The following is a 209,335-nucleotide window of genomic DNA, read 5'->3' as shown; positions in this document are numbered from 1 at the left end:
AACGACGCATCGCCGATGGTAGTGTGGTGCTTCACCATGTGAGAGTAGGTCATCGTCAAGCTCCTATACGAAACCCCAGATCTCTAACGAGGTCTGGGGTTTCTTCTTTGCGCGGCAGAAAGTCGGGCGCGGGCAGCGCCGCTTGGCGGGGTAACCTGCAGGACGTGATCGCCGGCAAGCCGGCTCCTACGGGAACTTCGCCAGGCCGCGTCCTGTAGGAGCCCGCTTGCGGGCGATGGCGATGGCGAGGGGAGAGGGGGCAGCAGGTTATACCGGCAAACCGGCATCCTGCCGGAGCGCGAGCACGTGGCGTATTGGCCACAAACAAAAAGGCCACCTTGCGGTGGCCTTTGTCGTTTCTGCCGTCAGTCGCCGCGGTATTCGCAGCCGCTGGTGCAGGTCTCGTGGATGCGTACCCGCGACAGCTCCGGCAGCAGCGGTTTGACCTGTTGCCAGATCCACTTGGCCAGTACTTCGCTGGTCGGGTTTTCCAGGCCGGGAATGTCGTTCAGGTAGTTGTGGTCGAGCTGTTCGTAGATCGGCTTGAAGATCGCCTTGATCTCGGAAAAGTCGCGAATCCAGCCGGTATAGGGATCGACTTCACCTTCGATATAGATGGCGACCCGGAAGGAGTGGCCATGCAGACGGCCGCACTTGTGTCCCTCCGGCACGTGGGGCAGGCGGTGGGCCGCCTCGAAGATGAACTCTTTGAACAATTCCACTGAACAGCGCTCGCGTAATGATTTCGCCTGACTGGCGTTTGGCCGCGCAGTTTATCAGGTCTGTCCGTGAGCCTGGGCATTCAGTGGTCGCATGTGGGGCGCTCGATGCGGCAGTGCCCCGTGGCATTGGGCGTCACAGCGGTTGCAGGCGCTCGGCCAGGCGGCCGCTCTCCACCAGTTCGAGAAACTCGTCGCCAAGGCGAGCGCTTTCCGTCATCGCCTGGCGCCAGTAACGCTCGCGCCCGTCGTCGTTGCCCAGGTAGCGCTTGAAGTCGGTACGGTCAGGCAGCTTGCCGTGTGGCAGCTTCGCCAGGTATTCGCGAGAAGGGGCCAGCAGCAGGACATCCTGCAAGCGCGTGCGATCACCGCGGCGCCAGGGCATGCTCTTGTCGAACCAGCCCGGTATCACCCTGTCGGTGAAATGAGGATAGAGGACGATATCGTCCCCGCTGTAGGGCAGGTCGAGGTGATAGTCGAGCAGACCGCCATCGCGATAGGCGCCGGGTTCCAGGCCAGGAATCTCGCGGATCGCTTCCATCACCATGGGGATCGAGCCGGAAGCCAGCAGGGCATGGCGCAGGTTTTCGGCCGTCAGGGCATGGAAGTGCGAGCGAAAGTCGTTCAGTTCCGCCAGCGGCGTCGCCTGCCGCGCATCATGCAGGATCACCCGGTCGAAATGCCGACCGAGGCGTTGCCGCGCCAGCAGGTTGTTGCCGATGACCGACGACAGACCGAGACTGAGCTTGCCCCGGTGGTCGTGCTGCAGCAGACCGTGGCTCTTCACCACGACGATATGCAGGCGATAGTGCGGGTTGGCAATGATGCTGGCGTCCTGGTCGGCCAGCAGCTCATGCAGCATCTGGCGGCAACTGCCGGATACGTCGGCCATGCTCACGCCCTTGGCGAAGCGCTGACTGGTGTAGAGCTCGCCGAGTCGACGGATACCGGCGGCCGGGTCCGGCAGGCAGGCACTGGCGAAGCGCCAGGAGCCGATGGACGCACCGATCAGCGCGCGCTCGCGAGGCGCGCGCGCCAGCCAGTCACCGAACAGCGCCAGGTCCAGGCCCTGAATGCCGATGCCCTTCGGGCCGCCAGCTGCGCCAGGCAGAATGCCGACATCCGCCGGGCTCAGGCCATGCTGGCGAATGCGTGCCAACGCTCTGGGGCCGGCCTTGAGGGTCAGGGCCGGGGACTTGATCTGGATCGCGCTCATCGATGCCTCCTTTCGCAACCGGCGATTATAAAGCGCCAGGCGGGCAGGCCAAGCGACTTCATGAGCTGAATGACGGCACTGAATTCAGCTTGAATTAAGTGCCTGGGCCTAGAGTGGTGAGTGTTGATTCACTGCTGGAGAAACCCATGAAACGATTGATCACCCTCACGACACTTGCCACCCTCGCCAGCGCCGCTACCATGGCCCAGGCGCGCGACCTTGGCCCGGACGAGGCGCTGCGCCTGCGTGATGCGGGGACCATTCAGTCCTTCGAACAGCTCAATGAGACTGCCCTGGCGAAACACCCCGGCGCGCGCATCGAAGAAACCGAACTCGAGGACGAATACGGTCGCTACATCTACCAGGTGGAACTGCGCGATGCTCAGGGCGTGCAGTGGGACCTGGAACTGGATGCCAGTACCGGGGACGTGCTCAAGAATCACCAGGACGACTGATGAAGTTTCGACGTACCACCGTGCTCCTGCTGCTACTGGCCGGCGGCTTTGCCAGCATGCCAGGGCAGGCGCGTGATCTCGATCAGGACGAGGCGCTGCGCCTGCGTCGCGAAGGCGTCATCATGCCTTTCGAGCAACTGATGCTGCATGTGGCGCAGGCCTATCCGGATTCCACCCTGCTGGAAGCCGAGCTGGAGGAGGAGGACGGCGTGCTGGTCTACGAGGTGGAGATACTCACCACCGCCGGTGTGGTGCGCGAACTGGAGCTGGATGCCCGCGACGGGCGCGTTCTGAAGGACGAGGAAGACGACTGATGCGCCTGTTGCTGGTGGAAGACCATGTGCCCCTGGCCGATGAGCTGACGAGCAGCCTGAATCACCAGGGCTATGCCGTCGATTGGCTGGCGGATGGCCGCGATGCCGCCTATCAGGGCGCCAGCGAGCCGTATGACCTGATCATTCTCGACCTGGGCTTGCCGGGCAAGCCGGGGCTCGAGGTCCTGCAGGAGTGGCGTGCAGGCGGCCTGACCACGCCGGTGCTGGTGCTGACTGCGCGGGGTTCCTGGGCCGAGCGTATCGAGGGGCTGAAGGCCGGCGCCGACGACTACCTGACCAAGCCCTTTCATCCCGAGGAACTGGCATTGCGCATCCAGGCGCTGTTGCGGCGGGCGCATGGTCTTGCCAACCAGCCGCAGCTCGAGGCGGCTGGCTTGCAGCTGGACGAAAGCCGTCAATGCGTGACGGCTGGCGATGAGGTGGTCGATCTGACGGCCGCCGAGTTTCGTCTGCTGCGTTACTTCATGCTGCATCCCGGACAGATTCTCTCCAAGAGCCACCTGGCCGATCACCTGTACGATGGCGAGACCGAGCGCGACTCCAATGTCATCGAGGTGCATGTCAATCGCTTGCGCGGCAAGCTGGGGCGCAATGTGATCGAAACGCGGCGCGGGCAGGGCTATCGCTTCACCGGAGAACGCGGTTGAGGTCGATCCAGCGTCGGCTCGGCCTCGGCCTGGCCGGCACGCTGCTGCTGGCCGGCCTGGTTCTGGCGCAGGCCAGCCTGTGGGTGTTCGACCGTGGCCTGCGTGCCTACCTGGAGGATTCCTTGCGCGACGAGGCGCAAGGGCTGCTGACCGCCCTGGTACGAGGGCCTTCAGGTCTGCAGCTGGACGAGCGGCGCCTCGATCCATCGTTCCAGCGGCAGTTTTCCGGGCACTACTTTCGCATCGACTTCTCCGACCGCAGCTGGCGTTCGCGCTCGTTGTGGGACCGCGAGCTGCTCAAGCCAAGCGGCACGGGCATGCAGGCCGAACTGGCCGACGGCCCGCAGGGCCAGCTGCTGCTGATCTACCGTGCCGACTACCGCCGTTATGGCGAGAACCTGTCGATCAGCGTGGCCCAGGACTACCAGCCGATACTGCAGAGCTTCCGCCACATGCAGTGGGTCGGGCTCGGGCTGGGTGGCGCCGCGCTGCTGCTGATGCTGCTGGCTCAGCGTTATACCGTGCGCCGCGCACTGCGCCCGCTGGAGCAGGTCCGCCAGCAGATCGTGCAACTGCAGCAGGGCCGCCGCAGCGATCTGGATGCGCAGGTGCCGGAGGAGCTGGAGTCGCTGGTGGCGCAGATCAACCACCTGCTGGCTCACACCGAGGACACCCTGAAGCGCTCGCGCAACGCCCTGGGCAACCTGGGCCATGCCCTGAAGACCCCGCTGGCGGTGCTGATCAGCCTGGCCGGGCGCGAAGAGCTGGCCGCGCACCCGCAGTTGCGCGCCAGCCTGCGCGAGCAGCTGCAGCAGATCGAGCAGCGCCTCAGCCGTGAGCTGGGCCGCGCGCGGCTGGCGGGGGAGGTGTTGCCGGGGGCGCGTTTCGATTGTGCGCAGGAGCTGCCGGGGCTGTTCGCCACCCTGTCGATGATTCACGACCGCGGGCTGTCCCTGGACTGGCAGGCACCGCCTGGTCTGGTGTTGCCACGTGACCGCGAGGACTTGCTGGAGCTGCTGGGCAACCTGCTCGACAACGCCTGCAAATGGGCCGCGCAGCGGGTGCAGCTGACGGTGGAGGAAGATGCCGACGGCTATCGCCTGTGCGTCGACGATGACGGGCCAGGCATCGCTGCCGAACGCCGCGACGCGGTGCTCGGCCGTGGCACCCGCCTGGACGAGCAGGTGGCGGGGCATGGCCTGGGGCTGGGCATCGTGCGCGACATCATCGAGGCCTGGAGCGGGCACATCGAATTGCAGGACAGCCCACTGGGTGGGCTGCGGGTGCTGGTCCGTCTGCCCCGGCGTTGAGCGAGGCGCCGGGGGCGCTCACATACCGTTGGCGAATGCCGGGTTGTCGAAGCTGATCGCCTCGCGCACCGGCTGCAGGGCGTGGCCGTAGCGCACCAGTACGTCGAGCGCATAGTCGATGCGGCCACGGATGCGTTCGTCGGCTTCGTCCACCGCTTGCGGGCCGTTCAGCACCTTCTCGACCTGGCGCACGATCAGGTGCTCCGGCAGGTAGCACAGGCGGCAGTTCTTGTAGCTGGAGGCGCGCAGTTCCGCGATGGGGTAGGCGCCGCCGATGCCGGATGAGACGCCCACCAGCAGGCCGGGCTTGTGCGCCAGTTCGGCCTTGCTGGCGTAGATGAAGAAGTTCTTGATCGCCGGGCTGGCCATGCCGTTCCACTCGGGGGCAATGATCACCAGCGCATCGGCTGTCGCGAGCTGCTGCCGATACAGGTCCCAGGGGCCGGTGTCTTCCGCCGGCCAGAGCGGCAGTGGTGCCAGGCCCAGGTCGATGACGCTGCTGGACTCGTGGCTGGTGTGGCCCAGCTCGATCAGGCGCTGACGCATTGCGCGAGCGACCTTTCCCGACTGGCTGTTGTTGCGGCTGGAGCCGGCGACCAAGGCAATATTGAGCATGCTGCTTCCCCCGAAAAAGAACGCAGGCTAGGCGATTGCCTGCCTGCGTTGCAAGGAAAGCACCGCCAGTTCAGGGATGATTTGGCGTCATACGCGGAACTGGTCCATCAGGCTCTGCTGGTGGTTGGCCAGGCGGTTGAGGTTCTGGCTCACCTGGGCGGATTCGTCGGCCTGAGCGCTGATGGATTCGGTGACATCGCGGATCGAGGCGACGTTGCGGTTGATCTCCTCGGCCACCGAGCTCTGTTCTTCCGCCGCGCTGGCGATCTGCAGGTTCATGTCGGTGATCAGGCTGACCGCCTGGCTGATGCGTTGCAGCGCCGCCACGGCCTGGCTGACCTGCTCCACGCTCCCTTGCGCCTGGCGGTGGCTGCTGTGCATGGTGCTGACCACTTCGCGGGTGCCGCTCTGCAGGCCTTCGATGACGTGGCGGATTTCTTCCACCGAGTCCTGGGTGCGCTTGGCCAGGTTGCGCACTTCATCGGCGACCACCGCGAAGCCGCGTCCGGCCTCGCCAGCCCGCGCGGCCTCGATGGCGGCATTGAGGGCGAGGAGGTTGGTCTGCTCGGCGATGGCGCGAATCACTTCGAGCACCGAACCGATCTGTTCGCTGCTGCTGGCCAGGCCTTCGACCTCCTGCATGGCGACGTTCATTTCATTGGCCAGCAGCTCGATGCTGTTGGTGGTCTGGCCGATGACCTGCAGGCCTTCCTGGCTCGCCTGGTCGGCATTGCGCGCGGCTTCGGCGGCCTGCGCGGCATTGTGGGCAACGTCCTGCGCGGTGGCGCTCATTTCCTGGAAGGCGGTGGCCACCTGGTCGACTTCACGGTACTGCTGCTGCATGCCGGCGCTGGTCTGGCTGGCAATGGCGGCAGACTGGTCCGCCGTGCCGCGGGCATCGATCACGCTGTTCTTCACGTCGGCGATGATGGGCTGCAGCTTGTCGAGAAAACGGTTGAACCAGCCGGCCAGCTCACCCAGCTCGTCCTGCCTGGCGTATTCCAGGCGGCGGGTCAGGTCGCCTTCGCCGCTGGCGATGTCCTTGAGCATGGCCGCGACGCCGAGGATCGGGCGGGTCACCCCGCGCGCGGTCAGCCACATCAGCAGCAGGCCGGCGACGACCGCGACCAGGCCGATCAGCAGTGCTGCCAGGCTGTCGCGGGCACGGTTGGCATCGAGTTCGGCGCCGAGCGTGATGGCACGCTCCAGCAGCACCGCCTGGGGCACTTCCAGCAGGACGGTCCAGGGCTTGGCCTCGGGAATCGGCTTGAACGGGCTGAGCTCGCGGAGCATCTCGCCATGCTTCAGTTCCGCATCCTTGCCGTCCTGGATCAGGCTGCGCAACTCGCTGGCATGATCCGGGAATGCGCGCTCGACGGCTTGGCTCAGCAGGCTGCCATCGCGACTGTGGCCCGCGAGCAGGGCGCCGGGGCTGAAGATGCTGACGTGGCCCTGTCCGCCATACAGTTCGGCGTTGGCCTCCTGGCTGATCTGCTGCAGGCTGGCGAGGCTGATGTCGAGGCCCATGACCCCGATGATCTTGCCGTTCAGCTCCAGGGGGAAGGCGATGCTGGTCATCAGCGTCTTCTGGCCGCCGACGTCGTCGTAGTAGGGTTCCAGGACGCAGGCCTGGCGGGTGTCGCGGGGGCAGGTGTACCAGGCGTTGTAGGCCACGCCGTTGTCGCCGGGGGTGGTGTCGCCGAGCAGTTCCTCGGTCATCGCCTCGGATTCCAGTTCACCGACCGTGGCTTGCGACCAGTACAGCGCGAAGCGACCGACCTCGTTGCTGCCGAGTTCGGCCTGGTCGGCGAACAGCTCATCCTTGCCATCCAGCGCGTTGGGTTCGAACACCAGGTACAGCCCGAGCAGGCCCGGGTTGGCTTCGAGGCTGGTGCGCACCTGGCGCGTGAGGTCTTCGCGCAGGTCGAACGCATCGAGGAAGCGCTTTTCGGCCTGTTCGCGCAGGAACAGGATCTGCCTGGAGAAACCCTTGCCGTACTGATAGGCGTCCATGAAATAGCGCTGGATGCGGATCGCCTGCAGCTCTCCACGGGCCTTCAGGCGCAGCTTGGCGCTTTCTTCCAGCATCCCGGAGCTGGCTTCGCGTACCAGGTTGGCGCTGCGGCTGGACTGGAACTGCGAAGCACCCACCAGCAAGGTGACGATGGCGAGCAGGCACAGGCCGGCGAGCAGGGTGATCTTCCACTGGATCGAAAGACGACTGAACAGCATGGTGCGTTCCTTTCTACATGGACTAATGCGGTTATCGGTGCCCAAGCAGTTTTCTTGACTACTATTGCACCTGGCCGAAATTATGCACGCATTGCTTGAAATTATGAACGACAACCCATTTTGACAGGATAGTCCGCATACGGCAGAGTACGCGGCTTTTTGCGCCGGCCAGGGCCGGCATACCTGCAGGTATACGCTTTATGAACGCTGTAATCGCCGCTGTCGGCATCATGCTGGTCCTCAGTCTCTGCCGCGTCCATGTGGTCGTGGCGCTGATCGTCGGGGCACTGGCCGGGGGACTTCTGGGTGGCCTGGGAATCGAAGGCACGCTGAATGCCTTCAACCAGGGGCTGGGCGGTGGCGCGACCGTCGCCTTGTCCTATGCCTTGCTCGGCGCCTTTGCCGTGGCGATCGCCAAGTCCGGCCTCGCGCATGCCCTCGCGGATCGGGCCCTGGCGTTGGTCGGCAAGCAGCAGGAGGGCAGTGGCGGTGCGCTCAAGTGGGTGCTGATCGGGTTGCTGCTGGCCGTGGCGATCTCGTCGCAGAACCTGCTGCCGATCCATATCGCGTTCATTCCGCTGCTGGTGCCGCCGCTGCTCTATGTGCTGAGCAAGCTGCAACTCGATCGCCGCCTGATCGCCTGCGTGCTGACCTTCGGCCTGATCACCCCGTACATGTTCCTGCCGGTCGGCTTTGGCGGCATCTTCCTCAACGAGATCCTGCTGGCCAATGTCGCCAAGTCCGGCGTCGACGTCAGTGGCATCAACATCAGTCATGCCATGGCCATACCGGCGCTGGGCATGCTCTTCGGCCTGCTCGTGGCCGTACTGTTCAGCTATCGCGGCAAGCGCGTCTATGACCTGGAGCGGGTCGCGCAGACCGAGCGCGTCGACGTGCAATACAACCCGCTGAGCCTGCTGGTCGCGGGGCTGGCCATCGCGGCGGCGTTCGTCGTGCAGCTGTGGCTGGACTCGATGATCATCGGCGCGCTGGCCGGCTTCGTGATCTTCTCCGTGTCTGGCGTGGTGCGCTGGAAAGAGGCGGATGGGCTGTTCACCGAGGGCATGAAGATGATGGCCATGATCGGCTTCATCATGATTGCCGCAGCAGGGTTCGCCGAAGTGATGAAGACCACGGGCGAGGTCAGGACGCTGGTGGACGGGGCGGCGACGCTGATCGGCCACAACAAGGCGGTCGGCGCGCTGCTGATGCTGCTGGTGGGGTTGCTGGTGACCATGGGCATCGGCTCCTCGTTCTCGACCATCCCGATCATCGCCGCGATCTTCGTGCCGCTGGGCGTGCAGCTGGGGTTCAGCCCGCTGGCCATCGTCAGCATCGTCGGCACGGCGGGGGCGCTGGGGGACGCGGGCTCCCCGGCATCGGACTCGACCCTGGGGCCGACCTCGGGGCTGAACGCCGATGGCCAGCACAATCACATCTGGGACAGTGTGGTGCCCACCTTCCTGCACTACAACCTGCCGTTGCTGGTGTTCGGCTGGGCCGCCGCTATGCTGCTGTAAGGGTCTGCACCTGCGCCGGATTAAGTTCTGCGCGCATCCTGTCGCTTAACTCCTGGGCGGGGCTGCCGATATACCCTTGCCCCCGTCTTGGTGTGCCTTCCCTCAAGGACAATAACAATGCGCCTGACATTGAAAACCAAAGTGATACTGCTTGCGCTGGTTCCGGTCATCCTCTTCGCCCTGGTGCTGAGCGGCACCGCGGCCAAGGTGCTGCAGAGCATGGCGGAGAAAGAGATTGCCCAGACGCGTGAGCGCCTGGTGCAGGAGAAACGCAGCGAGCTCGAGCACTACATCCAGATCGCCCTCGGCGCTGTCAAGGGGCTCTACGACGGCGCTGCGCAGGGTGACATGGCCAGCCGCGAGCAGGCCATCGCCGTGCTCTCCAAGATCAAGTACGGCGCCGACGGCTACTTCTTCGGCCACGACTCCAACGTCGTGCGCCTGTTCCGTGGCGACAGCCCGGTGGACGTCGGCAAGAGCCTGGCCGACCGGCGCGACCCGAACGGTGTCTACATCAACCGTGAGCTGGTCAACGTCGCCAAGAACAACAGCTACTTCGTCAATTACTCCTCGCCGCTGCCGGGCAACGAGTCGGTGCTGGTGCCCAAGCTCGCCTACAGCTACTACCTGCCGAAGTGGGACATGGCCCTGGGTACCGCACTCAACCTGGATGGCATCGAGGCGCAGGTTGCCCAGGTGGAAACCGAGATCAAGCGCCGCATCGGCACCATCATCACCAGTATCGTGGTGGTCGCCGCCATCCTGCTGGTGGTCTTCGGGGTGATCGGCGTCTGGCTGGGCAACGCCTTCCTGCGCCCGCTGCAACAGATCAAGGCCAACCTCGATGACATCGCCGCCGGCGAGGGCGACCTGACGCGCCGCCTGCCGATCACCAGCGAAGACGAGCTGGGGCAACTGGCGGGCTCGTTCAACCGTTTCGTCGAGAAGGTGCATGGCCTGGTCCGGCAGATCGTCGAGATGACCGGCCAGCTCACCGAGCTGGTCGGCCAGGTGTCCGAGCAGGCGCAGCGTTCCGAACAGGCCATGTCGCAGCAGCGCCATGAGACCGACCAGGTGGCCACGGCGATCAACGAGATGTCGGCTGCCGCCCATGAAGTGGCGAAGAGCGCGCAGAACGCCGCCGAAGCCGCACAGCAGACGGACCGTGAGGGGCAGGCCGCGAAGACGGTGGTCGACGGCAGCATCCAGCGCATCCACTCGCTGGTCGAGGACATCCGCAGCAGCGGGGTGTCGCTGGACAGCCTGCAGCAGGACGTGCAGTCCATCGTCAGCGTGCTCGACGTCATTCGCTCCATCGCCGAGCAGACCAACCTCCTGGCGCTCAACGCGGCCATCGAGGCGGCACGTGCCGGTGAGGCCGGGCGCGGTTTCGCGGTGGTCGCCGACGAGGTCCGTGCGCTGGCCAGCCGGACCCAGCAGAGCACCCAGGAAATCCAGGGCATGATCGATCGCCTGCAGCAGGGCACCCAGGAGTCGGTGACCTCGATGCGGCGTTCCAGCGATGCCGGCGAACTGACCAGCGAGCAGGCCAACAAGGCTGGCGAATCGCTCGACGCCATCGCCCAGCTGATCGGCACCATCAACGCGATGAACGCGCAGATCGCCAGCGCCGCCGAGGAACAGACGGCCGTGGCCGAGGAGATCAATCGCAGCGTGCACCAGATCGCCGTGGCGGTCGACAGCGTGGCGGATGAAACCGAACGTGGCGCGCAGACCGCTCGCAGCCTGGCGGGCCTCGGTGAGCGCCTGGGCGCGCTGGTGCGTCAGTTCCGCATCTGAATCAGAGCGGCAGGTTCCAGCGATTGATCGCTTCGCTCAGGTGCTCGATCCAGGCGCGAACGGCCGGCGACATGCCGCGCCGGTGCGCATAGGCCAGTTGCACGTGTCCCTGTGGCACGTGCCATTGCGGCAGCAACGCGACCAGTCGGCCTGCGCGCAGTTCCTCGTGGCAGAAGGTCGTCGGCAGCATGCTGATACCCAGTCCGGCCAGCGCCGCTGACTTGCGAATGGGGAAGTCATCGATCGCCAGCCGGGCTTCCAGGGCGATCTCGCTGGCCTCCTGCGTCACCTCATGCACGAAGCGCAGGTGGATGCGTCGGTCGGCGCCAACCGCGCCCAGTGCCGGCAGCTGCTGCAGGTCCCGGGGGTGGTTCAGCTGCAGCCCGGCGACCAGGTCCGGGTGGGCCACGACATGAGCGTGCGCCGGCACCAGGCGCCGGGTGATCAGGCCAGGTTCCTCGTCATCGGCCATGCGCACGCGCAGGGCCACGTCCACCGCCTCGTTGAGCAGGTCCACACGGCGATTGGTATGCAGCACTTCCAGTTGCACCTTCGGGTAGCGGGCGAGAAAGCTGTTGGTGGCCTCGGACAGCAGCGTCAGCCCGCTGGGGCTGGAGAAGCGTACCCGGCCACGCGGCTCGCTGGTCAGGTTGGCCACGGTCTCCTCGGCCTGTTCGGCTTCCAGTAACATGGCCTGGCAATGGCGCAGGTAGCGTTCACCGATATCGGTCAGCGCCAGCTTGCGTGTGCTGCGCTGCAGCAGGCGGGCGCCCAGGCGCTGTTCCAGCTCGGCGATGCGCCGTGACAGGCGCGACTTGGGGATGCCCAGGATGCGTCCGGCAGCGGCAAAGCCACCGGCTTCCACTACCTTGGCGAAGTAGAACAGATCGTTGAGGTCATGCATGTCATCGTCCTATGAGTAGGACGAACTATCGCATTTATGCCGTCTTATCGGCTATTGGTTTCATGAGTAGCATCTCTCCCATCGTTTTTGCCCTTGCGTCATTATCGGAGAGCTCCATGAAACTACTGCACCTCGATTCCAGCATCCTGGGTGATGCATCCGCTTCCCGTCAGCTCAGCAAGGCCGTGGTCGAGGCCTGGAGCGTCGCGTCCCCGGGCGTTCAGGTGACCTACCGTGACCTCGCCAGCGATGCCCTGAGCCACTTCTCCGCCGCCAGCCTGGTGGCTGCCGGTACCCCGGCCGAACTGCGCGACGCCGCGCAGCGCCATGAAACCGAGCTGGCCGAGCGCACGCTGGAAGAATTCCTCGCCGCTGACGCCATCGTCATCGGCGCGCCGATGTACAACTTCGCCATCCCCAGTCAGCTGAAGGCCTGGATCGACCGCATCGCGGTGGCCGGCAAGACCTTCAAGTACACCGAGAACGGCGTGGTGGGGCTGGCAGGCGGCAAGACCGTGGTGATCGCATCCAGTGCCGGTGGCGTGCATGCCGGCCTGCCGTCCGGCCAGGCGCATGAGGACTACCTGGTGCGCATGCTGAACTTCGTCGGCATCGACGACATCGAGATCGTTCGTGCCGAAGGCCTCGCCTATGGTGACGAGCCGCGTGCCGAAGCCATGAAGGGCGCGGCGCAGCGCATCAGCGAGCTGTTCGCCACCGCCTGAGTCGGCAGCCCCAATGAAAAAGCCCGCTTTCGCGGGCTTTTTCATTTTCCGGGGCAGGCTCAGACGATGATGCCCTGGCTGCGCAGGTAGTCGTCGTAGGTGCCGCTGAAGTCGGTCACGCCGGTCTCCGACAGCTCGATGATGCGGGTGGCCAGGGAGCCTACGAACTCGCGGTCATGGCTGACGAACAGCAGGGTGCCCGGGTAGTTCTCCAGCGCCAGGTTGAGCGCTTCGATCGATTCCATGTCGAGGTGGTTGGTCGGTTCGTCCATCACCAGCACGTTGGGCTTCTGGCAGGCCAGCTTGCCGAACAGCATGCGACCCTGTTCACCTCCGGAGAGCACCTTGACCGACTTCTGGATCTCGTCGGAGGAGAACAGCATGCGGCCCAGTGCGGCGCGGATGTTCTGCTCGCCGCTGGTCCACTGGCCCATCCAGTCGAACAGGGTCTCGTCGGCTTCGAAGTCGTGCGCGTGGTCCTGCGCGTAGTAGCCGACCTCGGCACTGTCGGTCCACTTCACGGCGCCACTGTCCGGGGTCAGTTCACCGACCAGGGTGCGCAGCAGGGTGGTCTTGCCGATGCCGTTGGGGCCGATGATGGCGACGCGTTCGCCAGCTTCGACCAGCAGGCTGAGGTTGCTGAACAGCTGCTTGTCGTCGAAGCCCTTGCTGACTTTCTCCAGGGTCACGGCCTGGCGGTGCAGCTTCTTGTTCTGGTCGAAGCGAATGAACGGGCTGACGCGGCTGGACGGCTTGACCTCTTCGAGCTGGATCTTGTCGATCTGCTTGGCGCGGCTGGTGGCCTGCTTGGCCTTGGAGGCGTTGGCCGAGAAGCGGCTGACGAAGGTCTGCAGCTCGGCGATCTGCGCCTTCTTCTTGGCGTTGTCGGCCAGCAGACGCTCGCGCGCCTGGGTGGAGGCGGTCATGTACTCGTCGTAGTTGCCCGGGAACAGGCGCAGCTCGCCGTAGTCCAGGTCGGCCATGTGGGTGCAGACCGAGTTGAGGAAGTGACGGTCGTGGGAAATGATGATCATGGTGCTGTTGCGCTGCACCAGGACGTTTTCCAGCCAGCGGATGGTGTTGATGTCCAGGTGGTTGGTCGGTTCGTCGAGCAGCAGCACCTCGGGGTCGGAGAAAAGCGCCTGCGCCAGCAGCACGCGCAGCTTCCAGCCCGGTGCCACTTCGCTCATCGGGCCGAAGTGCTGTTCCAGCGGAATGCCCAGGCCGAGCAGCAGCTCGCCGGCACGGGATTCGGCGGTGTAGCCGTCCATCTCGGCGAACTCGCCCTCCAGCTCGGCAACCTTCATCCCGTCCTCTTCGCTCATCTCGGCCAGCGAGTAGATGCGGTCGCGCTCGGCCTTGACCTCCCACAGGCGCTGATGGCCCATGATCACCGTGTCGATGACGGTGAACTGCTCGTAGGCGAACTGGTCCTGGCGCAGCTTGCCGAGGCGCACGTTGGGTTCGAGCATGACCTGGCCGGCGCTGGGCTCCAGATCGTCGCCGAGGATCTTCATGAAGGTCGACTTGCCACAGCCGTTGGCGCCGATCAGGCCGTAGCGGTTGCCGTTGTTGAACTTGACGGAAACATTCTCGAACAGCGGCTTGGCGCCGAACTGCATGGTGATATTGGCGGTGGAGATCAAAGGACTTACCTATCAGTAACTTGAGATGCGCTGTTTAAGGGATACCGGCTTTCAAGCTCGTTGGCTTGGCCCGACAGGGCGTGAGGCCGCGTGTCGCTGGGCCATGACGTCGTCATGCCGGCGAGGGCGCGCGGGGTCCGAGGCATGGGTGAGTGTGTCGGGCGTCGTGACGCAGGAGCCTGTCTGCGCCAAAGCCGGCAATGGTAACACTTGGCACCCGGAACCACAGCCCGTTACGGCCCGCACGAGATAAAAGGCGTGGGCCGCCGGCGGTGCGCACGGGCAGGGCGCGGGGAGGCTCTTTCGCGGCGCTCTTCCGGCGAAAGGTTGTAATAAGAATGATTCGCTATTAATGTTCGTGCGGTCGCCGTGCCCTGCATGGTGTTTTCAGCCTGGTGGTTTGGGCCGCGCTATGTCTTCGTCTGAAACCGATTCGATCATTCCTCTCGAGGTGCTGTACGGCACGCATCGCGGCTGGCTGCATGGCTGGTTGCGGCGCTCGGTGGGCTGTTCGCAGCAGGCGGCGGACCTGGTTCAGGACACCTTCCTGCGCCTGCTGGTACGTGGCCAGTCGGTCGATGACCGCGCGCCTCGGGCCTTGCTGGCGCGTATCGCGCGTGGGCTGGTGATCGACCACTGGCGACGGGACGCGCTGGAGCGTGCCTACCTCGACGCCCTGGCGCAGTTGCCCGAGGCCAGTCACCCGTCACCGGAGGTGCGCTACGAGGCGCTGCAGTCCCTGGAGCGGATCGCACAGCTGCTCGATGGCCTGAAGCCCGCCGTGCGCGAGGCCTTTCTGCTGTATCAGCTCGGCGGTCTCAACCATGCGCAGGTGGCCCGGCAACTGGGCGTGTCCAGCCGCACGGTCGAACGCCATGTGGCCAGCGCGCTGCTGCACTGTTATCGCCTGTGCTTCGAGTCGCCCAGATGAGCCGGGCAGGGCAGCCACCTGAAGCCGTTGTCCGTTCGGCCATCGAGTGGCAGATGCGTCTGCGCGCCGATCCGGCCAGTGCCGAGCTGCAGCGTCAGTTGCATGACTGGCTGGCGCAGGACGAGCTGCATGACCTGGCCTGGCAACGCCTGCAGCAGATGGCTGGGCTGTTTCGCGTGGCGCCGCTGGCAGATGCCGCGCAGACCATCCCGTTGTTGCAGCGGGCCGAGGCTGACCTGAGCCGCCGGCGCATGCTCAAGCTGTTGGGGCTGACGGCGGGCAGTGCCACGCTGCTGGCGGCTACCACGGCGCCGGCGTGGCGTGCGGATTTCGCCACGGCCACCGGCGAAACCCGGCGGCTGAGCCTGGCCGGCGATGTCGAGGTGCTGCTCAACACCGGCAGTGCCCTCGACGTGCATGGCCAGCAACTGCTGCTGCGCGGTGGCGAGGCGCTGGTGGAGGGCGCGCAATGGCAGTTGCGCTGCGCTCACGCGGACTGCCTGGGGCTGCACGCGCGGATGTCGGTGCGTGAACGCGATGGTCGCAGCGAGATACGGGTCGAGCAGGGCGAGGTGCTGGTGCGTGCGGCAGCCGGCCAGCGGCAGTTGCAGGCGGGCGACGGGCTGGCGGTTTCGGCAACCCGCATGAGCGCGCTGGGCGCGGGGGCACTCGATCCCTTTGCCTGGGCACGGGGGCTGCTGGTGGTGCGCGATATTCGTCTGGCGGACTTTCTCGCCGAGGCCGGACGCTATCGGCGTGGCTGGCTGGGGTGCGATCCCGCGGTGGCCGACTTGCGCCTGTCCGGGGTCTTCCGCCTCGCCGAGCCCGAGCTGATGCTGCGCAACATCACCCATCTGCTGCCGGTCGCGCTGGTCGAGCGAACCCGCTGGTGGGTGCGCGTCGTGCCCGTCGCGTAAAAAAAGTTGTCGGACTTTCGCCGCTCATCCGGTTTGGGGTGATCACTCCCTGAATGGATACCCTCATGCGTGCTACCCGCTCTCTGCCATCGCCGTTGCAACCCCGCCGGCTGTCCACTGCCATCTGTATCGCCCTGGCGCTGTGCGGCGGTGCCGCGAGTTCGCCACTGATGGCCGCCGAGCCTGCGCCGCGCATGCAAGCCCCGGATGTACCGGGTGGCGCGCTGGATCAGGTGCTGAGTCTCTACGCCGAGCGCGCCGGCATCACCTTGTCGTATTCCCCGGAGCGGGTCCGTGGCCTGGTCAGCCCGGGCTCGACGGGGGCGCAGTCGGTCGAGGAGGGCCTGGCGCGGGTGCTCGGCGGTACCGGGCTGGTGGCGGAGAAGACCGCTTCCGGCTACGTGGTGCGGCCGGTCACGGCCGATGACAGCTATCAGCTGCAGCCGGTTACCGTCGAGGCCGCGCCGACGCAGAGCGCGTTTGCGCCGGTGCCGGGCTACTTCGCCAGCCATGCCAGCACGGCCAGCAAGACGGATCGCGCGATCCTGGAAACCGCGCAGAGCATCAGCGTGGTCACGGCCGGGCAGATCGCCGATCGCAAGGTCGACCGTGTCGAGGACGCGGTGGCCTACAGCGCGGGTGTGCGCACCGGCGGGTCCGGGCTCGACCCGCGTTTCGACCAGATCAACATCCGTGGCTTCGACACTACCATGTCCGCCGACTTCCTCGACGGCCTGCGCCAGCCCTACAACGGCTGGCTGTCGATCTACGCCACCGAGGCCTTTGCACTGGAGCGCATCGAGGTGCTCAAGGGCCCGGCCTCGGTGCTGTATGGGCAGATCAGTCCGGGGGGCATGGTCAACCGGGTGAGCAAGCGGCCGAGTCTGGACGCCAGGAATCGGGTGGAAATCCAGGCCGGCAATCATGAGCACCGGCAGGGGCAGTTCGATATCGGCGGCAAGCTGGACGAGGAGGGCGACGTGCTGTTCCGCGCCGTCGGTGTGTATCGCGACGCCGAGTACGACATCGAGCAGCTGAACAATGACGTGCGCCTGCTGGCACCGTCGCTGAGCTGGCAGATCGATGCCGACACCCGCCTGACCCTGCTGGCCCAGTATCAGGAGCGGGAGACCGCTGCTTCGCCGATGCTCTACCACGATGGCAATCGCCTCACCGATTTCTGGCAGGGCGACGAGTACTTCGACAAGCTCGATCAGCGCCAGTGGACGCTGGGCTACGAGTTCGAGCACATCATCAACGACACCTTCAGCCTGCAGCAGAACCTGCGCTACGGCCAGCTGGATACCACCAACCAGTACCTGCAGCCCAACGGCACGATCAGCAACGGGGTGATGGAGCGCTACGCCGTCGGTGTGTACGAAGAAATGGAGTCGGTCAGCAGCGACACCCGCCTGGTCAGCCGCTTCGCCACCGGCACCTTGCAGCACACCCTGCTCAGCGGCTGGGATTACGCCTGGTTCGACAGCTCGGTGCTGTATGCCTCGGGGCCGGCGCCGTCCATCGACATCAGTGCGCCGGACTATCACCAGCCGGTCAGCCGCCCCGGCAACCCGCTGGCCGATCAGGACAACCTGACCCAGCGCAGCGGTCTGTACCTGCAGGATCAGATCGAACTCCAGCGCTGGCGCCTGTCCGCCGGTGTACGCCGCGACTGGGTGCATGTGCGCAACAGCGACAACCTGAGCGACAGCAACCGCCGCACCAGCGATTCCGCCACCACCTACCAGCTCGGCGCACTGTACCTGTTCGACAACGGCCTGGCGCCCTACGCCAGTTACGCCGAGTCCTTCCTGCCGCAGAGCGGGACCAACGCCAATGGTCCGCTCAAGCCCACCGAGGGCACGCAGTACGAGATCGGCCTCAAATACCAGCCGCCAGGCAGCAGCGCCCTGTTCACCGCCTCGCTCTATCACCTGACCCAGCAGAACGTGTCGACCCGTGACCCGCTCGACCCGCTCAACACGGTGCAGACCGGCGAACAGGTGTCACGCGGTCTGGAGCTGGAGGCGGTCGCCGACCTCAGCGAGCGCCTGCACCTGAACGCCAGCTACAGCTACAACGACCCCGAGGTGACCAGGAGCAATGACGGCAACGAGGGCAAGGAGCCGAAGGACACGCCGCGCCACATGGCCGCGTTGTGGCTGGACTACAACCTGCCGTCGGGTCTCGGTTTTGGTGCCGGCGCCCGCTACACCGGCAGCGTATATGGCAACGACATGAACACGGTGAAGAGCGATGACTACACCCTGTTCGACGCTGGCGTGCACTACGACTTCGCCGGTGAGCTGGATGGCGTGCGCCTGGCCGTCAACGCGCGCAACCTGACCGACAAGCAGTACGTCAACTGTCAGGACGGCTACTGCTACCGTGGCGAGGCGCGCAGCCTGATCACCAGCCTGAGCTACAGCTGGTGAGCGCCCTGAACTGGTTGCGCAGCGCTGTGACGGCGCTGCTGCTGGGTGGTCTGGCCGCCGCCCATGCCGAGCCGGTCAACCTGGACGGTAGCGAGCAATGGCTGATGAAAAGCGCCGAGGGCCGCGATTACCGGATCATGCTCAGCCTGCCGGAGGGCGACGTGCCCTATACCGGCGGCTACCCGGTGATCTACCTGCTCGACGGCAATGCCTACTTCCCGGCGTTGCATGCCGCCAAGCGGGCGCAGGAGCGCTGGCGCAAGGCAATCGTCGTCGCCATTGGCTACCCCAGCGATACGCCGCTGGATTTCGAGCGTCGTGCGTTCGACCTGTCGCCGCCGCAACTGCCCGAGCGCAACGATCCGCAGCAGGGCGGCCAGGACCTGTTTCTCGATTTCATCGAGCAGCGCCTGATGCCGCGGGTCAACCAGCGCTTCAAGGTCGATCGGGATCAGGTCAGCCTGGTCGGGCACTCGTTCGGCGGCATGTTCGCCATCTACACGCTGTTCACCCGGCCACAGCTGTTCCAGCACGTGGTCGCCATCAGCCCCAGCCTGTGGTGGCGTGATCGCTACCTGTTGGCGCATGAGCGTGCGTTCGTCGAGCGTGCGCGAGCAGGCGAGCTGGACCTGACCCACCGCAGCCTGAGCATGTGGGTGGGGGACCGGGAGATGCCGCAGGAGATCCAGGACGTGCGTTCGCTGCAGCTGCGCCTGGAGTCGCTGTCGCAGTACGGCCTACGCAGTGATTTCCAGCTCGAAGCGGGCGAGGATCACATGTCGATTCCGTTTCGCGTCACCCCCCGCGTGCTGGAGGAACTGATGAGCACGCGACGCTACTGAGTCGCGCCCCAGGCAGCCCGCCGCATGCGCGGGCCGCCCCGGCAGATCGTCATCTGCGCTGGTGTCCTAGAGACGTGGCCGCAGCTTCAATTCCGGTGTGGGCTTGGGCGCACCGATGGCCGGATGGCTGTCGGGATGCTGCTCGATCATCTGGGCAATGCGGCGCAACTGCTCGAGCATGGCCTGGGCCAGGCCGGCCTGGGTACGGTAGAGGCCGGTGTCCGGGTCCTGCTGCAGGTCGTTGAGGCCCTTGAAGGGGTAGCTGTAGTGCCTGGCATCCGTGCTGAAGAAGCGCTGGTAGTCCTGGGGCGTGTCATGCAGCTCGCGGCAGGCTCGCTCCAGGCTCTGCAGCTGTTCGGCGACGCTGGCCAGTTGCAGGCGCAGGCGGATGATCTGGTGGTTCTCCCAGTTCATCGGCGAGGCCTGTGCACCGGGCTGCCAATGCGCCGGGTTACCGAAGCGCAGCACGAACTGCTGGCCGGCTTCGCGGCCGTAGCGGGTCAGCCGTTCGATACGCTCCCTGGGCATGTTCAGGTTGAGCCCACCTTCGTCCGGGGTCAGCTGGATCAGGCCGATGCGGTCGCGGAAGCCGGGCAGCAGCGACAGGGTCTCGTGGTTCCAGTCCTTGGCGACATTGCTGAGCTGGCCGAGAAAACCGCGCAGGGCGGGCAGGCCGTGCTGCGGAAAGCGCCGCCAGTAGGCCAGCCGTGCGTCGCCGTTGTTGCGCGGGAAACGCACCCGTTGCGCGTCGGCGCCGTCGGTCGGCCCCAGGTCGAGGCCGAAGGTCGGGCGTCGCGGCAGTGCGGCGTCGAAGAAGTGGATGGGAAAGTTGGAACTGATGCCGCCATCGGTGAACCAGCAGCGCTCCAGCCGCTTGCCGGGCTTGCGGTAGTCCACGGCATGCAGCGGCACGGCGCTGAGCAGCAGGGGGAAACTCAGGCTCATGCGCACAGCGACGATCACCGGCAGGTCGTCCGGCACCGGCAGGCGCAGATAGCCGTCGTGCCGCTCGCTGTCGCTCGGGCGCTGGTGCGCGCTCATCCAGTCGACCACGCGCCGGGGGAACAGGCGGGCGAACTCCTCCTCGCGGAAATGGAACTGATTGTTCTCGCGCACCTGGCGGTCATCACGGAACGGCAGGCGGAAGGGGCGCGCCATGCTCAGGCAGGTGGTCATGACCTGCAGATCGATACCCTGCTTGCGCAGGTCGCCGAAGGTCAGCGGCCGCTCGCATTCGATGGCCTCGGCCTGGCCCGCGCAGAATGCCTGCTGACCACTGAGGCGATCGAGGTACTGGGTCAGCCAGGTGGTCAGGGCTTCCCCGGGGGCGCTGTCGTCCGTTGCCGGCATACCGGTACACAGGCCGAAACCATTCGCCGGGATTTCCCGCAGCGCAGGCACGAGCAGGCGCAAGACGACCGCCAGGGCACTGCCAAGTACCGCGAACAGCGCGACCCAGAGCCACACCAGCAGGCTGTCGCTGGCGATGGCGCTCCACCACAGCGGCCCTCCGGCGAGCAGGGCACCGAGCAGCGCGGCAAGCTTGTGTCGGGCCAGCATGACCTTCAGGGGCGCGACCACCCGTACCCAGGGGCTCTTGCCTTTGCTGTCGAGGATCGCGATGAAGGTGTCGAACAGCGTGCGCAGGGGCGCGACGGGCCTGAACAGCGCCAGCAGCTTGGTGCCGCGGCCACTGGCCGCAGGGGTGCAGAGGTGTTCGGGAAGTCGCTCGATTTCGGCGAAGCCGGCGGGGTCCTGCTGCAGCTGCCCCTGCTGGTAGCGCTGGCGGCCCAGCTCGGCAGCGGCCGCCGCTGCCGCGGCAATGGCACCGGCACTGGTACCGCCGATGCTGCGCAGACGAAATGCCTGGGCAATCTCGGTAATGGCCAGCGGATAGACGATGCCGCTGGTGATACCGCCCTTCATGATCAGGTCGCATTCCTGGGCGAAGACCGCCTGGCGCGAATCGTTCATCTACTGCTCCTAGTCGTCGTGCCGAACGCAGGCGCAGGCATGATAGCGCGGCTTTGCCGTCCATATGCCAGCAGCTTGGGGCGGTACTGATCGGTCACGGCGTGTCCGGGGATTCGAGGCGGCGCTGCGGCGCTGGAAGAGCAGCGGCCATGTCATTCGGGCGCTCGAACCTGCCGGCAATCCTGGGTACTCGGGTCTGGATACACACATGGCTTGCCAGGTCATTGAGATCGACCGCCGATGCTCATAACGTCTATGCCCATTCCGCACGCTGAACCCGAAGCCTGACCACCAGGACAGCGGCGCTCGGCAGAACAATAATCACGACGCCCGCGGCGCGGATGACGGGTGTCGGCAGGAGTCGCAGTTGAAAGCAGCCATCTCTCGTACCCTGACGCGAACGCTCACCAGCCCGACCCTGCGTGACTGGCGATGGCGCCTGGCCGCTGTGCCAAGGCGATTGCAGGGGCAGGAGCCGGTGGTGCATTACTTCCATCAGGCGGATGACCCGTACAGCCACCTGACCGCCTCGTTGCTGCCGCAGCTTCAGCAGCGCTACCGGGTGCGGATCTCCAGTCACCTCGTGCCACCGCCCTCGATGGAGAATGCCCCCGACCTCGCGAGGCTTGGCGAGTGGTCGGCGCGCGATGCGCGGCGGCTGGCAGGCCACTTCAAGCTGGCGCCCGTCCGCGAATTTTCCGCGCCCGACGGCGGCGAGCTGCGCCAACGACTGGGGCATTACCTGGGCGCGACCTTCTACTTCGAGGGCGAGTGGTACTGGGGGATCGATCGCCTGCATCATCTGGAACGCAGGCTGGCAGACGCAGGCCTGGCCGAGGCCGGCCTTCAGCCCCTCGTTGCACCGCCGGATCTGCTGCTGGAGGAGGGCGTGAGCAGCACGCAAGCGCCGGTGCTGCATTTCTTCTGCTCGCTGCGCAGCCCTTACACCTGGATTGCCACGCCCCGCATAAGGCAGCTGGCCGAGCATTATGGCGCTGAGCTCAGGCTGAGATTCGTGCTGCCGATGGTCATGCGCGGTTTGCCCGTCCCCCTCGAGAAGCGGCTCTACATCCTTCGCGACACCAAGCGCGAGGCAGAACGCCTGGGGCTGCCGTTCGGGACGATTGCCGACCCGCTCGGGGCGCCAACGGAGCGCGGCCTGGCACTGCTCCAGCATGCCATCGGCCAGGGCAAAGGGCCCGAGTTCCTGGAGTCGTTCCTGAGGGGGGTATTCGCCGAAGGGATCGACGCCGGCTCGGATCGCGGCCTGGCCCGGATCGCCCAGCGTGCAGGGCTGGACCCGGATGAGCTTGCCGTTGCCCTGGCCGACCCGAGCTGGCGGGCAGTCGCCGAGGCCAACCGGAGCGAGATGCTGAGCGAGGGGCTCTGGGGCGTACCGTCGTTTCGCATCGATGACTTGCCAGCCCTGTGGGGGCAGGACCGTATCTGGATGCTGGAGCAGGACCTGATAAGCCAACTGACCCGGCGGGGGTGAGTGACGCCGTGCTTCATTGGTCGTCGAGTCAGCTGTCCGCCTCCGACTCAGGGGAGCGAACTTGGCTCCAGACTGACCGAAACGGTTCGTCCAGCTACCAGCTTCATGCCTTCCGGTATCTCGTCGATAGCGATGCGTACAGGGATGCGTTGCGCCAGGCGAATCCAGCTGAAGGTCGGATTCACGTTCGCCAGCAGCGTGCCAGACGCCGTGCTGCGCTCGCTGTCGTTGATCCCGGCTGACAAGCCTTCCACATGACCGCGCAGTGGCTCCGGCTCGCCCATGACCCAGATGATGGCCTTGGCTTGCTCGCTGATCTGCGCCAGCTTGGTTTCTTCGAAATAGCCGGCGACGTAGAAGCTGCTGCTGTCGACCAGGGTCATGACCGGCTGTCCGGCGCTGGCGTAGGCGCCCGGCCGCAGCGAGAAATTGGTGACCACCCCGTCCACCGGTGCGTAGAGATCGGCTCGCTGCAGGTTGAGGGTCGCCAGTTCACGGTCTGCCAGTGCCTGATGCAGCTCTGCATTGGCCTGGGCCAGAGCATCCTGGCGGTAGTCTTTCTGTTGCGCGGAGACTGCCGTTTTCAGTTCGAGATAGCGCTTGCGTTCGCGTTGTGCCGACGCCAGTTGCACCCTGCTGCGTTCCACGGCTGCTTCGGCCTGGGCCAGGGCGTTGCGCAGGCGTTCCTTGTCGAGGCTCAACAGCCGTTCGCCTTTCTGCACGACCTGATTGTCGTGAACGTAGACGGCTTCCACCTTCCCCGAGACGTCAGTCGCCAGCGGCACCACATCCGCGCGCAGTTTGCCGTCGCGGGTCTGCGGTGCGTAGGTGTAGTAGAGGTAGAGCTGCCAGAGGACAAGCGCGGCACCCAGTACTGCTGCCAGGGTCACCAGCGGGCGTAGCACGCGGAGTGGGGTGGGACGAGTCATGCGGTCCTCATGGGGTGGTCAGTAGCTGCAGGCCGTGAAACAGCCCGCCAGTCAGCAACAGGTAAAGGGCGGTGTCGAACAGGGGGCGCTGGGCGACGAGTCGGTAGGCGCCGGTCCAGGCAAGTAGTCGAGACAGGCCCAGGCGCAGGACGAAGGCTGCGATCAGGCACAACAGCAAGGGCGAGATGTACAGGCCATCGAGGTTGATTTCACCGATCATCACGCGGGCTCCAGTCGGCGGCGTTGGGGAACAGGCGCAGGCGCAGCCAGGTCAGGGGGCGTAGCTGTCGGCTGTCGTGGCGCTGCCAGGCTGCGTCCAGGCCGGCGTCCAGCTGGTCGAGCAAGCGGCGTCGTGTCTGCTCGTCGCGCGGCAACGGGTGCTGCCACAGCTCGCTCGTCAGGACGGCAGGTTCCTGGCCGTTGGCACTGGCCAGGCGCAGTGTGGCCAGATTGATTCCTGCCTCCAGGCGGGCAAGCAGGTTGGGGATTTCTGCCCCCTGGCCGATGGCGGCAAGCCGGGGAGCCTGAGCGGTGATGCGATCCAGCGTGGTGTTCTGGTAGCGCGCCAGCTCCTGCTCGTTCGCGTGAGCGTTGAGGCGCTGCAACGCCCGCCTGTCCTGGCGCTCCAGGCGGTCGAGAATGGGCTGTGCGCCCCAGCGGCGGAAGAGGGCCGCGCACATGAAGGCGCAATAGACGCCGACCAGCGTGCCGCAGGTGCTTTCCAGAAAGAAACCGAGGTCATACGGCGCGTAGTGTCCCTGGAAGTTGATGCTGCTCAACGACAGCGCGATGGCCAGAGTCGCCAGTGGGTTGATGGCCGCCCAGGCGCCCAGGGGCAGGAGAAACAGCGCCATGACGAGCAGGAAGCTGGTGTAGTCGCTGGCCAGAGGCAGCAGCACATAGCCGAGCACGAAGCCCAGCCCCATGGCGATCAGGGCGAAGCGACCGAAGTGACTGATGGCGTAGCCGGGCTCGTCACCGCTGCCAAAGAAGGCGATGGCCACCACGCCCAGCAGCACCATGTTGGCGCCCTGTTCCCAGCCGGTGAAGTACCAGAGCAGGCACAGCAGGGTATAGGTCGCCAGGATGCCGGCGAACATGCGCGTGGCCATGTCCGTGTCGGCCGGCAAGGGGAACGCCCTGGCTTGCCGGACACGCTCGTGCAGCTCGAGCTGCAGGGGCTCGCCATCCAGAAAGGCATCCAGTTGTCGAGCCTCGGCCCACAGCTCGAGGTACTGATGGATATGGTCGTGGAGCGCATCGACGATCAGTCGCTCCCAGGCTGACAAGCTCGCCGTATCTGGTAGCAGCCCGGCAAGCTGTTCATGGTTCGGCGTCTCACTGCGCGCCTGGTGACGGACTTCCGCCAGGTAGGGCCGCAGGGGCTGGCGCAGGGTCTCGGGCAAGTCGGCAAGGACGTTGCCGATGGCACTCAGCAGCGGCACCAGGCTCAGGAGGCGCTGCTGGAGGGTGGCAGCGGCCTGGCGGGTGCTCCGGTCGACCGAGCTGTCGTAGCTCAGGGTGGACATCAGCTGGCTGAACGACGCGATATCGCCCAGGGTCCTGATTCGATCCAGCTCGGTCTGCGCATCGACCGGCTTGCCATCCAGGCAGTCTTCTTGCCAGCGCAGCATGTCGGGCAACCAGCCTTTGAGACGTTCACGCAACACCGGCGCCAGCGATGAGGGAAAGAGCAGGCTGTCGACCAGTGTGACACTCACGATGCCCAGGCATATCTCCGTGACCCGCGTGACCACCATGTGGAACATGGTGTCCGGATGATTGATGTAGGCAATGGCGACCAGCATCATGGTCAGGGCTCCCAGCTGGAAGAAATAGGCCCTGGGGGTGCGGTCCAGATGGGATGCGCCCAGCATTGCGGCGGCCGACAGCCCCGAGCAGATCACCAGCATCTGCGGGGCATTGCTCAGATAGGCGGACATGAGCAGGGTCAGTGCCCCGGCGAAGAGGGTGCCGCCCAGGCGGTAGGTGGCGCGCGCCCTGACTGCGCCGCTGACCGGGTTACTGAGCACGCAGGCAGTCACCATGGCCCAGTAGGGGTTGAGCAGACCGAGGTTGACTGCCAGGGCGTAAGCGAGCATCGCCGACAGGTAGAGCTTCACCGCGTATAGCAGTTGCGGGGCGCTGGGTTTCATGGAGTGTCCAGCAGGTACTGATTGGCCCGTTCCTCGAAGAGGCGCAGGAGGGCCGTGGCACGCTCGATATCCGCTTGCGGTACGTCCAGCATCAGTTCCAGGCGCAGCTTGTCTGCCGCGGCTTCCACCTGCTCGGCCAGTTTTGCCCCGGAGAGCTGGGTGTGCAGTGTGTTGGCTCGCCTGTCCCCTGGCACCTGCCTTCTTTCCAGCAGTCGCATCTCGGTGGCCTGGTCCAGCAGGCGTACCAGGGCTCCGGGATTGATACCGGCTTCCTCGGCCAGCTCCTTCTGGGTCATGCCCTGCGGGTTGCGGTGGACCAGCACCACGACTGTCGCCAGCGACATGGATATGCCGGTGTCGGCGATGACACGAGAGACCGCTTTTTTCCAGGCTCTGCGCACCGGTTGCAGGGCATTGGTGAGGTCGTGGAGGGCGGCGGTCTTGGAGGGCATGTGGGTGACTCGTCAGTACATGGAGCGTAGTAATTTAAATTCAAATCATTGCTTAGGCAATTGATTTGAGCATCAAGATGTCCTCCTTGTCATGCGGCTGTTCCGAGTCGATGCAGGCGGACGCCTGGCGGAGCGTTCCACAACGCAGGTGGGAGGAGGGCAGGTAGCCGCGCCCGGTATACGTCGCAGCAGCGCTGGGCCAGTAACGAACCTCAGGGACTGGTTTGCCCGTTGAACCATTGCTCCTCGATAGCCTGAAGCATCTGCTCGGGGGGCGTCTGCCGGCTCATGCGCCCACGCTGGATGTGGCGATGCTCGAATGAGCGCGCCCCTCGTGCCATCAGCTTGGCCTTGAGCCTCTCAATGTGTTCGTCGCCAAAGTTGCTGTTGTAAGTGTTGAACAGCACGATGTGCTGGTCATCGAAGCGGTTGTGCTCGACGAAGCTCCAGAGCGGTGGCGCGGGGCTGTAGAGCCACACCGGTGATCCGAGCCAGACGGTATCGAATGACGTCAGATCGATGTTGCTCGGGTTGATCTGCGGGAGTGCCTCGGCTCTTTCCTTGAGCCTGTAGGCGTCCTTGAGTGCATGCAGCAGACCGCTCAGGCCAAGCGAATAGGCTGGCGCCTCAAGCGCAAACAGTCGGGCGTCAAGGTGCCTGGCGATCTGCCGTGCGGCCAGTGCGGTATTGCCCGAGCGGGAGAAATACACCACGGCCGTACGGGCCTCGTCCTGCGGATTGACTTCGGGCTGTCGACTCGCCAGCTGGCGCGCCTGCAGGCTTTCTATCCAGGTGACCGCCTGCAGCTCCAGCATCACCACGGCGATAGGCACTCCCAGCAACAGGGCGATCCACTTGAACATCGTCGGCCTCGCTTTACATGAAGTATGGTTTGTCGCCGTCGCTGCCGGGCTTGTTCACCCCGAGGTCGGCGCCAATGTGCAATGTGGGCTGCTTGATGATCTGCACGATCAGGTCGGCCACGCTCTTGCGTGAAACCACGGTGCCGCTGAAGGGCTCGCCTTTGCCGGTGAGCTCGTAATCCACCTCGTGCTCGTCGGTCAGCCAGGCCGGGCGCAGGATGGTGAAGTCCAGGCCCGAGGCCGCGATGGCATCCGCGGCCCGGCGGTAGGGCTTGAGGTCCTCGCCGATAGTGGCGCGGTTCCACTCGCCGAAGCGGCCTGGAACCTCGTCATGGATGCCCAGCGACAGGACGAAGATCAGGCGCCTCACCCCGGCGCTCTGCATGGCGGCGATGATGGCCTGGGCCTGTTTGTCCAGGTCTTCACCGGCGAGATTGGCGTAGACGATGTCCTGCCCGGTCACGACTTTGCGCAGGAGCTTCTTGTCGAGGGCATCGCCGATCACCACCTGTGCGTTGTTCGGCTCCTCGCCGCTGAGCTTCCTGGGGTTGCGCAGCAGCAAGGTCTGCTGCACACCTTCGTGTTGCCCCAGACCTCGGGCCACCCATTGGGCGATCTGCCCGGTGGCGCCGAGGATGAGTACCCTTTTCATGACTGATCTGCCGTCCTACAGGTGCTGTTTGAAGAACGGCACGATCTGCGCCATGGCCAGGGCGACCGGCTCCGGCTGGTCGTAGAGGTCATAGTGCGACCAGCCTTCCGCGACGAAGATCTGCTTGGCTTGCGATGCCGCCCGGCCATAGATCTCCCAGCCGTCGCGGTAGGCGCCAAAACCACCGGGTTTGTCGCCAATCACCACCAGCAGCGGCTGGGTCAGCAGGGTTTCAGCATGGGCGAAGGCGTCCCAGGCCATGGCTGCGCTGTTGAAGGAGAACAGGCCGCTGGTCGCCCCGTTGGGCTGTTGGCCACGCGCCGACTTGTAGTAATCGGTGGCCTCCAGCACGTCGATATCGCTGATGCCGGCTTGTTTGCCCGCTTCGACCGAATCGGGCAGGTAGTTGATGACATGGCGGGGCGAACCCTGGGCCTCCGCTGTGCGCTGGGCGGCCATGGCCTGCAGGGCAGCGACCGGGTCGAACTGGCTGAAGCCTTCACGCATCAGCCGACCGAAATTGACCCCGGTGATGGAGGTGAGCGCCTTGATGCGCTGGTCGGTGCTTGCGGCGCTGACCGTGTAGGCACCGCCGCCACACACGCCGATGGCGCCGATGCGGTTGGCGTCTACGTAAGGCAGGCTCACCAGGTAGTCGATGGCGTAGCGAATGTCCGAGACGCGAATCGCCGGGTCTTCCATGAAGCGTGGCTCACCGCCGCTGGCGCCCTGAAAACTGGCATCGAAGGCTAGGACGACGAAGCCTTCAGCGGCCAGTTGGCGTGCGTAGACGTTGCCGGAGGTCTGCTCCTTGCAACTGCCGATCGGGTGCGTACTGACGATGGCCGGATAGGTCCTGCTCTCGTCGAAACTCGGCGGCAGGTACAGGTCGGCGGCCGAGTCCCAGCCCAGATTGCGATAACTGACGTGCTTGATGGTACTCATGGGGTGGCTCCTGGGCGGCCGGTGCGCATCGCGCCGGCCGCCTTCAATGTGGTGGGTTACAGGCGGGTCTGGAAGAACTGCGCCAGTACGGAGACCGCCTCGTCCACATAGGGCTGCTTGTCATACAGCGACATGTGGTTGGCACCCTCGATCACATGCATCTGCTTGTCCGTGCTGGCTGCCCGGGCAAGCAGGTCATCGCTCATCCATTTGCTGCCGGCAACGCTGCCGGCTACGGTCAGGATCGGCTGAGTGAGAAAGGCCTCGGCCTTGTGGTAGGCGTCGTAGGTGATGATCTGCGGCAGGCTGCGCGCGGTCATGAAGCCTGGCGCATTGGCATGCTGTGCACGCGGGGTGTGGTAGTACTCCCAGGCTTCGCGCAGCTCTTCGTTGGGGGCATCTTCTTCACGCATCGGCGCCAGCGGCAGGGTGGCCAGTTCGGTGCCGTTGGCATCGCTGGTGCGGGCCTGAGAACCGTGCGCGATGTAGGGCAGGGCGTCGGCATCCTTGACGGTGTTTTCCCAACCGTTGCGGAACATCTGCCCGATGTTGACCGCACTTACCGTGGCGATGGCCTTGATGCGACGGTCGTTGATGGCGGCATTGGCGGTGTAGCCGCCGCCGGCGCAGATGCCCATGGCACCGATGCGGTCGGTGTCGACATAGGTTTGAGTGGTCAGGTAGTCGACCACCGCACTGACATCTTCGGTGCGGATGTAGGGATTCTCCAGCTGGCGAGGCTCGCCAGTGCTTTCGCCCTGGAAGGATGCGTCGAAGGCGATGGCCAGCAGTCCCTGCTCCGCCAGCTTCTTGGCGTACAGGCCGGAGGCCTGTTCCTTCACGCCACCGCCCGGATGCGCGACGACAATGACCGGGTACTTTTGGCTGGCATCGAAATTGGCCGGCTGATGAATCACTGCAGCGAGCGTGACGTTCTGGCCGTTGAGGGTGGGGATGCTGACTTTCTGCATGATCTGGCTCCAGTGCTGAGGGGCTGTGTGCCACTCGATGGATTCATACTAGTCCCGCGTTTGTTCGGGAAAAATATGCAAGAATCGACATGACTTGTTAGGGATACTGAACAATATGTCGATCAATCCATCGCAACTTCCAGCCCTGGCCTGGTTCGTCCATATCGCCCGGCACCGCAGCTTCACCAAGGCTGCAACCGAGATGGAAATGTCCCGCGCGGCGCTGTCGCAACACCTCAAGAGCCTTGAGCAGCAGCTCAACGTACGCCTGCTGCACCGCACCACGCGCGACATGTCGCTGACCGAGGAAGGCCAGCGTCTGTTCGACGCGCTGGCGCCTGCGCTGAAGATGATCGACACGGCGGTTGCCGAACTGGGCGAGGTGCCGTCCGCGCCCAACGGCCTGATCCGGGTGAATACTTCCCGTATCGCCGCACGCACCTTGCTGGAACCGCACCTGGGCGAGTTTCTCGCGCGCTATCCCGGATTGCGTCTGGAACTGGTGCTCAACGATGGATTCGCCAACATCATCGCCGACGGTGCTGACGTAGGGATTCGCTTGGGCGAGAGTCTGGACGAGCACATGGTGGCGGTGCCGATCACCCCGCGCATCGAAATGGCGGTGGTCGGCTCGCCAGATTATTTCGCGCGTCACGGTACGCCACGGTCCCCGGCTGACCTGATGCAGCACAACTGCCTGGCGTATCGTTTCACCAGCAGTGGCACACTGGATCGCTGGTCCTTTACCGAGCCGGACGGGGATGGTCACACCCAGGTGTTCGAGCCGCGTGGCAGCGTCGTGTTCAACGACGACGAGAGCATGCTCAAGGCGGCCATCCAGGGCGTCGGCCTGATCAAGTACCTCGACATCTGCGTGCGCGAACAACTGGCCTCGGGCGAGTTGGTGAGGGTGTTGCAGCCCTGGTGTCAGCCTTTCCCCGGTTTCTATCTCTATGCGCCGACACGGGCACAGATGCCCGCCAAGATACGGGTATTGATCGACTTTCTTGTCGAGAAACGCTCACTGCTTGACTGACTGGCGGCAGCGGGTGGATCTGGCCGGCTCCTGCCCTCAGCCCAGGGTAACTGACGGCCAACAGCGGTCTGTTGGCACTGGGGGTAGGCCACAGTTGCTCGTTCAGCGTCTACGCGAGAGCGTTTCATTTTCCATGCCCACGACGAAGTAATTCTGTCCTATCTTCACTGGTACTGCGTCCCTGGCGGCGGGCGCAGTGGCGCACATGCTGCTACGTTGAGGAATCCCTTGCGAGGCCACAAGAATGAAGATCAGATCCAAGCTGCTGGTGAGTTTTCTGGTTGCAACGCTGATCCCGGTCCTGATCGTGGCGTTGCTGACTATCCGCAATGTCACGGAACAGGCCAGAGAGAATTTTCTGCTATCGAGCAGCCTGGACATGAAACTGGTGAACAGCAGTTTCACCACCTTTTTCGACTCGGTGGGCTACACCGTCTCGGCCTTGGCAGAATACCCGGCAGTCAGGGATGCCGACGGCGGTGCACTGAGTACCTACTTCGCCGAGGCGCGCAAGCCTGGCGAGGTCGCCACGGCCAACGGCGGGCGCGAGAAGCAGATCTTCGATTACTTCTCCAATATCGGTAAGAGCAACCCAACGCTTGGCTACGTCTACATGAGTGATACCCAGGGTGGCTACGTGGAGTGGCCGGGTACCGGCGACTACGGCGACTGGGACCCGCGCAAGCGCGAGTGGTACACCAAGGGCCGTGACGCCAACTTCACGCTGGCTCGTCGTGACGGCTACTACTGGGAGCCGGACGACGCGGTCTATGTATCGGTGCTCAAGGGCTTCAAGGATAACGCCGGGGCGTTCTCCGGGGTCGTGGCGGTGGACGTGTCGCTCAAGGCGCTGACGGAGATGGCGCAGAAGGTACGCTTTGGCGAAACCGGTTTTCTGATGGTGGCGGAGGGGAGTGGCACCCTGCTCGTGGATGGCCATCAGCCGGACAACAACTTCAAGAAAATCAGTGAGCTGCCGGGTGAGTACTTTGCAACTATCGCCAAGACCGACAATGGCCTGCTCGAGCTGGATATCGACGGCGTCGCCTACATGGCCAATGTCTATACGTCACCTGAGCTGGGCTGGAAGTTCGTTGGCCTGAAGCAGGCGGACGAGGTATATGCCAGTGCCCGCGAGCTGACCTGGTTGACCCTTGGGGTTTGCATCGTACTGGTCGCGCTGTTCGGTATCGCCGGGGTGATCATCGCCCAGCGGATCGCCAATCCGATCAACCTGGTGACAGGTGGACTGCGCGTCATCGCGCAGGGGGAAGGGGACCTGACTCGCCGCCTGGCGCGCCTCAGTTCGGACGAAACCGGGGAACTGGCCAGCTGGTTCAATCAGTTCATCGAGTCCATCCAGGGCATGATCCGGGTGATCAAGGACAATGCCGTCAGAATGGATGGCGTCTCCAGTGAAACCAGCAAGCGCACTACCGCGATGTCCGCCACGCTGCAGGGCCAGTTGAGTTCGGTGGAGCAGATCGTCACGGCCGTCACCGAGATGTCCTCGGCCGCCAATGAAGTGGCGAAAACCTGTGTGCAGACCGCCGACGTCTCGGAGCAGGGGTTGGCGGCCACGCGCAATGGCAAGGAGGTCATCGCGCGCAGCACGTCGGGGGTCAACAAGCTCGGCAGCAGCATCCAGAGTTCCAGCAAGGTGATTCAGGAGCTGGAGAAGGAAACGGTCAATATCAACAACATCCTCTCGACCATTCAGCAGATCGCCGAGCAGACCAACCTGCTGGCGCTGAACGCGGCCATCGAGGCGGCCCGGGCGGGCGAGCAGGGGAGAGGGTTTGCAGTGGTCGCCGATGAGGTGCGTCATCTTGCCAAGCGCACCCAGGACTCCACCGGGGAGATCAACCATATCCTCAACCTCCTGGTCAGCCGAATCAAGGAAGTGACGGTGAGCATGAATCAGAGCCTGGTCGAGTCGGAGGGCGCCATCAGGTCGTCCGAGGAGGTGCTGGCGGCTTTCGAAAGCATCGAAGGCAAGGTGCAGATGATCCGCGACATGACCATGCAGATTGCGACCGCCACCGAGGAACAGCATCTGGTCACCGAGGAGATCAACCAGAACATCGTGACCATCAACGATGCGGTTGCGCAGATCTCGGCTCAGGCTGCCGAGGTCGAGAGCTACGCCGAAGAGCAAAGCGCGCTGAGCAGTGAGCTGAAGACGCTGGTCGGGCGTTTCCGTACGGATTGAGACGCGCAGGCAACGGTGTCTCGCCTCGATCATCCTGGCGCAGTGCTTGATGCCTGCGCCAGCTGGTGTTCAGAGCGACCACGCACAGCGTGTTGATTGCAGAACGACGCGTCAGGCAAGGTCATGGTGGCTTGGGCAACTGTCCGCTTCTGCTTGGAAGCGGACGTCGTTGACTGGTTGCTATCGGCCAATAGCTGCCCGTCGCCAGAGGCAGAAAACGGCCACCAGACGGCACTCATCGTCTGCGTACCAGGCTCATTGTGTCTTGCTCCCCTAGCCTCCGTCACACAAGAGCCGGAAGCCTACCCGGTCCGGCGTCGCCTCTCAGGTCCTTCGTTAGGCGTTTTCGGACGCTAACCCATTGACCAGCTTGGCCGAACACTCGACGATTGTTTCCCTAGTTGCTCTTTACCGAGACATTGGAGCGGCACTATCACGTGCATATACGAGAGTCGCAGTTGCACTGCCTGTGCCTGACGATTCTTTTAGCGCTGTGCATCTGGGCAGTCTTTGACTTTGTGGGATTCTATCGTTTCACGTCCTGAAGCTCGTCACGCATCAAGGCTGAAGTCTTATGTAACAGTCCGCTTATTGAGTTTGATTACTCGCTCTCGTAGGTTTCGCCGCCCTCATCCGAATCCCAACCTCCGGCAATACAGCATGGATCAGCGTTCAAGGTGATTTCTCAGCGGGAGAAGGTATTCGACTGGCCGATATCGTCAAAGAGGAAATATCCAAACTAGCTGACTCTGGTATTACACAGCATGAGCTAAATATGGCTAAAAAATATTCTTGACGAGCGTTGTCGGCAAGTAAGGATAGATCGAGATGTTCAGGAAATGCTGACTGGACAGCTACATGAAGGTGTTACGATGGCATCTTGGGTGGCGCGCAACGATGCGTTCTCCAGTGTGAGCCTGGAGCAAGTTAATAGTGCAATTCGGCGGTACTTTAAAGCGAGCAACATAGTTGGAGTCATTGCCGGTCCGAGTACTGGCAGGTGATGCTCCAAGGCTTCAGCCTTAAAGTTCATAATTCAAGCAAAGAGATAGGTGTTCTAGATATGAGAGTAGGGGCCGTTCTTGGCAGTAAACTTGCTATGATTACAGGCTGGGGAACTGGTTTGGCGTTTCTCTTTATTTTATTCGGTAGCAAGGTCAATCTTGCACAAGATGTCTTGCGTGTGATGGACGCGCTACTAGCTTTGAGTGTGTCAATTTTTACTTTTCTCTGCTTTTCGGCAGTCTCTGCAGAGGCTTCTGACTTGGAAAAGACTTCAGGCAAGGTGGCGCTGTACGTGTCATCTGGAAAGGTTCAAGGAGTGCTGTTCAGTGTGGCGCTATTGCTATGCGGATGGCTCACCCTTGATGCAGCCCCTGAGATAGCTGGGGCGGTGAGAACGGCAACTGCATTTGGCACCTCTATGACTGGTGTTGGTGTAGTTGTTCTGTATATAGGAGTAGCACAGTTTATGAAGGGGAAGAGAACATGAGAGAGCTCAGCTTGCAAGAAATGACTCTGGTAGGTGGGGGCAATGACAACGTTGGCCAGGCAGCCGCAGCCGACGTGGTTAGTGCACTGGAGCAGTTGCAGGCGGCAGAGCAGCGGCAACTAGCTAGACGTTCGCGGGAAACTGTCATATGGCAACGTCCTTGCGCACTGTTCAGGAATGCTAAACGCATTACGATAATTGTACTGGCTCAGTAGCGTCCATCTATATACGCCGCTGACGTCCGCTCTTGGCCGGTAGCTGCCGGTCGCCAAATGCTGCTACCGGCCAATAGACGACTCTCATCGTCTGCGCACCAGGCTCATTGTGTCTGGCTCCCCTGGCCTCCGTCACACAAGAACCGGAAACCTACCCGGTCCGGCGTCGTCTTTCCGGCCCTTCGCCGGGCGTTTCGGGCGCTAGCCCGTTGAGCCGCATGGTTACTGACGTGCTCATGTCCGCACGGAGGGGCGGGGTATTGAGCGACGCATAAATCAGCCAGATTCGGGGTATTTACTTGTTGGCGGGCAGCTACACTGAAAAAGCAGGTTGAGCTTCATATCGAATTCTTTCATGAAGGGCTTCCCCATGGTCATGACCGTCTCGTCAGTACTGCTGGATGAATGGCAGGAGCTTGCCAACCAGGCTGCAGAAGCGGCGCAAGTACCTGCTGCCCTGGTGATGCGTGTCTGGCCTGAGCAGATTGAGGTGCTGATCGCGAGCCTCGGGGATGAAAACCCCTATGAGGAACATGAGAAGGCCGACCTTGGGACGGGCCTCTATTGCGAGACCGTCATGGCTACCCATCAGCCTTTGCTGGTGCCTGATGCATTGAGCGATCCGGAATGGGCCAATAATCCTGATATCAAGCTGAACATGATCAGCTACCTGGGAGTGCCATTGGTCTGCCCTGATGACAGCATTTTCGGCACCGTCTGTGTGCTGGACCGACAGCCCAGGCATTACGACACGAAGACGCTGCGCATGCTGGAGTCGTTGAAAGCGATCATCGAGTCAGACTTCCATTCGGTGGTCGCTGGTGATCCCGTTCATGAGGGCAGCCGCAGTGGTTCGGAACGGCGGGCCTTTCAAAACTGCATTGCGGATCTCCGAGCCAGCAATGGTTCGCCGTCGCCATCTGCCTGAACCGGGCGACGATGTCCCTGAAGATGATCGCGGGCAATACCCTGGTTCCGCGTCCCTATCTCAAGAAGTGGGCCCGGTGGCTGGCTCAGCTTCAGGAGATCACGCAGGCCGATGCCATTTGGCTGATGAGTCTGCAGGGCGACCGGCTGCAGACCGTACTGGATAGCGCTCAACCCTCGCTTGACCAGCGCACTGCCGCCAGTGAGCTGGCCAATCGCCTGGCTGAGCAGGCAATCACTGCGCGCGCCGTCGTCGAAGAGTATTGCGCTGAGGTGGGCTGCTGCTGCGTGAGTGTCCCGCTTTGTTGGCCGGATGCATCCGTTTATGGCGCACTGGTTCTGATGGCCGGGAAGGACGGCCGCAGCCTTCTGGAATGGCTCCGGCACATGCTCGAGTCGGATTTCCGCACCCTGCATTTCGTGCGCGCCATCGATCAGCATAAAAATCTGCTGGAGACGCGAATTGCCGAGCGGACGGACGATCTGCGCATGGCCAATGAGCGGCTTGCGCAGGAGTTGAGTCTGACCCAGCGCACCGCGCAGCTGTTGCGTCAGATGGTCATTCATGTGCCCGGTGGTGATGAGCATGGCTATTTCCACAAGCTCGTGCAGCAACTGGTTCAGATGCTGCGCGCCGAACATGCGTTTGTCGCCTTGATCGATGATCAAGACCCCAGTCGCGCAAGCACCATCTCCTGCTACAGCGGTAATGACTGGCACACCAACTTCAACTTCGAAATTGCCAAAACCCCTTGTAGCCATGTGCACAAACGCCGCGGCGTGTTCACCTCATGCGACCTGGACAGCGAATTTCCCGAAACACAGGCCCAGTTCGGATTACAGGCTGAGACCTATCTGGGGGTTCCCCTGCTCGATGAAGCGGGGTGCACGCTGGGGGTCATGGCCGCGATGGGGGGAGGGGACATGCTGGAAGCCCATCTGGCCAATGAGGTCATTGAGCTGCTGGCTGCCCGAACCGGGTCTGAAATCCTCCGCATGCATACCGAGGATGAGCTGCGTCACCTGGCTCTTCACGACTCCTTGACTGGGCTGCCCAACCGTATCCATTTCAGAGGTCGGCTGGAGCAGGCCATTGCTCAGGCGGAACGTGCACATACCCATCTGGCCGTTCTGTTTATCGATCTGGATGAGTTCAAGACCATCAACGATAGCCTGGGGCACGATGTCGGTGACAGGGTGCTGGTACAGGCGAGCAAGCTACTCGAGGCCTCCATGCGCGACATGGATAGCGTGGCCCGGTTGGGGGGTGACGAGTTCGCGGCATTGTTGCCTGGTGCCGACTCTCTTGAGGCAGATGCTGTTTTTCAGCGCATCGCCAAAGCGATGTCCACGCCTCTTCTCAGCGAAGGCATCGAGCTGTTTCTCTCCGCCAGTGTCGGTTGCAGCCTGTACCCTGACGACGGCACTGACTCCGGTAGCTTGTTGCGCTCGGCTGATACCGCGATGTACCGCGCGAAAGCACTCGGCAAGAACCAACTGCAGTTCTACGCGCAACACAGCAAGCAAACGATCCAGCGCGACCTTGTCGTCGGCAACCGTCTACGCAAGGCGATCAATGCTGGTGAGCTCTACGTGGTCTACCAGCCCAAGATCGACCTGAGGGATGGATCGCTGGTCGGTGCTGAGGCCCTGTGCCGCTGGCATGACCAGGAGTTGGGTGAGGTTTCACCGGGTGAGTTCATACCGATCGCGGAGCGAGCCGGGATAATTTCAGACCTGGGTGCGCTGGTGATCAAGCAGGTGATCGCCGACTTGCAGGAGTGGCAGTGCCAGCAGATCGAGGTGCCCAAGGTCGCTGTAAACGTTTCAGCCAAACAGTTGCAAACCACGGAGTTTACCCAGTGGCTGGCAGAGAGTGTGCGCAGTGCAGGCCTGAAACCCCATCACCTCGTCATCGAGTTGACCGAAAGCGTTCTGATGGAGCGAAACGACATCAATCTGCAGGTCCTGGCTGAGTTGGTGGCGTGTGGATTCCGGATCAGCGTGGATGACTTTGGCACGGGCTACTCCTCGCTTGCCTATCTCAAGCGGATGCCGATCAGCGAGATCAAGATTGATCGCAGCTTTGTCGAGCACCTGGCCGATGACCAGGGTGATCAGGCCATCGCTGCAGCCATTCTGACGCTCGGCCACACCCTGGGGCATGTTGTCGTCGCCGAAGGGATAGAGAACGAGCAGCAATTACGCGTTCTGCGTGCTTTGCACTGCGATGTGGGCCAGGGTTTTCTTTTCCACCGCCCGCTGTCGCGTACGGCCTTTCGTGAGCTGTTGATGCATGGGCGCGGTGGTAAATAGCTGCTGCTTTCATCCTTGCACCCAAGGCGCAACGGTGCTTCGCGATAACCAATGCGAGGCTGTCTGCTTCTGGTCGGGAGCCGTCGCTGGTGACAGGCCGCTTTCGGCCAAAAGCGGTTATTCGGCTTGTCTACAAAACCCAGGGCAATTCACTAGGCCGTCGCGGTCTATAGTCGGCGGTGGTAACTCAGACGCTCTATTGCTCTGCTTATCTCAAAACTAAAAGGGCCACCTTCGCGACCCTTGTTAGTTGGCTGATATGCCAGCTCTGAACCTTTTCTGCTGCGTGCTGCTCTTTCCAGGCTTTCAGTACCTTGTGACTATCGCCTTTAACTACTACTGCTTCAGCGGTATTCAGGTTCTCTTCAACAGCGCTGGGTTTAATGCAGGCTGCGTAAAGGCAGGGGAAAATACCTGTCTACATGCAGCTTGTATTCGCACGGACTCACGCGTCTGACAGTGCCGCCTTGTGGGCTGCTCGCTTGTTCCATGCGCGATAGATCGGCAGAACGATCATCACTGCAATGAGCGCCCAGACCGCCCAAGTGATAGGGCTGGCGAATAGGATGCCTAGCTCGCCGTCGGAGATCGACAGCGCACGGCGCAGGTTCTGCTCCATCAGCCCGCCGAGAATGAAGCCCAGCAGAATCCCTGAGAGAGGGACATCCAGCTTACGGAGGAGATAGCCTGCTATGCCGATACCAATCATCAGGAACAAGTCGAACGCTGTGGCGTGCACCGCATAAACGCCGATCGAGGTGATGATGGCGATGGCAGGCACCAGTGCCCAGTAAGGCACGGCGAGGATCTTGGTGAATACCTTGATCAACGGAACATTCATCACTATCAGCATGATGTTCGCGACAAACAGAGAGGCGATCAGGCCCCAGACGATTTCTGGCTGATTTTTGAACAGCAAGGGGCCTGGGGCAATGTTGTAGAGGGTCAAGGCGCCGAGCATGACTGCAGTCGTACCGGAGCCGGGTACGCCGAGGGTCAGCATGGGCACCATCGAGCCGCAGGCGGACGCGCTGTTTGCCGCCTCAGGTGCGGCCAGGCCACGAAGGTCGCCGTCACCGAACTTATTGTCCTTGCCGGCCAGATGTTTCTCCGACATGTAGGCCACTGCGCTGGCTAGCGTGGCTCCTGCACCTGGCAGGATGCCGAAAATGAAACCTAGTGAACCGCTGCGCAGGTTGGTGCCGAGCACAGAGGCACCTTCCTTCAGGTTGAAGATCATGCGGCCGCTCGCCTTTATGGCTTTCTGCCCGTGGTGGGTGCGCTCCAGCAGTACGAGAATCTCGCTCACTGAAAACAGGCCAAGTACTAGTACGATGAACTGGATTCCGTCGGCTAAACCTAGGCTGCCAAACGTGAAGCGGTAGACGCCGGTGTTGGAGTCGATGCCCACACAGGAAAGGAACAGACCGATACAAGCAGCAATCGCGGTCTTCAGCGGCTTGTCCCCGGCCATGCCGGCCATGCAGACGATGGCAAATACCATCAGCACGAAGTACTCCGCCGGGCCAAAGGCTACGGCCCAACTTGCCAAAAGCGGAGCAAAGATCACTACCCCGCACGTTGCGATCAGGCCACCGGCAAACGAGGCCCATGCCGAGATGGACAGCGCGATTCCAGCCTTGCCTTGGCGTGCCAGTGGGTAGCCGTCGAGCGTAGTCATTACGGCGGCTGCTTCGCCAGGAATGTTCAGCAGGATGGAGGATATGCGGCCGCCATACTCGCACCCGAGGTATACGGCGGCCAGCAGGATCAGTGCGGTCTCCGGTGGCAGGCCGAGCGCGAAGGCGATCGGAATCAGCAGTGCTACGCCGTTGATTGGACCAAGGCCGGGTAACAGACCGACGACAGTGCCGATGAAAGTTCCGCACAAGGCGGTAGCCAGGTTGTACGGGCTCAGAGCAACGCCGAAGCCCTGGCCCAAGTAGCTCAAGGTATCCATGAATCAGAACTCCAGAGAGGAAAGCAAACCGAGCGGCAGTGGCACATCGAGTACCCGGTCGAACAGCACATACAATCCCACAGCTAAGACAGGGCCGGAGACAAGACTGATCAACCAGGTGCCTGCATAAAGCCGGGCCATGGTGATACCGAAGAGCACGCTGGAGAGGATGAAGCCGAGTGGCTCAAAGGTCGCGGCATAAAGCAGAAAGAGGCCTACGCAAGTGCCGACCTTGCCAAACACCAGCTTGTCCATCGGCTGCTCACTGTCGTCAGTTTTCGTGCCGGAGGGTTTTAGCAGCAGATGTATGGCGCCCAGGGCCATCAGAATCAGAAGAAGCATGGGGTAAGCCCTGGGGCCTACCGGTTCATACGAGTACGGCGCGTGATAACCCCAGGCGACGGTCATCAATCCCAAACAGGCGAGCAGTAGCACCACACCGAAGATGCGTTGAGACATGAAGATGCTCTCGTGTCGTTGCAGGCCTGGCTGCGCGCCAGGTCTGACAAGAGGAAGGCCCACCCCCGTTGACGGGGTGGATGGTGAGGCTTACTTAACTAGACCAAATTCCTTGGCCAGTTCTTTGTATTGGGTAGCCTGCTGCTTAACGAGCGTGTTCAGCTCGTCCCCGGTCTTGGCGAAGGGGTAAAGCTGACGCTGTTCACGCAGCTTGGCGAAGTCATCGGAGGCCAGCAGTTGGTCGAAGGCCTCCTTCCACCAGGCGTAGGCCTCGTCGCTGACCTGCGGGCCAACGTAGAAACCCCGTACCACTGGCCACGTGACGTCATAACCCTGCTCTTTTGCCGTGGGGATGCTGGACACGACATCTCCCGGCAGGCGCTCATCGGAGAGCACCGCGAGAATGCGCATGCTGCCACTCTCGATATGTGGCACGGAGTCGGCGATGTCGGTGCTGGCCACTTGAATATGCCCACCGAGCAGAGCTGTGGCCAGTTCACCGCCACCCTCCATCGCTACATTTCGCAGCTTGCCTGGCTCGACGCCGGCCGCACGCGCAATCAACGCGGTTTGCATCCAATCCTGGCCGCCAACGCTGCCGCTCGTACCAATCACCACTTTGCCTGGGTCTTTCTTGAGAGCGTTGATCAGGTCGTCGAGGTTCTTCAGCGGTGAGTCGCTGCGTACCGCCAGGGCGCCATATGTTTTCCCTAGGCCGACCAGCCACCTGACGGCGGTCTCGTCGAAGCGTCCGTATTTGCCCTGGGCCATGCTCAGCAACGTGCCGCTGGAAAAGGCAATGATTGTCCCGGGCTCAGCGTTGCGGTTACTGGCTACGGCGTTGTAGGCGACTGCCCCGCCGCCGCCTGGCATGTAGGTCACTCGCATCGGCGACGAAAGCAGCTTGGCATCTAGCAGGGCGCTTTGCGCCAGTTTGCAGGTCAGGTCGAAACCACCGCCGGGAGCGGCTGGCGCTATGCACTCCGGTCGACGCGGCTCGTCGGCCAGGGCTTGGCCCGCCAGAAGGCAGGTGGCGGTGAGAAGGATCGTGCGTAGGGATGTCTGCATGGGGGGCTCCAGTGGAGTCGTTATTGTTTGATGCTGTCCGGCTCATAGCCGGGCGGCGTTTTTCACTGAGGTCTTGCATATCGGGCGTCGTAGAGAGTGATTGCTCTAAGCTACCGATCCCAATAGGATTACATTTCTAGCACTAAAAATGTAATCTTGGTATCCATGAAAAACACAAAAAACTATCCCTGCGAGCATTTGGCTGTCGGCAGCGATCGCTTTCGCTTCGTCGATTTGCCGGCTGTGTGCGGTGAGCATCTGGAAAAATTGCCAGTCGTTCTTCGCCTCATGCTGGAAAACGTGCTGCGCAGTATGGTCGGAGAGGAGCGGGACAGCGCCGTGAGCGCGATCTTCGATTGGCTGCAGAGTGGCACCAGCGAGGCTGAGATCGCCTTTCGCCCTGCCCGGGTGCTGATGCACGACACCACCAGCACTCCGGCGCTGGTGGATATCGCCGCCATGCGTGACGAGCTGGCCGAGGCTGGTGCCGATCCGCGTCTGCTCAATCCGGTGTTGCCGGTGGACGTCTCGGTTGACCATTCCCTGGCGGTTGAGGCCTACGCCCGCTGCGATGCGGCGGACCTCAACATGGGCCACGAGATTCGCCGCAATCGTGAGCGCTACCAGTTTCTACGCTGGGCTTCGCAGTCGCTCGATGGCGTGCGCATCAACCCGCCCGGCACCGGCATCATGCACACCATCAACCTCGAACAGCTGGCCACGGTAGTCACCCAGGCACGGGGTGAAGATGGTGAAACCTGGCTGATGCCGGACATGATGATCGGCACCGACAGTCACACGCCGATGATCAACGGCATCGGCGTACTGGGCTGGGGCGTTGGCGGCTTGGAGGCGCAGACGGTGATGTTCGGCATGCCGACCATGCTGCGCGTGCCGGACGTAATCGGCGTCGAGCTGACCGGCCGGCTGCGTCCGGGCGTGCTGGCCACTGACCTGGCGCTGACCGCGACCCATCTGCTGCGTGGCATCGGTGTATCGGGCGAATTCGTCGAATACTTCGGCCCCGGCGTGGCGACCCTCACTGCCGGAGAGCGCGCGGTGGTCGCCAACATGGCGCCGGAGTATGGCGCCACTACCGGTTATTTCCCGGTGGATGAGCAGACCCTGGACTACCTACGCCAGACCGGGCGCAGCGAAGAGGCCATCGAGCGCGTGCGCACTTACCTGCAGCGCACTGGCCTGTGGTTCAACCCGCAGGCGCGGCCGCGCTATACCCGCGTGCTGCAGATCGATCTGGACAGCATCCAGATACATGCCGCCGGCCCGCGTCGGCCGCAGGATCTGCTGGCCTATGGCGACATTCCGGCCACACTGGAAAAGATCGGCTTCAGCCCGCGTGGCGACTCGGCGCTGCCGCGTCATCCGGTGGCCATCGCGGCGATCACCAGCTGCACCAATACCTCCGATCCGGCGCTGCTGATCATGGCCGCGCTGCTGGCACGCAAGGCGCGCAGCTTTGGTCTGCAGGTGCCGGCCTGGGTCAAGACCTCGATGGGCCCCGGTTCGCCGGCTGCTGCTGCCTACCTGCAGCGCGGCGGCTTCCTCGACGACCTGGCGGCCACCGGTTTCGACATCGTTGGCTATGGCTGCACCACCTGCATCGGCAACTCCGGGGGGCTACCGGCGGTGATTGTCGAGCAGGCAGCCGCCGGCAATATTCATCCGGTGGCGATGCTGTCCGGCAACCGCAACTTTACCGGGCGTATTCACCCGGATCTCGACCTGGGCTTTCTCATGTCGCCGCCGCTGGTGGTGGCCTACGCCCTGGCCGGCGACGCCATGCGCAATCTGGCCAGCGAGCCGGTCAGCCATACCCCGGACGGTGAGCCGGTGTTCCTCACCCAGCTGTGGCCCAGCCACGCCGAGCTGGCCGAGGCGCTGCAGCAGTCGCTAGATGCCGCGGACTTCAAGCGCTGCTTCGAGCAGGCTCAGCGCAACCCGTACTGGCAGCAGCTGATTGTCGGCAATACGCCGCAATTTCCCTGGAGCGAGACGTCGACCATCTTGCGCCGGCCCCCGTTCGCCTCGCTGCGTTATGGCTCGCTGCTCGGTGACTACACCGCGGCGCCGCTGCTGGTGGTCGGTGATGACGTCACCACCGACCACATCTCGCCGGCCAGTGCGATTCCGGCGGACAGCCTGGTGGCGGATTTCCTCGTCGAGCACGGCGATGCCCGTGACGATCTCAACGTGTTCGCCTCGCGTCGTGGCAATTGGGAAGTGATGCTGCGTGCGGCCTTCCACAGCAAGTCACTGGTCAACCGTCTGGCGCCCGGCGCGCCGGTGGCGCATACAGTGCACGCGCCGTCCGGGCAGCTGTTGCCGATCTGGGAAGCCGCGCAGCGCTATCAGGACGACGGCGAGTCGATCGTGCTGGTGGCCGGTGAGCGTTATGGCACCGGCTCGTCGCGCGACTGGGCGGCCAAGGGCCAGCGTCTGCTGGGCATTCGCGCAGTGCTGGCGCTGAGTTTCGAGCGCATTCACCGCTCCAACCTGATCGGCATGGGCGTGCTGCCGCTGCGTCTGGCGGCTGGCAGTGGTCCGGATGCGCTGCAGCTGCAAAGCGGTGACCGTCTGCAGATTCAGGCTTGCGAAATTCAGCCGCGTTGCCCGGTGCCTGTTACCCTGATTCGTCACAATGGCGAGCGCATCGAACTGCAGGCTACTGCAGCGGTGGAGACTCAGCTGGAGGTCGAGTTGCTGCGTCAGGGCGGGGTGATTCCGACCATCCTGCGCAAGACCCTGGCCGACGCCGGGCAAGCGCCTGCCGCCTGACAGCCCTCGGGGCGGCTCGCGCCGCCCCTTTATCGAACTGATTGCAGGAGAATTTTCATGAATCCGTCTGAATTCCTGTTGAATGCCTTCGCCCCCGAGGGCCGTTTGCGCGCCTCGATCAATCTGGGTAATCCGATCCTCGCCGGCCGCGATGAGAACGGTCAGCCCTGCGGCGTATCGGTTGATTTGGCCCGTGCGCTGGCCGCGCAGCTCGGCGTCGAGCTGGAGTTGGTGGTGTGGGACGCCGCCGGCAAGTCGGTGGAGGCGGTCGAGGACGAGCGCGCCGACTTCGGCTTTTTCGCCATCGATCCCAAGCGGGCCGAGCGCATCGCCTTCACCGACGCTTACGTGTTGATCGAGGGCAGTTACCTGGTGCGCGAGGATTCGCCGCTGCGTGACAACGGCGAAGTCGATAGCACCGGCACGCGTGTGACGGTGGGCAAGGGCAGCGCCTACGACTTGTTCCTCACCCGCTCGTTGCAGCAGGCGACAATCGAAAGGGCGCCGACCTCGCCGGCGGTGGTCGAGTATTTCCTCACTCATGGCCATGAGGTGGCAGCGGGTGTGCGTCAGCAGCTGGAGGCCGATGCCGCGCGTCTGGGCGGGCTACGTCTGCTGCCCGGACGCTTTATGGAAATCCGCCAGGCCATGGGCCTACCGCGCAGCCGTGGCGAGGCGGCGCATGCCTATCTGGCGAATTTCGTCGAGCAGATGAAGGCTTCAGGCTTCATCGCCGAGGCGCTGCTGCGTCATGGCATCGCTGGCGCCTCGGTTGCCCCGGCGGCCTGAGGCGTCGCTCAGCCAGCGTCGGAGCTGAGGATGTCGTTGAGCTCGCCGAGGTTGCGCAAGGTGGCCAGCAGGTGACTGCGTAGCGCCTCGGAGGCTTGCTGTGTACGGCCTTGAGCGAGCAGGTCGAGAATCTCCAGGTGCTGCTCGCAGTGCTGCACGTAGCGGGTGCGGTTCTTCATCGAGCGGTAGGAAAGCAGGCGCCGCACGCGGTTGACGCGCTTGATGGTGTCGATGAAAAACGGGTTGCCGGAGGCCTCGACCAGCGCCTCGTGAAAACGCACGCCACGGTCGTGCAACTGGTCGGCACTGGCCGTTTCGATGCCGCCGTTGATGAGTTCGAGTTCGACCGCACGGCAACGTTCGATAACCGCCGGGTCCAGACGGTAGCCGGGCTCCAGCAAGGCGGCTGGTTCCAGAGCCAACCGCATACGGTAGGACTGCAGCAAGCTGTCAGGCGTGGTCAGCATGGAGGAAAACTCCCAGCCATACCCGGGCTTTCGGTTCACCCAGCCTTCGCTGGTGATTCGGGCCAGGAGGGTCTGCAGTTGGGCTCCCGTCAGTTTGTATCGGGTCTTGAGCGCCACCTCTGAAACTGTCATCGGCAGTTTGCCGGTCAACAGGTCGTCGGCCAGGGCGAAGTAGGTTTTTCCTACCACGCTCTGCGCTGGCTCCTGATTGGCGGAACTGTGCTGGGAGGGGTCTTGAGCGAGGAAGTAACCACGGTTTTTCAGGCGTACCACGAAACCCGTTTCGCACAGCACCTGCAGGGCATCGTTCACGGGTGATCGCGAGACGTTCAGGCGATCAGCGATTTTTTGGGCCGCGAGGTGGGTGCCGATCGGCGCCTGCTCTTGGGTAAGCAATTCGACGATCTTGGGAATTATCAGTTGTGCGGTATTCATTACGAATGCGGCCTCGGTCAGGCCAGACACTTTAAATGGCGGCTGTGTAGCGTTCAATCCTGCGCCGCGCCAGCCAGTAGATGCCCTGGGTACGGCGCGCCGTGAGCCCACTCAACGCGAAGCAGCAATCTCCACAAGGAAATTTATATGCAAGGTCTCAACTTCAACCCCGCGCTCACTGCAGTGCGGTTGCTCGAATGCTGGCGAAATGGCGAGCTGCTCACATCACTCCCGCCGGAGTTGAAGCCCGGCACCTTGGCGCAGGGCTACGACGCGCAAGATGCCTTGTTCAAGGCGGCAGGCGGCCGCCGAAACGGCTGGAAGCTAGGGGTTGGCAGCCGCGCAGCAATGCGCGCAGCAAATCTTGAGCGTCCCTTGGTCGGGCAGCTCGAAACGGCACGTTGCTACCCCAGCGGCACGACACTGCTTCTGCCGGCAAGCACGCCCGTCACCGTGGAGTGTGAGATCGCTTTTGTAATGGGGCGCGATCTTCCTCCGTTCGTGGGCCGAGAAGTTCAGCCTGGAGATATCGAGGCAACCTGCGTGACGTTTGAGGTCGTTAGATCCCGTTTTGTCGATCGCAAGGCCGTCGGCTGGCCCAGCTTCGTGGCGGACAATGTCGGCTTTGAGGCACTGATCGTAGGTCACGTCCTGTGCGAGGGAGCCAATAGTCAGGCCCTTGCTGAACTTGCGGAATCTGCCGTGGTGTTGGTGAACGGTGAACCGATGGCCAGTGGCCTGAAGGGAGAGGCCGCTACGGATCCGTTGGCGTCGTTGACGGCGCTGTATGCCCACGCGGCTGAAAGAGGGACGTTCCTTCGTCAGGGCGATATCGTGTCTACCGGAGCTATGTGTGCCCCGTTTGATCTACAGGGGACTGGCTATCACCTGTCTGTGGAATACGCGGGTAAGGTCCTGGAGTTCTTTATCTAGCAGGACTGGCTGTCCTGAATCGACCGGGACACCGTATAGGTTTGGCACGGTGCCCCGGTTGGGATGCTTGCAGGCCGTCGTGTCAGATACCGCCCAGGCACATGTACTTGATCTCGAGGTAGTCCTCGATGCCGTACTTGGAACCCTCGCGGCCCAGGCCGGACGCCTTCACGCCGCCGAACGGCGCGACTTCGTTGGAGATCAGGCCGGTGTTGATCCCCACCATGCCGTACTCCAGCGCCTCGGCCACGCGGAACACGCGGCCCAGGTCACGGGCGTAGAAATACGAGGCCAGGCCGAATTCGGTGTCGTTGGCCATGGCGATCACTTCGGCGTCGTCCTTGAAGCGGAACAGCGGCGCCAGCGGGCCGAAGGTCTCTTCCTTGGCCACGGCGGCGTTCTTCGGCACGTCGACCAGGATGGTCGGCTCGAAGAAGGTGCCACCGAGGGCATGCGGCTTGCCACCGAGGGCCAGCTTGGCGCCCTTGGCCAGCGCGTCCTCGATGTGCTCCTGGACCTTGGCTACCGCTTTCTCGTCGATCAGCGGGCCGGTGGTCACGTCGTTTTCCAGGCCGTTACCGATGGTCAGCTTGGCCACGGCAGCGGTCAGCTTCTCGGCGAAGGCGTCGTAAACGCCGTCCTGTACATAGATACGGTTGGCGCAGACGCAGGTCTGACCGTTGTTGCGAAACTTGGAGATCAGCGCGCCTTCGACGGCGGCGTCCAGATCGGCATCGTCGAAGACGATGAACGGCGCGTTGCCGCCCAGCTCCAGCGACACCTTCTTGATGTCCTGAGCGCATTCGGCCATCAGCTGGCGACCGATTTCGGTCGAGCCGGTGAAGCTCAGCTTGCGCACGATCGGGTTGCTGGTCAGCTCGCCACCCACTTCACCGGCGCTGCCGGTGACCACGCTCAGCACGCCTTGCGGAATACCGGCGCGCTCGGCCAGCTCGACCAGGGCCAAAGCGGAGAACGGAGTCTGCGACGCGGGCTTGATCACCATGGTGCAACCGGCGGCCAGCGCCGGGCCGGCCTTGCGGGTGATCATCGCCGCCGGGAAGTTCCACGGGGTGATCGCAGCGGTGACACCGATCGGCTGCCTGATCACGATCAGGCGTTTGTCCGGCTGGTGACCCGGAATCACGTCACCGTAGACGCGCTTGGCTTCCTCGGCGAACCACTCGATGAAGGAGGCGGCGTAGGCGATCTCGCCCTTGGCCTCGGCCAGCGGCTTGCCCTGCTCCAGGGTCATCAGGCGACCGAGGTCGTCCTGGTTCTCCATCAGCAACTCGAACCAGCGACGCAACTTGCCCGCACGTTCCTTGGCGGTCAGCGCGCGCCAGGCCGGCAGCGCCTTCTCGGCGGCCTCGATGGCGCGGCGGGTTTCTGCACGGCCCATCTTCGGCACGGAGCCGATGATCTCACCGGTTGCCGGGTTGTTCACGGCGATGGTCTGGCCGCTGTCGGCATCCAGCCACTGGCCATCGATGTAGGCCTGCTGGCGCAGCAGTTTGGGGTCTTGCAGTTGCATAGCGGTACCTCGTAACAGATGCGGCCCGCGCGCCCGGCAGGCGTGCGGGCGCAGGGTCAGACCTGGGCGCTGCGGCTGCGCAGGTCGTGGTTGAGGATCTGGTCGTTTTCCGAGTAGTCGACCGGGCAGTCGATCACGTGCACGCCGGGGGTGCTCAGGCAGTGCTGGAGCAGCGGCAGGAAGCCCTCGGCGCTTTCCACGCGGTGGCCATAGGCGCCGTAGCTCTGCGCATACATGACGAAGTCCGGGTTGCCGTAGTCCAGGCCGAAGTCGGTGAAGCCCATGTTCGACTGCTTCCAGCGGATCATGCCGTAGCCGTCGTCGCGCAGGATCACCACGGTCAGGTGCATGTTCAGGCGTACGGCGGTTTCCAGCTCCTGGCTGTTCATCATGAAGCCGCCGTCACCGCATACCGCGATCACCGGGCGGTCCGGGTGGACCAGGTGCGCGGCCATGGCCGACGGCAGGCCGGCGCCCATGGTCGCCAGGGCGTTGTCGAGCAGCACGGTGTTGGGCTTGTGCGCCTTGTAGTTACGGGCGAACCAGATTTTGTAGATGCCGTTGTCCAGGGCCACGATGCCGTCGGAGGGCAGGGCGCGCCGGACGTCGGCGACCATCCGCTGCGGGTAGATGGGGAAGCGGGCGTCGTCGGCGCCTTCGCCGATCTGCGCCTCGTTGGCTTCGCGGATGGTGAGCAGGCGGTCGAGATCCCAGTGCTCGATATCGCTTTCGCTCAGCGCCTCGCCGATCTGCCAGATGGCGTTGGCGATGTCGCCGATCACCTCGATCTGCGGGAAGTACACCGGGTCCACTTCGGCGCTGCGGAAGCTGATGTGGATGACCTCGGTGCCACCACGGACCATGAAGAACGGCGGCTTCTCGATGACGTCGTGGCCGATATTGACGATCAGGTCGGCGGCCTCCAGTGCGCGGTGAACGAAGTCACCGGACGACAGCGCGGCGTTGCCGAGAAAGCGCGGATGACGCTCGTCGACCACGCCCTTGCCCAGCTGCGTGGTGACGAAGGGGATGCCGGTCTTGTCGATCAGCTGCTGCAGCACCTTGGCGGTTATCTTGCGATTGGCGCCAGCACCGAGCACTAGGATCGGGCTGCGCGCGCTCTTGAGCTTGGCCACTGCGGCCTGGATCGACTTGCACTCGGCCAGTGGACGACGGTGCAGGCTCGGCGGAATCGGCAGGCTGTCGGTCTGCTCGGCGGCGATGTCCTCCGGCAGCTCTAGGTGCACGGCGCCAGGTTTTTCCTCTTCGGCCAGGCGGAACGCCTCGCGCACGCGCGAGGGGATGTTGTCGGCGGAGGCGAACTGATGGGTGTACTTGGTCAGCGGGCGCATCATGTCGACCACGTCGAGGATCTGGAAACGGCCCTGCTTGGACTTCTTGATCGGCTTCTGCCCGGTGATCATCAGCATCGGCATGCCGCCCAGGTAGGCGTAAGCACCGGCGGTGACCAGGTTGGTGGCGCCAGGGCCCAGAGTCGACAGGCTGACGCCGGTCTTGCCAGTCAGGCGGCCGTAAGTCGCGGCCATGAAACCGGCGGACTGTTCATGGCGGGTGAGAACCAGCTTGATCTCGGATTTGCGCAGCGATTCCAGCAGATCCAGGTTTTCTTCACCGGGAATACCGAAGACGTACTTCACGCCTTCGTTTTCCAGACACTGCACCACTACATCGGCGGCCTTGGCCATTTTTCTCATTACCTTTGCTTTGCACAGGGAGTGGCCAGGGCGCCGCGCAGGTGCGCCGCCTCAGGCCGCGTAGAACCCGGCTGCCGTAAGGGCGGCCGGGTGGGTTCGGGTTACAGCAGAGGGATGCTGTAGCTGAGGATCAGGCGGTTCTCGTCGGCATCGCGGGCGAAGTCGGAGCGGTAGCTGGCGTTGCGCCAGCGAATCGCCAGAGCCTTCAACGGGCCGCTCTGAATCACATACTGCACGTCGGTATTGCGTTCCCACTCGCCGTCGCCGGCGCTGATCGTGGCGCCGTCGGCGTGATCGCCGCGGATATAGCGGGTCATGAAGGTCAGCCCGGGAATGCCGACCTGACCGAAGTCGTAGTCGTAGCGCAACTGCCAGGAACGCTCGCCCGGTTCGGCGAAGTCGTTGATCTGGATGTAGTTGACCAGGTACGGATCGGAGCCGGAAACGAACGGCAGCGAGGTGTCGCCGTACAGGCGCTGATAACCCAGGCCCAGGGCGTGTCCGGCCAGGCTGTAGGTGAACATGGCAGCGAACACGTCACTGTCGATCTCGCCGCCGGCCGCGCGACCGCTGTCGCCGCTGTGCAGGTAGCGCAGGTCCGACTTGAACTTGCCGGCGCCGAGCACAGCCTGGTGGGTCAGGCCGAGGAACTGCTGGTCGTAGATATCATCGAGACGGGCGAACTGGTAGTTCAGCGCCAGGTTATCGGCCAGCTTCGCCTCGACTCCGGCGATGTCCAGCGCATTGGCTTCGGCGCTGGCGCTGAAGCGGCGGTTCTTGTTGTTCAGCGACAGGGACTGGCGGTCTACCGAGTCGCGTTCGATTACGCGGTCGAAGTGGGCCAGGGTAAACGTCAGCGGCTTGAGGTCGGCAATCGAGGCCTGCGCGCCCTGGAAGGCCTGCGGGATGATGCGCCCGGTGTTGGCCTGCAGGGTGGGCAACTTGGGTACCAGGATGCCGGCGCGCAGTTCGCTCTGTCCCATGCGTGCCTTGACGGCCGCATCGACCCGGCTGAAAGCGTCGGCGGCCTCGCCGTCATCGTGTACCGGCAGCAGGCCGGAGCCGGCGCGGCCGCGTGCCGAGTCGAGCTTGATGCCCAGCAGACCGACGGCGTCCACGCCAAATCTGATGGTGCCGGGGGTGTAGCCCGAGCGGAAATCCAGGGCAAAGCCCTGCGCCCATTCTTCGCGCTTGGATTGCGCAGTGCCTTCGCGGAAATCACGGTTGAAGTAGTAATTTTGCGTCTGCAGGTTGAGTTTGGCGTCTTCGACAAAGCCGCCGGCTTGCGCGCTGAGCGCCAGTGAGCCTAGCGAGGTGACGGCCAGGGTGTGCGCGAGTTTCTTGTTGTTGTGCATGACTAGCTCCGGTTGGGTCGCCCGTTGTGGTTGTTGTGGGCGATCGGGGAACGGCGCAGAAAGGCGCTTTCCGCACCCTGTGGGCCTGAGCTCTGTGCGGCTATAGCGCGCCAGAGCTCAGGGGGGAGATACCGCGGTGACAGCTGGCAGAACGCTCTCTTGTTCGGCGTGCGGGCAGGTGTCCCATACCTGACTGGGCGGATACTAAGTGCGCACCGGAAGGCGGAAAATTGATGATTCATCAATGCAGCGTTCGTATAGTGAGAACGCTCATGGTTTAGCACCAAGGTGTTGAGTGCTCTTGCAAGGCGCCTGCGATGGTGTCGGAGCGCCCTCGTTTTCACTTGTCAGGCGCTTGCGCCGCTGCGGAATAGCCCTATGCGATATGACCTGATCACCATGGATGTCTTCACCGCCGTTGCTGAGGAGCGCAATTTGACCCGCGCGGCCGAACGGCTGCATCTGGCCGTATCGGCGGTGAGCAAGCGTATCGCCGAGCTGGAGGAACAGGTCGGCTCGCCCTTGCTGCTGCGCTACGCCCGTGGGGTCGAGCTGACGCCGGCAGGGCAGTCGGTGTTGCACTACGCGCGTGAGCTGCGCTTGGTGCTCGGGCAGATGGACGAGGAGCTGGCCAGCTACTCGGCGGGGGTCAAGGGGCATATCCGCATCCACGCCATCACCTCGGCACTGACCCAATTCCTGCCTGGCGACCTGGAGCGCTTCATCGACAGCTACCCGCAGATCAACTTCGACATTGAGGAACGGGTCGGCTCGGCGGTAGTGCGCGCGGTGATCGAGGGGCGTGCTGATATCGGTATCTTCGCCGAGCATACCCGCAACACCAGCCTAGAGACTCGGCCCTATCGGCAGGATCAGCTAGTCGTCGTGATACCGCGCGAGCATGCCCTGGCCGGCCATTCCAAGGTGTCCTTCCGTCAGGCGCTGGAGCACGAGTTCATCGGCCCGCACCTGGAAAGCTCGCTGTATACCCTGTTCACCCAGCAACAGGCCGAGGTGGGCATAAACATGCGCGTGCGGGTAAGGGTCAGCAGCTTCGAATGCATGTGCCGGCTGGTGGCAGCCAGTGTCGGCATCGCCATCCTGCCCAAGACTGCAATCATGCAGTACTTGAAGCCGATGAAGTTGCAGATGGTGCCGCTCGACGAGAGCTGGGCGCGGCGCATGCTGGTCATCGGCGTGCGCAGCACGGACCTGCTTACGCCTACGGTCAGAACCCTGTTCGAGCACCTCGCAGCCAAGGGTTGATAGTCATAGCGTTCTCGATAGGAGAACGCTGGCTTGGCGAATCATCAATTTTCGCTTTCCCACTAGCTCCCTAGGATGGGCCCAAAGACGACACAGTCCGTCTGCCCAGAACAATAGAGAGCGCCAGACCGTGAATACTTATTTCAGCCTGCTTGAAGTTGCTGGTGAACGTTTCAGCTATGTCGATCTGCACAAGCTGCTTGACCGGTCGGCGCTGGACCGCCTGCCGTATTCCATTCGTCTATTGCTGGAAAACGTCGCACGCTGCTCGCCCGAGGCGCTGGAGCTCGTGCTGCAGTGCGCCACCGGCCAGGCCAGTGGCTGTGAGACGCCGTTCTTCCCCAACCGTCTGATGTTCCACGACACCACCTGCCTGCCGGCGCTGGCCGACTTCGCCGGCATGCGCGACCGCGTGGCCGAACTGGGCGGCGACCCGCAGAAGGTCAACCCGGTGATTCCGGCGGTGCTGACCATCGATCATTCGGTAATCGTCGAGCGCTATGCCGACACCGAGGCGGTGGAGGCCAACCTCGACATCGATTTCCGCCGTAACAGCGAGCGCTACCAGTTCATCAAGTGGGCGCAGAAAAGCCTCGACAACTTCAAGGTTATTCCGCCGGGCACCGGCATCATCCACCAGATGAATATGGAGGCGCTGGCCCAGGTGGTGTGGGAAAGCCGTGGGCCGAATGGCGAGCGTCTATTGCACCCGGACGACATGGTCGCCACCGACAGCCACACACCGATGATCAACGCCGTGGGCATTCTCGGCTGGGGTGTCGGTGGTCTCGAAGGCCAGGCCGCCATGCTCGGCGAGCCGGTACCGATCAGCTTTCCCGAGGTCATCGGCATCCGGGTACGTAACGCTCTGCGTCCCGGGGTGACTGGTACCGATCTGGCGCTGTACGTCGCCGAAGTTCTGCGGCAGCGCAAAGTGGTAGGCAAGTTCGTCGAGTTCTGTGGGCCGGGCCTGGATAACCTGAGTTGGGCTATTCGCGGCACTGTGGCGAACATGGCCCCGGAATACGGTGCCACCGTGGTGTTTTTCCCCTTCGACGACGAGACCTGCACTTACCTGAAACTGTCCGGTCGCCCGGCCGAGCTGCGCGCCAAGGCTGAGCGCTACATGGATGTGCAGTCGTTGCGGCGTCGTTCCGCTGCACCTGAGCCGCAGTTTGCCGAGCTGATCGAGTTGGACCTGGCGAGCATCCAGCCCAGCGTCGCCGGCCCGCATCAGCCGCACCAGCGCCAGCCGCTGGCACTGGCAGGGCAATCCTTCGATGAGCAGGTGATGGGCAGCAGCACCATCGCCAGCAGCATCCCCGACAGTTTCGATGAGCCCAGCTTTGGTCAGCCTCTGCGCCATGGTGCGGTGGTGATCGCGGCGATCACCAGTTGCACCAACACTGCCAACCCGGCGCAGATGATCCAGGCCGGTCTGCTGGCGCGCAAGGCGCGTGCCCTTGGCCTGCGGCGCAAGCCCTGGGTCAAGACGTCGCTGTCGCCCGGCTCGCAAGTGGTGGCCGATTACCTGCGCGAAGCGGGGCTGTTGGAAGACTACGCCGCGCTAGGCTTCGACCTGGCCGGCTTCGGCTGCATGACCTGCATCGGCAACTCCGGCAGCCTGGAAAGCCATGTCGAGACCTTCGCCGAGCAGGGCCTGAAGGGCGTGGCAGTGCTCTCCGGCAACCGCAACTTCGAAGGCCGGGTCAATCCCAAGGTGCCGGCCGGCTACCTGGCTTCGCCGGCGCTGTGCGTGGCCTATGCCATCGCCGGCGATATTCACATCGACCTGACCTGCCAGCCGCTGGCGCGCGATGCCGGCGGGCGCGATATCTACCTGCACGATCTGATGCCCAGCGACGAGGAAGTCGCCGCCGTCGAGCGCCAGGTGGTGCGTCCGGAATTCTTCGCCGAGCGCCTGAAGACCCTGTGGGACGGCACCCACCACTGGCAGGCGCTGAGCGCTGCCGGCAGCGTGCGCTTCCCGTGGAGCCCGGCATCCACCTACCTGCGCCGGCCGCGCTACCTGGAGTCGATCTCGGCCGAGGCGCCACAGCGCCTGGTCATCGAGCTGGCGCGGGTGCTGATGGTGCTCGGCGACAACGTCACCACCGACCATATCTCGCCGGCCGGCGCCATCCCGTGTGACAGCCTGGCCGGGCAGTGGCTGCTGGAGCACGGCGAGAGCCCGCTGGACCTCAACCAGTATTCGACCCGCCGCAGTAACCATGAAGTGATGCTGCGCGGCGCCTTCACCAACCGCGCCGTGCGCAACCAGCTGCTCGCCGAGCAGCCCGGCCAGGGCGCCTGGGCGCGCACGGCCGATGGCAGCCAGGTGCTGCCGGTTTACGAGGCCTCGGCCAGTTACCTGGCGCAGGGTACGCCGCTGGTGGTGTTCGGCGGGATCAACTACGGCGCCGGCTCCAGCCGCGACTGGGCGGCCAAGGCGCAGGCCCTGCTCGGTGTCTGCGCGGTGGTGGCGCGCAGCTTCGAGCGCATCCACCGCAGCAACCTGATCGGCATGGGCATCCTGCCGCTGCTGTTCGCCGAGGGCGAAAGCGTGGCCGATCTGGCGCTGCGGGGCGACGAGCGCCTGAGCTTCGACGGCCTCGATGCACTCGCCGTGGGCAGCAACGCCATCACTCTGCGCATCGCCCGCGAAGGCCAGGCCGAGCAGCGTATCGCTCTGCAGCTCAAGCTCGATTCGCGGCAGGAGCTGACCTACCTGCTGCAGGGCGGAATCCTGCCCTACGTGGTGCGCAAGATGCTCGCCTAGGCCCACCTACCGCGACCGTCAACGCAGCCAAGGACAATAACCATGCGTGAACACGAGCTTCTGCCGGCCGATCCGGGCCGGCGCCAACTGCTTGTTCAGGCCAGCGTGCTGGCTAGCGCCTCCGTGCTCGGTAGCCTGTTGCCCAGCACGCTGCAGGCAGCGCAACCCCCCTCATGTTTCCGGAGAACGTCACATGTTCGCTTACGTCGGCAGTCGCACCACGCGGGAGCGTAATGCCCGCGGGGAAGGCATCAGCGTATTCAAGGTAGACCAGCAAAATGGCACCCTCGAGCCGGTTCAGCTGCTCAAAGGCCTGGTCAACCCTTCGTTCCTGACCCTGAGCCGTGATGGCCGCTTCCTCTACACCGTGCATGGCGACATGAGCGATATCAGCGCCTTCAGCGTCGACCGTGACAGTGGCCAGCTGACTTTGCTCAACCGCCAGAGTACCCAGGGCAAGAACCCAGTGCATCTGGCCCTTGACCCCAGCGGTCGCTACATGGTGGTTAGCAACCATATCAGCCAGAGCCTGGCGGTGTTGCCGGTGAACCCGGATGGCAGCCTCGGCGAGCTGACGCAACTGCTGGTGCTGGCAGGACAACCTGGGCCGCACCGGATTGAGCAGCCATTCCCCAAGCCGCATCACAACCCCTTCGATCCGGCCGGTCGGTTTGTGATCGTTCCGGACAAAGGGCAGGACAAGATTCTCAGCTACCGCTTCGACAACGGGCGCCTGGCGCCTGCCGAGCCGGCTTTCGTGGCGACACGCGAGAGCTCCGGGCCGCGTCACCTGACCTTTCATCCTATGGGTGACTGGGCCTACGCGATCAACGAGCTGGACTCGACCGTCACCTCTTACCGCTACGACGCCAGCCAGGGCGCCCTGCAGCCCCAGCAGGTGCTGTCGACGCTGCCGTCCAGTTTCACCGGCAACAGCCGCGCTTCGGAAATCGCCGTCACTGCCGACGGCCGTTTCCTCTACGCCTCCAACCGTGGTTTCGACAGCATCGCGGTGTTCGCTATCGATGCACAAAGCGGCCTGCTGCGCTTTGTCGACGCCATCCCGAGCGGTGGTCGCACGCCGCGTTTCTTCGCGATCACGCCCAATGGTCGCTTCATGTTTGCCCTGAACGAGGACAGCGACTCGATCGTGACCTTCGCCATCGACCAGCAACGTGGTGTACTCGAAGCCACGGGTGCACAGGTCTGCAGCGGAAGTCCGGTCTGCATGGTTTTTTCCGCCTGAAAACTTGACCGATAAAAACAAGACCGGCCGCCAGTGCGCGGCCCTGTGAGGCCCACAATGACAACAACAGCAAGCTCCAGCTTCGAGAAGGCGGTGGTACGCAAGGTCACCCTGCGCATCATTCCTTTCGTTTTCCTGCTCTATATCGTTTCCTACCTGGACCGCGCCAACATCGGCTACGCCGCGCTGCAGATGAATGCCGACCTGGCCCTCTCGGCCGAAGCCTTCGGCTTCATTTCCGGGATCTTCTTCCTCGGCTACTTCCTCTTCGAGGTGCCGAGCAACGTGCTGCTCAACCGTTACGGCGCGCGGGTATGGATCGCCCGTATTCTCGTCACCTGGGGTGCGATTGCGGCCGGTACCGCGTTCGCTGAAACCGCCAACCAGCTGTATGTGCTGCGCTTCCTGCTGGGCGTGGCCGAGGCCGGTTTCTTCCCGGGCATCATCGTCTACCTGACCTACTGGTTCCGCTCCAAGGAATTGGCTACCACGGTGGCGCTGTTCACTGCGGCCATCCCGGTGTCGTACATCATCGGTGCGCCGTTGAGTACCTGGATCATGGACAACATTAATTGGATGGGCTGGAGCGGCTGGCGCTGGATGCTGTTCCTCGAAGGCATCCCGGCGGTGCTGTTGGGCGTGGCCTGCTACTTCTACCTGACCGACAAGCCGGAGCAGGCCAAGTGGCTGACCGATGAGGAGCGCAGTTGGCTGATCAACGAGCTGGAGAACGACCGCAAGTCGCGCAAGAACGTCAAACACCTCGGCACGCTGAAGACCATGGCCAACCCGAAGGTGCTCTATCTCTCCTTCATTTACTTCGTCTACCAGTGCGGCAGCCTCGGCGTCGGCTACTGGATGCCGCAGATCATCAAGAGCTTCTCCGAGTCGCTGACCCACACCCAGATTGGCCTGATCGCCATGGTGCCGTACATCGTCGCCACCATCGTGATGATTGCCTGGTCACGCAGTTCAGACCGCCACAACGAGCGCAAGCTGCACTCGGCTATTCCGCTGGCGGTGGCCACTGCCGCCATGGTCGGTGCCGGCCTGGTCAGCAGCCCGGTACTGGCGATTGCCATGATCAGCCTGACCCTGGCCGGCCTGTATAGCTTCAAATCGCCGTTCTGGGCGCTGCCGACGCTGTTCCTCAGCCGTTCCACCGCCGCCGTGTCGATTGCTGTGATCAACTCCATCGGTAACCTCGGCGGCTTCGTCGGGCCGTCCATGCTCGGCGTCGTCAAGGGCAACACCAACAGCGCCACCACCGGCCTGCTGTTCCTCAGCGTGCTGCTGGCCATTGCCTTCCTGATGACTCTGCTGATGCGAGTGAACAATACGGATGAAGGCGCAGAGGCTGCTCTGGCCGCCGAGGAGAGCCACTGATGACGGTCGATGCCGCCGTTCTCGCCGAACTGGCGCCCACCGGTGTGCTGCGTGCGGCGATCAACTACGGCGGCAACCCGTTGCTCGCCCAGCGGGGCGAAGGCGGCCAGCCCGGTGGCGTATCCACCGCGCTGGCCCGAGGCGTTGGGGGTGGCGATCTAGTTCGTCACCTTCGATGCCGCCGGCAAGGTATTTGCCGCGCTGCCCGAGGATCGCTGGGACCTGGCGTTTCTGGCCATCGAGCCGGTGCGTGAGGCGCAGATCGAGTTCAGCCACCCCTACGTGATCATTGAGGGCACTTATCTGGTTCGCGCGGACAGCCCGTTCCAGTCGGTGACCGATCTGGACCAGGCGGACCTGCGCCTAGCGGTCGGCAAGGGCGCGGCGTATGACCTGTTCCTCAGTCGCACGCTGAGCGCCTCCGAACTGGTGCGTGCGCCGACCTCTGCGGCAGCGGTGGATTGGTTTGTTGAGCAGGGGTTGGATGCCGCTGCAGGCGTTCGCCCGGCTCAATTCGGGCTACCGGGTGCTGGGTGACAGCTCACCGAGATCTGCCAGGCGATGGCGGTACCCAAGGGGCGTCTGGCGGGGGCGCGGTTCATCCGCCAGTACCTGAGTTCAGCCATAGACAGCGGAGTGGTGGCGGGGGCACTGATTGCCAGTGGCCAGAAGGATGTCCGGATTGGACCTAGTGTTAGTGAGCACACGCCTTCCCCTTAATCGTAAATTTTTGGATGACCGCTATTGGCCGATAGCAGACGCTGGTGACAGGTTGCTATCGGCCAGGAGCAGTCATTAGGTGCCTGAAAAATCTGGGGCGATTCAACTACCACGTAGGGCGAATCTCATCCGTAAGAGGAAGCGTCTGGTTCAGGGGCCAACGCATGCTGCCGAATACGTTTCTAGGTCCGCAGCTCTCCTCCCGGCACTGCTCGCCAACATCCTCGGTGCGAAGAGCATCGCTCTCTGCGAACAGATGAAACACACATTTGGATCCCGCTTCGCGAAATACAAAAACGCCACTTTCAGTGGGTACAGCCAAGCCATGCAGTCGGCATACATGACCTCCACCGCCTGTTGTCCAGAACGTGAAAAGTAGTTTTCCATCAGACTGCATCTGGGTCTCAAGAAAGTCTCCTGGAGAACCGCGACGACCATCGGGAATAGCGTTAAGTGTCTGAGAAACCGCGTCACCAGCCAGCGTCAGAACCGATGCCAAAAACCACGAGAAGCGCATAACAATTCCTCCCTGATGACAATTGAATCGTACCCCTCGTGGACGAGCTGAGTGAGTCCATTTCTAAGCGACCACTTCTGGCCGATCTCTGCCGATTTTCCAGCAGCAGAAGTGGAGAAGGCAGAAGCTTTTCTCAGCCCGGTAGGAGCCACGCCGTGCATGTCCATTGTTTGGGATCGGTTTGCGCCTCGTCGTCAAGCCTCAAGCATCTTCCGGCGCCACGCCCTGTGGTCGCTTGTAGGCCATCCCGACAGAGCGCGGGGCGGTATGGACGAAGCCGAACTGCGCGTACAGGTCTTGCGCCTGGCCATCGGCGATCAGGCTGACATAGCCGCTTTCGGGTACCTCGGCTTCGATGTATTGCAGTATTTCCCCCATGATGCGCTTGCCCAGGCCCTTGCCCTGGTGTTCCTTGAGGACGGCGATGTCCACCACCTGAAAGAAGCAGCCTCCGTCGCCGATGATGCGGCCCATGCCCACCGGCTGCTCGTCATGCAGGATCTGTACGGCGAAGAGTGTATTGGGCAGTCCCTTCAGTGCGGCCTCGATGGTTTTCGGGCTGAGCCCCGAGGCAAGGCGCAGCGCCCGGTAGGTCTCGACGGAGGGCGTTTCCAGCACGCAGGAGTAGGTCGTCATGTGTTTCGCTCGATAGGTGCAAACGGACGGCCAGGCGCTATGCCTGGATGCGGACATCGGCAGCTGGGATAACGGTGGCGCGCTTGCCGAAGCTGGTCATGTTGGCCAGCGTGACGTTGTGGTGGGCGGTGATCTGCGCAGCCGTCAGGACGCCATTGTCCACCGTCGAGTGGGCGTCCTCGACCAGGGTCACCTCGTAGCCCAGCGCCAGGGCGCGGCGGGTCGTGGTATCGACGCAGAAGTCGCTCTGCAGACCACAGATCACCAGGTGGGAGATATCCCGTGCCTGCAGCAGCTGGGTGAGGTCGGTGCGATGGAAGGAGTCCGGCGTGGTCTTGCGAACCCGCAGATCGCTCGGTGAGGTCGTCAGGCCCTCGGCCAGCTGCCAGGGGGCGGTGTCGAAACGCAGGGGGCCGTCATTTTCTTCGTGCTGGATCAGCACAACCGGTGCGTGAGCGGCCCGTGCCTGCGCCGAGAGCGTGTTGATTCTTTCGATCACCCGGTCGCTGTCGAACGCAGCGTATTCTCCGGCACACAGTGCATGTTGAACATCGATGATCAGCAGTGCAGTCGACATGGCTTCCCTCCACGAAGTTGATGCATGGAACAGGGCGAGCCCGGCAAGGGGCAGGGGGCCTGGTTCGATGCATGGAGGGCAGATGGTAGCGCCTGCTCGGCCACTCGACCATCGCTTTGCAACTCAGGGCAGGGTGGTCGTGCAGTGCGCAATCCGATCAGTCGGGTCTCGGTTCGTTCGTGGCACTTTGCCTGGTTGGGCAGCTTCAAATGTTAGTCGTTATCATTTATATTCGCGCACTTTCCGACATCCAGCGCGCACGAACCCTTGCCTCACGCTCCGGCCAAACCGTCCCTGATTTCGACCCTAGCCCGGCACTATGACGAGCTGGTCGACTCTGTCCGTCGCCGTTTCGGCGACCGTCAGGCCGCGCATGAGGTGGTGCACGATGTCTGCGTGCAACTGCTGGAGTCGCCCGAGAAAGAGGCGGTACGCGTACCCTTGGCGCTGCTGCGCAAGATCACCCATGATCGCGCCATCAGCCACTACCGCAGCGAGCGCCGCCGCCAGGCCTGGGTCGACGACCAGGCGGACCTGGCCGAGGTGCTCAGCAGTGCCCCGTGCGTGGAGCGTCAGCATGCCGCCGCTGACGAGCTGGAGCGCTTGAGCGCGGCCATTGCCGAACTGCCGCCGCGCTGCCAGCAGGTATTCGTCATGCACAAGATTCACGAGCTACCGCAGCAGGAGGTCGCCGAGCGACTGGGGATTTCGCTGAAGGCGGTGGAGAAGCACATCAAGGTCGGCGTGGCCAAGTGTCTGGCCCGCCTGGGCTACCAGAAGGTGCGCGCATGACCCCGCAGACCGACGAGCAGGACGCTACCGACGATGCGCTGGCGCGCCACCGCGAGGCGCTGAAGAAGCGTTTCCCGCTGCCGCCACCAGCCAGGAAGCCGCGTCAGCGTGTCGCCACGCTGGGCGTGCTGATTGGTGCGCTGGCGCTGGGGCTGCTCTGGCTCGATCCGGCCTATCGCAGCGAGCGCTACAGCAGCGCATCGGGCCAGGTCCGCAGCATCGCACTGGCCGACGGCAGTCGCCTCATGCTCGATGGCGCCAGCCAGGTCGACGTCAGTTGGCACTTGCGTAGCCGCCGTGTCGAGTTGCTGGCAGGGCAGGCGTTGTTCGATGTCGCCCCGGCCACCTACCGGCCGTTCCGCACGCTGGCCGGTTCGGCTGAAATCACGGTGGTCGGTACCCGCTACAGCGTCAGCCGTGTTGCGGAGCAGGTGCGCGTGGCCGTCGAGGAGGGCCGGGTCGGTGTGCGTGGCCTGCACGATGAGCTGCTGCTCACGCCCGGCCAGCAGGTGCTGGTGCGCAACGGCCAGCTGGGCAGCCCGGAGCGGGTGGATGCCAGGGCGCTGAACGGCTGGATCGACGGCCGCGTGGTGTTCGATCGCACGCCGCTGGTCGAGGTGCTGGATACGCTCAGGCGCCAGCGCGACACACGGGTGCAGCTCGACGATCCGGACCTGGCGCAGCTGCCGGTGTCCGGTACCTTCGCCAGCGCCAATCTGGACGCTCTGCTGGTCTTGTTGCCGAAGATATTGCCGGTGCAATTGCAGCGTGCTGCGGATGGCTCGCTGAGCCTGAGCCGGCGTGCAGCGGAAAAATAATTTCATCGCGAGGTAGGGGTTGCTCGCCGCTGTGGCGGCTATCTCCAGGAACGTCCTCTATTTTCCCGGAGCCCTACCAGTGAAAACCCCGACCCGGCGCCTTACCCTGTTGGCCAGCAGCCTGCTGCTGGGCCTGTCGTCGATGGCCCAGGCCGCCAGCGAAATCGATTTCGACCTGCCCGCCGCGCCCCTCGAACAGTCCCTCAACAGCCTGGCAGCTCAGTCCGACAGCCAGATCCTGTTCTCCAGCGACGTGACCCTCGGTAAGCGTTCGCCGGCCTTGCGCGGCCGCCTGAGCACCGGCGAGGCCCTGCGGCGCCTGCTCGATGACAGTGGCCTGGATGTGCAGCAGCAGGATGATCACACCTTCATCGTGGTGCCGCGCGCCGTGGCCGCCGAGCAGGCGAACCCCTCTGGCGCTGCCGTCGAGCTGGCTTCCATGGAGGTGACCGCATCCCGCACCGCCAGCGCGCTGGTGCCGCAGGTGCGTCAGGTCAACGTCATCGAGCGGGAGCAACTGGAGACGCAGCGCATGGCCTCCGCCAGCCTGGCGACGATACTGGCCAAGAGCATCCCCGGCATGTCCGATTCCAGTCGCACCGTTACCGACTACGGGCAGACGCTGCGTGGCCGTACCATGCTGGTGCTGGTCGATGGCGTGCCGCTGAACACCAACCGCGACTCCTCGAGGAACCTGGCCAATATCGACCCGGCGCTGATCGAGCGCGTCGAGGTCATCCATGGCAGCAGCGCGATCTATGGCGCCGGCGCCACGGGCGGCATCATCAACATCACCACCCGTCCGGCAGGCGGTGACATGCGCGCCGAAACCACGCTGACCGGCACGTCGTCGCTGACCCAGCTCGACCACGACGGCCTCGGTGGCCAGCTGCAGCATCACCTGTCCGGCTCCCAGGGCCCGTTCGACTACGCCCTCGACGTCGGCGCCCGGCATATCGGCAGCTCGTTCGATGCCGACGGTCGGCGCATTGCCCCGGAGCCCAGCCAGGGTGACCTGTTCGACTCCAACGCCTTCAACCTCGGCGGCAAGCTCGGCCTGCGCATCGACGAGAACCAGCGCATCCAGCTCGCCCTCAGCCACTACGATGCCCAGCAGGACAGCGACTACACCTCCGACCCGTCCGTGGCCCGCTTGCCCGCCGGCACGGTGCCGGCGCAGGCGCTCAAGGGCCTCAGCCTGGACGAGCAGAACCAGATCAGGAACAGCATGGCCAACCTGCAGTACAGCCATGACGACCTGCTGGGCAGCCGCATGGCGGCGCAGCTCTACTACCGCGACTATTTCACCCGCTTCACCCCGTTCGATGCCCGTGGCGTGGCGACCCGTGGTCGTTTCGTCGACCAGGTGATGCAGAACAGCGAGGTCATCGGCAGCCGCCTGACCCTGCGCACTGCACTGGGCGACAGCACTGAGCTGGTCTGGGGCGGCGATCTCAACCACGAGCGCAGCGACATGCCGCTCGACATCTTCGACCCGGCCATCTACGACGCCAGCGGCGGCACCGATTTCGACAAGATCGGCAAGATGACCTACATGCCGGAGCTGACCACCTTCAGCACCGGCGCCTTTGCCCAGTTGCAGCACCGCTTCAACGAGCAGTGGTCGATCGACGGTGGCCTGCGCTACGAATACGCCACCGCCAGGTTCGACGACTTCACGCCGCTCTCCGAGATCCACAACGCCAGCCCGGCGCGCGTGGAAGGGGGCACGGTGCGTTACGACGACCTGCTCTACAACGTCGGCGTGGTGTTCTCGCCGGTTCTGGGTCAGGAAATCTACGCGGCCTTCAGCCAGGGCTTCCAGCTGCCGGACATCGGTGTGCAGGTGCGTAACGCCCGGCGCGGTTTCGACATCGACTCCTCCGATCTGGAGCCGGTGAAGACCGACAACTACGAACTGGGCTGGCGCGGAGACCTCGGCGAGCAGACGCTGGCCTCGCTGGCGCTGTTCTACACCACCTCGGACCTGGGTGACGTGCAGAGCTTCAACAATGGCCTGATCCTCAAGCGTACCCAGGAGCGCATCTACGGTATCGAGGGCAGTGCCGACTGGCTGAGCCTGGACGACGTCTGGGGCGTGGGCGCCACCTTCACCTGGATGAAGGGCCGCGAGAAGCCGGACAACGGCGACTGGCAGGACATGACGGGCTTCCGCATCCCGCCGCTGAAAGTCACGGCCTACCTGCAGTACCAGCCTGACCAGGCCTGGAGCAACCGCCTGCAGGCCACCTATGTCGGCAGCGAGGACTATCGCCTGGACGGTGTGGCCAGTTTCGGCCGCCGCGAAGTGGACAGCTACTTCACCGTGGACCTGATCAGCGACTACCGCCTGAGCGAGAAGGACAAGGTCAGCCTGGGCATCGAGAACCTGTTCAACCGCGATTACTACCCGCTGTACAGCCAGCTGATGCGCAGCAGCAGCAATACCAGCCACCTGCCGGCATCCGGCACCACGCTGACCCTGGCCTACAGTCACCAGTGGTAGGCCCCGGGCGCACAGGGACGTGCGCCAGGCGCTCCGGCTCTCAGCGGGCTGCATCGGGTAGCTGCAGCCTTGGGGTCATGACGGTTACCTATACTGGAGCTTGCCCGCTGTCAGCCGGGGTTCGTCCCGGCAGCGAGGCAGCCAACCGGGAGCGATACAAGGATTGCCGGAAATGATTCCTGAAAGTCTCAACACGCAGTTCGAACAATCCGCCAATACCCTGCAAACACTACTGCTCCAACCGGAGACCTATACGCAGATCGGCATCGTCCTGGCGATCTACGTCGGCGCGTGGCTGATTGCCAAACGGATCCAGAAACATACCGCGTCGCTGGGGGCGAGCAGCCAACGGCTGCACGTCTTCATCAAGAAGCTGAGCGATCTGATCTTCCCGGTGACGGCCATCCTGATGCTGCGGGTATCGCTCGAGATCAGCGAGAACCTGCTCAGCCAGGGCTGGCTGGTGCAGGCCGCGCTGATCATTTCGGTGATCCTCATATTCCGCTCGGTCATCCGCAATTTCGTCACCCACAAGCTGCTTGCGACGATGCTCCGGTGGCTGGGCATTCCGCTGTTGTTCCTGCACATGGTCGGCCTGCTGGACGGCCTGATCCAGATTCTCGAATCCATTTCGGTCAATCTCGGCAACATCGAGATATCGCTCTACGGCATCGCCCGCGTGGCCATCTTCGGCTCCATCCTGTTCTGGCTCGGACGCGTCAGCAGCCGGACGGGGCGCGACTTCATCGCCCACCAGGAAAACCTCGACGAACGCACCCGGGAAGTGGCAGCCAAGCTGTTCGAAGTGGCGATCTTCTTCCTGATCTTTCTCCTGCTGCTGCAGATCATGGGGATCAACCTCACCACGCTCGCGGTGTTCGGCGGGGCGCTGGGGGTCGGCCTGGGCTTCGGCCTGCAGGCGATTGCCTCCAACTTCATCTCCGGCATCATCATCCTGCTCGACCGCTCGGTATCGATCGGCGACTACGTCGAACTCGAGGATGGCCGCACGGGCATCGTGCGCGAACTGAACATGCGCTCGACCACGCTGGAAACCTACGACGGCAAGGACATCGTGGTACCGAACGAGAAGTTCATCGCCGAGATTTTCACCAACTGGACGCACAAGGACAAAAGCCAGCGTTATCGCGTCGACTTCTCGGTCGCCTACGACTCCGACATCCGCAAGCTGATCGCCATCATCAAGGATGTGGTCGCCAGCCATCCGCAGGTGTTCAGCGGCGACGAGGTACCCATCGAGGAACGCCCGGACTGCGAGATAGACAGCTTCGGCGACTCGGGCATCAACATGTTCGTCGAGTTCTGGATGGAGGGCGTCGACGACGGCCGCAATCGCGTCGGCGGGGACCTGCTGCTGATGATTCTGGAGGCACTGCAAGAGCACGGCTTCGAGATTCCCTTCCCGCAGCGAGAAGTGCGCATCCTGGACAGGAAGGCGTCCGCGCGAAAGGCGACGGACAGTCCGTGAGCTTTGGCAGCGATCGACATGCCGAGCAGGGCGAGCGGGTGGGCATCGCTCATCGGCGAGGCGTGATCGGCGCGTCGGGCTGGGCACGATGAGCGACACTGGCGCGCTGACGCTTTGCCGTACCTGCTGACCAGCCTTGGGGCAGTCATCAGAGGCACCCAGACCTGTCTGGCCTGGGTGCCTGGTGACGGCGCCACGTTGGAGGCGCTATGTGCTGGCGCTTATCCCGTGAAACGATGCGGTCCTGCATCTACCCGACTGATCTGCCCAGCGCACTGTCTGCCCTCGCTGACTGCGGCGGCGAGCAGGGGACTCGGGCGTGTCATGGGGCATCTCCCGTTTCGACTGCTGTCGTGGCGGCGTGGCGGTCGTCGACCTTGGGTGCATGCCGTCTGCGCATCAGGGCATAGGCGGCGGGCAGGACGAACAGTGACAGCAGTGGCGCGGTGACCATGCCGCCGACCATGGGCGCCGCGATGCGACTCATGATCTCGCTGCCGGTGCCGCTGCCCCAGAGGATCGGCAACAGGCCGGCAATGATCACGGCCACGGTCATCGCCTTCGGGCGTACGCGCTGCACCGCGCCGAAGCGGATGGCATCGAGCAGCGCCGATTCGCCGAAGTGCCCGGCCGTCTGCTTTTCCTGCCAGGCGTTCTTCAGATAGAGCAGCATGATCACGCCGAACTCCGCGGCTACCCCGGCCAGCGCGATGAAGCCCACGCCAGTGGCGACCGACAGGTTGTAGCCCAGCAGCCAGAGAAACCAGACCCCGCCAGTCAGTGCGAAGGGCAGGGTGGCCATGATCAGCGTGGCTTCGTCGATTCGCGTGAAGGTGAGGTAGAGCAGCACGAAGATGATCAGCAGGGTCGCCGGCACCACCAGCTTCAGGCGCTGGTTGGCGCGCTCCATGAACTCGAACTGGCCAGAGTAGCTCAGGCTCATGCCCGCCGGCAGTTGCAGGCGCTCATCGATGGCCTGGCGCAGGTCGGCGACCACCGAGGCGATGTCGCGACCACGCACGTCGATGTACACCCAGCCGGAGGGGCGTGCGTTCTCGCTTTTCAGCATGGGCGGGCCGTCGGCGACGCGCACCTGAGCAACCGTCCCCAGGGTGATCTGGCTCCCTTGCGGGGTGTAGATCGGCAATTCGCGCAGGGCTTCCAGCGAATCGCGCCACTCACGGCCATATCGCAGGTTGATGGGGTAGCGGGCCAGGCCTTCCACCGTTTCGCCGACCTTGGCCCCGCCGATGGCGCCGGCGACGATGGCCTGCACCTCGGCGATGTTCAGGCCATAGCGGGCGGCCACCGTGCGGTCGATGGCCACGTCGATGTAGCGCCCGCCTGTCAGGCGCTCGGCCAATGCCGAGGACACGCCAGGCACCTCGCGGGCAATGCGTTCGACTTCGGCGGTCGCCTTGTCGATCTGCGCCAGGTCGCTGCCGGCGACCTTCACCCCAATCGGGCTCTTGATCCCGGTGGCGAGCATGTCGATGCGGTTGCGGATTGGCGGAATCCACAGGTTGGCCAGGCCTGGCACCTGCACGGTGCGATCCAGCTCTTCCACCAGCTTGTCCATGGTCATGCCTGCGCGCCACTGCTCCCTGGGCTTGAACTGAATGGTGGTTTCGAACATCACCAGCGGCGCCGGGTCGGTGGCGCTGTCGGCGCGACCGGCCTTGCCGAATACGCGCTCGACCTCGGGCACGGTCTTGATCAGGCGATCCGTCTGCTGCAACAGCTGGCCGGCTTTCTGCGATGACAGACCGGGCAGCGCCGTGGGCATGTAGAGCAGGTCGCCTTCATCCAGTGGCGGGAGAAATTCGCCACCCAGCTGGCTCAGCGGGTAGAGCCCGGTCAGGAACAGGGCGAAGGACAGCGCCAATGTTGTTTTCGGCCAGTTGAGCACGGCATCGAGGGCTGGCCGGTACAGGCGGATCAGCCCGCGGTTGATGGGGTTGCGGGCCTCGTCGGGGATCCTGCCGCGAATCCAGTAGCCCATCAGCACCGGCACCAGGGTCACCGACAGCCCGGCCGCCGCGGCCATGGCGTAGGTCTTGGTGAAGGCCAGCGGACCGAACAGCCGGCCCTCCTGCGCCTGCAGGGTGAACACCGGGATGAACGACAGGGTGATGATCAGCAGGCTGAAGAACAGGGCCGGGCCCACTTCGACCGCCGCTTCGGTGATCACCTTCCAGTGCGTGGCGCCCTTCAGCTCCTCGCCCGGATGCTTCTCACGCCAGTGTTCGATGTGCTTGTGCGCGTTCTCGATCATGACCACCGCTGCGTCCACCATCGCACCAATGGCGATGGCGATGCCGCCGAGGGACATGATGTTGGCGTTGACGCCCTGCTTCTGCATGACGATGAAGGCGATCAGCACACCGACCGGCAGTGAGATGATGGCCACCAGCGACGAGCGCAGGTGCCAGAGGAACAGCACGCAGACCAGGGCCACGACGATGAATTCCTCCATCAGCTTGTGGCTCAGGTTCTCCACGGCACGGTCGATCAGGCCGCTGCGGTCGTAGGTGGTGACCACTTCCACGCCCTCGGGCAGGCTCTTTTGCAGTTCATCCAGGCGCTGCTGCACGGCCGCGATGGTGTCGCGGGCGTTCTTGCCGCTGCGCAGGATCACCACGCCGCCGACCACTTCGCCTTCGCCATCCAGTTCGGCGATGCCGCGACGCATTTCCGGGCCAAGCTGGATATGGGCGATGTCGCCCAGCGTCACCGGGGTGCCCTTGGCGTCCAGCTTCAACGGGATCGCGCGAAAATCCTGCAGTGACTGCAGGTAGCCGGAGGCCCGCACCATGTACTCCGCCTCTGCCAGCTCCAGCACGCTGCCCCCGGTTTCCCGGTTGGCGGCCTCGATGGCCTGGGCCACCTGCTGTTGGGTGATACCACGGCTGGCCATGCGCACGGGGTCGAGCAGAACCTGGTACTGCTTGACCATGCCGCCAATGCTGGCGACCTCGGCCACATTGGGCAGTGTCTTGAGCTCGTAACGCAGGAACCAGTCTTGCAGCGAGCGCAGTTGCGCGAGATCGTGCCCGCCGGTGCGATCGACCAGGGCGTACTGGTAGATCCAGCCCACCCCCGTGGCATCCGGCCCCAGGCTTGGCGCGACCCCGTCGGGCAAGCGGCTCTGCACCTGACTGAGGTACTCGAGCACACGTGAGCGGGCCCAGTAGAGGTCGGTGCCATCCTCGAACAGGACATAGACGTAGCTGTCACCGAAGAACGAATACCCGCGCACCGTTGCTGCGCCCGGTACCGACAGCATGGTCGTGGCCAGCGGGTAGGTGACCTGATTCTCGACGATCTGCGGCGCCTGGCCCGGGTAGGGGGTGCGGATGATGACCTGCACGTCGGACAGGTCCGGCAGGGCATCGATCGGACTGTTGTTGACGGACCAGACACCCCAGGCCACGGCGAACAGGGTGGCGAGGACGACCAGCAAGCGATTGGCGACCGACCAGCGGATGATGGCGGCAATCATTGCTCATGCCCTCCATGCCCGGCCTGTTGTTCATCGAGCTTTTCCACTCGCTCGATGAACAGGCCGTCGTCGCGCTGGGATACACCGACGCGAACGCGCTCACCGGCTTTCACTTGCGTCAGCAGGGCAGGGTCGCCGACCGGAAAGGGCATGGTCATGCCCGGCATGCCGAGGGACTTGAACGGGCCATGCGCCAGTTCGATCATGCCGTCGTCTATGCCGACAATGGTGCCTTCGGCCTCGTGCAGGGCCGGGGGCGTTGCAGCGGCCGGCCGAGGCGTATCGGCGGCGATGATGCCGCGCAGGCTGGCTTCGGAGTCCAGCAGGAACTGGCCGGAAGCGACCACCGTCTGGCCTTCCTCGAGGCCGTCGGTGACCACGGTATCCCGCTCGGCCTCCTGACCGATGCGCACGGCTACAGGGCGAAAACGGCCATCGCTTTCCGCCACCATGACCAGTGTGCGCTTGCCGGTACGGATCACCGCTTCGCTGGGCACCACCAGCACCGATTGCTCATCGCTGCTGAGCGTCACTTCGGCCGTCATGCCCGGGCGTAGACGCTGCTCGGGGTTGGGCAGCTCCACGCGAACCTGAACCGTGCGACTCTGCACGTCGGCCTGCGGCAGCACCGCCTGGATAAGACCCTCTACCGGTTTGCCGGGGAACGCGGGCAGGCGCGCCTGCACTCGCTGGCCCTGACGCAGGGCGCCAGCCTGGGCCTCGGGTACGGCGACCTCCAGCCAGACAGGGTCCAGGCCGTTGACCTGGGCCAGCGACATGCCGGCCGCCAGGGTCATGCCCTCACGCACCGACAGCGCCTGCAGCACCCCGCTGATCGGGCTGGTGACCGTCCAGACCGTTTGCACCTGACCGGACCGCTCGACACGGGCGATCAGCTCGGCCGGCATGCCGGCCAGGCGCAAGCGCTGGCGGGCTGCGGCCAGCAGCTCCGGTTCCTGCAGGTCGCGCAGGGCCAGAAATTCAGCCTGCGCCGCACTCCATTGCGGTATCAGCAGGTCAGCCAGCGGCGCGCCCCTGGCAATCACGTCCTGCGGGGCTCTGGCGTAGACGCGCTCGACGAAACCACCGCTACGCGCCTGCACCACGGCGACATCGCGTGCATCGAAGGCCAGCACGCCGACCGCATCCACGGACTGACTGATGGTCGTGCGGCGCACCGTGGCCAGGCGCATGCCAAGGTTCTGAGTGATGCCGGGGGCGATGCGCACGCTGGCGGCGTCCCCCCCTTCCTCGGCGTAGCGCGGCACCAGATCCATGTCCATGAAGGGGGACTTGCCCGGTTTGTCGAACTTCTGCTGCGGGTACATCGGGTCGTACCAGTAGAGCACGTCACGCGCCAGGGCCTCGGTATCGGCGGCTTGCGCCATGGCGACGGAGGAGGCGAGCAGCGGGAGGGTGATCAGCCTCGTCAGGCATTTGATCCAGGTGTTCATGGGGTCTCTCCAAAGGCGAAATGCAGGCGGGCGTTGGCCAGGGCACGATCACGGGCCACATCGATACGGCGCAGACGGGTTTGCAGCAGGGCTTCGCGCGCCGCCACCACGCTGCCGAGGTCGCCACGGCCACCGCGGTAGTCCGCAAGCGTCAGCCGCACCTTGTCTGCCGCCAGCGGCAGGAGTGTCTGTTCGAGGCGGGCGAGCGTGCTTTGCAGGCGCTGCAGTTCGGCCAGGTCCGCGCTCAGTGCCTCGGTGTGCCTGCGCAGGGCGTCCTCGCGTTCGGCGCTCACCTGCGCCAGTCGCGCCTCTTCGGCGGCGATGCGCGGGTTCTGCCGGGTACCGGCGAACAGCGGCAGGTCGATGCTGAGGTTGAGGCTGAGCATGTCGCCGAAGGCCTCGCGGCGGCCGTACTCCACCCCCCAGCCCCAGTCCGGTCGCTTGTCGGCGATCGCCTCGTTCAAGCGTGCCTCGGCCTGGCGGGTCAGTGGCTCGTACGCTTGCAGCTGCGGATGGTGCTGCAAATGGCTGCGGTACCAGACCACATCGGTTGGCCAGTCCGGCCAGGCACCGCTCAGGGGTTGCTCGGCGGCCGCGCCTATCCAGCGGCGCAGGGCGGCGCGGGCGACGGCTTGGGTGCGCCGCAGCTCGTCTTCCTTCTCCGCGAGCAGGGCGGCTTCCTGGCGTGGCACCACGGCGTCCGCCGCGCTACCACCGCCGCCGGCGATGCGGGCGCGAACGGCGCGTTCGAGCAGGCGGTTCTCGTCATAGAGTTGTTTGAACAGCGAGAGCTTCTCGTCCACCGAGCGGGTAGCGATCCAGGCCTCGGCGACCTGGCGGCGTACCTCCAGGCGCGCGATCTGCTGGCGCTGCTCGGCGACATCGACGCCCGCTCTGGCTGCCTCGATCCGCGCCCGGCGCTTGGCGCGATTGGGTACCTCCTGGGTGAATCCGATGGCCTGCATGGTCATCGGCTCCCGGTCGAAACGCCAGGCGGCGTCACTCTCGATCGGTACGTTGCGCAGTCCCAGGCTGAGCCTGGGGTCGGGCAGCGCGCCTGCCGGGATGGCGGACTGGCGCGCGGCCTCCAGGTTGGCCGCCTCTGCGGCCAGTGACGGGGCCTGGTCTTCGGCGAGGCGCAGGGCCTCATCCAGGCTCAAGGCTGCCGCCAGGCCGGGCAACGCCAGGCTGCCGGCGAACACGGCCACCGTCAGATGACGGCGCCGTAAACGAAATACGGGCATGTGGTGATTCCATGTCTTTGATCCGTGCGCGAGGCGCACGCAGGAGCCGGCCGCTCAGCGGCAGCCGGCGTTCAGGCGACAGGAATCAGCTACGGGGTGGGTGCCAGAGAGGCTCGGTAGCGCCAGGCAGAGGGGTGAAGCTCGAGGGGAAGGGACCCGGTTGGTCGATCAGCAGCAATGCGCTCTTGCCACTGCCTACCTGCAGCAGGCTACCGGCTTTGCAGTCCATGCCGGTCTTGCACGGTTGCTTGTGGCCGGTTTGCGCCATCGTTTCGCAACAGGGGTCGAGGGCGCTCATCTGCTGATCCATGCCAGGCATGGCGGGCGACGGCATGTACTGCGAGGCATGTACGGCACACGCCTGCGCGGGCATCAGCAGGCTCGCCATCCCGTTGATGGGAAGCGTCAGACTGACCAGCAGCAGGAAGTAGAACCGGAGGAGGGCCTTCATGCCGGCGAGTCTACCGATGCCCGGTCGGCTGTCAATAACGGCCGGTGCATCTGGACCAGCAGACGCCCCCTCGCGCATGGCTCCGGATCGGCGGGTTCGCTAGCAAGGCAGGCGCTGGGGCTTTTCCTGGCCATTGCTGCTGTTGCGGGAGGCTGCCTGCGATCACAGGCCGACCTGGTGAGCCGGCAGGTAGTCCTCCTGACTTGACCGGTTAGGATGATCGTCCTAGGCTCTGGTCTATCAATTAGGTCAAACGTCCTAACTCAACGGGCAAGCGATAGGTACACCTGGATGACTGGCATGACTACCCGCGAGCGCATTGTCTCCGAGGCGGACAGGCTGTTCTATGAGCGGGGCTATGAGCACACCTCTTTCGCCGACATCGCCGATGCGGTCGGCATCTCCCGTGGCAACTTTTACTACCACTTCAAGAGCAAGGACGAGATTCTGGATGCGGTCATCGGGGACCGCATGACGAGCACATCGGAGATGCTGCAGGCATGGGAGGCCCTGAGCAGTACTCCCGCCGAGCGCATCAAGAGCTTCATCCTCATTGTCATCACCAATCGAGCGCAGATCATCCGGCATGGCTGCCCGGTCGGCACACTTTGCAGCGAGCTGGCCAAGATTGGCCATCCCGCGCAACCGCAATCCAACCAGCTGTTTACCTTGTTTCGCACCTGGTTGGGCCAGCAATTCACTTTACTCGGGCACGAGGCAGAGGCTGATTCGCTCGCCATGCACGTATTGGCTTTCAGTCAGGGCGTTGCACTGCTGGCACATGCATTCCAAGACAAACGCTTTGTCGAGCGCGAGGCCGAGCGCATGTGCGCATGGCTTGATGGCATCGCCGATGAGGCAATCGCAAAGACCGAATGATTGTTCAGGGAGGACCGCTGATGTTCATCGTGTTTCTAAGATTTTCAGCCGGGCGCGATCAGGCCGCTCAGTTGATGCAGGCGCACAAAGATTGGCTGCAACGCGGTTTCGACGACGGCATTTTTCACTTGGCCGGCAGCCTCCAGCCACAGGCTGGAGGGATGATTCTGGCGAGTGGAACCACGCTGGCCCAGCTTGAGGAACGGGTCAGCAACGACCCTTTCGTTGCGCAAGATGTCGTGCGAGCTGAAATCGTAGCGGTAACACCATCGAAGGCAGATCCCCGCCTGGAGTTCCTGCTGGCGGATATGGGGAGTTGAGGCGGTGAACAGGACGATCATTGGCGTCGACGGCCTGCATCGCTGCCGCTGGTGCGCAGCAGCACCGGAGTTTCTCTCGTATCACGACACGGAATGGGGCTTTCCCATCGCCGATGACAGGCGCCTGTTCGAGAAGATCAGCCTCGAGGCATTCCAGTCGGGCCTCAGCTGGCGAACGATCCTGGCTAAGCGAGATAACTTCCGTGCAGCATTTCATGGCTTCGATTTCGAGCGGATTGCCCAATTCGGCGAGAGCGACATTGAGCGGTTACTTCAAGACCCTGGCATCGTCCGCCATCGTGGCAAGATTGAGGCCGTCATCAACAATGCGCAGCGAGCCTGTGACATCGTTGAATCGGAAGGGTCGTTAGCCGCCTTCTTCTGGCGCTACGAACCCAGGACAGCAGACCCAATCGAGCCTCAGAGCGCCTCGTCTTCTGCCGAGTCGGTGGCGCTGTCGAAGGAGCTGAAAAGACGAGGCTGGAAATTCGTGGGGCCTACGACCGTCTACGCGTTCATGCAGGCCATGGGACTGTTCAACGACCATGCAACCGATTGCGCGATCCGGGTAGAGGCGGAACGTGCGCGGCAATGTTTCGAGAGGCCTTAGGTGTGGATTCATCTCCGCTACCTGCGCAGTGGTCGCGTCTGCTTCTGACCGGTTGCGGACGCTGGCAACAGACTGCTTTCGGCCAAAAGCTGCCTGTCGGGAATGAGCCAGAATCGATCCCGATAGCGTTCAGTTACAGACTTCGGCTAGCAACGCTCGAATCCAGCGATGAGCAGGGTGTTGCTGGGTACGCTCATGCCATACCAGCAGCTTACGAAAACCGGGAATCGTTAGCGGTGGTTCCAGGATCTGTAGGCCGTCTCCGGGCTGTATCAACCGACGAGGGAGAACGGCAATCAGGTCGCTGTTGCGCAGAACTTCCAGCAACAGTAAGAAGCTGGGCAGAGACAGAAGAACGCGCCTCTGACGGCCTAGGGCGGCAAGCGCTTCGTCAGTCACCCCACTAAAAGCGTCCCCTGCCATTGACATGATGACATGCTCCAAAGCACAGAAGCGGTCTAAATCTAAACCGCCGGCTGCGGCATGACCCTTACGCATTGCACAGACATACTGCTCGTCATAAAGATGTCTGGCGTGTAGTCCTTCATGGGTACTTTCCGGCGTGAGGATAGCCAAGTCCAGCTCGCCGGACTCCAGCTGCTGTTGCACCCGCTGATTGTCTACCGGCCGGGCGGCAACTCGAATACCAGGAGCCTGTCGGCGCAACTCCGCGAGCAGAGGAAGCAGGATGGTGCGCTGGGCATAATCGGTAGCCGCAATCGATAGGGTGAAGCTTGCACTTACCGGCTCGAACTCCTCCGGCTGCAGCATTCCCTCGATCTCACCCAGAATCCGCTTTATCGGCAATGCCAGAGCCTGGGCGCGAGGGGTCGGTACTAGGCCGCGTTGGGCTCGGACGAACAACGGGTCGTCGAAGCTATCGCGTAAGCGATTGAGCATGCCGCTGACCGCCGGCTGAGTGAGTGCTAAGCGCTCGGCTGCCCGTGTGACGCTGCCTTCATCAAGCAGTGCATTCAGGGTTTTGAGCAGATTGAGATCGAGGCTCCTGATATCACGCATGCTTATGGATAACCTATCCAATGACGATTGGTCTTATGGATTGTCGTCGCTCACCATGCCCTGGTCAAAATCGTGGCAAGCGCCACATCCAACCCAAAGGACTACGTCATGAATTACATCCATTGGCCCGAGGGGTATGAGCCAGGCTTCACCGATAACTTCGCCTCAAACGAGGTCATCGTCTTCGGGCTGAGTGCCGCACAGGTCTGGCCTCTGCTGGCCATCGCCACGCAATGGCCTAGTTACTATGCCAATTCGGCAAATGTCCGTTACTACAATAACGCCGCCCCGCAGTTGGCCGAGGGCGTACGTTTTTACTTCGAGACCTTTGGTTTTCCCGTCGAGGCACGCTGCAATGAATACGTTGCGCCGGCCAATGGTCAGCCAGGGCGAATTGCATGGCATGGCTGGGCGGGTGAAGAAGGGGCCGAGAACCGTCTCGACGTCCATCATGCCTGGCTAGTCGAAGACCTATCTGGTGGCCGAGTACGGGTACTGACTCAGGAAACCCAGAAGGGTGAACCAGCGTTGGAACTTGCACGCGCTAAGCCAAATCCGATGATCAACGGCCATCAGGACTGGCTGGAAGGCCTTATCGGAGCAGCACGTAACGCGTTAAATGCCTAATGAATCGAGCGCGCTTGTTTGGCGCGCTATGTGAATGGCCCCTTGATTTGTAGACACTTATGACTGCTTTTGGCCGCGAGCAGCCAGTCGCCTGAATCAGCTTTCGAGCGCAGATGGCCTCCCGGTCAGATCAGGGCGCCCGCTGTCTGCAAACCCCAGCCCCCAACTGCTAGGCGCGGCGGCGCAGGTGCAGCACCTGCGCCGTTACGCCGATGACCAGCGCCAGCAGCAGGCCGAGCTGCGTGCCGATCAGCAGCGGTGAATGCAGGTCGGTCACCAGAGGGTGGCCGTCCGGCACGCGGCGCAGCACTTCGGATAGCGTCGGCAGCATCAGCAGGAAGGCTGTCACGCTGAGCAGGATGGTTTCCAGGTACACGGCGACTCGTCCCGGCAGGCCGATGTGGCCGACCCCGTAGCCTGCCACCAGCAGGACGAGGGTGAGCGCCGCGATGATGTTGCTCACCGGCTGCCTGGCGATCAGAAAGACCGAGCCGGCGCCCAGCAGCATGAACACCAGGTACGCCATGCCGGGCGCGGAGCGGGGCAGGATGCGGCCGTGACGGGCGAACATGTACGCAGCCAGTGGAATGGCCGGCAGGCTGCTCAGCGTATGTACCCAGCCAAGGGTGGAGATTCCGAACATTGGGTGCTTCCTCCGGTTGGATGATCGGCAAAGCCTTTGGCTGCCTGATCGCTTCAGATCATGCGCCGTGCTGGGCTATGCTGGTGCGCTTACAGTAGTCAACGCAGCGCCATCCCGACATGACCGATTCACCGGAACACTTGACCATTCTTCCGGAAATGCAGCTGGAAGGCTTCACCAACGGAGACCTGCTGTCCCAGGTGCTCGCGCAGATACGCCTGACCGGCGACCGCGTGTATTCCGCCACGCTTGAGCAGGGCGAACGCCTGGCGCTGGAGTGCGGCAGCGCCCACGTATGCCTGCTGCAGACGGGGCAGGTGCAGATCCGCCGTGACGAGGAGGCGGCCATGCAGCTGGCGCCTGGCGATGTGTTCCTGCTGCCCCACGCGCTGGACGACCTGACGCTCACGACCGCTGAGGGCCCCGCCACGCTCGCCATCTGCCGCTTCTGGTTCGATGCCGGCAGTTTCCGCGCCATGTTGTTCGCCCTGCCATGGCTGATTCATATCCGGCAGGCCGAGGCCGCTGCGTGGTCCGAGGGGCTGTTGCATTTCATGCTGCTGGAAGCCCGTGACGTGCAGCCCGGCGGGGCGCTGATGGTCTCGCGGCTGATCGACCTCACGGTCATCCGCGTGCTGCGCACCTGGGTCCAGCAGGGCGCCGCGTCGGGGTGGCTGGGCGGTCTGTCCGACGCCCGTATCGCACGTGCGCTCAAGGCCATTCATGAACAGCCCAGGCAGCAGTGGCGGATCGAGGCGCTGGCGAAGCTGGCCGGCATGTCACGCTCCAGTTTCTGTGAGCGTTTCAGCACACTGGTGGGGCGCGCGCCCTTGCGTTACCAGAACGAATGGCGACTGACGCTGGCCAGGACCCTCCTGGCCAGCCAGGACAGCCGCATCGGCGACGTGGGTTTTGCGGTCGGCTACGAGTCCGAGGCGGCCTTCAGTCGTGCCTACAAGGCCTTCTTTGGCCGCTCGCCACGGCAGGATCATGGCGCCCGGGCAGGCCTGGCAGGCGATTGAGCCGCCGCGTACATGACCAGTGTGCGTGTGGCTGCAGGCGAGCCAGAGGGTATCGAGGCATCTCGTTCCGGCTGTCGGCTGGTGCTGCACTTCTCTTCGCCCGAGGCCTTCAGCGTACCTGTCGCGCTGATAGGATCAGGCAATAATGAAATCCTGCCCGGCATCGTGCCGAGGCGCTCACGCTCCTAGCATGGTTGCACCTCATTTCTTCAGGAGTGCCCCATGAGCGCAGTAAAGACTCTCTTCATCACCGGTGTCAGCAGCGGGTTTGGCCAGGCCCTGGCCAAGGAGGCCCTGGTTCAGGGGCACCGCGTCGTCGGTAGCGTGCGCAGCGACGCGGCGCGGGTCGCGTTCGAGGCGCTTTCGCCCGGAAGAGCCCACGGGGTGCTGCTGGACGTCACCGATTTCGCGGCCATCGATACGGTGGTCGCTGCCGTCGAAACGCAACACGGCCCCGTGGACGTGCTGGTGAACAATGCCGGCTACGGGCATGAGGGCATCATGGAGGAATCCTCGCTGGAGGACATGCGGCGCCAGTTCGACGTCAACCTGTTCGGCGCGGTCGCGGTCAGCAAGGCGTTCCTGCCGTATTTCCGCCAGCGAAGGGCAGGGCGTATCCTCAACATCACCTCGATGGGCGGTCATATCACCATGCCGGGCATCGCCTATTACTGCGGCAGCAAGTTTGCCCTGGAGGGCATCTCGGACACGCTGAGCAAGGAGCTTGCGCCCTTCGGCATCCATGTCACGGCCGTGGCGCCGGGATCGTTTCGCACGGACTGGGCAGGCCGCTCGATGCAGCGCACGCCACGCAGCATCAGTGACTATGATGCGAGCTTCGATCCGGTGCGCAAGGCCCGTGTGGAGAAGAGCGGCCATCAGCTGGGTGACCCGCAGAAGGCGGCGCGGGCCATGCTGACGATCATCGACAGCCCCGCGCCGCCCGCTCATCTGCTGCTGGGGAGCGACGCCCTGGCCCTGGTGCGTGACAAGCTGCAGAGCCAGATCGAGAGTATCGAGCAATGGGAGGCGCTCAGCCGCTCCACCGATGGCTGAGCCTCGACAGGGAGGGGCCGCAACGCATGACCAGACCCAGCGACCCGAGCACGGCGCGCATGGTGCAGCTGATGAGTCAGCTCGCACCACAGGAAGGGTACAACCTGAGCCCGCTGGATGACGTGCGCTTTCTGCGCAGCAATCGGCCGCTGACACGCACGCCGGTGCTCTATGAGCCGGGCATCGTCATCCTCTGCCAGGGCCGCAAGCGCGGCTACCTGGGTGAGGATGTCTACATCTACGATGCCCAGCATTACCTGGTGGTCTCGGTGCCGGTGCCCTTCACCATGGAGACGGATGCCAGCAAAGCGGAGCCCATGCTGGCGCTGTACCTGCGCCTGGACTTCGGTCTGGCGGGCGAGCTGATCCAGCAGGTGGATGAGTTGCGGGGCGCGAGCGTGGCGCAGCCGATGGGCATGTACGCCTCGCCGATGGATGAGCCGTTGCGCCAGTCGACCCTGCGTTTTCTGCAGATCATGGTCGATCCCGAGGACGCCAGGGTGCTCGGCCCGGCGATGCTGCGCGAGCTCTACTACCGCATTCTCTCTGGCGAACAGGGCGGCACCCTGCGCGCGGCCATCGCCCAGCAGGGGCAGTTCGGCAAGGTGACGCGGGCCATTCACAAGATCCACAACTGCTATCACGAGCGTCTGGATGTCGAGGCGTTGGCCCGGGAGGCGCAGATGAGCGTGCCCAACTTTCATCTGCACTTTCGCAAGGTCACCGACACCTCGCCCATGCAGTACCTCAAGTCGACGCGCCTGCACCAGGCGCGCTTGCTGATGCTGCGCAACGACCTGACGGCGGCGAAGACGGCATATCTGGTCGGCTATGAGAGCGCTTCGCAGTTCAGCCGCGACTTCAAGCGCTTCTTCGGGCGCACGCCGCTCGTCGAGGTGAAGCGCATGAAGCAGGCCTACGCATTGCCGGAGCCCGCGACGCCATCGCCTTTCGTATCATCGCACTGACGTCCGCGAGCATTGGCGACGGGCGCCCGCGTGCCGGGCCTGCGCGTTCAGTCCGAGCCGTAGTTCATGATCGACAGCAGGCGGATCGGCACCTTCACCAGCTTCTCCGGGCCGTGCGGCACTTCGCCGTCGAAGGTCAGGCTGTCACCGGCCTGCATGGGGTAGAGCTGGTTGCCATGGCGGTAGACCAGTTCGCCTTCCAGCAGGTGGAGGAACTCGGTGCCGGGGTGGGCGAAGGTCGGGAATTCCTCGCTGGCGTCGTCCATGCTCACCATGTAGGCCTCGAAGCTCTTCTTTGGCCCACGGGTGTGGTTGAGCAGGCGGTAGGTATGGCCCTTGTCGGTCCCTCTGCGTACCACTTCGAGGCCTTCGCCGGCCTTGACCAGCAGGGCGCTGCCACCTTGCTGGTCGTACTGGCTGAACAGCTTGGACATGGGCATGCCCAGTACGTCGCAGAGGCGGCTGAGGGTGTCGAGGCTGGTGGAGACCTGGGCATTCTCGATCTTGCTCAGCATGCCCTGGCTGATTCCGGCGATGCGCGCCACGTCGGCGATCTTCAGTTCCTGCGCCTGGCGCTGGCGGCGGATCTGCATGCCCAGGTATTGCTCGAGCTTGAGGCGGGGCGGTTTTTCCGGAGTGGTCGTCATACAGGCTTATTTCTTCTGTGAATAAAAAGTTCGCACCAGGAATGAGCGGGCTGCCTTGCTTCGGTGCGTTTTTCGTTCGTGACTTTCCTCCTATGAAAGCATTTTTCCTCGGCAGATAGAAGAAAGACGCGGGTTGCCGGGGCGCCTCGCGTGGGCATGACCAGTTGGCAAGCTGCTTGCATTTCTTTTGGGGAAATTAAAATTCCCCAGCGGAATAATGGCGACGCTACCGGAGGCCTTACCCATGTTGCCCAGCGAAACCCAGAAAATCATCGACCAGCATGGCATCAAGTATGTGCTGGCCCAGTTCGTCGATATTCACGGTGCGGCCAAGACCAAGTCGGTGCCGGTCTCGGGCCTCAAGGCGGTGGCCGAGGAGGGCGCCGGTTTCGCCGGTTTCGCCATCTGGGGCATGGGCATGGAGCCGCACGGCCCGGATTTCATGGCCCGCGGCGACCTTTCCACGCTGATGCCGGTGCCCTGGCAGCCGGGCTACGGCCGCGTGGTGTGCATCGGTCATGTCAACGGCCAGCCCTGGCCCTACGACACCCGCTACGTGCTGCAGCAGCAGGTGGCACGCCTGAGCGAACGTGGCTGGACGCTGAATACCGGTCTGGAGCCGGAGTTCAGCCTGTTCCGCCGCGATGCCGACGGCAAGCTCTGCTCCGTCGACGCCAGCGACAAGCTGGAGAAGCCCTGCTACGACTACAAGGGGCTGTCGCGTTCGCGCGCCTTCCTCGAGAAGCTCACCGAGTCGCTGCAGCCGGTCGGCTTCGACATCTACCAGATCGACCACGAGGATGCCTGCGGCCAGTTCGAGATCAACTACACCTACAGCGATGCCATGGAGTCGGCGGACCGCTTCACCTTCTTCCGCATGGCCGCCGGTGAGATCGCCAACGACCTGGGCATGATCTGCTCGTTCATGCCCAAGCCGGACCCGCGCCGCGCCGGCAACGGCATGCATTTCCACCTGTCGATCGCCAGTGCCGGCAACAGCAACCTGTTCCACGACGCCAGCGACCCCAGCGGCATGGGCCTGTCGAAGATCGCCTATCACTTCCTGGCCGGCCTGCTCGCGCATGGCCCGGCGCTGTGCGCCTTCGCGGCGCCGACGGTGAATTCCTACAAGCGGCTGGTGGTGGGGCGTTCGCTCTCGGGGGCGACCTGGGCGCCGGCGTTCATTGCCTATGGCGACAACAACCGCTCGGCCATGCTGCGTATCCCCCATGGGCGCATCGAGTTCCGCCTGCCGGATGCGGGCTGCAATCCGTACCTGGTCACCGCCGCGATCATCGCCGCCGGCCTCGATGGCATCGACCGTCAACTGGAGCCGGGCACGGCCTGCAACGAGAACCTCTACAACCTGAGCCTGGAAGCGATTGCCGCACGGGGCATCAAGACCCTGCCTCAATCGCTCAAGGAGGCCTGCGACGCGCTGGAGGCCGACCCGCTGTTCCGCGAGGTGCTGGGCCCGCAGGTCGTCGACGAGTTCCTCAAGCTCAAGCGCATGGAATGGGTCGAGTACAGCCGCCACGTCTCCGACTGGGAGATCGAGCGCTACACCGAATTTTTCTGAAGCTGCAAGCCACGGGCTTCGAGCCGCACGCAAGAGCGGTTCGAGGTGTTGCACGACATCTGTATCAACTCGGTCAGTTAGCAGCTCGCAGCTTGCAACTCCCGAACGAAGTGAGGACTGCCTTTATGTGTGGAATCGTAGGTCTGTACCTGAAGAACCCGGCGCTGGAAAGCCAGCTCGGCGCACTCTTCGAACCCATGCTGCTGGCCATGACTGACCGTGGGCCGGACAGCGCCGGCTTCGCCATCTACGGCGACGAGGTGAAGGCGGGCTGGATCAAGCTGACCCTGCAGAGCACCGAGGCGGGGCATGACTTCAAGGGGCTGATGGGCGAACTGGAAGGGCGCCTGGGCTGCTCGCTGGAGTGGTTTCAGAACGCCAGCGCCGCCGTGCTCAAGACCGATGCCGACGAAGCGGCGGTGCGCGCGGTGCTGGCCGAACTGGCGCCTGCCGTGCGGGTGATGAGCGTCGGCCAGAGCATCGAGATCCTCAAGGGCATGGGCTTGCCGAAGGACATCACCGAGCGCTTCTCGCTGGCGAAGATGAAGGGCAGCCACATCATCGGCCATACCCGCATGGCCACCGAGAGTGCGGTGACCATGGAGGGCAGCCATCCGTTCTCCACCGGCCAGGACCTGTGCCTGGTGCACAACGGCTCGCTGTCCAACCACTTCCGCCTGCGCCAGGAACTGCGTCGCCACGGTATCGAGTTCGAGACCGAGAACGACACCGAGGTGGCTGCCGGCTACCTGACCTGGCGCCTGCGCCAGGGCGACTCGTTGAAGGAGGCGCTCGACCATTCGCTGGTCGACCTCGACGGCTTCTTCACCTTCGCCATCGGCACGCGCGACGGCTTCGCGGTGATCCGCGACCCGATCGCCTGCAAGCCGGCGATCCTCGCCGAGACCGACGACTACGTGGCCATGGCTTCGGAATACCAGGCGCTGTCCAGCCTCCCGGGTATCGACAAGGCCAGGGTCTGGGAACCGGAGCCGGCCACCATGTACATCTGGGAACGCAGCGCCTGAGTCGTTCCTCGCCCGCTGCGCCCGTCGCTTGCGGCGGCAGAACCTCGCGATCCGCCTGCCGTGCCCCTGGTACCGGCTCGTACCTCGCTGCGGTTCTCCCGCGCATCCGGCGCGCTGGCGGCGGCCTGAGCCCGACTCGCTACTTTTTGGGAGACAGCATCATGAAGACCATCGACCTTTCCAGCGCCTCGGTGCGCGACCTGAACCAGGCGCTGCACGAGCAGGCCAAGACCCTCACCGAGCGTGAATGGGTCGTCAGCAACCCCGGCGGCAAGCACAACCTGGCCGTGGGCCTGAACGAGTCGCTGAGCGTGGATATCGACGGCCACGCCGGCTACTACTGCGCCGGCATGAACCAGAAGGCCAGCGTCACCATCCATGGCAACGTCGGCGTCGGCGTGGCCGAGAACATGATGAGCGGCATGGTCCGCATCAAGGGCAGCGCCTCGCAGTCGGCGGGGGCCACCGCCCATGGCGGCCTACTGGTGATCGAGGGCGATGCCGGCGCACGTTGCGGCATCTCGATGAAGGGCGTCGACATCGTGGTCGGCGGCAACATCGGCCACATGAGCTGCTTCATGGGCCAGGCCGGGCGGCTGGTGGTATGCGGCGATGCCGGCGACGCACTGGGCGATTCGCTCTACGAGACACGCATCTACGTCAAGGGCACGGTGAAGTCGCTGGGGTCGGACTGCATCGAGAAGGACATGCGCGCCGAGCACCTCGAGGAGCTCGCCGAGCTGCTCAACCGCGCCGGCTTCGATGAGGACCCGGCCAGCTTCAAGCGCTACGGCTCCGCCCGCCAGCTGTACAACTTCAAGGTCGACAACGCTTCGGCGTACTGATCGCGCACCCTGCCCGACGAGGAACTGCATATGAGCGAGAAAATCACCCCGGTGCTGCGCGAATCCGCCACCTTCGACCGCCTGTCCATCCAGGAAATCCAGCGTGCTGCGGAAACCGGCATCTACGACATTCGCGGCGGTGGCACCAAGCGCAAGCTGCCGCATTTCGACGACCTGCTGCTGCTCGGCGCGTCGATGTCGCGTTATCCGCTGGAGGGCTATCGCGAGAAGTGCGGCACCGACGTGGTACTCGGCAATCGCTTCGCCAAGAGGCCGATCCACCTGAAGATCCCGGTGACCATCGCCGGCATGAGCTTCGGCGCGCTGTCCGCGCAGGCCAAGGAGGCGCTGGGCCGTGGTGCCAGCATCGCCGGCACCAGCACCACCACCGGCGACGGCGGCATGACCCCGGAGGAGCGCGGCCAGTCGCAGCACCTGGTCTATCAGTACCTGCCGTCGCGCTACGGCATGAACCCCGATGACCTGCGCAAGGCCGACGCCATCGAGATCGTCCTCGGCCAGGGCGCCAAGCCGGGCGGCGGCGGCATGCTGCTGGGCATGAAGGTCACCGAGCGCGTCGCCGGCATGCGCACCCTGCCGATCGGTGTCGACCAGCGCAGTGCCTGCCGGCATCCGGACTGGACCGGCCCGGACGACCTGGCGATCAAGATCGCCGAGATCCGCGAGATCACCGACTGGGAGAAGCCCATCTACGTGAAGATCGGTGCCAGCCGCCCGTACTACGACGTCAAGCTGGCGGTGAAGGCCGGCGCCGACGTGATCGTCCTCGACGGCATGCAGGGCGGCACCGCCGCGACCCAGGAGGTGTTCATCGAGCATGTCGGCATCCCGATCCTGTCGGCCATTCCGCAAGCCGTGCAGGCGCTGCAGGAGATGGACATGCACCGCAAGGTGCAACTGATCGTCTCCGGCGGCATCCGTACCGGTGCCGACGTGGCCAAGGCCATGGCCATGGGCGCCGATGCGGTCGCCATCGGCACCGCTGCGCTGATCGCCCTGGGGGACAACCATCCGCGCCTCGACGAGGAACTCAAGGCCATCGATTCGGCGGCGGGCTTCTACGACGACTGGCAGAACGGCAAGGACCCGGCCGGCATCACCACCCAGGACCCGGAGCTGGCCAAGCGCCTCGACCCGGTAGCCGCCGGCCGGCGCCTGGCCAACTACCTGCGCGTGCTGGTGCTGGAGGCGCAGACCATGGCCCGTGCCTGCGGCAAGTCGCACCTGCACAACCTCGACCCCGAGGACCTGGTGGCCCTGACCGTGGAGGCCGCGGCCATGGCCCGCGTGCCGTTGGCCGGCACCAACTGGGTGCCAGGGCAACTGCAGTACTGAACCCCGGAGTGTCCATCCGAAGGGCCGCAACGCCAGGCGTTGCGGCCCTTTTTTGCGTGGCACCGGCGCACTAGAGCCAGCGCCGCACCTGCTGTCGGTAGGCGGCGTAGTCGTCGCCGAACAGGCTGGCCAGCGCCCGTTCTTCCGGGCGGATCTGGAAGCGGTTCATGTACAGCACGAACCCCGCCACGCCCGCCAGGAGCAGTGGGGAAGCCAGCAGTACGGCCCAGGCCAGCAGTGCGATGGCGAACCCCAGGTACATCGGGTTGCGGCTGTACTGGTAGATGCCGCCGACGACCAGCGCCGAGGCCTGCCCCGGCCGCAGCGGGTTGACGGTGGTGCGGGCGTTGCCGAAGGAGCGTATGCCAAGCAGGCAGGTGGCCGCGCCGAGCAGCAGCACTGGCAGGGCGCCCGCCACCCGCCAGGAGGTAGCCAGGTCGATGCCGGGCAGGAGCGGGGCGGCCAGCCACATGAGCAGGGCGAACAGCAGGGCGATCAGTGGCGGCGGGATGCGTGCGTCCAGTAGGTGCATGGCGAGTCCTTGGCGGGGATGAGCTGGCGACTCTATGGCCTGTAGTCGCTACAGGGTCAAGTGCCAGTCGGGCAGGGCGGCCGAAGCCATCGAGGTGCACGGCGGCAGCCGGCCCGGGCGTTCTTCACCGATGAAGGCGATGTTTCAGAAAGTCTGCGGATGCGCCGTGCCGGCGCGCGCTGCTCCCCGCTTGTGCAGCGTTGCCAGGCGCTGCGGGGGGCTTGTTCTGCCTGGGCCCCGATGCGCCGCAGGTTGCGTGGACATGGCATGGTCCATGCTTTCCTGTTGAGAACAAAAAGTTCCCATCGGGAATTTAACCGAGGCGCTTCGACCCCCGTCTTGCTGTCACCCAGGAGGACTTTCGATGACCAGTTCCAGCGCTGAACCGCTGTTCAGCACCCCGCGCTACGCCGCGACCGCCACGCCGACGCCGGCCAGTCTGCGTCTGCTGGTGGCTCAGGATGCCAGCCGCGCCGGCGGCCTGCTCGATCAACCGGGGCCGATGCGGCTGCTCACCCTGCATGGCGAACTCGCCGCTGCCGAGCAGCAGGAGTGCCTGCCAAGCACCGAGGCGCTGTTCCTGCGCCTGCAGATGCTGCTGGAGCAGGCTCCGGCAGGAACGCGCCTGCAGGTGGCCGGTGACGAGGCCTTTCTCTGGCATGTCTGTCGCCTGGCTCGGCATGCCGGCCTGCTGGCCGACGAGATCGAACTGTTCAAGCTGGGTGAGCGGCGGCGCCTGTACTGCGTGCACTGCAGCGAGATGCAGGATATCGGCAGCGAAACCGAGTGCAGCTGCAGGCACTGCGGGGTGAAGCTGTTCGTGCGCGAGCATTTCTCCCAGCGCCTGGGGGCCTACATGGGGGTGTGCCTCGATCCGGATCGGCCCTACGAGCAGGCGCAAGCCGGGGAGCGGCAGGCATGAGCGCGATGCTGGAGGTACAGGTCACCGCGGTGCGCCAGCTGACGCCGGTGGTGCGCGAATTCACCTTCGCCGCGCTCGACGGCAGCCTGCCGGGCTTTTCCTGCGGCAGCCACGTGCAGGTCGTGTTGCCGACCGAGGGGCGCACGTTGCGCAACGCCTATTCGCTGCTGAGCGACCCGCGCGACCGAGGTACCTACCGCATCGCGGTGCGCCTGCAGGATGACTCGCGTGGGGGATCTCGCTACCTGCATGAGCGGGTCCGGGTCGGTGACCGGCTGCAGATAGGCGTGCCGAGCAACCTGTTCGCGCTGCATTCGCAGGCACGTCACCACATTCTGGTGGCCGGTGGCATCGGCATCACCCCGTTCATGGCCTACCTCAGCGAGCTCCAGGGCCAGGGCGCCTCATTCGAGCTGCACTACGCCTATCGCAGCGGCCTGACCGATGCCTATGCCAATGAGCTGCGCGAGCGTCTGGGCGAGCGCTTCCGCGGTTACGACGCGGCCGCCGGCCAGCGCCTGCACTGCGCCGAGCTGTTCAGCGGCAAGCCGCTCGGCAGCCATCTCTACGTCTGCGGCCCTCAGCGCCTGCTCGATGAGCTCAAGACGCTGGCCGAATGTCGCGGCTGGTCCGCCGGGCGCCTGCACTGGGAAGCCTTCGCCGCGCCCGAGCCGGGCGAGCCGTTCACCGTCGAGCTGGCGCGCAGCGGCCAGCGTCTGCAGGTAGCGGGTGACCACAGCCTGCTCGAGGCGCTGGAGGCCGCCGGTGTCGAGGTGCCCAACCTCTGCCGTGGTGGCGTTTGCGGGCAGTGCACCACGCGCTACCTGAGCGGGGCGGTGGAGCACCGCGATCACTATCTGGATGAGCAGCAGCGCGGCGCAGCGCTGATGCCCTGTGTTTCCCGTGGTGGCTGCTCCGGCACGCTGCTGCTCGACCTCTGAGGAATCCGCCATGCCCGTCGTGCTCAAACCCCTGGAAACCTACCGGGACGATTTCACCTTCAGCAACAGCCCCGAGGCCATTGCCCGCTTTCCCTTTCCGTTCCCCGAGGACAGCTACATGTACTCGGTGAACATCGAGCCGGCCACGCCGCGTGAGCCGGGCTCGGTGTTCGAGCACTGGTTCGACATCGACGAGCACTACGTCTCGGAGATGGCCGAGCGTGCCTGCGTCCTGGAGAAGGACCCGGAGCGCTGCCTGGTGATGCCGCACATGGCGCAGGCCGCCTGGGACAGTCTGGAGATGCTGATGGAGCATCTGGCGGCCGATTACCCCGAACACTTCGCCCTGCAGCGCGATGGCGACCAGTGGCTGTGGATCAACCGCCCGCTGGGCATCGAACAGCGCTTCACCTTCGGCGATGCCAGCACGCTGCCGTTCGAGCCGCTGGAGTACATCACCCGCCAGGCGCAGGGCGATTTCGCCGTGCTCGACCAGCGTGATGGCGACCTGTTCATGGACGCCGGCATGGTCACCTGCCCGGCGGACTGGTCGATCAAGTTCGACGCCGGCATGAGCTTCAAGCAGTGGCACGCGCCGGTGCCCGGTGTGGCGCATCAGCTCGGGGTGTTCGAGCGGGCGCTGAAGTACCTGCTGAACATCCAGGTCGGCCAGCCGGTGCGCCGGCTGAACTGGACCATGACCATCAACCCGCGCATGGACACCTCCTCGGAGACTTTCCACGAGTGGGGGCACGAGCGCGGCCTGGTGACGGCGGAGAACGTCGCGCGCCTGGTGCACCTGCGCGTGGAGCTGCAGTTCATGCCGCGCCTGCCGCGCAGCAATGCGCTGCTGTTCGGCATCCGCACCTACCTGATCAGCCTGGAACAACTGGCCAGCAACCCGGCCTGGGCCTGCCGCCTGCACCGCGTGCTGCGCGACCTGCCGGACGAGATCGCCGACTACAAGGGCCTGACCCGCTATCGGCAGACGGTGGTCGACTGGCTGCGCCAGTTCGACCCGCAGGCCCAGGCCGCCTGATTCCATCCCCTGCGTGCGCAGGCCCAACGACGAACAACAGGAGAAACAGACATGGCCAATTCCTGGCGCATTTCCGCCCTTGCCGAGCGTCACCGCGCACTGGGCTCGCAACTCGAAGACTGGAGCGGCATGGGCACGGCCTGGACCTACGCCAGTGACCTGGCCGACGAGCACGAGGCGATCCGCACCCGCGCCGGGCTGATGGACGTGTCCGGGCTGAAGAAGGTGCACTACGTCGGCCCGCATGCCGAAAGCCTGCTGGAGTACGCCACCAGCCGCGATATCTCCAAGGTCTATCCGGGCAAGAGCGTCTACGCCACGATGCTCAACGAGGCCGGCAAGTTCGTCGATGACTGCGTGATCTACCGCACCGGCCCCAACGCCTTCATGGTGGTGCACGGCTCGGGTAACGGCCACGAGATGCTGCTGCGCTCGGCCCAGGGCCGGCAGGTGGCGGTGCTGTTCGACGACGACCTGCATGACCTCTCGCTGCAGGGGCCGCTGGCCGTGGACTTCCTCGCCGAGCAGGTGCCGGGTATTCGCGAGCTGCCTTACTTCCATCACCTGCAGACCCGGCTGTTCGACCGCCCGGTGATGATCTCGCGCACCGGCTACACCGGCGAGCGTGGCTACGAGATCTTCTGCAAGGCCGCCGACGCGCCGCTGATCTGGGACAGCATCCTGGACAAGGGCAGGGACCTGGGCATCATCCCCTGTGCCTTCACCGCGCTGGACTGGCTGCGGGTGGAGAGCTACCTGCTGTTCTTTCCCTACGACAACTCGGAGATGTATCCCTTCGCCGACCAGCCGGCCGGCGACACCCTGTGGGAGCTGGGGCTGGACTTCACCGTGTCGCCGACCAAGGGGGATTTCCGTGGCGCCAGCGAGCATCGGCGCCTGCAGGGCAAGGAGCGCTTCCGGATCTTCGGTGTGCTGCTCGACGGCGACAAGGCGGCCGAGGCCGGCGACACGCTGTGGGCCGGGGGCAAGCAGGTCGGGGTGATCACCTGCGCCATGTATTCGCGGCTGTCCGGCAAGTCCATGGCCATCGCCCGCATGGAGGTGCCATATGCCGAGCAGGGTGCGGCGCTGGAGGTCAAGGGCAGCCTGGCGGTGAAGGCCATCGCCCACAGCCTGCCGTTCGACGACCCGGAAAAGAAAAAACGCACGGCCAAGGGTTGAGGCCGCTCCCGCGACGGGGAGCCGTCGCGGGCACTGCAGTCCAGGGGCAAGGGAGCAGGGCCGCAGGGAGGTGGCCCGACCTGCTCGCACAAGGAGCGCATCATGGCCTGGTTGAATGGCTGGGGATTTCTGCTGCTGGCGGGGCTGTGCGAGGTGTTCTACGCCTCGATCATCCCGCGCACCGATGGTTTCACACGCTTATGGCCGAGCCTGTATTGCGGCTTCTTCCTGCTGCTCAGCATCTACCTGCTGAGCCTGTCCGTGCGCGTGCTGCCACTCGGCCTGGCGTATGCGGTGTGGGTCGGTATCGGCACCCTGGGCACGGTGGCCTATGGTGCGATGTTCCTCGGTGAAAGCCTCAACCTGTTGCGCAGCCTGTGCCTGCTGATGATCATCGCCGGTATCGTCGGGCTGAAGCTGTTCACCCCCGCACCACTGGCCTGAGTACATGGCTGAGCGGATGCTTGGCCCAGCATGCCGCACTCTTGGGCGTCAGAGCTGAAAGCGTGCGATGTTCTCGCGCAGCGCCTCGCTGGTGCGGGCCAGACTTTCGCTTTCCTGCTGCGCATGCTGGAAGGCAGAGGCAGATTGCTCCGTGCTGTCACGTACCGAGACGATGCTACGGCTTATTTCCTCGGCGACGGCTGTCTGCTGTTCTGCCGCCGTGGCAATCTGCTGATTCATGCCATTGATGCGCTCGATCATGGCGACGATTCGGGCGACCGCCTGACCTGCCTCGGATACGCCGGAAACCGACTGTGTACTCGAGCCCCGGCAGCGTTCCATGTAGTGGGCAGTCTCATCGGCGATCTTCTGCAGGCTTACGATGAGACCCTCGATTTCGGTGGTGGCTTCCTGTGTGCGCCGTGCCAGGCTGCGCACCTCGTCCGCGACGACGGCGAAACCACGGCCGGCCTCGCCTGCACGTGCGGCTTCGATCGCGGCGTTGAGTGCCAGCAGGTTGGTCTGGTCTGCCACTGATTTGATCACGTCGAGCACGCCGCCGATGTTGCTGCTCTCGGTTTTCAGGCGTCCCATGGCCTCGCTGGAGTTGTTGATGACCTGCGCCAGCTCGCCAATCAGGTTCACGGCTTGCCCAGCCTTCTGTTGACTTTGCACGGCCGCTTCATCTGCTTCGCTGGCGGCCTGTGCCGCAGATTCGGCGCTACGCGCCACGTCCTGAACAGTGGTGGCCATTTCGTGTATGGCCGTGACGATCTGTTCCACTTCGCGCTGAGCCTGTGCCACGCCTTCTGCATTGCGCAGGCTCGATTCACTCAGTTCCTGGCTGGAATGGGCGACGGTGCGTGATGAGTTGTCGATGCCTTGCGTGACCTGGCGCAGGTTCTGCTGCATGCGCTGCAATGCGCTGAGTACGCTGTTCTCGGCGCTGTCGACTGCTGCTTCCATCATACGCAGATCGCCTTCGGCAACCCGTTGGGCGATACGGTTGAGGTCACTTGGTTCAGCACCCAGGGAGCGCAGAAGATGGCGGCTTATCAGGTGGCCGAGAATGGCCGCGACGAGGAAGCTGGCTATGGTAATGGCGATGAGCGTGTTGCGTTGGCTCAGGTAGTGAGCCTCGTTGGCCGCCATACGCTGCTTGGCCATCTCGTTGGTATGCTCAAGGTATCCCGCGATCAGTTGGGTCAACTCTTCGAGAAGCGGGGTGCATTGCTCTTTGACCAGATGTTTGGCTTCGGTGTCTTCGCCATTGAACAGGTGTTCTGCGATGGTGAAGGCAACTTTGCTGTAGCGCCCTTCAACTTCTTCGATGCGCATGAGCAGGTCATGCCCGGCGGCAGAGGCGTCTGCGTGTGTGGTGATTGCCTGGCGCAATGCGGCGAAACTGTCGTCTACGGCCTTTTCATGCTCGGCGATGAAGGCCCTTCGTTGTTCGCGCTCCGAAGGCTCGAAATTGAGGGCCAGGTTTCTCAGCGCAATAGCCCTCTCCTTGACCGAATCGCTGACCTTGCTGGCGAGTCTTGCGCGCGTCTCCACGCCGTTGACGTAAGCGGAGAAATCCTGTTCTGCCGAGGCAAGGTTATACAGCGAAACACCGGCAATCAGCAGCATCAGCGCCAGGAGGCAGGCATAGCTGGCATAAAGCAGGGTGCGAATGGAATAACCAGCGGCAAGGAATGACATAAGGCACCTGCTGTTAGGGGTTAGACCTACGAGCAGACCGATCAGACGAACCGTGCGACAGCAGGGGCCAAGGTCTGCCTCAATGCATCCTGCGTTCGATCACTTGTCCTGCGGGATATTCTCTGGAGGCCTGAGAGTTGAGCAACCCTTGCCTCAATCGGCCACCGCTTTGAGCGAGTGTAGATCAGATGTCGAGCAGTTGCCGTGGCTCCCGGGGGGCAGCAAGGCAACTGTCAGCGCTGATCGAGAGACAGGCCTTCATTGAGAGGTGAGGTACCAGGCCCAGGGCTCACGGCTTTCGTAGCGGGTGATCTGCTTGGTTTCCAGGTAGTTGTCCAGGCCCCATTCGCCCAGTTCGCGGCCGATGCCGCTGCGCTTCACGCCGCCCCAGGGCAGTTCGCTGAAGGTCGGTTGCGAACAGTTGATCCAGACGATGCCGACCTGCAGCCTGCGGGCGAGCCGTTCGCAGCGTTCGAGGTCGGCGGACATGACGGCGGCGGCCAGGCCGAACTCACTGTCGTTGGCCAGGCGCAGGGCGTCGGCCTCGCTGTCGAAGGGGTTGACGCAGACCACCGGGCCGAAGATTTCCTCGCGCCACAGGGCACAGTCCAGCGGTACGTCGGCGAACACCGTCGGCTGCATGAACCAGCCCTGCTCGAGACCTGCCGGCGGCTTGCCGCCGCAGACCAGGCGCGCACCATCGGCGATGCCCTGGGCGATCGCGGCGCTGACCTTGGCGTGCTGGCCGGCGCTGACCAGCGGGCCCAGCAGCACGCCGTCCTCCAGACCGTTGCCGATACGGATCTTCTGCGCTTCCTCGCTCAGGCGCTGCAGCAGATCGGGGTACAGCGCGCGTTCCACCAGCACGCGTGACGTGGCAGAGCAGACCTGGCCCTGGTTCCAGAAGATGCCGAACATGATCCATTCCACCGCCGCTTCGATGTCGCTGTCGGCGAAGACGATGAAGGGCGACTTGCCGCCCAGCTCCAGGCTGATGTTCTTCACCTCGCGGGCGGCGGCCTGCATGATCCGGCTGCCGGTGGGCAGGCTGCCGGTGAAGGCGATCTTGTCGACGCCCGGGTGTTCCACCAGCGCCGTGCCGGCTTCGCTGCCCAGGCCAGGCAGCACGTTGAGCACGCCGGGCGGCAGGCCGGCATCGTTGGCGATGCCCGCCAGTTCCAGGGCGCTCAGTGGCGTCAGTTCAGAAGGCTTGAGGACCATGGCGCAGCCGGCGGCCAGGGCCGGGGCGACTTTCCAGGCCGCCATCAGCAGGGGGTAGTTCCAGGGGATGACCGCTGCGGCCACGCCCACGGGTTCGCGTACCACGCTGGCGCGAAAACGAGCATCGCCCAGGGGGACGGTGCGCTCGTCGTCGTCCAGGTCGGCGGCGAGCTCGGCGTAGAAGTCGAAGCAGCCGGCGGCGTCGGCGATGTCCCATTGCGCCTCGGGTAGTGGCTTGCCGTTGTCACGCACCTCGAGCAGCGCCAGTTCGTCCTGGCGGGCACGGATGCCGTCGGCGATGCGCCTGAGCACGGCGGCGCGCTGGTGACCGCCGAGGCGCGGCCAGTCGCCCGCGTCGAAGGCGCGCCGGGCCGCCCGCACGGCCAGGTCGACATCGGCGCGGCCGGCGGCGGCAACCCTGGCCAGCAGGCTGGCGTCGCTGGGATCGAATACGTCGAAATGCTCGCCGCTCTGCGCGGCGAGCCACTGGCCATCGATGAACAGGTAGGGGCGCTCGAGCATGTGGGCTCCTTGCCGAAAAAGAGGGAAGGTCGATGTCGCGGGGGAGGGTAGCGCATACCGCCGGGGGCGGCAGGCGCAGGTGGCCGGCGGCGGGCGCCGCCGGCCGGGGGCTTACTTGAGCTTGGGCAGCTTTTCGTCCGGCAGGGCGTAGCTGTGCTTCTCGTGGATCATGGTGGCGATCAGCGCGTAGAGGCTGACGCCGGCCACCAGCAGGCTGATGAAGACCAGGATCGCGGGCTTGTCGGCGAAGGTGAATACGGCGCTGGCGCCTTCGTAGGTCGTGATGCTCATGCTGTGTTCCTCGCAATGGGCCTGGCCGCGTGTGCGGCCAGGCTAGGGAAAGAGTCAGGCGGATTTCGGCTCGGCGGTGGCCAGCGGAGCCGGCTCGCTGCCGCCGACGCTGGTGCTCGGGCCATACATCGAGGTCCATTCCGGGTAGGCCTGGGCCGGTACTTCGGTCAGGTCCAGACCACGCTCCTCGGCATGTGCCGGTACGCGCAGCAGGTCGGCCTTCTTCAACGCGTAGGACAGCAGGTAGCCAGGGATGAAGCCCAGGGCTGCCATGACCACGGCGCCGCCGAGTTGGCCGAGGAAGCTGATCGGTGGCATGCCGTTCACGTTCGGGTAGCCGGCGAGGAAGATGCCGCTGATGACGATGCCGGCGAAACCGCCGAAACCATGCACGGCGAAGGCGCCCACGGCGTCGTCGAGGCGGAACTTGAGCAGCAGGTTGTTGACCAGCGGCGCGGTGGCCGACACGGCCATGCCGATCAGGTAGGCCAGGCCGGGGTGGTAGAGATCCAGACCCGGTGCCACGGAGATGATGCCGACCAGGCCGCCGGACATCATCCAGAACGGCTCGCGGGTGGTCAGGTAGGCGCCGATCAGGCCGCCGGCGAAGCCCATCAGGGTGTTGAAGGCGAATGCCGAGAGGTTGGTCGGCTGGCCGTAGATGTTGATCCACTGCGCGCCCGAGTTGTAGATGATGCAGCCGCCGAGGAAGCCGAAGAAGCCGACGATGATCAGCATCAGGCCGACCACGCTCATCGGCATGCTGTGGCCGACGATGGCATTGGCGCTGCCGTCGGCGTTGAAGCGGCCGATGCGGGCACCGAGGTTCATGACCACCGCCAGGGTGAAGAAGCCGGCGATCATGTGCACGCAGCCTGCCGCGCCGACGTCATGGAAGCCCCATTTGACGGTCAGCCAGCCTTCCGGGTGCCAGCCCCACGCCGCCGCCAGCAGCCAGAGGAAGCCGCCGAGGAAGATGGTCATGATGATGAAGGCGCTCATACGCGTCCGTTCGATCAGCGCACCGGAGAGAATCGAGCCGGTGGTGGCGGCGAACATGGCGAAGGCGGCCCAGAAGATACCGGTGGCGTTGTCGCTGATGTTCGGCCCCATGGACTGGCTCCAGGGCATGCCGGCGAGGATGGCGTCCATGCGCGGCACGATGCCGTCCGGGAAGCCGTTGTAGACCGCCCAGCCGAGCAGGAACACGCTGGGGACGATGAAGCCGAAGGCGAGGATGTTCTTGACGCCGGCGGCCAGCGCATTCTTCAGGCGCGACGCACCGATCTCGTACGACAGGAAGCCCACGTGAATGCAGATCATCAGGGCGATGCACCACCAGTAGAATATTTCCATATTCAGGGTGTTGGTCATCTCTATGAGGGCCTGTAGCTCCTCCAGAGTGGGTGTCTTCTGCTCTTCCATCTATCAATCCTCGATGCTGTTCTTGGAATAGGTGTCGGTCATGGCAGTGCGTTGAAGGGCGCTCGGACGCTTTTATTTATCTGTAGTTATAAAAAATTCCCAAAAAGAATAGGCAATCCTTGTGCCAGAAGTGCCGTCTGGCGCCAGCGCCGGGGACGCTGGCCACGGCTGGAAAGGCTGGTCAAAAAATGCCCCGTTAGTGTTCAGTTAGGGGGCATCACGCCTGAAAATGGGTCGTTCTTCAGCGGTTCTGCTGCAACATGCCCTGGATCTGCTGCACCGATTCCTGGGTGCGCCGGGCCAGGTTGCGGACCTCGTCGGCGACCACCGCGAAGCCGCGTCCCTGCTCGCCCGCGCGCGCGGCTTCGATGGCGGCGTTGAGGGCCAGCAGATTGGTCTGTTCGGCGATGCTCTTGATCACCCCGGCGACCTGGGCGATCTGCCCGTAGGTGGCCTGGATGCTGGCCTGCTCACGCTCGTGCATGTGCGCGGCGGCTTTCTCGTCGCTGATCTCGCGCACCGCGCCGGTGACGTAGAGCAGCTTGCCCTGGGCATCGCGCAGGCAGCGGCCGCGCTCGCGGAACCAGACTTCGCCCCGCGTCTTGTGCTGCATGCGGTACTCCACGGCGTAGAAACCGTCGCCGCTCTTGTCCACCATCGAGGCGTTGAAGGCCTGCATCACGGCTTTCAGGTCGTCCTGATTGACCACCTTGAAGTAGCTGTCCCAGCCGTCGGGAAACTCGGCGCGGCTGTAGCCGATCAGTTCGCGGAACTGCTCGGACCAGCGGATGAGGTTCTGCGGGTGGTCCGGGTCGCCATCGACCACGTTCATCGCCCAGCAGCCCTCGGTCAGGGTGCGCTTGGTCAGCTCCCAGACCTGACGTTCTTCCTCCCAGTGCGCGCGCTCTTCCAGGAAGCCCTGGTTGTGCGTCTGGCTGGCGTGCAACTCGTCCTGCAGCCGTGCACTCTGCTGCTCGGCCTGGAGCAGGCGGCGCTGCAACGCCGCATAGTCCTCGGCGCTGCAGGGCGCGGCAGGCTGCTGCTCGCTGTGCTGGCGAATGCGCTGCAGCTCGTCCCAGTCGCGTTGCAGGCGCTCCAGGCTGCCGAGCAACTGCGGCTGCTGCTGCAGGTGCGGGCGGGCGCCTGCCGGTTGGCGGTGGCTGAGCAGGTGCTCGAGCCACTGGTTGAGTTCACTGGCCAGGTTTCGGGTCGTATTGCTGAACCACATCGGCCGATCCTCCTTGGACGTTGACGAAGGTGCTGGGGAGTTGCCAAGCAATTCCCTGTCCAAGTCGCGAGGTCGTCGTTCGCGATGTCGCCGCGAACGGCCGACTCTCAGCCGCGCACACGGCTCTTGTCCGGGTCGAAGGCCACCGTGCCATGGGCGACGCTGGCGCCGATGCGCTTCTGCTGACCGTCGAGCTTGCCGATTTCCACGCGGGTGCCCGGCTCGCAGTAGTCGACCGCCAGGCGGCACAGGGCGATGTTCTTGCCCAGGCTGGGCGAGCGCGTGGCGCTGGTCACCACCCCGACCTGGGCACGGCCGACGTGCACGCAGTCGCCATGCGCAGCCGGCTCGTTGCCGTCCAGCTCGAGGCCGACCAGACGCTGTTGCGGGTGCTCCTTGCGCCGCAGCAGAGCCGCGCGGCCGATGAAGTCGTCCTGCTTGCTCTTGAGGGGCACGCAGAAACCGATGCCGGCCTCGAACGGGTCGGTCTGGTCGCTGAATTCGTAGCCGGCGAAGATCAGTCCGGCCTCGATGCGCAGCATGTCCAGCGCATGCAGCCCCAGTGGCGCCAGGCCCAGCGGCTCGCCGAGCTGCCAGAGGCGCTGCCAGACCTGCATGGCGTGGTCCGGGTGGCACCAGATTTCATAGCCCAGCTCGCCGGTGTAGCCGGTGCGCGACACCATCACGGGCGGGCCGTCATAGTCGTCCAGGCGGCCGATCAGGAAGCGGAACCAGCCCAGCTCCTCCAGCGTCGGCTGGGTCGCGGGCGTCCAGATCATCTGACTGAGCAGGGCGCGGCTCAACGGGCCCTGCACGGCGATGTTGTGGATCTGCTCGGAAGCGGACTTGATCCAGACCTTCATGCCCAGTTTCGCCGCCTGCTGGCGCAGCCACTCGCCGCCGAAGTCCTCGCCGCCGATCCAGCGGAACGCATCCGCGCCGAGGCGCAGCAGCGTGCCGTCGTCGAGCATGCCGCCGTGCTCGTAGCACATGGCGCTGTACACCACCTGGCCGACCGCCAGCTTGCGCACGTCGCGGGTCAGGCAGTGGTTGAGCAGCGCTTCGGCGTCGGGGCCGAGCACCTCGAACTTGCGCAGCGCGGAGAGATCCATCACCGCCACGCGTTCGCGGCAGGCCTGGTATTCCTCCAGGGTGCCGTAGCCGTCGAAGTGGGTCGGCGTCCACCAGCCGCGGTAGTCGATGAACTGGCGGGTGAGGGCGCTGGTGCCAGGGTGAAAGCCACTCTCCCGGGTCAGCACCGGGTCGGCATCGGGTGTCATGCGGTTGGCCATGGCGATACTGAAGCGCTCCTTGTCGGAATACAGGCGAATGTGGATGTCGGTCGGCTGCCAGCCGTTGGCCGGGTCGATGTCGTCCGGGCACGCGCTGCTGGCGCAGAGCAGCTCGCGCATGGCTTTGAGCAGCACGTAGTCGCCAGGGCGCGACCAGGGCTCGTCGAGGGTCAGCTGCTGGTGCGCGTCGACCCCGGTGTTGAAGAAGAAGTTGATCGCCGGCCAGCCGCGCCGGCCCTGCACGCCATGGGCGGAGAGGGCACGGCTGATGTTGTCGCTGCAGTTGGCGTGGCCGAAGTAGCCCTGCGTTTCGTAGTAGCGCGCGGTGCAGGCCAGGGCGAAGGTGTCGTGCCGGCCAACGGTGTCGCGCACCACTTCCAGCATCGGCTGCAGGTCGCGGTCGAAGAACTTGCTGAACAGGCCGGGTCCCGGGTAGGCGTTGCCGTTGAGGGTGCGGGTGACGGTGGGGTCGAGGTCGATCTCCCGCCCGGCGTCCAGGCCGCGGCGGTCGAAGGCGACGAAGTCCGAGCATTGCCGCCCGGCGACGTCGAGCACCTGGATGTACTGACCGGGGGCGACGACGTAGTCGCGCGCCGTGCCGGGGGCGAGGGTGAACTCGTCGATCACCTCGCCGAGCGGAGCGGGCAGGGCCGGCAGCAACAGGCTCGCCGGATTGGCGCGCTGGATGATCAGGCGCAGTTCGCTGGCACGTTGCTGCGCGTCCACGGCCACCGGAGCGCCAGGCGCCGCGACCACCACCAGCACTGCCGCGCTGCTGGTGAAGGCGCGGCTGAAGCCGGCAGGCGTGCCCGCTGGCCACAGACGCGCGGCGGGCGGCAGGTGGCGGCAGTCGACCCGGCGTTTGCCCAGGCCGCTGGCGACGTGCAGCGACTCACGGCTGCCGTCGCTGAGCAGGCGGCCGATGAAGTCGGCGCCGGCGCTGCCCTGCAGGCCGAGAGCGGCGAGCGCTTCGCGGCCGTTGTCGTCGAAGGCCAGCAACTCGCCGCACTGATCGCCTTCGCGGTCGATCACCTCCAGGCGGTCGCCGGGTTCCAGGGCGATCACCGTCAGGCCGCCGGGGGCGACGCGATGTCGTTCCAGCCCCGGCGCGCGGGCGAACAGCGCCGGCTCGTGCGGCCGGCTGATCACAGGTTGCAACATGAGAGGCTCCGCAGGATGGAGGATGAGGCGGCGGTTTTTCGCAGGAACCGGCGTCAGCTGACGGCCTTGATGGCCGCCTGGGGCGCGTCCGCCAGGTAGGCCGCGAGCGAGTCGTCCAGCGCTTCCAGCCAGGAGGTGTGGTGCGGCGTGGCCAGGGTGCCGGTCATCAGTGAGCGGTGGCACTTGTTGCGGTAGCCCATGATGTCTTCGTACTTGTCGTGCTTCCACTCGAGGAAGGTCTGGTTCACCGCGGCGATGTCGAAGCTCGGGTAGTCGGTGGCATCGATCAGCGTCTGGATGTACTTGCCCTGGAATTCGAACATTTCCTGGGCGTTCTTCAGGGTCAGTTCTTCCTCGCGCCAGGCCAGGTCCTCGGCGTGCATGGCCGCCTGCTCGGGCAGGGCGATGCGCCCGAGAATCACGTCGCGGGCGTACCAGGCCTGGGCATCGAACATGTTGAAGCTGTACCACTGGTCCTGCATGCCGAGGTAGATCAGTTTCGGGTTGTCTTCCCACAGCACGCCCTTGTACAGGTTCAGGGGCCACAGGCGGTTGTCGGTCTTCAGCCGCAGCGCCTCCGCGAGGAAGGGGAAGTGGTGCTTGTAGCCGGTGCACAGGACGATGGCGTCGATGTGCTTGCTGGTGCCGTCGGCGAAGAACGCGCTGCTGCCCTGGACGTGCGTCAGCAGGGGTTTCTCCTCCCAGTTCTCCGGCCACCGGTAGCCCATCGGCGCGGTGCGGTAGCAGCTGGTGATCGAGCGTGCGCCGTACTTGTAGCACTGCGAGCCGATGTCCTCGGCCGAATAGCTGGAGCCGACGATGAGCACGTCCTTGCCCTTGAATTCCAGGGCATCGCGGAAGTCATGGGCGTGCAGCACGCGCCCGGCGAAGCTCTCGAAACCCTCGAAGTAAGGCACGTTGGGCGTGGAGAAATGGCCGCTGGCGACCACCACGTAGTCGAAGCGCTCGGTGCGGGTGAGGTCCTGGTCATAGCTGTGCACGGTGACGTCGAACTGGCCGCTGGCCTCGTCGAAGCTCACCCCGCGCACGGCAGTGTTGAACTGGATGTAGCGGCGCACGCCGGCCTTCTCGACGCGCCCCTTGATGTAGTCCCACAGCACTTCGCGCGGCGGGTAGGAGCCCATGGGGCGGCCGAAGTGCTCGTCGAAGGTGTAGTCGGCGAACTCCAGGCATTCCTTCGGTCCGTTCGACCACAGGTAGCGGTACATGCTGCCGTGCACGGGCTCGCCATGCTCGTCGAGGCCGGTGCGCCAGGTGTAGTTCCACATGCCACCCCAGTCGCTCTGCTTTTCAAAGCAGACCAGCTCCGGGATGTCCGCGCCTTTGGCCGCAGCGGACTGGAAGGCACGCAACTGGGCCAGGCCGCAGGGGCCGGCGCCGATGATGGCGATGCGAGTGGTCATGGTGGGTCTCCCGTGTCGAGGGTTTCAATGATTTTCAGGAAATAAAAGTTCCTTGTGGGAAATACGATACGGCCCTGACACCGGCCTGCAATTCGCCCGGAAGGAATACCTCCTTGGGGGTAGGCGGACGTCCGGCGCTGCCCCGCAGCGGGGCGTACCGGCGTCGTGCTGGTGCGCTGCGGCGGCGTCGGTGATTTCTCTCAAGGAAATAATCTTTCTTGTCAGTGCTTTGCAGGGCGGCGTTGGGGCATGGAATTTGCTGGTTCCATCCACCATCACGGGCCATGGCGGAGAGCGCATGCTCCAGTTGCTACTGCGTACCTTCCTGGTCGAGCGTCGACCGCGAGACGTGCCGGAACCGCCGGCCTATCGCCAGGCACTCGCCGCATTGCCCCTGCGTCTGTTGCAGCAGGCCGGTGCCGATGCGCCGTTGCTGGAGCTGCTGCCGCACCTGCAGCGGGCATTGCAGGCGGCGGCCGTGCAGCTGTCGTTGCCGCAGCTCGGCGCACCCGGCTGGCGCCACCTGGGGACAGCGGAGGACTGGGTGGCGGGCGACTGTCCCGCGCACTGCATCGAACCGCCCTTGCCGGGCCGGGTACGCCTCTGCCCGGGCTGTCTGGCCCAGGGCCGCTACCGTGCCCTGGCCGGCCTTTACCAGGAGGACCGGCAGGGGGCGCTGTTGCGGGTGGATTTCCCGCAGCGCCCGCAGCTGTGGCAGCGCGAGCGCCTGCGTGAGATGAGCCGCCCCCTGGGCGAGGCGTTGCAGGCCTTCGCCGAGGAGCGGCGTCTGCGCCGACGCGAGCTGAGCGCCGAGCGCGGCGTACTGGCGCGGGAGCTGCACGATTCGGTGGCGCAGCAGCTCAGTTACCTGCAGATCCGCGCCAGCCGCCTGCAGACCGTGCTGGACGAGCGCCAGCACGATGCCGCGCAGGTCATGCTCGATGACTTGCGCGACGGCCTGCGGGTCATGCACCGGCAGGTGCGCGAACTGATCAGCAGCGCGCGGCTGACCATGGATGGCCGCTCGCTGCGCCAGGCACTGGAAAGCTCGGTGGAGGAGTTCTCGCGCAGCAGCGGCTGCGTCTTCAGCCTGGACAACCGCCTGCCGGCCCATGCGCTGCCGAGCGAGGCGCAATTGCAGGTGCTGCAGATCGTGCGCGAGGCGCTGGCCAACGTCGTGCGCCATTCGCATGCGCGGCAGGTGTGGATCCGCCTGTGGCCACAGGGCAGCGGCGCGGTGGTCGAGGTGCATGACGACGGTGTAGGCTTGCCGGCGCAGCCGCCCGAGGGCGGGCATTTCGGTGTGACGATCATGCGTGAGCGGGCGGCGGCCATTGGCGCGCAGCTGTCGATCGAGTCGGCGCCGGGACGCGGCACCTGCGTGCGCCTGCACTGGGGGCGGACATGAGCGCGCCCTTCAGCCTGCTGTTGATCGACGATCATCCGCTGCTGCGTCGCGGGCTGGCCGAGCTGTTCGAGTCGTCCGGGGAATTCCGCGTGGTCGGCAGCGTTTCCGGCGGCGCCGCAGGCATCGAGCTGGCGCGGCGCGTGGAGCCGCAGATGATCCTGCTCGACCTGCACATGCCCGGTCTGGATGGCCTTGACACCCTGCACATGCTCAAGCTCGACCTGCCGGCCAGCCGGGTCATGGTGCTGACCGCCTCGGCCGCCCGCGACGATCTGCTGGCCGCGTTGCGGGCAGGTGCCGATGGCTATCTGCTCAAGGACCGCGAGCCGGAGGAACTGCTGGATGCGGTGCGGGCCTGTGCCAGTGGGCAGGCGCGGCTCGATCCGGCGCTGTCGGCGCTGCTCGCCGGCGGCATGCGCGATGACGTGTCGCACGAGCCCGCGCGTGTCGAGCTGACCGAACGTGAGCGGCAGACGCTGGCGCTGATCAGCGAAGGCTTCAGCAACAAGCTGATTGCCCGGCAACTGGGTATCAGCGAGGGCACGGTGAAGGTCTACGTGAAGCATCTGCTGAGCAAGCTCAACCTGCGTTCGCGCCTGGAACTGGCGGCCTGGGCGCATCGCAGCCAACTGATCGATGGCGCGGGAGGGCAGTGATGAAGCGGCTGATCCATTATCTGGGCCGCCTGGGTGGCCGCGTGGCCAGGGCCGAGGCCGGCGCGCTGGGTTTCGATGAACTGCCGGTGGCGCTGATCCAGCTGGACGCGGCCGGGACGATGCTGCGTGGCAATCGTGGCTGGGAGCTGCTCAGCGGGCGGCGCGTGGGCGACTGCCTGGGCCTCGACCACCGCCAGTTCCTGCACATCGAGGATCGCAACCTGTGGCAGCAGGCGATGCAGGGCCTGGAGACAGGCGCGGCACCCTGGGTCGGCAGCCTGCGCTACCTCGGCCCGGCTGGCGAGCTGCACTGGGTCGAGGTGCGCCTGGCCCAGCGGCCGGGTGGCTTTGTCGCCAGCCTGGCCGACATCAGCGCCCAGGTCCCCGTGCACCAGCAGTTGCAGGCGCGCCATCGCAGCCTCAACAACCTGCTCGATGGCCTGCCGCTGATGGTCTACCGCTGCCGCAACAACCGCCACTGGAGCATGGAGTACGTCAGCGCCGGCTGCCTGGAGCTGACCGGCCATGCACCGCAGGCGCTGGTCGACAGCCAGAGTCTGACGTTCAACAGCCTGATTCATCCGCAGGATCGCGAGCGGGTCTGGCGTCGCGTCCAGGAGGGCGTGCGCGCCGCACGACCGTTCGCTTTCGACTATCGCCTGCTGTGCGCCGACGGCAGCGAGAAGGCGGTCAGCGAACGTGGCCGTGGCATCTACTCGGACCTCGGCGATCTGCTCGGGCTCGAGGGGGTGGTGATGCAGCGCGACCTCGACCCCGCCTGCGTGCAGGAGATCGTCGCCGGTTTCTACTGACAGCAAGAACGTTCAAGACCCGACCCGGACCGCCTGGCTAAGCTCGTCTGCCCAAGGAGGTTCCATGTCCCGTCAACACGAGTTCACCCAGGGTGCCCGCGATATGCTGCCCATGCTGCTCGGCGCCATTCCCTTCGGCATCATCTTCGGCAGCCTGGCCGGTTCCGCCGGGCTCGATCCCTGGCAGACGCAGGGGATGTCCCTGCTGGTCTTCGCCGGCTCGGCGCAGTTCATCGCCATCAGCCTGCTGGCGGGCGGTGCCGGCATCACCGTGGTGCTGCTGACCACGTTCGTGGTCAACCTGCGCCATGCCCTGTACAGCGCCAGTATGCAGCCCCACGTGCGCCACCTGCCCAAGCGCTGGCGCATGCCGCTGGCCTTCTGGCTCACCGACGAAGCCTACGCGGTGGTGGTGCAGCGTTATGCGCGGGGTGACCAGGGCGCCCATCGCCACTGGTATTTCCTCGGTGCGGCGCTGGCCATGTACTGCAACTGGCAACTGTGCACGCTGGTCGGCGTGCTGTTCGGCCAGGCCGTGCCGAACATCGGTGCCTGGGGCCTGGACTTCGCCATGCTGGCGACCTTCATCGGCATCGTCGTGCCGATGCTGCGCAACCAGCCACAGGTCGCCGCCGCCCTGGTCGCGGCAGGCGTCGCGCTGGCCTGCCATGCGCTGCCCTACAAGCTTGGGCTGATGGCCGCCGCAGCCAGCGGCATCGTCGTCGGGGTATGGCTGGAGCGGCGTCGGCCGCTGCTGCAGGAGGAGCTGGTCTGATGGATATCTGGTTGCTGATCCTCGGCATGCTGGCGATTACCTTCGTCACCCGCTACAGCCTGTTCGCTTTCCCCGACCTGCGATTCCCGCCCCTGGTCCGGCAAGGGCTGCATTACGTGCCGACCGCCGTGCTGAGCGCCATCGTGGTGCCGGGCATGCTGTTGCCGGACGGGCAACACTGGGCGCTGAGCTGGAACAACGCCTACCTGCTGGCCGGCCTGGCGGCCATCGCCATTGCCGCCTGTACCCGGCATCTGCTGGCGACCATCGGCGGCGGCTTGCTGGTGTTCTTCCTGTTGCGCTGGGCGTTCGGACAGTTGCCCATCTGACGACGGGCGGCGTCAGCGTCACGCCTCGCGGCCCTCTACACCAGCGCGCTGACCTTCAGTTCGCGCTGGCTCAGGCGCAGGTAGTGTTCGCTGGCCTTGAGCAGCAGGGCCTGGTCATCGACGCTCAGCTCCTGATGTTCACGGCCTTCGGCCTGGCTGCGGTACAGGCTCTCGCCAGGGCGACGCTGCAGGCACTGGTAGCGTTGCTGGCGCGCCTCCACCTTGAGGCTCAGCAGGTCGACGTAGGCGACGCGCATCTCGTCGCTCTGCCCGGTTTCCAGGGCACTGCGTTGCAGCGGCGGCGTGTGGGTGAAGGGCGAGGCCGACAACATGACGTGCTGGCACTCCTGCAGGTCCGGGCGGTGCTCGCCGTCGAGCAGCCAGCGGCCACGCAGATCGCGCTGCAGGCAGATGCGGCGCTGGCCGTGGTTGTCGACCTTGAGCCAGAGGCGGCGGAAGCGCCAGCGTGCGTCACAGTCGATCAGGTAGTTGGCAACGATGCTGTTGCCCTTGATCACTTGCATGAGGTGGCTGGTCGCGTGGATGCCGTGGGCATCCTGACTCAGGCGCAGGGTTTCCACGCCGGGGGTGTGCCAGGGTTTCCATACCAGGGTCTGCTGCATCGGTCGACTCCATGCCGAGCGCGAAACAGGAGGGAAGGGCGACTGCGCGCAGAACACGTTCCCTCGTGTTCCATGAGTTGTTATGGCGCGCAGCATAAAGCGATGGCAATGTGATGTCTGTCAGCATTTGCTGACAATTGCGCAATTTTTTGCGCTGCAGTTTCAGGCTTTTCGGGTGAGCGGTTGCTGCTCGAAGGTGACGCCTTCCAGGCCGTGGGCCTGCAGTGCGCGAATGTTGCCGTGGTCGCTGCCCTGCGGCGTGGCCAGCACACTGCGGTAGTGCTCGCCGAAGGCGCGCAGCGCTTCTTCCTGGCTGAAGCCTTCCAGCAGTGCCAGGCCCAGGGTCTTGCACGAACCTTCGTTCTGTCCGGCGGCGTTTTCCACGGCGCCATTACGGAAGGCGCTGGGCTGGTAGTCGTAGTGCTCGGCGACGAAGGCCAGGGTTTCGCTGAAGGCGAAATCGTCCTGCTGCAGGCGGCTGCGCAGGGCGCTGAGAGCGGTCATCAGTGTTTTCCTTGTTCGAATGCGGCCTTCTGTTCGGCCGATGCTTCTGTCTGGTACTTGGCTTTCCAGTCGGCGTAGGGCATGCCGTACACCATCTCGCGAGCCTGATCGACGCTGACCTCGAGGCCCTGATCGTCGGCCGCGGCCTTGTACCACTTCGACAGGCAGTTGCGGCAGAAACCGGCCAGGTTCATCAGGTCGATGTTCTGCACGTCAGAGCGCGTGCGCAGGTGCTGCAGCAGGGCGCGAAAGGTTGCGGCTTCCAGTTCCAGACGTTGTTGTTCGGTCATGGCGGGCTCTCCGGGATTAGATGGCGGCGATGATAAGAGCCTCGCCGGGAGGCAGCAAGCCGCCGTCAGCGATGGCCGGCGAGGGTGATGGAGACCGATTCGGCGAAGCGCAGGGCATGGGGTTTGTCCACTTCCACCTCGGCGTAGCGCACGGCCTGGTGGGCCATGACCAGGTCGAGAATCTCCTGCGTCAGGCGTTCCAGCAGGGCGAAGCGGTTGCCTTCGACATGGGCGATGATCGCCTTGGTGATGGTGCGGTAGTTGAGGGCATGGTCGATGTCGTTGACTTCCACGGCATCGACTGCCGGATAGAGGATGGTCAGGTTGATCAACACGTCCTGCTTGTTGTTGATCTCCTCTTCCTTGATGCCGATGTAGGTGCGCAGGCGCAGGTCCTTGACGCGGATGCGCGCCATTCCGGGTTCCAGTCGCGGCATTAGCTGTTCCGTCCGATCAATTGCAGGAATTCGTGACGAGTGTTGCAGGACTCGCGGAAAGCACCAAGCATTACCGAGCTGCTCATCACCGAGTTCTGCTTCTCCACGCCACGCATCATCATGCACATGTGCTTGGCTTCGATCACCACGGCGACGCCGGCGGCGTTGGTCACGCGGGCAATGGCATCGGCGATCTGCTTGGTCAGGTTTTCCTGGATCTGCAGGCGCCGCGCGTACATGTCGACGATGCGCGCCACCTTGGACAGGCCCAGCACCTTGCCGGTGGGGATGTAGGCCACGTGCGCCTTGCCGATGAAGGGCAGCAGGTGGTGCTCGCACAGCGAGTACAACTCGATGTCCTTGACGATCACCATCTCGTCGTTGTCGGACTCGAACAGCGCGCCGTTGACGATCTCTTCCAGCGACTGCTGATAGCCATGGCAGAGGTACTGCATGGCCTTGGCCGCGCGTTTGGGCGTGTCGAGCAGGCCTTCGCGCTCGGGGTTTTCACCGAGGCCCTTGAGAATTTCGCGGTAGTGCTGGGAAAGGGGTTCGCTCATGGCAGTGTCCTGATGAGTGGGCGCCTCACTTGAGGTGGCGACCACCATTGAGGGTAAGGGTGGTTCCGGTCAGGTAGGGGTTGTCGAGCAGGTAGCGCAGGCTCTGATAGAAGGCCTGTGGGCCGGGCTCGATACCCAGCGCCGATTTCTCCAGGGCCTTGGCGCGATAGGCCTCGTCGTCACCTGCGTTGAACATCAGCAGTGCCGGGGCGATGCCATTGACCTTGATACGGGGGGCCAGGCGCGCGGCGAACGACAGGGTCAGACTCTCCAGGCCGGCCTTGCTGGCGCAATAGGCCGAACGATTGGCGCTGCCCTTGCGCACCACGTCGTCGCTGACGTGGACGATATCCGCCTGCTCGGACTGCAGCAGCAATTCGCTGCAGTGCAGGTTGATCAGGTAGGGCGCGAGCATGTGCACGGTGAACAGCTGGCGGAAGACTTCGGCTTCCGCACCTGGCGTTTCCGCCAGCCACTGCGAGGCGTTGTGCACGATGGCACGCAGGCCTCGGCACTGGCTCCTGAGCTGTTCGATGAAACGCATGATGCCGGCTTCGTCGCTGAAGTCCGCCTGCAGGGCAATGGCACCACGCTCACGCAAGCGCGCGATGCTGTCGCGTTCCTGGCGATAGCTGATGATCACCGGTTGACCCTCGTCGAGCAGGCGCTCGGCGCAGTACAGGCCGACCCGCTGGCCGGCACCGGTGATCAGAATGGGTAAAGAGGCAGCGCTCATGTGCGACTCACGCAGAAAGGGCGAAGGCCTGGCTGTACCACCCTTGGGTACCTGACCAGTGGCAGGCGGCACGCACCAAGCCACGGACAACGCTATACCAGAGCTGCCTCTTGTACAACCATGTGAAGCGTGCGGGTTTAGCGTCTGGGTCAGCTGGCTTGCCCATTTTGCTGACTTTAAAGGCTTTTTTGCTCAGTTATGCTTGGCAGCTTGTTGTACTTTATTTGTACATTGATTGGCTTGTGTATAGGTTTTTCGGCGGCCAGCGGCAGAACGCAACCGGCCAGCACAGGGCTGGCCGGTCGTCGAAACGGTCAAGGGTCAGGGTTTGCCGATGCTGGCGGCACGCCTGCTCAGACGCGTCTGATAGTTACCTTGCAGCCAGGGTTCGAGCAGCCGGGTCGAAAGCGGTATGAACAGGTAGGTCATCAGTGGCGTCAGGGCCAGTGTCGACAGCAGTATGCGGGTCACCAGCGACAGGTCTGCCAGCCAGGGGCCGAACAGCAGGTTGAAGGCCAGCGAGACGGGAAAGAAGGCCAGCCAGATGGCCACGCTCTGTTTCCAGCGCGGAGGTTGGCGAAGGCTGCTGCCGAACCAGGCATCGAGGCCGACGGCACGTTTCTCCTGGGGCTGGGCGAACAGGCCGGCGCCCCGTGCGAGCCAGGCCTGGCGCGAGGCCGAGTGTTCCCAGGAGGCCATGGTCTGCTCGTCGCTGAAGCGGAACACGATCTGGAATTCGTCGTCACCTGGCGGAGGCGCCAGTACGCCGGAACCGAGATAGCCGGGGAAGTCGGTGGCGAGGTGTTCGCCTTCACGCAGCCAGGCGATGAAGTCGTGATAACGACCGTTGGCGACGCGGCGCGCCACCATGAGGGTAACAGGGGACATTGTGTATCTCCTCGAATGTTGCCTTGGCCGGGTGGGGCATCAGGCGCTGTCGGGCACGGGGTGCTGTGCTCGACGAAAAATGCAGCAAGGATTATTCCGGTTTTGTGCAAATTAGCCAGCCCCCTCATATGGTGCGGGCTCACAGCCGCCAGGCGCGCAGGCAGGCACTGTCGAGCTGCACCCAGGCAGGGCGCATGGCGCCGTTGGAGCTGCATTGTTGTGCAGCGCACGGCGTTGTATAGGGTGTGTGCACATGCTGGGTTACAATGCCGGCCTGTCACTTGCCGCGATGCCCGAAGCCATGTCCGAACTCGCTGGTGTCACTTCACTTGCGTCCAATGCCTTGAAGCAGGAAGAGCTGTTCCCGATCCGCGAGGTGTCGCGTCTGACCGGGGTCAACCCTGTCACCCTGCGTGCCTGGGAGCGGCGCTACGGGCTGATCCAGCCGACGCGTACCGACAGTGGCCATCGCCTCTACTCTCAGGCCGACATCGATGCGGTGCGCAGCATCCTGGCCTGGATCGAGCGCGGTGTTGCGGTCAGCAAGGTCGGTTCCATCCTGGCCAAGAGCGCCAGCAGCCGCACGGCACCGGTGCCGGCCTACAGCGAGGTCAGCGGTGATGACTGGAGCCAGTGGCAGGGTCAGCTGCGCAGTGCCCTGCAGCATTTCGACGAGGCCAGCGTGGCGCGCCTGTATGGGCAGATCTTCTCCTGCTACCCCTTGCCGGTGGTGTTCCAGGACATCCTCATGCCGGTCTGGCAGGAGCTGCTGCTGCGCCAGGACGATCCGGGCCAGCGCAGTGAATGGCTGATGCTCGATGCCTTCCTGCGCGGACGTTGCTGGCAGCGCCTGCAGCTGGGGCGCGACGAGTCGCGGCAGCGCGTGCTGCTGGTGGCATTGCCGAATCACTGTCGGGAGCTCGAACTGCTGGTCGCCGCGCTGCTGCTCGGCAGTCATGACATCGACGTGACGGTGATGGGGCCGGGCACGCCGCTGACCGACCTGGCGCTGGTCTGCGAGCGCATGCAGCCGCACGCGCTGGTCATCTTCAGCCAGCAACCGCCTGGCGACGAGCTGCCACGACAACTGACGCGTCTCGCGCTGGGGCTGCAGTGCCCATTGTTGCTCGCCGGGGAAGGGGCCGACCTGGCCGAGGAGAGCCTGGCCGGCTCGCCAATCGCCTGCCTGGGGAGCGAGGCGCGGCTGATGCAGCGGCGCCTCCGGCAGTTCCTGGCCGGGCATCTCGATACCTGAACGGGGAGCCTGCCGGCGCTGCGTCAGGCGATGGCTTCTGGCTGTTGCCGGTGTTCGCTGTGCTGCTCGAAGAGGTACTGACGCAATGTCTGCTCGTCTTCGGCATGCAGGGTTTCCACGCTGTAGGCGTAATGCCGACGGTCGACGCGCCGGACCAGGCAGGCGCGCAGCTGCACCCGGCGCTCCATCGGCAGCATCAGTTGCAGCAACTGGTCCTTGGCCGGAGTACCGGCCTTGTCGTACTGCACCAGCATGCCGTTGTTCGACAGCTCCAGCGCCGTCAGTCCAGAGGGCTGCTCGTTGTCATCGAGCAGGGGCAGCGGGCCGGGCAGTTGCAGGCGCCAGGGGCGTTCGTGCAAACCCTGCTCGAAGATCAGCGGGGCGCCAAGCTCCAGGCGTGACTGCGTCTCGCTGTCCTGGACCAGGTACAGCGGAAAGCTCAGGTGCTCGTGGTCGCTATGGGTGTTCAGGCTCAACTGCCGGGCGTCGCTCACGTGGCTCAGCAGTGCGCTCAGCTGCTCGCCGATGGCCAGCTGCGCGACAGCCGCCGAGCGGGGCGCGCGCAGGGGCTGGGAGATGAGTTCCTGGATGAAATCCAGCTCGGCCTGGGTCAGCAGCGGGTCGCGTTGCATGGAATGAGACTACAAGGGGGTAAACCCTTCGGACTGCGTTACCGGCGGATAGTTTTGTCCGTTCGTCAGCTTTTCAGGCGTGCCAGCTCGGCCTTCAGCTCGGCCACTTCGCTTTCCAGCTCCTTGACGCGCTGCTGGGCCTGCACCTGCTCGGTGACGTCCTTCTGGATGCCGATGTAGTAGGTCAGCTGGTCGCCTTCGTTGAGCACCGGGGTGATCGACAGCTCGTTCCAGAAGGCGCTGCCGTCCTTGCGGTAGTTGCGGATGATCTGGCGGCAGGGCCGTTGCGCCTTGACCGCATCGCGAATCGCCTGCAGGCCGGCCTGTGCGCGGTCGCTGCCCTGCAGGAAACGGCAGTCCTGGTAGAGGATGTCGTCGCTGGCGTAGCCGGTCAGACGCTCGAACGCCGCGTTGGCATAGATGAGGATGTTGTCTTCACCTTCCTGCTCGGCCACCACGATTCCGTCGTTGGAGGCGTCGACTACCAGTTGCAGTAGCTTGGCATTGATCATCGGTTCGATTCCGCAAAGGATATGCAGAGCATTCTAAAACATCGGGTCATGCTGTCTACTTGCGGCATAATGCGCGGCGTTTTTCCTGTTTCTGGAGTTGTCATGAAAGTCGCCATCGTCTCGGGATCGGTCTACGGCACGGCCGAGGAAGTCGCCCGCCACGCCGAGCGTCAGCTCAAGGCCGCCGGGCTGGATGCCTGGCACAAAGCGAACATGAGCCTCGATGAACTGCTGGCGTTCGCCCCCGATGCCTTGCTCACCGTCACCTCCACCACCGGCATGGGCGAGCTGCCGGACAACCTGCTGCCGCTGTACAGCGAGCTGCGTGACCGCCTGCCGGCCATGGCGGGGCGGCCCGCCGCAGTGCTGGCGCTGGGCGACTCCAGCTACGACACCTTCTGTGGCGGCGGCGAGCTGATGCGCGAGCTGTATGCCGAGCTGGGCCTGCGTGAGGCGGTCGAGATGCTGCGTCTGGACTCCAGCGAGACGGTCACCCCGGAAAGCGACGCCGAGCCCTGGCTGCAGGCGCTGGCTACTGCGCTGAAGGGCTGACATGCACCCGCGTGCGCGGCAGTTGATCGAGCGCCTCGGTCTCGACGCGCATCCGGAGGGCGGTTTCTACCGGCGGCTGTTCGTTGCCTCGCAGCGCGATGCGCAGGGGCGGGCGGCCTCCAGCGCCATTCTGTTCCTGCTGCCGGGTGGAGTGGTGAGTCGCTGGCACCAGGTCGATGCCGATGAGCTGTGGCATTTCCACGAGGGCGATCCGTTGCAACTGCTGATCGCCGATGCGCCTGGCAGCCCGCGTTGCGAGCTGCTCGGTCCCGTCGAGGGCGAGCAGTTGCCGCAGCGTGCCGTGCCTGCCCATGCCTGGCAGGCCGCCCGTTCGACAGGGGCCTACACCCTGGTCGGCTGCAGCGTGGCACCGGAGTTTCAGTTCGCCGGCTTCCGCTTGCTGGCCGATGATCCGCAGGCTCAGGCGCAGTGGCCGCAGCTGGTGGCCGAGTATCCCGAGCTGCTCTGACACGCCGATCACCACGGCGAATACCCGCTTATCGCCCCTCGGCGCGCCAGCCTCGTGACCCGCAAAGCCATCAAGATGGCTGCCAGGGAGACTACCGCCCGACAGGCGCAGGACTAGACTGCGGACACCACCGACCAACAAGAATATCGAGGTGACCGCCGTGAATGCTCCGCTGAAACTCCCTGCCGTGAAGAATCAGGTCTCCGAGGCCGAATGGCGCACCCGCGTCGACCTCGCGGCGTGCTATCGCCTGATCGCGCTGTACGGTTGGGATGACCTGATCTTCACCCACATCTCGGCCAAGGTGCCGGGCACCGAGGACTTCCTCATCAACCCCTACGGGCTGATGTTCCATGAAATCACCGCGTCGAGCCTGGTCAAGGTCGACCTGGCCGGCAGCAAGCTGATGGACAGCCCGTTCGACATCAATCCGGCCGGCTACACCATCCACAGTGCGGTGCACGAGGTGCGCCACGATGTCGGCTGTGTGCTGCATATCCATACGCCGGCGGGCATCGCCGTGTCGGCGCAGAAGCAGGGCCTGTTGCCGCTGTCCCAGCAGTCGCTGTTCGTCCTCGCCAGCCTGGCTTACCACGGGTACGAGGGCGTGGCGCTGAACCATGACGAGAAGGCGCGCCTGCAGGCCGACCTGGGCGACAAGAACTTCATGATCCTGCCCAACCATGGCCTGCTCACCGCGTTCGGCAGCATCGCCGATGCCTTCCTCGGTATGTTCACCCTGCAACGCGCCTGCGAGATCCAGGTCATGGCGCAGGGCGCGGGCACCGAGCTGATTCACATCCCGCAGCAGATTCTCGATGGCGCCAGGGCGATGATCGCCGGGGTGATGAAAACGCAGCAGGGCATGGGCGGTGCACTGCCCTGGCCGGCACTGCTGCGCAAGCTTGATCAGCAGATGCCGGGCTACGACCAGTGAGCGAACTGCCAGGCATCGACCTGCAGCACTGGCAGGCGCAGGGCCGGACCATGACCTTCGCCGGCCAGCCGATACGCTACTGGCTGGCAGGCGCGGCGGATGCCGAGCCCCTGCTGCTGATCCATGGCTTCCCCACAGCGAGCTGGGACTGGCATCGCCTGTGGGCACCGCTGGCCGGGCGCTATCGACTGATCGCCTGCGACATGCTCGGTTTCGGCTATTCGGCCAAGCCGCGTGGCCATGCCTACAGCCTGCTGGAGCAGGCCGACCTGCAGCAGGCGCTGCTGGCGCAGGTCGGCGAGCGACGCCCCGTGCACGTGCTGGCGCACGACTATGGCGACAGCGTGGCGCAGGAGCTGATCGCCCGCCATCAGGAGGGGCGCCTGCAGCTGGCCAGTTGCGTGTTCCTCAATGGCGGCCTGTTCCCCGAGACCCACCATCCGGTGCGCGTGCAGAAACTGCTGCTGGGCCCCCTGGGGCCGCTGATCGGGCGGCTGTTCTCACGGCGCAAGCTGGCGCAGAGCTTTGCCCGCATCCTCGGTCCGCATACCCAGGCCAGTGAGGCCGAGCTGGATGCGCTGTGGCAACTGATCGAGCACGACAACGGCCCGGCGGTGATGCACCGTCTGATCCGCTACATGCCCGAGCGGCGTCAGCAGCGCGAGCGCTGGGTCGCGGCGATGCAGGCGACGCAGGTGCCGATGCGCGTCATCGATGGCGCCGTCGACCCCATCTCCGGTGCGCACATGGTGGCGCGCTACCGCGAGCTGATCACGGCGGCCGATACCGTGCTGCTGGAGGGCATCGGCCATTACCCGCAGCTCGAGGCGCCTGACCAGGTGCTCGCGCATTATCTGCAGTTCCGTGATCTGCCGGAGGCCGTGGCATGCAGCGCCGAACACTGCTGAAAGGTACCGCCGTCGCTGGCGTGGCCGCGCTTGGCGCCGGGTTCTGGGCCTTGCCCGGTGGCCCGCGCCCGGCTGCGCTGAGCCTCGCTGCCGCGCAGCAGGTGCTGGCCGATCTGCAGGGCAGGGCGCTGCAGAGTCTGCGCGGCTGGAGCCCGAGCGAGGTGTTCAATCACTGCGCGCAGAGCATCGACTACTCCATCGACGGCTACCCCCGGCTCAAGCCGGCCTGGTTTCGCCACAGCCTCGGGCCTGCGGCATTCGCCGTGTTCAGCGCACGCGGCGGCATGCGGCACCCGCTCGACGAGCCGATTCCCGGCGCGGCTGCGCTGCTCGAGCCGGACAGCCAGGAAGCCGCGCTGCAGCGGCTGCGCAGCGCCTTCGTGCGTTTCGCCTCATACCAGGGCGAGTTGCAGCCGCATTTCGCCTACGGTGCGCTGAGCCACGGCGAATATGCCGCCGCGCACGTGATGCACCTGTACGACCACCTGAGTCTGCTGCGCCTCGCATAAGGTCGCATTATCGGCCGTCATTCAGGCGCCGCGCGCGCCTTGTGAAGCGTGCGGGGCTGCCTGACACTCGGGGCATTCACATTCTGCCGAGGGAGCTTTCGATGAGCGATGCCATCCGTTTCGAAGATCAAGTGGTCATAGTCACCGGTGCCGGTGGTGGCCTGGGCCGTGCCCATGCCCTGTTGTTCGCCCGTCACGGGGCCCGGGTGGTGGTCAATGATCTGGGCGGCAGCACCCACGGCGAAGGGGCCAACGCGTCGGCTGCGGACAAGGTGGTGGAAGAGATTCGCGCCTTCGGCGGTACGGCGGTAGCCAACCATGATTCGGTCACCGATGGGGACAAGATCGTGCAGACCGCGCTGGATACCTTCGGCCGCATCGACGTGCTGGTCAACAATGCCGGCATCCTGCGCGACAAGAGCTTCCACAAGATGGAAGACGCCGACTGGGATCTGGTCTACAAGGTCCACGTCGAAGGCGCCTACAAGACCACCCGTGCCGCCTGGCCGCACCTGCGCGAGCAGAATTTCGGGCGGGTGATCTTCACCTCGTCCACCTCGGGCATCTACGGCAACTTCGGCCAGAGCAACTACGGCATGGCCAAGCTCGGCCTCTATGGCCTGACCCGCACGCTGGCCATCGAAGGGCGCAAGAACAACATCCTGATCAACGCCATCGCGCCCACCGGCGCCACGCGCATGACCGAAGGGCTGATCCCGCCGCAGGTGTTCGAGCAGCTCAAGCCCGAACTGGTCAGCCCGCTGGTGGTGTACCTCGGTAGCGCCGCCTGCCAGGACACCGGCGGCCTCTACGAGGTCGGTGGCGGCTGGATCGGCAAGGTGCGCTGGGAGCGCAGCCTGGGTGTCGGTTTCGATCCGCGCGCCGGTTTCAGCCCCGACGACGTCGCCGCGCAGTGGCAGCGCATCTGCGATTTCGACGGCGCCGCGCATCCGGCGGACAACGTCGAGGCGCTCAAGGAAATGATGGCGAACCTGCAACAGTACGCACTCTGAGCCACACCCGCAGGGACCAGGGCCGACTTCGATGTCGGCCTTTTTCGTCGTGCTTGCGGCCGCTGGCGCATCGGCGAGGTACCGGGCCGCACTTTCGTCGGGTGCCGTCGGCAGGCACTGCGGCTAAGCTCGACGCACCATCATCAGAAGGAATGACCGATGCGTCGTCTGCTGTCGTCGCTGCCCATCGTCCTGCTTGCCGCCTGTTCCACGCCTGGGGCCTTCTTCGGCGCCACCGAGGGTGAAGTCTTCGAGCCGCATGTGCTCAGCGACGAGAATCGCGCCCTGGTCTACCTCTATCGCCCGCGCAACGACTGGGCCGACCAGGAACTGGAGGCGCCGGGGCTGTTTCTCGACAACCAGCTGATCGGCAGCCTGCCGAGCAACGGCTACCTGGCATTCGAATTCGAGGCGGCCAACTACAAGCTGGAAATGCGCCGGCCACTGGCGGGCAGCTTCTGGACCTTGCTGGCCGACGGCCCGCTGGATTTCACCCTGATCTCCGGCTTCACCCTGGATGCTGCCGTCGGCGGCACCTACTACCTGCGTTACGACGAGGACGGCCCGCCGCCGCAGGGCGGGGCGCTGCAGAGTGGCGGCGATGGTCCCTTGCAACTGGTTTCGGCCGAGCTGGCGCAGCGCGAACTCGGGGCGACCCGCCTGGTGCAGCCGATGGCCCGCATCGCCGCCAGCCACCAGGAGCCGGAGCGACCACAACGTGGTTTCTGGCGCTCGATCGGCGAAGCGCTGGACAAGGTCGGTATCTGATCGCGTCGGGGAGTAGTACCCGGTTGTTACCTGTCGGAAGCTTTAGGGGCGAATAATGGCCTCGTTCAACCTACCTTCAGGAGACGATCATGGCTGCCAAGAAAATTCTCATGCTGGTCGGCGACTACGCCGAGGACTACGAAACCATGGTGCCGTTCCAGGCCCTGCAGATGGTCGGTCACACGGTGCATGCGGTGTGCCCGGGCAAGGTCGCGGGGCAGACGGTGCGAACCGCCATCCACGACTTCGAGGGCGACCAGACCTACAGCGAGAAGCCCGGGCACAACTTTGCCCTGAACCATGACTTCGACAAGGTCCGCGCCGAGGATTACGACGCGCTGCTGGTGCCCGGTGGCCGTGCGCCCGAATACCTGCGACTGAATGCGGACGTCGTCGCCCTGGTCAAGGCGTTCGCCAGCGCGGACAAGCCCATCGCTGCGGTTTGCCACGGCCCGCAACTGCTGGCGGCCGCCGGTGTGCTGGAAGGACGCGAGTGCAGCGCCTACCCGGCCTGTGCGCCGGAGGTGGGGCTGTCTGGCGGTACCTACGTGGATATTCCGGTGGACCAGGCGCACGTGCAGGGCAAGCTGGTCACGGCGCCGGCCTGGCCTGCGCATCCGGCCTGGCTGGCGGCGTTTCTCAAGGTGCTGGGGACGGAAATCCGTCTGTAGCGAAACGTGGCCCGGAGCGGATTCGGGGTGCATCATGGCGCCATTCCCCGAACGCATCCGGGCCGCAACGCCCGAGAGGAGACAGCGCCGATGTGCGAACTCTATGTGAAGGCCGATCCGATTCTCTACGAGTCGCGCTCACGCTCGCTGCGCATTCGTGGCGTGGTCACCACCTTGCGCCTGGAGAACCAGTTCTGGGACATCCTGCGTGAAATCGCCGAAGTCGATGGCATGACCACCAACCAGCTGATCACCAAGCTCTACGAAGAGGTCATGGACCTGCGTGGCGAGGTGGTCAACTTCGCCTCGTTCCTGCGCGTCAGCTGCACCCGCTACCTAGCGCAGAAGGCCGGGCGGCAGGTGCCGTTGCGGGTGGTGGGCGCGGGCAGCTGAATCAGAGATACATCCAGAAGTTCGGATGCGCTTCCGTGGATGTGTCGGCGGTTTGCCGGGCAGGACGGGACGACTGCAGGAAACGTTTGATCAGGCTCATGTCTGGGGCTCCTGGGTGATGAGGCGAACAGGCGGCCATGATCGGTGTGGCAGTCTCATTGAGAAACTGGATTGTTTCTATGCTGGCAATTATCAATGGCTATGCCTGAGCGATTGCCCGCCACTTCAGCGGGCAACCGGCGCCTCAGACCAGGCGTCGAGGCAGGCGTACGCTGACCTGCAAGCCACCGAGCGGCGAGTCTTCCAGGCTGATGCTGCCCTGATGCAACTCCACCACCCGGCGTACGATGGACAGCCCCAGCCCTGCACCCTGGCCGTCGCCAAGACGAAAGAAGCGTTCGAACAGGCGCTCGCGCAGTTCCGCCGGTACCCCGGGGCCGCTGTCCTGCACCTGCAGCACCAGCGCCTGCGCGCTGGCCAGCAACTGGACCTGGATGCAGCCACCGGCGGGTGTGTACTGCACTGCGTTGCTCACCAGGTTCTGCAGCAGAATACCCAGGCTTGGCGCGTCGGCGACGAGGTCGTAGTCGCCCTGATCGTCGGCCTCCAGGACCAGGTCCTGCTGGCGGTTCAGGGCCAGCGGGGTGAGCTCGGCCAGTTCGCTGCGCAGGAAGGCCAGCAGGTCCGTCTTGCCCATGCTCAGGCGCACGCTGTTGGGGTCGAGGCGCGCCAGGGTCAGCAACTGGGCCACCACGCGGGTGGCGCGGTCGACACCGCCGCCCAGCTGGCGCAGGGCTTCGTCGCGGTCAGCGGCATCCGGCGCTTCCAGGGCGTTCTGCGCGTGGATGCGCAGCACCGCCAGTGGCGTGCGCAGTTCGTGCGCGGCATCGGCGATGAAGCGTTTTTCCTGCTCCAGCAACTGGTTGACCTGCAGCAGCAGGCGGTTGAGCGCGGCGGCCATCGGTTCCAGTTCGTTGGGCAGCGGCGGGAAGACCAGCGGCGACAGGTTGTCCGGTGCCCGGCCACGAATGGCGTCGGCCATGCGCTGCAGGGGGCTGAGGCCCCAGCCGACCGCCAGCCACAGCAACAGCCCGACCAGCGGCAGGCCGATCAGCAACGGCTGCAGGCTGCGCTGGGCGATCTTGCCGATCAGCTCGCCGCGCACATCCTCGCGTTCGCCGGCCAGTACCCAGTGGTAGTCGCGGCTGTCATGCAGGACGAATACCCGCCAGCGATGCTCGCCGATGTTCAGCGTGTGGTAGCCGATCAGGTAGCGGGCCAGCTGCGCCAGGCGCTCGCGCATCGGCTGTTCGCCATCGGGCAGGGCCAGGCCGAGCTGCTCGATCATGTCGTTGAGCAACCCCGGCGGGGCGCTGGCGGACTGGAACAGCAGCTCGCCATCGTCGTCGAGCATCTGGAAGGCCAGCTTGCCTTCGTATTCGTGACCGAGCAGGTTCTCCGGGTTGCGCGCGCTGTGCAGCAGCAGCGCCTCGTCGAGCACCGTCTGCATCTCGCGGCGCCCGCTCTCGTCGAGGTCATGACGTACCAGCCCCATCAGCAGGCGCGCGGTCTGCGACAGCTGGGCGTCGAACAGCTCGCGCACCTCGTGCACGGAGTCGTTGTAGATCTTGTGGCTGATCAGACCGAAGCTGGCGGCGAGCATCAGCAGCAACAGAACCAGCAGGCGGGTGCGGATGGAGCCGAAGGTCTTCAGCACCCTCATTTGTCCACCAGATAACCGACGCCACGCACGGTGCGGATCAGCTCCGGGAAGAACTTCTTGCGCAGGTGGTGCACGTGCACTTCCAGGGCGTTGCTTTCCACTTCCTCGTCCCAGCCATACAGCGCCTGCTGCAGCTTGTCGCGGGTCAGCACGCGGCCGGGCTGGATCAGCAGTTCGTGGAGCAGGAGGAATTCCTTGCGCGGCAGGTTCACGGTCTGGCCCTGGTACTCGACCATCTGGCTGGCCGGGTCGAGGCGCACGCCGCGGTATTCCAGTGCCGGTTGCGGGCGCTGGAAACTGCGCCGCAACAAGGCCCGCAGGCGCGCCTTGAGTTCGGCCACGTCGAATGGCTTGACCAGGTAATCGTCGGCGCCGGCATCGAGCCCGGCGATGCGGTCGCCGGTGGCATCGCGGGCGGTGAGGATCAGCACCGGCACCGGGTTGGCGGCGGCCCGCAGGTGCTTGAGCACCTGCAGGCCGTCCATGCGCGGCAGACCGAGGTCGAGGATGACCAGTTCGAAGCTTTCGTGGCTCAGGGCGTGCAGGGCGCTGGCGCCGTCCTGCAGCCAGTCCACGGTGTAACCCTCGGGTTTCAGCGCGGTACGAATGCCTTCGCCCAGGGCCGGGTCGTCTTCGACGAGAAGAATGCGCATGGCAGCTCCTGCAGATGAATTACTTGAGTTTACCCTCGACCTGCTGCAAAAGCGCCTGGGCTTCCGCGCGGCGTCCCTTGTCAGCCAGTTCGCGGCCTGGACGGTCCTTGGCGGCCAGGGCTTTCTGCAGCGCGCCACGGGCTTCTGCGTAGCGCTTCTTGCGCTGCAGGTAGTCAGCGTAGAAGTAGTTCGGGTCGATGCCGTCGGGGTTGATCGCCAGGGCCTGCTTGAGCAGCTTCTCGGCTTCGTCGTCGTCACCGAAACCGATCGGCCAGCCGGGCACCTGGTAGTACAGGCTGCCGAGGCTGGTGTAGGCCGAGCCGGCCAGCGCCTGCGGGTCGATCGCCAGGGCTTGCTCCAGGCTGGACTTGGCTTGCTTGACCAGGCTCAGCGCGCCGAGGCCACCCTTGGCTCCAGCCTGGGTGCTGAGGATGATGCCGCGCCAGATCAGCAGCTCCGGCGCCTTGGGTTCGCCGGCCAGGGCCGCGTCGGCCTGCGTGACCAGCTTGCCGAAGGCTTCTTCGCGCTGCTTCTCCGGCAACTGGTAGTTGATCTCGGCCCAGCGCGTCTGCAACTGGTGCAGCTGGGTCTGGCCGCCCTCGCTCAGGGCGAAGGCGGGCAGGGCGGCACAGCCGAGCGCGGCGATGATCAGGATGCGAAATGCGTTCACGGGGCAATCTCCTCAGTGCTTGTGACGGGCGAAGCGTTGAATGATCGGCAACTGCTTGCGCAGGGCCTGGTCGACCACCCGCGGCAGCAGGCCGTTGAGGCGCACGAACAGGCGCTCGGGCCAACCCAGGTAGCGTTCTTCCTGCTCGTGGCGAATGGCCTGGAGCAGTTCGCCGGCGACCTGCTCGGGGTCGTCCATGGCCACCCCCAGCTCGTCGTTCATCGCCACCACGCTGGGCGCGTTCATCGGCGTGCGGGTGGCCCGTGGCGCGAAGTAGAGGACGCCGACGTTGGTGTCGGCCAGTTCGCGGCGCAGTGCTTCGGAGAAACCGCGCAGGGCGAACTTGCTGGCGCAGTAAGCGGCGAAGCCCGGGTAGCCGATGGTGCCGAAGGTGGAGCCGACGTTGATCAGCAGGGCCCGGCGCTGTGCCCGCAGCAGTGGCAGCAGGCGCTGGGTCAGCTGCAGCGTGGCGGTGACGTTGAGACCGATCAGCTCGGCGATCTGCTGCTCGTCCTGCTGGTCGAGCAGGCCGAAGCGATTGACCCCGGCCGCGTTGATCAGGCAGTTGAGCCCGCCGAAGTTCTGCGCCGCGGCGACCAGCGCATCCCGCCCGGCCCGTGTGCCGATGTCGGCCTGGACCAGCTGGATCTGTTGCGGAAAACGCTTGAGCAGCGGCTCCAGCGGCTCCAGGCGGCGGCCGGCCAGCAGCAGGTGGGCACCCTCGCTGGCCAGGCGTTCGGCCAGGGCCTGGCCGATGCCACCACTGGCGCCGGTGAGCAGGGCGCGGCAGTCCGTTGGTTGCATGGCGTCACTCCTCCGTGGACAGCGGCAGGCTGCGGAACATGTCGCCGTACAGGCGGTAGACCACCTTGGCGGTGTGCACCACGGCGGCGTTGTCGTCGTCGTTGTCCAGGCGGTTCATCAGCTTCTTGAAGAACTCGATGTGCTCCAGGTCCAGGCTGCCGTGGGAGTTGAGGTAGCTGAACGCCTTGTTCGGCAGTTGCAGCTTGTCCTGGATGATGCCGGCCGCCTGGGTGGCCAGGGCGATGCTGGTGCCTTCGAGGACGTTGACCATGCCGAAGAAACTCACCGGGTTGTGTCGGGCGATGCGGTCGTAGACATAGGCCACCATCAGTTCGGTGGGCAGGCGCGGGGTGCCGTTGCGCACCGCTTCCTGATCGGCGCCGCAGGCGGCGATGTCGTTGAGTACCCACTCCTGGTGGCCGTACTCCTCCTCGATGTACTCGGCGATGGCCTCGCGCAGCCACTCCAGACGCTCCGGCAGGCGCGCGCCGCAGGCCATCAGCAGCGGCACGGTGTGCTTGACGTGGTGGTAGGCCTCGGTGAGGAAGGCGATGTAGCTGTGCAGCGCGACCTGGCCGGTCATCGCCTGCTGGATGATCGGTGCGCCGAGCAGATAGTCGCGTTCGGCCTGGGTCTGGGCCAGCAGGGATTCGTAGAAACTCATGCGTGTACTCCTTCGGCCATCAGTTGGGCGATGGCGGCTTGGTAATGGTTGAACAGGGCAGGGCGGCGCAGGCGGCCGTTGGCCGTGGCCAGGTCGTTGCTCGCGCTGAACGGCGTATCGGCGCGCAGCCAGTGGTGCACGCGGGCATAGTCCGGCAGGTCCTGGTTGACCGCGTCCACGGCCGCCTGCAACTGCGCGTCGGGGGTGTTGGCAAAGCGTGGCACCAGCACGGCGACGTTCGCCGGCAGCGCCTCGCCATGCAGCCAGGCCTGGGCAATGGGCAGTTGCTGGACCAGCTCGGATTCGACCCACTCCGGGTTGACGTTGCGCCCGTAAGCGGTGATGAACTGATGCTTCTTGCGCCCGTGCAGCACCAGGAAACCCTGCTCGAAATGGCCGAGGTCACCACTGCCCAGCCATTCGCCTTGCGGCGCCGGCTCGCCGAGGTAACCGAGCATGCGTGCGCCCTTCACCAGCACCTCGCCGTCGTCTGCCAGCCTGACCTGCAGGTGCCCGAGCGGTTTGCCGGTGCTGCCGATACGGCGCGCTTGCGGGGTATTGAGGCAGACCACCGAGGCGCACTCGGACAGGCCGTAGCCCTCGAAGATCGGCAGCTCCAGCGCGTCGGCACGTTCCAGCAGCTGCGCGGAGACCCGGCCGCCACCGACCGCGACGAAGCGCAGCGAGCCCGGCACCGGCAGCCTGCGCTCGGCCGCGCTGACCAGCGCCAGCAACAGCTGCGGCAGCAGGATCAGGCTGTTCGGCTGGGCCGCCTGCAGCGCCTGGAGAAAACGCGCCAGGTCGAAGCCGCTGGCGCCGCTCAGGCCGATCCGCGCCATGGGCATCAGTTCCACCCGGGCGCCGGCCAGCAGCGGCGCATAGACGCCGGCGATATTCTCCAGCAGGGTGGCCAGCGGCAGGATGCACAGGTGCCGCTGCACGTCACGGCTGGCGCTGGCCTCGACCAGGCTGCCGGCCACCGCCAGTTGCGTGGCCAGGTCCAGGCACACGCCCTTGGGCTGGCCGGTGGTGCCGGAGGTGTAGGTGATCTTGCAGGTGCCGGGGTGCAGCTCGGCCGCGTGCGCCACGCTGCGGCGATGGATGTCACCCTCCACGCTGGCGAAACCGGGCGCACCGGCGCCGATCAGCAGGTCGATGCCGGCGCTGTCCAGCACGTGGCGCTGCTGGTCGGCGGAAAAGAACGCCGGCAGCGGTACGCAGACCAGGCCGGCATGCAGCGTTGCCAGGTCCCACAGCACCCAGTCGATGCCGTTGTCCAGGGCCAGGGCCACGCGCTGTGCACCCAGCTCGCGCAGGTGCCGGCTGCGGCTGGCCACGGCTGCCAGCAGGCCGTCGTAGGTCAGCTCGTGGCCATCCTCGACCAGCGCGGTGCGCGGGCCGAAGGTGGCCATGCGCGCGAACAGGGATTCAGCTGCAGACCACATCGGGCATGTCCTCCAGGGCATAGAGCGGTTGGTGGCCGAGGCGCGGATAGGCGCCCAGTTGCAGCAGACGCTGATGACCGCCATGGATGTCGCCGGCCATGACCAGCGGGCGGTTGTCGTAGTAACGGCCCCAGTCGGCCAGTTCCTCGCCCATGCGCGCCGGATCGGCCTCGCCCAGCGCGATGGGGGTCAGCCCCAGGCGCTGAAAGCTGTTGAGCAGTGTCGGTGTGCCGGTGAAGGTGACCCAGCGAAACCCCAGGGCCACCAGCAGGTCGGTCAGGGCGACGATCAGCAGACGCGCGGCACCCGGGCTGTCGGCAGCCAGGTTGCCCACCTCCACGACCTCGCCGCGGCCAGGCTGGGCGTGGCCCAGGCGGGCGCCGATGGCGTGCTGGATCGGTTCGTCCAGGTAGCGTTCGAGAAACAGCGGGCCGCTGCTGCCGCTGCGCACGCCGACGGCGCCGAGCAGTTGCCCGGCCTGGTTTTCCAGGCCGAACAGGCAGGGCATGAAGTGCCGGATATGTGCGTCGTACTGCACTTCGAAGCGCTGGCGGATGAACTGCTCCAGCGCCGCACGGCGGGCGCTGTCGGGAGAAGCCAGGTGAAGTTCGTAACTGTCGCCACGACCGATGCGGGCAACGGGACGATCATGATGCGCCCAAGGTAGTTCCATGTGTGGAACCTCGCTGATGAACCTGGGAGCGATTGTGTGGAGCCTGGCTTAACGTTGTATTAAGTGATGGAAAAACGCGGGTTCACCCGCAAAGGGCGGCGGTGGACGGAGGGGCGGCAGGGGCATGAAGGTGATCACAGTTTGTGCCACTATCGGGCCTGCAACCCCGCCAAAGGCTTGCCATGCCCGGAGCACGGTGCTTTGCTGGCCGGCATTCGTGCGCAGACGACACACGACTTCAGATCAAGGATGACCCTCATGCCTGCAAGGCTCATTGCCCGGCGCAGCCTGTTCGCCTGCCTCCTGGCGCTGTTCGCTTCCACCTGCCAGGCGGCTGTGGTGGAGTGCTCGCTGAACACCGACCGATCACAGTTTGGCTCGCAGTTGGAGCTGGCCATCGATGGCGACGCCTGTGCCCAGTTCAGCGTCGGCTTCCTGTTCTATACGCAGCAGGAGTACGAGCAGAGTCGGCTCTGGTATGCCAGTGCGGCGGAGCAAGGCGTCACCCGCGCGGCATTCGAACTCGCCTTGCTGTACCGCGACCATCTGCTGGACGATCCTGGCGCTGAGCGGGTGCGCTGGATGAACATGGCAGCCGAGCAGGGGCTGGTGCATGCGCAGATCGAGCTGGCGTTCGACTACATCGAGAATCCTGGCGATAGCGCTGAGCGGGTCAGGGTCATGTCCTGGCTGGAACAGGCCGCGCAGCAGGGCGACGTCAAAGCCATGTACCTGCTGGGATGGCTCTACGGGAACGACGCCTCGGGCGTTCAGGACATGGCCAGCGACGACGAGCTGGGCATGCACTTCAGCCTGGCCGACGACAAGGCGCTGTACTGGACCTGCCAGGCGGCCGAGAGGGACCATGCCGACGCGCAGATGAGCCTCAGCGATGCCTACAGCTACGGGCGTGGCACCCGCGTCAACCAGGTGCAACGGCGGCTGTGGCTGGAGCGCGCGGCCAGCAACGGCAGCGAGGAGGCCCGTCAGTGGCTGGATACCAGCGACATGGCCTGGTACAGCCGCCTGGAGCGCTGGGTGAAATGGCAACTGGTGGATGAGACGGCGCGTTGCCCGGACGAGGCAATGGCGGCGTTCAGCGAATAGAACAGGCAACTGGCAGGGAGGGAATCCGCATGCGTATCCAACTGGTTTCTGCGTTGTGCGCGCTGAGTCTGGCCGCTCTGGGCGTCCAGGCACGTGACACCAACGAGGTGGTCACCGCCGATCGCCAGGATGCGGCCATTGCCGCCGCGGTGCGCGAGGCGCAGCGTACCCTGGATGACTTCCTGCAACTGGCCGCCGCGCCCCCTGCCGGCACCCAGGGGTTCCGGGTGCAGGTCATGGTCGAGGACGAACATGGCATCGAGACGTTCTGGATCACGCACTTTCGTGTGCTCGATCAGGGCTTCGTCGGCGAGGTGGCCAACGAGCCCCGTGTGGTCAAGAGCGTGACCTGGGGGCAGCAGCTGCGCTTCAGCCGCGAGCAGATCACCGACTGGGGCTACCTGCGCAACGGCCGCCAGGTGGGCAGCTTCACGGTCTGTGCACTGTTCAAGCAGATGCCCGCCGAGCAGGCGGCGTACTACCGCGAGGAGCACGGTTTCGACTGCTGAACGCCCGGCACGCGGCGCTCAACCCACCTGCGCGACCCAGTCGCCCAGGTTGTAGTAGTTGCTGATGCGCGCGACCTTGCCGGCCCTGATCTCGAAGAAGGCGCCGGCCGGCAGCACGTAGGTCTGGCCACTCGCCGGCGGCAGGCCTTCGTCGTCGGCCAGGTATTCGCCGTGGACCACGAATTCGGCTGCAGCGCGGTCGCCGCCGGCGTTCTGCATGATCACGATGTCGCTCAGGCGCTCGCGGTAGCAGCGGTTCATCTTGTCCATGAAGGCGGCGAAGGTGGCCTTGCCGACCTGGCGCTCACCCTGGTTGATGTCGTGCACCACGTCGTCGGCCAGCAGGTCGAGGAAGGCGGGCATGTTCCCGGCGTTGAACGCGTCGTAGTAGGCCTGCACCAGTTCGGTGGCGGTCATGGCTAAGTTCCTTTCGTAGCGTGGTTAGTGGTTTGTCGGCTCGCATGATAAGTTCGCCCCTTCTCGTCGGCATAGCCGCCGGCGTCATCCTGCTGCTGGCGAACGACTGCCGATGGACATCGAATTGCTCCAGGGGCCGCAGATAGCCCCCCACATCGAAGACCTGGCGCGCCTGCGCATCACGGTCTTCCGCGATTTTCCCTACCTCTACGACGGCAGCCTCGACTACGAGGCCGAGTACCTCGACACCTATGTGCGCAGCGCGGGCAGCCTGTGCGTGCTGGTGCGCGACGCGGGACGGGTGGTGGGGGCGTCCACGGGGCTGCCGCTGGTCGACGAGAGCGAAGCCTTTCAGCGCCCCTTCATCGCCGGCGGCTGGGACCCGGCACGCCTGTTCTACTGCGCCGAGTCAGTGCTGTTGCCGGCCTGGCGCGGGCGCGGCCTGGGCGTGCGTTTCTTCGCCGAGCGCGAGGCCCATGCGCGGCGCCTGGGGCATATCGACTGGTGTACCTTCTGCGCGGTGCAGCGAGCGGTCGACCACCCGCGGCGCCCCGAGGGTTATCAGCCGCTGGACGAATTCTGGAAGCGCCGTGGCTATCGCCACCACCCGGAACTGCATACCGAATACCACTGGTGCGACCTGGACGAGACCGAGGAATCGGCCAAGCCCATGTCGTTCTGGCTCAAGGAGCTTGTTGCATGATCAAGGTTGCCGCCTGTCAGTACCACATCGACCTGTTGCCGAGCTGGGAGGCCTATGCCGACCACCTCACCGCACTCTGCGAGGAGGCTGCCGGGCAGGGCGCCGACCTGCTGCTGCTGCCCGAGTACGCCGGGCTGGTGCTGACCGGCCTGTTGCCTGAGGCCGCGCGTGGTGACCTGCACGGCTCCATCGCCGGCATCCAGCCGTTGCTGCCGCGCTGGCTGGCGCTGTGCGAGCAGCTGGCGCGACGCCTGAACGTCCATCTGATGCCGGGCTCGGTGGCGGTGCTGGACGATGATGGCGTCTATCGCAACCGGGCCTGGTTGTTCGGCCCGCAGGGCAACCTGGGCTCTCAGGACAAGCTGATCATGACCCGCTTCGAAGTCGAGCACTGGCACATCGCTGCCGGCAATGGCCTCAAGGTGTTCGACACGGCGCTGGGCAAGCTGGGCATCCTGATCTGCTACGACAACGAATTCCCGCTGCTGGCGCATACCCTGGCCGAGGCCGGCGTGGACCTGATCCTGGCGCCGAGCTGCACCGATACGGTCGCCGGCTTCCACCGCGTGCGCATCGGCGCCCAGGCCCGCGCCCTGGAGAACCAGATCGCCGTGCTGCATTCACCCACCGTCGGCCTGGCGCCCTGGTCGCCGTCGCTGGACGAAGGCTACGGCCGCGCCTCGCTGTACGTGCCTTCGGACTACGGCATGCCGCCCAGCGGCATCGTGGCCGAGAGCGATGAGCTGTGCCCTGAGCGCAGCCACTGGCTGATCTGCGAGCTGGACCTGGACGAGGTGCGCCGCGTGCGCGAGCAGGGGCAGGTGTTCACGCGTCGCGACTGGCCGCGGCAGCTGGACGACGGTCGGCTGGTGCTGCGTTGACCGTCATCGAGCAGGCCCCGGCGGACTCGCCCCAGGCCGCGTACGAGCGGGCGCTGGCCAGCGGTTTCGTCGCCGATGTCGCGCAACAGCGTGCGGTCCTCGCGCTGCAGCATTGCCACGTCGCCCTGCAGCGTGGCGAGCAGCCAGCGGGCGTCTACCTCTGGGGCCCGGTCGGACGCGGCAAGACCTGGCTGATGGACAGCTTCTACAACAGCTTGCGGGTGCCGGCGCGGCGCCAGCACTTCCATCATTTCATGCAGTGGGTACACCGCCGCCAGTTCCAGCTCACCGGCAATGCCGACCCGTTGCGCCTGCTGGCCGAGGAGCTGGGGCGCGAGGTGCGCGTGCTATGCTTCGACGAGCTGTTCGTCAGCGACATCGGCGACGCCATGCTGCTCGGCCGCCTGCTCAGCCTGGTGGTGGAGCAGGGCGTGGTGCTGGTGACCACCTCCAACCAGTCCCCCGAGCGCCTGTACGAGGGGGGCTACAACCGCGAGCGCTTCCTGCCTGCCATCGCCGCACTCGAGCAGCACATGCAGGTGGTGGCGGTGGATGGCGACGAGGACCATCGCCTGCACCCCGGTGTGATCGCGCAGCGCTATTGGGTGCGGCAGCCGCAGGCGCTGGCCGAGGCCTTCGCCCGCTTGAGCGCGGGACAGGAGGTGGTGCAAGGGCCGCTGCAGCTGACGCACCGCTGCATCGCGACGCTGGGCCACAGCCCGGCGCTGCTGTGGTGCCGTTTCAGCGAACTGTGCGAGCAGCCGCTGGCCGCCGCCGACTTCATCGAACTGTGCCAGGGACACACGGCGATCTTTCTCAGCGAGGTGCCGCGCCTGGGCGGGCCGCCACGTGAGGGGCGCATTGCCCGGGGTACCGAGGACGGCGCCGAGCGCGTCGACGCCGGCGACCGGCAACTGCCGGCACTGGCGCGCAACGACGATGCGGTACGGCGCTTCATCGCCCTGGTCGACGAGTGCTACGACCGCCGCGTGGCGCTGTACATCGATGCCGAGGTGGCGCTGGATGAGCTGTACACCCAGGGCTACCTCGACTTCGCGTTCCAGCGCACCCGCAGCCGGCTGCATGAAATGCAGCTGCAGCGCTTCGGCAGCTGATCAGCCCGCCAGGTACTGCTCGGTCGACAGCACCTGGGCATAGGCGAAGGCCAGCGCGGCCATGTAGGCGGCATGCACCTCGGCGGCGCCGATCGATTGCCCCTCGAACGTCTGCTCGCGTGTCGCGCAGGCGTCGTGCACCACACAGGTGGCGTAGCCGAAGTCGCTGCTGGCGCGCGCCGCGGCATCGATGCACATATGGCTCATGGCGCCCACCAGGGTGACCTGTTCGATCGCGGCCTGATCGAGCAGGGCCTTGAGCTCGGTGTCGAGGAAGGCATTCACGCGGTGCTTGAGCACCACGGCTTCGCCGGCCAGCGGCTGCACGCTGGAGTGGATGCGCGCGCCGTCCGAGGCCGGGGTGAAGAAGGGCGCGTCGGCGCTCTGGAACTCGTGGCGGACGTGGATCACCAGGTCGCCGGCCTGGCGCGCCGCCTCGAGGATGCGCGCCGCGTTGCCCGCAGCCGCGTCCATGCCGTGCAGCGTCCACTTGCCGCCGTTGAAGTAGTCGTTCTGGATGTCGATCAGAATCAGGGCACGCTTGCTCATGTTGCTCTCCATGGGATGATGTGCAGCGAACATTAGCCGTCACGGCGCTGGCCCGGGATGGGCGTGGCCGACAATTTGCGGGGAGAAACTGACAATGAGCGGGCGCTGCCTGGAAATCGGGTTGTTGCTGTATCCCGGCGTGCAACTGGCGGCGGTGTACGGGCTGGGCGACCTGTTCGCGGTGGCCAACCGCATGGCGGCCAGCCCGGAACGCGAAGGGCTGGGCCGCTTGCGGGTCAGTCACTGGCAGGCGGATGACGATGGCCAGGTCCGGCGGGTGTTCGACAGCCAGCCGCAGGCCGACGGCGCGCCGCAAGTGGTGGTGCTGCCACCCTGCCTGGATGCCGCTGCCGGCTACGTGCTGCACAGCGTCTACCGCGACTGGCTGGCGCGCCTGCACGGCTCGGGCGTGACCCTGGCGTCGGTCTGCGCCGGCGCCTTTCCCCTGGCTGCCGCCGGCCTGCTCGACGGCCGCACGGTGACCACCCACTGGGCGCTGGCGGGAGAGTTGGCGCAGCGATACCCCAAGGTGCGGGTGCTGCCCGAGCGCATGGTGGTCGACGATGGCGACCTGGTCACCGCCGGCGGGTTGATGGCCTGGACCGACCTGGGACTGGCGCTGGTGACGCGCCTGCTGGGGCCGACCATCGCCGCGGAAACCGCGCGCTATCTGGTGGTGGACCTGAACCGTGAATCGCAGCGCCAGTTCAGCAGCTTCGTGCCCAGTTTCGATCATGGCGACGCGGCGGTATTGAACGTCCAGCACTGGCTGCAGGGCCAGGCCATGGCCGATGCCAGCCTGAGCGGCATGGCTGAGCGCGCGGGCCTGGGCGAGCGTACGTTCCTGCGGCGCTTTCGTGCCGCCACGGGCCTGAAACCCACCGAGTATTGCCAGCAGGTGCGCGTGACCAGGGCGCGCGAGTTGCTGGAGTTCACCCGCCAGAGCATCGACCAGGTAGCCTGGCAGGTGGGTTATCGCGATGCGGGGGCGTTTCGCAAGGTGTTCACCCGCCTGGTGGGCGTGGCGCCGGGCGACTACCGGCGCCGCTTCGGCAGCGCGGCGCGCTAGAGCGAATCCTCGGCCGCCTTGCCGGCGGGGTTGGCGCGCGTCGGCATGGCGAGAGTCTCCGGTAGCACCTCGCGGGCGAAGACCTCGTGCAGGCCGCGCAGCCGTTCTGCAGGTCGTTCAGCGGCCTTTGCCAGATCGGCTCGGCCGTCGTCTAATGCCGGCTGTTCTCTGCCCTCGATGAGGAGTGCCCGATGATCCTTGGCAAGTCGCTCGCCCAATGGTGCGCGGAATACCCGCTGCTCGACGAGTTGATCGCGCTGCACGAAACCAGCTGGTTCAATCCGGGCGTGGCGCCTGTCGCGCAGGCACTGGCCGACGTCGGCTTGAGCGCTGCCGATGTGGCCGACGCCAGCGCACGGCTGCAGCGCTTCGCCCCTTATCTGGCGCGGGTGTTTCCGCAGACGGCAGGCAGTGGCGGCATCATCGAGTCGGACATCCTCGCCCTGCCGCGCATGCAGGCGTGGCTGAGCGAGCAGGGCGGCGGCGACGTCGGTGCGCTGTGGCTCAAGCGTGACAGTCATTTGCCGATCTCCGGCTCGATCAAGGCCCGTGGCGGCATCTACGAGGTGCTCAAGCACGCCGAGGAACTGGCCCTGGGCGCCGGGCTGCTCGGTCTCGACGACGATTACGCCTGTCTCGACAGTGACGAGCTGCGCGCCTTTTTCGGCGGTTACCAGGTGGCGGTCGGCTCCACCGGCAATCTCGGCCTGTCGATCGGCATCATCAGCGCGCGGCTGGGCTTCCAGGCCACGGTGCACATGTCCGCCGATGCCCGGCAATGGAAGAAGGACAAGCTGCGTGCCCATGGCGTGAGCGTGGTCGAGTACGCCAGCGACTACAGCGTCGCCGTGGAGCAGGGGCGGCGCCAGGCCGAGGGCGACCCGCGTTGCCACTTCGTCGACGACGAGAACTCCAGGCACCTGTTCCTCGGCTACGCCGTGGCCGGTGAGCGCCTCAAGCAGCAGCTGGCGGCCGCCAGCGTCGTGGTCGATGCCGAGCATCCCTTGTTCGTCTACCTGCCGTGCGGCGTCGGTGGAGGGCCGGGCGGCGTGGCCTTCGGCCTGAAGCTGGCGTTTGGCGATGCGGTGCACTGCCTGTTCGCCGAGCCGACGCATTCTCCGTGCATGCTGCTGGGCGTCTACAGCGGCCGGCATGACGAACTGGCGGTGCAGGATTTCGCTATCGACAACCGTACGGCGGCCGATGGCCTGGCGGTCGGCAGGCCGTCCGGTTTCGTCGGACGTGCGATGCAGCGCCTGATCGACGGCTATTACACGGTCAGCGACGATCAGCTGTTCCGCTACCTGGCGCTGCTGGAGGAGACCGAGGGGCAGCGCCTGGAACCTTCCGCCCTGGCTGGCATGCCGGGGCCGCTGCGCGTGCTGGATGAACGGCAGGGCTATCGCCAGCGCATGGGCCTCACGCCGCAGCGCATGGCCCGGGCGACTCACCTGGTCTGGGCCACCGGCGGCAGCATGGTGCCGGTGGCGGAGATGGACAGTTACCTGGCGCGCGGCCGGCAACTGCTACGGGACGCCTGAAAACGCAGAAGCCCGGCACGGGGCCGGGCTTCTCCTTGCAGCTTGCAGCGTATCGCTTGCGGCTGCCTTACTTCACTTCCACCGCCAGGCTTTCAGCGATCTTCTTGTTCCAGATCGCCGGGCCGGTGATGTGCACCGACTCGCCGTTGGTATCGACGGCGACGGTGACCGGCATGTCCTTGACCTCGAACTCGTAGATGGCTTCCATCCCCAGTTCGGGGAAGGCCAGCACCTTGGACTTCTTGATCGCCTGGGCCACGAGGTAAGCGGCACCACCGACAGCCATCAGGTACACGGCCTTGTTGTCCTTGATCGCGTCGATGGCGATCGGACCGCGCTCGGACTTGCCGATCATGCCCAGCAGGCCGGTCTGCTCGAGGATCTGACGGGTGAACTTGTCCATGCGTGTAGCGGTCGTCGGACCTGCCGGGCCCACCACTTCGTCACCGACCGGATCGACCGGGCCGACGTAGTAGATGAAGCGGCCTTTCAGGTCCACCGGCAGCGTTTCGCCCTTGTTCAGCATGTCGACCATGCGCTTGTGCGCGGCGTCGCGGCCGGTGAGCATCTTGCCGTTGAGCAGGATGGTCTCGCCCGGCTTCCAGCTCTGCACGTCTTCCGGGGTGATCTCGTCGAGGTTGACGCGGCGTGCGCTCGGGCCGGCTTCCCAGACGATTTCCGGGTAGGCGTCCAGATCCGGCGCTTCCAGCTCGGCAGGGCCGGAACCGTCGAGCACGAAGTGGGCGTGACGGGTGGCGGCGCAGTTGGGGATCATGCACACCGGCAGGCTGGCGGCGTGGGTCGGGTAGTCCATGATCTTGACGTCGAGCACGGTGGTCAGGCCGCCCAGGCCCTGGGCGCCGATGCCTAGCTGGTTGACCTTCTCGAACAGCTCCAGGCGCAGCTCTTCGATGCGGTTCTGCGGGCCGCGGGCCTGCAGTTCATGGATGTCGATGTGCTCCATCAGCACTTCCTTGGCCATGACCGCGGCTTTCTCGGCGGTGCCGCCGATGCCGATGCCGAGCATGCCCGGTGGGCACCAGCCGGCGCCCATGGTCGGCACGGTCTTCAGGACCCAGTCGACGATGGAGTCGGACGGGTTGAGCATGGCCATCTTCGACTTGTTCTCGGAGCCGCCGCCCTTGGCCGCGACGTCCACTTCCACCTTGTCACCGGGGACCAGCGAGTAGTGGATGACCGCCGGGGTGTTGTCCTTGGTGTTCTTCCTGCTACCTGCCGGGTCGGCCAGGATCGAAGCGCGCAGGACGTTTTCCGGCAGGTTGTAGGCGCGACGCACGCCTTCGTTGATCATGTCGTCGACGCTCATGGTGGCGCCGTCCCAGCGCACGTCCATGCCGACCTTGACGAACACGGTGACGATACCGGTGTCCTGGCAGATCGGGCGGTGACCAGTGGCGCACATGCGCGAGTTGATCAGGATCTGCGCCATGGAGTCCTTGGCGGCCGGCGACTCTTCCTTCAGGTAGGCCTCGTGCATGGCCTGGATGAAGTCAACGGGGTGGTAATAGGAGATGAACTGCAGCGCGTCGGCGACGCTCTGGATCAGGTCGTCCTGCTTGATCACGGTCATTGGGGCGCTCCTCTATCAGGGAACATCTATGAGCACGCGCCGGGTCATGACCCGGCGCGACGGCGAAAAGGGCATCTCAAAAAACACCTCGCCGGCGTGTTCTGCACGGCGGCAGTCCTGCGCGCGCAGCGCGGTGTTTTTTCGAGGTGCCCCGAAAAGGCGCGGCAGTATACCGCGACGGCCGCGACCGGCACAGCCGCCGAAGGTCGATGGCAAAGGCGGCGGGTGCTTGTCAGCGGCCTAGGATTTTTGTGATCACAGGGGTAGAGTAAGGCGATATGCCATTATGGGACGGAGCCCATGAGCCCAAGCACTCCTCGGGGAACGCAGCGCAGCCTGCAGAGCCTGTTGCTCAAACGCTTCGCCATGGCCTTCAGCACGTACGTGATGATGGCGCTCGTCTGTTGGTTTGCCGTGTTCAACGGCCTCTTCATCGGTTCCGTATCGACCGCGGCCTGGCTGACCCTGGGCGTCATGGGCAGCCAGCTGGTGTTTCTCTGGCTGTTTCTGTCCGGGCGCAACCTGCGTTTCGACGACCCCAGCCTGACCGAGGCTCAGGTGCTGGTGGCGCTGGCCTGGCAGCCACCGGTACTGGCCTTCTTCGACACTGCGCGTGGCGTCCTCATGGTCTTCTACGTGCTGATCCTGCTGTTCGGTGTGTTCCAGTTGCCGCCCCGGGTGTTCGTGCGCTGCGCGCTGTTCGCCTTCTTCGGCTTCACCGCGATGGTGCTGATCGAGGCCTACCGCATGCTGCTGGTGGACCCGAGCATGGCCTGGCTGCAGGTCTGGGTGCTGTTCATCCTGCTGGTCTGGCTATGCCTGTTCTCCAGCTACGTGCAGGCGATGCGCAAGCGGGTGCGTCAGCGTCGTTTTGCCCTGCAGGCGCACCAGGACACCCTGCGCGGGATGATGCGGCAGCTGGAGGACCTGGTGGCCACCGACGAACTCACCGGGCTGTTCAACCGCCGGCATTTCCTGCGCCTGGCCGCACGCGAGCTGGAGAACATGGGGCCCGGACGGCAGCATGGCCTGGCGCTGATCGATCTGGACCATTTCAAGCGAATCAACGATGCTCACGGTCACGCTGCCGGTGACCGGGTTCTGCAGACCTTCGCCGCAGTCGCCCGCGCCTGTCTGCGTGATGGTGATGTCATTGCCCGCTACGGCGGTGAGGAGTTCGTCCTGTTGTTGCCCAATACCGATGCCGATCAGTTCACGGCCTGCTGCGAGCGTCTGCGCGAGGCCTTCGCCAGCGCCGAGCCGGTTGGCGTGGTGGTCGACAACCTGAGCCTTTCCGCCGGCATGACCCTGCTGCTCGCCGGGGACGAACTCGATGAAGCCCTGCAGCGCGCCGACCAGGCGCTCTACCAGGCCAAGCGCGGTGGCCGCAACCGTTGCGATGCCAGCTGGGAGCGTGCGGGTGCCTGAGCTGCGCGTGGGGGATCGGCAGTTGCAGGTCGCTGGCCAGAGCAATCTTCTCGACGCGCTGCTCGGTGGCGGTGTGGCGGTGCCCTACAGCTGCCGCGCGGGCAGTTGCCATGCCTGCATGGTGCGTTGCCTGAGCGGGGAACCGCTGGATCGTCGGCCGGAGGCGCTGGCCTCGGACAAGCGTGCGCAGGGCTGGCGCCTGGCCTGCCAGTGCCAGGTGGTGGGCGATCTCGAGGTGGAGCCCTTCGATCCGCAGCGCGATGGTCTGGCGGCCAGGGTCGTTGCGCTCGACTGGCCGAGCCCGCAGGTCCTGCGCCTGCGCCTCGAACCGGCCAGGCCGCTGCGCTATCGCCCCGGCCAACACCTGGTGCTCTGGACCGAGCAAGGGGTGGCGCGTCCCTATTCGCTGGCCAGCGTGCCCGGCGAGGACGACTGGCTGGAGTTCCACATCGACTGCCGCCTGTCTGGCGCCTTCTGCGACGCAGCCCGTCGGCTGCAACTCGGCGATGGCCTGAGGCTGGGGGAGCTGCGTGGCGGGGCGCTGCACTACGATGCCGACTGGCAGGCACGGCCACTCTGGCTGCTGGCCGCCGGCACCGGGCTGGCGCCGTTGTACGGCGTGTTGCGAGAGGCGCTGCGCGAGCAGCACCAGGGGGCTATCCGCCTGCTGCACGTGGCGCACGAGGCGGCCGAACACTACCTGGCTGACGAGTTGCAGGCACTGGCGCAACAGCATGCGAATCTGCAGGTCAGCCTGGTGACGGCGGCGCAGTTGCCGGCTGCTTTGGCCGAACTGCGCCTTGTTTCGCGGCAGACCCTCGCCTTACTCTGCGGCCATCCTGAGACGGTCGAAAGCTTCTCGCGGCGCCTCTACATGGCCGGTCTGCCGCGCAGCCAGATGCTTGCCGACGTCTTCCTACCCCGCGCCTGACGTGTACGCCGCCGCCTCCGGCCTGCAGCACGCCAGCCAAGGCCCCGGAGCATTGCATGAACGAACATCTGCATATCGAACGTGATGGCGGTCTGTTGACCCTGCGCATGCAGCGCCCGGACAAGAAGAATGCCCTGACCCGCGCCATGTACGCCGGCATGGCCGAGGTGCTGGACGCAGCCGAGCGCGACGCCAGCGTGCGCGTGGTGCTGCTGACCGGTGGCGAGACCTGCTTCACCAGTGGCAACGACGTCGCCGATTTCATCCAGGCGCCGCCCACCGGTCTGAACAGCGAAGTCTTCCAGTTCATGCGCGCCCTGTTCGATTTCAGCAAGCCGGTGGTCGCCGCCGTGGCCGGGCCTGCGGTCGGCATCGGCACCACCCTGTTGCTACATTGCGACCTGGTCTACGTCAGTGGCGATGCGCAGTTGAAGATGCCCTTCGTCAACCTTGGGCTGTGCCCCGAGTATGGCTCCAGCCTGATCCTGCCGCGCCTGCTGGGCCATGCGCGGGCGGCCGAGCTGCTGCTGCTTGGCCAGGGCTTCAGCGGGGAGCAGGCGGCCGCCTGGGGCATTGCCAATCAGGCGCTCGACGGTGGCGCGGCGACCCTGCGTGCGGCGCATGAGGCGGCGCTGCGTTTTCTCGATCTGGCCCCTTCGGCAGTCGCCGACAGCAAGCGCCTGATGCGTGCACCGGGGCGCGAAGAGCTGCGCAAGGTGATCGAGGAGGAGGGCGCACTGTTCGGCCAGCGCCTGCGTTCGCCCGAGGCCATCGAGGCGCTGTCGGCATTCATGCAACGCAGAAAGCCGGATTTCTCCCGGTTCGCCTGAGGCCCCTGGCCGGAGCACCGGCCCTGCTTGCCCCTGGCGTCGACGCGCCGGCTTCCCGAGAATGGTCGACCGTACGGCATGCGCCGTGATCGACCCGCCTTGAGGACGCGTACATGACAGACCTGGTGATCCGCGAAGCAGCCCCGGAGCAGGTGCCGCTCGAACTGCTGTTGCTGGCCGACCCGAACGAAAGCAAGGTGCGCGCCTATCTGCCCGGCTGCCGTTGCTTCATCGCCGTGCAGAACGAGCAGATACTGGGTGCCTGCGCGGTTACCCGGCCTGTGCACGGGGTGGCGGAGCTGATGAGCATCGCTGTCTGCGCACGCCAGCAGCGCAGTGGTGTCGGCAGTCGATTGCTGCGGGCGGTGATCGATGCCGTGCGCGATTGCGGCGCCCGTGCGCTGGAGGTCGGAACCGGCAGCTTCGGCTACCAGCTGGCGTTCTATCAGCGCCAGGGTTTTCGCGTCACGGCCATCGACCGTGATTTCTTCGTGCGCCATTACCCGCAGCCGATCCACGAGGAAGGCATCCAGCTGCGGGACATGCTGCGGCTGACGCTGGAGTTTGCCGAACAGGCATGAAAAAGGCCGCTCGATGAGCGGCCTTTCCGGTTCAGCTGCGGGTCACACCATCTGATCGCCGACGTGGAGGATCTTCATGGTGTTGGTGCCGCCAGTGCCATGGTAGCTGTCGCCCTTGGTCAGGATGACCCAGTCGCCCGGTTCCACCACGCCACGCTTGAGCAGCTCGTCCACGGCGGCCTGGCTGACCTTGTTGGCCGGCAGCGAGGCGGGGTCGAACGGCACGGTGTAGACGCCGCGGAACAGCGCCACGCGAGCCTGGGTGTCGCGGTGCGGGGTGAAGGCGAAGATCGGGATGTGCGAGCGGATGCGCGACATGATCAGCGGGCTGTAGCCGCTCTCGGTCAGGCTGATGATGGCCTTGACGCCGGGGAAGTGGTTGGCGGTGTACATGGTCGCCAGGGCCACGCTCTCGTCGCAGCGCTCGAAGGTACGGCCCAGGCGGTGGCTGGATTTCTGGCTGGTGGGGTGCTTCTCGGCACCCAGGCAGACGCGGGCCATGGCCTGCACGGCTTCCACCGGGTATTCGCCGGCGGCGCTCTCGGCCGACAGCATCACCGCATCGGTGTAGTCCAGCGCGGCGTTGGCCACGTCGGACACTTCGGCGCGGGTCGGCATCGGGCTGTGGATCATCGACTCCATCATCTGCGTGGCGGTGATCACCGCTTTGTTCAGGCGACGGGCGTGGGCGATGATCTTCTTCTGGATGCCGACCAGTTCGGCGTCGCCGATTTCCACGGCGAGGTCGCCACGGGCCACCATCACCGCGTCACTGGCGCGGATCAGGCCGTCGAGGGCTTCGTCGTCGGCCACCGCTTCGGCGCGCTCGATCTTGGCCACCAGCCAGGCGCTGCCGCCGGCTTCGCTCAGCAGGCGACGGGCGTATTCCATGTCGGCAGCGTCACGCGGGAAGGACACGGCCAGGTAGTCCAGCTCCATTTCGGCGGCGACCTTGATGTCGGCCTTGTCCTTGTCGGTCAGGGCAGGGGCGGTGAGGCCGCCGCCACGGCGGTTGATGCCCTTGTTGTCGGACAGCGGGCCGCCGATCAGCACGCGGCAGTGCAGTTCGTCGGCACCCTTGAGTTCGACGCGCATGACCACGCGACCGTCATCGAGCAGCAGGTCGTCACCGACGTCGCAGTCCTGGATCAGCGCCGGGTAGTCGATACCGACCACGTCTTGGTTGCCGGCGGTGCGCGAGTGGCTGGAGGACAGGCGGAACAGGTCGCCATCCTTCAGTTCGATACGCTTGTTCTCGAACTTGGCGATGCGGATCTTCGGCCCTTGCAGGTCGCCGAGCAGGGCGACGTGACGACCGTGCTTGGCCGCCAGTTCACGGACCAGGGCAGCGCGCGCCTTGTGGTCATCCGGCGTGCCGTGGGAGAAGTTCAGGCGGGCCACGTCGAGGCCGGCGATGATCAGTTGCTCCAGCACTTCCGGCGAGCTGCTGGCCGGGCCCAGGGTGGCGACGATTTTGGTGCGGCGAAAGGTCATGCACGAACTCCCTAGTGAACGATGTCGGGGAGGCTACTACGGCGCCAGGCTGTAGTCATTGTTCCTGTGCACTACCCTTTGCCTGCCGGCTTGATCACCAGCAAGTCGCATTCGACCCGCTCCAGCACCCGTTCCGCCGTGTGACCGATCAGCAGGCTGTCCAAATGCCCACGGGCGATGGCGCCCATCAGCAGCAGACCGATATTGTGCTCGCGCACGAACTGCGGGATGACCTCTTCGGCGAAACCGTCCAGCAGGTGGGCGTGCCCGGGGTCGATGGCGTGCCGAGCGATCAGTGCATCGAACGCCTGGCGATGCTCGTGATGGCACTGGGTCACGTAGTCTTCATATTCCTGCGCTACTTCGGCGTCGAACATCAGCGAACGCGGCAGCGGGGCCTGGGCATGCAGATAGTGGGCGTCCAGGCCCAGCCGGGCCTGCAGTGCCTGGCTGGTGGCGATCAACTGATGGTCGAGGGCGGCGGGCTTGTCGGCGCTGTGCAGAGGGTCGAGCGCGACGCACAGGTTGCTGCCTCGCGGCGCGGCGTCGTGCACCAGCCACAACGGCACCGGGCAGCGGCGGATCAGCTGCCAGCTGGCATCGCCGAACAGCAGGCGGCGCAGGGCGTTGCCAGGGTGTGCCGAGGTGAACAGGATGTCCGGTTGCAGCACGGCGACGCGGGCGAGGATCTCCTCATGGCGGTGTTTGCTCCAGCGCACGTCCACCTCGATCTTGAGGCCTTCCCGACTCAGGTGGGCGACGCTGGCCAGCAGGTCGGCATGGCGCTGCTGCACGAGGGTGTCGCGGATGCGCTGGAACAGGTGGCCGTCGAGCAGGCCGCCGTCGAGTTTCGGGTGGTAGTCGACCTGCAGCAGGTGCAACTCGGCCCCGGTCTGCCGGGCCAGCTCGGCGGCGCGCAGCAGGGCGGGCTGTTCTGCGTGTTCGGTGTCGATGACGACCAGCAGTCTTTGCAGTTTCATGGCAGCGTCCTCGGCCTGGGTGTCCTGACATTACAGACCCTGGCGCGGCGAACGGCATTGATGTGGGTCAGCGCGCGCCCGGATTCAGGGCCAGGTCGAGGTGGCGGGCGGCCTTGGCGTTCAGCTCGCCTTCGGGGAACTGCACCAGCAGGCGACGCAGGTAGGCGATGGCCTTGTCCCGGTTGGCGGCCGGGTTGTCCGGCGCCATGTGCATCAGGGCCAGCTGGTACAGCGCCTTCTCCTTGATGTCGGCGGGGACGTGCGGGTCCGCCAGGCCCAGCATGTAGAGTTGCTCGGCCTCGTCGACCCGGCCCTTGAGCACGGCGCGGCGCGACAGCAGGGTCATGTCCGGATCGAGGCTGGGCTTGTACAGGTCGAGGTTCTGGCTGGGCTGCCAGTGCGCCAGCAGCTCGCGCGATGTCTGCTGGATAGGCGCGTCCTCGCGCTGGCGGATCGTCTCGATACGCTGCTCGGCGCGATTGGCCGCCTGGCTGGCGGGAAATTCGTTGAGCACCCGGTAGAAGTAATTGAGGGCCTTGGCGTCGTCGCGCTGCTCGTTGAAGCGGTTCATGTAGATCAGACCGATCTGGTACAGGGCGATGGCGCGTACCTCGTCACTCAGCTGGCGGTCACGGTAGCCCTCCAGATACAGTGCTTCGGCCTTGTCGCTATGGGCGTCGCGAATGGCCAGGGCGCTGTAGGTCAGCAGGTCGCCTTCGTCCTCGATGGCCGCTGTCATGCGCTTGGTCTTCAGGGCCTTGTACTCGACCACCTCGTTGGTGGTGACCTGGGCGATGAACAGCGGGGTGGTCGGTGCGCAGGCACTCAGCAGGCAGGCGCCGACGGCGAGGGAAATCAGGCGAACGAACAGCATGCAGGCTCCTTGGCCGGAACGGGCCGATGTCGCGCAGTCTAGTCAGGGCGCTGGGCAGCGCCAAGGCGATGGCGGCAAAACCCATCGGAGGTTTGTCGCTGTTCAGTTTTTCCGGCGCCTGTCGATACACTGCACATCGGAGGAATTACCCATGCGAACCCTGATCATCCTGGCCGTGGCGCTGCTGGCCGCCGGCTGCACCCGTGTGTCGCTCGACCACCACCTGAACAACGCCTACCGCGCGTACCATGAGGGTGACTGCTCGCGCGTCGAACTCGAACTGTCACAGGCCGAGCGCAAGAGTCGTTCGCGCACCTACCTGCAGCCGGAAATCTCCCTGCTGCGCGGGCAGTGCCTGGAGCGCGAGAGCCTGTTCGTCGACGCGGCGCAGACCTACCAGTTCATCATCGGCCGCTACCCGGCCAGCGAGTATGCCTACCGTGCCCGTGCACGCCTGCAGACGCTCGAGCAGCTTGGCCACTACAATCCGGCCGCGCCCGCCAAGGCCAGCCCGGCGGCGCTGTGAGCCATCGGTCGCGGGTCATTTCGTCGAGCTGCCGCGCGGTATAAGCTGGCGCATGTACCTCTGGAGGATGGCCATGCGCCGCTTGCTGTTGATCGCTGCTCTGCTACCGGCCCTGGCCACGGCGGAGATCTATCGCTGGACCGATGAGCAGGGCCAGGTGCACTTCGGCCAGCGCCCCGTCGCGGGCGCCGAGAGGGTCGAGGTGAAGCCGCAGGTCGTCGAGCGCGACGCGCAGACGCGCGAGCGTGAGGCGCGTAGCCAGCGCTTCTACGACGCCCGGCGCGACGAGCAGCAGCAGGCTGCCGCCGCAGCGGCCAACCAGCGCCAGGAACGGGCCAGCGAATGCCGTGATTTACAGCGCCGCCTGGCACAGATCCCGGAAGGTTTCTCCTACTACCGCACCGATGCCAATGGCGAGCGCATTTACTACAGTGATGAAGAGACGGATACCGCTCGTCGCCAGCTGCGCGATCGCATCGCCGAACGTTGCGGCTAGGGCTGGCCTAGTGGCCGGGGGCGGGCCATACTCAAGACCCTTTGTAGCGATTCGCCACCATGCGCAGCCAGCGTCGAATCGAACGCCATCAGTTGCCCTACTACCTGAAGGTGTTCAATCGCATCACCGACAAGCCGATGGGCTCCATCGGCAATGTCTCCCTGGACGGCCTGATGCTGATCAGCCAGCTGCCGCTGCTGGTCGGTGCGCGTTTCGACATGCGCCTGAAGATTCCCGGTCAGCAAGGTGTGCGCTTCATCGACGTCTCCGCCACCTGCCAGTGGTGCCGCGAGGATGTCACGCCGGGCTGCTATGACTCCGGCTTCGCGCTGGTCGCGCCCCCCGCCGAGTATGTCGAGATGATCGAGGCGCTACGCTACTACTTCAGCTTTCATGGCCTGCCGGCATCGGCCTGAAGATCACTCGTTTCAGTGCACCGCAGGTGCTCTCTGCAGATTACGCAGGCGCTGGCTCAGCTGCAGGCGCAGGCCTTCCTCCTCACAGAACAGCAGGGCACGCTCCAGGTCGTAGCGTTCGCCCTGCGGGCAATCGAGCTGCTGGTAGACGTCCGCACGGGCCAGGTGGTCGGCGAGGTTCGGCGGGCCGAGCTGGAGCACGCGCTCGGCATCCTTCAGCGCGGCCATGGGCTCGTCATGCTGCAGGTGCAGCTGCCGCAGGTTGCGTGACAGGCGCTGCAGCATGGCCGCTGCATCGGCGGTCTGCAGGTGCACGGCGCTGAGTTCGACCCCCGCACCCTGCTGACGATACAGCTGCTCGCGACAGTCACGGGTGTACAGGCGGCGGCCGCCACAAGGGTCGAGCAGGTGGTCGGCGCCCGGCACGCGCAGCATGAAATGGCCGGGAAAATTCACCCCCTGCAGCGGAATGTCCAGGCGTCGTGCCAGCTCCAGGGCGATCAGCGCCAGCGACAGTGGCTGGCCACGGCGGCGGCGCAGCACCTCGTGGAGCAGGGCATGGCGTGGGCGTGTCACGCTTTCGTCGTCTTCCTGGTAGTCGAGTTCGGCGAGCCGGCGCAGCAGCGGCTGGGCCAGCTCGCGCGCGGGCAGGGCCGGCAGTCCGGCGCTGACCTGCAGCTGCAGTCCGTGCAGGTCGGCGAGCAGGTTCGCCGGCTGCAACTGTTCGTCATGTTCGGCGGCGATCCACAGCGCTGCCTCGAACAGGGCAAGCGGGTCGCGTTGCAGGCACTGCAGGCAGGCTTGGCGTGGGCTCATCGCATTCTCCGGTGGCTTCTGCTCTTGTAGCCCCTGGTCGAACGCTCGTCCAGTTGCCCTCACCTATACTGTGGCCTGAAGTCAGACCGGGAGCTCGCCCATGTTCAGCATGATGGAAGCCGCCCGCCTCGAGGCCCTGCATCTGGCTGACGATCCCGTCAGTGGCCTCAAGGCCGTTATCGCCATTCACAGTACCCGACTCGGGCCGGCGCTCGGTGGCTGCCGCTACCTGGCCTATCCCGACGAGCAGAGCGCCATCCGCGACGCCATCCGCCTGGCTCAGGGCATGAGCTACAAGGCGGCGCTGGCCGGCATCGACCACGGTGGCGGCAAGGCGGTGCTCATCCGCCCGGCGCACCTGGACAGCCGGGCCGCGCTGTTCGAAGCCTTCGGGCGCTTCATCGAAACGCTGAACGGACGCTATATCACCGCCGTCGACAGTGGCACTTCCAGCGCCGACATGGATTGCATCGCCCTGCATACCCGGCATGCGACCAGCACTTCCAGTGCGGGCGACCCGTCGCCGCATACGGCACTGGGCGTATTCGCCGGTATCCGCGCCACCGCCCAGGCACGGCTGGGTGGGGATGATCTGGAAGGGTTGCGCATCGCCGTGCAGGGGCTGGGTAATGTCGGCTTCGCCCTGGCCGAGGCGTTGCATGCGGCGGGGGCCGAGCTGCTGGTCAGCGACCTGGACGCCGGGCGTGTGCAGCTGGCCGTCGAGCAGCTCGGTGCCCAGCCGATCGCCAGCGAAGCCTTGCTGACCACGCCCTGCGACATCCTCGCGCCCTGTGGCCTTGGCGGTGTGCTGAACCGGCAGAGCGTCGCTCACCTGCGCTGCGCCGCGGTCGCCGGGGCAGCCAACAATCAGCTGGCCAACCCGGAGATCGCCGACGAGCTGGAGGCTCGCGGCATCCTCTATGCGCCGGATTACGTGCTCAATGCCGGCGGCCTGATCTACGTGGCGTTACGTCACCGCGGCGAGGGGTTGCCGGCCATCACCGCCCACCTGGCGCGGATCAGCCAGCGCCTGACCGACATCTACGCCCACGCTCAGGCAGAGAAGCGCTCGCCCGCCAGGGTCGCCGACCGGTTGGCCGAGCACCTGCTGTACGAACGCTAGCATTCGCTCGCCTGGCCGCGCTGCGGGGCCAGGCGGAAGACCAGCGTCAGGCCCAGCAGGATCGCGGCCATGCCGACCAGGGCATGTGCCGAGAGCCGGTTGCCCAGCAGCACATAGTCGAGCACGCCGGTGGTGACCGGCACCAGATAGAACAGGCTGGTGACGTTGACCAGGTTGCCGGCCTGGATCAGGCGGTACAGCAGCAGCTGCGCGCCCACCGAGATCACCAGCCCCATCCACAGCAGTGGCAGCAACAGTCCGACATCGTACTCCACGCGCCAGTCCTGGCTCGGCAACAGCAGCAGGCTGGCCAGCAGGCACAGGCCGTACTGCAGCGGCAGTGCGTGCATGGGGCTCTGCCGCAGGTTCTTCTGGGCGATGCTGCCCAGGGTGATGCAGAGCAGGGCGCCGAGGGCGAACAGCATGCCGCTGACCGGCAGTGCGCTGTACAGCAGGCTGTCGCTGACGACGATCGTCAGGCCGCCGAGGGCCGTCAGCAGACCCAGCACGCGCAGCGGGGAGGCGCGCCGCTCCAGCAGCATCAGGGTCAGGATGGGTTGTACGCCCAGCACCGTGGCCAGTACGCCAGGCGTGATGCCCTCAGCCAGGGCCAGCATGTAGCAGATGCTGTAGCCGCCGATCATCAGCAGCCCGGCCCTGGCGGTCGAGCAGCGCAGGCCGCGTTGCGGCAACCAGATGCCGGAATGGCAGGCGAGCAACGCCAGGGCCACGCAGGCCAGGGCGAAGCGCAGGACGAGAAAGGCGAACGGGGACGCATGGTCCAGGCCGAGGCGGGCGAATATGGCGCCGGCAGACCAGAGCAGCACGAACAAGGCTGTCGCGCCGTAGCGGGACAGAAGGGGCGAAGGGAAACGCATGATGGAACACCTGTCGATAAATCCGCGTGAGCTCCGTACGCACGGGCGCAGCTCGGCAAGTCCGATAGGACGGAGCGGGAAGGTGCGGGGTGAGCCCGCTTAGACGGCTGCCGGCGGAGGGGGAGTGCCGGCGTGACAGGCAGGTGGCGGCGCACAGCCATCGGCAGCGGCGCGGTAGGCGGCGCTGGCGAGATCGTTCGGGCGATGCGCGAGCAGGGTCATGGAAATGGGGCGACTCGGTTGTTGAGGTCCAGAGGCTAGCCTGAGCGGTCGGCGTGGTCAACCCGCATCGAACTCGCCCTGGTAGCACACTGCCGAACTCGGCGTGTCGCGTCGCAGCAGCTCCTCCTCGAGGAACTCCGCCAGCACGCGTGCGTTGTTGTGCACCTCATCGCGTGCGGCGTAGAGCAACGTCAGGGTGCCGCCTGCCGCCCAGTGCAGCAGGCGCTGCCAGTGCTCGGGGTGGCAGGCCAGTTCGTGGCGGTAAGCTGCGCGAAAGTCGGCGAAGGCAGGGGCGCGATGGTCAAAGCCCTTGCGCAGGGCGGTCGATGGCGCGACATCGGGCAGCCAGGCGTCGCACGCCAGGGCATCCTTCGCCAGCCCTCTCGGCCACAGGCGGTCGATCAGCACGCGCTGCCCGTCGCAGGTTTCGGCTTCCAGGTACACCCGTTTGCAGCGGATCATCAACCGGCTCCTTGCCTGCGGCAACGCTGCACTTGGCGTCGTGCGCGTGCTCGTTTAGCGTGGGGGAGGAGGAATCACCATGGACTATTTCATCATCGTCGTCACTACTGCGGCCGGCCTGTACTTTCACTGGTGGCTGTTTCGCCGCATCCGTCAGTGGAGTGACCGCGACCTGGCACTTTCCTTCGCCGAGGGAGACGAGCCCAAGCGCCAGTACATGCTGGAGCAACTGGCCCGTGCCCGGTACGAGGGCATCAGCCGCCGTGAACTGCCCGCCTGGCTGGAGCAGGCTGCGACGCAGTATCGGCCAGGCAGCGCATGACCCCGAGGCCTCGACCGTCGAGCACGGCGAGGCCTACAGGGCTGGTCATTCGCTTGCCGCTTCGGCCTCGAGTTCGTCGAGCGCATCCGGCTGGTTCTTGAAGGCCTTGGCGAACACGTCGCGGTTCTTGGCCATGAAAATGCCGATTTCCTCGCCTTGCTCCTCGTTCAGCGACGGCACTGCCTTGTGCAGCACCTCGGTCAGGCGCTCGGCCAGTTCGAGCATCTTGTCGTAACGATCGGCTTCGGCCTTATCCATGAACAAGCGCTCCGGGTCGCGACTGCTGCGGTACACCACTTCGACGGCCATTCATCACCTCATCTGCCTTCATGCGTGTCTATCGGTAACTGTTTATTTGTACAGTGCTCGAAGCATAAAGAACTCGCTGCCGTTTTGCCAGCAGCGAGTGCCAGGAATTCAGCGGTCGCTGCGGATCGGGCTGAATTCGGCGGGTACCCAGGCATAGCCCTGGGTGTCCTTGCGTACGTGGCCTAGGCCGGGGAAGGGCAGGTGCGCGCCGGCAACCCAGAGCTTGTCCCTGGCTGCTTCGGCGAGGAGGCGCTGGCGGGATTCCAGGGCCTTGGCGCTGTCGACGTCGAACTCGATGACCACCTCCGGCCTGGCGAACTGCACGGCATGGTTGTGCACGATGTCGCCCCATACCAGCAGGCTCTGCCCGCCCGACTGGAACAGGTAGGACGTATGTCCGGGGGTATGGCCGGGGCTGGCCACCAGGCTGACGCCGGGCAGCAGCTCGCCGTGCGCTTCGTAGGGCTTGAGCTTGTTCATCCTGGCGTAGGGCGCAACGGCCTGCTGCGCCAGCTTGAACATGCCCTGCATGCCTTCGGGGGCCTTGGCCATGGTCGCCTCGTCGAGCCAGAAGTCGGCTTCCGCCTGGGGCACTTCCACGGTCGCGTTGGGGTAGGCCGGGCTGCCGTCGGCGTTGACCAGGCCGCAGGCATGGTCCGGATGCAGGTGGGTGAGCAGCACGGTATCGACCTGTTCCGGCTGGTAGCCGGACGCCTTGAGGTTGTTCTGCACCACGCCCAGCGTCGGGCCGAAGCACTGGGCGGCGCCGGTGTCGACCAGCACCAGGTTGTCACCGGTATTGATCAGGTAGGCGTTGACCGCGGTCTGCACGCCGTTCTCGGATGCGACGAACATGCGCGCGAGCAACGACTGCAGGTCCTTGTCGTCGATGCCCTTGAGCAGGCTGGCCGGCAGGTCGGTGTAGCCGTCGTACAGGGCCGTGACCTCGAAGTCCCCGAGCGCCATGCGGTAGTAGCCCGGCACCTGGCTCTTCTGTGGTGCCGGTGCGGCTGCCTGCAACGGCAGGCTGACCAGGGCGAGCATGGCGGATGACAAGGCGGTGCTCAGCGAGAAAAGACGCATGGGGAGATCCTTCGTTGAGTGGGGATGCCGCAGTGTGCGATGCCGGAGGCCGTCTTGGCGAGCCTGTCCTGTGCTTTCAGCGTCGAGCCGCCCGCTCTGGCCGGGCCTTGCGTCACATTGCCGCATCATCCTCGCGTGGGTCTTTTTCCTGCATGATGGTGGCCTGTGAATGCCCGCGGTGGGTGTTCGGGACGTCGTGCCGGGTTTGCTGGGGAGTTGAAGGATGAATTGGGCTGAGCGCTTGCGCGAACACATGCACGGTCTGGCGGAGTCGCTGGGCAACCTGCTGATGGAGGCGTTCCATTATCTGGCGCTGTTCGCCATCGGGGCGATCACTGCCTGGGCCGGGGTGATGGCCTTCATCGGCATGCTGGAGAAGGGCCACATCACGGTCGATGACATCCTGCTGCTGTTCATCTACCTGGAGCTGGCGGCCATGGTTGGGATCTACTTCAAGACCAACCACATGCCGATCCGCTTCATGATCTACGTGGCGATCACCGCGCTGACGCGCCTGATGATCTCCGACATTTCCCACACCCACAAACCAAGCTGGGGCGTGGTGATGGTGTCCGGGGCGATCCTCCTGCTGGCACTGGCGATTCTGGTGGTGCGCTATGCCTCGTCGCGTTTCCCTGCGGCTGCCGGCCCGGTGCCGCGTGGCAAGGTGCGCAACCGCGAGGATGCCGAAGCGGAGCGCGACGATGCGGCCGACTGAGGCGCATGCGCTATTGCAGCGGGGCGAACAGGGCGGCCAGGTCCGCCTCGTCCAGCTGCCACTGTCCCTGGCCACCGCTGCCTAGCACGCCCTCGGCCAGGCTGGCCTTGGCTTGCTGCAGGTGTTGGATCTTCTCCTCGACGCTGCCACGGGCGATCAGCTTGTAAACGAACACCGGCTTGTCCTGGCCGATGCGGTAGGCGCGGTCGCTGGCCTGGGCTTCGGCGGCAGGGTTCCACCAGGGATCGAAATGGATCACGGTGTCCGCTGCGGTGAGGTTCAGGCCGCTGCCGCCGGCCTTGAGGCTGATCAGGAACACCGGGAATTCGCCGGCCTGGAAGCGTTGCACTGGTGTACGTCGGTCCTGGGTGCTGCCGGTCAGCTTGGCGTAGGCGATCTTGCGTGCCTGCAGCTCCTGCTCGATCAGCGCCAGCATCGAGGTGAACTGCGAGAACAGCAGCACGCGGCGGCCTTCTTCGACCAGCTCCACGAGCATTTCCAGCAGGGCGCTGAGCTTGCCCGAGTCGGCGGCGCTCAGGTCGCTCGCGTCGTCGCCGAGCAGGCGCAGGTCACAGCAGCTCTGGCGCAGGCGCAACAGGGCTTCGAGGATGACGATATGGCTGCGTGCCAGGCCCTGGCGGGCAATCTCGTCGCGTACCTTCTGGTCCATGGCCAGGCGCAGGGTTTCGTAGCGGTCGCGCTGCAGCTGGGTCATCTCGACCCACTGGATGATCTCGGTCTTCGGCGGCAGCTCGCTGGCCACCTGCTCCTTGGTGCGGCGCAGGAGGAAGGGGCGGATGCGCCCGCCCAGGTGCGCCAGGCGCTGGGCATCGCCACGTTTCTCGATGGGCGTGCGGTAGTCGCGGGTGAAGGCCTTGGCGTCGCCCAGCCAGCCGGGCATGAGGAAGTGGAACAGCGACCACAGCTCGCCCAGGTGATTCTCCAGCGGCGTGCCGGTCAGGCACAGGCGCAGGTCGGCCTGTACCTGCGCAGCGGCAGTGGCGGCCTTGCTGCGCGGGTTCTTGATGTTCTGCGCCTCGTCGAGAATCAGCAGACGATAAGACTGCTGGTTCAGCGCCTTGAGATCGCGCGGCAGCAGGGCGTAGGTGGTGAGGATCAGGTCGTGCGCGGCGATCTCCTCGAACAGCGCCTTGCGCTTGTTGCCGTGCAGGGCGAGCACGCGCAACTGCGGGGTGAAGCGGGCCGCCTCGTCCTGCCAGTTGGGGATCAGGCTGGTGGGCATGACGATCAGCGCGGGCTTGTCGAGACGTCCGGCCTGCTTTTCGCAGAGCACATGGGCCAGTGTCTGCAGGGTCTTGCCCAGGCCCATGTCATCGGCCAGCACACCGCCCACGCGCAGTTCGGCGAGGGTCTGCATCCAGTTCAGCCCCTCTAGCTGATAGGCGCGCAGTTCGGCCTGCAGGCCTGCAGGCGCGGCCACTTCTCTGACCTGCAGTCGTTGCAGGCGCTGGGCGAAGCCGCGCAGCTCGTCACCGCCCTGCCAGTTCAGCGCCGGGCCCTGCGCCAGTTCTGCCAGGCGTGCGGCATCGGCACGGCCCAGGCGCAGCGGCAGGTGGTCCTCGCCCGGATCGCGGAAGTACAGCTCACCCAGCGTCGCCAGCAGCGGCTTGAGGCGGGCGAAGGGCAGGGCGATGCGCTTGCCGCCCTGGGGCAGGTTGACCAGCAGGCGATCCTCGTCGGCACGCTGGGCCAGCGCTTCGGGCGTCAGCAGCCAGGGCGTGCGGCGAATCGCCTGCAGGAGGATCGGCAGCAGGCTCAGGCGCTGACCTTCCACCTCGATGCCGAGCTCCAGGTCGAACCAGTTCTGCTGCGGGTCTTCCTCGACTTCGGCGTACCAGTCCTCGACTTCCGCCAGGTTGTACTGGAAGTCCGGGCGCATGTGGATCTGCCAGCCTTCGGCGCGCAGTTGCGGCAGCTGGTTCTGCACGAAGCCGAGCCAGTCGCGCTCGCCCTCCAGCTCGAACGGCTCGCCGGCATCGGCTGGCAGGGCGTCGCTCTGCCGCAGGGCGACCTGCAGGCCAAGCTGTTCCAGGCGCTTGCGCAGCCGCGCCTCGGCGTTCGCATCGCGGATGACGCGCAGGTTCAGGTCGGCCTGGAGGCGCTTGACCAGGTCCTTGGCCGGCTTGCCGAAAGCCAGATGCCCGGCGTAGTCGAAGGCCAGTGCGGCGCGGTGCTGGGTCTGCTCCAGCATGCGCCCCTTGCGTGCATCGAAGTGCACGCGCACGTGGCTGCCCAGGGTCAGCACAGGGACGGGGCTGATGCCCTCCAGGCGCTGTTCGGCGACTTCCTTGCTCGGCACGATCAGCTCGGACAGGTCTGCGCCGCTCTTCTGCACGGCTTCCAGGGTGAGCAGGGCGGCGACCACGTGCTTGCAGTTGAAGCCGACCGGGCAGCTGCAGTGCCCGGTCACGCTCCACTTGCGCCCGTAGGGGTGCAGGGTGATGCGCTGCTGGTAGGTCTGGCCGGAGCCCCGGCAGTTCGCCAGGAGGCTGTGATCCCTGAGGCTGAGCAGCTTGCTGCGCTTTTCCTCGGCGTAGGCGATGCCCCGGCGCAGGTCGCCGGCGCCGAACTCGGAACGCCAGTCTTCCTGGCGCAGATGATGGATGTCGAGGGGCATCAGAACAGCCCCACAGTGGCGAAGGTTTGACGCATGAGCCAGCCGCGTGAATGCAAAGGGACCGATTTTCGCACAGGCGCGGGTGCTTGCGCAGGCACCCATGGTCGGTTCGCGCGTTACTTCCTGGCCTTGACGCAGCCGTGGCGCTGCTCCTTCGACGGCGGATAGCCGAAGAACGAGGCATAGCACTTGCTGAAGTGGCTGGGGGAGACGAAGCCGCAGGCGAGACCGACATCCACGATCGCCAGCTCGGAGTGCTGCAGCAGGCGGCGGCTCTCGGTGATGCGCAGTTCCATGTAGTAGCGCAGGGGCGTGGTGCCGAGCTGCTCCTGGAACAGCCGTTCGATCTGGCGCGGCGAGCGGCCGGCGTACTGGGCGAGCTGGGCCACCGTCAGCGGCTCCTCGATGTTGCTCGCCATCAGGTTGATCACTTCACGCAGGGGTTCGCTCATCTTCTCGTGCAGCGCCGGCCGCGCGCGGCGGTAGCGGGATTCCTCGAACGCGAGGATATCCACCACGGCGTCGGCCAGGTGACGGCCGTACAGCTGGTTGATCCACTCCAGCACCATGTTGAAGGCGCCGGTCGGGCTGGCGGCGGTGAGCCGGTCACGGTCGACGATGTAGCTTTCGCTGGTGACCTGGCTGTCCTTGGCGATTTCCGCCAGGGCGGCGCGGTGTTCCGGGTGAATGGTGCAGCGGTAGCCGTCGAGCTGGCCGGCGCGGGCCAGGAACCAGGCGCCGTTCCACAGCCCGGACAGGGCGATGCCCTTGTGTTGCGCCTGTTTCAGCAGTTGCCCCAGTTCCGGCATGTCGCGCAGCGCGGTGCGCAGGCCGCCGCATACCACCAGCAGGTCCAGCTCCGCCAGGCCTTCGCCGCTGGCACGTGCATCGGGGCAGATGACCAGGCCCAGATCGCTGGTCACCGAACCGCCGTCGAGGCTGAAGGTCCGCGTGGCGAAGGCCTGGCTCTGGATCAGGTTGGCGGTGATCAGGGTATCGAGCGCCTGGGTGAAGGCGGGCAGGGAGAAGTGCTCGAGCAGGATGAAGCCGACGCAGGAAGTCTGGATCGTTTCGCGCTTGTCGCCCACGAAACGCACGTTCTGGCCCTGCATCGCCTCGCTGAACTGTCGTCTGGTTACCAATCGCGACCTCGTCGTGCACCCGCGCAGGCACCACCGGCGTGCCTGTCTGTCCGGTGCCGCACTATAACCTGCGTTGGCCGGATCAGGTTGGCTCGAACGCCTGGCGATAGCGGCTGGGGGTGTCCCCCAGCGCCTGGCGGAAACGATTGCTGAAATGGCTGGCGCTGGCAAAGCCGCAGGTCATGGCCACCTGCGCCAGGCTCTGGCGGGTGTGGCGCAGCAGATGGCAGGCCAGCGCCATGCGCCTGGCCAGCACGTAGCGGTGCGGCGGCAGGCCGAAGCTGCTCTGGAACATGCGGGCGAAATGGTATTCGGAGAGGCTGCAGAGGCTGGCCAGGATATCCAGCGACAGTGGCTCGGCCAGGTGTTGCTCGATGTAGTCGCGCACGCGCCGGCGCACTGCCGGTGCCAGGCCGCCCTTCAGGCGCAGGCCCTGGCGCAGGCCGACCTGGTTGAGCAGGGCATGGTCGAGCAGCTCATGCGCCAGGCTGCTGGCCAGCAGGCGCTCGCCGGGCTCCTGCCAGTCGAGTCGGCAGAGCTGGCGAAAGCGCCCGGCCTGCTCGGCGTCCTCGAGGAAGGTCGCCTCTTCCAGCTGCAGGCTGCGCGGCTCACGGTCGAGCAGGGCGACAGCGCCGAGGGCGAACTGCTCCTGCTCGATATAGAGGTGGGCGAGCTGGATTTCGCCGTTGATGATCCAGGCCGACTGGTGCTCGGCGGGCAGGATGCACAGGCGGTCCGGCGCGCCGCGGTTGCCTGGTTGCTCGCGGCGGAAGGTGCCGGTGCCACCGGCCAGGTAGCAGGACAGCGTGTGATGGCTGGGGGCGAGGTAGTCGCGCGCATCGTGGGCGTTGCTCCAGTGCGCCACCGCCAGGCCGTCACCCAGCTCGGCAATGGCGTGCAGCCGCGCATGCGGCGAGCGGCTCATGCTCTGGAACACCTGCAGGTTGTCGAATGTCGCCATCAGCTTCTCCCGGATGCCGCCATGCTACACCGGCCATCCGGTAACGCCAGTCGCCGCGCGAAAAATGCGCAAGTTCGTGCAAGTGGCGGCGCATCCCGGATTGCGACTGCCTGGCTGCTCGCGTGAAGTAGGGGCCGAGGTTTTTTGCGCGCGGCTGCGGCGGCGCAGGGCGAGTCGGAGTATCGTGGCGAGCACTCGAACAATGATTCGCATCCCGGATGCCCTTCTCGATGACTGACCTGCGCTCGTTCGCCCTCGCTTCCCTGTTGATCACCCCCGGCCTGCTGGCTGCCGCCCCCTCCATCGATGACAAACCCGCCTTCATCGCCGACCTGGTCAGCCGCATGACCCTGGAAGAGAAGGTCGGTCAGCTGCGCCTGATCAGCATCGGCGGCGACATGCCGCGCGAGCGCATCCGCGAGGAGATGGCGGCCGGGCGCATCGGCGCCACCTTCAACTCGGTGGTGCGCCCGGAGAACCGGCCAATGCAGGAGGCGGCGCTGCGCAGCCGCCTGGGCATTCCGGTGTTCTTCGCCTACGACATCATCCACGGCCACCGCACCACCTTTCCCATCGGTCTGGGCCTGGCGTCGAGCTGGGACATCCCGGCCATAGAGAACAGCGCCCGGGTCGCAGCGTTCGAGGCCAGTGCCGACGGCCTCGACATGACCTTCGCGCCGACCGTCGATATCTCCCGTGATCCGCGCTGGGGGCGCACCTCGGAGGGCTTCGGCGAGGACCCCTATCTGGTCTCGCGCATTGCCGCTGCCATGGTGCGTGGCTATCAGGGCAGCGACCCCAGCGATCCGCAGCGCATCATGGCCAGCGTCAAGCACTTCGCCCTGTATGGCGCGGTGGAGGGCGGGCGCGACTACAACGTGGTCGACATGAGCCCGATGCGCATGTACCAGGATTACCTGCCGCCGTACCGGGCGGCCATCGATGCCGGTGCAGGCGGGGTGATGGTCGCGCTCAACGCCATCAACGGTGTTCCCGCTTCGGCCAACAGCTGGTTGCTGCGCGACCTGCTGCGCCGCGACTGGGGGTTCAAGGGCGTGGCGTTGAGCGACCACGGGGCGATCACCGAGCTGCTGCGCCATGGCGTGGCCAGCGATGGCCGCGAGGCGGCGCGTCTGGCGATCAGCGCCGGCGTGGGCATGAGCATGGCCGACACCCTCTACGACCAGGAACTGCCGGGCCTGGTGCGCAGCGGCGCGGTGCCGCAGCGCGTACTGGACGAGGCGGTCAGCCATGTCCTGGCCACCAAGTACGACCTTGGCCTGTTCCACGACCCGTTCCGCCGTATCGGTCGCGCCGAGGATGACCCGGCCGACGTCAATGCCGAGAGCCGCCTGCACCGTGCCGATGCGCGGGCGATGGCGCGCGATGCCCTGGTGCTGCTGGAAAACCATGGCGACACCCTGCCGCTGAAGAAGACGCAGACCGTGGCCCTGATCGGCCCGCTGGCCGACTCGCCGGTGGACATGCTCGGCAGCTGGTCGGCGGTGGGCGTCGCCGAGCAGGCGGTGACCCTGCGCAAGGGCATGCAGGCGGCGCTGCAGGGCCGGGGCAAGCTGCTGTTCGCCCAGGGTGCCAACGTCACCGACGATGCCCATGTGATCGACTACCTCAACCAGCTCAACTGGGACCGCCCGGAGATCGTGCAGGACAAGCGCACGCCGCAGGCGATGCTGGAGGAGGCGGTCAGGGTCGCCCGCCAGGCGGACGTGATCGTCGCCGCGGTCGGCGAGGCGCGTGGCATGTCCCACGAGTCGTCGAGCCGTACTCGCCTGGACCTGCCCGACAGCCAGCAGGCCTTGCTGCGCGCCCTCAAGGCCACCGGCAAGCCGCTGGTGCTGGTGCTGATGAACGGCCGCCCCCTGGCACTGACCTGGGAGAAGGACAATGCCGACGCCATGCTGGAAACCTGGTACAGCGGCATCGAGGGCGGCAATGCCATCGCCGATGTGCTGTTCGGCGAGCACAACCCGGCGGGCAAGCTGCCGATCACCTTCCCGCGTTCGGTCGGGCAGATCCCCAGCTACTACAACCATCTGCGCCTGGGCCGTCCGTACACCCCCGGCACGCCTGGCAACTACACCTCGCAGTACTTCGAGGAGCCCAATGGCCCGCTCTATCCATTCGGCTACGGCCTGAGCTACAGCGACTTCCAGCTCTCGGCGCCGAAACTCTCGGCACCGCGCATGACGCCGGATGAGCGGATTCGCGTCAGCGTGACCCTGAAGAACGCCGGACCGCGTGCCGGCGCGACCGTCGTGCAGCTGTACCTGCATGACGAGGCCGCCTCGGTGATCCGCCCGGTGAAGGAACTCAAGGATTTTCGCAGGGTCAAGCTTGAGGCAGGCGAGACTCGCGAGCTGAGTTTCGAGATCGACGAAAGCATGCTGCGTTTCTTCGATGCCAGCCTGCGTCATGTCAGCGAGCCGGGTGCCTTCCGTGTCCAGCTGGGGCTGGATTCGCAAAGCGTGCAGGAGGCGCGTTTCGAACTGTTGCCACGCCAGTGAGGGGGTGGCCCTAGGAGGCAGAAAATATACTCGCGCGACCACCTGTGCCGGACTTCACGATCTGGTAATAATGCGCAGAAAGAATCCGCGCATGCGCAGGCACCACCGTCCGGTCGGTCGTCCGCATCGCGCTCGCGCTGTCGCTGTCCCATTCGCCTGTTTTCAACTCTCCGCAGCGGTCGCCCCCGGGCTGGCCGCTGCCTGTCAGTACGTGTTGCCCTGGAGGCTGTGTGTCGATGAGTCGTTGTTCTGGAGCCCGTATGGGCAAGGCCGGCAAGCTGGCCCTCTGTGTGCTCCCTCTGTTGTTCGCAGCCCAGAGCTGGGCATTCGAGCTGGACGATGTGGCGGTCAAGGCCAAGGCCCTGGCGGCCGAGAAGTACAGCGCGCCGCAGAGCAATCTGCCGGCATCCCTGCGCGACCTGCCGTTCGCCGGCTATCAGAAGGTGCGCTTCCGTGAGGACAAGGCCTACTGGCGCGACGGCAAGACGCCGTTCCAGCTGTACTTCTTCCACCAGGGCATGCATTTCGACCTGCCGGTGAAGATCAACGAAGTGACCGCCGAGGGCACGCGCGAAATCAAGTACGACCCGGCGATGTTCGACTTCGGCGACCTCGACCTGAAAGCGGAGGACCTCAAGGATCTCGGTTTCGCCGGTTTCAAGGTGATCCACGAGCTGAACGAGGCGGGCCGTCAGGATGAAGTGATGAGCGTGCTGGGCGCCAGCTACTTCCGCATCGTCGGCAAGGGCCAGGTGTTCGGCCTGTCCGCACGCGGGCTGGCCATCGACACGGCGCTGCCGTCGGGCGAGGAGTTCCCGCGGTTCACCGAGTTCTGGATCGAGAAGCCGCAGTCCGATCGCGGCACCTTGCTGTTCTATGCGCTGCTCGACTCGCCGCGTGCCACCGGTGCCTACCGCATGGAGATCGACCCGGGCCGCGACAGCGTGCTCGACGTGCAGGCCAAGGTCTACCTGCGCGAGCCGGTGGAGAAGCTCGGCATCGCGCCGCTGACCAGCATGTACCTGTTCGGCGCCAACCAGCCTTCGCCCCGTCACAACTACCGCCCCGAACTGCATGATTCCGACGGCCTGGCCATCCATGCCGGCAATGACGAGTGGCTCTGGCGCCCGCTGAACAACCCGCAGCGCCTCAACGTCAGCAGCTACCGCATCGACAACCCGCGTGGTTTCGGCCTGATGCAGCGCAACCGCGATTTCGGCCAGTACCAGGACCTCGACGACCGCTACGAGCTGCGCCCGAGTGGCTGGGTGGAAACCGTCGGCGACTGGGGCACCGGCCATGTCGAACTGGTGGAGATTCCCACGCCGGACGAGACCAACGACAACATCGTCGCCCTCTGGCGCCCCGACAACCAGCCCGCCGTGGGCGAGGCGCTGGACGTCCACTACCGCCTGCACTTCAGCCGCGACGACGCCAAGCTGCATGACCCGCAGCTGGCCATGGTCACCCAGACCCGCCTGTCCGAGGGTGACGTGAAGCAGGCCAACCTGATTCGTCAGCCCGATGGCAGCACCGCCCTGGTGGTGGACTTCGCCGGCCCGGTGCTGGCCGAACTCGCGGCGGACGCGGCCATCGAGTCGCAGGTGAGTGTCGACGGCAACGCCGAGATCGTGGAGAAGAACCTGCGGTACAACCCGGTGAGCAAAGGCTGGCGCCTGACCCTGCGCATCCTGGTCAAGGACCCGGCACAACCGGTGGAAATGCGTGCTGCCCTGGTCCAGGACGGCAAACCCCTGTCGGAAACCTGGAGCTACCAGCTGCCTGCCCATGAATAACTCCCTCGACGATACGCTGATCCAGGACTACCTGGAGGAACTGCCGCTCGACCCGCAGCGGCAGGAGGACCTGGCTCACCGCCTGGAGGAGGGTGGTGACCTGGCCACCCTGCACCATGCGCTGCAGATGCCGGAGGCGGCCAGCAGCGAGCCCCAGGAGGAAACGCGCGAGCTGCTCGAGTCGGTCCCGGCACGCCTGGAGATGGGCTGGCCGGACGCACTCGAACGCGGTTGCCGCCTCGTCGAGGATCACCAGGGCCGGCCGACCATCGAGTCGACCCCGCCGATCAGGCGCACGCGCATCGTGCCGGAGCCCTGGCAGACCAACATCCTCGACCGTGGCTGGCGACGCCTGAAGGGCGAGAAGCCGACGCCACGTCCGCGTACCCGCGAGACCGAGGATTTCGCCGAGGCGCGCTGGCGGCAGGTCGCGTCGATGCGCCGCGCCGCCCTGTTGCTGCTGATGGTGGCGCAGACGGTGGTCGCCACCTGGTACATGAAATCGGTGTTGCCGTACCAGGGCTGGTCGCTGGTCGACCTGGGCCTGGTCTTCGAGCAGCCGCTGCGCGAGTCGGCGCGACAGATCCTGCCGTACGTGGTGCAGACCAGCATCCTGGCGCTGTTCGCACTGCTGTTCTGCTGGGTCTCGATGGGCTTCTGGACGGCCCTGATGGGCTTCTTCCAGCTGCTGCGCGGGCGTGATCGCTACAGCATCTCGGCCACTGCCTGCGGCAACGAGCCGATCTCGCCGAAGGCGCGCACCGCGCTGGTCATGCCGATCGCCAACGAGCACGTGCCGCGGGTGTTCGCCGGCCTGCGTGCGACCTTCGAGTCGCTGAAGGCCACCGGGCAGCTGGAGCATTTCGATTTCTTCGTGCTCAGCGACAGCAACGACCCGGACATCTGCGTCGCCGAACAGCAGGCCTGGATGGAGCTGTGCCGCGAAGTGGAAGGCTTCGGGCGCATCTTCTATCGCCGCCGGCGGCGCCGGGTGAAGCGCAAGAGCGGCAATATCGACGACTTCTGCCGGCGCTGGGGCAGCAACTACCGCTACATGGTGGTGCTCGATGCCGACAGCGTGATGAGCGGCGACTGCCTGACCAGCCTGGTTCGTCTGATGGAAGCCAACCCCGGCGCCGGGATCATCCAGACCGCGCCCAAGGCGTCCGGCATGGACACCCTCTACGCGCGCCTGCAACAGTTCGCCACCAGCGTGTACGGGCCGCTGTTCACCGCCGGGCTCAACTTCTGGCAGCTGGGTGAGTCGCACTACTGGGGCCACAACGCGATCATCCGCGTCAAACCCTTCATCGAGCACTGCGCCCTGGCGCCCTTGCCGGGCACCGGTGCATTCGCCGGGGCGATTCTCTCCCACGACTTCGTCGAGGCGGCGTTGATGCGCCGTGCCGGCTGGGGCGTGTGGATCGCCTACGACCTGCCGGGCAGCTACGAGGAGTTGCCGCCGAACCTGCTCGACGAGCTCAAGCGCGACCGACGCTGGTGCCACGGCAACCTGATGAACTTCCGCCTGTTCCTGGTACGCGGGATGCACGCGGTGCATCGCGTGGTGTTTCTCACCGGGGTCATGTCCTATCTGTCGGCACCGCTGTGGCTGCTGTTCCTGGCGTTGTCCACCTGCCTGCTGGCGATTCACACGCTGATGGTGCCGGAGTATTTCCTGCAGCCCAACCAGCTGTATCCGCTGTGGCCAAGGTGGCAGCCGGAGGAGGCGGTGGCGCTGTTCTCGGCGACCATGACGCTGTTGTTCCTGCCCAAGCTGCTCAGCGTGCTGCTGATCTGGATCCAGGGCGCCGAAGCCTACGGCGGGCGCCTGCGCGTGCTGCTGTCGATGCTGCTGGAGGCTGGCTGTTCGGTGCTGCTGGCACCGGTGCGCATGCTGTTCCACAGCCTGTTCGTCACTGCAGCCTTCCTCGGCTGGTCGGTGCAGTGGAACTCGCCGCAGCGCGTGGACGATTCCACGCCCTGGAGCGAGGCCTTGCGCCGTCATGGTTCGCAGGTGCTGCTGGGGATCGCCTGGACAGGGCTGGTCGGCTGGCTCAACCCGGACTTCCTCTGGTGGCTGGCGCCGATCGTGGTGTCGCTGATCCTCTCGCCGCTGGTGTCGGTGCTGACCAGCCGCACCGCGCCCGGTCTGGCTACGCGGCGCAGCAAGCTGTTCCTCATCCCGGAGGAGCACGAAGTGCCGCGCGAACTGAGCAACACCGCCGAGTACGAGCGCCTGAACAGTGCGCGTGCGCTGCGGCAGGGCTTCCTGCGGGCGGTGGTCGACCCGCTCTACAACGCCCTGGTCTGCGCCATGGCGCGTGCGCGCCATGCCAAGGTGGTGCCTGCCGCCGAAGCCTTGCGTGACGAACGGATCGAGGAAATCCTCGCGGCCGGCCCGCAAGGGCATGTCGAGGCCACGCGCTGGCGCCTGCTCAACGACCCCGACGGCATGGCGCGCCTGCATGCGCGAATCTGGCAGGAGCCGCAGCAGCACAGCTGGCGCGAGGCCCGCGAGCGCTTGCGCGACGCCTGAGCAATCGACCCTGTGTCGCAGGGTCGCCTGCGACACACTTGCTTACAGCCAGGTTTTCCCATTGCTACCTGCCTCAGTGCACCATGGCGTCTTGCGATGACACGGGCCCTGAGACAGAGCCTTGGCCACCTATCTGGTGAAAACAAGATGGCATGTTCCCGCTCCTCCATCGCAATTGCCGGGCTGTTTCGCTGCGTGCACAGGAGGAGCCGTGCGTGGCGACGCCATTCACCTGACCTGATAGGAACCTGAATATGTCGAGCCTCAATGATTCTGCACAGCGTTACGGCGTTGTGTCTCGTGTTTTGCACTGGGCCATGGCGGCGCTGCTGCTGTGGCAATTTCTCACTGTATTGGCGCCGGAAGACAGTGCTCTGGAGACGCTGATCGGCGGTACGCACAAGTCCGTCGGCCTGCTGCTGATGGTGCTGGTGGTCATCCGCCTGGCCTGGGCACTGTACAACCGGGGGCGTCGTCCTGCCGCGTTGAGCCGAGCCGCCAGCCTGGGGCATCGGGTCCTCTATGCGCTGATGCTGGTGATTCCGTTGTTGGCGCTGATGCGCCAGTACGGTTCCGGGCGGGCCTTCGAGGCATTCGGCATGACCATCATGTCCGGCTTCGAGGGTGGCAAGATCGAGTGGATGATTGCCCCGGCCAGCCTGTTGCACGGCAACCTCGGCCAGCTGTTGCTGGTGCTGATCGTCGGGCATGTGGTCATGGCATTCGTCCACCGTCGCCAGGGCGATGTGGATGTGCTCGGGCGCATGCTGGGGCGTTCGTCCTGAGCGCTATGGCGAATGTCTTACACGCCGAAGCGGTAACCGCTGCTGTTGTCGCTTCGGTCAGATCCTTAATCTACACACATCCCCTGCAGCGACGGATCGCTGAGGATCACGGATGATGACCAGGCCATGATGGCTACCGACAGGATGTCGGATGGTTGGGAAGAAACCCGCTTCGGCGGGTTTTTTGTTGTCTGCGCAAAAGCCGGGCCGCTCGCCGGCGCGGGCGGCATCTGGCGTTCAGGGCTCGCGGCTGACGAACAGCAGCAGCCCGAGCAACGGCAACCCTGCGCCCAGCAGCGCCGCACCCTGCAAGCCGAACTGCTCGTAGATCGGGCTGGCCAGCGCCGAGCCGATGGCCCCGCCGATGAAGATACTGGTCATGTACAGGGCGTTGAGGCGTGCGCGGCTCTGCGGCTCGAGGGCGTAGATGCTGCGCTGGCCGAGCACCATGCTCATCTGCACGGCGAAGTCGAGGACGATGGCGGTCGCCACCAGGCCGACCCAGCCCAGGCCGTCGCTCAGCAGGTCGGGGACGAAGGCCAGCGGTGCCAGCAGCAGTGCGACCAGGCTGGCGCGGTAGGTATGCCCGGCATCGGCCAGGTGCCCGGCGATGGGCGCTGCCACCGCGCCGATGGCGCCGGCCAGGGCGAACAGGGCGATGTCCTGCTGGCTCAGCCCCAGGTGACGGGCCAGCTCCAGCGGTGCCGCGGTCCAGAACAGGCTGAAGCTGGCGAACATCAGGCCCTGGTAAAGCGCCCGGCGCCGCAGGATCGGGTAGCGGCGCAACAGTTGCACGAGCGAGGCCAGCAACTGGCCGTAGCTGGCGCGGTGAGCGGGCGCATGGCGCGGAATGGTGGTGGCGATCACCAGGCTGATCAGCAGCATCAGGCTGGCAGCCATCAGGTACACCGCGCGCCAGCCGAACTCGCCGGCCACCAGGCTGGCCAACGGCCTGGCCAGCAGGATGCCCAGCAGCAGGCCGCTCATGATGTTGCCGACCACGCGGCCGCGGCTGGCCTCCGGCGCCAGGTTGGCCGCCAGCGGGATCAGCATCTGCACCGACACCGAGCTCAGGCCGATCAGCAGCGCCAGGCCGAGGAACAGGCCGGGCTGGGTGGCGAACGCGGCCGCCAGCAGGCAGAGCAGGGCGGCGGCGGTGGTGACCAGCATCAGCCGGCGGCTTTCCAGCAGGTCGGCCAGCGGCACCAGGAACAGCAGGCCGAGGGCATAGCCGATCTGCGTCAGCGAGACGATCAGGCTGGCCCGCTCGGCGTCGAGGCCGACATCCGGGGCGATCAGCTCGATGATCGGTTGTGCGTAGTAGAGGTTGGCGACGATGGCGCCGCAGCACAGGGCGAACAACAGCACCAGTGTCTGCGGCAGGGATGGGGACTCGCGTGTGAGCGAGGAGGTCTGGCTGGTCATGCGCTGTTCTCGGTGGCAATGGGCGGCAGGCGCAAGAGTAGGGGGTCGGCTGGCTACGGAGAATCCACCGTCCGAGCAACAGTGCGTTGCGTGGCGTGCAACGCCGCTCAGCCCTGCAGCAGGCCTTGCAGGAATGCACTGAAGGCGGCGATCCGCCTGGAGCCCCGATGGTTCGGCAGGTACAGCAGGTGGATGGTACCTTCGTGAGGCCCGGGTGCCACTTCGTAGTCCGGTAGCAGGCGCTGCAGCTGCCCCTGGGCCACGTCGTCGCGCACCAGCCAGTCCGACAGCAGCGCCACGCCCTGACCGGTCAGGGCCGCCTGGCGCAGGATATCGGCGTTGTTGCTGCGCAGGCGTCCTGTGACCGGCACCTGCAAGGTCGCGCCGTCCTGCTCGAAGCGCCAGTAGTGCGCCGGGCTGCCGTAGTCGTATTGCAGGCAGGCGTGCGCCTGGAGCGCGCTCGGATGCGCGATCGGCGGAGTGCGCGCCAGATACTCCGGGCTCGCCACCAGCCAGCGGCGGAAGCGGCCAACCTGCTGGCTGATCACGTCATCGCTGACGATGGATGATCCCAGGCGCAGGGCCAGGTCGATGCGTTCGCTGAGCAGATCGACCACCTCGTCGGTCACGCGCAGGGTCAGCTCCAGTCGCGGGTGGCGCTCGAGCAGTTCGCCCAGGTGCGGCGCGATCAGGCGGCGGGCGAACTCCACCGGCACGCTCACTGCCAGGCGACCGCGTACCTCGTCATCCTTGTCGGCCACTGCGGCGTCGGCCTCGTCGAGGGCATCGAGTATGGCCAGGGCGCGTTCGAAGTAGTCCCGCCCGGCTGCACTGACGCTGACCTGGCGTGTGTTGCGGTTGAGCAGTACGCAGCCCAGCTCCTGCTCCAGCGCGTTGACCGCGCGGGTCACCGAGGAGGTGGCCAGCCCCAGCTGCCGTGCAGCAGCGGAAAAACCGCCGCAGCGAACGGTGGTGACGAAGGTGCGCAGCGCCAGCAGCTTGTCCATCGAGTGCCCCGGTTGAGAATGTCCGCTGCGCAGCTTGCGCGATTGCCAGGCACTAAGCCAGGCATTGTGTGGCGCCCTGTGCCTTGCGCGTGTACCACAGCACCCGGCTGACGCCACGGGTGATGGCCACGTAGGCCAGGCGCCGGGCCTCGTCCTGCATGGCCTGGTCGTAACTGCCGGTGAAGAAGCCGCATTGGGCGTAGAGGGCATTGCGCAGCGGGTGTTTCTCCACGGGCAGGCAGTCGTCGAGGATGATCGCCACCTCGGCCTGCAGGCCCTTGGCGCGGTGGATGGTCAGCGCTCTCACCGGCAGGGCTTTGTCGAGCTGCGCCCGGACCTGCTGCAGCGGCTCGTTGCGGCGGCTGAGCAGCAGCACGGCGGTGTGGTCGGCGCCGGGGCGGCTGGCGACATGCGCGCACTGCGCACGGATTTCCTCGAGCAGGCGTGGCAGGCCGTTGCTCAGGTCGAAGCGCTGGATCAGCTTCACACCGTGGTCGCCCGGCTGCATGGCCTTGGCCGCGACGCAGGTCTTGGCCTGCTTGCTGCGGACCTCGGCGAGCACTTTCTCGGCGTCGCGCAACACCGGCTCGATGCTGCGGTAGTTGGTGCCCATCAGCAGGGTGGTGCTCTTGCCACGGCCACGGCTGGGGAAGTGCCGGTCGAAGTCGATGAACAGCTCCGGCGAGCTGCCGCGCCAGCCGTAGATCGACTGCCAGTCATCGCCGATGGCCATCAGGCTGATGCGCTCGCCTGCGCCGTGCAGGCGGCGATGCACGGCCTGCAGCCACAGCACGATCTGCGGCGAGATGTCCTGGAATTCGTCGATCAGCAGGTGGCCCAGGGCGAGCAGGGCCGGCCCCGGCTTGCCGGCATCGGTACGTTGCAGGCGCTCGCTGAGTTGCGCGAAGGCGCCGTTGAAGCTGATCAGCCCCTGGCTGTGCAACAGGGCGGTGAAATGCTCCTGGAAGCGCTGCATGGCCTCGATGAAGTCACGTTCGCGCGCCGCGCATTGCAGTGTCTTCACGTCCAGGTGGTCGAGGCGGATACCCAGGCTGGCGGCGAAGTCGATCTGCCCGTACAGCAGTTCGAACAGGGGCAGGGCGGCGAATTCGCCGGGCAGCTTGCAGGCGTCCAGTGGCGCCTTGGCGGTTCTGCCCTGCGTCTCCTGTGGCGCGGGTAGCTTGAGCAGGCGATGACAGAGAAGGCGAAAGCGCGCGTCCTCGGCATAGGCGCTCTGGTAGGCCTGCTTGAGCAGGCGCTGCTGGGCCGGGCGCAAGCGTGCGCCAGTCAGCGGGTTGTCCGGCTCCGCGGCGGGTTCGTCGAGCTGCTCGAACCAGCGGGGGCTGCCCAACTGCTCCTTGGCCAGCGCCGCCATGGCTGCATGAAAGGTACGTACGCACTGGCGGGCATCCTGTCCGTACTGCCAGAAGTCGAGCAGGCGCTGCAGGCGCTCGCGCAGTTCGCTGCACGAGGCGTTGGTGAAGGAGATCACCGTCAGCCGCTGCGGGTCGATCTGCAGGTGGCAGAGCATGAACACCACGCGCAGCACCAGGGTGCTCGACTTGCCCGAGCCTGCGCCGGCGAAGATGCGCGTCAGCGGGGCGCGGCACAGAATCATCGCCCACTGTTCGTCCGACGGTGCGCCGATCAGCCCGGCGCCGACGGCCTGGGCCACCCGCTCGCGCATGGCCTGCACCTGCGTTTCTTCGATCTTCAGGCGGGTGGCAGGGTAGATGCCGGCCGGGCCAGGCTTGCTCCTGGCCGCCTTGCCGCTGCTGCTCTTCTTGCCTCCGCTGGCTTTCTTGCGCGTCTGCTTGCGTGCCGGCTTGCGTGGTTGTGCGGCCTCACGCTCGGCGCGCAGATAGGCGGTGGTGCGGGGGAAGTAGCGGGCGAGGGCGCTGGACAGCAACTGTTTGTAGCGGGCGACGGCAGAGAGCATGCAGTGAGAACGACTTGTCTGGCAAAAGCCGCATGATAAAGCCTTGGGCGCGATGGCAGGCAGTGATGGCGCAGCGATAAATGCGCAACTTTGTGCAAGCACGAGGCCTGCGCTGCTTCCAGACTGTACGCAGTCTTGGGAGAAACTCGATGAACCTGTCGCTCTACCTGCTTACCGTACTGATCTGGGGCACCACCTGGATCGCCATCAAACTCCAGGTCGGCGAGGTGGCGCTTGCCGCCTCCATCGCCTACCGCTTCGCCCTGGCCTCGCTGGTGCTGTTCGTCATGCTCTGGCTCAGCGGGCGCCTGCAGCCGCTGGATCGCCGCGCCCAGGGGATCTGCGTGGTGCAGGGGCTGTGCCTGTTCTGCCTCAACTTCCTGTGCTTCTACACCGCCAGTCAGTGGATTCCCAGTGGCCTGATCGCGGTGATCTTCTCCACCGCGACCCTGTGGAACGCGATCAATGCGCGGCTGTTCTTCAAGCAGCGCATCGCCAGCAACGTGTTGCTGGGTGGCGCCCTTGGCCTGGGCGGGCTGGGGCTGCTGTTCTGGCCTGAACTGGCCGGCCACCAGGCGACCCGGGAAAGCCTGTTGGGCATCGGCCTGGCGCTGTGCGGCACACTGTTCTTCTCGGCCGGCAACATGCTTTCCAGCCTGCAGCAGAAGGCCGGTCTCAAGCCGCTGACCACCAACGCCTGGGGCATGCTCTACGGCGCCTTGATGCTGGTGCTGATCTGCCTGGTCAGCGGCACGCCGTTCGCGTTCGACTGGAGCCTGCGTTACGTCGGTTCGCTGCTGTACCTGGCGATTCCCGGATCGGTGATCGGTTTCACCGCCTACCTGACCCTGGTCGGGCGCATGGGGCCGGAGCGCGCGGCCTACTGCACCGTGCTGTTTCCGGTGGTGGCGCTGAACATCTCGGTGTTCGCCGAAGGCTACCAGTGGACGGCCCCGGCGCTGCTCGGCCTGGGCCTGGTGATGCTGGGCAACGTGCTGGTGTTTCGCAAACCCCGGCCGGTGCTGGCGCAGGCCCGCGCCTAGGTGCCGCGAATCAGCTTGCGCAGCATGAAGCGATTGGGGTGGCTGGCCTCGGCCACTTCGCGTGGCACCGGCAAGGGCTCGCCGTTCAGCCAGGCGGCGATCAGTTCGCCTGACAGCGGCGCCGTGATCAGCCCGCGCGAGCCATGGCCGCTGTTGATGTACAGGCCGGGCAGCCAGGGGCACGGCGTGTCCGGCACCTGGCGGGCGTCCCTGGCCAGCACGGCATAGGCCTCGGCGAAGGCCGGCTGCTCGGCCAGTGGCCCGACCAGCGGCAGGTAGTCCGGGCTGGTGCAGCGGAAGGCGGCGCGGCCCTGCAGCGTAGCCGGATCGAGCGCCGGCGCACCCAGGCGCTGGCTGAGGTCCGTGGAGATCGCCTCCAGCAGCGCCAGGTTGCCGGCGTGTTCGGCAACGCTGGGCGTGAGGTCGTCACTGTGAAAGTCGAAGCTGGCGCCAAGGGTGTGTTCCCCCTCTCGCGGCGGGGCGACGTAGCCTTCGGCGCAGACCACCGTGCGCAGCGCGCGGCTGGCTTCGCTGGCCGGCAGGCGACTGATCTGCCCGCGAATGCGCTTGAGCGGCAGGTTCGCGGCAGGCAGCAGGCGGCCGATCTCGGCAGCGCAGGCCAGCACCACGACAGGCGCCTCGGCCAGCACGCCGCTGGCCCCGCTGACCTGCCAGCGGTCAGCCTGGCGCTGCAGGCCCAGCGCCTCGCGGTAGGTCTGCAGGCTGATCAGCGGGTGCTGCACCAGATGCCGGCACAGCGCCGGCGGGTGCACCCAGCCGGCATCGGGGTAGAACAGACCACCGGCGGGCAGAGCGACAGCGGCGCGCTGCTCGGCTTCGGCCTGGCTCAACGGCTGCAGCAGGTCGGCGGGGAAAGCCGCAGCCAGTTTGCCTTGGCGTTCGCCTTCCTTGGCGTCGAAGGCCAGCTGCAGCACGCCGCAGGCATCCCAGTCCTGGCCGCGCTGCAGGCGTTCGAGCAGGCGCCGGGTGTGGCCGAAACCGGCGACGATCAGGCGCGACAGCGATGTGCCATGGGCCGAGAGCTTGAGGTAGAGCACGCCCTGCGGATTGCCCGAGGCCTCGCGGGCGACGTCGTCCTGGCGTTCCAGCAGGGTCACCCGCCAGCCGCGCGCGGCCAGGCTGGCCGCCGTGGCACAGCCGGCCAGGCCGGCGCCGATGACCACGGCATGGCGTTCGGCGCTGGGCGGCTCGGGGCGGGCGAACCAGGGTGCGACGGCCTGGCGGCGGGTGTGCTGGAAAGTCCCGGCGAGCATCTCGCGCTTGTGGCCGAAACCCTTGACGCGAACCATGGCGAAGCCGGCTTCGATCAGCCCGCGGCGGACGAAACCGGCACTGGTGAAGGTGGCCAGGGTGGCGCCGGGTGCGGACAGCCGGGCCAGTTCGGCGAACAGCTCTGGCGTCCACATCTCCGGGTTCTTCGCCGGGGCGAAGCCATCGAGGAACCAGGCGTCGACCTGTGCGTCGAGCTGCGGCAGGCAGTCGAGCACGTCGCCGATCATCAGCGTCAGCACCACGCGGCCGCCGTCGAGCAGCAGGCGCTGGAAACCCGGATGAATCGCCCGGTACTGCGCCAGCAGCGGCGTGGCGAAGGGCGCCAGTTCCGGCCACAGGGCCAGGGCACGCTGCAGGTCGGCGGCGCTCAGCGGGAATTTCTCGACGCTGACGAAATGCAGGCGGGCATCGGCCGGCGCGTGTTCGGCGAAGGCCTGCCAGGCGCAGAGAAAGTTCAGCCCGGTGCCGAAGCCGGTCTCGCCGATCACCAGGCTGCCGCCGGCCGGCAGGGCCTGGCAGCGCTCGCTGATACGGTTGTGGGCGAGGAACACGTGGCGGGTTTCCTCCAGGCCGTTGGCGCGGGAGAAGTAGACGTCGCCGTAGCTGCGTGACAGTGGCTGGCCGTGTTCGTCCCAGTCGAGCTGGGCGTTGTGCAGATCGGGCATGACGGGGTTCCGGGCAGAGCAGGCGGCGATTCTACCCGTTGTGCAGGGTGTTTTCCCGGCTCAGGTCAAGTCGCGGTACTTCGGCGTCAGGCAAAGTCGCGGCCTATCCGTTAGGCTGTCATGACCATTCCAGGGAGGTCACTGCATGTTCGAATCCGCCGAAATCGGCCGCACCATCGACAAGGCCACGTTCGAGGCCGAAGAGCCGGCGTTGCGCGAGGCGTTGCTGGAAGCGCAGTACGAGCTGAAGCAGCAGGCGCGCTTTCCGGTGATCGTGCTGATCAACGGTGTCGAAGGGGCCGGCAAGGGCGAGACGGTCAAGCTGCTCAACGAGTGGATGGACCCACGGCTGATCCAGGTCAGCACCTTCGATCTGCAGACCGACGAGGAGCTGGCGCGTCCACCGGCCTGGCGCTACTGGCGGCAGCTTCCGCCCAAGGGGCGCATGGGCGTGTTCTTCGGCAACTGGTACAGCCAGATGCTGCAGGGGCGGGTACATGGGCGTTTCAAGGATGCCGTGCTGGATCAGGCCATCGACGGTGCCGAGCGCCTGGAGCGCATGCTCTGCGACGAGGGTGCGCTGATCTTCAAGTTCTGGTTTCACCTGTCCAAGAAACAGATGAAATCGCGCCTCGAAGCGCTCAAGGACGATCCGCTGCACAGCTGGCGCATCAGCCCGCTGGACTGGCAGCAGTCGAAGACCTACGACAAGTTCGTGCGCTACGGCGAGCGCATCCTGCGTCGTACCAGCCGCGACTACGCGCCCTGGTACGTGGTCGAGGGCGTCGACCACTACTACCGCAGCCTGACCGTCGGACGCATCCTCCTCGAAGGCCTGCAGGCGGCATTGGCCAGCCCGCAGGGGACGAAGCTGCAACCGCATGCCGCGCCGCTGATCTCCAGCCTGGACAATCGCGGCCTGCTGGCCAGCCTGGACATGACCCAGGCACTCGGCAAGGACGACTACAAGGAACAGCTGGCCACCGAGCAGGCGCGTCTGTCCGGCCTGATGCGCGACAAGCGCATGCGCAAGCACGCCCTGCTCGCGGTGTTCGAAGGCAACGACGCGGCGGGCAAGGGGGGCGCGATTCGCCGGGTCACCGGCGCCCTGGACCCGCGCCAGTACCGCATCGTGCCGGTGGCCGCACCGACCGAGGAGGAGCGTGCGCAACCCTATCTGTGGCGGTTCTGGCGGCACATCCCGGCGCGCGGGCACTTCACCATCTTCGACCGCAGCTGGTACGGCCGCGTGCTGGTGGAGCGGGTCGAGGGCTTCTGCAGCGAAGGCGACTGGCTGCGCGCCTATGGCGAGATCAACGACTTCGAGGAAGAGCTGACCAGCGCCGGGGTGATCCTGGTGAAGTTCTGGCTGGCCATCGACCAGCAGACGCAGTTGCAGCGCTTCAAGGAGCGCGAGCAGATCCCGTTCAAGCGCTTCAAGATCACCGAGGAAGACTGGCGCAACCGCGACAAGTGGGATGACTACGCCGATGCGGTGGGCGACATGGTCGACCGCACCAGCACCGAGATCGCTCCCTGGACGCTGATCGAGGCCAACGACAAGCGCTTCGCCCGGGTCAAGGTCCTGCGCACCCTCAACGAGGCCATCGAGGCGGCTTTCGCCAGGGACTGATGCCTGTCGCGGCTGAAGCCCCTCCCACGGTTTCCGTGCGCATCGGCAGGCGCGCTGCGCATGGGCCGGAATGGTGGGGCGTCTGTAGGTACGCATCGGCAGGAACGGCGGAGTGTCTGTGGGAGCGGCTTCAGCCGCGATGCTCTTGATCGTCACGGACGCCATCTGGGCGACGGGGCCTGGCGAGGGTGTATCGGGCGGCCTTCGCCGCAGGCTCAGGCGCTATCGCGGCTAAAGCCGCTCCTACGGGTTGGTGTGTATCGGCCGGGACGGTGGAGCGTCAGTAGGTGCGCATCGGCCGGAATGATGGGGCGTCTGTAGGTACGCATCGGCAGGAACGGCGGAGTATCTGTAGGAGCGGCTTCAGCCGCGATGCTCTTGATCGTCACGGGCGCCACCTGGGCGACAGGGCCTGGCGATGCTCTTGAACAGCGCAACCACCATCTGGGCTGGCCAGTTCCGGGCCATGCTTTCGGTCGAGCGGGCCTCGCCCCTGGTCCCATCGACCCGTATACGCCAGATCAATGATGGTCGCTTCCCGACAGTGGCTGGATTTATCTTCGGTGCATTCGCCATCCAATAACAACGAGGTGCGTCATGCGTGAAGTGGTGATCGTCGACAGCGTACGGACTGGCCTGGCCAAGTCCTTCCGCGGCAAGTTCAATATGACCCGGCCGGACGACATGGCCGCCCATTGCGTTGATGCCCTGCTGGTGCGCAACGGCATCGACCCGAAACTGGTCGATGACTGCATCGTCGGGGCGGGCTCCAACGAGGGCGCGCAGGGCATGAACATCGGTCGCAACGTCGCGGCACTCTCGCGCCTGGGCAATCCGGTGGCGGGCATGACGCTCAACCGCTTCTGTTCCTCCGGCCTGCAGGCCATCGCCATCGCCGCCAACCAGGTGGCGTCCGGCTGCAGCGAGATCATCGTCGCTGGTGGCGTCGAGTCCATCACCATGACCCTGAAAAGCATGAACATGGACAACCTGTTCAATCCGCTGTTGCAGCAGGACAACCCCGGCATCTACTACCCCATGGGCAAGACCGCCGAGATCGTGGCCAGCCGTTATGGCGTGACCCGCGAGGCGCAGGACGCCTATGCCCTGCAGAGCCAGCAGCGTACCGCGCGTGCCCAGGCCGCAGGCCTGTATGCCGACGAGATCGTGCCGATGGCGGTGAAGTACCAGGTCGAAGACAAGGCCACGGGCGAGAAGCGGATCGTCGACGGCGTGGTCGAGGCGGATGACTGCAACCGCCCGGACACCACCCTGGAATCCCTGGCCAAGCTGCAACCGGCGTTCGATCCGGCCGGCAGCGTGACGGCCGGCAACGCTTCGCAGCTCTCCGATGGCGCCTCCATGACCCTGGTGATGAGCCTGGACAAGGCCCTGGAGCTGGGCCTCACGCCCAAGGCGTACTTCCGTGGCTTCACCGTTGCCGGTTGCGAGCCGGACGAGATGGGCATCGGCCCGGTGTATTCGGTACCCAAGCTGCTCGCGGCCAAGGGCCTGAGCGTGGCCGACATCGACCTGTGGGAACTGAACGAGGCCTTCGCTTCGCAGTGCCTGTACTGCCGCGACACCCTGGGCATCGACAACGACAAGTACAACGTCAATGGCGGCTCCATCTCCATCGGCCATCCCTTCGGCATGACCGGCTCGCGCCAGGTCGGCCACCTGGTGCGTGAACTGCAGCGGCGTGAGCTGCGCTACGGCATCGTCACCATGTGCGTCGGCGGCGGCATGGGCGCCACCGGGCTGTTCGAGGCGTATCGCGGCTGACGAGGCGCTGTTCGGCGCCCGTGTCGCCACGGGCGTCGGAAACGCTGGGCAAGGCGTGCCCTCGGCGCCTGCCGCGTCGGCTTATTTTTTCCTGCCTGCGCTGCCTATAATCGGCCTCCGTCAGCCCCAGCCTGCGAGTCGCCGTCGATGCCCTTTGCCGAGAACCTTATCGCCTTCACCCTGGCAGCCAGCCTGCTGACCCTCACGCCGGGCATCGACACGGCGCTGGTGCTGCGTACGGCTGCCGTCGAGGGGCGGCAGCACGCCTTGCGCGCCGCCCTCGGTATCAATGCCGGCTGCCTGCTCTGGGGCGCGGCGGTGGCCTTCGGGCTGGGTGCGCTGCTGGCCGTCTCCGAGTTTGCCTATAACCTACTCAAGTACTGCGGCGCGGCTTATCTGGCCTGGCTCGGGCTGAACATGCTGGTGCGCCCGCGCACCTCGCTGGCAGCGGCGCAGGCCTCCGGCACGCCCGGCGCCAACTGGTTCCTGCGCGGTCTGCTGGGCAATGTGCTCAACCCCAAGGTGGGCATCTTCTACGTGTCCTTCCTGCCGCAGTTCATTCCGCACGGGCAGCCGCTGATTGCCTGGACCTTCGCCCTGGTGGGCATCCACGTGGCGCTCAGCCTGGTCTGGGCGCTGCTGCTGATCGGCGCGACCCGGCCGCTCGGCCACTGGCTGCGCCGTGAGCAGGTGATCAAGTGGATGGATCGCGGCACCGGCCTGGTGTTCGTGCTGTTCGCTGCACGTCTGGCCCTGAGCCGGCGCTGAGTCCCGCCACGGCGGCGGCATGCTTTACTCTGTGCCGGCACAACAGACGACCAGGCGGTGACGATGGATCGGTTTCAGGAAATGAGGGTGCTGCTGGCGGTGACCGAAGCCGAGAGTTTCGCCGGTGGCGCCAAGCTGCTGGGCATCTCGCCACCCAGCGTGACCCGTGCCGTCGCGGCACTGGAGGCACGCCTGGGCACGCTGTTGCTGGCCCGCAGCACGCGCAGCCTGCGCCTGACCGAGGCCGGCCAGCGGTATGTCGAGGACTGCCGGCGCATCCTGCTCGAACTGGAGGAGGCCGAAGAGCTGGCAGCCGGTGGCAGCGTGCGGCCGCGTGGCCGGCTGACGGTGACGGCACCGGTGATGTTCGGCGAGCTGTTCCTGATTCCACGCATCGCCCAGTACCTCGATCTGTACCCGGAGGTGGAGATCAACGCGCTGCTGGTCGACCGCGTGGTGAACATGATGGAGGAGGGCATCGACATCGCCGTGCGCATCGGCTCGTTGCCCGAGGGCGATCACCCGGCACTGCAGGTCGGGCAGGTGCGCCAGGTGCTGTGCGCGTCCCCGGCGTTCCTCGATCGTGTCGGGCGGCCACGCCATCCGGATGAGCTGCGCAGCGCGCCCATCGTCATGCCCAGTGGCAGCGGGCTGCTCAGTCACTGGCAGTTCAGCGCTGCGGACGGCACCTTCGGTTTCACCCCCACACCGCGTTTCACCGTCAACTCCAACCAGGCGGCGATCAGTGCGGCGCGCCTGGGCTGGGGCTACACCCGTGTGCTGTCCTACCAGGTCGCGGCGGCGGTGGCCCGTGGCGAGGTCGAACTGGTGCTGGAGGCCTTCGAGCCGCCTGCGCTGCCGGTGCACATCATTCATCAGGGCGGTCGCCAGGTCTCGGCCAAGGTGCGTGCCTTCGTCGACCACTGTGCGGCGAGCTTCCGTGCCGACCCGGCCTTGCGGGCGGCCGGCCAGCCACCGGCGGCATGAACCCGTACCGCGAGATGCAGGTGTTTCTCGCCGTCGTCCAGGCGGGAAGCCTGGCCGCTGCCGCTCGGCAGTTGCAGCTGTCGCCGGCCAGCGTGATGCGCAGCATCGCCGCGCTGGAACGGCGCCTGGACAGCAGGCTGCTGCTGCGTGGGCCGCGTGGCGTCAGCCCGAGCGCGGCCGGTGAGGGCTTCGCCGAGCGCTGCCAGGGCATTCTCCAGCGCGTGGCAGAGGCCGAGCGCTCCGTCTCGGGGCTGCACGCGAATCCGGCCGGGCATCTGCAGGTGGCGCTGCCGTTGCTGATGATCCATCAGGTGCTGACGCCCATCGCCCTGGGTTATCTGGCCGCGTTTCCCGACGTCAGCCTGACCACCCTGGCGCGTGAAGAGCTGCCACGGCTGGTGGAAGAGGGCGTCGACCTGGCGCTGGTGGTCGGCCACCTGCCCAGCTCGTCCGGCTTCGCCGTGCCGCTGGGCCAGGTGCGGCCGCTGGTCTGCGCGGCGCCGGACTACCTGCAGCGCCGGGGCCGGCCGGACACTCCGCAGGCCTTGCACGCGCATCGCATCATCGCCACGTCCTCGACGGGGCATGTCGCCGACTGGCGCTTCGCCAACCAGCAGACGAAGCTTGCGCCGCGCCTGGTCTGCAATACCGCGCAGGCCGCGATTCGGGCGGCCGTTGCCGGCTTCGGCCTGACGCGCTGCCTCAGCTACGAGGTCGATCAGGAGTTGCGCAGTGGTCAGCTGCAGACGGTGCTGGACGACTTCGCCGCCGCGCCCCTGCCGGTGCAGCTGTACTACCGCGAAGGGCGCCGGGCTGCCGCGCGGGTGCGCAGTTTTCTCGATTTCGTGGTGCCGCGCCTGCGTGCCCACCCGGCATTTCGGGGCTGATCGACTGCTTGATTGCAGAAGGTGAAATAGTGGATTGCCTTGGATGGGGATTCTTTTCATCGATGGATGAGGTGAACATGGCCCCATCGTCGCGAAGGCAAGTCGTCTCGCGGTGACCTTAGCCAACCCCAAGGAGTCATCGCCATGTCCCGTCCCGCTATCAAGCTGTACAACTTTCCCCGTTCCGGCCATGCCCATCGCGCCGAGCTGATGCTCTCGCTGCTGCAACTGCCGACCGAGCTGATCTTCGTCGATCTGGCCAAGGGCGAGCACAAGACGCCAGAGTTCCTCGCGCTCAACCCCTTCGGCCAGGTGCCGGTGATCGATGACGGCGGCACCATCATCAGTGACTCCAACGCCATTCTCCTGTACCTGGCCACGCGTTATGGCAATGACGACTGGCTGCCCAGGGAGCCTGCCGCCGCCGCCCGCGTGCAGCGCTGGTTGTCGGTGGCCGCCGGCCAGGTGGCCTTCGGCCCGGCCGCTGCGCGCCTGGTCACGGTATTCGGTTACGCCTTCAACAGCGAAGAGGTGATCAATCGTGCCCATGCCCTGTTCAAGATCATGGAAGGCGAGTTGAGCGACACCCCGTTCCTCACCGGTGACAAGCCGAGCATCGCCGACGTCGCCAACTACTCCTACATCGCTCACGCGCCGGAGGGCAACGTGTCGCTGGAGCCCTACCCGAATATCCGTGCCTGGCTGGCGCGCATCGAGGCGCTGCCGGGTTTCGTGCCCATGCCGCGTACCGCTGCCGGTCTGCAGGCCTGATCCACGCCCGCTGCCGGGTTACCGGCAGCACCTCTGAAGGAGGGCGCAACATGCAACAGCTCCCCAGTCACCGGCACTCGCCCTGGCATGCAGGTGAAAGGCAATTGCAGGAGAAGGTGGGCGTCGCCGAGCGCATGGAAGTGCTCGGGCAGAAGGTGATTCGCGACTATATGCCGGATCAGCATCGCGAGTTCTATCACCAGTTGCCCCTCATGATCGCCGCCGCCGTCGATGGCTCGGGCCAGCCCTGGGCGACCCTGATCGAGGGCGAGGAGGGCTTTGTCACCTCGCCCGATCCACGCAGCCTGTCGTTCGATCTCGACGCCATGGCGCTCGATCCGCTCGACCCGGCCACCTCCGGCCTCGCTGCCGGCGAGGCCATCGGCCTGCTCGGCATCGAGCTGCACACGCGGCGGCGCAACCGTATCAACGGGCATATCCAGCGGGCCTCGGCGCAGCGCCTGGAGATCGGCGTGGAGCATTCCTTCGGCAACTGCCCGCAGTACATCCAGCTGCGCCACTATCAGCGGGTGCCCGAGGGGCGGGCCAGCGAGCGCCTGGATGCGCACGAGCTGGATGCGCGCAGCGCCGCGATGATCGCCAGCGCCGATACCTTCTTCGTGGCCAGTTACGTCGAACACGACGATGGCCGGCGCTCGGTGGACGTTTCGCACCGTGGCGGGCGCGCCGGTTTCGTGCGCGTGCAGGGCAATCGCCTGACCATCCCGGACTACGCCGGCAACCTGCACTTCAACACCCTGGGCAACCTCAGCGTCAACCCGCGGGCCGGCCTGCTGTTCGTCGACTTCAGCAGCGGTGACGTGCTGCAGCTGGCCGGGCGTGCCGAGATCATTCTCGACAGCCCGCTGATCAGGCTGTTCGAGGGTGCCGAGCGGCTGTGGACCTTCGATGTCGAGCAGGTGGTCCTGCGTCCTGCGGCGGCGTCGCTGCGCTGGGCGTTCGAAGCCTACGCACCGACCAGCCTGATGACCGGCACCTGGGCACAGGCCGACGCAAGGCTGCGCGAGCGCGAGCAGCGCAACGCCTGGCAGCGCTGGCGCGTAAGCAGCGTGCAGCAGGAGAGCGCCGATATCCGCTCACTGGTGCTGGCACCCGAACTGGGCGATGCGCCACGCTTCGCCGCGGGCCAGCATCTGCCGATCCGGATCACCCGCGCCGACGGGCAGCAGCTGCTGCGCACCTACAGCCTGTCCAGCGCGCCATCGGATGCTCACCTGCGTATCAGCGTCAAGGCGCAGGGCCAGGTTTCCAGGCACCTGCACGAGCAGGTCCGGGTCGGCGACCTGCTCGAGGTACGGCCACCGCTGGGCAGTTTCACCCTCGATAGCGACAGCCCCCGTCCCGTGGTGCTGATCGGTGCCGGTGTCGGCATCACGCCACTGCTGTCGATGCTGCGCGAACAGGTGGCGCTGGGGCAGGGCAAGCGCATCCATTTCTTCCAGGGCGCGCGTTGCCTGCGCGACCTGCCGTTCCAGGCCGAACTGCGTGAACTGCAGCAACGTGGCAAGGGGCTGTTGCACGTTCACCGCGCATTGAGCGCGCCAGAGGCCGATGCCGAGCTGGGACGTGACTACGAACAGCAGGGGCGGATCGATCTGCAGCAGATCAAGCACGCGCTGTCGTTCGATGACTACGACTTCTACCTGTGCGGGCCGGCGGCCTTCACTCAGACGATCTACGACGGCTTGCGCGACCTCAATGTGGCCGATGAGCGCATCCATGCCGAGGCGTTCGGTCCCTCGACGCTGACACGCCGCCAGGCCGGAGGGGCCAGTGAAGCGGCCCAGCCGCCTGCGGCGAGCGAGCCGGTGCCGGTGTACTTCACCGCCTCGGCCAAGGAGGCCCGCTGGACACCGGGCAGCGGCAGCCTGCTGGAACTGGCGGAGAGCCGCGGGCTGACGCCTGAGTTCAGTTGCCGTGGCGGTTCCTGCGGTACCTGCAAGACGCGGCTGGTCAGCGGTGCGGTGCACTACCCGAATCCACCGGCACAGCTGCCGGAGGGCGATAGCGTGTTGATCTGCTGCGCGGTGCCGGCTGCCAGCGAAGAGCGCCAGAGCCTGGTGCTGGACCTCTGAGCGAGGCCCGGGCGCCTGTCAGGCCTCGCTGATCATCCTCACGGGCGAGGTGTAGGTCTGGCCGCAGATGCGATCGCGTCCCTCGGCCTTGGCCCTGTACAGCTGCTCGTCGGCCCAGTTCAGGTGCTGCTCCACGCTGGCGCCAGCGTTCGGCGGCAGGGTCGCGCTGCCGATGGACAGGGTCAGGACCGTGGCCACGTCCGAACTGCGGTGTTCGATGGCCAGGCGCCTGATGGCTTCCTGCAGGCGTTCGGCTACCTGGCGCGCGCCGGCTTCGTCGGTATCCGGCAGCAGGACGGCGAACTCCTCGCCGCCGAAGCGCGCGACGAGGTCATAGGGACGGTTCAGGGTGTTGGCCAGCGCCTGGGCGACGTCACGCAGGCACTGATCGCCGCGCAGGTGTCCGTACTGGTCGTTGTAGCGCTTGAAGTAGTCGACATCGATCATCAGCAGCGACAGCGGCTTCTGCTCGCGCTGGGCCTGCGCTCTGGCCGCGTCGAAGCGCTCGTCGAAGCCACGGCGGTTGAGAATGCTGGTCAGGCCGTCGATCAGGGCCATCTGACGCAGGTAGTCGCCTTGCAGTTTCAGGCGCAGGTGGTTGATCACGCGAGCGCGGACCACCAGCGCGTTGAAGGGCTTGCGGATGTAATCCACCGCGCCGAGCTCGAAGCCCGTGGCTTCATCGTCCTCATGGCTCTTGCCGGTGACGAAGATGATCGGGATCTCGCTGGTTTCGGGATTGGCCTTGAGGCGCCGACAGACTTCATAGCCGTCCATGCCGGGCATGACCACGTCGAGCAGGATCAGGTCAGGGCGCAGTTCACGGCTGATGGTCAGTGCCTGTTCGCCATGGGTGGCCATGAAGACATCGCACTCGGGACGAAACAGCTCGTGCAGAACCCGGATGTTGATTGGCTGGTCATCGACCACCAGCAGTTTTGGGCGTCCATGGAAAAACGGTTTCAGGCGCTCCAAATCAATCCCCTATGGCAGAGTGCTGTAAATCTTGAAGCAATCGCTTGGCTCGCTCGAAGTCAAGGGAGGTCACGGCCTGACGCAGCGCATCGAACAGGCTGTCGAGATGTTGCGGTGCATGGGCAGCGAGTGCCTGCACGGTCTCCAGCGCTGCAAGGTTGCCCGTATCAAGTTGTACCTTAAGCGCTTCCACCTCCTGCGTCCACAATCCAGTGGTTGCTGGCGCGGCTGGGCTGGTCGGCTCCTCGGGGATGGCGAACATCGCCTGCAGACGGGCGTGGCTCTCCTGCAGCGACTGCTTGAGCTCGCTCAGCCAGTCATCGTCGCCATAGGCGCTGTCCGGGGTCTGGGCGAAACGCCGTTCCAGCTCGGCGAATCGGGCGGACAGTTCCATGGCGCCCATGGTGCCGGAAGTGCCCTTGAGGGTATGCAGGTCCTTGAGCATGGCCGGCAGATCACGTGCCTGCCGGTGCGCCTCCAGTTGCGTCAGCTGCTTGTTCAGTTCGTCCGGGAGCAGGACCAGCATCGAGCGCAGCAGGTTCAGGTTGCCGCCGAAGCGCTTGAGGATGGCTTCGGCACCTTCCACTTTGCCCGGCGGCTGCGGGTCGCTCGCGGCAGCGTCGTCGAGGCCGCACCAGGTGCGGATCACGGCGACCAGCTTTTCGATGTCGATGGGCTTGCCCACATGGTCGTTCATCCCGGCCGCAAGGCAGGAGTCGCGGTCGCTGTTCGACGCGTTGGCGGTCATGGCGATGATGGGTTGTGCCGGCTGCCCCGATTGCTGGCGGATGCGTCGCGTCGCCTCCAGCCCGTCGATATCGGGCATCTGGATGTCCATGAGAATGGCGTCGAATGGCGGCTCGCTGCCCAGCGCCAGTTCGACACCCTGCAGACCACCTTCCGCCAGGCTGACCTCGGCACCTTCGCCGATCAGCAGTTCACGCGCCACCTGACGGTTGAGGGCGTTGTCCTCGACCACCAGCAGGCGCAGGCCCTGCAGGCGCTGGCCCAGCTTGTAGCCCGGAACGGGCAGGGCGCGACTGTCGCCGTGACGTGCGCTGAGGATGCTGGCGATCAGCTGGCGTGGGGTCACCGGTTTGGTGAGGAAGCCGGCGAACGGGGCGTCGGCCTCGCTGTAGCGATCGGCCAGGACCTCGCGGCCATGGGCGGTGATCATGATCACCGTGGGCGGTGTGCGCTCGTTCCGCCCCTGTGCCCGCAGGCGCTGGGCCGCTTCCAGGCCGTCCATGCCCGGCATGCGCCAGTCCATCAGCACGATGTCGTAGGGCGGCTCGGCCCGCTGCACCTGGTCCAGCGCCTCCTGGCCACCGACCGCAGTGTCGGCCAGCCAGCCCAGGCTGTGCGCCGTCTGCTGCAACAATTGCCGGGCCAGCGCGTTGTCATCGACGATCAGCAGGCGCAGGCTCTCCGACCGGTCCGCCGGCTCGGCCAGCAGATTCGCCTGCGCGCCAATGCCAAGCTCGATCTCGAACCAGAAGCGGCTGCCTTCACCCTGGCGGCTCTCCACCTGCAGCTCGCCGCCCATCAGCTCCACCAGGCGCTTGCAGATCACCAGGCCCAGCCCGGTGCCGCCGTAGCGCCGGGTAGTCGATGCCTCGGCCTGGGTGAAACCGTCGAAGATGCGCTGCAGCTGCGCCTCGCTGATGCCGATGCCGGTGTCGCTGACGGCGATCCGCAGGCGCACCTGGTGCGGCGAACGCGCCACCTGATGCAGGCTGACGACCACCTGGCCGGATTCGGTGAACTTCAGCGCATTGCCGGACAGGTTGATCAGGACCTGCTGCAGGCGCAGGCTGTCGCCGCAGAGCACGTCCGGCAGCGAGGTGTCGACATCGAACATCACCTCGATGTCCTTGTCGCCCTGATTGCCGGCCAGTACCACCGCCAGGTCGCTGAGCATGGGTTCCAGCTCGAAGTCGTGGAGGTCCAGCTGCAGCTTGCCGACCTCGATCTTCGAGTAATCGAGAATGTCGTTGAGCAGGCCCAGCAGCGAGTGAGCCGCTCCCTGGGCCTTGAGGATGTAGTCGAGCTGGCGCGGGTTGAGTTCGGTCGCCTGCACCAGCTGCAGCATGCCCAGTACCGCGTTCATGGGCGTGCGAATCTCGTGGCTCATGTTGGCCAGGAAGGCGCTTTTCGCCGCGCTGGCGGCATCGGCCTGTTCCTTGGCGTGGCGCAGACGTGATTCGAGCTGCAGTTGGGCGGTGATGTCGCGGTTGATACCCGTCACCTTCGCCGGCCGGCCCATGGCGTCGTACTCGACGTGGGCGCCGGCCTGGATATGCAACACCTGGCCATCGGGCCTGACGATGCGGAACACCACGTCGAAGGTCGAAACCCGGGCGAGGGCCTCCTGCAGGCTGGCCTCCATGGCGGCGCGATCCTCCGGGTGGATGCGTGCCTGCCAGTGCCCATAGCTGAGGCCTTGCTCGCGCTGCGACAGTGGGTAGTCGTAGAGCTCGAACATCCGCTCGTTCCACTGCAGCTGGTCATCGCCCGGGATCCAGGACCAGATGCCCAGCTCGGCCACCTCGGCTGCCATGGCCACCTGATCCCGCGCGGCGAGCGCTTCGCGGCGCAGCCGCTGTTCTTCGGAGAGGTCGAGCGCGATGCCCAGGTAGCCGGTCAGCTGTCCGCTGGTGTCGCGCATGGCGGTCACCATCAGCGTCACGGCAAGCCTGGAACCGTCCTTGCGGATATAGGACCACTCGCGGCTCTCCGCGCCCTCCAGCTCCGACTTGTGCACGAAGACGCGAAAACCGCTGATCGGCTGGCCGTATTCCTCGCTCAGTTCGCGGCTGCGCGCCTCCACCTCCTCGGGCAGGTGGAACACCGCCGGCTTCTGCTTGCCGATCATCTCCTCGGCGCTGTAGCCCAGCAGGCGTTCCGCGCCGCGATTGAACACGCGGATGGTGCCTTCCAGGTCGGTGGCGATGATCGACACCTCGGAGGCCGACTCCAGTACGTTGTTCAGCAGCAGGTTGAGCTCGCTCAGCTCCTGGGTGCGTTTGCCCACCTGTTCTTCGAGGCTGGCGTTGAGTTCGAGAATGCGTGCCTCGGCGGCTTTCTGCGCCGAGATGTCGCGCACGGTCTTCGACAGGCCGGTCAATACGCCACTGGCATCGATCAGCGGGGAGATCGAAGCGGAAACGTCCACCAGGCTGCCGTCCTTGCGATGCCGCTGGGTATCGAAGTTGCCGATCGGCTTGCTGGCCGCAACGTTGGCGAGGATGTTTCGTTCTTCCTGAAAAAGGGCTTCGGGCACGATCAGTTCGATCAGCGTATGGCCGATGGCCTCGTGCGCGGTGTAGCCGAAGATCCGTTCTGCGCCGTGGTTCCAGCTGATCACCGTGCCATCGAGTGACTGACCGATGATGCCGTCGCTGGAGCTTTCCACGATCGCGGCGGAGCGTGCCTGTTCGGCGAGGATCTGCCGATGGCGCTGGCGATTGACCAGCAGCACGCCGGCGAGGCTCGCCAGCAGCAGGCTGACCAGGCTGCCGACCAGCATCACCAGGCGCGGCGAGGCCTGGTGCAGGCCGGCGACGAAACCGGGGTGGGCCAGCAGTTCGACCTGCCAGTCGCGCCCGTAGATATGCCGTGATACCGCATGCCGAGCGATGACAGGGGCACCGTCGCTGGCTTCGCTGGCGTAGAAATCGACGACATGCCCGGCGTCGGTGACGTCGCTCAGTTGCAACTGCAAGCCGTCGTTACTCAGTTTCAGGCCTTGCAGGACCTCTTCGGTCAGCAGCGGGGCGTAGCTCCAGCCGATGCCCTTGGCCATGCGTTCCTCGACGCTGTCCGGGGTGACGGCACCGCGATAGATCGGCAGCAGGATAAGGAAGGATTGCAGGGGATTGCCGGTCGCCTGCACCAGGGTGATGGGCCCGGTGATACGCACCTCGCCGCTGGTCAGTGCGGCGAGCGCTGCGCTGCGGCGGTTGTTTTCCGAGGCGATGTCCAGGCCGACGGCGGGGAGATTCTGCTCGACCGGCTCGATGTACTGGATGATGAAGCGCTCGCCATCGTGTGGCGTCAGCTGGCGAATCTCGAAACCGGGCATGTCGTCGGCGCGGGCCTGGGCGATGAAGCGCTCCTGTTCCGCTGCCGGCACCCGCCGGATGAAGCCGAAACCACGGGCGCCGGGAAACTCGCGGTCGACGTCGCGCGTCTTGCTGTAGCTGAGGAAGCGTTTGCGGGTGATGCCGCCGTCACCGCTGGCCAGCACGGCTCCGCGTGCCCCGCGCAGGCCGTACTGATAGAGCTCGATGCGCTTGGTGACGACATCCGCGGCGCGCTCCGTGGCTTTGGCGAGTTCATCGCGGGCCTGTTTTTCGTTGGCCTGATGCACCCAACCGGCCACCAGCGCGGTAGCGGCCATGCCCGTTGCGAAAGTCAGCAGGACGATCAGTCTCAATGTGGTTTCTTCTTTTCTGCGAGGTGATCAGTTGTGCTCGAGTGCTGGCAGCAGATCCAGGTTCTTGCGCAGTTGCTCGAAGGGCATGGGGCGGCAGTAGAGGTAACCCTGCATCAACTCGCAGCCCAGTGCGAGCAGTTGCTGCGACTGTTCGCTGCACTCCACGCCCTCGGCGACCAGCTCCAGGTCCAGTGCCTGGCCCATGCGCACGATGGCCTCGATGATCGCAGCATCGCTGCGATCCGTCAGCATGTCGCGCACGAAGCTCTGATCGATCTTCAGCACATCGATCGGCAGGCGCTTGAGGTAGGACAGGCTCGAATAGCCGGTGCCGAAGTCGTCGATGGCGATGCGCACGCCCATGTGCTTGAGCTCGTCGAGCAGGGCCCGGGTCTGGTCCATGTCGCGCGCCAGCACCCCTTCGGTGATCTCCAGTTCCAGCAGTTCCGCTGGCAGGCCGGTGTCGTTGAGCACTTCCTTGATCATGTCGAGGAAGGACTCCTCGCGGAACTGCACCACCGAGATGTTGACCCCGACGCACAGGCGCTTGCCCTGGTCGAGCAGCAGCTTGGCGTCGTGGCAGGCCTGGTGGAGGACCTGCTTGCCCATCGGTACGATCAGGCCGGTTTCTTCCGCCAGCGGGATGAACTCGGCAGGGGAGACCAGTTCGCCGTCGGCTCGGCGCCAGCGGATCAGCGCCTCCATGCCGCAACTCTGCTGACGACTGACATCGAAACGAAGCTGGTAAAAGACTTCGAAGACCCCCGACTCCAGCGCGCTGCGCATGTGGCTTTCGAGCAGGTGGCGGGCTCTGGCATCGCTCTCGATGCTCTGGGAGAAGAAGCGATAGCGGTTGCGACCCTCCTGCTTGGCCTGGTACATCGCGGCATCGGCCTGGCGATAGAGGGATTCGAGGTCGTCGCCGTCATCCGGGAACACGCTCACGCCGATGCAGGCGGACAGGTCGAAGCGACTGCCGGCGATGTTCATCGGCATCGCGATGACTTCCAGCAAGCGCTCCACGTAGTCGCTGATCACCTCCGAGCGCTGGATATCGGTCACCAGGATGACGAACTCATCACCGCCCTGGCGGCTGACGGTGTCGAGGTTGCGTGATACCTCGGTCAGGCGTGCGCTGACCTCCTTGAGAATCAGGTCGCCCGTCGAGTGGCCCAGGGTGTCGTTGATGCCCTTGAAGTTGTCCAGGTCCAGCAACAGCAGGGCGAGGCGGCTGCCGCTGCGCCGCGCTTTCTGCAGCATCTGCTCGGCGCGGTCGCGCAGCAGCATGCGATTGGGCAGGTTGGTCAGCGCGTCGAAGTAGGCCAGCCGCTTGGCTTCCGTCCGCAGGTTGAGGTGCGCACGGACATGGGCGCGCACCACGGGAATGCTCAGCGGTTTCTGGATGAAGTCGATGGCGCCTTGCTCCAGCGCCGCCACTTCATTCTCCGTCTGGGTGTGCGCGGTGACGAACAGGATGGCGGCATCGCACAGCTTGGCGTCGGCCTTGATCAGGCGGCACAGCTCGAAACCGCTCATGCCGGGCATCTCGATATCCAGCAGGACCACATCGGGCCGACAGAACCGTGCGACCTCCAGCGCCATGCGTCCGTCATGAGCGATATGCACCTGCGCCAGCTCACCGACCGCCTCTTGCAGGATTCTGATGTCGCTGGACTGGTCATCGACGATGAGAATGACGGGAGACGGGTCGAACCTGTTTTCAGACATGCAATAGCTCCGGAACTCCACTTTCCTGAGGGTGAGACTAGACCAGTTCGTGACATGTGCAGGGCGTTTGCGCCGTGGTTCATGGCAGATAGTCAGCCGGTGCAGGGAGGGCCCGACGCTGGCGGTGCCGCGGCGGATTGGCTGCTCCGTGGCAACTGCGAGATTCAGGGCGTTTGGCGTCGGACTGGCCAGGGTTTGGCGAGGGGCGACGCGCCCGGACGAGAGGGCTGCGCTGGGGGCGGAAATCGGATGGGCGGTCGTGCCGTAGGTGGCTGTCGCCAGGCGCGGAAGGGCCCGAGGTTTCGGATCAGGGCCGACAAGGGCGCTGCAAAGCGGGAAGGCTGCTGCCGTTTTTCACGAAAACGGCAGCAGTCTCGGATCATCCTTGTGGCTGTGCCTCTTCCAGCGATCTGCGGTAGGCGTCGGCTTCGTCCTGCGAGGGGAAGATGCCGACCAGCTCTCCATTCTGGATCACATCCCAGACCACGGCTCCCATGGCGCGGGCTTCACGGGAAAGATGTTCGCTGTCACGCTCGTGCACGATCACGTTCATGCTTGTCTCCTCGAAATACGGATGCGGCGAAATGTCGCATTCCGTTTATACGCTTCGTTAGCAAGCTAATTAAACCGCCGATCTGGCAAAGGACTGTTGCACCCATGCAACGAGCGAAATGGATTTTTCGTTGTCAAGGGGCACTCGGCGCCGGCGCGTGGCCGTGGCATGCGGGGTCAGGCACGCCCGTATTGCTGGCGATATTGCGCGGGCGTCAAGCCGGTCAGCGCCTTGAACAGGCGCCGCAGATTGGTCGCGCTGCTGATACCTCAGGATGGCGAAGTGCTGACGTTCTGATCCCGGCCTGCCGCGCGCTGCGTCATCCAGCGCCGGTACTGGCGAGTCCGGAAGATGTCCTTCACCTGCTGCGTCAGCAGTGCCCACAACGGCGACACGCCGGGCTGGCTGTCCCGGCCCTGGCTGAGCTTGTGCAGCTGGTATTTCACCACTGCCATGTTCGCCAGCGAGGCCAGCACCTTGTTCTTCCAGGTGATCGGCGGCAGTTGCGGGGCGCTGCCCAGGCCGAGTTGCCAGTCGCGCGGCAGGTTCGGCTCGATGGCCAGCGCGGTGCCGATGCCGACCATCTCGATGCCGCTGGCCAGCACGTCCTGGGCGATCGGTGCGCGACGGATACCGCCGGTGACCATGATCGGCATGTGCGCCACCGCGCGAATCTCGCGGGCGAATTCGAGGAAGTAGGCCTCACGCGCCAGGGTGCGCCCATCGCGTGTCTGGCCCTGCATGGCCGGGGCCTCGTAGCTGCCGCCGGACAGTTCGACCAGGTCCACATCCAGCTCGTTGAGCAGGCGCACCACTTGCTGTGCGTCGTCGGCACTGAAGCCGCCGCGCTGGAAGTCCGCGGAGTTGAGCTTGACTGCCACGGCGAAGCCGGGTGAGACCACGCCGCGCACTGCCTTGACGATCTCCAGCAGCAGGCGTGCGCGGTTCTCCAGCGAGCCGCCCCACTGGTCACTGCGCTGGTTGGTCAGGGGCGACAGGAACTGGTTGAGCAGGTAGCCATGGGCGGCGTGAACTTCCACCCCGGTGAAACCCGCCTGTTCAGCCAGGCGCGCGGTGCGGGCGAAGCGCTCGATCACGTCCTCGATCATCGCCTCGGTCATCGCCTGCGGCGTGGCGAAGCGCTTCGACAGGTTGCCCAGCTCCAGCGGCACCGCCGAGGGCGCCCAGGTCGGTTGGCCCAGGTTGGCCTGCATCTGCCGGCCAGGGTGATTGATCTGCAGCCAGAACTGCGCCCCCTTGGCGCGGCCAATGCGGGCCCAGCGCTGGAAGCGGGCCAGCTGCTGCTCATCCTCCAGCACCACGCCACCCGGCCCGGTCATGGCGCGTCTGTCGACCATCACGTTGCCGCTGATCAGCAGGCCGCTGCCGCCGTCCGCCCAGGCCTCATACAGGCGCAGCAGCGGTTCGGACGGTGCATGGTCGGTGTCCGCCATGTTTTCTTCCATCGCCGCCTTGGCGATGCGGTTGGGAAGGGTAGAGCCATTGGGCAGGGTGAGACTGTCGAACAGATTCATGGGGGGCTTCCTCGGCTGAGCGTGAGGTGACCTTAACTTTAAAGTTCACTTTAATGTCAATGGCCCATTTCATCCCGGAACAGTATTTTTGCAACCCTGAAAGAACAGCGTTCGAGCCGCTTGACCTTAAAGTTCTGTTTAACCTTAGGGTTGCCGCGTCTGCCCGGAGGTCGCTCCGATGGCAGGGGACTTATCGATTCCTCAACGCGGATAACGACGATGGAGCAGTTTGCCGAGCTTACACAACGCCTGAAACGCCAGCGCATTGCGCTGCTGACGGGGATGGTTCTCCATGCCGTCGCCATGCCCCTGTGGGCGCAGGATGCCAGCGTGCCCAGTGCCACGGTCGACATCGCCGGGCACACCGTGCCGGTGGTGGCGGGCGGGCTCTACGATCGCTTTCACTCCAACCCGCCGCTGTCGGTCATCGCGGCCGAGGCGCCAGATGTCGACCTCAGTTGGTTTCGCGGGCTGGCGAAAACCCGCGTGGACATCGGCTTCGAGTCCTACTCGCCCAATTTCTACTACCGCAACAGCCGCGTGACGGCAGTGTTCACCGCCGATCTGCAGCGCTTGCGCGCGCTGATGCCGGCCGAGGTGCTGGCACAGGTGCAGCCGTTGCAGGTCTGGCCGGGCAGGGGACTGGTGGCGTTCACCGCCTACGCCTATCACTACTGCGATAACGACAGCTACAACGAGGTTGCGCTGTCCATCGTCACCAGCAAGCCCGGGCATTCCAGCCTGGGGCCCATCAGCCTGGCCGGCCAGGCGCTGTCCAGGGACTTCTGGGGCTATGTGCTCAAGCTGCCGGTCAACACCGAACTGGCGCGGGTACGCGGGGTGGTCGGCTACAACCTGCCGAAGTGGCTGACGCCCATCGACTATCGCGAGACCGACAAGAGCCTGATCTTCGAAATTGCCGACAGTGCGACCGGTCAGCCGGACGTGGTCTTCGAAGCGCAGAAGCTCGACGCGCCCTCCAGCGAGCCGGAGCTGGTGACCAACAGCTTCACCAATATCGGTCACGACGGCGAGCTGGCTTACGGCTATGCGGTTTCCCGGCAGCTGAGCCATGCCTCCAGCTCGGATGCGGCGGCAGTAAAACTGACGCTCAGCCAGGGCAGCCTGTCGGCCTACATTCAGTCGTTGCAGCTGGGCAGGATGCTGAAGTACGAGTACGTGCCGGACTTCCAGAGCGCGCTCTACGCACCTGAGCCGCTGGCGCGAATGCTCGCCCGGGAGTGATCAGGCGTCGTCGGTAGCGGCCGTTCTGCCGGGTGTAGGGGTTGGCCGGCTCGTCAGCACAGGCCGCGCTGGCGAGTCGGCTGCCTGCCTACCTCTTCACGCGCTTGCCCGCCTCGTTCATCTCCCCCAGATTCATCTTCGACAGGACCCGCTTGGCGTTGGCTGCACAGTCCAGGTCACCGGGTTTGCTCTCGATCTCGTGGATCAGCGCGAGCAGGTGCGTCTTGCTCTGGGCGAGCCGCTGCTCCAGCGCTTCGATGTCGCGGACCTTGCCCTGCAGGGTGTCGAGCAGCTTGCCATGCTCCCATTGCGACAGGTCCTGCGGCAGCAGGCTGCGCAGCTCGTCGAGGCTGAAACCGGCCTGCTGGGCGGTGGTGATCAGGTTGAGCACCAGCACGGCTTCTTCCGGGTAGCTGCGATAGCCGTTCGCCTGACGCTCCACCAGCTTGAGCAGGCCGATGCTCTCGTAGAAGCGGATACGCGAGGCTGCAAGCCCCGTGCGCGTCGCCAGTTCACCAATCTTCATCTCTGTCCCGCCACTCTGAAAGGTCGTCCGATTAAGCCTAACTTTAACCTTCAGGTCTGGCCATGAGCGACCTCGGGTGCATGCGGGTTTGGCGAAATGTGCCCGGCAGGGTGCAATGCTTCGCGTCTATGCTTGTCTGACTTTTCAATCCGGCAAGTCTCCGGCTCGCGACAACTTCTTCACCAGGCAGACCATTTGAAGCGTTCGATACTCACCGCAGCCCTGCTGTGTCTGCTCCTGAGCCCGCTGGCCCGCGCGGATGCGTATCGAGTGATCACCGAAGAGTGGGCACCCTACAACTATCGGGAAAATGGCCGGCTCACGGGCATGGCCACGGAGATCGTGCGGGCGATCATGGCACTGACCGGTGATGACTTCGAGATCACCCTGCTGCCCAGCATGCGCACCACGCGCACGCTGCAGAGCCAACCGCGCACGATCATGTATTCGCTGTTTCGCACCCGCGAGCGCGAGCCGCTGTACAAGTGGGTGGGGCCGATCCTCGAAGAGTCCATCCATCCCTATCAACGGGCCGATACGGCACAGCCGATAGACACCCTGGAGCAACTGCTGCAGGCGCCACGTGTCACCACCCGGCATGCCGGCCTGGTTCCCGATGTGTTGCAGTCGCTGGGGTTCACCAACCTGGACAGGAGTGCGGCGGAGAGCTATCAGCTCTACCGCATGCTGCTGGCGGGGCGCACCGAGGTGATAGCGGGGGACACCGATGCCGGCGTGGCGTACTACTGTCGGCAACTGAACATCGCTGCCGATGCGCTGCGGCAGATCCCCGTCGAGCTGTATCGCTCGTCGTTGTACATCGCCTTCAGCCGGGACAGCGACGATGCCCTGGTCAGCGCCTGGGCCGACGCCCTGGAGCAGCTGCGCCTGTCGGGAGAGCTCGCCCGTATCCAGAGGCGCTACGAGCAGATGCCGGAGCGCTAGAGCCAGGGCGCAGAGCCAGCAGGGGCTCTGCGCGGGTGGCGGGCTCGCTTCAGATCCAGCGATCGTTCTGCGCCGTGCGCTCGCCACCTTCTTCGCCGGTATTGAGCACGCCACGGGGTTCGATGAGCATCATCTTCACCTCCTGCGCGGCGTAGGGCTTGTGCTCGACGCCGCGGGGCACCACGTAGAGTTCGCCGGCTTGCAGCAGCACGTGGCCATCGCGAAAGTCGATACGCAGCTGGCCTTCGAGGACGAAGAAGGCTTCGTCGGTGTCGGCATGCGAGTGCCAGATGAAGTCACCTTCGATGCGGACCACCTTGAACTGGTAGTCGTTCATCTCGGCGACCACTCTGGGCGACCAGTGCTCGTCGATCAGCGCCAGCTTCTGCTGCAGGTTGATCGCTTGGGTGGCCGGGGTAGGGGATTGCTGGGTCATGCGGGGGCTCCTCGTTCTGGTTGTCACCAGCCTAGCGAGGCGCCGCGGAGGCTTCTTGTACGATCCTACAGCTTGAGCATGCCGAGCCAGCGTGCCGGTGACAGGCCGAAGGCGCGGATGAAGTGGCGTGTCATGTGGCTCTGGTCGAAGAAACCGGCGATCAGTGCGGCATCGGCCAGTGCCACGCCGGCATGCATCAGCGCGCGGCAATGGTCGAGGCGGCGCAGGGTGACGTAGCGGTAGGGGCTGGTACCGAACAGGGCGCGGAAATCCCGTGACAGGCTCCAGCGATCCCGGCCGCTGGCGTGTTCCAGGTCGTCCAGGGCGATGTTCGTGTCGAGGTGGGCATGGATGTAGGCACGGGCGCGTTCCGCTGCGACGTAGTCGAAGGCGCGGCGGCCGCGACGCTGGCCGGCCACGGCTTGCAGCGCGTGGGCCAGGTCATAGATGGCGTCGTCTTCCTCCAGCGTTTCGAACGCATGGTCCATGGTCTGCAGGAAGGACTCGCTGGCGTGGCGCAGACGGATGTCGTCGGAGAGGCCGCCGGCGATGAAGGGCAGGGGCCGACCACCGAGCACCTGCTGGATCAGCACCGGGTCGATGTAGAGCATGCGGTAGCGAAAGCCTTCGTCGGTGCCGGCCATGCCATCGTGCACCTCGTCGGGGTGCAGCACCAGCGTGCCGCCAGGCAGGCTGTGGCGCATGGCGCGGCGATAGCGAAAGCTCTGCACGCCGGACAGCGTGCGGCCGATGGCGTAGGTGTCGTGGCGGTGCGGATCGTAGCCGTGGCCGCTGAAATACGCCTCGATGCGTTCGATCCTTCCCGGCATCTGGCTATGCCGGACCCAGTCACGTTCAGCACTGCGTCGACTCACGGACGAGACTCCTGGCCATCGATGCGATGGCGGTTGACCCGCCACATGTTAAGGCAATGGCGTGCGAGAAGGCGATCCGTCGCCACGCTCGGCCTGCCTGCCGAGCATGCAGAACGTCTCGTCAACCTGGCGCCTGCCAGTCGCGCAGTGCATCCAGCACCACGCGGAAGGCGGCCGTCTGCTGGCGCCGGCTCGGGTAGTACAGGTGATAGCCAGGGAAACTGTCGGACCATGCCCCGAGTACCTCGGTCAGCGCTCCGCTGTCCAGATAGGGCCGTACCTGGGTATCCGGTAGCTGCGCCAGGCCGACGCCGGCCAGGCAGGCATCGAGGATCTGCAGCACGCTGTTCATGATCAGGGGGCCGCCGACACGTACGCGGAATTCGTTCTCGCCGCTGCCGAACTCCCAGGAGTAGAGGCCGCCGTGCGTGGGCAGGCGCAGGTTGATGCAGCGATGCGCGGTCAGCTCCTCCGGACGGCGCGGGGTACCGTACCGCGCCAGATAGCCAGGGGTGGCCACGGTGACCATGCGCATCTCGGGACCGATGGGAACGGCGATCATGTCCGCGTCGATGATGCCGCCCAGGCGTATGCCGGCATCGAAGCGTTCGGCAACGATGTCGGTGAGCCCGTAGTCGGTGATCAACTCCACCACCACGTCCGGGTAGGTCTCCAGCAGCGTCGCCAGCTTGGGCCAGACGACTTGGCGGGCAGCGAACTCGTCGGCGGTGATGCGCACCGTACCGGACGGGTGCTGGCGCAGGTCGGAGATGGCGCTCAGGTGCGCGTCGATGCGCTCGAGCAGCGGCGCGATCTCGAGCAGCAGCTTCTCTCCCGCTTCGGTGCGCGTGACGCTGCGGGTCGTGCGCGTCAGCAGGCGCACCCCAAGGCGCTCCTCCAGGCCGCGTATGGTCTGGCTGACTGCCGAAGGCGAGACGCCGAGGCGCGCGGCGGCGCGGGTGAAGTTGCGCTCCCGTGCCACCGCGATGAAAACCACCAGATCATCCATGCCGCTTGTGAACATTGTTAAGTACTGCTTCATGCCGAGTTAATTATTTTGCGTATACACGAATCAATCTGCCGTCGCTACCTTTGTCTCCTCGAGCAACGAATGAGGTGACCGACATGAGTGACAGCGATCTGGCCAGTGCCGACATGCAGGTTCACCGCGCAGGGTCGAGCCAGGCCATCGTCGGCCCGGCCGAGTGGTTCACCGGGCGTGTGCGCATCGACCGCATCTTCAATGCGCCGGCTCCTGCGCGGGTTGGCGTCGCGGTGGTCAATTTCGAACCAGGGGCGCGGACCAACTGGCATACCCATCCGCTGGGCCAGGTACTGCTGGTGACCGATGGCGTGGGCTGGACACAGTGCGAGGGTGGGCCGAAGACCGAGATTCGCCCCGGCGACCTGATCTGGTGCAACTGCGGCCGCCGCCACTGGCACGGTGCAACCGACAGCAGCGCCATGCAGCACATCGCGATCAACGAGTCGCTCGATGGCAAGCCGGTCGACTGGCTGGCGCCGGTGACGGACGCCGAGTTCCTCGCCGGCCCGGTGAAAAAGGACTGAGCCGCCGTCATTCCCTTCCCCTCAAACAGGAGCCTCTCATGAGCAACTACATTTTCGCGTTGAGTGAGCAGGTGCGCCGCCAGCCGGTCAGCTATCGCAATCGCTTCGGCATCGAGCTGGCCGGCGACCTCTACCTGCCCGCTGACTTCCACAGTCGTGACGACTGGCCGGCCCTGATCATCGGCGCGCCTTATGGCGGGGTTAAGGAGCAGGGGCCGGGCGTGTACGCCAACGAACTGGCCCAGCGCGGTTTCGTGGCACTGACCTTCGATGCCTCGCACAATGGTGAATCCGGCGGTTCGCCGCGGCGTCTGTCGTCGCCTGAGCTGTTCGTCGAGGATTTCCACGCGGGTGTCGACTTTCTCGGCAACCAGGCTGGCATCGCACGTGATGCCATCGGCGTGATCGGCATCTGCGGCTCCGGTGGCTTCGGCCTCAGCGCCGCGCAGGTCGACCCGCGCATCAAGGCCGTGGCCACCGTGAGTCTGTACGACATCTCGCGCCTGCATGCCGAGGGCTTTGCCGGCAGTCTGGACGAGGCCGCACGCAGGGCGACGCTGCAGGCCCTGGCCGAGCAGCGCTGGAGCGAGTTCGCCAGCGGGCGGGCGACGCTGGGCGAGCGCGGAGCACCGTTGCAGATCGATGCCGATACACACCCGATAGGCCGCGAGTTCGGCGAATTCTATTCACGGCCACGCGGCTATCACGCCAATTCCAGCACCCAGTTCACCCAGACCTCGGCACAGGGCTTCATGAACTTCCCGCTGCTGGACAAGCTGCAGTGGATCTCGCCACGGCCGCTGCTGCTGATCGTCGGCGAGCACGCCCATTCGCGCTTCTACAGCGAGGACATCTACGCCGCTGCCAGCGAGCCGAAGACGTTGCTGGTGGTGCCCGGCAGCAATCACGTCGACCTGTACGACCGTACCGATGTGATTCCTTTCGACCAGCTGCAGGCGTTCTTCCACGACGCCCTGCAATGACCAACCGCCAGCTGACGGGGAGCCCGCCGGCCGACAGTGGTTGCACCGCACGTCAACTCAAGGAGATGTGATCAGCATGAACAAGCGGATTTTCACCGCGGCGCTTTGCGTCGCGGTCCTGCAGACCGGCCCAGCCCGCGCTGCAGATACGGGCGGGGGCGAGCAGCAGATCGTGCGTGCCGGCACTCAGGCCTCGATCGCCGGCCCGGAGCGGTTCTTCACCGGCCGTGCGCGGATCGACCCGATCTGGCCGGCCGATGAGCACATCAATACCTCCGGTGCGCTGGTTACCTTCGAGCCTGGTGCACGTTCGGCCTGGCATACCCATCCGGCCGGTCAGCGTCTGCTGGTTACCGCCGGCGTCGGCCTGACCCAGGAATGGGGCAAGCCGGTCCGGGTAATCCGCCCCGGCGACGTGGTCTGGTGTCCGCCAGGCGTCAAGCACTGGCACGGCGCGGCTCCGGACACGGCGATGACCCATATGGCGATCACCGCGACCCTGGACGGCAAGAACGTCAACTGGCTGGAGAAAGTGAGCGATGAGCAGTATGGCCAAACGCATCGGGACTAGGTCAGGCCTGGCCATCGCTGCACTCGGCGTCGTTCTGGGCCTCGGCGAACCGGCGCGCAGCGCCATCGCCGAGGAGAACCCGGAGCAACCCGCCAGCAGCCGTGCAACCCTCGATTCACGTCAGCAGGCCATCGTGCCGATCGCTGCGTTCGCTGCCGCCGGTGATATCGCGAGGCTCAACGGCGCCCTCGAACAGGGCCTCGACCTCGGCATGAGCATCAGCGACGCCCGCGAGGTGCTGGTACAGCTCTACGCCTATGCGGGTTTTCCGCGCAGTCTCAATGCGCTGTCCGAACTGATGAGGGTCGTCGAGGCACGCAAGGCCAGGGGCATCGAAGATGCGCCCGGGCGCGAGCCCAGTCAGCCCGTGCCCAAGGGCGATGCGCTGCTGGCTGCCGGCACGGCCAACCAGACCAGGCTGGCCGGAGCCGTGGTCGAGGGGCCGTTGTTCGACTTCGCCCCGGTAGCCAACGAGTACCTGCGCGCTCACCTGTTCGGTGCCATCTTCGAACGTGACAACCTCGACTGGCAGAGCCGTGAACTGGCGACCCTGAGCATGCTCGCGGCACTGCCCGGCGCCGAGGCGCAACTGCAGGCGCACATGCGCATGAGCATGAACATCGGTGTCAGTGCCGCACAGTTACGGCAGCTGAGCGAGGTGCTGGGGGAGCGCGTCACCGTCGAAGCTGCCGAGCGCGCCCAACAGGCGCTGCAGCGCCAGCTGAGCCCGTAACAGGTTTCGGCCCGGCTGGCCTTCGCACAGGCTAGCCGGCGCTCGGCAGATGATCCGCAGGGTCGAAGCGCTCGCCGGTGTCCAGGCGAATTCCGCGCAGGTGCCGGGTGTGCAGGTACGAGGCATGCAGTGCCTCGGCGAAGTAGCTGATCAGGAGCGAGCGGCGACGTGCGCCGCTCGGGTTCAGGCTGCCCGCGTGAATCAGGTCGACATCGAACAGCAGGATGTCACCGGCCAACCCGCAGAGCTGCACGGCGAGGGATTCGTCAGGCGGCGCTCCCGGCTGCGTCCGATGGCTGCCGGGCACGATGCGGGTGGCGCCGTTGTCCTGGCCGTAGTCGTCGAGGTACACCAGGGCATTGGCGATGTCGCCCGGGCGTTGCTGTGACAGATCGCGATGCAGTTGCTGATGGCCACCGCCTGCCAGGGGTTCGCGGCCTTCCACCTGGGCGATGAAGAAACGCTCGCCAATCAACGCACTCACCCCCGCCAGAAGCAGCGGCAGGCGGCAGATGGCCAGGACCTGCGCATCATCGTCGAGCTGCGCGTGGCGCCAGTCCGCACCTCGCGGCACGGGCCACTGATCCGAAGGTCTGACACGGGCATCGAACAGGCCGCGCAGCGCGTCCAGCCCATCCGCCGGCACGGCCTGGCGCAGCAGCACGTAGCCGTCCTGACGCAGGCGTTCATGGTCGATCATGGCGTTGTCCTTCTACTCGATGGCGGTCACGGGCCGCTCCCGCCGCGATCCTGCAACGGCAAATTCACCCACAGCCCGTGAGCAAGACTGCATACAATGCGCGCCTGATCATTTCGAGCCATGCACATGGCTGCCCCGAACGAGGAATACGCCCCATGGCCTCCCCAGACAAGCAGAAGAAACGCGCCCAGCGGGCCAAGGCCAAGGCCAAGCAGAACCGCATGGGCAAGCCGAAGAGTCATCCCATCCATCCGTTGCTGGCCAACGCGCAGATCGATGAGCCGTTCGATGATGTGGAGATCGACCTGAGCACCTTCGACTTCGCCGACATCAAGGAAAACGGTTTCGACCCGGCGCATTTCGACGACCTGTTCCAGGCGATGGCAGCGGCCGAGGGCATCAGCCTGCTCGCACTGTGCCTGGTGTTCCTGCAATACCCGGTGCTGGAACTGGTGGTTGCCGAAGAGGCGCAGGATGACGCGACCGATTTCATGATGGGCCTGCTGATCGCCTATCGTGCAGCCTTCCACGACGAAGACGAAGAGGCCGCCGTGACCTGGATCGGCAGCGACGCCTTCCAGGCTGCCTACAACGACGCCTCGACTATCCTGCAGCGGAAGAACGCGCGCGGCTGATTCCCCCATCGTTCAGCCTTGCAACGCGGCCTCTATCCTGGCGATGTCGATCTTGCTCATGGTCATCATCGCCTCGAAGGCACGCCGGGCCGCCGCACGGTCCGGGCTGCCGATGGCGGCCGTGAGGATGCGCGGGGTGATCTGCCAGGATATCCCCCACCTGTCCTTGCACCAGCCGCACTCGCTGGCCTGACCGCCGTTGTCGATGATCGCCTGCCACAGGCGATCGGTTTCGGCCTGATCGTCGGTCGCCACCTGGAACGAGAAGGCCTCGTTGTGGCGGAACAGCGGGCCGCCGTTGAGTCCCAGGCAGGGGATACCCATGACGTCGAACCTCACCGTCAGCACATCGCCCTGCTGGCCGGAGGGGTAGTCGCCGGGGGCGTGGTGCACGGCCAGCACGGCGCTGTCGGGAAAGGTCTCGGCATAGAAGGTGGCTGCCTCCAGCGCGTCGCGGTCGTACCAGAGGCAGATGGTGTTCTTGCTGTTCATCCTGAATGTCCACGGTTGCAGCATGGACTCCAGAGTCTAGACGCGCGGCTGCCGGTGGCCCTGCGGATGGCGCATGAACCCGCGTGTTGCTAAAGCCTCGTCAGGAGCGGGTGCTCTTGCTGCTGTCCATCACGATATGGCTGGTGATGGACGAGACGTGGGGCAGGGTGCCCAGCACGTTGGTGTGGAAGTCCTTGTAGGCGCCGATGTCGGCCACCTCGACGCGTAGCAGGTATTCAACCGCGCCGGTGATGGTGTGGCACTCCACGACCTCGGGCGCCTCGGCAATGGCCCGTTCGAACGCTTCGAGGCTGGCCTTGGTGTGCTTGGACAGCCCCACCGTGAGATAGACCACGCAGCCGATGCCGAGTCGCGACCTGTCGATCACCGCCTTGTAGCCGGTGATCACGCCGCTGCGCTCCAGTTCCTGCACGCGTCTCAGGCAGGCGGAGGGCGACAGCCCCACCTGCTCGGCCAGCTTCACGTTGGTCTGGCGGGCGTCTCTGGAAAGCTCGTGCAATATACGTTGGTCTATTCGATCGATATTGGTCATATCTTGTGCTTCGTTCGCTATGGCATCAATGAATTGCAATCGAATTGCGCGCTAAGGGCAATAAAATTGTGCAATCGAAACCCAGATGGACATGACCCAGCCAATGACCGATACCAGCGTGCTTCTCTCGTTTCTGCTCTTCTGCGTGGTGATGACCGGCACGCCAGGCCCGAACAATGCGATGGTCCTGCTGGTCGGTGCGCGTGTCGGGGTATGGCGTGCGATGCCGCTGGTGGCGGGCATTTCCGTCGGCGTCGGCCTGCTCCTGGCGGCATTGGGGCTGGGCCTCGGCACGCTGCTGTCGGCCATACCCGGCTTCGATGTGGCGCTGCGTGTCGTCGGCGCAGCCTACATCCTCTGGCTTGCCTGGAAGATCGCCAGCAGTGGCCCGTTGCAGGTTCGTGATGACGACACCGCACCCATGGGGTTCTTCGGCGGGGTGGCATTCCAGTGGGTCAATCCCAAGGCCTGGGCCGTGACCATCAGCGGCGTGGCGACTTACGTACCAGCTGAGCATCACGCTCAGAACGTCCTCCTCGCGGCCGTGATATTGCTGTTGGTCTCCGTGCCGTGCGTCGGCATCTGGGCGGTTGGCGGCGCGACGTTTCGCCGTCTGCTGATGCACCCCCGCTATGCGTTGCTGTTCAACCTGAGCATGGCGTTGGTGCTGCTCGTGGCCACGCTGCCGGCGCTCGTGCAAAGCCTGGCGCTGTAGCGCCAGGCTCCGCGTTGCGGCGGCGCCTGAGCGGCCTGCCCATGATTAAAAAAGAAGCCGCCCAACGAGGCGGCTCAAAGGGCCAACCCGAAGGGCCGGCAAGCAGGGGAGTAGCCCTGTTGTAGCGCGTGCGTCAGTGCGCCCGCACGCGAAGTCAGCGCACAGCCGCCAGATACAGGCCGCAGGCCAGCGCGATCAGTCCGGCCGGTATTGCCGTCAGCGATATCCTGTCGATCAGTCTGGACTGGGCAATGACATTGCCCAGGTCGTCCCGTTGCGCGGCAGCATGCCGTTGCAGTACCGGCACCAGGCAAATCATGTTGCCCACTACGGCTATTGCACCGGCGACTACTTTCAGCGCGTAGATGCCATCGAAGCGTCCAGGCTCGAAAAGCAGGATGCCGGTCAGCAGCACGACCAGAAAGGCAGGCATTTCGAAGAACAGATCGATCTTGCGATGCAACTGGGCAACGGTGAAGCCGTGACTCCTGCTCTGGGCTCGGGTCCGTTCCAGCAGATATTCCACGGCGACCACTCCCAACCAGAAGGCAACGGCGAACAGGTGAAGCTGAAGCAACTGATAGTGGTTCATCACTTACCCCCTTGGTCTCGAACCAGACCAGGTGTCTGGTTGGGCTCGCCGACCCGGCGATCCGGGTGATCACGCTGAAGAAAACGCCTCAGGCCTTCTCGGGTTTCTTCGTGGTGTATGGACCGGTTGAAACACTCGGCCTCGATGCGTAACCCCTCGGCCAGAGGCTGGCCGAATCCACGCACTGCAGCTTCCTTGTCAGAGCGCATGGCTGGTTGTGGCAGTGCGCAAAGGAAGGTCGCCAGTTCCATCGCGCGGGCCAATGAATGGCCCTTCGCGACGACCTCGTTAGCCAACCCCATGGCCAGCGCTTCGTGCGCGGAAATGACTCGCCCGGTCAGGATGAGCTCCATGGCCCTGCCCATGCCGATTATTCGCGGTAGTCGCTGGCTACCACCGTCAGCGAGTCCGATGTTCCAGCGTCGGCATGTCACGCCGAACGAGGCGTGTTCCTCGGCAATACGGATGTCCGCGAAACAGGCCCATTCCAGGCCCCCGGCGTACGCCACGCCGTTGACTGCCGCGATCACGGGTTTGTAGATGTCGGTCCAGCGGCTGGGGCCGAGAATGCCGGGGCGCTCTCCACGATCGTGTGCTGCGATCTCCTCGGCTGAAGATGGCACCAGGGTCAATCCTGCTTCCAGGTCGCCGCCGGCGCAGAATGCCTTGTCGCCGGCGCCTGTCATGATCGCGACCAGCGCCTCATCGTCGTCGCGAAAGCGGCGCCAGGCCTCGATCAGTTCTTCATGCGTGGTGGGGCCAATGCAGTTGCGTTTCTCGGGACGGTTCAGGCGGATGATCCTGATCGGCCCGAGGGCCTCGTATTCGATTTCGGTAAAGACCATTTCGGCGGCTCTCTTGTTGTTATCGGGACGCTTCAGTACCAGGTGACGCACTGTTCGACAGGGAAGCGTAGCCTGGGAGCGTGGATCGCCCGCTCCCCCGGTTGGCCTACTGCCAGGAGCATGATGGGGATTGCCTGGCGGGGCAGGGGCAGGACCTTCCTCAACCGCTTCTCATCGAAGCCTTCCATGGGGCAGGTGGCGTAGCCATGGCTCTGGAACGCCAGCATCAGGTTCTGCGCCGCCAGTGCGGTGGATTTCACCGCCCAAAGGCGCATCTGGCCCTGGCTGTTGGGTGTGCGCATGACCGCTTTGCGCAAGCCTGTCACGTACGTCAGGCCGCGCTTCAGCAAGCCCCTCCATCCCAGTTGCCCCTGGTTGTACTGGCGTGGCGCGCTCGTCGTGTAGAAGCGCTCGACGGCGGGCGGCACCTCGGTGGCGGGCCAGCGTTGCAGAATTTCCTGGCACGCGGACTTCCAGGTATCGGGGCGTGCCAGAACGGCAATGATCAGGGGCGCTCTGGCTGCACGTTGTCCCAGACAGACCGGGTGCAGGCGTTCGAGCCGCTGCGGGTCTGTGATGACGACGAACGACCATGGCTGAAGGTTGCATGAGCTGGGTGCCAGGACGGCGGTCTCCAGGCAATCCCTGATGACGGCATCGGGCACCTGCTGCCCGGTAAAGCAACGTACCGCACGGCGCCCGTCGACCAGCGCGCGAAAGCCGGCGGCTGTGCTATCTGTCGTCGTGCCGTCCGCCGTGGTCATTGCGCGACGCTCGCATCGGCATATGGGTGGGCGCTGCTATCAGCGCTGATCGCCTGGAACCAGTCGAGCATTTCATCCCAGATGTATGTGGAGGACGCTCTGAAGTAGCCCATGTGGCCGATGGGCTCACCCGTTTCGCCAGGCTTCAGGTCCTGGATCGCCAGGTCTGCATTGCGGTAGCCCTTGACGAACGCGTCCCGCGACGCGGGAGGTGCCCAGGGATCATCGACGGCGTTGGAGAACACGCAGGGCAGGCGAATGTCGGCATATTTCCTGGTCACAGCCTGCATGGACGGGTCGTCAAAGAAGTAGTGGGGGTGCGCGCACCAGCGTTTCCAGTCCTTGTAGACACCCAGCGGCAGGTCATCGCCCATGCCGAGAAGGCTCCAGGCCATATAGCCTTTCCAGGAAACGATCAGCGGCAGGATGGTGGACCACAGGAGGCGAACCTTGAACGCTTCTGCCCTGGGCATCCAGCCGGCCCAGCCGGCACCCGAGCCGAAGCAGTAAGCGGCGCTGACCTTGTGGTGATTGGGCAGCAGGCCGAGGCCATGACCGCCGAACGAGTGTCCCACCCAGTAGAGCGGCAGGTCGTCTGCCATGAACTCCACTGCCGCAGCCAGGTCCTGGAACCCCCAGTCCAGATAGGACATCTCGAAGCCCTTGAGCGACCTGGGTCGTGAGTCGCCGACGCCCCGGTAGTCAAGGGTCAGCACATTGAAACCCTGTGCACTCGCGTGTTCTGCGAAACGCCGATAGAAGCGCTGCTGAACGCCGGTGGCGCCGGCCACGATGAGGTTGCCCTTTTGCCTGCCACAGGCAGCGTAGCGGGTGGCCGCGAGACGATAGCCATCGCTGGCCAGCAGGCTGATCGGCTCGACCATACCGGGATGCGCGGACAGGCGACTCATTGGTTTCGCTCCCGCGCATGGCTTTCGATCAGCGCTTTGCGCAGGACCTTGCCCACGGCGCTCTTGGGCAGTTCGTCGCAAAAGATGATGCGCCGTGGTCGTTTGTAGCTGACCAGGTGTTTTTCGCAGTGTTTCATCACGTGTTGCTCCTCCAGGTAGGGTTGGCGGCGGACGATATAGGCGACAGGCACTTCTCCGGCCTTGTCATCAGGTGTGGGTATCACCGCCGACTCACGGATGCCTGGATGGGCATTGAGGACGCGCTCGACCTCAGAAGGGAAAACCTTGAATCCGGAGCAGATGATCATCTCCTTCTTGCGGTCGATGATGCGGAGATAGCCGTCGGCATCGAAGGTGCCGACGTCACCCGTTCGAAAGAAGCCGTCGGAGGTGAACGCCGAGGCGTTGTCAGCCTCACGTTTCCAGTAGCCGCTCATGATTGCCGGGCTTCTGACGCAGATCTCGCCCTCTCCGATGGTGACCTCGCTGTCGCTCTCGTCACGCAGCGATATTTCGATTCCGCTGACCGGCAGGCCGACCGATCCAGGCCGGGAACGACCCGCCGGATTACAGGAAATCAACCCGGTTTCGGTCATTCCGTAGGCCTCGGTTATGTGGCACCCGGTAACCTGATGCCAGTGCTTGGCGGTAGCCTCAGAGACGGGCATGCCGGCGCCAAGGCAGATGACCAGCGAGCTGAAATCAAGGGCTCTGAACTCACCGTGCTCGAGCAGAGCGCTGTACAGCGTGTTCACGCCGGGAAAACTGCTGATGCGATGACGTGCCCACTCTCTGGCCAGGGCTGCAGTATCTCGTGGGTTCATCACCGGCACGGCCTTGCCTCCTCGGGCCAGGCTGAACAACAGGTTGCCGAGGCCGAGGATGTGGTAGAGCGGGACGGCCAGCAGCAGGACGTATTCGTGCTCGGCCCGACCGCTCAGATGCTGCCGCAATGCCGAGTACTGCTGTGCCACGTTGTGCAGCAGGGCACGATGGCTGATCGGGACGCCCTTGGGTTGTCCCGTCGTTCCGCCGCTATAGATGATGAAGGCGATCTGCCGAGCCTCGGGCCTTGCCATCTGTTCGCTGGCGACGGGGCGGGTCGATGTCACGCGCCGCCAGGACACCGCGTTCTCTACGGCTGCCGATTGTCCTCGAAGGCGTCTCTTGGCGATCCAGTTCACCAGCGGGCGCCTCCATCCCAGCATGTCGCCCGGGGTGACTCGGACCGAGATTGCGATGCCTGCCGCCTGTACTGCATGCTGCATCGGGCCGCTCATGGGGTCGAAAAAGAATACGGCCTTGACGTCGCTGTCCTGGAATATGTGAACCAGTTCCTGCCCGGTGTAGAGCGGGTTTACACATACGGCTGTCAGTCCTGCGCGGATGATGCCCAGGCAGGCAATGGGATGCGCCAGGAGATTGGGCAGGACAACAGCAACGCAGGCGCCTGGCTCGAGCCCCTGACGTGTCAGCCAGGCTGCGATCGAGGCACTCATGGCCTGCAGGTCGGCATAGCTGACATCCACGCCCAGGGCCGAAAGCGCAGCGGCTTCAGGCGCGCGAACAGCACCTCGGCGAAGCAGTTCATCCAGCGTGTCCAATGCCGGTTCATGCAGTTCGTTGTTGTCCTGGGTGCTCACGACCCTCAACCTGCTGTTCTCTTTCTTGTTCGGATGATTCATCGAGGGCTGCTCTGGCTGACCATGTGGGCATTGGCTACGGGTGTACGAGAGGGGCGAGGGCACGCCTCTCTCGCCAGGGCGGGTGCTAGCGGCCTTTGAACAGCGGCTCACGCTTCTGCAGCATGGCCATGACGCCTTCGCGCACGTCTTCGCTGCTGATCAGGCTGAACAGCAATGCGTTGAGCTGCGAAAGCGCTGCGTCATCGCCCTCGTCTCTGGCCTGGAAGGCTGACTGCAGCGTCGCCTTGATCGCGAGAGGCGCTGCCTTGGCGATGCGCTCGGCATACTCGATGGCGCGGGCCAGCTCCTGGCCGGGCTCGACGACCTCGGTCAGCAGGCGCATGTTCAGTGCGTCGTTTGCGCCGAACTCTTCACCCGTCAGCATGTAGCGCATCGCGTTGGTCCAGCCGGCCGCTTGGGTGAAGCGCACCGTGGAGCCACCGGAAGGCGGAATGCCGCGCAGCACCTCCAGGTGCGCAAAGCGCGTGTTCCGGGCGGCGATGGCGATGTCCGCGTTGAGCACCAGCTCTATCCCGGCCGTCCAGCAGGTGCCCTGTACCGCAACGACGACCGGCTTGGTGCGGCGCGGTTTGGACACGCCCCAGGGATCGATGCCTGTGTCCGGGTATTTGAATCCGCCGGAGGCCAGCTTCGGCGTCAGTTCCATCAGGTCAAGCCCGGCCGTGAAGTGCTCGCCGTGAGCGAAGACCACCGCACAACGCAGTTCGTCGTTGCCTTCGTATTCGCCGAGGGCGAGGGCCAGGTCCGTGAGCATGGCGCTGTCGAAAGCGTTCCGTTTCCCGGCCCTGTCCAGACCGACCAGGAACAGGTTGCCGCGTTGTTCACGGGTGACGCGACCTGGGCCGCTATTCGCTTCGCTCATGAGATGCTTCTCCTGCGATGGGTTAGGCAGTGAATTATTACTTACCGAATGTTCGGTTTGAGAAAGCTAACCAAACATTTGGTAAGCGTCAAATTGAGAAGACATGGCTTATGTCGTATGATCAGCCCGCATTATCGAGAGCAGGAAATGTCCGTGCGTCCGTCAAAGATTTCTCGCGAAGAGCTGCTGCAACGTTGCGCCAACACCTTCAAGCGCCTGGGCTATCACGGCACCACGATGGATGCGCTGTCGACGGCCTGCGGCCTGACCAAGGCATCGTTCTATCACCACTACCCCAACAAGGACGCGTTGTTGAAGGACGTCCTGGGGTGGACGCACCAGCGTCTGAAGGTGTCGTTGTTCTCGCTCGCCTATGAAGAGGGGAGCCCTCCCGAGGAGAGGCTGCATGACATGGGGCAGAAGGCGAAAAAGCTGTTCCAGGACGACTCCATCGGCTGCCTGATGGGGGTCATCGCCGTTGATGCCAGCTACGGCCGAAAGGAGTTGATGGAGCCGATCCGCGCATTTCTGGACGACTGGATCGCCGCATTCGCCAAGCTCTTCGAGCCAGGAGATGCCGCTGGCGCTGAACCCAAGGCCAGGCAGCTCGTTGCCGATTACGAAGGGGCGATTCTGCTGGCGCGAATCTACAACGACCCGTCCTATATCGACGCGGTAACACGGCGAGCCATCGAACAGCTCAAGCCGACTGACTAGGAACCTTGTCCCCTGGGGTACCAGCGGACTGGGTATTGGTCAGCATCCCTCACCTGAGTGATTCCCTGAACGGTACTGGATATGCAGAAAGCAACGTCGCTGATCGATGAGATTGCCGCAGACCTGAACGGTCTGGAGCAGATGGAAGCGCTGCTTCGCTCACCGAGGAAAGTCGGGATATTCGAGTCATTGAAGCTGGAGTTCGCCGAGGTGACCAAAGGGCGTGTGGTGGTGGCCGGGATCCCCGACGCGCATGCCTACAATCCGATCGGGACGGTGCACGGCGGGTACGCTGCGACGATGCTGGACTCGGTCTGTGGCTGCGCCACCCACACCCTGCTGCAGGCCAACCAGGCCTATACCACCCTGGAGCTGAAAGTGGCATACCACCGTCCCATCACCCGTGACACCGGTCAGGTGCGTGCCATCGGCGAGGTGATGAGCGCCGGCAGGCGAGTGGCCTTTACCGAAGCCCGCATCGTGGACAGCCAGGACAGGCTCCTGGCCTCGGCGACCTCCACGCTGCTGATCATGGAAAAGCCAGCTTCGGGCAAGTGAGTGTCGGCGTCGGGCCTGATCTTTCAGGCCCCTGTGCAGGACTCAAGTCGAGCTCTCCAGCGCCCGCTGGAGTTCCTGCCATATGGCGTTCAGGGGCTCGGCACTTCGCGCGGCACGACACAACGCAACCGAGCCCTCGATCGAGGCGATGACCAGCACTGCCAGGCTCATTGCTCGAGCCTCCGACGCGCCGGAACTCAGCAGCGACTGGCTGATGATGCCTTGCCACTCGCGGAATATGGCGTTGGCCTGGTCCAGCAACTGCTCGTGGATCCGGTGATCCTGTTCCGGGCTGGCATCCCCGCGCTGCTCCGACGAATACTGCTCGACGGCCACGGCGAGCACCGCACAGCCGGCCTGAAAGTCCGTCTCCTCCAGCATCTGCCGCCACCTTGCGACGAAACATTCCAGGCCGACCACGGTGCCGTGCCGGGCGAGAAGTTCTGCCAGCGGAATACTCACCTCACGGCCTGCATGCTCGACCGCCGCCTCGAGCAATTGCTGCTTGCCCCCTGGGAAGTGGTAGGCAATGGACCCCCTTGGCGTAGCGGAGTGGCGGACCACCTCGCGAACGCTGGTGGCGCATACCCCGCGTCGGCGCAGCAGGTCCGCAGCGCCGAGGATCATCCGATCGCGTGTCGATAGAGTCATGTTTTGATTATGCCATCTGTCATATTTGATGTAGTCTCAGTCGTGGCACTATGTCACGTGGCATAGTCGTCTTCCACCCCTGTCCGCATGAGGCGACAACAACATGAATACCCGCCCGCTGCTTCCCAACCCGATTACCTCGATATCCAGAGCGTCGCTCGATACCCGGGATGGCTGGTTGCCATACCCCCTGGGAGACGATGTCCTCGAGGGCCAGCCCGATACCAGGATGAAATTGCTGCGTACCGTGGGTGTGAAAACGCCACACAAGTCGGTGGCTTTTTTCACCTCGCAGCCGGCGAAGTTTCACTGGCGGTTCGACAACGATGAAGCCTTCGTTCTGATCGAGGGGAAGATCGTGATCACCATGGATGATGGTGAGCGCCATGAGATGGGACCTGGGGATGCCATCTCGATTCCGGCCGGGCGAACCGGTGTGTGCGAGGTGCTCGAGTTCAGCCGGAAATTCACGGTCGTCACCAGCGGCGCCCAGGAATGATCGGGTCCACTCCATCGCTTCGTCGATGAGCGATGTGCCGCAGCGCAGGCCACACAGTGCTCGGGCCTGGCTTCGGCCTGTATCGACGGCGTTGCTGCTGACCCAGGACGAAGCGGTGGGGGCTACCACCGCTTCGTTTCCAGCCAGGCGTTCCTGCAGTCGCCATTCTGCAAGGCCTGGAACAGGCTCTGCTGACGAGGACGGGGAGGTCTCCGGAGCTCAGTCACCATCAGTCAGGCGGCCGTGCTGAAAACATCGAGGGGGCTACCCGTTCGTGCCATCTGTCGGCGAGGGCGAATTGTTCAGGCGGAGGTCCGGGGCATGTGCCCGACGGGCGGCTAAATGCTGAATTGACATATCGGTAAATCTCGATATTATCGCGACATGGACCTGATCAGCATATTCAAAGCCCTGTCGAACCCTACGCGCCTCGAGATCCTCAGAAGGTTGAAGGATCCCGAGAAGGGCTTTCCTCCGCAGGATGAAGGGGACGTGCACACGGTGGGTGTCTGCGTCAGCAGCATCCAGGAAGGTGTCGGTCTGTCGCAGTCGACGGTGTCCGATTACCTGGCGACGCTGCAGCGAGCGGGGCTGGTGGAGGTTCGTCGTGTCGGGCAGTGGACCTACTACAAACGCAACGAAGCGAACATCAGTGCGCTTGCCGAGTTCCTTGGCAAGGAGCTGTAATCTTTTGATCTGATATATCGATATTTCCCGATATCCCTGTTTCGCGAAGTGAGGATTGAAGATGGCCTGAGAGCAGGAAATTCCGTAAATCTTTTTGCGTTTATATATCGAAAAATCTCGATATCCCTTTTTATCGAAGCGAGGAAATACCATGAAAGCGTTGGTTCTCAACACATTTGGCGGCCCGCAAGCCTTCGAGCTGCGCGACGTACCCAAGCCAGTGGCGCAGGCAGGGCAGGTCCTGGTGCGGGTGCATGCAACGTCCATCAATCCGCTGGACTTCCAGGTCCGGCGCGGTGATTACGCCGATCTGGTGCCATTGCCGGGCATTACCGGGCATGACGTCTCCGGTGTCGTCGAGGCGGTCGGGCCGGGCGTGACGAGCTTCGCGCCGGGCGACGAGGTCTGGTACACGCCACAGATCTTCGACGGTCCGGGAAGCTATGCCGAATATCACGTCGCCGCCGAAGGCATTGTCGGCAAGAAACCGGCGGCGCTGAGTCACCTGGAGGCCGCCAGCCTCACCCTGGTCGGTGGCACGGCCTGGGAAGCACTGGTGGTGCGTGCTGCGCTGAGGTTGGGCGAGCGCATCCTCGTGCATGGCGGTGCCGGTGGCGTCGGCCATGTGGCGATCCAGCTGGCAAAGGCCATGGGCGCCAGGGTGTTCACCACCGTGCGCGAGGCGAACGTCGAGTTCGCCAGAGGGATAGGGGCCGACGTGGTCATCGACTACGAGAAAGAGGACTACGTTGACGCCATCCTGCGGGAAACCAATGGCCAGGGCGTCGATGTGATCCTCGACACCATCGGCGGCGACACGCTGTCGCGCAGCCCCGATGCGCTCGCGCAACTGGGGCGCGTGGTCTCGATCGTGGACATTGCCCAGCCGCAGAACGTCATCCAGGCCTGGGGCAAGAACGCCAGCTATCACTTCGTCTTCACCCGGCAGAACCGCGGCAAGCTCGATGAGCTCCGTGCCCTGGTGGAGCGTGGCCAGCTGCGGCCACACGTTGGCGCCGTCTATTCGCTTGCGGACGTTCCACGTGCCCATGCGCTGCTGCAGAGCCCCAACAATGGCCTGCGCGGCAAGATCGCGATTGCCATCGAGCCCTCACTGCTTTCGTCAGCGCACTCGACCGTTCAAGCCACCCCGGAGGCAACCCCATGATTCACGAGATTGCGCTGCTGCCCATTCACCGCGAGCGTATCGAGCCGTTCAAGCGCGCCTTCGCCGACGTCGAGTACCTGCTCCGGCGTGCCGAGGGTTACGCCGGCCACTTGCTGGCGCAAGGCATCGAGACGCCGGAGGTGTTCAACCTCATCGTGCGCTGGCGTTCACTCGAGGATCACGCGCCGGGCTTCGAGGCGAGTGAGGATCACCGCCTCTTCATGGCGGGGCTGGAGGCGTACTTTGCGCAAGAGCCGCAGGTCTACCACGTCGAGGCGGTCATGCCCGGTGAGCTTCCGGCGCCGGCGGCATTCACGTTCGCTGAGTGAGTCGTCGTGGTCGCGCCTCGATCCGGCAGTCGGTTGCTTCCTGCTTCACGGCTGCCGGATCGCTGGCCATGGCCATGGCCAGGCGCAGCGAACCGAAGAGGATCGCGAGGGCGTCAGTGGTGGTGCGGGCGCGTGACTTGGCGAATAATCGCGGCCACTTCATCGTCGTCGAGCCATTGTCGGAATGTCCATGAGCACCACCTTGCCGCCCCTCGTTCTGTCGATCCAGTCGCATGTGGCCTGGGGCCATGTCGGTAACGCCGCTGCAGTCTTCCCCTTGCAGCGACTGGGCTTCGAAGTGCTGCCGATCCATACCGTGCAGTTCTCCAACCACACCGGTTATGGTCAGTTTCGCGGCCAGGTATTCGGTGCCGAACATATCCGCGACGTGCTGCTTGGGTTGCGTGAACGTGGCGTGCTGCCGCGTCTGGCTGCCGTGCTTTCCGGTTATCTGGGGGATGCCGATAGCGGGCGGGTGATTCTCGAAGCGGTGGGTGAGATTCGCCAGCACAACCCGGCGCTGCGTTACCTGTGCGACCCGGTGATGGGCGATGTCGGGCGTGGTGTGTTCGTCAATCCGGCGATTCCCGACTTTCTGCGGGATCAGGCCATTCCCTGCGCCACTATCATCACCCCCAACCAGTTCGAGTTCGAGCTGCTGACCGGCAGCCAGCCGGCCAGCCTGCAGGAGGCCGTCAAGGTCGCCAGGCAGTTGCGCGGACGCGGGCCGGATGTGGTGATCGTCACCAGTCTGGCGACTGCGGACATCCCTGAGGACGAGCTGGGCACCCTGGCGGTGAACGGCGAGGGCGTCTGGCTGGTGACGACACCGCGACTGGCGCTGCACCCGTTGCCCAACGGCATGGGCGACGTGTTCTCCGCCACCTTGCTGGGTCGCCTGCTGGCGGGTCAGGCCCTGCCGCAGGCGCTGGAGCTGGCGACCGCGACGCTCTACGCGCTGGTCGAGCGAACGGCGCAGGGCGCGCGCGACCTGCCGCTGGTCGCGGCGCAGGAGCAGATCGTCGAGCCGGTCCGTGCTTTCCTGGCCAGGCGCTTGTCCTGAACGGGCGTTCGTCGGAATCGGCGTGATCTCAAAGTGATATCGCGGTAATCTGGCCCTGTTTTCGGTCGCGCCTCGAAGCCGTGACCGTTTCTACGGATGGATTTTGACCTTCAACTCCAGCAGGCCACCATCACAGTAGAAGCGTTGTCATGCCGTACCGCCGACTTGTTGCCTCCCTCCTGGCCGTGGCTCTGTGCCTCGTCGCCAATCAGTCTCTCGCTGAGCAGATCAGCGGGCAGCTGCACATCAGTCTCACCATTCTCAAGCGCTGCGAAGTATCCGCCGAGCGTGACCAGCAGGCCGTTCGCGTGCTCGGCAACGGTTGCGAGCAGGCCGCGTACCAGCTGCAGGACGGACGCGGGCGAGCGCTGCCGCTGAAGCCCGATGCAGGGGCGGCGTCGGTCTCCACGCAGTCCGTCGCGGATGCCGGCTCGACGCTGGTGGTCTACTGGTAACGCCTCAGTAGTTGATGATCAGCAGCACGTTGTCGGTGTACACGCCGACCGGCGCGTTGGCCTGTGACGGGTCGAGAATCGCCTGGTAGGTGAACGTCTGCGAATCGCCCGTGCCACTGGCGCTCAGTGGCGAGCCGCTGTTCCAGATCAGGCTGCTGCCGTTGTGATAGAGGTTGTAGCGCAGGTAGTCGCTGCCGTTTCTCAGCCGTCGCCAGGGGGCCAGGTAGTTCTGCCCGTCATCGAAGGTCAGCGTGTAGCCCTCGGTGCTGGTGCAAGTCACCGCGAAGGTACGTTGCTGGGCGGAAAACTGGCTGATCAGCGCATTGGCGCCGAAGTCCACGGCAGGCAGCGTATCGATGCGACAGGCCTTGGTCACGACCAGGGTGATGGTCAGCGTCGCCAGGGAGCCGCTGCCCCAGTTGGTGGGGGCGCCGCAGATGGGCAGGCAGCTCTGGGTCAGTCCGGGGCTGCGGCTCCAGGAGCAGAGGTTGAGCGCACCGACGGTGCAGATGGCCCAGTCCCAGCGCAGGGTGATCGTGGCGGTGTAGGTGCCAGCCGGCACATTGGGCCCGGGGTTGGTGCGAAAGTACAGGCCGATGGCGCTGGAGCTGCCGCCCAGTGCGACCAGGTTGATGGCGTCGAGCTGCTGGGGCTGGCCGGCTACCAGCGTCTGGCTGTAGCCGGAGTCGC

Annotated in this window: 199 protein-coding genes and 1 pseudogene (1 of these 200 only partly in view); 105 read left to right on the top strand and 95 right to left on the bottom strand. The window is 65.2% G+C overall.

Features of this window, described 5'->3' with window-relative positions; all coding sequences use genetic code 11:
- Positions 1-365: 365 nt before the first annotated feature.
- The gene (gene queD / locus EPK82_RS13065; protein ID WP_003461315.1) at positions 366-722 is read right to left on the bottom strand and encodes a 6-carboxytetrahydropterin synthase QueD; all 357 of its coding nucleotides are present in this window, start codon (positions 720-722) and stop codon (positions 366-368) included.
- Positions 723-855: 133 nt separating this feature from the next.
- Positions 856-1,935, bottom strand: coding sequence for a patatin-like phospholipase family protein (locus EPK82_RS13060; RefSeq protein ID WP_134676843.1), 1,080 nt, complete (start codon positions 1,933-1,935; stop codon positions 856-858).
- A 146-nt stretch (positions 1,936-2,081) separates the two neighbouring features.
- Between EPK82_RS13060 and EPK82_RS13055 the strand changes: the two genes are divergently transcribed.
- The 4 genes from EPK82_RS13055 to EPK82_RS13040 are packed head-to-tail and all read left to right on the top strand — an operon-like array spanning position 2,082 to position 4,682.
- Positions 2,082-2,390, top strand: coding sequence for a PepSY domain-containing protein (locus tag EPK82_RS13055; RefSeq protein ID WP_134676842.1), 309 nt, complete (start codon positions 2,082-2,084; stop codon positions 2,388-2,390).
- On the top strand, positions 2,390-2,704 hold the full coding sequence (locus EPK82_RS13050) for a PepSY domain-containing protein (protein WP_134676841.1): 315 nt from the start codon (positions 2,390-2,392) through the stop codon (positions 2,702-2,704). The genes EPK82_RS13055 and EPK82_RS13050 overlap by 1 nt, the downstream gene beginning before the upstream one ends.
- The gene (locus EPK82_RS13045) at positions 2,704-3,372 is read left to right on the top strand and encodes a response regulator transcription factor (RefSeq protein ID WP_047591371.1); all 669 of its coding nucleotides are present in this window, start codon (positions 2,704-2,706) and stop codon (positions 3,370-3,372) included. The genes EPK82_RS13050 and EPK82_RS13045 overlap by 1 nt, the downstream gene beginning before the upstream one ends.
- Complete coding sequence (locus tag EPK82_RS13040) at positions 3,369-4,682, top strand: sensor histidine kinase (RefSeq protein ID WP_134676840.1); 1,314 nt, start codon at positions 3,369-3,371, stop codon at positions 4,680-4,682. The genes EPK82_RS13045 and EPK82_RS13040 overlap by 4 nt, the downstream gene beginning before the upstream one ends.
- An 18-nt stretch (positions 4,683-4,700) precedes the next feature.
- Here EPK82_RS13040 and EPK82_RS13035 read toward each other — a convergent pair whose 3' ends face one another.
- Positions 4,701-5,297 carry an NADPH-dependent FMN reductase gene (locus EPK82_RS13035; RefSeq protein ID WP_134676839.1) on the bottom strand — a complete coding sequence of 199 codons (597 nt, stop codon included), beginning with the start codon at positions 5,295-5,297 and terminating at the stop codon, positions 4,701-4,703.
- An 87-nt stretch (positions 5,298-5,384) separates the two neighbouring features.
- Positions 5,385-7,529 (bottom strand): methyl-accepting chemotaxis protein, encoded by a 2,145-nt coding sequence (locus tag EPK82_RS13030; RefSeq protein WP_134676838.1) that lies wholly within the window; start codon positions 7,527-7,529, stop codon positions 5,385-5,387.
- Between the two features lie 200 nt (positions 7,530-7,729).
- Between EPK82_RS13030 and EPK82_RS13025 the strand changes: the two genes are divergently transcribed.
- Both EPK82_RS13025 and EPK82_RS13020 read left to right on the top strand, forming a co-directional pair.
- Positions 7,730-9,049, top strand: coding sequence for a Na+/H+ antiporter family protein (locus tag EPK82_RS13025; RefSeq protein ID WP_047588499.1), 1,320 nt, complete (start codon positions 7,730-7,732; stop codon positions 9,047-9,049).
- 117 nt (positions 9,050-9,166) lie between these two features.
- Positions 9,167-10,849, top strand: a complete 1,683-nt coding sequence (locus EPK82_RS13020; RefSeq protein ID WP_037048287.1) for a methyl-accepting chemotaxis protein — start codon at positions 9,167-9,169, stop codon at positions 10,847-10,849.
- A 1-nt stretch (position 10,850) separates the two neighbouring features.
- On the opposite strand, the gene EPK82_RS13015 is transcribed toward EPK82_RS13020, so the two are convergent.
- Positions 10,851-11,753: a LysR substrate-binding domain-containing protein gene (locus EPK82_RS13015; RefSeq protein ID WP_134676837.1), complete on the bottom strand. Its 903-nt coding sequence runs from the start codon at positions 11,751-11,753 to the stop codon at positions 10,851-10,853.
- A gap of 116 nt (positions 11,754-11,869) precedes the next feature.
- On the opposite strand from EPK82_RS13015, the gene EPK82_RS13010 reads away from it, so the two are divergent.
- The gene (locus EPK82_RS13010) at positions 11,870-12,478 is read left to right on the top strand and encodes an FMN-dependent NADH-azoreductase (protein ID WP_037048282.1); all 609 of its coding nucleotides are present in this window, start codon (positions 11,870-11,872) and stop codon (positions 12,476-12,478) included.
- A gap of 59 nt (positions 12,479-12,537) precedes the next feature.
- Here EPK82_RS13010 and EPK82_RS13005 read toward each other — a convergent pair whose 3' ends face one another.
- Positions 12,538-14,124 carry an ABC-F family ATPase gene (locus tag EPK82_RS13005; RefSeq protein WP_047584975.1) on the bottom strand — a complete coding sequence of 529 codons (1,587 nt, stop codon included), beginning with the start codon at positions 14,122-14,124 and terminating at the stop codon, positions 12,538-12,540.
- A gap of 412 nt (positions 14,125-14,536) precedes the next feature.
- Here EPK82_RS13005 and EPK82_RS13000 point away from each other — a divergent pair, with 412 nt between their 5' ends.
- From EPK82_RS13000 to EPK82_RS12985, 4 genes are all read left to right on the top strand, one after another.
- Complete coding sequence (locus EPK82_RS13000) at positions 14,537-15,055, top strand: sigma-70 family RNA polymerase sigma factor (protein WP_134676836.1); 519 nt, start codon at positions 14,537-14,539, stop codon at positions 15,053-15,055.
- Positions 15,052-15,972, top strand: a complete 921-nt coding sequence (locus EPK82_RS12995; RefSeq protein WP_134676835.1) for a DUF4880 domain-containing protein — start codon at positions 15,052-15,054, stop codon at positions 15,970-15,972. The genes EPK82_RS13000 and EPK82_RS12995 overlap by 4 nt, the downstream gene beginning before the upstream one ends.
- A gap of 65 nt (positions 15,973-16,037) precedes the next feature.
- Complete coding sequence (locus tag EPK82_RS12990; RefSeq protein WP_244229957.1) at positions 16,038-18,407, top strand: TonB-dependent siderophore receptor; 2,370 nt, start codon at positions 16,038-16,040, stop codon at positions 18,405-18,407.
- The gene (locus tag EPK82_RS12985; protein WP_134676833.1) at positions 18,404-19,249 is read left to right on the top strand and encodes an alpha/beta hydrolase; all 846 of its coding nucleotides are present in this window, start codon (positions 18,404-18,406) and stop codon (positions 19,247-19,249) included. Before EPK82_RS12990 ends, EPK82_RS12985 begins: the two co-directional genes overlap by 4 nt.
- 66 nt (positions 19,250-19,315) lie before the next feature.
- Here the strand turns inward: EPK82_RS12985 and EPK82_RS12980 are convergent, their stop codons facing one another.
- Positions 19,316-21,223: a patatin-like phospholipase family protein gene (locus tag EPK82_RS12980; protein ID WP_134676832.1), complete on the bottom strand. Its 1,908-nt coding sequence runs from the start codon at positions 21,221-21,223 to the stop codon at positions 19,316-19,318.
- A 367-nt stretch (positions 21,224-21,590) separates the two neighbouring features.
- Between EPK82_RS12980 and EPK82_RS12975 the strand changes: the two genes are divergently transcribed.
- Complete coding sequence (locus EPK82_RS12975) at positions 21,591-22,718, top strand: 2-hydroxychromene-2-carboxylate isomerase (protein WP_134676831.1); 1,128 nt, start codon at positions 21,591-21,593, stop codon at positions 22,716-22,718.
- A 47-nt stretch (positions 22,719-22,765) separates the two neighbouring features.
- Here EPK82_RS12975 and EPK82_RS12970 read toward each other — a convergent pair whose 3' ends face one another.
- The 8 genes from EPK82_RS12970 to EPK82_RS12935 all read right to left on the bottom strand — a co-directional run bounded on the left by EPK82_RS12970 (position 22,766) and on the right by EPK82_RS12935 (position 29,686).
- Entirely contained in the window at positions 22,766-23,647 is an 882-nt protein-coding gene (locus EPK82_RS12970; RefSeq protein ID WP_134676830.1) for an efflux RND transporter periplasmic adaptor subunit, read from the bottom strand.
- 7 nt (positions 23,648-23,654) lie between these two features.
- Positions 23,655-23,867 (bottom strand): DUF1656 domain-containing protein, encoded by a 213-nt coding sequence (locus tag EPK82_RS12965; RefSeq protein ID WP_037048255.1) that lies wholly within the window; start codon positions 23,865-23,867, stop codon positions 23,655-23,657.
- Positions 23,857-25,803, bottom strand: coding sequence for an FUSC family protein (locus EPK82_RS12960; RefSeq protein ID WP_134676829.1), 1,947 nt, complete (start codon positions 25,801-25,803; stop codon positions 23,857-23,859). The genes EPK82_RS12965 and EPK82_RS12960 overlap by 11 nt, the downstream gene beginning before the upstream one ends.
- Positions 25,800-26,255 (bottom strand): MarR family winged helix-turn-helix transcriptional regulator, encoded by a 456-nt coding sequence (locus EPK82_RS12955; protein ID WP_134676828.1) that lies wholly within the window; start codon positions 26,253-26,255, stop codon positions 25,800-25,802. The genes EPK82_RS12960 and EPK82_RS12955 overlap by 4 nt, the downstream gene beginning before the upstream one ends.
- A gap of 212 nt (positions 26,256-26,467) precedes the next feature.
- Complete coding sequence (locus EPK82_RS12950) at positions 26,468-27,118, bottom strand: flavodoxin family protein (protein ID WP_134676827.1); 651 nt, start codon at positions 27,116-27,118, stop codon at positions 26,468-26,470.
- 13 nt (positions 27,119-27,131) lie between these two features.
- Complete coding sequence (locus tag EPK82_RS12945; RefSeq protein ID WP_134676826.1) at positions 27,132-27,770, bottom strand: SDR family oxidoreductase; 639 nt, start codon at positions 27,768-27,770, stop codon at positions 27,132-27,134.
- Positions 27,771-27,785: 15 nt separating this feature from the next.
- Entirely contained in the window at positions 27,786-28,715 is a 930-nt protein-coding gene (locus EPK82_RS12940) for an alpha/beta hydrolase (protein ID WP_134676825.1), read from the bottom strand.
- Between the two features lie 56 nt (positions 28,716-28,771).
- The gene (locus EPK82_RS12935; protein ID WP_167494344.1) at positions 28,772-29,686 is read right to left on the bottom strand and encodes an alpha/beta hydrolase; all 915 of its coding nucleotides are present in this window, start codon (positions 29,684-29,686) and stop codon (positions 28,772-28,774) included.
- Between the two features lie 115 nt (positions 29,687-29,801).
- On the opposite strand from EPK82_RS12935, the gene EPK82_RS12930 reads away from it, so the two are divergent.
- The 5 genes from EPK82_RS12930 (at position 29,802) to EPK82_RS12910 (ending at position 37,884) form a co-directional block, all read left to right on the top strand.
- Entirely contained in the window at positions 29,802-30,722 is a 921-nt protein-coding gene (locus EPK82_RS12930) for a LysR family transcriptional regulator (protein WP_037048239.1), read from the top strand.
- A gap of 244 nt (positions 30,723-30,966) precedes the next feature.
- Positions 30,967-32,934 carry a methyl-accepting chemotaxis protein gene (locus EPK82_RS12925; RefSeq protein ID WP_134676823.1) on the top strand — a complete coding sequence of 656 codons (1,968 nt, stop codon included), beginning with the start codon at positions 30,967-30,969 and terminating at the stop codon, positions 32,932-32,934.
- 1,003 nt (positions 32,935-33,937) lie between these two features.
- Positions 33,938-34,426, top strand: a complete 489-nt coding sequence (locus EPK82_RS12920; protein WP_134676822.1) for a hypothetical protein — start codon at positions 33,938-33,940, stop codon at positions 34,424-34,426.
- Positions 34,427-34,996: 570 nt separating this feature from the next.
- On the top strand, positions 34,997-35,569 hold the full coding sequence (locus tag EPK82_RS12915) for a GAF domain-containing protein (RefSeq protein ID WP_047593032.1): 573 nt from the start codon (positions 34,997-34,999) through the stop codon (positions 35,567-35,569).
- A gap of 11 nt (positions 35,570-35,580) precedes the next feature.
- On the top strand, positions 35,581-37,884 hold the full coding sequence (locus tag EPK82_RS12910) for a putative bifunctional diguanylate cyclase/phosphodiesterase (protein ID WP_134676821.1): 2,304 nt from the start codon (positions 35,581-35,583) through the stop codon (positions 37,882-37,884).
- Positions 37,885-38,092: 208 nt separating this feature from the next.
- Here EPK82_RS12910 and EPK82_RS25210 read toward each other — a convergent pair whose 3' ends face one another.
- The 4 genes from EPK82_RS25210 to EPK82_RS12895 all read right to left on the bottom strand — a co-directional run bounded on the left by EPK82_RS25210 (position 38,093) and on the right by EPK82_RS12895 (position 41,371).
- Positions 38,093-38,242 carry a hypothetical protein gene (locus tag EPK82_RS25210; protein WP_394346201.1) on the bottom strand — a complete coding sequence of 50 codons (150 nt, stop codon included), beginning with the start codon at positions 38,240-38,242 and terminating at the stop codon, positions 38,093-38,095.
- Positions 38,243-38,329: 87 nt separating this feature from the next.
- Complete coding sequence (locus tag EPK82_RS12905; protein WP_134676820.1) at positions 38,330-39,844, bottom strand: tripartite tricarboxylate transporter permease; 1,515 nt, start codon at positions 39,842-39,844, stop codon at positions 38,330-38,332.
- Positions 39,845-39,847: 3 nt separating this feature from the next.
- On the bottom strand, positions 39,848-40,303 hold the full coding sequence (locus tag EPK82_RS12900) for a tripartite tricarboxylate transporter TctB family protein (RefSeq protein WP_134676819.1): 456 nt from the start codon (positions 40,301-40,303) through the stop codon (positions 39,848-39,850).
- A gap of 90 nt (positions 40,304-40,393) precedes the next feature.
- The gene (locus tag EPK82_RS12895) at positions 40,394-41,371 is read right to left on the bottom strand and encodes a Bug family tripartite tricarboxylate transporter substrate binding protein (RefSeq protein WP_134676818.1); all 978 of its coding nucleotides are present in this window, start codon (positions 41,369-41,371) and stop codon (positions 40,394-40,396) included.
- A 165-nt stretch (positions 41,372-41,536) separates the two neighbouring features.
- Between EPK82_RS12895 and acnA (EPK82_RS12890) the strand changes: the two genes are divergently transcribed.
- Positions 41,537-44,167, top strand: coding sequence for an aconitate hydratase AcnA (acnA, locus tag EPK82_RS12890; protein ID WP_134676817.1), 2,631 nt, complete (start codon positions 41,537-41,539; stop codon positions 44,165-44,167).
- 57 nt (positions 44,168-44,224) lie between these two features.
- The gene (locus EPK82_RS12885; protein ID WP_134676816.1) at positions 44,225-44,956 is read left to right on the top strand and encodes an ABC transporter substrate-binding protein; all 732 of its coding nucleotides are present in this window, start codon (positions 44,225-44,227) and stop codon (positions 44,954-44,956) included.
- An 8-nt stretch (positions 44,957-44,964) separates the two neighbouring features.
- Here the strand turns inward: EPK82_RS12885 and EPK82_RS12880 are convergent, their stop codons facing one another.
- A complete protein-coding gene (locus EPK82_RS12880) occupies positions 44,965-45,858 on the bottom strand; it encodes a GntR family transcriptional regulator (RefSeq protein WP_134676815.1) in 894 nt (297 codons plus the stop codon).
- Positions 45,859-46,005: 147 nt separating this feature from the next.
- On the opposite strand from EPK82_RS12880, the gene EPK82_RS12875 reads away from it, so the two are divergent.
- Entirely contained in the window at positions 46,006-46,791 is a 786-nt protein-coding gene (locus EPK82_RS12875; protein ID WP_134676814.1) for a 2-keto-4-pentenoate hydratase, read from the top strand.
- An 82-nt stretch (positions 46,792-46,873) separates the two neighbouring features.
- Here EPK82_RS12875 and gabD read toward each other — a convergent pair whose 3' ends face one another.
- The 3 genes from gabD to EPK82_RS12860 all read right to left on the bottom strand — a co-directional run bounded on the left by gabD (position 46,874) and on the right by EPK82_RS12860 (position 51,395).
- On the bottom strand, positions 46,874-48,325 hold the full coding sequence (gene gabD / locus EPK82_RS12870; protein ID WP_134676813.1) for an NADP-dependent succinate-semialdehyde dehydrogenase: 1,452 nt from the start codon (positions 48,323-48,325) through the stop codon (positions 46,874-46,876).
- Positions 48,326-48,381: 56 nt separating this feature from the next.
- Positions 48,382-50,031, bottom strand: a complete 1,650-nt coding sequence (locus EPK82_RS12865; protein WP_134676812.1) for an acetolactate synthase large subunit — start codon at positions 50,029-50,031, stop codon at positions 48,382-48,384.
- A gap of 110 nt (positions 50,032-50,141) precedes the next feature.
- Complete coding sequence (locus EPK82_RS12860; RefSeq protein ID WP_134676811.1) at positions 50,142-51,395, bottom strand: OprD family porin; 1,254 nt, start codon at positions 51,393-51,395, stop codon at positions 50,142-50,144.
- A gap of 378 nt (positions 51,396-51,773) precedes the next feature.
- Here EPK82_RS12860 and EPK82_RS12855 point away from each other — a divergent pair, with 378 nt between their 5' ends.
- From EPK82_RS12855 to EPK82_RS12835, 5 genes and pseudogenes are all read left to right on the top strand, one after another.
- Positions 51,774-52,661: a LysR family transcriptional regulator gene (locus tag EPK82_RS12855; RefSeq protein ID WP_134676810.1), complete on the top strand. Its 888-nt coding sequence runs from the start codon at positions 51,774-51,776 to the stop codon at positions 52,659-52,661.
- A 130-nt stretch (positions 52,662-52,791) separates the two neighbouring features.
- Positions 52,792-55,440, top strand: coding sequence for an aconitate hydratase AcnA (gene acnA, locus EPK82_RS12850; RefSeq protein ID WP_134676809.1), 2,649 nt, complete (start codon positions 52,792-52,794; stop codon positions 55,438-55,440).
- A gap of 193 nt (positions 55,441-55,633) precedes the next feature.
- Positions 55,634-56,686 (top strand): lactonase family protein, encoded by a 1,053-nt coding sequence (locus EPK82_RS12845; RefSeq protein WP_134676808.1) that lies wholly within the window; start codon positions 55,634-55,636, stop codon positions 56,684-56,686.
- 57 nt (positions 56,687-56,743) lie between these two features.
- Positions 56,744-58,072, top strand: a complete 1,329-nt coding sequence (locus tag EPK82_RS12840; RefSeq protein ID WP_134676807.1) for an MFS transporter — start codon at positions 56,744-56,746, stop codon at positions 58,070-58,072.
- Positions 58,069-58,792: pseudogene (locus EPK82_RS12835) on the top strand (restriction endonuclease). The gene EPK82_RS12840 and the pseudogene EPK82_RS12835 overlap by 4 nt, the downstream one beginning before the upstream one ends.
- Before the next feature lie 718 nt (positions 58,793-59,510).
- On the opposite strand, the gene EPK82_RS12830 reads toward EPK82_RS12835, so the two are convergent.
- Both EPK82_RS12830 and EPK82_RS12825 read right to left on the bottom strand, forming a co-directional pair.
- Positions 59,511-59,945, bottom strand: a complete 435-nt coding sequence (locus EPK82_RS12830) for a GNAT family N-acetyltransferase (RefSeq protein WP_134676806.1) — start codon at positions 59,943-59,945, stop codon at positions 59,511-59,513.
- Positions 59,946-59,982: 37 nt separating this feature from the next.
- Positions 59,983-60,522 carry a cysteine hydrolase family protein gene (locus EPK82_RS12825; protein ID WP_134676805.1) on the bottom strand — a complete coding sequence of 180 codons (540 nt, stop codon included), beginning with the start codon at positions 60,520-60,522 and terminating at the stop codon, positions 59,983-59,985.
- 267 nt (positions 60,523-60,789) lie between these two features.
- Here EPK82_RS12825 and EPK82_RS12820 point away from each other — a divergent pair, with 267 nt between their 5' ends.
- The 4 genes from EPK82_RS12820 to EPK82_RS12805 all read left to right on the top strand — a co-directional run bounded on the left by EPK82_RS12820 (position 60,790) and on the right by EPK82_RS12805 (position 66,127).
- A complete protein-coding gene (locus tag EPK82_RS12820) occupies positions 60,790-61,314 on the top strand; it encodes an RNA polymerase sigma factor (RefSeq protein WP_134676804.1) in 525 nt (174 codons plus the stop codon).
- Positions 61,311-62,132 (top strand): FecR family protein, encoded by an 822-nt coding sequence (locus tag EPK82_RS12815; RefSeq protein WP_134676803.1) that lies wholly within the window; start codon positions 61,311-61,313, stop codon positions 62,130-62,132. Before EPK82_RS12820 ends, EPK82_RS12815 begins: the two co-directional genes overlap by 4 nt.
- Before the next feature lie 79 nt (positions 62,133-62,211).
- The gene (locus EPK82_RS12810; RefSeq protein ID WP_134676802.1) at positions 62,212-64,638 is read left to right on the top strand and encodes a TonB-dependent siderophore receptor; all 2,427 of its coding nucleotides are present in this window, start codon (positions 62,212-62,214) and stop codon (positions 64,636-64,638) included.
- A gap of 172 nt (positions 64,639-64,810) precedes the next feature.
- Entirely contained in the window at positions 64,811-66,127 is a 1,317-nt protein-coding gene (locus tag EPK82_RS12805) for a mechanosensitive ion channel family protein (protein WP_134676801.1), read from the top strand.
- A 322-nt stretch (positions 66,128-66,449) separates the two neighbouring features.
- On the opposite strand, the gene EPK82_RS12800 is transcribed toward EPK82_RS12805, so the two are convergent.
- From EPK82_RS12800 to EPK82_RS12785, 4 genes are all read right to left on the bottom strand, one after another.
- Positions 66,450-69,629, bottom strand: a complete 3,180-nt coding sequence (locus tag EPK82_RS12800; protein ID WP_134676800.1) for an efflux RND transporter permease subunit — start codon at positions 69,627-69,629, stop codon at positions 66,450-66,452.
- Positions 69,626-71,083 carry an efflux RND transporter periplasmic adaptor subunit gene (locus EPK82_RS12795; RefSeq protein WP_134676799.1) on the bottom strand — a complete coding sequence of 486 codons (1,458 nt, stop codon included), beginning with the start codon at positions 71,081-71,083 and terminating at the stop codon, positions 69,626-69,628. The genes EPK82_RS12800 and EPK82_RS12795 overlap by 4 nt, the downstream gene beginning before the upstream one ends.
- Positions 71,080-72,327, bottom strand: coding sequence for a TolC family protein (locus EPK82_RS12790; RefSeq protein WP_134676798.1), 1,248 nt, complete (start codon positions 72,325-72,327; stop codon positions 71,080-71,082). Before EPK82_RS12790 ends, EPK82_RS12795 begins: the two co-directional genes overlap by 4 nt.
- Positions 72,328-72,412: 85 nt before the next feature.
- Entirely contained in the window at positions 72,413-72,778 is a 366-nt protein-coding gene (locus tag EPK82_RS12785) for a hypothetical protein (protein WP_051800533.1), read from the bottom strand.
- A 300-nt stretch (positions 72,779-73,078) separates the two neighbouring features.
- Between EPK82_RS12785 and EPK82_RS12780 the strand changes: the two genes are divergently transcribed.
- The 3 genes from EPK82_RS12780 to EPK82_RS12770 are packed head-to-tail and all read left to right on the top strand — an operon-like array spanning position 73,079 to position 74,587.
- Complete coding sequence (locus EPK82_RS12780) at positions 73,079-73,657, top strand: TetR/AcrR family transcriptional regulator (RefSeq protein WP_208651130.1); 579 nt, start codon at positions 73,079-73,081, stop codon at positions 73,655-73,657.
- A gap of 20 nt (positions 73,658-73,677) precedes the next feature.
- Complete coding sequence (locus tag EPK82_RS12775; protein ID WP_134676796.1) at positions 73,678-73,977, top strand: YciI family protein; 300 nt, start codon at positions 73,678-73,680, stop codon at positions 73,975-73,977.
- A 4-nt stretch (positions 73,978-73,981) separates the two neighbouring features.
- The gene (locus tag EPK82_RS12770) at positions 73,982-74,587 is read left to right on the top strand and encodes a DNA-3-methyladenine glycosylase I (RefSeq protein WP_134676795.1); all 606 of its coding nucleotides are present in this window, start codon (positions 73,982-73,984) and stop codon (positions 74,585-74,587) included.
- Between the two features lie 129 nt (positions 74,588-74,716).
- On the opposite strand, the gene EPK82_RS12765 is transcribed toward EPK82_RS12770, so the two are convergent.
- Positions 74,717-75,607, bottom strand: a complete 891-nt coding sequence (locus EPK82_RS12765; protein ID WP_037057526.1) for a LysR family transcriptional regulator — start codon at positions 75,605-75,607, stop codon at positions 74,717-74,719.
- 108 nt (positions 75,608-75,715) lie between these two features.
- Between EPK82_RS12765 and EPK82_RS12760 the strand changes: the two genes are divergently transcribed.
- Positions 75,716-76,234: an SRPBCC family protein gene (locus EPK82_RS12760; protein ID WP_037057524.1), complete on the top strand. Its 519-nt coding sequence runs from the start codon at positions 75,716-75,718 to the stop codon at positions 76,232-76,234.
- Between the two features lie 169 nt (positions 76,235-76,403).
- Here the strand turns inward: EPK82_RS12760 and EPK82_RS12755 are convergent, their stop codons facing one another.
- Complete coding sequence (locus tag EPK82_RS12755; protein WP_134676794.1) at positions 76,404-76,877, bottom strand: hypothetical protein; 474 nt, start codon at positions 76,875-76,877, stop codon at positions 76,404-76,406.
- Between the two features lie 119 nt (positions 76,878-76,996).
- Here EPK82_RS12755 and EPK82_RS12750 point away from each other — a divergent pair, with 119 nt between their 5' ends.
- The 3 genes from EPK82_RS12750 (at position 76,997) to EPK82_RS12740 (ending at position 79,923) form a co-directional block, all read left to right on the top strand.
- Positions 76,997-77,899 carry an AraC family transcriptional regulator gene (locus EPK82_RS12750; RefSeq protein ID WP_134676793.1) on the top strand — a complete coding sequence of 301 codons (903 nt, stop codon included), beginning with the start codon at positions 76,997-76,999 and terminating at the stop codon, positions 77,897-77,899.
- 222 nt (positions 77,900-78,121) lie between these two features.
- Positions 78,122-78,955, top strand: a complete 834-nt coding sequence (locus tag EPK82_RS12745) for an oxidoreductase (RefSeq protein WP_134676792.1) — start codon at positions 78,122-78,124, stop codon at positions 78,953-78,955.
- 26 nt (positions 78,956-78,981) lie between these two features.
- Positions 78,982-79,923 (top strand): AraC family transcriptional regulator, encoded by a 942-nt coding sequence (locus tag EPK82_RS12740; RefSeq protein WP_134676791.1) that lies wholly within the window; start codon positions 78,982-78,984, stop codon positions 79,921-79,923.
- Positions 79,924-79,970: 47 nt separating this feature from the next.
- Here the strand turns inward: EPK82_RS12740 and EPK82_RS12735 are convergent, their stop codons facing one another.
- Positions 79,971-80,570: a helix-turn-helix domain-containing protein gene (locus EPK82_RS12735; RefSeq protein WP_037048203.1), complete on the bottom strand. Its 600-nt coding sequence runs from the start codon at positions 80,568-80,570 to the stop codon at positions 79,971-79,973.
- A 244-nt stretch (positions 80,571-80,814) separates the two neighbouring features.
- On the opposite strand from EPK82_RS12735, the gene glnT reads away from it, so the two are divergent.
- The 4 genes from glnT (at position 80,815) to EPK82_RS12715 (ending at position 85,378) form a co-directional block, all read left to right on the top strand.
- Positions 80,815-82,149, top strand: a complete 1,335-nt coding sequence (glnT, locus tag EPK82_RS12730; protein ID WP_037048201.1) for a type III glutamate--ammonia ligase — start codon at positions 80,815-80,817, stop codon at positions 82,147-82,149.
- A 125-nt stretch (positions 82,150-82,274) separates the two neighbouring features.
- Entirely contained in the window at positions 82,275-83,177 is a 903-nt protein-coding gene (locus EPK82_RS12725) for a class II glutamine amidotransferase (RefSeq protein ID WP_037048198.1), read from the top strand.
- A gap of 161 nt (positions 83,178-83,338) precedes the next feature.
- The gene (locus EPK82_RS12720; protein WP_037048195.1) at positions 83,339-84,022 is read left to right on the top strand and encodes a GltB/FmdC/FwdC-like GXGXG domain-containing protein; all 684 of its coding nucleotides are present in this window, start codon (positions 83,339-83,341) and stop codon (positions 84,020-84,022) included.
- Between the two features lie 30 nt (positions 84,023-84,052).
- Positions 84,053-85,378 (top strand): FMN-binding glutamate synthase family protein, encoded by a 1,326-nt coding sequence (locus EPK82_RS12715; RefSeq protein WP_134676790.1) that lies wholly within the window; start codon positions 84,053-84,055, stop codon positions 85,376-85,378.
- 70 nt (positions 85,379-85,448) lie between these two features.
- On the opposite strand, the gene EPK82_RS12710 is transcribed toward EPK82_RS12715, so the two are convergent.
- On the bottom strand, positions 85,449-85,910 hold the full coding sequence (locus tag EPK82_RS12710) for a methyltransferase family protein (RefSeq protein ID WP_134676789.1): 462 nt from the start codon (positions 85,908-85,910) through the stop codon (positions 85,449-85,451).
- 364 nt (positions 85,911-86,274) lie between these two features.
- On the opposite strand from EPK82_RS12710, the gene EPK82_RS12705 reads away from it, so the two are divergent.
- From EPK82_RS12705 to EPK82_RS12685, 5 genes are all read left to right on the top strand, one after another.
- Positions 86,275-86,832 (top strand): dimethylamine monooxygenase subunit DmmA family protein, encoded by a 558-nt coding sequence (locus EPK82_RS12705; RefSeq protein WP_134676788.1) that lies wholly within the window; start codon positions 86,275-86,277, stop codon positions 86,830-86,832.
- Positions 86,829-87,773: a PDR/VanB family oxidoreductase gene (locus tag EPK82_RS12700; protein ID WP_134676787.1), complete on the top strand. Its 945-nt coding sequence runs from the start codon at positions 86,829-86,831 to the stop codon at positions 87,771-87,773. The genes EPK82_RS12705 and EPK82_RS12700 overlap by 4 nt, the downstream gene beginning before the upstream one ends.
- A gap of 10 nt (positions 87,774-87,783) precedes the next feature.
- Positions 87,784-88,812 carry a heme-dependent oxidative N-demethylase family protein gene (locus tag EPK82_RS12695; protein WP_037048189.1) on the top strand — a complete coding sequence of 343 codons (1,029 nt, stop codon included), beginning with the start codon at positions 87,784-87,786 and terminating at the stop codon, positions 88,810-88,812.
- A 51-nt stretch (positions 88,813-88,863) separates the two neighbouring features.
- Positions 88,864-89,994, top strand: coding sequence for an aminomethyltransferase family protein (locus EPK82_RS12690; RefSeq protein WP_037048188.1), 1,131 nt, complete (start codon positions 88,864-88,866; stop codon positions 89,992-89,994).
- Between the two features lie 102 nt (positions 89,995-90,096).
- Positions 90,097-90,438: a DMT family transporter gene (locus EPK82_RS12685; RefSeq protein ID WP_047589437.1), complete on the top strand. Its 342-nt coding sequence runs from the start codon at positions 90,097-90,099 to the stop codon at positions 90,436-90,438.
- 48 nt (positions 90,439-90,486) lie between these two features.
- Here EPK82_RS12685 and EPK82_RS12680 read toward each other — a convergent pair whose 3' ends face one another.
- The 7 genes from EPK82_RS12680 to EPK82_RS12650 all read right to left on the bottom strand — a co-directional run bounded on the left by EPK82_RS12680 (position 90,487) and on the right by EPK82_RS12650 (position 100,706).
- Complete coding sequence (locus EPK82_RS12680) at positions 90,487-92,142, bottom strand: methyl-accepting chemotaxis protein (RefSeq protein ID WP_134676786.1); 1,656 nt, start codon at positions 92,140-92,142, stop codon at positions 90,487-90,489.
- Positions 92,143-92,400: 258 nt separating this feature from the next.
- Positions 92,401-93,885 (bottom strand): aldehyde dehydrogenase family protein, encoded by a 1,485-nt coding sequence (locus EPK82_RS12675; RefSeq protein ID WP_134676785.1) that lies wholly within the window; start codon positions 93,883-93,885, stop codon positions 92,401-92,403.
- Between the two features lie 111 nt (positions 93,886-93,996).
- Positions 93,997-94,176, bottom strand: coding sequence for a hypothetical protein (locus EPK82_RS12670; protein ID WP_037048173.1), 180 nt, complete (start codon positions 94,174-94,176; stop codon positions 93,997-93,999).
- Between the two features lie 54 nt (positions 94,177-94,230).
- Positions 94,231-95,601, bottom strand: coding sequence for an ammonium transporter (locus EPK82_RS12665; protein ID WP_037048171.1), 1,371 nt, complete (start codon positions 95,599-95,601; stop codon positions 94,231-94,233).
- A 241-nt stretch (positions 95,602-95,842) separates the two neighbouring features.
- Positions 95,843-96,829 (bottom strand): methyl-accepting chemotaxis protein, encoded by a 987-nt coding sequence (locus tag EPK82_RS25205; RefSeq protein ID WP_134676784.1) that lies wholly within the window; start codon positions 96,827-96,829, stop codon positions 95,843-95,845.
- Between the two features lie 107 nt (positions 96,830-96,936).
- The gene (locus EPK82_RS12655; protein ID WP_134676783.1) at positions 96,937-99,282 is read right to left on the bottom strand and encodes a DUF1989 domain-containing protein; all 2,346 of its coding nucleotides are present in this window, start codon (positions 99,280-99,282) and stop codon (positions 96,937-96,939) included.
- A 53-nt stretch (positions 99,283-99,335) separates the two neighbouring features.
- Positions 99,336-100,706: an NAD(P)-binding domain-containing protein gene (locus EPK82_RS12650; protein ID WP_134676782.1), complete on the bottom strand. Its 1,371-nt coding sequence runs from the start codon at positions 100,704-100,706 to the stop codon at positions 99,336-99,338.
- A 298-nt stretch (positions 100,707-101,004) separates the two neighbouring features.
- Between EPK82_RS12650 and EPK82_RS12645 the strand changes: the two genes are divergently transcribed.
- The 5 genes from EPK82_RS12645 (at position 101,005) to EPK82_RS12625 (ending at position 104,686) form a co-directional block, all read left to right on the top strand.
- Positions 101,005-102,114, top strand: a complete 1,110-nt coding sequence (locus EPK82_RS12645; RefSeq protein WP_051800532.1) for a sensor histidine kinase — start codon at positions 101,005-101,007, stop codon at positions 102,112-102,114.
- The gene (locus EPK82_RS12640; protein WP_037048164.1) at positions 102,111-102,770 is read left to right on the top strand and encodes a response regulator; all 660 of its coding nucleotides are present in this window, start codon (positions 102,111-102,113) and stop codon (positions 102,768-102,770) included. Before EPK82_RS12645 ends, EPK82_RS12640 begins: the two co-directional genes overlap by 4 nt.
- The gene (locus EPK82_RS12635) at positions 102,770-103,582 is read left to right on the top strand and encodes a PAS domain-containing protein (protein WP_051800531.1); all 813 of its coding nucleotides are present in this window, start codon (positions 102,770-102,772) and stop codon (positions 103,580-103,582) included. Before EPK82_RS12640 ends, EPK82_RS12635 begins: the two co-directional genes overlap by 1 nt.
- Before the next feature lie 64 nt (positions 103,583-103,646).
- Complete coding sequence (locus EPK82_RS12630) at positions 103,647-104,357, top strand: AzlC family ABC transporter permease (RefSeq protein WP_134676781.1); 711 nt, start codon at positions 103,647-103,649, stop codon at positions 104,355-104,357.
- Positions 104,357-104,686, top strand: coding sequence for an AzlD domain-containing protein (locus EPK82_RS12625; RefSeq protein ID WP_047591165.1), 330 nt, complete (start codon positions 104,357-104,359; stop codon positions 104,684-104,686). The genes EPK82_RS12630 and EPK82_RS12625 overlap by 1 nt, the downstream gene beginning before the upstream one ends.
- Positions 104,687-104,721: 35 nt before the next feature.
- Here the strand turns inward: EPK82_RS12625 and EPK82_RS12620 are convergent, their stop codons facing one another.
- From EPK82_RS12620 to EPK82_RS12590, 7 genes are all read right to left on the bottom strand, one after another.
- Positions 104,722-105,309: a putative glycolipid-binding domain-containing protein gene (locus EPK82_RS12620; RefSeq protein WP_037048154.1), complete on the bottom strand. Its 588-nt coding sequence runs from the start codon at positions 105,307-105,309 to the stop codon at positions 104,722-104,724.
- A 162-nt stretch (positions 105,310-105,471) separates the two neighbouring features.
- Positions 105,472-105,813 carry a HopJ type III effector protein gene (locus EPK82_RS12615; RefSeq protein WP_134676780.1) on the bottom strand — a complete coding sequence of 114 codons (342 nt, stop codon included), beginning with the start codon at positions 105,811-105,813 and terminating at the stop codon, positions 105,472-105,474.
- On the bottom strand, positions 105,813-106,103 hold the full coding sequence (locus EPK82_RS12610; RefSeq protein WP_047591161.1) for a DUF1244 domain-containing protein: 291 nt from the start codon (positions 106,101-106,103) through the stop codon (positions 105,813-105,815). The genes EPK82_RS12615 and EPK82_RS12610 overlap by 1 nt, the downstream gene beginning before the upstream one ends.
- Before the next feature lie 65 nt (positions 106,104-106,168).
- The gene (gene folX / locus EPK82_RS12605) at positions 106,169-106,540 is read right to left on the bottom strand and encodes a dihydroneopterin triphosphate 2'-epimerase (RefSeq protein ID WP_037048148.1); all 372 of its coding nucleotides are present in this window, start codon (positions 106,538-106,540) and stop codon (positions 106,169-106,171) included.
- Positions 106,540-107,100 (bottom strand): GTP cyclohydrolase I FolE, encoded by a 561-nt coding sequence (gene folE / locus EPK82_RS12600; RefSeq protein WP_037048146.1) that lies wholly within the window; start codon positions 107,098-107,100, stop codon positions 106,540-106,542. The genes folX and folE overlap by 1 nt, the downstream gene beginning before the upstream one ends.
- A 25-nt stretch (positions 107,101-107,125) precedes the next feature.
- Positions 107,126-107,836, bottom strand: coding sequence for a dihydromonapterin reductase (gene folM / locus EPK82_RS12595; RefSeq protein WP_037048144.1), 711 nt, complete (start codon positions 107,834-107,836; stop codon positions 107,126-107,128).
- 321 nt (positions 107,837-108,157) lie between these two features.
- Positions 108,158-108,724 (bottom strand): antibiotic biosynthesis monooxygenase, encoded by a 567-nt coding sequence (locus EPK82_RS12590; RefSeq protein ID WP_037048141.1) that lies wholly within the window; start codon positions 108,722-108,724, stop codon positions 108,158-108,160.
- Between the two features lie 301 nt (positions 108,725-109,025).
- Here EPK82_RS12590 and EPK82_RS12585 point away from each other — a divergent pair, with 301 nt between their 5' ends.
- Positions 109,026-109,979 carry a MerR family transcriptional regulator gene (locus EPK82_RS12585; protein ID WP_167494347.1) on the top strand — a complete coding sequence of 318 codons (954 nt, stop codon included), beginning with the start codon at positions 109,026-109,028 and terminating at the stop codon, positions 109,977-109,979.
- A gap of 23 nt (positions 109,980-110,002) precedes the next feature.
- Here EPK82_RS12585 and EPK82_RS12580 read toward each other — a convergent pair whose 3' ends face one another.
- Both EPK82_RS12580 and EPK82_RS12575 read right to left on the bottom strand, forming a co-directional pair.
- Positions 110,003-110,611 carry a PilZ domain-containing protein gene (locus EPK82_RS12580; protein WP_134676779.1) on the bottom strand — a complete coding sequence of 203 codons (609 nt, stop codon included), beginning with the start codon at positions 110,609-110,611 and terminating at the stop codon, positions 110,003-110,005.
- 65 nt (positions 110,612-110,676) lie between these two features.
- A complete protein-coding gene (locus EPK82_RS12575) occupies positions 110,677-111,123 on the bottom strand; it encodes a PAS sensor domain-containing protein (protein ID WP_037048127.1) in 447 nt (148 codons plus the stop codon).
- Between the two features lie 102 nt (positions 111,124-111,225).
- Here EPK82_RS12575 and EPK82_RS12570 point away from each other — a divergent pair, with 102 nt between their 5' ends.
- The 9 genes from EPK82_RS12570 (at position 111,226) to EPK82_RS12530 (ending at position 117,343) form a co-directional block, all read left to right on the top strand.
- Positions 111,226-111,675, top strand: a complete 450-nt coding sequence (locus EPK82_RS12570) for a flavodoxin (protein WP_037048125.1) — start codon at positions 111,226-111,228, stop codon at positions 111,673-111,675.
- A gap of 1 nt (position 111,676) precedes the next feature.
- Positions 111,677-112,144, top strand: a complete 468-nt coding sequence (locus tag EPK82_RS12565; protein WP_134676778.1) for a cupin domain-containing protein — start codon at positions 111,677-111,679, stop codon at positions 112,142-112,144.
- 160 nt (positions 112,145-112,304) lie between these two features.
- Positions 112,305-113,081 (top strand): class II aldolase/adducin family protein, encoded by a 777-nt coding sequence (locus EPK82_RS12560; RefSeq protein ID WP_371923158.1) that lies wholly within the window; start codon positions 112,305-112,307, stop codon positions 113,079-113,081.
- Positions 113,078-113,989 (top strand): alpha/beta fold hydrolase, encoded by a 912-nt coding sequence (locus tag EPK82_RS12555; RefSeq protein ID WP_134676776.1) that lies wholly within the window; start codon positions 113,078-113,080, stop codon positions 113,987-113,989. Before EPK82_RS12560 ends, EPK82_RS12555 begins: the two co-directional genes overlap by 4 nt.
- The gene (locus EPK82_RS12550) at positions 113,968-114,498 is read left to right on the top strand and encodes a DUF1569 domain-containing protein (RefSeq protein WP_134676775.1); all 531 of its coding nucleotides are present in this window, start codon (positions 113,968-113,970) and stop codon (positions 114,496-114,498) included. The genes EPK82_RS12555 and EPK82_RS12550 overlap by 22 nt, the downstream gene beginning before the upstream one ends.
- Before the next feature lie 101 nt (positions 114,499-114,599).
- Positions 114,600-115,511, top strand: coding sequence for an SDR family oxidoreductase (locus tag EPK82_RS12545; protein WP_037048115.1), 912 nt, complete (start codon positions 114,600-114,602; stop codon positions 115,509-115,511).
- Between the two features lie 159 nt (positions 115,512-115,670).
- Positions 115,671-116,279 (top strand): DUF2846 domain-containing protein, encoded by a 609-nt coding sequence (locus tag EPK82_RS12540; RefSeq protein WP_134676774.1) that lies wholly within the window; start codon positions 115,671-115,673, stop codon positions 116,277-116,279.
- 89 nt (positions 116,280-116,368) lie between these two features.
- A complete protein-coding gene (locus EPK82_RS12535) occupies positions 116,369-116,950 on the top strand; it encodes a DJ-1/PfpI family protein (protein WP_047591142.1) in 582 nt (193 codons plus the stop codon).
- Positions 116,951-117,040: 90 nt separating this feature from the next.
- Entirely contained in the window at positions 117,041-117,343 is a 303-nt protein-coding gene (locus EPK82_RS12530; protein ID WP_037048108.1) for a ribbon-helix-helix domain-containing protein, read from the top strand.
- 244 nt (positions 117,344-117,587) lie between these two features.
- Here EPK82_RS12530 and EPK82_RS12525 read toward each other — a convergent pair whose 3' ends face one another.
- Genes EPK82_RS12525 through EPK82_RS12495 form a run of 7 tightly spaced genes read right to left on the bottom strand, consistent with a single transcriptional unit; the run spans position 117,588 to position 123,975 of the window.
- Positions 117,588-119,066, bottom strand: coding sequence for an ATP-binding protein (locus tag EPK82_RS12525; protein ID WP_134676773.1), 1,479 nt, complete (start codon positions 119,064-119,066; stop codon positions 117,588-117,590).
- Positions 119,063-119,719, bottom strand: coding sequence for a response regulator transcription factor (locus EPK82_RS12520; RefSeq protein ID WP_037048103.1), 657 nt, complete (start codon positions 119,717-119,719; stop codon positions 119,063-119,065). Before EPK82_RS12520 ends, EPK82_RS12525 begins: the two co-directional genes overlap by 4 nt.
- A 19-nt stretch (positions 119,720-119,738) precedes the next feature.
- Positions 119,739-120,389: a tetratricopeptide repeat protein gene (locus EPK82_RS12515; RefSeq protein ID WP_134676772.1), complete on the bottom strand. Its 651-nt coding sequence runs from the start codon at positions 120,387-120,389 to the stop codon at positions 119,739-119,741.
- Positions 120,390-120,401: 12 nt separating this feature from the next.
- Positions 120,402-121,193 (bottom strand): SDR family oxidoreductase, encoded by a 792-nt coding sequence (locus EPK82_RS12510; RefSeq protein ID WP_134676771.1) that lies wholly within the window; start codon positions 121,191-121,193, stop codon positions 120,402-120,404.
- 4 nt (positions 121,194-121,197) lie between these two features.
- Positions 121,198-121,857, bottom strand: a complete 660-nt coding sequence (locus EPK82_RS12505) for a TenA family transcriptional regulator (RefSeq protein WP_134676770.1) — start codon at positions 121,855-121,857, stop codon at positions 121,198-121,200.
- Positions 121,854-123,302, bottom strand: coding sequence for an AMP-binding protein (locus EPK82_RS12500; RefSeq protein ID WP_134676769.1), 1,449 nt, complete (start codon positions 123,300-123,302; stop codon positions 121,854-121,856). Before EPK82_RS12500 ends, EPK82_RS12505 begins: the two co-directional genes overlap by 4 nt.
- Positions 123,286-123,975 carry a thermostable hemolysin gene (locus EPK82_RS12495; RefSeq protein ID WP_037048097.1) on the bottom strand — a complete coding sequence of 230 codons (690 nt, stop codon included), beginning with the start codon at positions 123,973-123,975 and terminating at the stop codon, positions 123,286-123,288. The genes EPK82_RS12500 and EPK82_RS12495 overlap by 17 nt, the downstream gene beginning before the upstream one ends.
- 258 nt (positions 123,976-124,233) lie before the next feature.
- Between EPK82_RS12495 and EPK82_RS12490 the strand changes: the two genes are divergently transcribed.
- A complete protein-coding gene (locus tag EPK82_RS12490) occupies positions 124,234-125,082 on the top strand; it encodes a tetratricopeptide repeat protein (RefSeq protein WP_037048094.1) in 849 nt (282 codons plus the stop codon).
- Positions 125,083-125,111: 29 nt separating this feature from the next.
- Positions 125,112-125,591: a YegJ family protein gene (locus EPK82_RS12485; RefSeq protein WP_051800529.1), complete on the top strand. Its 480-nt coding sequence runs from the start codon at positions 125,112-125,114 to the stop codon at positions 125,589-125,591.
- An 18-nt stretch (positions 125,592-125,609) separates the two neighbouring features.
- On the opposite strand, the gene EPK82_RS12480 is transcribed toward EPK82_RS12485, so the two are convergent.
- The gene (locus tag EPK82_RS12480) at positions 125,610-126,008 is read right to left on the bottom strand and encodes a nuclear transport factor 2 family protein (RefSeq protein ID WP_134676767.1); all 399 of its coding nucleotides are present in this window, start codon (positions 126,006-126,008) and stop codon (positions 125,610-125,612) included.
- 112 nt (positions 126,009-126,120) lie between these two features.
- On the opposite strand from EPK82_RS12480, the gene EPK82_RS12475 reads away from it, so the two are divergent.
- From EPK82_RS12475 to zapE, 3 genes are read left to right on the top strand one after another with little or no spacing between them, the layout of a single operon-like run.
- The gene (locus EPK82_RS12475) at positions 126,121-126,711 is read left to right on the top strand and encodes an acetyltransferase (RefSeq protein WP_037048089.1); all 591 of its coding nucleotides are present in this window, start codon (positions 126,121-126,123) and stop codon (positions 126,709-126,711) included.
- A complete protein-coding gene (locus EPK82_RS12470) occupies positions 126,708-127,592 on the top strand; it encodes a carbon-nitrogen hydrolase family protein (protein ID WP_134676766.1) in 885 nt (294 codons plus the stop codon). The genes EPK82_RS12475 and EPK82_RS12470 overlap by 4 nt, the downstream gene beginning before the upstream one ends.
- Positions 127,589-128,707, top strand: a complete 1,119-nt coding sequence (gene zapE, locus EPK82_RS12465) for a cell division protein ZapE (RefSeq protein ID WP_244229954.1) — start codon at positions 127,589-127,591, stop codon at positions 128,705-128,707. The genes EPK82_RS12470 and zapE overlap by 4 nt, the downstream gene beginning before the upstream one ends.
- Here the strand turns inward: zapE and EPK82_RS12460 are convergent, their stop codons facing one another.
- Positions 128,708-129,256, bottom strand: a complete 549-nt coding sequence (locus tag EPK82_RS12460) for a cysteine hydrolase family protein (protein ID WP_134676765.1) — start codon at positions 129,254-129,256, stop codon at positions 128,708-128,710.
- 94 nt (positions 129,257-129,350) lie between these two features.
- Between EPK82_RS12460 and EPK82_RS12455 the strand changes: the two genes are divergently transcribed.
- Positions 129,351-130,325 carry a GlxA family transcriptional regulator gene (locus tag EPK82_RS12455; protein ID WP_134676764.1) on the top strand — a complete coding sequence of 325 codons (975 nt, stop codon included), beginning with the start codon at positions 129,351-129,353 and terminating at the stop codon, positions 130,323-130,325.
- A gap of 191 nt (positions 130,326-130,516) precedes the next feature.
- Positions 130,517-131,866, top strand: coding sequence for a D-serine ammonia-lyase (gene dsdA, locus EPK82_RS12445; RefSeq protein WP_134676763.1), 1,350 nt, complete (start codon positions 130,517-130,519; stop codon positions 131,864-131,866).
- Positions 131,867-131,933: 67 nt separating this feature from the next.
- Here the strand turns inward: dsdA and EPK82_RS12440 are convergent, their stop codons facing one another.
- Positions 131,934-133,457 carry a fumarate hydratase gene (locus tag EPK82_RS12440; RefSeq protein WP_037048077.1) on the bottom strand — a complete coding sequence of 508 codons (1,524 nt, stop codon included), beginning with the start codon at positions 133,455-133,457 and terminating at the stop codon, positions 131,934-131,936.
- 300 nt (positions 133,458-133,757) lie between these two features.
- Between EPK82_RS12440 and EPK82_RS12435 the strand changes: the two genes are divergently transcribed.
- The 4 genes from EPK82_RS12435 (at position 133,758) to EPK82_RS12420 (ending at position 137,227) form a co-directional block, all read left to right on the top strand.
- The gene (locus EPK82_RS12435; RefSeq protein WP_037048075.1) at positions 133,758-134,885 is read left to right on the top strand and encodes a GGDEF domain-containing protein; all 1,128 of its coding nucleotides are present in this window, start codon (positions 133,758-133,760) and stop codon (positions 134,883-134,885) included.
- Positions 134,878-135,816, top strand: a complete 939-nt coding sequence (locus tag EPK82_RS12430; protein ID WP_134676762.1) for an iron-sulfur-binding ferredoxin reductase — start codon at positions 134,878-134,880, stop codon at positions 135,814-135,816. Before EPK82_RS12435 ends, EPK82_RS12430 begins: the two co-directional genes overlap by 8 nt.
- A gap of 56 nt (positions 135,817-135,872) precedes the next feature.
- Positions 135,873-136,646, top strand: a complete 774-nt coding sequence (locus EPK82_RS12425) for an enoyl-CoA hydratase (RefSeq protein WP_037048071.1) — start codon at positions 135,873-135,875, stop codon at positions 136,644-136,646.
- A 113-nt stretch (positions 136,647-136,759) separates the two neighbouring features.
- Positions 136,760-137,227, top strand: coding sequence for a GNAT family N-acetyltransferase (locus EPK82_RS12420; protein ID WP_134676761.1), 468 nt, complete (start codon positions 136,760-136,762; stop codon positions 137,225-137,227).
- A 42-nt stretch (positions 137,228-137,269) separates the two neighbouring features.
- On the opposite strand, the gene pyk is transcribed toward EPK82_RS12420, so the two are convergent.
- From pyk to EPK82_RS12405, 3 genes are all read right to left on the bottom strand, one after another.
- A complete protein-coding gene (gene pyk, locus EPK82_RS12415) occupies positions 137,270-138,721 on the bottom strand; it encodes a pyruvate kinase (RefSeq protein WP_047592946.1) in 1,452 nt (483 codons plus the stop codon).
- A gap of 71 nt (positions 138,722-138,792) precedes the next feature.
- Positions 138,793-139,701, bottom strand: coding sequence for a universal stress protein (locus tag EPK82_RS12410; protein ID WP_134676760.1), 909 nt, complete (start codon positions 139,699-139,701; stop codon positions 138,793-138,795).
- A gap of 67 nt (positions 139,702-139,768) precedes the next feature.
- Positions 139,769-140,575 (bottom strand): tetratricopeptide repeat protein, encoded by an 807-nt coding sequence (locus tag EPK82_RS12405; protein ID WP_037048063.1) that lies wholly within the window; start codon positions 140,573-140,575, stop codon positions 139,769-139,771.
- Between the two features lie 151 nt (positions 140,576-140,726).
- Between EPK82_RS12405 and EPK82_RS12400 the strand changes: the two genes are divergently transcribed.
- The 3 genes from EPK82_RS12400 (at position 140,727) to EPK82_RS12390 (ending at position 142,013) form a co-directional block, all read left to right on the top strand.
- Positions 140,727-141,101 (top strand): tetratricopeptide repeat protein, encoded by a 375-nt coding sequence (locus EPK82_RS12400; protein ID WP_037048058.1) that lies wholly within the window; start codon positions 140,727-140,729, stop codon positions 141,099-141,101.
- A gap of 73 nt (positions 141,102-141,174) precedes the next feature.
- The gene (locus tag EPK82_RS12395) at positions 141,175-141,597 is read left to right on the top strand and encodes a DUF4124 domain-containing protein (RefSeq protein WP_037048055.1); all 423 of its coding nucleotides are present in this window, start codon (positions 141,175-141,177) and stop codon (positions 141,595-141,597) included.
- Between the two features lie 59 nt (positions 141,598-141,656).
- Positions 141,657-142,013 carry a PilZ domain-containing protein gene (locus EPK82_RS12390; RefSeq protein ID WP_037048051.1) on the top strand — a complete coding sequence of 119 codons (357 nt, stop codon included), beginning with the start codon at positions 141,657-141,659 and terminating at the stop codon, positions 142,011-142,013.
- 12 nt (positions 142,014-142,025) lie between these two features.
- Here EPK82_RS12390 and EPK82_RS12385 read toward each other — a convergent pair whose 3' ends face one another.
- Positions 142,026-142,829: a SirB1 family protein gene (locus tag EPK82_RS12385; protein WP_134676759.1), complete on the bottom strand. Its 804-nt coding sequence runs from the start codon at positions 142,827-142,829 to the stop codon at positions 142,026-142,028.
- Between the two features lie 100 nt (positions 142,830-142,929).
- Here EPK82_RS12385 and EPK82_RS12380 point away from each other — a divergent pair, with 100 nt between their 5' ends.
- On the top strand, positions 142,930-143,952 hold the full coding sequence (locus EPK82_RS12380) for a Leu/Phe/Val dehydrogenase (RefSeq protein WP_134676758.1): 1,023 nt from the start codon (positions 142,930-142,932) through the stop codon (positions 143,950-143,952).
- Here EPK82_RS12380 and EPK82_RS12375 read toward each other — a convergent pair.
- Both EPK82_RS12375 and EPK82_RS12370 read right to left on the bottom strand, forming a co-directional pair.
- Positions 143,949-144,830 (bottom strand): DMT family transporter, encoded by an 882-nt coding sequence (locus EPK82_RS12375; protein ID WP_134676757.1) that lies wholly within the window; start codon positions 144,828-144,830, stop codon positions 143,949-143,951. The genes EPK82_RS12380 and EPK82_RS12375 overlap by 4 nt on opposite strands.
- A 279-nt stretch (positions 144,831-145,109) precedes the next feature.
- Complete coding sequence (locus EPK82_RS12370) at positions 145,110-145,514, bottom strand: DUF488 domain-containing protein (RefSeq protein ID WP_134676756.1); 405 nt, start codon at positions 145,512-145,514, stop codon at positions 145,110-145,112.
- Positions 145,515-145,593: 79 nt separating this feature from the next.
- On the opposite strand from EPK82_RS12370, the gene EPK82_RS12365 reads away from it, so the two are divergent.
- A complete protein-coding gene (locus tag EPK82_RS12365; RefSeq protein ID WP_134676755.1) occupies positions 145,594-145,836 on the top strand; it encodes a hypothetical protein in 243 nt (80 codons plus the stop codon).
- A 45-nt stretch (positions 145,837-145,881) separates the two neighbouring features.
- Here EPK82_RS12365 and EPK82_RS12360 read toward each other — a convergent pair whose 3' ends face one another.
- The gene (locus tag EPK82_RS12360; RefSeq protein ID WP_037048038.1) at positions 145,882-146,145 is read right to left on the bottom strand and encodes a YebG family protein; all 264 of its coding nucleotides are present in this window, start codon (positions 146,143-146,145) and stop codon (positions 145,882-145,884) included.
- Positions 146,146-146,253: 108 nt separating this feature from the next.
- Positions 146,254-147,228, bottom strand: coding sequence for an MBL fold metallo-hydrolase (locus tag EPK82_RS12355; protein WP_134676754.1), 975 nt, complete (start codon positions 147,226-147,228; stop codon positions 146,254-146,256).
- 223 nt (positions 147,229-147,451) lie between these two features.
- Between EPK82_RS12355 and EPK82_RS12350 the strand changes: the two genes are divergently transcribed.
- Positions 147,452-147,946, top strand: coding sequence for a phosphate-starvation-inducible protein PsiE (locus tag EPK82_RS12350; RefSeq protein ID WP_037048030.1), 495 nt, complete (start codon positions 147,452-147,454; stop codon positions 147,944-147,946).
- 10 nt (positions 147,947-147,956) lie between these two features.
- Here the strand turns inward: EPK82_RS12350 and EPK82_RS12345 are convergent, their stop codons facing one another.
- The 3 genes from EPK82_RS12345 to EPK82_RS12335 all read right to left on the bottom strand — a co-directional run bounded on the left by EPK82_RS12345 (position 147,957) and on the right by EPK82_RS12335 (position 152,687).
- On the bottom strand, positions 147,957-150,584 hold the full coding sequence (locus tag EPK82_RS12345) for a DEAD/DEAH box helicase (protein ID WP_134676753.1): 2,628 nt from the start codon (positions 150,582-150,584) through the stop codon (positions 147,957-147,959).
- Between the two features lie 116 nt (positions 150,585-150,700).
- Positions 150,701-151,696 (bottom strand): GlxA family transcriptional regulator, encoded by a 996-nt coding sequence (locus tag EPK82_RS12340; RefSeq protein ID WP_208651132.1) that lies wholly within the window; start codon positions 151,694-151,696, stop codon positions 150,701-150,703.
- Positions 151,697-151,808: 112 nt separating this feature from the next.
- Positions 151,809-152,687, bottom strand: a complete 879-nt coding sequence (locus EPK82_RS12335; RefSeq protein ID WP_134676751.1) for a helix-turn-helix domain-containing protein — start codon at positions 152,685-152,687, stop codon at positions 151,809-151,811.
- Between the two features lie 230 nt (positions 152,688-152,917).
- On the opposite strand from EPK82_RS12335, the gene bglX reads away from it, so the two are divergent.
- From bglX to EPK82_RS12315, 4 genes are all read left to right on the top strand, one after another.
- A complete protein-coding gene (bglX, locus tag EPK82_RS12330; protein WP_394346200.1) occupies positions 152,918-155,212 on the top strand; it encodes a beta-glucosidase BglX in 2,295 nt (764 codons plus the stop codon).
- 260 nt (positions 155,213-155,472) lie between these two features.
- Complete coding sequence (locus EPK82_RS12325) at positions 155,473-157,008, top strand: glucan biosynthesis protein G (RefSeq protein ID WP_134676749.1); 1,536 nt, start codon at positions 155,473-155,475, stop codon at positions 157,006-157,008.
- A complete protein-coding gene (mdoH, locus tag EPK82_RS12320; protein ID WP_037048016.1) occupies positions 157,001-159,547 on the top strand; it encodes a glucans biosynthesis glucosyltransferase MdoH in 2,547 nt (848 codons plus the stop codon). The genes EPK82_RS12325 and mdoH overlap by 8 nt, the downstream gene beginning before the upstream one ends.
- Before the next feature lie 254 nt (positions 159,548-159,801).
- Positions 159,802-160,332, top strand: a complete 531-nt coding sequence (locus tag EPK82_RS12315) for a cytochrome b (RefSeq protein ID WP_134676748.1) — start codon at positions 159,802-159,804, stop codon at positions 160,330-160,332.
- A gap of 237 nt (positions 160,333-160,569) precedes the next feature.
- Here EPK82_RS12315 and EPK82_RS12310 read toward each other — a convergent pair whose 3' ends face one another.
- From EPK82_RS12310 to EPK82_RS12300, 3 genes are all read right to left on the bottom strand, one after another.
- A complete protein-coding gene (locus EPK82_RS12310; protein ID WP_134676747.1) occupies positions 160,570-161,757 on the bottom strand; it encodes an MFS transporter in 1,188 nt (395 codons plus the stop codon).
- Between the two features lie 107 nt (positions 161,758-161,864).
- Positions 161,865-162,764: a LysR family transcriptional regulator gene (locus tag EPK82_RS12305; RefSeq protein ID WP_037048010.1), complete on the bottom strand. Its 900-nt coding sequence runs from the start codon at positions 162,762-162,764 to the stop codon at positions 161,865-161,867.
- A 52-nt stretch (positions 162,765-162,816) separates the two neighbouring features.
- Positions 162,817-164,703, bottom strand: coding sequence for a DEAD/DEAH box helicase (locus EPK82_RS12300; RefSeq protein ID WP_134676746.1), 1,887 nt, complete (start codon positions 164,701-164,703; stop codon positions 162,817-162,819).
- A gap of 149 nt (positions 164,704-164,852) precedes the next feature.
- On the opposite strand from EPK82_RS12300, the gene EPK82_RS12295 reads away from it, so the two are divergent.
- Complete coding sequence (locus EPK82_RS12295; protein WP_037048004.1) at positions 164,853-165,746, top strand: DMT family transporter; 894 nt, start codon at positions 164,853-164,855, stop codon at positions 165,744-165,746.
- Here the strand turns inward: EPK82_RS12295 and mnmC are convergent.
- Positions 165,743-167,704 carry a bifunctional tRNA (5-methylaminomethyl-2-thiouridine)(34)-methyltransferase MnmD/FAD-dependent 5-carboxymethylaminomethyl-2-thiouridine(34) oxidoreductase MnmC gene (gene mnmC / locus EPK82_RS12290; RefSeq protein WP_134676745.1) on the bottom strand — a complete coding sequence of 654 codons (1,962 nt, stop codon included), beginning with the start codon at positions 167,702-167,704 and terminating at the stop codon, positions 165,743-165,745. The two genes, EPK82_RS12295 and mnmC, sit on opposite strands and share 4 nt — an antisense overlap.
- Before the next feature lie 145 nt (positions 167,705-167,849).
- On the opposite strand from mnmC, the gene pap reads away from it, so the two are divergent.
- From pap to EPK82_RS12255, 7 genes are all read left to right on the top strand, one after another.
- The gene (gene pap / locus EPK82_RS12285; RefSeq protein WP_037047998.1) at positions 167,850-169,337 is read left to right on the top strand and encodes a polyphosphate:AMP phosphotransferase; all 1,488 of its coding nucleotides are present in this window, start codon (positions 167,850-167,852) and stop codon (positions 169,335-169,337) included.
- Between the two features lie 597 nt (positions 169,338-169,934).
- Entirely contained in the window at positions 169,935-171,122 is a 1,188-nt protein-coding gene (locus tag EPK82_RS12280) for a thiolase family protein (RefSeq protein ID WP_037047996.1), read from the top strand.
- 147 nt (positions 171,123-171,269) lie between these two features.
- Positions 171,270-171,890, top strand: a complete 621-nt coding sequence (locus EPK82_RS12275) for a LysE family translocator (protein ID WP_134676744.1) — start codon at positions 171,270-171,272, stop codon at positions 171,888-171,890.
- Between the two features lie 63 nt (positions 171,891-171,953).
- Positions 171,954-172,877, top strand: coding sequence for a LysR family transcriptional regulator (locus EPK82_RS12270; protein ID WP_134676743.1), 924 nt, complete (start codon positions 171,954-171,956; stop codon positions 172,875-172,877).
- Positions 172,874-173,764 (top strand): LysR family transcriptional regulator, encoded by an 891-nt coding sequence (locus EPK82_RS12265; protein ID WP_134676742.1) that lies wholly within the window; start codon positions 172,874-172,876, stop codon positions 173,762-173,764. The genes EPK82_RS12270 and EPK82_RS12265 overlap by 4 nt, the downstream gene beginning before the upstream one ends.
- A 144-nt stretch (positions 173,765-173,908) precedes the next feature.
- Positions 173,909-174,535, top strand: coding sequence for a glutathione S-transferase family protein (locus EPK82_RS12260; protein WP_037047978.1), 627 nt, complete (start codon positions 173,909-173,911; stop codon positions 174,533-174,535).
- A gap of 50 nt (positions 174,536-174,585) precedes the next feature.
- Positions 174,586-176,631: a pyridoxamine 5'-phosphate oxidase family protein gene (locus tag EPK82_RS12255; protein ID WP_134676741.1), complete on the top strand. Its 2,046-nt coding sequence runs from the start codon at positions 174,586-174,588 to the stop codon at positions 176,629-176,631.
- Positions 176,632-176,649: 18 nt separating this feature from the next.
- Here the strand turns inward: EPK82_RS12255 and EPK82_RS12250 are convergent, their stop codons facing one another.
- The 6 genes from EPK82_RS12250 to EPK82_RS12235 all read right to left on the bottom strand — a co-directional run bounded on the left by EPK82_RS12250 (position 176,650) and on the right by EPK82_RS12235 (position 185,860).
- Entirely contained in the window at positions 176,650-177,606 is a 957-nt protein-coding gene (locus EPK82_RS12250) for a diguanylate cyclase domain-containing protein (protein WP_244229952.1), read from the bottom strand.
- A gap of 1 nt (position 177,607) precedes the next feature.
- Positions 177,608-182,008 carry a CHASE domain-containing protein gene (locus EPK82_RS12245; protein WP_134676849.1) on the bottom strand — a complete coding sequence of 1,467 codons (4,401 nt, stop codon included), beginning with the start codon at positions 182,006-182,008 and terminating at the stop codon, positions 177,608-177,610.
- Positions 182,009-182,071: 63 nt separating this feature from the next.
- Positions 182,072-183,772, bottom strand: coding sequence for a putative bifunctional diguanylate cyclase/phosphodiesterase (locus tag EPK82_RS12240; RefSeq protein WP_134676740.1), 1,701 nt, complete (start codon positions 183,770-183,772; stop codon positions 182,072-182,074).
- A 379-nt stretch (positions 183,773-184,151) separates the two neighbouring features.
- On the bottom strand, positions 184,152-184,325 hold the full coding sequence (locus EPK82_RS24770; RefSeq protein WP_167494343.1) for a hypothetical protein: 174 nt from the start codon (positions 184,323-184,325) through the stop codon (positions 184,152-184,154).
- Positions 184,326-184,501: 176 nt separating this feature from the next.
- Positions 184,502-184,591, bottom strand: a complete 90-nt coding sequence (locus EPK82_RS25165) for a helix-turn-helix transcriptional regulator (RefSeq protein ID WP_341870008.1) — start codon at positions 184,589-184,591, stop codon at positions 184,502-184,504.
- Positions 184,592-184,594: 3 nt separating this feature from the next.
- On the bottom strand, positions 184,595-185,860 hold the full coding sequence (locus EPK82_RS12235) for an NADH:flavin oxidoreductase/NADH oxidase family protein (protein WP_037047967.1): 1,266 nt from the start codon (positions 185,858-185,860) through the stop codon (positions 184,595-184,597).
- 219 nt (positions 185,861-186,079) lie between these two features.
- Between EPK82_RS12235 and EPK82_RS12230 the strand changes: the two genes are divergently transcribed.
- On the top strand, positions 186,080-187,105 hold the full coding sequence (locus EPK82_RS12230) for an acetoacetate decarboxylase (ADC) (protein WP_134676739.1): 1,026 nt from the start codon (positions 186,080-186,082) through the stop codon (positions 187,103-187,105).
- A gap of 88 nt (positions 187,106-187,193) precedes the next feature.
- On the opposite strand, the gene EPK82_RS12225 is transcribed toward EPK82_RS12230, so the two are convergent.
- Entirely contained in the window at positions 187,194-187,631 is a 438-nt protein-coding gene (locus EPK82_RS12225; protein WP_134676738.1) for a MerR family transcriptional regulator, read from the bottom strand.
- Between the two features lie 195 nt (positions 187,632-187,826).
- Here EPK82_RS12225 and EPK82_RS12220 point away from each other — a divergent pair, with 195 nt between their 5' ends.
- The gene (locus EPK82_RS12220; RefSeq protein WP_167494342.1) at positions 187,827-188,576 is read left to right on the top strand and encodes a substrate-binding periplasmic protein; all 750 of its coding nucleotides are present in this window, start codon (positions 187,827-187,829) and stop codon (positions 188,574-188,576) included.
- Positions 188,577-188,625: 49 nt separating this feature from the next.
- Here the strand turns inward: EPK82_RS12220 and EPK82_RS12215 are convergent, their stop codons facing one another.
- The 3 genes from EPK82_RS12215 to EPK82_RS12205 form a co-directional block, all read right to left on the bottom strand.
- Positions 188,626-189,012: a cupin domain-containing protein gene (locus EPK82_RS12215; RefSeq protein WP_037047959.1), complete on the bottom strand. Its 387-nt coding sequence runs from the start codon at positions 189,010-189,012 to the stop codon at positions 188,626-188,628.
- A gap of 65 nt (positions 189,013-189,077) precedes the next feature.
- Positions 189,078-189,887, bottom strand: coding sequence for an AraC family transcriptional regulator (locus EPK82_RS12210; RefSeq protein ID WP_371923155.1), 810 nt, complete (start codon positions 189,885-189,887; stop codon positions 189,078-189,080).
- A gap of 121 nt (positions 189,888-190,008) precedes the next feature.
- Positions 190,009-190,911 (bottom strand): LysR family transcriptional regulator, encoded by a 903-nt coding sequence (locus tag EPK82_RS12205; RefSeq protein ID WP_134676736.1) that lies wholly within the window; start codon positions 190,909-190,911, stop codon positions 190,009-190,011.
- Positions 190,912-191,012: 101 nt separating this feature from the next.
- On the opposite strand from EPK82_RS12205, the gene EPK82_RS12200 reads away from it, so the two are divergent.
- From EPK82_RS12200 to EPK82_RS12185, 4 genes are all read left to right on the top strand, one after another.
- Positions 191,013-191,456, top strand: coding sequence for a (R)-mandelonitrile lyase (locus tag EPK82_RS12200; RefSeq protein ID WP_134676735.1), 444 nt, complete (start codon positions 191,013-191,015; stop codon positions 191,454-191,456).
- A 38-nt stretch (positions 191,457-191,494) separates the two neighbouring features.
- Entirely contained in the window at positions 191,495-192,439 is a 945-nt protein-coding gene (locus tag EPK82_RS12195) for an alpha/beta hydrolase (protein WP_134676734.1), read from the top strand.
- A 76-nt stretch (positions 192,440-192,515) separates the two neighbouring features.
- Positions 192,516-193,010, top strand: a complete 495-nt coding sequence (locus EPK82_RS12190; RefSeq protein WP_134676733.1) for a (R)-mandelonitrile lyase — start codon at positions 192,516-192,518, stop codon at positions 193,008-193,010.
- Positions 192,979-193,743 (top strand): carboxymuconolactone decarboxylase family protein, encoded by a 765-nt coding sequence (locus EPK82_RS12185; protein WP_134676732.1) that lies wholly within the window; start codon positions 192,979-192,981, stop codon positions 193,741-193,743. The genes EPK82_RS12190 and EPK82_RS12185 overlap by 32 nt, the downstream gene beginning before the upstream one ends.
- A 31-nt stretch (positions 193,744-193,774) precedes the next feature.
- Here the strand turns inward: EPK82_RS12185 and EPK82_RS12180 are convergent, their stop codons facing one another.
- Positions 193,775-194,443, bottom strand: coding sequence for a phytanoyl-CoA dioxygenase family protein (locus EPK82_RS12180; protein ID WP_134676731.1), 669 nt, complete (start codon positions 194,441-194,443; stop codon positions 193,775-193,777).
- A 155-nt stretch (positions 194,444-194,598) separates the two neighbouring features.
- On the opposite strand from EPK82_RS12180, the gene EPK82_RS12175 reads away from it, so the two are divergent.
- Positions 194,599-195,078, top strand: a complete 480-nt coding sequence (locus EPK82_RS12175; RefSeq protein ID WP_037047946.1) for a hypothetical protein — start codon at positions 194,599-194,601, stop codon at positions 195,076-195,078.
- Between the two features lie 12 nt (positions 195,079-195,090).
- Here EPK82_RS12175 and EPK82_RS12170 read toward each other — a convergent pair whose 3' ends face one another.
- Together EPK82_RS12170 and EPK82_RS12165 are read right to left on the bottom strand one after the other, a co-directional pair.
- Positions 195,091-195,570, bottom strand: a complete 480-nt coding sequence (locus EPK82_RS12170; protein WP_037047943.1) for a VOC family protein — start codon at positions 195,568-195,570, stop codon at positions 195,091-195,093.
- Between the two features lie 100 nt (positions 195,571-195,670).
- On the bottom strand, positions 195,671-196,123 hold the full coding sequence (locus tag EPK82_RS12165) for an Lrp/AsnC family transcriptional regulator (RefSeq protein ID WP_037047941.1): 453 nt from the start codon (positions 196,121-196,123) through the stop codon (positions 195,671-195,673).
- Positions 196,124-196,208: 85 nt separating this feature from the next.
- On the opposite strand from EPK82_RS12165, the gene EPK82_RS12160 reads away from it, so the two are divergent.
- On the top strand, positions 196,209-196,838 hold the full coding sequence (locus tag EPK82_RS12160) for a LysE family translocator (protein WP_244229938.1): 630 nt from the start codon (positions 196,209-196,211) through the stop codon (positions 196,836-196,838).
- 154 nt (positions 196,839-196,992) lie between these two features.
- Here EPK82_RS12160 and EPK82_RS12155 read toward each other — a convergent pair whose 3' ends face one another.
- From EPK82_RS12155 to EPK82_RS12130, 6 genes are all read right to left on the bottom strand, one after another.
- Positions 196,993-197,430 carry a hypothetical protein gene (locus EPK82_RS12155; RefSeq protein ID WP_134676730.1) on the bottom strand — a complete coding sequence of 146 codons (438 nt, stop codon included), beginning with the start codon at positions 197,428-197,430 and terminating at the stop codon, positions 196,993-196,995.
- Positions 197,430-198,275: an enoyl-CoA hydratase/isomerase family protein gene (locus tag EPK82_RS12150; protein WP_037047935.1), complete on the bottom strand. Its 846-nt coding sequence runs from the start codon at positions 198,273-198,275 to the stop codon at positions 197,430-197,432. Before EPK82_RS12150 ends, EPK82_RS12155 begins: the two co-directional genes overlap by 1 nt.
- A gap of 32 nt (positions 198,276-198,307) precedes the next feature.
- The gene (locus EPK82_RS12145; protein WP_134676729.1) at positions 198,308-199,039 is read right to left on the bottom strand and encodes a nitroreductase family protein; all 732 of its coding nucleotides are present in this window, start codon (positions 199,037-199,039) and stop codon (positions 198,308-198,310) included.
- On the bottom strand, positions 199,036-199,923 hold the full coding sequence (locus EPK82_RS12140; protein ID WP_244229936.1) for an alpha/beta hydrolase family protein: 888 nt from the start codon (positions 199,921-199,923) through the stop codon (positions 199,036-199,038). Before EPK82_RS12140 ends, EPK82_RS12145 begins: the two co-directional genes overlap by 4 nt.
- Before the next feature lie 23 nt (positions 199,924-199,946).
- Positions 199,947-201,635, bottom strand: coding sequence for an AMP-binding protein (locus EPK82_RS12135; protein WP_134676727.1), 1,689 nt, complete (start codon positions 201,633-201,635; stop codon positions 199,947-199,949).
- An 85-nt stretch (positions 201,636-201,720) separates the two neighbouring features.
- The gene (locus EPK82_RS12130; RefSeq protein ID WP_037047927.1) at positions 201,721-202,518 is read right to left on the bottom strand and encodes a crotonase/enoyl-CoA hydratase family protein; all 798 of its coding nucleotides are present in this window, start codon (positions 202,516-202,518) and stop codon (positions 201,721-201,723) included.
- A 153-nt stretch (positions 202,519-202,671) separates the two neighbouring features.
- On the opposite strand from EPK82_RS12130, the gene EPK82_RS12125 reads away from it, so the two are divergent.
- Positions 202,672-203,235 (top strand): TetR/AcrR family transcriptional regulator, encoded by a 564-nt coding sequence (locus EPK82_RS12125; protein ID WP_037048355.1) that lies wholly within the window; start codon positions 202,672-202,674, stop codon positions 203,233-203,235.
- An 81-nt stretch (positions 203,236-203,316) separates the two neighbouring features.
- Complete coding sequence (locus EPK82_RS12120; protein ID WP_037047925.1) at positions 203,317-203,793, top strand: PaaI family thioesterase; 477 nt, start codon at positions 203,317-203,319, stop codon at positions 203,791-203,793.
- Positions 203,794-203,835: 42 nt separating this feature from the next.
- Here the strand turns inward: EPK82_RS12120 and EPK82_RS12115 are convergent, their stop codons facing one another.
- Positions 203,836-204,444, bottom strand: a complete 609-nt coding sequence (locus EPK82_RS12115) for a TetR/AcrR family transcriptional regulator (protein ID WP_037047923.1) — start codon at positions 204,442-204,444, stop codon at positions 203,836-203,838.
- 103 nt (positions 204,445-204,547) lie between these two features.
- Here EPK82_RS12115 and EPK82_RS12110 point away from each other — a divergent pair, with 103 nt between their 5' ends.
- The 6 genes from EPK82_RS12110 (at position 204,548) to EPK82_RS12085 (ending at position 208,645) form a co-directional block, all read left to right on the top strand.
- Positions 204,548-204,943 (top strand): cupin domain-containing protein, encoded by a 396-nt coding sequence (locus tag EPK82_RS12110; protein WP_134676726.1) that lies wholly within the window; start codon positions 204,548-204,550, stop codon positions 204,941-204,943.
- 384 nt (positions 204,944-205,327) lie between these two features.
- Entirely contained in the window at positions 205,328-205,630 is a 303-nt protein-coding gene (locus tag EPK82_RS12105; protein WP_037047921.1) for an ArsR/SmtB family transcription factor, read from the top strand.
- A 151-nt stretch (positions 205,631-205,781) separates the two neighbouring features.
- Entirely contained in the window at positions 205,782-206,798 is a 1,017-nt protein-coding gene (locus tag EPK82_RS12100) for a zinc-dependent alcohol dehydrogenase family protein (RefSeq protein WP_134676725.1), read from the top strand.
- Positions 206,795-207,127 carry an antibiotic biosynthesis monooxygenase family protein gene (locus EPK82_RS12095; RefSeq protein ID WP_134676724.1) on the top strand — a complete coding sequence of 111 codons (333 nt, stop codon included), beginning with the start codon at positions 206,795-206,797 and terminating at the stop codon, positions 207,125-207,127. The genes EPK82_RS12100 and EPK82_RS12095 overlap by 4 nt, the downstream gene beginning before the upstream one ends.
- Before the next feature lie 190 nt (positions 207,128-207,317).
- Entirely contained in the window at positions 207,318-208,190 is an 873-nt protein-coding gene (gene pdxY / locus EPK82_RS12090) for a pyridoxal kinase PdxY (protein ID WP_134676723.1), read from the top strand.
- 149 nt (positions 208,191-208,339) lie between these two features.
- Positions 208,340-208,645: a hypothetical protein gene (locus EPK82_RS12085; RefSeq protein ID WP_047592565.1), complete on the top strand. Its 306-nt coding sequence runs from the start codon at positions 208,340-208,342 to the stop codon at positions 208,643-208,645.
- Positions 208,646-208,649: 4 nt separating this feature from the next.
- Here the strand turns inward: EPK82_RS12085 and EPK82_RS12080 are convergent, their stop codons facing one another.
- On the bottom strand, positions 208,650-209,335 hold the 3' portion of the coding sequence (locus EPK82_RS12080; protein ID WP_047592567.1) for a Csu type fimbrial protein. It continues 277 nt past the right edge of the window; the window shows 686 of its 963 coding nt (coding positions 278-963); its start codon lies beyond the right edge, outside the window; its stop codon occupies positions 208,650-208,652.

Origin of the sequence: Ectopseudomonas khazarica (genome assembly GCF_004521985.1) — a bacterium.
In the GTDB taxonomy this organism is placed as follows: Bacteria; Pseudomonadota; Gammaproteobacteria; order Pseudomonadales; family Pseudomonadaceae; genus Aquipseudomonas; species Aquipseudomonas khazarica.
Note: the sequence above shows the minus strand (reverse complement) of the source record. Positions and strands in the feature narration are given on the sequence as shown.

Bases quoted from the DNA above. Each gene is read 5' to 3' on its own strand.
- EPK82_RS12840 (WP_134676807.1), top strand. From the start codon at position 56,744: ATGACAACAACAGCAAGCTCCAGCTTCGAGAAGGCGGTGGTACGCAAG.
- EPK82_RS12990 (WP_244229957.1), top strand. From the start codon at position 16,038: ATGCGTGCTACCCGCTCTCTGCCATCGCCGTTGCAACCCCGCCGGCTG.
- EPK82_RS12690 (WP_037048188.1), top strand. From the start codon at position 88,864: ATGGCCAATTCCTGGCGCATTTCCGCCCTTGCCGAGCGTCACCGCGCA.
- EPK82_RS12425 (WP_037048071.1), top strand. From the start codon at position 135,873: ATGAACGAACATCTGCATATCGAACGTGATGGCGGTCTGTTGACCCTG.
- EPK82_RS12305 (WP_037048010.1), bottom strand. From the start codon at position 162,764: ATGGACAAGCTGCTGGCGCTGCGCACCTTCGTCACCACCGTTCGCTGC.
- EPK82_RS12780 (WP_208651130.1), top strand. From the start codon at position 73,079: ATGACTACCCGCGAGCGCATTGTCTCCGAGGCGGACAGGCTGTTCTAT.
- EPK82_RS12905 (WP_134676820.1), bottom strand. From the start codon at position 39,844: ATGGATACCTTGAGCTACTTGGGCCAGGGCTTCGGCGTTGCTCTGAGC.
- EPK82_RS12590 (WP_037048141.1), bottom strand. From the start codon at position 108,724: ATGTCCCCTGTTACCCTCATGGTGGCGCGCCGCGTCGCCAACGGTCGT.
- EPK82_RS12245 (WP_134676849.1), bottom strand. From the start codon at position 182,008: ATGGCCGCTACCGCGCTGGTGGCCGGTTGGGTGCATCAGGCCAACGAA.
- EPK82_RS13045 (WP_047591371.1), top strand. From the start codon at position 2,704: ATGCGCCTGTTGCTGGTGGAAGACCATGTGCCCCTGGCCGATGAGCTG.
- EPK82_RS12630 (WP_134676781.1), top strand. From the start codon at position 103,647: ATGTCCCGTCAACACGAGTTCACCCAGGGTGCCCGCGATATGCTGCCC.
- EPK82_RS12655 (WP_134676783.1), bottom strand. From the start codon at position 99,282: ATGTTGCAACCTGTGATCAGCCGGCCGCACGAGCCGGCGCTGTTCGCC.
- EPK82_RS12160 (WP_244229938.1), top strand. From the start codon at position 196,209: ATGGACATGACCCAGCCAATGACCGATACCAGCGTGCTTCTCTCGTTT.
- EPK82_RS12400 (WP_037048058.1), top strand. From the start codon at position 140,727: ATGCGAACCCTGATCATCCTGGCCGTGGCGCTGCTGGCCGCCGGCTGC.
- EPK82_RS12270 (WP_134676743.1), top strand. From the start codon at position 171,954: ATGGATCGGTTTCAGGAAATGAGGGTGCTGCTGGCGGTGACCGAAGCC.
- EPK82_RS12500 (WP_134676769.1), bottom strand. From the start codon at position 123,302: ATGTGGTCTGCAGCTGAATCCCTGTTCGCGCGCATGGCCACCTTCGGC.
- EPK82_RS12170 (WP_037047943.1), bottom strand. From the start codon at position 195,570: ATGAACAGCAAGAACACCATCTGCCTCTGGTACGACCGCGACGCGCTG.
- EPK82_RS12390 (WP_037048051.1), top strand. From the start codon at position 141,657: ATGCGCAGCCAGCGTCGAATCGAACGCCATCAGTTGCCCTACTACCTG.
- EPK82_RS12895 (WP_134676818.1), bottom strand. From the start codon at position 41,371: ATGCAGACATCCCTACGCACGATCCTTCTCACCGCCACCTGCCTTCTG.
- EPK82_RS12110 (WP_134676726.1), top strand. From the start codon at position 204,548: ATGAATACCCGCCCGCTGCTTCCCAACCCGATTACCTCGATATCCAGA.
- EPK82_RS12635 (WP_051800531.1), top strand. From the start codon at position 102,770: ATGAAGCGGCTGATCCATTATCTGGGCCGCCTGGGTGGCCGCGTGGCC.
- EPK82_RS13030 (WP_134676838.1), bottom strand. From the start codon at position 7,529: ATGCTGTTCAGTCGTCTTTCGATCCAGTGGAAGATCACCCTGCTCGCC.
- EPK82_RS12865 (WP_134676812.1), bottom strand. From the start codon at position 50,031: ATGGCCAAGGCCGCCGATGTAGTGGTGCAGTGTCTGGAAAACGAAGGC.
- gabD (WP_134676813.1), bottom strand. From the start codon at position 48,325: ATGCAACTGCAAGACCCCAAACTGCTGCGCCAGCAGGCCTACATCGAT.
- EPK82_RS12670 (WP_037048173.1), bottom strand. From the start codon at position 94,176: ATGAGCATCACGACCTACGAAGGCGCCAGCGCCGTATTCACCTTCGCC.
- EPK82_RS12165 (WP_037047941.1), bottom strand. From the start codon at position 196,123: ATGACCAATATCGATCGAATAGACCAACGTATATTGCACGAGCTTTCC.
- EPK82_RS12825 (WP_134676805.1), bottom strand. From the start codon at position 60,522: ATGTCGACTGCACTGCTGATCATCGATGTTCAACATGCACTGTGTGCC.
- EPK82_RS12800 (WP_134676800.1), bottom strand. From the start codon at position 69,629: ATGATTGCCGCCATCATCCGCTGGTCGGTCGCCAATCGCTTGCTGGTC.
- EPK82_RS12195 (WP_134676734.1), top strand. From the start codon at position 191,495: ATGAGCAACTACATTTTCGCGTTGAGTGAGCAGGTGCGCCGCCAGCCG.
- EPK82_RS12085 (WP_047592565.1), top strand. From the start codon at position 208,340: ATGCCGTACCGCCGACTTGTTGCCTCCCTCCTGGCCGTGGCTCTGTGC.
- EPK82_RS12360 (WP_037048038.1), bottom strand. From the start codon at position 146,145: ATGGCCGTCGAAGTGGTGTACCGCAGCAGTCGCGACCCGGAGCGCTTG.
- EPK82_RS12920 (WP_134676822.1), top strand. From the start codon at position 33,938: ATGCTCCAAGGCTTCAGCCTTAAAGTTCATAATTCAAGCAAAGAGATA.
- EPK82_RS12295 (WP_037048004.1), top strand. From the start codon at position 164,853: ATGAACCTGTCGCTCTACCTGCTTACCGTACTGATCTGGGGCACCACC.
- EPK82_RS12775 (WP_134676796.1), top strand. From the start codon at position 73,678: ATGTTCATCGTGTTTCTAAGATTTTCAGCCGGGCGCGATCAGGCCGCT.
- EPK82_RS12355 (WP_134676754.1), bottom strand. From the start codon at position 147,228: ATGCGTCTTTTCTCGCTGAGCACCGCCTTGTCATCCGCCATGCTCGCC.
- EPK82_RS12930 (WP_037048239.1), top strand. From the start codon at position 29,802: ATGTCGATCAATCCATCGCAACTTCCAGCCCTGGCCTGGTTCGTCCAT.
- dsdA (WP_134676763.1), top strand. From the start codon at position 130,517: ATGATCCTTGGCAAGTCGCTCGCCCAATGGTGCGCGGAATACCCGCTG.
- folX (WP_037048148.1), bottom strand. From the start codon at position 106,540: ATGCCGCGACTGGAACCCGGAATGGCGCGCATCCGCGTCAAGGACCTG.
- EPK82_RS12830 (WP_134676806.1), bottom strand. From the start codon at position 59,945: ATGACGACCTACTCCTGCGTGCTGGAAACGCCCTCCGTCGAGACCTAC.
- EPK82_RS12280 (WP_037047996.1), top strand. From the start codon at position 169,935: ATGCGTGAAGTGGTGATCGTCGACAGCGTACGGACTGGCCTGGCCAAG.
- EPK82_RS12550 (WP_134676775.1), top strand. From the start codon at position 113,968: ATGCAGCGCCGAACACTGCTGAAAGGTACCGCCGTCGCTGGCGTGGCC.
- EPK82_RS12855 (WP_134676810.1), top strand. From the start codon at position 51,774: ATGCGATATGACCTGATCACCATGGATGTCTTCACCGCCGTTGCTGAG.
- EPK82_RS13025 (WP_047588499.1), top strand. From the start codon at position 7,730: ATGAACGCTGTAATCGCCGCTGTCGGCATCATGCTGGTCCTCAGTCTC.
- EPK82_RS12980 (WP_134676832.1), bottom strand. From the start codon at position 21,223: ATGAACGATTCGCGCCAGGCGGTCTTCGCCCAGGAATGCGACCTGATC.
- EPK82_RS12615 (WP_134676780.1), bottom strand. From the start codon at position 105,813: ATGACCGCTCTCAGCGCCCTGCGCAGCCGCCTGCAGCAGGACGATTTC.
- EPK82_RS12480 (WP_134676767.1), bottom strand. From the start codon at position 126,008: ATGACCGCCACCGAACTGGTGCAGGCCTACTACGACGCGTTCAACGCC.
- folM (WP_037048144.1), bottom strand. From the start codon at position 107,836: ATGAGCGCTGCCTCTTTACCCATTCTGATCACCGGTGCCGGCCAGCGG.
- EPK82_RS12915 (WP_047593032.1), top strand. From the start codon at position 34,997: ATGAAGGGCTTCCCCATGGTCATGACCGTCTCGTCAGTACTGCTGGAT.
- EPK82_RS12995 (WP_134676835.1), top strand. From the start codon at position 15,052: ATGAGCCGGGCAGGGCAGCCACCTGAAGCCGTTGTCCGTTCGGCCATC.
- EPK82_RS13050 (WP_134676841.1), top strand. From the start codon at position 2,390: ATGAAGTTTCGACGTACCACCGTGCTCCTGCTGCTACTGGCCGGCGGC.
- EPK82_RS12880 (WP_134676815.1), bottom strand. From the start codon at position 45,858: ATGAATACCGCACAACTGATAATTCCCAAGATCGTCGAATTGCTTACC.
- EPK82_RS12790 (WP_134676798.1), bottom strand. From the start codon at position 72,327: ATGCCCGTATTTCGTTTACGGCGCCGTCATCTGACGGTGGCCGTGTTC.
- glnT (WP_037048201.1), top strand. From the start codon at position 80,815: ATGTTGCCCAGCGAAACCCAGAAAATCATCGACCAGCATGGCATCAAG.
- EPK82_RS12405 (WP_037048063.1), bottom strand. From the start codon at position 140,575: ATGCTGTTCGTTCGCCTGATTTCCCTCGCCGTCGGCGCCTGCCTGCTG.
- EPK82_RS12180 (WP_134676731.1), bottom strand. From the start codon at position 194,443: ATGATCGACCATGAACGCCTGCGTCAGGACGGCTACGTGCTGCTGCGC.
- EPK82_RS12260 (WP_037047978.1), top strand. From the start codon at position 173,909: ATGTCCCGTCCCGCTATCAAGCTGTACAACTTTCCCCGTTCCGGCCAT.
- EPK82_RS12725 (WP_037048198.1), top strand. From the start codon at position 82,275: ATGTGTGGAATCGTAGGTCTGTACCTGAAGAACCCGGCGCTGGAAAGC.
- EPK82_RS12765 (WP_037057526.1), bottom strand. From the start codon at position 75,607: ATGCGTGATATCAGGAGCCTCGATCTCAATCTGCTCAAAACCCTGAAT.
- EPK82_RS12175 (WP_037047946.1), top strand. From the start codon at position 194,599: ATGGCCTCCCCAGACAAGCAGAAGAAACGCGCCCAGCGGGCCAAGGCC.
- EPK82_RS12310 (WP_134676747.1), bottom strand. From the start codon at position 161,757: ATGACCAGCCAGACCTCCTCGCTCACACGCGAGTCCCCATCCCTGCCG.
- EPK82_RS12640 (WP_037048164.1), top strand. From the start codon at position 102,111: ATGAGCGCGCCCTTCAGCCTGCTGTTGATCGACGATCATCCGCTGCTG.
- mdoH (WP_037048016.1), top strand. From the start codon at position 157,001: ATGAATAACTCCCTCGACGATACGCTGATCCAGGACTACCTGGAGGAA.
- EPK82_RS12205 (WP_134676736.1), bottom strand. From the start codon at position 190,911: ATGTTCACAAGCGGCATGGATGATCTGGTGGTTTTCATCGCGGTGGCA.
- EPK82_RS12200 (WP_134676735.1), top strand. From the start codon at position 191,013: ATGAGTGACAGCGATCTGGCCAGTGCCGACATGCAGGTTCACCGCGCA.
- EPK82_RS12505 (WP_134676770.1), bottom strand. From the start codon at position 121,857: ATGAGTTTCTACGAATCCCTGCTGGCCCAGACCCAGGCCGAACGCGAC.
- EPK82_RS12760 (WP_037057524.1), top strand. From the start codon at position 75,716: ATGAATTACATCCATTGGCCCGAGGGGTATGAGCCAGGCTTCACCGAT.
- EPK82_RS12860 (WP_134676811.1), bottom strand. From the start codon at position 51,395: ATGCACAACAACAAGAAACTCGCGCACACCCTGGCCGTCACCTCGCTA.
- EPK82_RS12735 (WP_037048203.1), bottom strand. From the start codon at position 80,570: ATGACGACCACTCCGGAAAAACCGCCCCGCCTCAAGCTCGAGCAATAC.
- pyk (WP_047592946.1), bottom strand. From the start codon at position 138,721: ATGACCTTTCGCCGCACCAAAATCGTCGCCACCCTGGGCCCGGCCAGC.
- EPK82_RS12130 (WP_037047927.1), bottom strand. From the start codon at position 202,518: ATGAGCGAAGCGAATAGCGGCCCAGGTCGCGTCACCCGTGAACAACGC.
- EPK82_RS12540 (WP_134676774.1), top strand. From the start codon at position 115,671: ATGCGTCGTCTGCTGTCGTCGCTGCCCATCGTCCTGCTTGCCGCCTGT.
- EPK82_RS12945 (WP_134676826.1), bottom strand. From the start codon at position 27,770: ATGAAAAGGGTACTCATCCTCGGCGCCACCGGGCAGATCGCCCAATGG.
- EPK82_RS12460 (WP_134676765.1), bottom strand. From the start codon at position 129,256: ATGAGCAAGCGTGCCCTGATTCTGATCGACATCCAGAACGACTACTTC.
- acnA (WP_134676817.1), top strand. From the start codon at position 41,537: ATGAAAAACACAAAAAACTATCCCTGCGAGCATTTGGCTGTCGGCAGC.
- EPK82_RS12715 (WP_134676790.1), top strand. From the start codon at position 84,053: ATGAGCGAGAAAATCACCCCGGTGCTGCGCGAATCCGCCACCTTCGAC.
- EPK82_RS12410 (WP_134676760.1), bottom strand. From the start codon at position 139,701: ATGAAACTGCAAAGACTGCTGGTCGTCATCGACACCGAACACGCAGAA.
- EPK82_RS12215 (WP_037047959.1), bottom strand. From the start codon at position 189,012: ATGACCCAGCAATCCCCTACCCCGGCCACCCAAGCGATCAACCTGCAG.
- pap (WP_037047998.1), top strand. From the start codon at position 167,850: ATGTTCGAATCCGCCGAAATCGGCCGCACCATCGACAAGGCCACGTTC.
- EPK82_RS12145 (WP_134676729.1), bottom strand. From the start codon at position 199,039: ATGACCACGGCGGACGGCACGACGACAGATAGCACAGCCGCCGGCTTT.
- EPK82_RS12385 (WP_134676759.1), bottom strand. From the start codon at position 142,829: ATGAGCCCACGCCAAGCCTGCCTGCAGTGCCTGCAACGCGACCCGCTT.
- EPK82_RS12955 (WP_134676828.1), bottom strand. From the start codon at position 26,255: ATGCCCTCCAAGACCGCCGCCCTCCACGACCTCACCAATGCCCTGCAA.
- EPK82_RS24770 (WP_167494343.1), bottom strand. From the start codon at position 184,325: ATGAACGTGATCGTGCACGAGCGTGACAGCGAACATCTTTCCCGTGAA.
- EPK82_RS12525 (WP_134676773.1), bottom strand. From the start codon at position 119,066: ATGAGGGTGCTGAAGACCTTCGGCTCCATCCGCACCCGCCTGCTGGTT.
- EPK82_RS12665 (WP_037048171.1), bottom strand. From the start codon at position 95,601: ATGGAAGAGCAGAAGACACCCACTCTGGAGGAGCTACAGGCCCTCATA.
- EPK82_RS12115 (WP_037047923.1), bottom strand. From the start codon at position 204,444: ATGACTCTATCGACACGCGATCGGATGATCCTCGGCGCTGCGGACCTG.
- EPK82_RS12395 (WP_037048055.1), top strand. From the start codon at position 141,175: ATGCGCCGCTTGCTGTTGATCGCTGCTCTGCTACCGGCCCTGGCCACG.
- EPK82_RS12940 (WP_134676825.1), bottom strand. From the start codon at position 28,715: ATGAGTACCATCAAGCACGTCAGTTATCGCAATCTGGGCTGGGACTCG.
- EPK82_RS13055 (WP_134676842.1), top strand. From the start codon at position 2,082: ATGAAACGATTGATCACCCTCACGACACTTGCCACCCTCGCCAGCGCC.
- EPK82_RS12570 (WP_037048125.1), top strand. From the start codon at position 111,226: ATGAAAGTCGCCATCGTCTCGGGATCGGTCTACGGCACGGCCGAGGAA.
- EPK82_RS12475 (WP_037048089.1), top strand. From the start codon at position 126,121: ATGGACATCGAATTGCTCCAGGGGCCGCAGATAGCCCCCCACATCGAA.
- EPK82_RS13010 (WP_037048282.1), top strand. From the start codon at position 11,870: ATGAAACTACTGCACCTCGATTCCAGCATCCTGGGTGATGCATCCGCT.
- EPK82_RS12340 (WP_208651132.1), bottom strand. From the start codon at position 151,696: ATGCAGGGCCAGAACGTGCGTTTCGTGGGCGACAAGCGCGAAACGATC.
- EPK82_RS12495 (WP_037048097.1), bottom strand. From the start codon at position 123,975: ATGGAACTACCTTGGGCGCATCATGATCGTCCCGTTGCCCGCATCGGT.
- EPK82_RS12380 (WP_134676758.1), top strand. From the start codon at position 142,930: ATGTTCAGCATGATGGAAGCCGCCCGCCTCGAGGCCCTGCATCTGGCT.
- EPK82_RS12750 (WP_134676793.1), top strand. From the start codon at position 76,997: ATGACCGATTCACCGGAACACTTGACCATTCTTCCGGAAATGCAGCTG.
- pdxY (WP_134676723.1), top strand. From the start codon at position 207,318: ATGAGCACCACCTTGCCGCCCCTCGTTCTGTCGATCCAGTCGCATGTG.
- EPK82_RS12625 (WP_047591165.1), top strand. From the start codon at position 104,357: ATGGATATCTGGTTGCTGATCCTCGGCATGCTGGCGATTACCTTCGTC.
- EPK82_RS12325 (WP_134676749.1), top strand. From the start codon at position 155,473: ATGGGCAAGGCCGGCAAGCTGGCCCTCTGTGTGCTCCCTCTGTTGTTC.
- EPK82_RS12120 (WP_037047925.1), top strand. From the start codon at position 203,317: ATGCAGAAAGCAACGTCGCTGATCGATGAGATTGCCGCAGACCTGAAC.
- mnmC (WP_134676745.1), bottom strand. From the start codon at position 167,704: ATGCCCGATCTGCACAACGCCCAGCTCGACTGGGACGAACACGGCCAG.
- EPK82_RS12335 (WP_134676751.1), bottom strand. From the start codon at position 152,687: ATGGCGACATTCGACAACCTGCAGGTGTTCCAGAGCATGAGCCGCTCG.
- folE (WP_037048146.1), bottom strand. From the start codon at position 107,100: ATGAGCGAACCCCTTTCCCAGCACTACCGCGAAATTCTCAAGGGCCTC.
- EPK82_RS12610 (WP_047591161.1), bottom strand. From the start codon at position 106,103: ATGACCGAACAACAACGTCTGGAACTGGAAGCCGCAACCTTTCGCGCC.
- EPK82_RS12365 (WP_134676755.1), top strand. From the start codon at position 145,594: ATGGACTATTTCATCATCGTCGTCACTACTGCGGCCGGCCTGTACTTT.
- EPK82_RS12710 (WP_134676789.1), bottom strand. From the start codon at position 85,910: ATGCACCTACTGGACGCACGCATCCCGCCGCCACTGATCGCCCTGCTG.
- EPK82_RS12795 (WP_134676799.1), bottom strand. From the start codon at position 71,083: ATGAACACCTGGATCAAATGCCTGACGAGGCTGATCACCCTCCCGCTG.
- EPK82_RS12680 (WP_134676786.1), bottom strand. From the start codon at position 92,142: ATGTCATTCCTTGCCGCTGGTTATTCCATTCGCACCCTGCTTTATGCC.
- EPK82_RS12490 (WP_037048094.1), top strand. From the start codon at position 124,234: ATGCCTGCAAGGCTCATTGCCCGGCGCAGCCTGTTCGCCTGCCTCCTG.
- EPK82_RS12350 (WP_037048030.1), top strand. From the start codon at position 147,452: ATGAATTGGGCTGAGCGCTTGCGCGAACACATGCACGGTCTGGCGGAG.
- EPK82_RS12935 (WP_167494344.1), bottom strand. From the start codon at position 29,686: ATGCAGAAAGTCAGCATCCCCACCCTCAACGGCCAGAACGTCACGCTC.
- EPK82_RS12740 (WP_134676791.1), top strand. From the start codon at position 78,982: ATGACCAGACCCAGCGACCCGAGCACGGCGCGCATGGTGCAGCTGATG.
- EPK82_RS12230 (WP_134676739.1), top strand. From the start codon at position 186,080: ATGGAGCAGTTTGCCGAGCTTACACAACGCCTGAAACGCCAGCGCATT.
- EPK82_RS12155 (WP_134676730.1), bottom strand. From the start codon at position 197,430: ATGAACCACTATCAGTTGCTTCAGCTTCACCTGTTCGCCGTTGCCTTC.
- EPK82_RS12435 (WP_037048075.1), top strand. From the start codon at position 133,758: ATGAGCCCAAGCACTCCTCGGGGAACGCAGCGCAGCCTGCAGAGCCTG.
- EPK82_RS12745 (WP_134676792.1), top strand. From the start codon at position 78,122: ATGAGCGCAGTAAAGACTCTCTTCATCACCGGTGTCAGCAGCGGGTTT.
- EPK82_RS12950 (WP_134676827.1), bottom strand. From the start codon at position 27,118: ATGTTCAAGTGGATCGCCCTGTTGCTGGGAGTGCCTATCGCCGTGGTG.
- EPK82_RS12970 (WP_134676830.1), bottom strand. From the start codon at position 23,647: ATGACTCGTCCCACCCCACTCCGCGTGCTACGCCCGCTGGTGACCCTG.
- EPK82_RS12875 (WP_134676814.1), top strand. From the start codon at position 46,006: ATGCAAGGTCTCAACTTCAACCCCGCGCTCACTGCAGTGCGGTTGCTC.
- EPK82_RS12235 (WP_037047967.1), bottom strand. From the start codon at position 185,860: ATGAATCTGTTCGACAGTCTCACCCTGCCCAATGGCTCTACCCTTCCC.
- EPK82_RS12275 (WP_134676744.1), top strand. From the start codon at position 171,270: ATGCCCTTTGCCGAGAACCTTATCGCCTTCACCCTGGCAGCCAGCCTG.
- EPK82_RS12455 (WP_134676764.1), top strand. From the start codon at position 129,351: ATGAGCGGGCGCTGCCTGGAAATCGGGTTGTTGCTGTATCCCGGCGTG.
- EPK82_RS12580 (WP_134676779.1), bottom strand. From the start codon at position 110,611: ATGCAACGCGACCCGCTGCTGACCCAGGCCGAGCTGGATTTCATCCAG.
- EPK82_RS12755 (WP_134676794.1), bottom strand. From the start codon at position 76,877: ATGTTCGGAATCTCCACCCTTGGCTGGGTACATACGCTGAGCAGCCTG.
- EPK82_RS12225 (WP_134676738.1), bottom strand. From the start codon at position 187,631: ATGAAGATTGGTGAACTGGCGACGCGCACGGGGCTTGCAGCCTCGCGT.
- EPK82_RS13035 (WP_134676839.1), bottom strand. From the start codon at position 5,297: ATGCTCAATATTGCCTTGGTCGCCGGCTCCAGCCGCAACAACAGCCAG.
- EPK82_RS12150 (WP_037047935.1), bottom strand. From the start codon at position 198,275: ATGGTCTTTACCGAAATCGAATACGAGGCCCTCGGGCCGATCAGGATC.
- bglX (WP_394346200.1), top strand. From the start codon at position 152,918: ATGACTGACCTGCGCTCGTTCGCCCTCGCTTCCCTGTTGATCACCCCC.
- EPK82_RS12785 (WP_051800533.1), bottom strand. From the start codon at position 72,778: ATGAAGGCCCTCCTCCGGTTCTACTTCCTGCTGCTGGTCAGTCTGACG.
- EPK82_RS25205 (WP_134676784.1), bottom strand. From the start codon at position 96,829: ATGTGGTTCAGCAATACGACCCGAAACCTGGCCAGTGAACTCAACCAG.
- EPK82_RS12105 (WP_037047921.1), top strand. From the start codon at position 205,328: ATGGACCTGATCAGCATATTCAAAGCCCTGTCGAACCCTACGCGCCTC.
- EPK82_RS12650 (WP_134676782.1), bottom strand. From the start codon at position 100,706: ATGACCACTCGCATCGCCATCATCGGCGCCGGCCCCTGCGGCCTGGCC.
- EPK82_RS12720 (WP_037048195.1), top strand. From the start codon at position 83,339: ATGAAGACCATCGACCTTTCCAGCGCCTCGGTGCGCGACCTGAACCAG.
- EPK82_RS12315 (WP_134676748.1), top strand. From the start codon at position 159,802: ATGTCGAGCCTCAATGATTCTGCACAGCGTTACGGCGTTGTGTCTCGT.
- EPK82_RS12925 (WP_134676823.1), top strand. From the start codon at position 30,967: ATGAAGATCAGATCCAAGCTGCTGGTGAGTTTTCTGGTTGCAACGCTG.
- EPK82_RS12095 (WP_134676724.1), top strand. From the start codon at position 206,795: ATGATTCACGAGATTGCGCTGCTGCCCATTCACCGCGAGCGTATCGAG.
- EPK82_RS12910 (WP_134676821.1), top strand. From the start codon at position 35,581: ATGTCCCTGAAGATGATCGCGGGCAATACCCTGGTTCCGCGTCCCTAT.
- EPK82_RS12370 (WP_134676756.1), bottom strand. From the start codon at position 145,514: ATGATCCGCTGCAAACGGGTGTACCTGGAAGCCGAAACCTGCGACGGG.
- EPK82_RS12675 (WP_134676785.1), bottom strand. From the start codon at position 93,885: ATGCTCGAGCGCCCCTACCTGTTCATCGATGGCCAGTGGCTCGCCGCG.
- EPK82_RS12705 (WP_134676788.1), top strand. From the start codon at position 86,275: ATGACCAGTTCCAGCGCTGAACCGCTGTTCAGCACCCCGCGCTACGCC.
- EPK82_RS12620 (WP_037048154.1), bottom strand. From the start codon at position 105,309: ATGCAGCAGACCCTGGTATGGAAACCCTGGCACACCCCCGGCGTGGAA.
- EPK82_RS12185 (WP_134676732.1), top strand. From the start codon at position 192,979: ATGAGCAGTATGGCCAAACGCATCGGGACTAGGTCAGGCCTGGCCATC.
- EPK82_RS12805 (WP_134676801.1), top strand. From the start codon at position 64,811: ATGATTCCTGAAAGTCTCAACACGCAGTTCGAACAATCCGCCAATACC.
- EPK82_RS12900 (WP_134676819.1), bottom strand. From the start codon at position 40,303: ATGTCTCAACGCATCTTCGGTGTGGTGCTACTGCTCGCCTGTTTGGGA.
- EPK82_RS12815 (WP_134676803.1), top strand. From the start codon at position 61,311: ATGACCCCGCAGACCGACGAGCAGGACGCTACCGACGATGCGCTGGCG.
- EPK82_RS12700 (WP_134676787.1), top strand. From the start codon at position 86,829: ATGAGCGCGATGCTGGAGGTACAGGTCACCGCGGTGCGCCAGCTGACG.
- EPK82_RS12965 (WP_037048255.1), bottom strand. From the start codon at position 23,867: ATGATCGGTGAAATCAACCTCGATGGCCTGTACATCTCGCCCTTGCTG.
- EPK82_RS13060 (WP_134676843.1), bottom strand. From the start codon at position 1,935: ATGAGCGCGATCCAGATCAAGTCCCCGGCCCTGACCCTCAAGGCCGGC.
- EPK82_RS12695 (WP_037048189.1), top strand. From the start codon at position 87,784: ATGCCCGTCGTGCTCAAACCCCTGGAAACCTACCGGGACGATTTCACC.
- EPK82_RS12545 (WP_037048115.1), top strand. From the start codon at position 114,600: ATGAGCGATGCCATCCGTTTCGAAGATCAAGTGGTCATAGTCACCGGT.
- EPK82_RS12265 (WP_134676742.1), top strand. From the start codon at position 172,874: ATGAACCCGTACCGCGAGATGCAGGTGTTTCTCGCCGTCGTCCAGGCG.
- EPK82_RS12520 (WP_037048103.1), bottom strand. From the start codon at position 119,719: ATGCGCATTCTTCTCGTCGAAGACGACCCGGCCCTGGGCGAAGGCATT.
- EPK82_RS12885 (WP_134676816.1), top strand. From the start codon at position 44,225: ATGAATCCGTCTGAATTCCTGTTGAATGCCTTCGCCCCCGAGGGCCGT.
- EPK82_RS12100 (WP_134676725.1), top strand. From the start codon at position 205,782: ATGAAAGCGTTGGTTCTCAACACATTTGGCGGCCCGCAAGCCTTCGAG.
- EPK82_RS12585 (WP_167494347.1), top strand. From the start codon at position 109,026: ATGTCCGAACTCGCTGGTGTCACTTCACTTGCGTCCAATGCCTTGAAG.
- EPK82_RS12345 (WP_134676753.1), bottom strand. From the start codon at position 150,584: ATGCCCCTCGACATCCATCATCTGCGCCAGGAAGACTGGCGTTCCGAG.
- EPK82_RS12190 (WP_134676733.1), top strand. From the start codon at position 192,516: ATGAACAAGCGGATTTTCACCGCGGCGCTTTGCGTCGCGGTCCTGCAG.
- EPK82_RS12300 (WP_134676746.1), bottom strand. From the start codon at position 164,703: ATGCTCTCTGCCGTCGCCCGCTACAAACAGTTGCTGTCCAGCGCCCTC.
- EPK82_RS12485 (WP_051800529.1), top strand. From the start codon at position 125,112: ATGCGTATCCAACTGGTTTCTGCGTTGTGCGCGCTGAGTCTGGCCGCT.
- EPK82_RS12535 (WP_047591142.1), top strand. From the start codon at position 116,369: ATGGCTGCCAAGAAAATTCTCATGCTGGTCGGCGACTACGCCGAGGAC.
- EPK82_RS12470 (WP_134676766.1), top strand. From the start codon at position 126,708: ATGATCAAGGTTGCCGCCTGTCAGTACCACATCGACCTGTTGCCGAGC.
- EPK82_RS12645 (WP_051800532.1), top strand. From the start codon at position 101,005: ATGCTCCAGTTGCTACTGCGTACCTTCCTGGTCGAGCGTCGACCGCGA.
- EPK82_RS13015 (WP_134676837.1), bottom strand. From the start codon at position 11,753: ATGCATGACCTCAACGATCTGTTCTACTTCGCCAAGGTAGTGGAAGCC.
- EPK82_RS12375 (WP_134676757.1), bottom strand. From the start codon at position 144,830: ATGCGTTTCCCTTCGCCCCTTCTGTCCCGCTACGGCGCGACAGCCTTG.
- EPK82_RS12440 (WP_037048077.1), bottom strand. From the start codon at position 133,457: ATGACCGTGATCAAGCAGGACGACCTGATCCAGAGCGTCGCCGACGCG.
- EPK82_RS12530 (WP_037048108.1), top strand. From the start codon at position 117,041: ATGTGCGAACTCTATGTGAAGGCCGATCCGATTCTCTACGAGTCGCGC.
- EPK82_RS12685 (WP_047589437.1), top strand. From the start codon at position 90,097: ATGGCCTGGTTGAATGGCTGGGGATTTCTGCTGCTGGCGGGGCTGTGC.
- EPK82_RS12845 (WP_134676808.1), top strand. From the start codon at position 55,634: ATGTTCGCTTACGTCGGCAGTCGCACCACGCGGGAGCGTAATGCCCGC.
- EPK82_RS12565 (WP_134676778.1), top strand. From the start codon at position 111,677: ATGCACCCGCGTGCGCGGCAGTTGATCGAGCGCCTCGGTCTCGACGCG.
- EPK82_RS12255 (WP_134676741.1), top strand. From the start codon at position 174,586: ATGCAACAGCTCCCCAGTCACCGGCACTCGCCCTGGCATGCAGGTGAA.
- EPK82_RS12960 (WP_134676829.1), bottom strand. From the start codon at position 25,803: ATGAAACCCAGCGCCCCGCAACTGCTATACGCGGTGAAGCTCTACCTG.
- EPK82_RS12140 (WP_244229936.1), bottom strand. From the start codon at position 199,923: ATGGTCGAGCCGATCAGCCTGCTGGCCAGCGATGGCTATCGTCTCGCG.
- EPK82_RS12240 (WP_134676740.1), bottom strand. From the start codon at position 183,772: ATGTCTGAAAACAGGTTCGACCCGTCTCCCGTCATTCTCATCGTCGAT.
- EPK82_RS13000 (WP_134676836.1), top strand. From the start codon at position 14,537: ATGTCTTCGTCTGAAACCGATTCGATCATTCCTCTCGAGGTGCTGTAC.
- EPK82_RS12575 (WP_037048127.1), bottom strand. From the start codon at position 111,123: ATGATCAATGCCAAGCTACTGCAACTGGTAGTCGACGCCTCCAACGAC.
- EPK82_RS12510 (WP_134676771.1), bottom strand. From the start codon at position 121,193: ATGCAACCAACGGACTGCCGCGCCCTGCTCACCGGCGCCAGTGGTGGC.
- EPK82_RS12420 (WP_134676761.1), top strand. From the start codon at position 136,760: ATGACAGACCTGGTGATCCGCGAAGCAGCCCCGGAGCAGGTGCCGCTC.
- EPK82_RS13020 (WP_037048287.1), top strand. From the start codon at position 9,167: ATGCGCCTGACATTGAAAACCAAAGTGATACTGCTTGCGCTGGTTCCG.
- EPK82_RS12135 (WP_134676727.1), bottom strand. From the start codon at position 201,635: ATGAATCATCCGAACAAGAAAGAGAACAGCAGGTTGAGGGTCGTGAGC.